The organism is Gordonia araii NBRC 100433, assembly GCF_000241265.1.
Lineage (GTDB): Bacteria > Actinomycetota > Actinomycetes > Mycobacteriales > Mycobacteriaceae > Gordonia > Gordonia araii.
The window spans coordinates 1-167164 of record NZ_BAEE01000061.1 but is presented as its reverse complement, the minus strand read 5'-3'; the positions used below and the strand labels follow the sequence as shown (position 1 = coordinate 167164).

164 protein-coding genes, 2 tRNA genes and 2 pseudogenes are annotated in these 167164 nt (G+C 68.9%); 63 read left to right on the top strand and 105 right to left on the bottom strand.

Translation table 11 applies throughout. The features are described 5' to 3' along the window. Positions 1-44 precede the first annotated feature (44 nt). Together rpmB and GOARA_RS12755 are read left to right on the top strand one after the other, a co-directional pair. The gene (gene rpmB / locus GOARA_RS12760) at positions 45-233 is read left to right on the top strand and encodes a 50S ribosomal protein L28 (protein ID WP_007322807.1); all 189 of its coding nucleotides are present in this window, start codon (positions 45-47) and stop codon (positions 231-233) included. Between the two features lie 87 nt (positions 234-320). Further along, on the top strand, positions 321-1100 hold the full coding sequence (locus GOARA_RS12755) for an enoyl-CoA hydratase/isomerase family protein (protein WP_007322806.1): 780 nt from the start codon (positions 321-323) through the stop codon (positions 1098-1100). Between the two features lie 5 nt (positions 1101-1105). On the opposite strand, the gene GOARA_RS12750 is transcribed toward GOARA_RS12755, so the two are convergent. The 3 genes from GOARA_RS12750 to thiL are packed head-to-tail and all read right to left on the bottom strand — an operon-like array spanning position 1106 to position 3299. After that, positions 1106-1783 carry a uracil-DNA glycosylase gene (locus GOARA_RS12750; RefSeq protein WP_007322805.1) on the bottom strand — a complete coding sequence of 226 codons (678 nt, stop codon included), beginning with the start codon at positions 1781-1783 and terminating at the stop codon, positions 1106-1108. 4 nt (positions 1784-1787) lie between these two features. Continuing rightward, on the bottom strand, positions 1788-2309 hold the full coding sequence (locus GOARA_RS12745; protein ID WP_007322804.1) for a gamma carbonic anhydrase family protein: 522 nt from the start codon (positions 2307-2309) through the stop codon (positions 1788-1790). Positions 2310-2336: 27 nt separating this feature from the next. Then, complete coding sequence (gene thiL, locus GOARA_RS12740; protein WP_007322803.1) at positions 2337-3299, bottom strand: thiamine-phosphate kinase; 963 nt, start codon at positions 3297-3299, stop codon at positions 2337-2339. Between the two features lie 44 nt (positions 3300-3343). On the opposite strand from thiL, the gene GOARA_RS12735 reads away from it, so the two are divergent. After that, complete coding sequence (locus GOARA_RS12735) at positions 3344-3925, top strand: DUF3515 domain-containing protein (protein ID WP_007322802.1); 582 nt, start codon at positions 3344-3346, stop codon at positions 3923-3925. A 19-nt stretch (positions 3926-3944) separates the two neighbouring features. On the opposite strand, the gene GOARA_RS12730 is transcribed toward GOARA_RS12735, so the two are convergent. Both GOARA_RS12730 and GOARA_RS12725 read right to left on the bottom strand, forming a co-directional pair. Next, complete coding sequence (locus tag GOARA_RS12730) at positions 3945-4946, bottom strand: NAD(P)H-dependent glycerol-3-phosphate dehydrogenase (RefSeq protein ID WP_007322801.1); 1002 nt, start codon at positions 4944-4946, stop codon at positions 3945-3947. A 69-nt stretch (positions 4947-5015) separates the two neighbouring features. After that, a complete protein-coding gene (locus GOARA_RS12725) occupies positions 5016-5543 on the bottom strand; it encodes a YdeI/OmpD-associated family protein (RefSeq protein WP_007322800.1) in 528 nt (175 codons plus the stop codon). Positions 5544-5618: 75 nt separating this feature from the next. Between GOARA_RS12725 and cofC the strand changes: the two are divergent. From cofC to GOARA_RS12715, 3 genes and pseudogenes are all read left to right on the top strand, one after another. Continuing rightward, positions 5619-6245, top strand: a pseudogene (gene cofC, locus GOARA_RS20620) (2-phospho-L-lactate guanylyltransferase); the annotation flags it as partial. A gap of 129 nt (positions 6246-6374) precedes the next feature. Then, a complete protein-coding gene (locus GOARA_RS12720) occupies positions 6375-8552 on the top strand; it encodes an RNA degradosome polyphosphate kinase (protein WP_245548424.1) in 2178 nt (725 codons plus the stop codon). A gap of 8 nt (positions 8553-8560) precedes the next feature. After that, positions 8561-9472, top strand: a complete 912-nt coding sequence (locus tag GOARA_RS12715; RefSeq protein WP_040523080.1) for an NUDIX hydrolase — start codon at positions 8561-8563, stop codon at positions 9470-9472. A gap of 24 nt (positions 9473-9496) precedes the next feature. Here GOARA_RS12715 and GOARA_RS12710 read toward each other — a convergent pair whose 3' ends face one another. The 3 genes from GOARA_RS12710 to leuC form a co-directional block, all read right to left on the bottom strand. After that, entirely contained in the window at positions 9497-10288 is a 792-nt protein-coding gene (locus tag GOARA_RS12710) for an HU family DNA-binding protein (RefSeq protein ID WP_007322797.1), read from the bottom strand. A 177-nt stretch (positions 10289-10465) separates the two neighbouring features. Beyond that, complete coding sequence (leuD, locus tag GOARA_RS12705) at positions 10466-11053, bottom strand: 3-isopropylmalate dehydratase small subunit (RefSeq protein ID WP_007322796.1); 588 nt, start codon at positions 11051-11053, stop codon at positions 10466-10468. Between the two features lie 44 nt (positions 11054-11097). Then, a complete protein-coding gene (gene leuC, locus GOARA_RS12700) occupies positions 11098-12531 on the bottom strand; it encodes a 3-isopropylmalate dehydratase large subunit (protein WP_007322795.1) in 1434 nt (477 codons plus the stop codon). Between the two features lie 75 nt (positions 12532-12606). Here leuC and GOARA_RS12695 point away from each other — a divergent pair, with 75 nt between their 5' ends. Continuing rightward, complete coding sequence (locus GOARA_RS12695) at positions 12607-13341, top strand: IclR family transcriptional regulator (RefSeq protein WP_007322794.1); 735 nt, start codon at positions 12607-12609, stop codon at positions 13339-13341. A gap of 27 nt (positions 13342-13368) precedes the next feature. Then, the gene (locus tag GOARA_RS12690; RefSeq protein ID WP_007322793.1) at positions 13369-13884 is read left to right on the top strand and encodes a pyridoxamine 5'-phosphate oxidase family protein; all 516 of its coding nucleotides are present in this window, start codon (positions 13369-13371) and stop codon (positions 13882-13884) included. Here the strand turns inward: GOARA_RS12690 and GOARA_RS12685 are convergent. The 8 genes from GOARA_RS12685 to GOARA_RS12650 all read right to left on the bottom strand — a co-directional run bounded on the left by GOARA_RS12685 (position 13847) and on the right by GOARA_RS12650 (position 22364). Then, positions 13847-16048 (bottom strand): heavy metal translocating P-type ATPase, encoded by a 2202-nt coding sequence (locus tag GOARA_RS12685; protein ID WP_083834868.1) that lies wholly within the window; start codon positions 16046-16048, stop codon positions 13847-13849. The two genes, GOARA_RS12690 and GOARA_RS12685, sit on opposite strands and share 38 nt — an antisense overlap. Positions 16049-16217: 169 nt before the next feature. Continuing rightward, complete coding sequence (locus GOARA_RS12675) at positions 16218-16604, bottom strand: hypothetical protein (RefSeq protein ID WP_138947685.1); 387 nt, start codon at positions 16602-16604, stop codon at positions 16218-16220. A gap of 674 nt (positions 16605-17278) precedes the next feature. Next, a complete protein-coding gene (locus GOARA_RS19890) occupies positions 17279-18199 on the bottom strand; it encodes a hypothetical protein (RefSeq protein ID WP_138947684.1) in 921 nt (306 codons plus the stop codon). 708 nt (positions 18200-18907) lie between these two features. Beyond that, positions 18908-18983: transfer RNA gene (locus GOARA_RS12670), tRNA-Glu, on the bottom strand. A gap of 67 nt (positions 18984-19050) precedes the next feature. Further along, a tRNA-Gln gene (locus tag GOARA_RS12665) sits at positions 19051-19122 on the bottom strand. 97 nt (positions 19123-19219) lie between these two features. Continuing rightward, positions 19220-20695: a glutamate--tRNA ligase gene (gene gltX, locus GOARA_RS12660; protein WP_007322787.1), complete on the bottom strand. Its 1476-nt coding sequence runs from the start codon at positions 20693-20695 to the stop codon at positions 19220-19222. A 56-nt stretch (positions 20696-20751) separates the two neighbouring features. Next, entirely contained in the window at positions 20752-21582 is an 831-nt protein-coding gene (locus GOARA_RS12655; protein WP_007322786.1) for an alpha/beta fold hydrolase, read from the bottom strand. After that, positions 21579-22364, bottom strand: coding sequence for a fumarylacetoacetate hydrolase family protein (locus GOARA_RS12650; protein WP_007322785.1), 786 nt, complete (start codon positions 22362-22364; stop codon positions 21579-21581). The genes GOARA_RS12655 and GOARA_RS12650 overlap by 4 nt, the downstream gene beginning before the upstream one ends. A 114-nt stretch (positions 22365-22478) precedes the next feature. On the opposite strand from GOARA_RS12650, the gene GOARA_RS12645 reads away from it, so the two are divergent. Both GOARA_RS12645 and GOARA_RS12640 read left to right on the top strand, forming a co-directional pair. After that, positions 22479-23675 carry an MFS transporter gene (locus GOARA_RS12645; RefSeq protein WP_007322784.1) on the top strand — a complete coding sequence of 399 codons (1197 nt, stop codon included), beginning with the start codon at positions 22479-22481 and terminating at the stop codon, positions 23673-23675. Between the two features lie 120 nt (positions 23676-23795). Then, a complete protein-coding gene (locus tag GOARA_RS12640; RefSeq protein ID WP_007322783.1) occupies positions 23796-24725 on the top strand; it encodes a hypothetical protein in 930 nt (309 codons plus the stop codon). Positions 24726-24789: 64 nt separating this feature from the next. Here GOARA_RS12640 and GOARA_RS12635 read toward each other — a convergent pair whose 3' ends face one another. The 4 genes from GOARA_RS12635 to serA form a co-directional block, all read right to left on the bottom strand. Beyond that, the gene (locus GOARA_RS12635; RefSeq protein WP_007322782.1) at positions 24790-25770 is read right to left on the bottom strand and encodes a DUF1648 domain-containing protein; all 981 of its coding nucleotides are present in this window, start codon (positions 25768-25770) and stop codon (positions 24790-24792) included. Next, positions 25767-26120 carry a GntR family transcriptional regulator gene (locus GOARA_RS12630; protein ID WP_007322781.1) on the bottom strand — a complete coding sequence of 118 codons (354 nt, stop codon included), beginning with the start codon at positions 26118-26120 and terminating at the stop codon, positions 25767-25769. Before GOARA_RS12630 ends, GOARA_RS12635 begins: the two co-directional genes overlap by 4 nt. A 114-nt stretch (positions 26121-26234) precedes the next feature. Further along, complete coding sequence (locus GOARA_RS12625) at positions 26235-27245, bottom strand: 3-isopropylmalate dehydrogenase (RefSeq protein ID WP_007322780.1); 1011 nt, start codon at positions 27243-27245, stop codon at positions 26235-26237. Continuing rightward, complete coding sequence (gene serA, locus GOARA_RS12620) at positions 27242-28837, bottom strand: phosphoglycerate dehydrogenase (protein WP_007322779.1); 1596 nt, start codon at positions 28835-28837, stop codon at positions 27242-27244. The genes GOARA_RS12625 and serA overlap by 4 nt, the downstream gene beginning before the upstream one ends. Before the next feature lie 318 nt (positions 28838-29155). Here serA and GOARA_RS12615 point away from each other — a divergent pair, with 318 nt between their 5' ends. After that, the gene (locus GOARA_RS12615) at positions 29156-29815 is read left to right on the top strand and encodes a chymotrypsin family serine protease (RefSeq protein WP_040523074.1); all 660 of its coding nucleotides are present in this window, start codon (positions 29156-29158) and stop codon (positions 29813-29815) included. A gap of 87 nt (positions 29816-29902) precedes the next feature. On the opposite strand, the gene ilvC is transcribed toward GOARA_RS12615, so the two are convergent. The 3 genes from ilvC to GOARA_RS12600 form a co-directional block, all read right to left on the bottom strand. After that, on the bottom strand, positions 29903-30904 hold the full coding sequence (ilvC, locus tag GOARA_RS12610; protein WP_170265498.1) for a ketol-acid reductoisomerase: 1002 nt from the start codon (positions 30902-30904) through the stop codon (positions 29903-29905). An 88-nt stretch (positions 30905-30992) separates the two neighbouring features. After that, complete coding sequence (gene ilvN / locus GOARA_RS12605) at positions 30993-31496, bottom strand: acetolactate synthase small subunit (RefSeq protein ID WP_007322776.1); 504 nt, start codon at positions 31494-31496, stop codon at positions 30993-30995. Beyond that, positions 31493-33451: an acetolactate synthase large subunit gene (locus tag GOARA_RS12600; protein WP_007322775.1), complete on the bottom strand. Its 1959-nt coding sequence runs from the start codon at positions 33449-33451 to the stop codon at positions 31493-31495. Before GOARA_RS12600 ends, ilvN begins: the two co-directional genes overlap by 4 nt. 268 nt (positions 33452-33719) lie before the next feature. Here GOARA_RS12600 and GOARA_RS12595 point away from each other — a divergent pair, with 268 nt between their 5' ends. Together GOARA_RS12595 and ilvD are read left to right on the top strand one after the other, a co-directional pair. Then, a complete protein-coding gene (locus GOARA_RS12595) occupies positions 33720-34172 on the top strand; it encodes a PH domain-containing protein (RefSeq protein ID WP_007322774.1) in 453 nt (150 codons plus the stop codon). 159 nt (positions 34173-34331) lie between these two features. Beyond that, on the top strand, positions 34332-36176 hold the full coding sequence (gene ilvD, locus GOARA_RS12590) for a dihydroxy-acid dehydratase (protein ID WP_007322773.1): 1845 nt from the start codon (positions 34332-34334) through the stop codon (positions 36174-36176). A 7-nt stretch (positions 36177-36183) separates the two neighbouring features. Here the strand turns inward: ilvD and GOARA_RS19030 are convergent, their stop codons facing one another. Continuing rightward, the gene (locus GOARA_RS19030) at positions 36184-37374 is read right to left on the bottom strand and encodes a DoxX family protein (RefSeq protein ID WP_007322772.1); all 1191 of its coding nucleotides are present in this window, start codon (positions 37372-37374) and stop codon (positions 36184-36186) included. Positions 37375-37559: 185 nt separating this feature from the next. On the opposite strand from GOARA_RS19030, the gene GOARA_RS12580 reads away from it, so the two are divergent. Further along, a complete protein-coding gene (locus GOARA_RS12580) occupies positions 37560-38744 on the top strand; it encodes a PQQ-dependent sugar dehydrogenase (RefSeq protein WP_007322771.1) in 1185 nt (394 codons plus the stop codon). Positions 38745-38749: 5 nt separating this feature from the next. Here the strand turns inward: GOARA_RS12580 and gatB are convergent, their stop codons facing one another. The 3 genes from gatB to GOARA_RS12565 all read right to left on the bottom strand — a co-directional run bounded on the left by gatB (position 38750) and on the right by GOARA_RS12565 (position 42343). After that, a complete protein-coding gene (gene gatB, locus GOARA_RS12575) occupies positions 38750-40252 on the bottom strand; it encodes an Asp-tRNA(Asn)/Glu-tRNA(Gln) amidotransferase subunit GatB (RefSeq protein WP_040523138.1) in 1503 nt (500 codons plus the stop codon). Between the two features lie 351 nt (positions 40253-40603). Next, entirely contained in the window at positions 40604-41638 is a 1035-nt protein-coding gene (locus GOARA_RS12570) for an ATP-dependent 6-phosphofructokinase (protein ID WP_007322769.1), read from the bottom strand. A gap of 42 nt (positions 41639-41680) precedes the next feature. Further along, entirely contained in the window at positions 41681-42343 is a 663-nt protein-coding gene (locus tag GOARA_RS12565; RefSeq protein WP_007322768.1) for a TetR/AcrR family transcriptional regulator, read from the bottom strand. Between the two features lie 131 nt (positions 42344-42474). On the opposite strand from GOARA_RS12565, the gene GOARA_RS12560 reads away from it, so the two are divergent. Beyond that, positions 42475-43479: an oxygenase MpaB family protein gene (locus GOARA_RS12560; RefSeq protein ID WP_007322767.1), complete on the top strand. Its 1005-nt coding sequence runs from the start codon at positions 42475-42477 to the stop codon at positions 43477-43479. Here the strand turns inward: GOARA_RS12560 and gatA are convergent. Both gatA and gatC read right to left on the bottom strand, forming a co-directional pair. Continuing rightward, complete coding sequence (gatA, locus tag GOARA_RS12555) at positions 43446-44942, bottom strand: Asp-tRNA(Asn)/Glu-tRNA(Gln) amidotransferase subunit GatA (protein ID WP_007322766.1); 1497 nt, start codon at positions 44940-44942, stop codon at positions 43446-43448. The genes GOARA_RS12560 and gatA overlap by 34 nt on opposite strands. Further along, complete coding sequence (gatC, locus tag GOARA_RS12550) at positions 44942-45238, bottom strand: Asp-tRNA(Asn)/Glu-tRNA(Gln) amidotransferase subunit GatC (protein WP_007322765.1); 297 nt, start codon at positions 45236-45238, stop codon at positions 44942-44944. Before gatC ends, gatA begins: the two co-directional genes overlap by 1 nt. Before the next feature lie 149 nt (positions 45239-45387). On the opposite strand from gatC, the gene GOARA_RS12545 reads away from it, so the two are divergent. Next, positions 45388-46047: an ACT domain-containing protein gene (locus GOARA_RS12545; protein WP_007322764.1), complete on the top strand. Its 660-nt coding sequence runs from the start codon at positions 45388-45390 to the stop codon at positions 46045-46047. Positions 46048-46112: 65 nt separating this feature from the next. Here GOARA_RS12545 and ligA read toward each other — a convergent pair whose 3' ends face one another. Beyond that, a complete protein-coding gene (ligA, locus tag GOARA_RS12540; RefSeq protein ID WP_007322763.1) occupies positions 46113-48158 on the bottom strand; it encodes an NAD-dependent DNA ligase LigA in 2046 nt (681 codons plus the stop codon). Between the two features lie 114 nt (positions 48159-48272). Here ligA and GOARA_RS12535 point away from each other — a divergent pair, with 114 nt between their 5' ends. Further along, a complete protein-coding gene (locus tag GOARA_RS12535) occupies positions 48273-48656 on the top strand; it encodes an MmcQ/YjbR family DNA-binding protein (RefSeq protein ID WP_040523125.1) in 384 nt (127 codons plus the stop codon). Then, positions 48616-48912 (top strand): hypothetical protein, encoded by a 297-nt coding sequence (locus tag GOARA_RS12530; protein ID WP_007322761.1) that lies wholly within the window; start codon positions 48616-48618, stop codon positions 48910-48912. The genes GOARA_RS12535 and GOARA_RS12530 overlap by 41 nt, the downstream gene beginning before the upstream one ends. A gap of 12 nt (positions 48913-48924) precedes the next feature. Here GOARA_RS12530 and GOARA_RS12525 read toward each other — a convergent pair whose 3' ends face one another. From GOARA_RS12525 to GOARA_RS12490, 8 genes are all read right to left on the bottom strand, one after another. After that, complete coding sequence (locus GOARA_RS12525; RefSeq protein ID WP_007322760.1) at positions 48925-49980, bottom strand: uroporphyrinogen decarboxylase/cobalamine-independent methonine synthase family protein; 1056 nt, start codon at positions 49978-49980, stop codon at positions 48925-48927. Then, positions 49977-51068 carry a tRNA 2-thiouridine(34) synthase MnmA gene (mnmA, locus tag GOARA_RS12520; protein ID WP_040523072.1) on the bottom strand — a complete coding sequence of 364 codons (1092 nt, stop codon included), beginning with the start codon at positions 51066-51068 and terminating at the stop codon, positions 49977-49979. The genes GOARA_RS12525 and mnmA overlap by 4 nt, the downstream gene beginning before the upstream one ends. Further along, positions 51065-52270: a cysteine desulfurase family protein gene (locus GOARA_RS12515; protein ID WP_007322758.1), complete on the bottom strand. Its 1206-nt coding sequence runs from the start codon at positions 52268-52270 to the stop codon at positions 51065-51067. The genes mnmA and GOARA_RS12515 overlap by 4 nt, the downstream gene beginning before the upstream one ends. Before the next feature lie 73 nt (positions 52271-52343). Continuing rightward, a complete protein-coding gene (locus GOARA_RS12510) occupies positions 52344-52775 on the bottom strand; it encodes a hypothetical protein (RefSeq protein WP_007322757.1) in 432 nt (143 codons plus the stop codon). Between the two features lie 81 nt (positions 52776-52856). Further along, entirely contained in the window at positions 52857-53702 is an 846-nt protein-coding gene (locus GOARA_RS12505; protein ID WP_007322756.1) for a lysophospholipid acyltransferase family protein, read from the bottom strand. Between the two features lie 28 nt (positions 53703-53730). Then, positions 53731-54609 (bottom strand): GNAT family N-acetyltransferase, encoded by an 879-nt coding sequence (locus tag GOARA_RS12500; RefSeq protein WP_138947682.1) that lies wholly within the window; start codon positions 54607-54609, stop codon positions 53731-53733. Between the two features lie 141 nt (positions 54610-54750). Beyond that, entirely contained in the window at positions 54751-55707 is a 957-nt protein-coding gene (locus GOARA_RS12495; RefSeq protein WP_007322754.1) for an electron transfer flavoprotein subunit alpha/FixB family protein, read from the bottom strand. 46 nt (positions 55708-55753) lie between these two features. Then, positions 55754-56536: an electron transfer flavoprotein subunit beta/FixA family protein gene (locus GOARA_RS12490; protein ID WP_007322753.1), complete on the bottom strand. Its 783-nt coding sequence runs from the start codon at positions 56534-56536 to the stop codon at positions 55754-55756. Positions 56537-56763: 227 nt separating this feature from the next. Between GOARA_RS12490 and GOARA_RS12485 the strand changes: the two genes are divergently transcribed. Then, the gene (locus tag GOARA_RS12485; protein ID WP_007322752.1) at positions 56764-57114 is read left to right on the top strand and encodes a VOC family protein; all 351 of its coding nucleotides are present in this window, start codon (positions 56764-56766) and stop codon (positions 57112-57114) included. Positions 57115-57148: 34 nt separating this feature from the next. On the opposite strand, the gene GOARA_RS12480 is transcribed toward GOARA_RS12485, so the two are convergent. Beyond that, entirely contained in the window at positions 57149-57580 is a 432-nt protein-coding gene (locus GOARA_RS12480; RefSeq protein ID WP_138947681.1) for a hypothetical protein, read from the bottom strand. Positions 57581-57659: 79 nt separating this feature from the next. On the opposite strand from GOARA_RS12480, the gene GOARA_RS12475 reads away from it, so the two are divergent. From GOARA_RS12475 to GOARA_RS12465, 3 genes are read left to right on the top strand one after another with little or no spacing between them, the layout of a single operon-like run. Then, complete coding sequence (locus GOARA_RS12475) at positions 57660-58460, top strand: class I SAM-dependent methyltransferase (protein ID WP_007322750.1); 801 nt, start codon at positions 57660-57662, stop codon at positions 58458-58460. Beyond that, positions 58457-60028, top strand: a complete 1572-nt coding sequence (locus tag GOARA_RS12470; protein WP_007322749.1) for a 1,4-alpha-glucan branching protein domain-containing protein — start codon at positions 58457-58459, stop codon at positions 60026-60028. The genes GOARA_RS12475 and GOARA_RS12470 overlap by 4 nt, the downstream gene beginning before the upstream one ends. Then, positions 60025-61290 (top strand): glycosyltransferase family 4 protein, encoded by a 1266-nt coding sequence (locus GOARA_RS12465; RefSeq protein WP_007322748.1) that lies wholly within the window; start codon positions 60025-60027, stop codon positions 61288-61290. Before GOARA_RS12470 ends, GOARA_RS12465 begins: the two co-directional genes overlap by 4 nt. 52 nt (positions 61291-61342) lie before the next feature. Here GOARA_RS12465 and GOARA_RS12460 read toward each other — a convergent pair whose 3' ends face one another. Together GOARA_RS12460 and GOARA_RS12455 are read right to left on the bottom strand one after the other, a co-directional pair. Next, a complete protein-coding gene (locus tag GOARA_RS12460) occupies positions 61343-61756 on the bottom strand; it encodes a VOC family protein (protein ID WP_007322747.1) in 414 nt (137 codons plus the stop codon). A gap of 272 nt (positions 61757-62028) precedes the next feature. Beyond that, complete coding sequence (locus GOARA_RS12455) at positions 62029-62769, bottom strand: acyltransferase (protein WP_007322746.1); 741 nt, start codon at positions 62767-62769, stop codon at positions 62029-62031. 92 nt (positions 62770-62861) lie between these two features. Here GOARA_RS12455 and GOARA_RS12450 point away from each other — a divergent pair, with 92 nt between their 5' ends. Next, a complete protein-coding gene (locus tag GOARA_RS12450; protein WP_007322745.1) occupies positions 62862-64217 on the top strand; it encodes an outer membrane protein assembly factor BamB family protein in 1356 nt (451 codons plus the stop codon). A 15-nt stretch (positions 64218-64232) separates the two neighbouring features. On the opposite strand, the gene GOARA_RS12445 is transcribed toward GOARA_RS12450, so the two are convergent. Further along, positions 64233-65426 (bottom strand): THUMP-like domain-containing protein, encoded by a 1194-nt coding sequence (locus GOARA_RS12445; protein ID WP_007322744.1) that lies wholly within the window; start codon positions 65424-65426, stop codon positions 64233-64235. A 507-nt stretch (positions 65427-65933) separates the two neighbouring features. Here GOARA_RS12445 and GOARA_RS12440 point away from each other — a divergent pair. Next, on the top strand, positions 65934-66161 hold the full coding sequence (locus GOARA_RS12440; RefSeq protein ID WP_040523064.1) for a hypothetical protein: 228 nt from the start codon (positions 65934-65936) through the stop codon (positions 66159-66161). Positions 66162-66425: 264 nt separating this feature from the next. Here GOARA_RS12440 and GOARA_RS12435 read toward each other — a convergent pair whose 3' ends face one another. Then, positions 66426-67400 carry a class I SAM-dependent methyltransferase gene (locus GOARA_RS12435; protein ID WP_007322741.1) on the bottom strand — a complete coding sequence of 325 codons (975 nt, stop codon included), beginning with the start codon at positions 67398-67400 and terminating at the stop codon, positions 66426-66428. A gap of 40 nt (positions 67401-67440) precedes the next feature. Next, the gene (locus tag GOARA_RS12430) at positions 67441-68229 is read right to left on the bottom strand and encodes an enoyl-CoA hydratase/isomerase family protein (RefSeq protein WP_007322740.1); all 789 of its coding nucleotides are present in this window, start codon (positions 68227-68229) and stop codon (positions 67441-67443) included. A gap of 26 nt (positions 68230-68255) precedes the next feature. Between GOARA_RS12430 and ligD the strand changes: the two genes are divergently transcribed. Continuing rightward, positions 68256-69188 (top strand): non-homologous end-joining DNA ligase, encoded by a 933-nt coding sequence (gene ligD, locus GOARA_RS12425; RefSeq protein ID WP_007322739.1) that lies wholly within the window; start codon positions 68256-68258, stop codon positions 69186-69188. A gap of 5 nt (positions 69189-69193) precedes the next feature. On the opposite strand, the gene GOARA_RS12420 is transcribed toward ligD, so the two are convergent. After that, on the bottom strand, positions 69194-70039 hold the full coding sequence (locus tag GOARA_RS12420; protein WP_007322738.1) for an NUDIX hydrolase: 846 nt from the start codon (positions 70037-70039) through the stop codon (positions 69194-69196). 72 nt (positions 70040-70111) lie between these two features. Further along, positions 70112-70945, bottom strand: coding sequence for an ABC transporter ATP-binding protein (locus GOARA_RS12415; RefSeq protein ID WP_007322737.1), 834 nt, complete (start codon positions 70943-70945; stop codon positions 70112-70114). Positions 70946-71010: 65 nt separating this feature from the next. Between GOARA_RS12415 and GOARA_RS12410 the strand changes: the two genes are divergently transcribed. Together GOARA_RS12410 and GOARA_RS12405 are read left to right on the top strand one after the other, a co-directional pair. After that, entirely contained in the window at positions 71011-72015 is a 1005-nt protein-coding gene (locus GOARA_RS12410; protein WP_007322736.1) for an LLM class flavin-dependent oxidoreductase, read from the top strand. An 81-nt stretch (positions 72016-72096) separates the two neighbouring features. Then, a complete protein-coding gene (locus GOARA_RS12405) occupies positions 72097-72843 on the top strand; it encodes a DUF1906 domain-containing protein (protein ID WP_007322735.1) in 747 nt (248 codons plus the stop codon). Here the strand turns inward: GOARA_RS12405 and GOARA_RS12400 are convergent. The 3 genes from GOARA_RS12400 to ctaD form a co-directional block, all read right to left on the bottom strand. Further along, positions 72800-73564, bottom strand: coding sequence for a peptidyl-tRNA hydrolase (locus tag GOARA_RS12400; RefSeq protein WP_007322734.1), 765 nt, complete (start codon positions 73562-73564; stop codon positions 72800-72802). The genes GOARA_RS12405 and GOARA_RS12400 overlap by 44 nt on opposite strands. Positions 73565-73758: 194 nt before the next feature. Then, complete coding sequence (gene serB / locus GOARA_RS12395; protein WP_007322733.1) at positions 73759-75000, bottom strand: phosphoserine phosphatase SerB; 1242 nt, start codon at positions 74998-75000, stop codon at positions 73759-73761. A 3-nt stretch (positions 75001-75003) separates the two neighbouring features. After that, on the bottom strand, positions 75004-76701 hold the full coding sequence (gene ctaD, locus GOARA_RS12390; RefSeq protein ID WP_007322732.1) for an aa3-type cytochrome oxidase subunit I: 1698 nt from the start codon (positions 76699-76701) through the stop codon (positions 75004-75006). A 144-nt stretch (positions 76702-76845) separates the two neighbouring features. On the opposite strand from ctaD, the gene GOARA_RS12385 reads away from it, so the two are divergent. Beyond that, positions 76846-77838, top strand: a complete 993-nt coding sequence (locus GOARA_RS12385; RefSeq protein WP_007322731.1) for an ABC transporter substrate-binding protein — start codon at positions 76846-76848, stop codon at positions 77836-77838. On the opposite strand, the gene GOARA_RS12380 is transcribed toward GOARA_RS12385, so the two are convergent. After that, a complete protein-coding gene (locus GOARA_RS12380) occupies positions 77835-78359 on the bottom strand; it encodes a DinB family protein (protein ID WP_007322730.1) in 525 nt (174 codons plus the stop codon). The two genes, GOARA_RS12385 and GOARA_RS12380, sit on opposite strands and share 4 nt — an antisense overlap. A gap of 57 nt (positions 78360-78416) precedes the next feature. On the opposite strand from GOARA_RS12380, the gene GOARA_RS12375 reads away from it, so the two are divergent. After that, on the top strand, positions 78417-81347 hold the full coding sequence (locus GOARA_RS12375) for a DEAD/DEAH box helicase (protein ID WP_040523116.1): 2931 nt from the start codon (positions 78417-78419) through the stop codon (positions 81345-81347). Further along, complete coding sequence (locus GOARA_RS12370; RefSeq protein ID WP_306302180.1) at positions 81347-82114, top strand: hypothetical protein; 768 nt, start codon at positions 81347-81349, stop codon at positions 82112-82114. Before GOARA_RS12375 ends, GOARA_RS12370 begins: the two co-directional genes overlap by 1 nt. 75 nt (positions 82115-82189) lie before the next feature. On the opposite strand, the pseudogene GOARA_RS12365 reads toward GOARA_RS12370, so the two are convergent. Both GOARA_RS12365 and nrdF read right to left on the bottom strand, forming a co-directional pair. Beyond that, positions 82190-83533: pseudogene (locus GOARA_RS12365) on the bottom strand (DUF2252 domain-containing protein). After that, positions 83533-84534: a class 1b ribonucleoside-diphosphate reductase subunit beta gene (nrdF, locus tag GOARA_RS12360; protein WP_007322725.1), complete on the bottom strand. Its 1002-nt coding sequence runs from the start codon at positions 84532-84534 to the stop codon at positions 83533-83535. Before nrdF ends, GOARA_RS12365 begins: the two are co-directional and overlap by 1 nt. A 186-nt stretch (positions 84535-84720) precedes the next feature. Here nrdF and GOARA_RS19880 point away from each other — a divergent pair, with 186 nt between their 5' ends. Together GOARA_RS19880 and GOARA_RS12350 are read left to right on the top strand one after the other, a co-directional pair. Continuing rightward, positions 84721-85323, top strand: coding sequence for a hypothetical protein (locus GOARA_RS19880; RefSeq protein ID WP_007322724.1), 603 nt, complete (start codon positions 84721-84723; stop codon positions 85321-85323). A gap of 36 nt (positions 85324-85359) precedes the next feature. Then, positions 85360-86001 (top strand): LON peptidase substrate-binding domain-containing protein, encoded by a 642-nt coding sequence (locus tag GOARA_RS12350; RefSeq protein ID WP_007322723.1) that lies wholly within the window; start codon positions 85360-85362, stop codon positions 85999-86001. Between the two features lie 31 nt (positions 86002-86032). Here the strand turns inward: GOARA_RS12350 and nrdE are convergent, their stop codons facing one another. The 4 genes from nrdE to GOARA_RS12330 all read right to left on the bottom strand — a co-directional run bounded on the left by nrdE (position 86033) and on the right by GOARA_RS12330 (position 89782). Continuing rightward, a complete protein-coding gene (nrdE, locus tag GOARA_RS12345; protein WP_007322722.1) occupies positions 86033-88225 on the bottom strand; it encodes a class 1b ribonucleoside-diphosphate reductase subunit alpha in 2193 nt (730 codons plus the stop codon). A 93-nt stretch (positions 88226-88318) separates the two neighbouring features. After that, positions 88319-88756 (bottom strand): class Ib ribonucleoside-diphosphate reductase assembly flavoprotein NrdI, encoded by a 438-nt coding sequence (nrdI, locus tag GOARA_RS12340; protein ID WP_007322721.1) that lies wholly within the window; start codon positions 88754-88756, stop codon positions 88319-88321. 13 nt (positions 88757-88769) lie between these two features. Beyond that, positions 88770-89009: a glutaredoxin-like protein NrdH gene (gene nrdH, locus GOARA_RS20430; protein WP_007322720.1), complete on the bottom strand. Its 240-nt coding sequence runs from the start codon at positions 89007-89009 to the stop codon at positions 88770-88772. Between the two features lie 194 nt (positions 89010-89203). Then, entirely contained in the window at positions 89204-89782 is a 579-nt protein-coding gene (locus GOARA_RS12330; protein WP_040523052.1) for an NAD(P)H-dependent oxidoreductase, read from the bottom strand. 66 nt (positions 89783-89848) lie between these two features. Between GOARA_RS12330 and GOARA_RS12325 the strand changes: the two genes are divergently transcribed. Further along, positions 89849-90475: a TetR/AcrR family transcriptional regulator gene (locus GOARA_RS12325; RefSeq protein WP_040523050.1), complete on the top strand. Its 627-nt coding sequence runs from the start codon at positions 89849-89851 to the stop codon at positions 90473-90475. 11 nt (positions 90476-90486) lie between these two features. Here the strand turns inward: GOARA_RS12325 and eccB are convergent, their stop codons facing one another. Further along, positions 90487-91929, bottom strand: coding sequence for a type VII secretion protein EccB (gene eccB / locus GOARA_RS12320; RefSeq protein WP_007322716.1), 1443 nt, complete (start codon positions 91927-91929; stop codon positions 90487-90489). 232 nt (positions 91930-92161) lie between these two features. On the opposite strand from eccB, the gene GOARA_RS12315 reads away from it, so the two are divergent. Further along, positions 92162-93649: a type VII secretion protein EccE gene (locus GOARA_RS12315; protein ID WP_040523047.1), complete on the top strand. Its 1488-nt coding sequence runs from the start codon at positions 92162-92164 to the stop codon at positions 93647-93649. 4 nt (positions 93650-93653) lie between these two features. Here GOARA_RS12315 and manA read toward each other — a convergent pair whose 3' ends face one another. Genes manA through GOARA_RS12300 form a run of 3 tightly spaced genes read right to left on the bottom strand, consistent with a single transcriptional unit; the run spans position 93654 to position 96474 of the window. Further along, positions 93654-94913 (bottom strand): mannose-6-phosphate isomerase, class I, encoded by a 1260-nt coding sequence (manA, locus tag GOARA_RS12310; RefSeq protein WP_007322713.1) that lies wholly within the window; start codon positions 94911-94913, stop codon positions 93654-93656. A 2-nt stretch (positions 94914-94915) separates the two neighbouring features. After that, the gene (locus GOARA_RS12305) at positions 94916-96022 is read right to left on the bottom strand and encodes a hypothetical protein (RefSeq protein ID WP_007322712.1); all 1107 of its coding nucleotides are present in this window, start codon (positions 96020-96022) and stop codon (positions 94916-94918) included. A 44-nt stretch (positions 96023-96066) separates the two neighbouring features. Beyond that, positions 96067-96474 carry a DUF3499 domain-containing protein gene (locus GOARA_RS12300; protein WP_083834864.1) on the bottom strand — a complete coding sequence of 136 codons (408 nt, stop codon included), beginning with the start codon at positions 96472-96474 and terminating at the stop codon, positions 96067-96069. Positions 96475-96569: 95 nt separating this feature from the next. Between GOARA_RS12300 and GOARA_RS12295 the strand changes: the two genes are divergently transcribed. Next, positions 96570-97040 carry a metallopeptidase family protein gene (locus tag GOARA_RS12295; RefSeq protein ID WP_040523043.1) on the top strand — a complete coding sequence of 157 codons (471 nt, stop codon included), beginning with the start codon at positions 96570-96572 and terminating at the stop codon, positions 97038-97040. Positions 97041-97070: 30 nt separating this feature from the next. Here GOARA_RS12295 and GOARA_RS12290 read toward each other — a convergent pair whose 3' ends face one another. Beyond that, positions 97071-97328: a WhiB family transcriptional regulator gene (locus GOARA_RS12290; RefSeq protein WP_040523109.1), complete on the bottom strand. Its 258-nt coding sequence runs from the start codon at positions 97326-97328 to the stop codon at positions 97071-97073. A 481-nt stretch (positions 97329-97809) separates the two neighbouring features. Between GOARA_RS12290 and cofD the strand changes: the two genes are divergently transcribed. From cofD to GOARA_RS12275, 3 genes are read left to right on the top strand one after another with little or no spacing between them, the layout of a single operon-like run. After that, positions 97810-98841, top strand: coding sequence for a 2-phospho-L-lactate transferase (cofD, locus tag GOARA_RS20615; RefSeq protein ID WP_007322708.1), 1032 nt, complete (start codon positions 97810-97812; stop codon positions 98839-98841). After that, positions 98838-100193: a coenzyme F420-0:L-glutamate ligase gene (locus tag GOARA_RS12280; RefSeq protein ID WP_007322707.1), complete on the top strand. Its 1356-nt coding sequence runs from the start codon at positions 98838-98840 to the stop codon at positions 100191-100193. The genes cofD and GOARA_RS12280 overlap by 4 nt, the downstream gene beginning before the upstream one ends. Further along, positions 100190-100738 (top strand): NUDIX domain-containing protein, encoded by a 549-nt coding sequence (locus GOARA_RS12275; protein WP_007322706.1) that lies wholly within the window; start codon positions 100190-100192, stop codon positions 100736-100738. Before GOARA_RS12280 ends, GOARA_RS12275 begins: the two co-directional genes overlap by 4 nt. A gap of 49 nt (positions 100739-100787) precedes the next feature. Here the strand turns inward: GOARA_RS12275 and glgC are convergent, their stop codons facing one another. The 12 genes from glgC to GOARA_RS12220 form a co-directional block, all read right to left on the bottom strand. Continuing rightward, a complete protein-coding gene (gene glgC / locus GOARA_RS12270) occupies positions 100788-102005 on the bottom strand; it encodes a glucose-1-phosphate adenylyltransferase (RefSeq protein WP_040523039.1) in 1218 nt (405 codons plus the stop codon). Between the two features lie 22 nt (positions 102006-102027). Further along, positions 102028-102888, bottom strand: a complete 861-nt coding sequence (locus GOARA_RS12265; RefSeq protein WP_373277750.1) for a putative RNA methyltransferase — start codon at positions 102886-102888, stop codon at positions 102028-102030. 56 nt (positions 102889-102944) lie between these two features. Continuing rightward, complete coding sequence (locus tag GOARA_RS19425; RefSeq protein WP_007322703.1) at positions 102945-103112, bottom strand: DUF3117 domain-containing protein; 168 nt, start codon at positions 103110-103112, stop codon at positions 102945-102947. 34 nt (positions 103113-103146) lie between these two features. Further along, the gene (locus GOARA_RS12260; RefSeq protein WP_050947267.1) at positions 103147-103512 is read right to left on the bottom strand and encodes a DivIVA domain-containing protein; all 366 of its coding nucleotides are present in this window, start codon (positions 103510-103512) and stop codon (positions 103147-103149) included. 4 nt (positions 103513-103516) lie between these two features. After that, positions 103517-104449 carry a glucosyl-3-phosphoglycerate synthase gene (locus tag GOARA_RS12255; RefSeq protein WP_007322701.1) on the bottom strand — a complete coding sequence of 311 codons (933 nt, stop codon included), beginning with the start codon at positions 104447-104449 and terminating at the stop codon, positions 103517-103519. Continuing rightward, a complete protein-coding gene (folP, locus tag GOARA_RS12250; RefSeq protein WP_138947689.1) occupies positions 104446-105270 on the bottom strand; it encodes a dihydropteroate synthase in 825 nt (274 codons plus the stop codon). Before folP ends, GOARA_RS12255 begins: the two co-directional genes overlap by 4 nt. A gap of 137 nt (positions 105271-105407) precedes the next feature. Continuing rightward, positions 105408-107186, bottom strand: a complete 1779-nt coding sequence (locus GOARA_RS12245) for a long-chain-acyl-CoA synthetase (protein WP_040523036.1) — start codon at positions 107184-107186, stop codon at positions 105408-105410. Positions 107187-107218: 32 nt separating this feature from the next. Beyond that, a complete protein-coding gene (locus tag GOARA_RS12240) occupies positions 107219-107758 on the bottom strand; it encodes an LOG family protein (RefSeq protein WP_007322698.1) in 540 nt (179 codons plus the stop codon). After that, positions 107759-108532 (bottom strand): LOG family protein, encoded by a 774-nt coding sequence (locus GOARA_RS12235; RefSeq protein WP_007322697.1) that lies wholly within the window; start codon positions 108530-108532, stop codon positions 107759-107761. It lies immediately after the preceding gene. Continuing rightward, positions 108529-109653, bottom strand: coding sequence for a succinyl-diaminopimelate desuccinylase (gene dapE / locus GOARA_RS12230; protein WP_007322696.1), 1125 nt, complete (start codon positions 109651-109653; stop codon positions 108529-108531). The genes GOARA_RS12235 and dapE overlap by 4 nt, the downstream gene beginning before the upstream one ends. 50 nt (positions 109654-109703) lie before the next feature. After that, entirely contained in the window at positions 109704-111332 is a 1629-nt protein-coding gene (locus GOARA_RS12225; protein ID WP_007322695.1) for a monocarboxylic acid transporter, read from the bottom strand. After that, positions 111329-111697 (bottom strand): DUF485 domain-containing protein, encoded by a 369-nt coding sequence (locus tag GOARA_RS12220; protein WP_007322694.1) that lies wholly within the window; start codon positions 111695-111697, stop codon positions 111329-111331. Before GOARA_RS12220 ends, GOARA_RS12225 begins: the two co-directional genes overlap by 4 nt. A gap of 93 nt (positions 111698-111790) precedes the next feature. Here GOARA_RS12220 and dapD point away from each other — a divergent pair, with 93 nt between their 5' ends. Then, positions 111791-112744, top strand: coding sequence for a 2,3,4,5-tetrahydropyridine-2,6-dicarboxylate N-succinyltransferase (gene dapD / locus GOARA_RS12215; RefSeq protein ID WP_007322693.1), 954 nt, complete (start codon positions 111791-111793; stop codon positions 112742-112744). A gap of 91 nt (positions 112745-112835) precedes the next feature. Beyond that, positions 112836-113483: an O-methyltransferase gene (locus GOARA_RS12210; RefSeq protein ID WP_007322692.1), complete on the top strand. Its 648-nt coding sequence runs from the start codon at positions 112836-112838 to the stop codon at positions 113481-113483. A 208-nt stretch (positions 113484-113691) separates the two neighbouring features. Here the strand turns inward: GOARA_RS12210 and dapC are convergent, their stop codons facing one another. The 7 genes from dapC to typA form a co-directional block, all read right to left on the bottom strand. Beyond that, positions 113692-114825 carry a succinyldiaminopimelate transaminase gene (gene dapC, locus GOARA_RS12205; protein WP_007322691.1) on the bottom strand — a complete coding sequence of 378 codons (1134 nt, stop codon included), beginning with the start codon at positions 114823-114825 and terminating at the stop codon, positions 113692-113694. Positions 114826-114829: 4 nt separating this feature from the next. Continuing rightward, positions 114830-115156, bottom strand: coding sequence for a ferredoxin (gene fdxA, locus GOARA_RS12200; RefSeq protein WP_007322690.1), 327 nt, complete (start codon positions 115154-115156; stop codon positions 114830-114832). A 110-nt stretch (positions 115157-115266) separates the two neighbouring features. Further along, positions 115267-117885 (bottom strand): bifunctional FO biosynthesis protein CofGH, encoded by a 2619-nt coding sequence (locus GOARA_RS12195; protein WP_007322689.1) that lies wholly within the window; start codon positions 117883-117885, stop codon positions 115267-115269. Between the two features lie 40 nt (positions 117886-117925). Continuing rightward, the gene (locus GOARA_RS19025) at positions 117926-118330 is read right to left on the bottom strand and encodes a hypothetical protein (RefSeq protein ID WP_007322688.1); all 405 of its coding nucleotides are present in this window, start codon (positions 118328-118330) and stop codon (positions 117926-117928) included. Next, positions 118323-119195, bottom strand: a complete 873-nt coding sequence (gene mshB, locus GOARA_RS12185; protein ID WP_007322687.1) for an N-acetyl-1-D-myo-inositol-2-amino-2-deoxy-alpha-D-glucopyranoside deacetylase — start codon at positions 119193-119195, stop codon at positions 118323-118325. Before mshB ends, GOARA_RS19025 begins: the two co-directional genes overlap by 8 nt. Next, positions 119192-121027, bottom strand: coding sequence for an ABC transporter family substrate-binding protein (locus tag GOARA_RS12180; RefSeq protein ID WP_040523027.1), 1836 nt, complete (start codon positions 121025-121027; stop codon positions 119192-119194). The genes mshB and GOARA_RS12180 overlap by 4 nt, the downstream gene beginning before the upstream one ends. Positions 121028-121118: 91 nt before the next feature. Then, on the bottom strand, positions 121119-123029 hold the full coding sequence (gene typA / locus GOARA_RS12175; RefSeq protein ID WP_007322685.1) for a translational GTPase TypA: 1911 nt from the start codon (positions 123027-123029) through the stop codon (positions 121119-121121). Between the two features lie 191 nt (positions 123030-123220). Here typA and GOARA_RS12170 point away from each other — a divergent pair, with 191 nt between their 5' ends. Further along, on the top strand, positions 123221-123400 hold the full coding sequence (locus GOARA_RS12170) for a hypothetical protein (RefSeq protein ID WP_007322684.1): 180 nt from the start codon (positions 123221-123223) through the stop codon (positions 123398-123400). Here GOARA_RS12170 and GOARA_RS12165 read toward each other — a convergent pair. From GOARA_RS12165 to GOARA_RS12155, 3 genes are read right to left on the bottom strand one after another with little or no spacing between them, the layout of a single operon-like run. Next, positions 123378-124865 (bottom strand): ATP-binding cassette domain-containing protein, encoded by a 1488-nt coding sequence (locus GOARA_RS12165; RefSeq protein WP_007322683.1) that lies wholly within the window; start codon positions 124863-124865, stop codon positions 123378-123380. The two genes, GOARA_RS12170 and GOARA_RS12165, sit on opposite strands and share 23 nt — an antisense overlap. A gap of 25 nt (positions 124866-124890) precedes the next feature. Then, positions 124891-126546 (bottom strand): ABC transporter permease, encoded by a 1656-nt coding sequence (locus GOARA_RS12160; protein ID WP_007322682.1) that lies wholly within the window; start codon positions 126544-126546, stop codon positions 124891-124893. Further along, the gene (locus tag GOARA_RS12155; protein ID WP_007322681.1) at positions 126543-127586 is read right to left on the bottom strand and encodes a thiamine ABC transporter substrate-binding protein; all 1044 of its coding nucleotides are present in this window, start codon (positions 127584-127586) and stop codon (positions 126543-126545) included. The genes GOARA_RS12160 and GOARA_RS12155 overlap by 4 nt, the downstream gene beginning before the upstream one ends. Positions 127587-127768: 182 nt before the next feature. On the opposite strand from GOARA_RS12155, the gene GOARA_RS12150 reads away from it, so the two are divergent. From GOARA_RS12150 to GOARA_RS12140, 3 genes are all read left to right on the top strand, one after another. Continuing rightward, positions 127769-128659 carry an Rv1157c family protein gene (locus GOARA_RS12150; RefSeq protein ID WP_007322680.1) on the top strand — a complete coding sequence of 297 codons (891 nt, stop codon included), beginning with the start codon at positions 127769-127771 and terminating at the stop codon, positions 128657-128659. 153 nt (positions 128660-128812) lie between these two features. Beyond that, entirely contained in the window at positions 128813-129682 is an 870-nt protein-coding gene (locus tag GOARA_RS12145) for a hypothetical protein (RefSeq protein WP_007322679.1), read from the top strand. Positions 129683-129729: 47 nt separating this feature from the next. Beyond that, entirely contained in the window at positions 129730-130419 is a 690-nt protein-coding gene (locus GOARA_RS12140) for a lysoplasmalogenase (RefSeq protein ID WP_007322678.1), read from the top strand. A gap of 27 nt (positions 130420-130446) precedes the next feature. Here GOARA_RS12140 and GOARA_RS12135 read toward each other — a convergent pair whose 3' ends face one another. Next, the gene (locus GOARA_RS12135; protein ID WP_007322677.1) at positions 130447-130962 is read right to left on the bottom strand and encodes a hypothetical protein; all 516 of its coding nucleotides are present in this window, start codon (positions 130960-130962) and stop codon (positions 130447-130449) included. 32 nt (positions 130963-130994) lie between these two features. Here GOARA_RS12135 and GOARA_RS12130 point away from each other — a divergent pair, with 32 nt between their 5' ends. Further along, entirely contained in the window at positions 130995-131582 is a 588-nt protein-coding gene (locus GOARA_RS12130; protein ID WP_007322676.1) for an HhH-GPD-type base excision DNA repair protein, read from the top strand. A 59-nt stretch (positions 131583-131641) separates the two neighbouring features. Next, positions 131642-132508, top strand: coding sequence for a hypothetical protein (locus tag GOARA_RS12125; protein WP_040523024.1), 867 nt, complete (start codon positions 131642-131644; stop codon positions 132506-132508). Between the two features lie 68 nt (positions 132509-132576). On the opposite strand, the gene GOARA_RS12120 is transcribed toward GOARA_RS12125, so the two are convergent. After that, the gene (locus GOARA_RS12120; RefSeq protein ID WP_007322674.1) at positions 132577-133851 is read right to left on the bottom strand and encodes a WS/DGAT/MGAT family O-acyltransferase; all 1275 of its coding nucleotides are present in this window, start codon (positions 133849-133851) and stop codon (positions 132577-132579) included. Beyond that, a complete protein-coding gene (locus GOARA_RS12115; RefSeq protein ID WP_007322673.1) occupies positions 133848-136118 on the bottom strand; it encodes a glycoside hydrolase family 3 C-terminal domain-containing protein in 2271 nt (756 codons plus the stop codon). The genes GOARA_RS12120 and GOARA_RS12115 overlap by 4 nt, the downstream gene beginning before the upstream one ends. An 82-nt stretch (positions 136119-136200) precedes the next feature. On the opposite strand from GOARA_RS12115, the gene GOARA_RS12110 reads away from it, so the two are divergent. Further along, positions 136201-136500: an Rdx family protein gene (locus tag GOARA_RS12110; RefSeq protein WP_007322672.1), complete on the top strand. Its 300-nt coding sequence runs from the start codon at positions 136201-136203 to the stop codon at positions 136498-136500. A 16-nt stretch (positions 136501-136516) separates the two neighbouring features. Here GOARA_RS12110 and GOARA_RS12105 read toward each other — a convergent pair whose 3' ends face one another. Beyond that, on the bottom strand, positions 136517-137026 hold the full coding sequence (locus tag GOARA_RS12105) for a GNAT family N-acetyltransferase (protein ID WP_007322671.1): 510 nt from the start codon (positions 137024-137026) through the stop codon (positions 136517-136519). Positions 137027-137090: 64 nt separating this feature from the next. On the opposite strand from GOARA_RS12105, the gene GOARA_RS12100 reads away from it, so the two are divergent. Beyond that, on the top strand, positions 137091-137801 hold the full coding sequence (locus GOARA_RS12100; protein ID WP_007322670.1) for a cutinase family protein: 711 nt from the start codon (positions 137091-137093) through the stop codon (positions 137799-137801). A gap of 2 nt (positions 137802-137803) precedes the next feature. Here GOARA_RS12100 and GOARA_RS12095 read toward each other — a convergent pair whose 3' ends face one another. Both GOARA_RS12095 and GOARA_RS12090 read right to left on the bottom strand, forming a co-directional pair. Next, on the bottom strand, positions 137804-138259 hold the full coding sequence (locus GOARA_RS12095; RefSeq protein ID WP_007322669.1) for a peroxiredoxin: 456 nt from the start codon (positions 138257-138259) through the stop codon (positions 137804-137806). 13 nt (positions 138260-138272) lie between these two features. Beyond that, positions 138273-140039: a GNAT family N-acetyltransferase gene (locus GOARA_RS12090; protein ID WP_007322668.1), complete on the bottom strand. Its 1767-nt coding sequence runs from the start codon at positions 140037-140039 to the stop codon at positions 138273-138275. A gap of 147 nt (positions 140040-140186) precedes the next feature. Between GOARA_RS12090 and GOARA_RS12085 the strand changes: the two genes are divergently transcribed. Beyond that, positions 140187-140966, top strand: a complete 780-nt coding sequence (locus GOARA_RS12085) for an alpha/beta fold hydrolase (protein WP_007322667.1) — start codon at positions 140187-140189, stop codon at positions 140964-140966. On the opposite strand, the gene GOARA_RS12080 is transcribed toward GOARA_RS12085, so the two are convergent. Further along, positions 140959-142089, bottom strand: coding sequence for a hypothetical protein (locus tag GOARA_RS12080; protein WP_007322666.1), 1131 nt, complete (start codon positions 142087-142089; stop codon positions 140959-140961). The genes GOARA_RS12085 and GOARA_RS12080 overlap by 8 nt on opposite strands. A 141-nt stretch (positions 142090-142230) precedes the next feature. Between GOARA_RS12080 and GOARA_RS12075 the strand changes: the two genes are divergently transcribed. From GOARA_RS12075 to GOARA_RS12065, 3 genes are read left to right on the top strand one after another with little or no spacing between them, the layout of a single operon-like run. Continuing rightward, positions 142231-143091 (top strand): ABC transporter permease, encoded by an 861-nt coding sequence (locus GOARA_RS12075; protein ID WP_007322665.1) that lies wholly within the window; start codon positions 142231-142233, stop codon positions 143089-143091. Beyond that, on the top strand, positions 143088-144161 hold the full coding sequence (locus GOARA_RS12070) for a taurine ABC transporter substrate-binding protein (protein WP_007322664.1): 1074 nt from the start codon (positions 143088-143090) through the stop codon (positions 144159-144161). The genes GOARA_RS12075 and GOARA_RS12070 overlap by 4 nt, the downstream gene beginning before the upstream one ends. Next, complete coding sequence (locus GOARA_RS12065; protein WP_007322663.1) at positions 144158-144970, top strand: ABC transporter ATP-binding protein; 813 nt, start codon at positions 144158-144160, stop codon at positions 144968-144970. Before GOARA_RS12070 ends, GOARA_RS12065 begins: the two co-directional genes overlap by 4 nt. A gap of 16 nt (positions 144971-144986) precedes the next feature. Here GOARA_RS12065 and GOARA_RS12060 read toward each other — a convergent pair whose 3' ends face one another. Both GOARA_RS12060 and GOARA_RS12055 read right to left on the bottom strand, forming a co-directional pair. After that, entirely contained in the window at positions 144987-145865 is an 879-nt protein-coding gene (locus tag GOARA_RS12060; protein ID WP_007322662.1) for an MBL fold metallo-hydrolase, read from the bottom strand. Positions 145866-145902: 37 nt separating this feature from the next. Further along, a complete protein-coding gene (locus GOARA_RS12055; protein ID WP_007322661.1) occupies positions 145903-146763 on the bottom strand; it encodes a fructosamine kinase family protein in 861 nt (286 codons plus the stop codon). Positions 146764-146808: 45 nt separating this feature from the next. On the opposite strand from GOARA_RS12055, the gene GOARA_RS12050 reads away from it, so the two are divergent. Both GOARA_RS12050 and GOARA_RS12045 read left to right on the top strand, forming a co-directional pair. Continuing rightward, positions 146809-148023, top strand: coding sequence for a CHAT domain-containing protein (locus tag GOARA_RS12050; RefSeq protein WP_007322660.1), 1215 nt, complete (start codon positions 146809-146811; stop codon positions 148021-148023). Positions 148024-148141: 118 nt separating this feature from the next. After that, positions 148142-148600 carry a lipoprotein LpqH gene (locus GOARA_RS12045; RefSeq protein WP_007322659.1) on the top strand — a complete coding sequence of 153 codons (459 nt, stop codon included), beginning with the start codon at positions 148142-148144 and terminating at the stop codon, positions 148598-148600. A gap of 45 nt (positions 148601-148645) precedes the next feature. On the opposite strand, the gene GOARA_RS12040 is transcribed toward GOARA_RS12045, so the two are convergent. Continuing rightward, positions 148646-150250, bottom strand: coding sequence for a tetratricopeptide repeat protein (locus GOARA_RS12040; RefSeq protein WP_007322658.1), 1605 nt, complete (start codon positions 150248-150250; stop codon positions 148646-148648). Between the two features lie 60 nt (positions 150251-150310). Here GOARA_RS12040 and GOARA_RS12035 point away from each other — a divergent pair, with 60 nt between their 5' ends. After that, on the top strand, positions 150311-151645 hold the full coding sequence (locus tag GOARA_RS12035; RefSeq protein WP_007322657.1) for a hypothetical protein: 1335 nt from the start codon (positions 150311-150313) through the stop codon (positions 151643-151645). Next, positions 151642-152688, top strand: coding sequence for a hypothetical protein (locus GOARA_RS12030; protein WP_040523023.1), 1047 nt, complete (start codon positions 151642-151644; stop codon positions 152686-152688). Before GOARA_RS12035 ends, GOARA_RS12030 begins: the two co-directional genes overlap by 4 nt. 163 nt (positions 152689-152851) lie before the next feature. Here the strand turns inward: GOARA_RS12030 and GOARA_RS12025 are convergent, their stop codons facing one another. From GOARA_RS12025 to GOARA_RS12010, 4 genes are read right to left on the bottom strand one after another with little or no spacing between them, the layout of a single operon-like run. Further along, positions 152852-153682, bottom strand: a complete 831-nt coding sequence (locus GOARA_RS12025) for a hypothetical protein (RefSeq protein WP_007322655.1) — start codon at positions 153680-153682, stop codon at positions 152852-152854. An 11-nt stretch (positions 153683-153693) separates the two neighbouring features. Next, entirely contained in the window at positions 153694-154242 is a 549-nt protein-coding gene (locus tag GOARA_RS12020) for a putative immunity protein (protein WP_007322654.1), read from the bottom strand. Positions 154243-154264: 22 nt separating this feature from the next. Continuing rightward, positions 154265-154831: a flavin reductase gene (locus tag GOARA_RS12015; RefSeq protein WP_007322653.1), complete on the bottom strand. Its 567-nt coding sequence runs from the start codon at positions 154829-154831 to the stop codon at positions 154265-154267. Positions 154832-154835: 4 nt separating this feature from the next. Further along, positions 154836-155453, bottom strand: coding sequence for a superoxide dismutase (locus tag GOARA_RS12010; protein WP_007322652.1), 618 nt, complete (start codon positions 155451-155453; stop codon positions 154836-154838). A 100-nt stretch (positions 155454-155553) separates the two neighbouring features. Between GOARA_RS12010 and GOARA_RS12005 the strand changes: the two genes are divergently transcribed. The 3 genes from GOARA_RS12005 to GOARA_RS11995 are packed head-to-tail and all read left to right on the top strand — an operon-like array spanning position 155554 to position 157921. Next, positions 155554-156018 carry a VOC family protein gene (locus GOARA_RS12005; protein WP_007322651.1) on the top strand — a complete coding sequence of 155 codons (465 nt, stop codon included), beginning with the start codon at positions 155554-155556 and terminating at the stop codon, positions 156016-156018. Continuing rightward, positions 156011-157279: a lipase family protein gene (locus GOARA_RS12000; RefSeq protein ID WP_007322650.1), complete on the top strand. Its 1269-nt coding sequence runs from the start codon at positions 156011-156013 to the stop codon at positions 157277-157279. The genes GOARA_RS12005 and GOARA_RS12000 overlap by 8 nt, the downstream gene beginning before the upstream one ends. A gap of 27 nt (positions 157280-157306) precedes the next feature. After that, on the top strand, positions 157307-157921 hold the full coding sequence (locus GOARA_RS11995) for a DNA alkylation repair protein (RefSeq protein WP_007322649.1): 615 nt from the start codon (positions 157307-157309) through the stop codon (positions 157919-157921). Positions 157922-157931: 10 nt separating this feature from the next. Here GOARA_RS11995 and GOARA_RS11990 read toward each other — a convergent pair whose 3' ends face one another. Both GOARA_RS11990 and GOARA_RS11985 read right to left on the bottom strand, forming a co-directional pair. Then, positions 157932-158705 (bottom strand): nuclear transport factor 2 family protein, encoded by a 774-nt coding sequence (locus GOARA_RS11990; protein WP_007322648.1) that lies wholly within the window; start codon positions 158703-158705, stop codon positions 157932-157934. A 99-nt stretch (positions 158706-158804) separates the two neighbouring features. Next, positions 158805-159221, bottom strand: a complete 417-nt coding sequence (locus GOARA_RS11985) for a MarR family winged helix-turn-helix transcriptional regulator (RefSeq protein WP_007322647.1) — start codon at positions 159219-159221, stop codon at positions 158805-158807. A gap of 62 nt (positions 159222-159283) precedes the next feature. On the opposite strand from GOARA_RS11985, the gene GOARA_RS11980 reads away from it, so the two are divergent. Further along, positions 159284-159709 carry a winged helix DNA-binding protein gene (locus GOARA_RS11980; RefSeq protein ID WP_007322646.1) on the top strand — a complete coding sequence of 142 codons (426 nt, stop codon included), beginning with the start codon at positions 159284-159286 and terminating at the stop codon, positions 159707-159709. Positions 159710-159760: 51 nt separating this feature from the next. Here GOARA_RS11980 and GOARA_RS11975 read toward each other — a convergent pair whose 3' ends face one another. The 6 genes from GOARA_RS11975 to GOARA_RS11950 all read right to left on the bottom strand — a co-directional run bounded on the left by GOARA_RS11975 (position 159761) and on the right by GOARA_RS11950 (position 163540). Then, the gene (locus GOARA_RS11975) at positions 159761-160051 is read right to left on the bottom strand and encodes a type II toxin-antitoxin system RelE/ParE family toxin (RefSeq protein ID WP_007322645.1); all 291 of its coding nucleotides are present in this window, start codon (positions 160049-160051) and stop codon (positions 159761-159763) included. Further along, a complete protein-coding gene (locus tag GOARA_RS11970; protein WP_007322644.1) occupies positions 160048-160281 on the bottom strand; it encodes a type II toxin-antitoxin system ParD family antitoxin in 234 nt (77 codons plus the stop codon). Before GOARA_RS11970 ends, GOARA_RS11975 begins: the two co-directional genes overlap by 4 nt. Before the next feature lie 60 nt (positions 160282-160341). Continuing rightward, positions 160342-160617 (bottom strand): VOC family protein, encoded by a 276-nt coding sequence (locus tag GOARA_RS11965; RefSeq protein WP_007322643.1) that lies wholly within the window; start codon positions 160615-160617, stop codon positions 160342-160344. 91 nt (positions 160618-160708) lie between these two features. Continuing rightward, positions 160709-161341: a DUF1345 domain-containing protein gene (locus tag GOARA_RS19020; protein WP_007322642.1), complete on the bottom strand. Its 633-nt coding sequence runs from the start codon at positions 161339-161341 to the stop codon at positions 160709-160711. Positions 161342-161374: 33 nt separating this feature from the next. Further along, positions 161375-162613 (bottom strand): PucR family transcriptional regulator, encoded by a 1239-nt coding sequence (locus tag GOARA_RS11955; RefSeq protein WP_007322641.1) that lies wholly within the window; start codon positions 162611-162613, stop codon positions 161375-161377. 66 nt (positions 162614-162679) lie between these two features. Then, complete coding sequence (locus GOARA_RS11950; protein WP_007322640.1) at positions 162680-163540, bottom strand: phytanoyl-CoA dioxygenase family protein; 861 nt, start codon at positions 163538-163540, stop codon at positions 162680-162682. A gap of 357 nt (positions 163541-163897) precedes the next feature. Between GOARA_RS11950 and GOARA_RS11945 the strand changes: the two genes are divergently transcribed. The 3 genes from GOARA_RS11945 to GOARA_RS11935 all read left to right on the top strand — a co-directional run. Then, positions 163898-165433, top strand: a complete 1536-nt coding sequence (locus GOARA_RS11945) for a flavin-containing monooxygenase (protein WP_007322639.1) — start codon at positions 163898-163900, stop codon at positions 165431-165433. Next, positions 165430-166488, top strand: a complete 1059-nt coding sequence (locus GOARA_RS11940; protein WP_007322638.1) for an alpha/beta hydrolase — start codon at positions 165430-165432, stop codon at positions 166486-166488. The genes GOARA_RS11945 and GOARA_RS11940 overlap by 4 nt, the downstream gene beginning before the upstream one ends. 29 nt (positions 166489-166517) lie before the next feature. Next, positions 166518-167164, top strand: a 647-nt coding sequence (locus GOARA_RS11935; RefSeq protein WP_007322637.1) for a hypothetical protein, incomplete at its 3' end; no start/stop codon positions are given.

Genomic DNA, 167164 nt, shown 5'->3' with positions numbered 1-167164 from the left:
CCAAGACCACGTAAGTTTCTCGACGATCTAAGGGAGTGTTCGATATGGCTGCCGTCTGCGACATCTGCGGCAAGGGCCCCGGCTTCGGCAAGACGGTCTCGCACTCGCACCGGCGCCACAGCCGCCGCTGGAACCCGAACATCCAGTCCGTGCGAGTCGAGGTCGCTCCGGGTAACCGCAAGCGCAAGAATGTGTGCACCTCCTGCCTGAAGGCCGGCAAGACCTCCGTCTAGCCGCCGCCCACAGCTTGGCAGCGACCCCCGACAGGGCATCCGCCCGTCGGGGGTCGCTGCTGTCTGCCCTCCCGATAGGGTGAGCGCATGACCGACTCCCCCAACGTCACCTCCGCCGACGGCGTACTGACCATCGCCGTTTCGACGTCTGCCAACGGCACCTCGCTGAACGACGACGCGGTCGACGAAGCGGTGGAGGTGCTGACCGATCTGCACGCCGGGAAGCGCGACGAGCGGGTGATCCTGCTCGTCGGCGCGGGCAAGAACTTCTGCGCGGGCGGCAACGTCGCCTCCTTCGCGGCCGCCGAGGACCGGACCGCGTTCCTGGCGCAGCTGGCCGACCAGCTGCATCGGATGATCCATCTGATCGACACCGCCCACCGTCCGGTCGTCGTGGCGGCGAAGGGATGGGCCGCCGGCGCGGGGATGAGTCTGACGCTGATCGGCGACGTCGTCGTCGGCGGACCGTCGACGAAGATGCGGCCCGCCTACAGCGGCATCGGGCTCAGCCCGGACGGCGGGATGACGTGGAGCCTGCCCCGGGCGGTCGGCTCGTCCCGCGCCCGCGCGATCATCCTCACCAACCGCGTGATCGCCGCCGACGAGGCGCTCGGCCTCGGCTTGCTGTCGGAGATCGTCGACGACGATCAGGTCGACGCACGCGCGCGGGAGATCGCGGGCGAACTCGCGGCCGGCCCGCGAGCGGCGCTGCGGGCGACGGCACAGCTGCTACGGGCCTCCCCGACGGCCTCGCTGGCCGACCAGATGGCCGCCGAGTCGGCATCGATCGCCCACCTGGGCGGGCAGCCCGAGGGGATCGAAGGCGTCGACGCCTTCGTCGAGAAGCGCGCCCCCCGCTGGGGCTGAGCGTCCTACGGCAGTCGCCAGTCCACCGGTTCGGCACCCAGCTGCGCCAGTGCCGCGTTGGCACGGCTGAACGGGCGGGATCCGAAGAATCCGCGCGACGCGGAGAGCGGGGACGGATGCGGCGAGGCGATTCTCGGCACGTCCGGCAGCCACTGGGCGAGATTCTGGGCGTCGCGACCCCACAGAATCGCCACGAGCGGCTCGTCGCGGGCGGCGAGCGCTTTGATCGCGCATTCGGTCACCGTTTCCCAGCCCTTGCCCCGGTGCGACCCGGAGTCGTGGGCGCCGACCGTGAGCACCCGGTTGAGCAACAGCACGCCGGCGTCGGCCCAGGGGGTGAGGTCGCCGGTGCTCGGCCGCGGGTAGCCGAGGTCGTCGCTGTACTCGGTGTAGATGTTGGCCAACGACCGCGGGATCGGCGTGACATCGGGTGCGACCGAGAAGCTGAGCCCGACCGCGTGCCCCGGGGTGGGATACGGATCCTGGCCGACGATCAGGACCCGCACGTCGGCCATCGGTCGGGTGAACGCGCGCAGCACGTGCGCTCCGGCCGGCAAGTATCTCCGCCCGGCGGCGATCTCGGCGCGCAGGAAGTCCCCGAGTTCGGCTATCACGGGCGCGACCGGTTCGAGAGCCTGCGCCCAGTCGGGTGCGACGAGTTCGGCTAACGGCTTGGCTGACATCGTCTCAGTCGAGCCGACGCAGGTTGTCGCGGTGGTACTTGGCGTTCTCGTAGTACAGCACCGTGTTGAGTTCGACGTGACCTTCGGGAACCTCGAATCCGTCGCGGATCTTCGCCGGGATTCCGAGGGCCATCCGCCGCTCCGGGACCTCGAAGTTGAACGGCACGACGGCACCCGCTCCGACGACGGCGCCCGACCCGACGGTCGACCCGTTCAGCACGACCGACCCGGAGGCCACCAGCACGTCGTCGCCGATGGTGGCGCCCTCGATGTGCGCGTTGTGCCCGACGACGCATCGCGCGCCGAGGACGGTGGCGTGCAGTGCGGTGCAGTGGATGACCGTTCCGTCCTGGATGTTGGTCTTCTCGCCGATCGTGATCGTGCCGTAGTCGCCGCGCAATACGGCGCCCGGCCAGACGGACACACCGTCGGCCAGGGTCACGTCGCCGATGACGACGGCGTCGGGGTGGATGTAGGTGTCGGCGCCGAGCGTTGGCTCGCGATCGCCTAATGCGTAGATGGCCACAACGAGGAATCTATCGCCTCGGCCGGGTTAGACGCTGTGCCACCCGCTGATCCCGGGCGGTCCGCCGTCGATACTCACCGCGAGACGTTCCGGCGAAGCGGCGGCGACGCGGCCGATCACCGTCCACCCGACCGGGATCGCTCCGCCGTCGGGAAAGGCTCCGAGGAGCTCGTGGTCTTCACCGCCGCCCAGGGCCCAGGTCCGCACGTCGACGCCGAGCTGCTCGGCGACGACGCGGACCGCGTCGGTGATCGGGATATCATCGGCGGCGACCTCGACGGCCACGCCCGACGAGGCGCTGAGCAGCGACAACTCCTCGATCAGCCCGTCAGAGACGTCGGTCAGCGCGTGTGCGCCCGCCCGGGCGGCTACGGCGCCCTGCGTGAGGTCGGGTGCCGGACAACGGAACGCGTCGACCACCTCGACCGATGCCGCGTCGGCGAACGGCAATCCCCTGCTCAGCACGGCGTATCCGGCCGCCGAGGCGCCGAGCGGTCCGCTCACGGCGAGAACATCGCCCGGCCGGGCCCCGGACATCCGGACCGGGTCGATGCCGTCGAGAACGCCGACGGCCGTGATCGACACGGAGATCTCGCCGGCGGTCACCAGATCCCCGCCGAGCATCGCGGCGCCGAGTCCGGCGGCTCGCCCGACCACGCCGCGGTTGATACCGACGAGGACATCGGCCGGGGTGTCCGGCGGGGCGGCGTGAGAGACCAGGATGCCGGTCGGGCGCGCGCCCATCGCGGCGATGTCGGCGACCGCCGCGACGACGGCGCGGGCCCCGATCTGTTCGGGGGTCGACCACGCGAGGCGGAAGTGCCGGTCTTGTACGGCGGTGTCGACGCTGAGTACGGTCACCCCGTCCTCGACGACGGCCGCGTCGTCGCCCGGACCGATGAGAGCGCCGGGCGCCTGCTTCGCCGCCTGCGCGAACTCGGCCAGCAGTGCGCGCTCGCCCACGTCGCCGACGGTCCGCTGCGGTGTCACGGTGGTCCAGTCTAGAGCGCCGACGGTACCGCTACGCTGGTCGCGTGCCCGCTGATGAAGACCTGCCCGACGACACCACCGGCCGCTACGCCTCCGAGAAAGCAGGCGGCTCCCTCTTCCGCGACGCCGACGGCCGGCTCTCACCGGCCTTCCTCGCGACGCTGATCACCATTCCGGTGATGATCCTCGTCGGATTCATCGTCGCCGCCGTCCTGCGCGACGATGCTCCGACACCCGTCGACACCATGGGCGCCGCGGCCGGAACGGAACAGGCCTGCGCACCGTTGATGGCTGCGCTGCCCGACAGCCTGGCCGGATACGGCGACAAGTCGGTCTCCGGGACCAAAGCGCGCTGGCGCGCCGACAACGGCGACACCGTGGTGCTGCGGTGCGGGGTCGACCGTCCGGCCGCGCTCGCGCCGTCGTCGCGGCTGCAGGTCGTCGACTCGGCGCAGTGGTTCATCACCGACGAGCGTGAGGGCGGCGTCGCGTACGTCGCCGTCGATCACCGGCCCTACGTCGCGCTGTGGCTGCCGCGGGACTCCGGCAGCGCCCCCATCAGCCAGGTGACCGCACTCGTCGACAAGCACCTCGCACGCGCGCCGTTGGAGTTGCCGAACCCCTGACGCTCACCGCGCTATCGGACTACCGGATCTCCGGCTTGCGCGGACGACCCAGCAGCATGGCGATCGCGTCGTGCACAGTCATCCCCTCGTGGCACACCTGGTGGACGGCGTCGGTGAGAGGGACGTCCACGCCGTGGATCTCGGCCAGCGCACGCACCGACGAACACGACTTCACTCCCTCGGCGACCTGACCGTTGGTCGCCGCCTGCGCCTCTTCCAGCGTCTTTCCCTCGCCGAGCGCGACGCCGAAGGTCCGGTTGCGCGACAGCGGTGAGCAGCAGGTGGCGACGAGATCGCCCACGCCGGCCAGGCCGGCGAGCGTCTGCACGTCGGCACCGGCGGCCACGCCGAGACGGATCGTCTCGGCGAGCCCGCGGGTGATGATCGTGGCCAGCGTGTTCTGCCCGAATCCGACGCCGGAGGCCATGCCGCACGCCAGCGCGATCACGTTCTTCACCGCGCCGCCGAGCTCACACCCGATGACGTCGGTGTTCGTGTACGGGCGGAAGTAGCTGGTGGAGAACGCCTCCTGCAGCATGACCGCGCGCTGCTCGTCCGGACAGCCGATCACGGTGGCGGCCGGCTGCCCGGCCGCGACCTCTTTGGCCAGGTTCGGCCCGGACAGCACGGCGATCCGCTCGGGCGCCGCACCGGTGACATCCGCGATCACCTCGGACATCCGCATCACCGTCGAGGTCTCGACGCCCTTCGCCAGCGACACGAAGACCATGTCGTCGTTGAGGCGCGGCAACCACTGCTCCAGGTTCCCGCGCAACGATTGGGACGGCACCCCGAGCACCACGACGTCGGCGCCGTCGAGCGCCTCGGCCACATCGCTGACGGCGTGCAGGGCCTCGGGCAACGGAATGCCCTTCAGGTAGTCGGGGTTCTCGTGCGAGGAGTTGATGGCCTCGGCGAGTTCTGGCCGCCGTGCCCAGATCCGCGTCGGCGTACCCGCGTCGACCAGCACTTTTGCCACCGTCGTCCCCCACGACCCGGCTCCCATCACGACCGCCTGCACGCGTAACCCCTTTCACCGCGAATCGGTTTGCCCGATATCGCGTTTCAGCGTAGCCGGTCCGGCGCGCGTTCAGGCCTCGACGAGTTTGCCGCTCTTCGCGACCTCCGGATCGGTGCAGGACGACAGGTCGAAGCAGCACGGCCGGCGCTTACCCGACCGCAGCTTGTCGACCGCGACGTCGATCCGGCGCTGGCGCGTGTCGGGGTTCTTGGTGGCGTTGATCCAGCGCACCCACTCCCAGCGGGCCATCGGGGTGATCTCTCTCCACAGGTCCCCGATGTCGGGGGCATCGTCGAGCGCCGCGGCGAAATCATCCGGCTTCACCGGCTCGGGCCATTCCTTCGTCGGCTCGATCCGCACCGGAACGTCGTCACCCGCGACCACTCCCGCCACCTCGTCGACCGGCAGCCAGTGACCGCGGCGGCCGTCGGGTTCGACGACCGTCTGCGCGGAGTGACCGCCGACGATCACGGCGGCCGCCACTTGACCGCGCGAGGAGAGCTGCGCGCTTGCCTCGTCCGGAAGCCGGACGATCAGGCGGTCGCCGATCTGCTCGACCCGACCGTCGAATTCGATTGCCGTCGCTGTCTTCGCCATTCCTGCCTCACTCCCATCGCCTCGGTGAAGGCGGGTGGCCTCAGAGTGTAGTCGGACCGGTCGCGCGCCCCTGCCATGATGGAGTACGTGACTTGGGGAGCAGTGCTGGCGGTCAAACCGCTGCCGCAGGCGAAAACGCGGCTGAACGGCGAGGCCGACGATCGTGCCGCGCTGGTCCTGGCCATGTTGTCCGATGCGCTCGCCGCGGCCGCCGACGCCGGGCTGGCGTCGCTCGTGGTCACCCCCGATCCCCGGATCGCCAAGGCCGCACGATCGGCCGGCGCTCTGACCGCGGACGAACCAGCCGATTCCCGAGGCTTGAACGCGGCCTTCGTCCACGGCCAGCGCGTGCTGGCCGACCACGATCCGGCGGTCGACTCGGTGGTGTTCCTACAGGCCGATCTGCCCGCCGCCAGTGCCGATGGCTTGCTCGCCGCGCTGAGCGCCCACGAACAACGCACGGATTCGCTGCACCGGCAGTCCTTCATCGCCGACCTCGACGGCACCGGCACCGCGGCGCTGCTGCGCCCGGTCGACGTCGACGAACCACCCCTGTTCGGCCCCGATTCGGCCGCTGCGCACCGACGCGCCGGAGTGGTCGATCTGACCCCTGGAGACGAAGCGGGCGACGGTGCCTGGTCGGGCCTGCGGGCCGACGTCGATACCCTCGCCGACCTGACGCGCGCGGCGCGGATCGGGGTCGGCGCGGCCACCGCCGAGTGGCTTCGCGCGCGCTCGTTGCCATCGGATGCGGGGGCACCCGGCGTGGTGCATGATGAGGCGGTGAGCGCCGACGCCCCCGAGACTCCAGCCCAGACTCCGTCAACCACCGTGGAGCCGCGCGTTATCGAAACCATCACCACCGACCCGGGCCCCGGTGCCCCGCCCGCGGCGACCGCACAGCCCGACGAATCCGCCGACCTGCCCGCCGATCGCTATTTGAACCGGGAATTGTCCTGGCTCGACTTCAATTCGCGCGTCCTGGCGCTGGCCGAGGATCAATCGCTTCCCCTGTTGGAACGGGCCAAGTTCCTGGCCATCTTCACCTCGAATCTCGATGAGTTCTTCATGGTCCGCGTCGCCGGCCTCAAACGCCGCGACGAAACCGGGTTGTCGGTCCGATCGGCCGACGGCTTGTCCCCGCGCGAACAACTGCATCGGATCGCGCTGCGCACCCAGTCGATCGCCACGCGGCAGGCGCGCGTCTTCAACGAGTCGGTCAAACCCGCGCTCGACGAGGAGGGCATTCACATCGTCTCGTGGTCGGATCTCGACGCCCCACAGCGGGAACGCCTCGTCGGCTACTTCAACGACCAGGTCTTTCCCGTTCTCACCCCGCTCGCCGTCGACCCGGCGCACCCCTTCCCCTACATCAGCGGGCTGAGCCTGAATCTCGCGGTCACCGTCCGCGACCGCACCGACGGCGCCGAGCATTTCGCCCGCGTCAAGGTGCCCGACAACGTTGCCCGGTTCCTTCGTGTGGATCAGCTCGTCGGAACCGAACCCGGCCAAGACGGACCCCGCGACGTCGTATTCCTCCCGCTCGAGGAAGTGATCTCGGCGAATCTGGGCGAGCTGTTCCCCGGGATGGACATCGTCGAGCACCACGCGTTCCGCATCACCCGCAACGCCGATTTCGAGGTCGACGAGGACCGGGACGAAGACCTGCTGCAGGCGCTCGAACGCGAGCTCGCCCGACGCCGGTTCGGTTCCCCGGTGCGGCTGGAGATCGAAGAAGACATGAGCGAGCACATGCTCGATCTCCTTCTCCGCGAACTCGACGTCGACCCCGCCGACGTGATCGCGGTCCCCGGCCCCCTCGATCTGTCCTCGCTGTTCCAGATCTACGACGTCGACCGACCAGCGCTGAAAGATCCGCCGTTCGTCCCCGTGACGAACCCGGCTTTCGGCGAGCGCGAGACGCCCAAGAGCGTCTTCTCCACGCTGCGCGAGGGCGATGTCTTGGTTCACCACCCCTACGAGTCCTTCTCGACGAGCGTGCAGCGCTTCATCGAACAGGCCGCCGCCGACCCCCAGGTCCTGGCCATCAAACAGACGCTCTACCGCACCTCGGGCGACTCGCCCGTCGTCGATGCGCTGATCGCCGCGGCTGAGGCAGGCAAGCAGGTCGTCGCGCTGGTGGAGATCAAGGCCCGGTTCGACGAGCAGGCGAACATCAAGTGGGCGAGGAAACTGGAGCAGGCCGGCGTTCACGTCGTCTACGGTCTCGTCGGGCTCAAGACCCACTGCAAGACCTGTCTGGTGGTGCGGCGAGAAGGGTCGACCATCCGCCGCTACTGCCATATCGGAACCGGCAACTACAACCCGAAGACGGCACGCCTGTACGAGGACGTCGGCCTGTTCACCGCGGCACCGGAGATCGGCGCCGATCTCACCGATCTTTTCAATACGCTGACCGGCTACTCGCGCAAGCACTCCTACCGCAATCTCCTCGTGGCGCCCGACGGCATCCGTTCGGGAATCATCGAGCGGATCGGCAACGAGATCGCGAGGCACCGCGAAGGCGACCGGTCGGCGCGGATCAGGTTGAAGGCCAACGCGCTGGTCGACGAACAGATCATCGACGCGCTCTACCGCGCTTCGCAGGCCGGTGTTCCCGTGGAGATCGTCGTGCGGGGCATCTGCGCGCTGCGGCCGGCGATCCCCGGCGTCAGCGACAACATCACCGTGCGATCGATTCTGGGGCGGTTCCTGGAGCACTCGCGCATCTTCCAGTTCGGCGCCCAGGACGAGTTCTGGATCGGCAGTGCCGACATGATGCACCGCAACCTGGATCGGCGCGTGGAGGTTCTCGTCAAGGTGGAGAACCCGCGGCTGACCCAGCAGCTCGCCGACATTTTCGACTCGGCGCTCGACCCCCGCACCAGGTGCTGGGTGCTCGGGCACGACGGCGGCTGGACCGCGTCGCCGGGCGCCGACGTCGAGGTCCGCGACCACCAGACCGATTTGATGGCCCGCTACCGCCGCGCCGCGGCCGGGTCGGCGTAGCGCATCGCATGAGCGTGCGCGCTGTCTGGGCCGGCGGCGGAGTGTTGTGGCGCCCGAACGAGAAGTCCGGACGGCCCGAGATCGCCGTCATCCACCGCCCTCGATACGACGACTGGACGCTGCCCAAGGGCAAGACCGAATCCGGGGAGACGGTCTACGCCTCCGCGGTCCGCGAGATCTTCGAGGAGACCGGGTACACGGTGACGCTGGGCCGCCACCTTCGCCAGGTCACCTATGCGGTGAACGGGTCGAAGAGGAAGCACGTCCGGTATTGGTCGGCCCGGATGACCGGCGGCGAGTTCGCTGCCAACAAGGAGGTCGACGAGCTGGCGTGGGTCACCCCCGACGAGGCGCGGTCGATGCTGACCTACACGCTCGACCGGATGGTGGTCGACGAATTCCTCTCACTGCCCGCCGATCTGCACACCTTGCTGCTGGTCCGCCACGCCAAAGCGGGACGCCGCGGACGATATTCGGGTCCCGACGAGCAACGGCCACTCGAGCGGGTCGGGCGTGCGCAGGCGCAAGCGTTGGCCGACCTCTTGCCGTTGTTCGGCGCCCGCCGCCTGCACGCCGCGGACCGCGCCAGGTGCGTCCAGACGCTCGAACCCCTGTCGAAACGTCTCGGCGGCAAGAAGATCCATATCGAGAAGCGCCTGACCGAAGAGGCCTACGACCATGATCCCGAAAGGGCGAGGCAGCGAATGGTGGACTTGGCGCGCAAGCAGGACGGTGTTCACGTCGTCTGCAGCCAAGGCAAGGCCATCGCACCGCTGATGAAGTGGTGGTCGGAGCGCGACGGCTTCACCGTGCCACCCAACCGCAACCGCAAGGCGAGTACCTGGGTGTTGTCAATCGACGCCGACGGCCGCGTTCTCGCCGCCGACCATATCGCCGATCCACTGCCGGACTACGAATAGCCCGGGGCCGCGCTCGGGCGACGCCTACTTCGCTCTCTTCGCCGGTGCCTTCTTGGCGGGGGCCTTCTTGGCAGCCGCGGTCTTCGCGGGAGCCTTCTTGGCTGGCGCGGCCTTCTTGGTAGCCGTAGTCTTCTTCGCCGGCGCGGCCTTCTTGACCGGCGCCGCCTTCTTGGCGACCGTGGTCTTCTTGGCCGGCGCAGCCTTCTTTGCCGGCGCCTTCTTCGCCGTCGTCTTCGTTGCCGTCGCCTTCTTGGCCGGCGCCTTCGTCGCGCTCACCTTCTTGGCGGGGGCGGCTGCCTTCTTCGCCGTCGTCGCCTTTTTCGCCGGAGCGGCCTTCTTGGCAGTGGTGACCGTCTTGGCGGGCGCCTTCTTCGCGGGCGTCGCCTTCTTGGCGGCTGCGGTCTTCTTCGCCGGTGTCGCCTTCTTAACGGCTGCAGCCTTCTTCGCCGGCGCAGCCTTCTTGGCGGGTGCCGCTTTCTTGGCCGTCGCGGCGTCGACCGCCCCGCGCTTGGCGGCGGTCACGCCCGCGGGCAGGCGCATCTTGCCCGCGATCACGGACTTGAACTGCGCGCCGGGCCGGAACGACGGCACCGAGACGGCGCGCACCTTGACCGTTTCGCCCGTACGAGGATTCCGTGCCACCCGCGGTGCACGCTTGCGCTTCTCGAATACGCCGAATCCGGTGATGGTGACCTTCTCACCGCGATTCACCGCGCGGACAACGGTGTCGATGAACTGCTCGACGGCGTCGGTGGCGGTCTGACGATCCGCCTTGAGCCGTTTCGTCAATTCGTCGATGAGTTCTGCTTTGTTCATGTCGACCTCCGCAACCTTGGATCTTCGTCCCGGTGAGCAGCCAGTTCACACAGAAAGTGTGGCGTAGCTAACACAACACGTTAAACGTCGAATTCCAAAAGGTCCATCAAGCCGGAGACCTCAGCGCGTCGCGCGCCGCGTCGAATCCCCTTGATCCGCAAGGGCTACCGCAGGGTACTACTGGGTCGTGGGTTTGAACGCCGGCCGCGAACGCTCGAAACCGTCGATCGCCTCGACTTCGCGCAACGTGAGCCCGATGTCGTCGAGGCCCTCCATGAGGCGCCACCGCGTGTAGTCGTCGATCTGAAACGGGACGACGAGGTCGCCGGCGCTGACGGTCTTATCCGCCAGGTCCACCGTGAGTTCGAGGCCGGGCTGGTTCTCCAGCCGCTTCCACAACAGCTCGATATCGGATTGATCCACTTGTGCCGCAAGCAAACCCGCCTTGCCGGAGTTGCCGCGGAAGATGTCGGCGAACCGCGAGCTCAGCACGACCCGGAAGCCGAAATCCATGAGTGCCCAGACGGCGTGCTCGCGCGACGATCCGGTGCCGAAGTCTGGTCCGGCGACCAGTACCGAACCCTTGTTGTACGGCTCGGTGTTGAGGATGAAGTCCGGATCGGACCGCCAGGAGGAGAAGAGGCCGTCTTCGAATCCCGTGCGCGTCACACGCTTGAGGTAGACGGCGGGGATGATCTGGTCGGTGTCGACGTTGCTGCGCCGTAGCGGCACCCCGATACCGGTGTGGGTGGTGAGCGGTTCCATGGTGGTGAACTCCCGAGTGGTCTGTGCGGAGATGTGTTGTGCGGCTACAGGTCCGCGGGCGATGAGAGGGTGCCGCGCACCGCGGTCGCGGCCGCGACGGCCGGTGAGACCAGGTGGGTCCGGCCGCCTTTGCCCTGACGTCCTTCGAAGTTGCGGTTCGACGTCGACGCGCAGCGCTCCCCGGGCGAGAGCTGGTCGGGGTTCATGCCCAAGCACATCGAGCATCCGGCCTGGCGCCACTCCGCTCCCGCGCGCGTGAAGATCTCGCCGAGGCCCTCCTCTTCGGCCTGTGCCCGCACCTTCATCGAGCCGGGCACGATCAGCATTCTGACGCCGTCGGCGAGTCGCCGGTCGCGCAGCACGTCGGCCACCGCCCGCAGATCCTCGATCCGCCCGTTGGTGCACGACCCGACGAACACGGCGTCGACCGGCACCTCGCGCAGCGGTGTGCCCGGCGTGAGGTCCATGTACTCCAGCGCGCGGGCCGCCGCCTGCTTGTCGTTGTCGTTGCCGAAGTCCTCCGGGTCGGGGACGACCGATCCGAGCGGCGCGCCCTGGCCGGGGTTGGTGCCCCATGTGACGAAGGGGGTCAGCGCGGAGGCGTCGATGTGCACCTCGGCGTCGAACTGTGCGCCCTCGTCGGTGCGCAGACTGTCCCAGTAGGCCACGGCAGTATCCCAGTCGTCGCCGGTCGGAGCATGCGGACGACCTTTGAGGAACTCGTAGGTGATCGCGTCGGGCGCGATCATGCCGGCGCGCGCACCCGCTTCGATCGACATGTTGCAGATGGTCATCCGTGCTTCCATCGACAGTTTCTCGATGGCCGGGCCGCGGTATTCCAGGACGTAGCCCTGGCCGCCGCCGGTACCGATCTTGGCGATCACGGCCAGGATGAGATCCTTGCTAGTCACGCCCGGCGGGAGTTCACCGTCGACGGTGATCGCCATGGTTTTGAACGGGCGCAGCGACAGCGTCTGGGTGGCCAGGACGTGCTCGACCTCCGAGGTGCCTATGCCCATGGCCAGGGCGCCGAACGCGCCGTGGGTGGACGTGTGGCTGTCGCCGCACACCACCGTCGTGCCCGGCTGGGTCAGACCGAGCTGCGGTCCGACGACGTGGACGATGCCCTGCTCGGCGTCGCCCATCGGGTGCAGGCGTACACCGAACTCCTCGCAGTTGCGGCGCAGCGTCTCCACCTGGGTGCGCGAGACGGGGTCGGCGATCGGCTTGTCGATGTCCACCGTCGGAACGTTGTGGTCCTCGGTGGCGATGGTGAGGTCGGTCCGGCGCACCGGGCGCCCGGCCATCCGCAGACCGTCGAAGGCCTGCGGCGAGGTGACCTCGTGGACGAGATGGAGGTCGATGTAGATGAGATCCGGGTTGCGCTGACCCGACTCGTCGACTTCACCGCGCACGACGACATGGTCGTCCCACACCTTCTCGGCAAGTGTGCGGGGCTTGGCTGGGCTGTTGCTCATAGCTCCTCGCTCGTTCTGCCAACAATCGGGCTGCAACTGTTGGAATCTCACTATCTGGACAGATAGTATCGGCTTATGAGAAATGATACCGCACCGGAGCCGGTCAGCGGAATCGGCGTGCTGGACAAGGCGGTGACCGTCCTGACCGCCGTCGCAGCCTCGCCGTGCAATCTCGCGGAGCTATGCGCGGCGACCGGTCTGCCCCGGGCCACTGCGCACCGCCTGGCCGTCGGCCTGGAGGTCCACCGGTTGATCGCACGCGACACGACCGGGCGCTGGGTGTCGGGACCGGCCTTGCGCGAGCTGTCCGGCTCCCACGCCGACCGCATTCCCGACGCGGCGCTGGCCATCCTGCCGCGACTGCGCGAGATCACCGGGGAGTCGGTCCAGATCTATCGGCGCGACGGGGCCGAGCGGATCTGCGTCGCCGCGCTGGAACCGCCCAGCGGGCTGCGCGACACCGTTCCGGTCGGCAGCCGTCTGCCGATGACCGCCGGTTCGGCGGCCAAGGTTCTGCTCGCGTGGGCCCCCGAGGGAGTGCGCGCCCCGCTCCTCGACGACAGCGTTTTCGCCGAACGCACCCTCGCCGACGTCCGGCGGAAGGGCTGGGCGCAGAGCGTCGCCGAGCGCGCGGCCGGCGTCGCCAGCGTCTCGGCGCCGGTGCGCGACGTCGACGGCGAGGTCGTCGCGGCCATCTCCGTCTCCGGGCCGGTCGAGCGCATCGGCCGACGTCCGGGGGCGCGTTGGGCGGCTGATCTCCTCGCCGCCGCGGAAGCATTACAGGAGCGGCTGGCCCATACCGTCGACTGACCTTTGGCCACCCGTTAGGGTCGGTCCATGGGCGTCAACCAACGCAAAGACATCGTCATGTCCGACGACGAGTTCGCGGACTTCATCGCCGAGCAGCGCACGGCCACGCTTGCCACGACGGGACGCGACGGCGCGATCCACCTCGTCGCCATGTGGTACGGGGTCATCGACGGCGAGCTGTGGTTCGAGACGAAGGCCAAGTCGCAGAAGGCCGTCAACCTGCGCCGCAACCCGCGGTGCTCGGTGCTCGTCGAGGCCGGCCACACCTACGACCAGCTGCGCGGCGTTGCCATCGAGGGCACCGCGGAGATCTTCGACGACGAGGAGAACACGCTGGCCACCGGGATCAGCGTCTGGGAGCGCTACAACGGCCCGTACACCGACGAGCTGCGGCCGATGGTGGACCAGATGATGCACAAGCGCGTCGCCGTGCGTGTGAAGGCCGATCGGATCCGCAGCTGGGATCACCGGAAGCTCGGCCTGCCCGAGATTCCGCTGGGCGGCTCTACCGCGCAGTACCTGAATCCGCCGACTGCCCACTGATCGAGGTCGGCTGGGCTCCGGCCGGCGCCACGACCTCGGGGCGCAGGTCGATCCGTCGCAATAGTTGGGCGTTGAGGGCCACGACAATCGTCGACAACGACATCAGCACCGCACCGACCGACATCGGCAACACGAACCCGAATGGGGCGAGCACCCCGGCGGCCAGCGGAACCGAGATCAGGTTGTACCCGGCCGCCCACCACAGGTTCTGCCGCATCTTCCGGTAGGCGGCATCGGAAAGCTCGATCACCGAGATCACTGCGCGCGGATCATCGCTGGCGAGAACCACACCGGCGGAGGCGATGGCGACGTCGGTGCCGGCACCGATCGCGATGCCGACGTCGGCCTGCGCGAGTGCGGGAGCGTCGTTCACCCCGTCGCCCACCATCGCGACGCGATGCCCCTCGGCCTGCAGTGAGCGGACCTTCGCGGCCTTGTCCTCCGGCCGCACTCCGGCGAATACCCGGTCGATGCCGAGTTCGGCGGCCACCGACGCGGCCACGGCCTGTGCGTCACCGGTGATCATGACGACTTCGACACCGCGACGGTGCAACGCTTCGACGGCGGCGAAAGACTCGGGGCGGATCTCGTCGGCGAGCCGAAGTGCGCCGGCCACCTGACCGTCGACCAGCACGTGCAGGATGATCGCCCCCTGCTCGCGCCACTCATCGACGACGGGCAGCTCACCGGCGCCTTCCCGCTCGAGCAGATACGGCCCGCCCACCTGAACGACTCGGTCACCCACCCGGGCCCGCACCCCGACCGCTGCCGCCGAAGAGAACTCCTCCGCCGGTTCGACCGTCAGCCCCTTCTCCCGCGCGGCCGCCACGATCGCGGAGGCGAGCGGGTGCTCGGAATCCGACTCGGCGGCGGCCGCGAGCGCGAGCACCGCGTCGGCGGTCAACGCACCGGACGCTTCGACGGCCGTCACGGCCGGGCTGCCCTTGGTGAGGGTCCCGGTCTTGTCGAAGACGACCGTGTCGACCGTCCGCATGCTCTCCAGCGCCAACCGGTCCTTGACCAGGACGCCGCCACGGGCGGCACGCTCGGTGGCGATCGAGACGACGAGCGGGATCGCCAGCCCCAAAGCGTGAGGACATGCGATGACCAGCACCGTGATCGTGCGCATCACGGCTTGGTCGGGGTGGCCGAGGACGGTCCACACAATCGCGGTCAGCGCGGCCGCCCCGAGCGCGAACCAGAACAGCCAGCCCGCGGCACGGTCGGCCAGGCGCTGGGCCCGCGACGACGATTCCTGTGCCTGTGCCACCAGCCGCTGGATGCCGGCCAGTGCGGTGTCCGCACCGATCGCGTCGACCTCGACCCGGAGTCCGGAGTCGGTGGCGACCGTGCCCGCCACCACCCGATCGCCTTCGGCCCGGCGCACCGGGGCCGATTCGCCGGTCAGCATCGACTCGTCGACACTGGCACTGCCGGCCACGACACGACCGTCGGCCGGCACCCGTCCGCCCGGCCGGACGACGACCACGTCGCCGACGCGCAACCGCGATGGGGCGACGGTGACGATCGAGTCGCCCTCGACGCGCTCGGCCTCGTCGGGCAGCAGCGCCGCCAGCGAGTCCAGCGCCGAGGTGGTCTGCGCGAGTGACCGCATCTCGAGCCAGTGCCCCAGCAGCATGATCACGATCAGCAGGGCCAGTTCCCACCAGAAGTCCAGCTCGTGGTCGAGGACACCGAGGCTCGCACCCCAGGACGCGACGAACGCGACCGTGATCGCCAGGCCGATCAGCAGCATCATTCCCGGCCGGCGGGCCCGGATCTCGTCGACGGCGCCGGTCAGGAAGGGCCCGCCGCCCCAGAAGTACATGACCGTGCCCAGTACCGGTGACACCCAGGTCGCCCAGCCGGGGACGGTGTAGCCGACCAGCATCGCGAACATCGGCGAGAAGGCGACCACCGGAACGGCGACAACGAGCATCGCCCAGAAGAGCCGCCGGAACTTCTCGACGTGACCCGCGTGACCGCCGCCGTGCCCGGCGTGGCCGTGTCCGCCGTGGTCGTCGTGCCCGGCGTGGTCGTGCCCGACATGGTCGTCGTGCCCACGGTGTTCACCGTGTTCGGTGTGATCGCCGTGCTGGTCGGGGCCGGACGCCGCGACGACCTGCCCGTCGTGATGTCCGGTGTGATCGTGATGCTCACTCATGTGTCCGCGTCCGTTCCGTGTTGCCACCTCTTCACGACCATACCCCCATGGGGTATATAGTCAAGACGCAGTCGGCGAGATCTACCTAGGACACGCACCCTGTCTTCGGCACGAATTTACCCGCCGTTTGGGACATATGGCCGAAACTTCCCTTTTGGCGCCATCACTATTAGTGGCTTTGTTGTGATTGGAAGTATTGCTCAGGGTCATCGTAGTTGGCGATCTGCTGGAGTTCTTGCCACGTATGAACAGCCTTTGAGCCACTAAACATCGGATCGCTAGGAACGCTTTCTTCGTTCGGGGCAAGCATATTGAGAATAGTCTCCTCGTGGAAAAGAAGATGGTCCGTGACCATCAGGTCATAGATCCACTGCGCCACAATATCTGTGACTTCGGCAGCATCGATCTTGATCACGGTTGCCGAGCCGTATACTTGTATCTCTGCCTCGTCCAAGGTCCACTGAAAAGTCCAGTTCGGATTCGCTTGACGAGGATCGGGCCCACCGCCCCTAAGATGCGCTCCTGCGCCGAGAAGCGAGTCAGTTACTCGTGCCATGTCGAACGGCTCCGAGTCTTCGCGATGTAGTAGGTACCCCAACGCCGCTACTCCTTAGGAACCTGACGGACTATTACTCGTGACAGGTCGATCCCTGCGCGCCGATAGGCCTCGATCGCAGCTTTCATAGCTTCTTCTTCCATAAAGGTGACTCGAAGTCGATAGCCAATGGGAAGTCCTTCTAGCTGACGTTTCAACTCTTCAACCAAGGGGTCTCAATGAAGGGAAGAAGTCGCCCATCCTTTATCAGATGAGCATACCGTCCTTTGACCTCTTCTAGTATTCGCTCCTGGTAGTCGATCCCGTCATACGGCACACTGTGTGATTCGTTCTGGATCGCGGGATTCTCAATCAGGAACTCGACGGCGACCGGGAGACCAGTGATCTGAGACTGAAACTCCGCATTTAATCGGGCACCAGGACCACCCATATTTCGCGCCTTTTGAACCACGAAACGTCCGTCCCCAGGAAGCTCGGTCGGTGGAAGACCCCTAATCGCCGCGGCGTGATCAGCGACCACTTGAAGCAACTGAGTAATCTGCGCTTTGCCAAACGCAACGGCTTGGACGTGAATCTTGGCGCTAATTGTTCCACCCGTTCGCGAGGGCGCGTAACTCGCTCCACACGAAACAGTCGCCGACCCATTGGGCGGCATGGTGGTACTGCCAGAACAACTACCTGCGAGGACCCCCTTTCGCCGTTATAGTGATCGTGTAATTCGCATAGACCGACTGCAATGTGACGTTTGACGAGGCGGAGATTGTGTTGCCGATTTGAAAGTTCACGGTGCAAGATGTCGTGCCACACGGCGAGGGCACAAAGTGCCCCGATGATTGGGCAGCGACTCGAAGTGCCGGATTGACGGCCTCAGACAGTTCTTTAACTTTGCTATTGTAGTCGACATAGAATCGCTGGGCTTGTTCGGGCGTCAACCTGCTCGTATCAACCTTGAACGTTGCACGCTTGTCACCTGACTGCCCCTTGCCCGACAGTGTGTCCATCTCCACACGATCGATTCGCGGCTGCTCTGGTAAGGGCAGTGGCGCTCCAGCACCTCCAGCGTCTACAAACTGTATCGAGGCGCCGGCTCGACCGAGTGCCGTTGGCATCGTACTAGTTGACGGCTCCGGTGCCCGGATCGCCTGATCAGGATCAGAGACATAGCTGGTGATGTGACCGCTCGTGATCGGAGTGGACAGGCGACCGTTGATAACCACGGGAGTGCCAACAGTCACTCGCTTGCCATCCAGCAGCGCAGGGTCAAGACTCTTACCCAACTGCGCTGGTGCCAGCTCAGCAAGGTTGACGCCGAAGAAGTTCTGCGGAAGCTCGACTGGCCTGCCCGCGAGCTTTTCAGGTGACTCAGGAGGGTCGAGCGAGCGCCAGGCTTCCGCGTCCCCAGTTAGGAAAGTACGCCCCTGAACTGTCGTGACATGAAACTCGTGGCTTCCGATCGATACTTGTCCCGCTAGTTCACCGGTATTACCCGCAACTACGTCCAGCCGTGCCTCGCTGCCCCCACGGGTATCGACATGCCCGTTGAACTTGACTGCGGGCGCCTGCACCATGCCTAGTTGAGCCGCTGCCAGCTTCACGCGGGCCAATTCGGCTGCCGACGGTATCCCCGACCCGTCAATCGTCCGGGGCAGCAGAACAACTGCCAATACGAGAACGAGTAGAGCCGCTAGCCCGCTTGCAGCAACCATGAGCCCTCGAAGAGCACTACGACCGCTACGAGGTGGCGGCATAGGATAGTCCTGCCGAATGGGATGAGCTGGCACTGCCCAGCCGAGCGGTGGTGGCGGTAACGGCATCGCCGATGAAGGCGGCACACTTGTCATGGCGCGAAGCGTACCAACGACCAGGTACATGCGTGCTGCAGGTTGCGCCTTGCCCACCCACCGCTCACACATGGGGTGCCGGCGAGTGGTGACGCAAGGGCAGCGAAGCGAGTCAGCACGCTCAAACACGAGCGCAATGCCCTGCTCCGCCTCGCGGCGCTGGCGCAGTGCCGCTCGTTCTGCTCAAGTCAGTGCAGGATCGGATCACAGCAACCTCACGACTGCCGAAGCCACCGTTGAACGGCGAGAGCTCGACAGGAGCGCTGCAATCCCGGGTTGGTCGCACGCTAGCGACCATGAGGGGAAAACGGGAGTCGCGAGCAATCAAGTAGACGACTGGGATCCGTCCCGGGGCCACAGTCTGGCGACAGACCGTCAGGGGCGGTGGGCGAAATCGGCCGAGGCCGGATCAAGAGAAACCCGCGTCCCGATGTTCGGGACGCGGGTTCCAACTTGCCACGTTGGTACCCCCTACGGGATTTGAACCCGCGTTACCGCCTTGAGAGGGCGGCGTCCTAGGCCGCTAGACGAAGGGGGCCTGAACTACTTCTCGGCTTGAACTGGGCCCCGCCGCGACAGCGAAGTCAGACAGACCGTGAAGTCCGCTGGGGTACCAGGACTCGAACCTAGAATGGCGGTACCAGAAACCGCTGTGTTGCCAATTACACCATACCCCAATGGGTTTCTCTCCCCGGGCCTACTACCCGGCGAAAGGACCGAGAAGTAGGTTAGCAGGAGGTCGACCCAATAGCATAAACGTGCAGTTCAAAGCACCTATTCCGCGTACTTCGCCTTGGCGTCGCGCAGCCGCGCCAACGACTTCTCCACACCCAACAGCTCCATCGACTCGTAGAGCGGGGGGCTCACCGCGGCTCCGGTGACCGCGACGCGGACCGGGCCGAAGGCCTTGCGCGGCTTGAGTTCGAGACCGTCCACCAGCGCGGTCTTCAGGGCCTCTTCGATCGAGGCGGTATCCCACGCCGCCACTCCCTCGAGGGCGCCGATCGCCGCGTCGAGCACGGGGCCGGCATCCGATCCGAGGTTCTTCGCGGCCGACTTCTCGTCGATGACGAAATCGGCGTCGTCGACGTAGTAGAACTTGATCAGGTCCCAGGCGTCGCCGAGCACCTGGATCCGGGTCTGGATCAACTCGGCGAGCGCCGCGAACGCCGGGTCTCCCCCGGGCGACGCGTCGAGATGCCCCTGGGCCACCAGGAAGTCGCCAAGTCGGCCCGCGAAGTCCGCCGGCTCCAGCATCCGAATGTGCTCGGCGTTGATCGCCTCGGCCTTCTTCTCGTCGAAGCGAGCCGGGTTGGAGTTGACGTCGCGCACGTCGAACGCCTCGACCATCTGATCGAGCGTGAACACATCGGTGTCACCGCTGTATCCCCAGCCGAGCAGCGCGAGGTAGTTCAGAAGTCCCTCCGGAAGGAAGCCGCGGTCGCGATGGTGGAACAGGCTCGACTGCGGGTCGCGCTTGGACAGCTTGCGGTTGCCCTCCCCCATCACGAACGGAAGATGACCGAACCGCGGCACCCCGTCGGCGACCCCGATGCGCTCGAGCGCACGGTAGAGGGCGATCTGTCGCGGCGTGGAGGACAGCAGGTCTTCGCCGCGCAGGACGTGGCTGATCTTCATCATCGCGTCGTCGACCGGGTTGACGAGGGTGTAGAGCGGGTCGCCGCTGGCCCGGGTAAGCGCGAAGTCGGGCACCGTCCCGGCCTTGATCGTTGTCTCGCCGCGCACCAGATCGTCCCAGGTGATGTCCTCGTCGGGCATCCGGAGCCGGATGACCGGGCTGCGGCCTTCGGCCCGATAGGCGGCTCGCTGCTCGTCGGTCAGATCGCGGTCGAAGTTGTCGTAGCCCAGCTTCGGATCCCGTCCGGCCGCCTTGTGCCGCTCCTCGACCTCCTCGGGCGTCGAGTAGGCCTCGTACGCCTCTCCGGCTTCGAGGAGTTTGGCGACGACGTCGCGGTGGATGTCGCGTCGCTCCGACTGACGGTAGGGGCCGTAGGGGCCGCCGACCTCCGGTCCCTCGTCCCAGTCGAGGCCCAGCCAGCGGAGCGCGTCGAGGATCGCGGTGTAGCTCTCCTCGCTGTCGCGGGCGGCGTCGGTGTCCTCGATGCGGAACACGAAGTCGCCCTTGGTGTGACGGGCGTAGGCATAGTTGAAGAGCGCGGTACGAACGAGCCCGACGTGCGGGGTGCCGGTGGGCGAGGGACAGAATCGAACGCGAACGGGGCTGGTCATGGCGTCAACCGTAGCGAATGCCCGCGCGGCGGCGCGCAGCGGTTGCGCGGCGACCGTCAGTGCTTGGCGAGGAACTCCAGCAGGAGCTCGTTGACGCGGGCCGGCTGCTCCAGATAGCCGAAATGGCCGGCCTTCTCGACGACGGCGTACTCGGCGCCGGGGATCGCTTCGGCTACTTCGCGGGCCAGGAACTCCGGCAACGTCCGATCGTCGGCGAATCCGACGACCAGCGCCGGCCGGGTGATGGCCCGGTAGGCGTCGAGCCGGTTGGGTTCGCCCTCGTGCACCCCCAGCTGTGCGCGTACTCCGGGGGTAACGCGCTGCGGCGAGAACTTGATGATGTCGAGCCAGTCGCGGGCGGCCCGGTCGTCGGCGAGGGTGTGCGGGGACAGGTTGAGATGGGCGGTCACCGCGGCCGCGTAATCCGGCGGCAACTCGATGCCCTGGTCGTAGAGGGCCCGCTCCCCCGCGCCGAATGCCGCGACGAGCGGCGTCGACCGGCCGTACGTGGCGAGCATGGCCGCGGACCGGACGAGGTCGGGGCGCGATAGTGCGAGTTCCTGGGTGATCCGCGCGCCCAGCGAGGTCCCGACGACATGGGCCGGCCTGTCGCCGAGGTACTCGATGAGGGCGGCCGTGTCGGCGACCATGTCGTCGAGGCTGAAGCCTTCCGCACACTCCGACGACGGGGCGATCCCCCGGTTGTCGAAGGTGACAACCCGATAGCCGGCGCCGACGAGAGCCGGTGCCTGATTCGCCTTCCACACGCGTCCCGGGCTGCCGGTGCCCATCACCATCACGACGAGGTCGCCGGCACCGCCGGAATCCTCGTAGGCGAGGGTGATCCCGTTGAACTCGACCAGCGTCGCCGCGGCGGGTCCGGTCATTTGTCGACCACGGGGTTGGTCAGCGTGCCCAGGCCTTCGACGGTGACCGAAACACGGTCGCCGGCGACCATCGGGCCAACGCCCTCCGGGGTCCCGGTGAGTATCACGTCGCCGGGCAGCAGCGTCATCACCCGCGAAACCCACTCGACGATCTCGCCGACGCTGTGCAGCATCAGCGACGTCCGCGACTCCTGTTTCACCGCGGTCTGCCCGTCGGCTCCGGTCAGCTCGGTGCGGATCTGCACGTCGGACGGGTCGAAGTCGGTGTCGATCCACGGACCCAGCGGGCAGAACGTGTCATACGACTTCGCCCGCGTCCACTGCCCGTCGATCTTCTGCTGATCGCGCGCGGTCACGTCGTTGGCCACGGTGTAGCCGAGGATCGCGCCGCGCGCGTCGGCCGCGGAGACATCCCGGCACGGCCGGCCGATGACGATGGCCAGCTCGCCCTCGTAATCCACCTGCTGCGACGACGGGGGGCGCACGATGGGCACCTCGGGACCGACGATCGCGGTGTTCGGCTTGAGGAAGATGACCGGGTCGGCGGGCGCCGGGCCGCCCATCTCGGCCGCGTGGGCGGCGTAGTTCTTGCCGACGCAGATGACCTTGGTCGCGAGAATCGGCGCGAGCACGCGCACATCGGCGAGTGGCCATTGTCGTCCGGTGAACGTCGGAGTTCCGAACGGATGCTCGGCGATCTCTCGCGCGATCTCATTGCCCTGCTGGCCTTCGACGGCCGCGAATGCCACACCGTCGCGGGTGGCTACTCGTCCTAAACGCATGATCTTCAGCCTATCCCACCGGTCGGGAGCCCGATTGACGACCCACTCCGATGTGGTTCTACACTATGAAACCGAACGTCTCATTCTATGGGACGCATTTGTGGAAGGAGTGCCGTGCAGCAGCCCGTACCGGCCTCGTCGTCCATCACCGATGCCCGACGATGGACGATCCTCGCCACCTCCCTGCTTGCCGCGATGGCCACGACCTGTCTGGCCAGTGGCGTCGCCTTCCTCATCCCGCGGCTGCATCGCGACGGCATGAGTCTGCCGGCCGCATCGATCTTGGCGGCAGCGCCGATGGTGGGCATGGTCGCCACGACCGTGCTGTGGGGCTGGGCACTCGACCGGATCGGTGAGCGACGCATCCTGCTGATCTCGCTCTCCTTGACGGTCGTGGCGACGGTGGCGACCACCGTCGCCGCGGCGGCACAGGCACCCGCGTGGGGGTTGTGGCTGGGCCTGTTCGCCGGCGGCGCGGTCGCCGCATCGACCAACGGCGCCAGCGGCCGCATCGTCGTCGGGTGGTTCCCGGCCCAGCAGCGCGGCACGGCGATGGGCATCCGCCAGATGGCGCAGCCGCTCGGCGTCGGCGTCACCGGGCTGACCGTGCCCGTTCTGGCGCACCGCTACGGCGTGACGGCGGGCTTCGCGGTGTTCGCCGTGGTGGCGGTACTGGCCCTGGCGGCCACCGCGCTGTGGATCACCGACCCCGACCGCACGGGGTCGACGGCCGACGGTAACGGCGAGAACCCTTATCGCCGCGGCGGATTCCTGGTGCGGGTGCACGCGGTTAGCGTCCTGCTGGTGGTGCCGCAGATCGCCCTGTGGACCTTCGTGCCCGCCTGGCTGATCATCGCGCGCGGATGGCCGCCGTTCCAGGCGGGCGCAGTCGTGACGGCGACGCAGGTCCTCGCGGCGCTGGGGCGTATCGCGGCCGGCCGGTGGTCGGATGCGTGGGGTTCGCGGATGCGGCCCATCCGCGTCATCGCCGCGGCGGCTGCTTTGCTCATGGCGGCCCTGGCGGCGACCGATGCGATCGGTAGTCCCCTGGCCGTGCTGATCATGGTCGGCGCCTCGATCGTCGTCGTCGCCGACAACGGGCTGGCGTTCACGGCGATCGCCGAATACGCCGGCCCGGCGTGGAGCGGGCGCGGGCTGGGTATCCAGAACACCGCCCAGTACGTCGTGAGCGCGGCCGCGGTGCCGATCATCGCCGCGGTGATCGACGGCCACGGTTACGCGTGGGCCTACGCCCTGTGCGCCGTCGCGCCGCTGATCGCGCTCGCCCTGGTCCCCCGCGATCCCCGCTAACCAGCATCGTTTCGCCAATCCCACTTCGATCGATACTGGATCGACGAAACCATGCGGGTTCGCCGCGCGGCTCCGGAGTCTATGGGGAACCACTCAGGGCGCTAAGACGTCTAATGCCACATGACCCGATTTCCCCTGGACGACTACGGACTGGTCCGGCGCGGCAATGCGCTCGCGGCCGACCATTGCGACGATGAACTCTCTGCGGCCGTGCGGTCGGGCCGTCTCCTCCGCTTGACGCCCGGCGTCTACGTGGAAGGCAGTGACGACTTCGACGGCCCGCGCGGCGCCGAACAACTGTTTCGCCTCCGTTCGATCGCGGTCGCAACGTCCTCGACGCCGCAGCGGTATCCGCTCAGCCACACGTCCGCGGCAGTCGTCCACGGTCTTCCCCTCCTCCACCCGTCGTTGCGTCATGTGCATGTCACCACCGGTGAGAAGCGTGGCGGCGGGATTCGCTCCGGTCGACACCTGCACCCGGCCGCGCTCGGCTCCGGCGACGTCGTCGAGATCGATGGCGTACGCGTGACCTCACTTGAGCGCACGGCGGCCGACGTCGCGACGATGGGAGATTTCTCGCAGGCCCTCACGGTGTTCGACGGCGCGTTGCGGGCAGGTGGTCGCCGGGAGCCGATCGCCGCTGCACTCGCCACCCCGCGCCCGGGGATCCGGCCCGCACGACGAGCGCTGGCCGTTGCCGATCCGGCGTCGGAAAGCGTTGGGGAATCCTGGAGTCGCGCACAGATCATCGACGCCGGGCTTCCCGCGCCGGTCCTGCAACGCGAAGTGCGGGGCCTCAGCGGGCGGACGTACCGGTGCGATTTCGGATGGGACGATATGCTGGTCGGCGAGTTCGACGGACTCATGAAGTACGGGCGCCTCCGCCGCCCCGACGAGGACGCTGCCGATGCCGTGATCCGAGAGAAGAAGCGCGAGGACGATCTGCGGTCGATGGGATTCATCGTGATCCGCTGGACCTGGACAACACTTCGAAGCGGTGACCTGATTCCGATGCTCACAACCTGGCTCAGTCGCCACGGCGTGATCTGACCATCATCGTTTCGCCGATCCCGCTTCGATCGAAGCAGGACTGACGAAACGATGGTGGTAGGACTCAGCGCGCGGCACAGACCGCGTTCACCAGACCGGCCGCCGTCTCGGCGTCGTCGACGACCACGACCTCGCCGCCGCCCGCCCGTTTGACGAGAAGCAGCGCTTGGCCGGACCGCAACACGAATCCCTTGGTCCCGGCGAGCCGTCCACGCACGCCGACCCGGTAGCCGAAGCCGCCGTAGTCGCGCAACGCGTTGACCTCGACGACTTCGGCGTGGTCGATCTCGTCCAGGCCGATGACGATGCGCGGCCAGCCGACGGCCGATCGGATCGACACCTCCTGTCTGCTGACCGTGACGCGGACCGACCACATCACCGCGGCGACGAGGAGCGTGATGCCGGCGGCGAGCAGCAACGCCCAGGTGCCGGTCACCCAGCCGACGACGACCAGCGGCAGGACCGCCACTGCGGCGAGCGCCGCCGTCGGCGACGACGAGGAGGCCCGACGAGTCCAGACGAACCGCTCGCCGTCGCGGAGATCGGCTACGGGACGGTCGCCGTCGTTGCCGATCGGCGGCTCGGTCCACCGCGGCACCAGACGCGCGGCCAGCGCCCCCAACGCCACTCCCGCTGCTATGGCGATCAGGATCGACCACGGCCACAGGCTCGCGCCCTCGGCCGTTGCCAGCCCGCGCTGCCCGTGGGCGACGAGAACGATCAGCGCGACGACTCCGGCGGTCAGCCCCGAACTCACCCCGATCAGCCACTGCGCGGTCGTCCGGGGAATGTCGGACAACAGCAGGCCGATGCCGACGGCGGCGCAGACCGCCCCGACGATGAGCGGTTGCCAGACCACCCAGCGCAGCGACGTGAATCCGTCGGGACCGGACGAGCCGAAGTGGGTGGCCATCGGGTCCGGCAACGTGGCGGTCCAACTCCACAACACCGCACTGCCGACGGCCCCTATCGCCAGACATACGACCAGCAATCCGGCGATCAGCCGCTTCCGGGGCATCTCCTCGGTGGTACGTGCTGCGCTCATTGCGCACTCCTCTCTCTGATGCTGGCGACCAGCGAATCCATGCTCAGACCGAGACGTCTCGCCACCTCGATGGCGCGGTCGACCGCGTCGGTCAGCTCTGCCTTCCGGTCCGCGTTGTCGGCGATCACCGCGCCACGGCCGCGTCGCAATTCGATGAGCCCCTCGTCGCGCAGAATCTGGTACGCGCGCAGAACCGTGTGCATGTTGATGTCGAGGGAAGCGGCGACCTCCCGCGCGGTCGGCAGTCGATCGCCCGGAGACACCTCTCCGCGCGCGACGGCTCCGCGCACCGATGCCGCCACCTGTTCGTACAGGGCGGCCCGGTCGGACGGATCGATTCGAATCAACACGTACTAATCATATAGTTCTATCTCAATTAGAACAATATGTCCGGTCTCCAGCACGGTTTCGCCCATCCCCCGTCCATCGAGGAGGAATGGGCGAAACCGTGTGGGTTCGGTGGTTTAGACGCGCGCGAGGATGCGCTCGCCGACCTCGACCGTGCTGATCGGTCCATCGCCGCGCTCGGCCACGTCGGCCGCAACGGCCTTCTCGATGCGCTCGGCGTCCTCGTCGCGGCCCAGGTGGCGCAGCAGCAGCGCCACCGAGAGGATCGCCGCCGTCGGATCGGCTTTGCTCTGACCGGCGATGTCGGGCGCACTGCCGTGCACCGGCTCGAACATGGACGGGTTGGCCCTGGTCGCGTCGATGTTGCCCGACGCGGCCAAGCCGATTCCGCCGGTGACCGCGGCCGCCAGGTCGGTGATGATGTCGCCGAACAGATTGTCGGTGACGATCACGTCGAACCGGCCGGGGTCGGTGACCAGGTAGATGGTCGCGGCGTCGACGTGGCAGTAGTCGGTCGTCACGTCGGGGAACTCCGCGCCGACGTCGTCGACGGTCCGCTGCCACATGGAGCCGGCGAACGTCAGGACGTTGGTCTTGTGCACCAGCGTCAAGTGCTTGCGACGTGCCTGGGCGCGGGCGAAGGCGTCGCGCACGACGCGCTCGATGCCGAAGCGGGTGTTGACGCTGACCTCGGTGGCGACCTCCTGCGGGGTGCCGACGCGGATCGCGCCGCCGTTGCCCGTGTACGGCCCTTCGGTGCCTTCGCGCACGACGACGAAGTCGATCTCGGGGTTCCCGGCCAGCGGGGACGGGACGCCAGCGAAGAGCACCGACGGCCGCAGGTTCACGTGGTGGTCCATCGCGAACCGCAGTTTCAGCAGGAAGCCGCGCTCAAGCACGCCGGACGGCACGCTCGGGTCACCGATCGCCCCGAGCAGGATCGCGTCGTGTTCGCGCAGCGACGCCAGGTCGGCGTCGGTCAGCAGCTCCCCGGTCGCGTGGTAGCGCCGCGCACCGAAGTCGTACTCGGTCGTGCTCAGCTGCGGCTCGAGCTTCTGCAGGACGCGCAGCGCCTGTGCGGTGACCTCGGGACCGATCCCGTCGCCGGGGATGACGGCGAGCTTCACGACAGGTCCACCTGCTTGGCGAGGCTGGCCTGGACCGAGTCGCCGATCTGGGCGAGCAGCTCGTCGGGAATCACCCGGTCGGTGCGGAGCATGACCGTGGCACCCTCACCGCTGGCATCCTGCGACAGCGCCGCGGCCTGGATGTCGATGCCCTCGGAGCCCAGCGCGGTGGCGATCTTGCCCAGCGAACCGGGCTTGTCGGCGTAGCTGAGGACCAGGTTGTTGCCCTCGGCGCGCAGATCGAAGTTCCGGCCGTTGATGTTGACGATCTTCTCGACCTCGCGCGGACCCGACAGGGTGCCAGCGACGTTGTGGGACGAACCGTCCGGGAAGACCGCCTTCACGTCGACGACGCTGCGGTGGTTCGGGCTCTCCGATGCGCGGGTGACCTCGCTGGCCACGCCTCGGGCCTGCGCGACGCTCGGGGCGTTCACGAAGGTGACCGGCTCGTCGGTGGTCGCCGAGAACACGCCGCGCAACGCGGACAGACCCAGCACGTCGACGTTCTTCGCGGCCAGCTCGCCGCGAACGTCGATCGTGACCGACGCCGGCACGTCGGCACTGATCGCTCCCACCATGACGCCGAGCTTGCGGGCCAGCTCCAGCCAGGGCGCGACCTCGTCGTCGACCGCGCCGCCGGTGATGTTCACCGCGTCGGGGACGAAGTGGCCGGCCAGCGCGAGTCGCACACTCTTGGCGACGTCGGTACCCGCGCGATCCTGGGCCTCGGCGGTCGACGCGCCCAGGTGCGGGGTGACCACGACCTGATCCAGTTCGAACAGCGGCGAATCCGTGCACGGCTCGGTGTCGAAGACGTCGAGGCCGGCGCCGCGCACCTGACCGGAGACGATCGCGTCGGCTAGCGCCTGCTCGTCGATCAGGCCGCCGCGGGCCGCGTTGACGATGACGACGCCCTTGCGGGTCTTGGCCAGCTGCTCGGCGCCGATCAGACCGGCGGTCTCAGGCGTCTTCGGCAGGTGGACGGTGATGAAGTCCGCGCGCTCCAGCAGCTCGTCGAGCGTGACCAGCTCGATGCCCAGCTGTGCGGCGCGAGCTGCCGACACGTACGGGTCGTAGGCGATGACGTTGGTCTCGAACGCGGCGAGACGGGCCGCGACCAGCTGACCGATCCGGCCGAGGCCGACGACGCCGACGGTCTTGTCGAACAGTTCCACGCCGGAGAACGACGAACGCTTCCACGTGTGCTCTTTGAGGGTCGCATCCGCCGCGGGAACCTGGCGCGCGGTGGCCATCAGCAGCGCGATCGCGTGCTCGGCGGCGGAGTGGATGTTTGACGTCGGAGCGTTGACCACCATGACACCCCGCTCGGTGGCGGCGTTGATGTCGACGTTGTCCAGGCCGACACCGGCGCGGCCGACGATCTTCAGATTCGGCGCGGCGGCGAGGACCTCGGCGTCGACGGTGGTGGCCGAACGCACCAACAGCGCATCGGCGTCGGCGACGGCCTCCAGCAGCTTGGGCCGGTCGGGTCCGTCGACCCACCGCACCTCGACGTCGTCGCCGAGTGCTTCGACGGTCGAGGGCGCCAACTTGTCGGCGATAAGGACAACTGGACGGCCAGCTGCGGTCACGTGTGTCTCCTGACGATTCGCGGAAATCATGGGGAATCCGGGCAGGTCGCGCCGGGTACAACTGCAGAGTTTAGTGGCCGCCCGCCGACCGCTTGCAGCCGCCCGGTGCTGCACCGATAGGATGTGAGCACGCACACGCTACGTGCGCAAATGTGAATCAAGTCGAGATATGACGCCCGCGCACTCGGAGGATCTCCGAATCTGTCCGTAACCAGCTACTTCTCAGTAATCCTGGGTAGGGTGGGCATGTTCACGCCCGGACGGGGGGTACTCGGTAGGGCCGAGACCGTCTCAGAGAACCAACGAACTGGAGTTTTAATGACACGGAAGTTGACCGCAATCGTAGCGGTCCTGGCCGCGCTCACCCTGGGCGGATGGGGTTCGGGCGCTGCCAACGCCGCGCCGGCGACCCCGCTGGGTGCCGGCTCGGGGATCTTGGTTCTCAAGGGTGGAAACTCGGCGGCGGCGTGCACGCTGACCGCCATCGGCCGTTCGCGCAACGGCAACCGCCTGATCGGCATCACCGCCGGTCACTGCGGGGTCTCCGGGCAGCGCGTGTTCGCCGAGAAGTTCCAGAACCGCGGCCAGGTCGGCACGATCACCTACTCGACCACCGACCTGGACATGGCCATCATCGAGTTCAACCGGAGCGTCGCGCCGCTGCGCAGCGTCCGGGGCATCACCATCCGGAGCATCGATCCGCGCCCGGTCGGCTTCCCGACGATCATGTGCAAGCAGGGCCGCACCACCGGTCACACCTGCGGCGTGGTCTGGGCGTCCGACGGCAAGGCGCACTTCTCGCAGATGTGCGTCATCGAAGGCGACTCCGGAGCCCCGGTCACGGTTGGATCGCGCCTCGTCGGCATGGTCAACGCGTACTACTTCACCGCGTGCATCGGACCGGAAACCGGAACAAACATCGGCCCGATCATGAAGCGCATCTCGCGTACCCAGTACGGCGGCTTCCGCCTGATCTGATCCGCAAACGCTGCAGAAAGGGACAAACCCTGCACCGAATCGGTGCAGGGTTTGTCCCTTTCTGCGGGGTTTACCCCCTTGCGAGTCCTATGCGGTCTCGGTGATCGGCCGGTCGACCCAGCTCATCAGGTCGCGCAGCTTCTGGCCGGTGACCTCGATCGGGTGCTCGGCGTTCTCCTTGCGCAGCGCTTCGAGCTCCTTGTTCCCGCCCTCGACGTTGGCGACCAGGCGCTTGACGAAGGACCCGTCCTGAATGTCGGCGAGGATGTCCTTCATGCGCTTCTTGGTGTCCGCGTCGATGACCCGCGGGCCCGAGAGGTAGCCACCGAACTCAGCGGTGTCGGACACCGAGTAGTTCATCCGCGCGATGCCGCCCTCGTACATGAGGTCGACGATCAGCTTCAGCTCGTGCAGGCACTCGAAGTACGCCATCTCCGGCGCGTAACCCGCCTCGATCAGCACCTCGAAACCGGTCTTCACCAGCTCCTCGGTGCCGCCGCACAGCACGGCCTGCTCGCCGAACAGGTCGGTCTCGGTCTCTTCCTTGAAATCGGTCTTGATGACGCCGGCGCGGGTGCCGCCGATGCCCTTCGCGTACGACAGCGCGAGCGCCTGGCCCTCGCCCTTCGGGTCCTGGTGCACGGCGATCAGCGCGGGCACGCCCTTGCCGTCGACGAACTGACGGCGCACGAGGTGGCCGGGGCCCTTCGGCGCGACCATGCCGACGGTAACGTTCGCCGGCGGCTTGATCAGGCCGAAGTGGATGTTGAGGCCGTGGCCGAAGAACAGCGCGTCGCCGTCCTTGAGGTTCGGCTCGATGTCATTGGTGAAGATCTGCGCCTGGCTGGTGTCGGGCGCGAGCAGCATGATGACGTCGGCCCATGCCGCCGCCTCGGCCGCGGTCATGACCTTGAGGCCCTGCTCCTCGGCTTTGGCGCGCGACGCCGAGCCCTCGCGCAGGCCGATGGCGACATCGACGCCCGAATCGCGCAGCGACAGCGAGTGCGCGTGCCCCTGGCTGCCGTAGCCGATCACCGCGACCTTGCGGCCCTGAATGATCGACAGGTCGGCGTCGTCGTCGTAGAACATCTCGACTGCCACAGTTGGTTCCCTTCAGATGTGGTGGCCGGCGGTGCCGGCCGGGTGGTTGTTATCGATTGTCTCAGGCGGTGTGAAACTACCGGTTGGTGGACATGCTTCGCGGTCCGCGGCCCAGGGTGACGGCACCGGACTGGGCGATCTCGCGGATCCCGTACGGGTCGAGCATCCGCAGCAGCGCGTCCAGCTTCTCGTTGGTGCCGGTGGCCTCGACCGTCAACGACTCGGGCGCGACGTCGATGATGTGCGCCCGGAACAGGTTGACGATCTCGAGCACCTCGCCGCGCTGGGTCGCGTCGGCGCGGACCTTGACCATGACCAGCTCACGGCTGACCGAATGAGCCGGGTCCTGCTCGACGATCTTGATCACGTTGATCAGCTTGTTGAGCTGCTTGGTGACCTGCTCGAGCGGAAAGTCCTCGACCTCCACCATGATCGTCATGCGCGACATGCCCTTGATCTCGGTCGGTCCCACCGCCAGCGAGGCGATGTTGAACCCGCGGCGGGAGAACAGACCGGACACGCGGGCCAGCACACCGGGGCGGTCCTCGACCAGGACCGAGAGTGTATGCGTCGTGGTCACTTCTTCTCCCCTGCCTTGTCGGCGGCTTCGCGCTCGCCGGCTTCCTCGCCGAGCACCATCGCCTCGTGGATGACGGCCGGCTCGGAGGCCGCTTCGTCGTCGTCGAACAGCGGCCGGATGTTGTGGGCTGCCATGATCTCGTCGTTGCCCGTCCCGGCCGCGACCATCGGCCACACCTGGGCGTCGGCGCCGACGATGAAGTCGATCAGCACCGGTCGATCGTTGATCTCGCGGGCCTTCTTGATCGCCTCGGCGACCTCGTCTTCCTTCTCGACGCGCATCGCGACGCAGCCGAGCGCCTCGGCCAGCTTCACGAAGTCCGGGATGCGGCGCGAATGCGTCGCCAGGTCGGTGCTGGAGTAGCGCTCCTCGTAGAAAAGCGTCTGCCACTGGCGCACCATGCCCAGGTTGCCGTTGTTGATCAGCGCCACCTTGATGGGGATCCCCTCGATCGCGCAGGTGGCCAGCTCCTGATTCGTCATCTGGAAGCAGCCGTCGCCGTCGATGGCCCACACTTCGAGGTCGGGATCGGCCATCTTGGCGCCCATCGCGGCGGGAATCGAATACCCCATCGTGCCGAGGCCGCCCGAGTTCAGCCAGGTGCGCGGGTTCTCGTACGAGATGAACTGAGCCGCCCACATCTGGTGCTGGCCGACACCGGCCACGTAGACGGCATCGGGGCCGGCCGCTTTGCCGAGTGCTTCGATGACGAACTCCGGCGACAGCGAACCGTCGGACTGCTTGTCGTAGCTGAGCGGGAACGTCTCGCGCAGCCCGTCCAGGTAGGCCCACCAGGCGGTCATGTCGGGGAGCTTGCCGCCGGTCGCCAGCTCGGCCTTCAGCGCCTCGATGAGGTCGGCGATGACGGCCTGGCAGTCGCCGACGATGGGCACGTCGGCATGGCGGTTCTTGCCGATCTCGGCGGGATCGATGTCGGCGTGGATGACCTTGGCCCCGGGGGCGAAGGAGTCCAGCTGGCCGGTGACACGGTCGTCGAAGCGGGCGCCGAGCGTGATCAGCAGGTCGCTGCGCTGCAGGCCGGCGACCGCCGACACCTTGCCGTGCATGCCGGGCATGCCGACGTGCTGACGATGACTGTCGGGGAAGGCGCCGCGCGCCATCAGCGTGGTGACGACGGGGATGCCGGTCAACTCGGCCAGCTCCATCAGCTGCGGTGCGGCATTCGCCTTGATGACGCCGCCGCCGACGTAGAGCACCGGCGACTTCGACGCCAGGATCATGCGCGCTGCCTCGCGGACCTGCTTGCCGTGCGGCTTGGTCACCGGGCGGTAGCCGGGCAGATCCATCTGCGGCGGCCACGAGAACGTGGTCTGCGCCTGCAGGATGTCCTTGGGGATGTCGACGAGCACCGCGCCGGGTCGCCCGCTCTCGGCGAGGTAGAAGGCCTCGGCCATCACCTTCGGGATGTCGGCGGCGTTGCTCACCAGGAAGTTGTGCTTGGTGATCGGCATGGTGATGCCGGAGATGTCGGCCTCCTGGAAGGCGTCGGTGCCGATGAGCGCGCGCCCGACCTGGCCGGTGATCGCCACGACGGGAACCGAGTCCATCTGCGCGTCGGCCAGCGGGGTGACGAGGTTGGTGGCACCGGGGCCCGACGTCGCCATCATGACGCCGGCACGACCGGCGACCTGTGCGTAACCGGTGGCCGCGTGCCCGGCCCCCTGCTCGTGGCGGACCAGGACGTGGCGGACCTTCTGCGAATCGAGCAGCGGGTCGTAGGCGGGGAGGATCGCGCCGCCCGGAATGCCGAAGACCACGTCGACGCTCAGTTCCTCGAGCGAGCGGACTACCGACTGGGCGCCGCTGACGCGTTCGGGTGCCACGGTGTGCGAGTGGGAGGTTCGCAAAGTGCCGCCGGCCGGTGACTTCGTCCGCAGCGTTTCAAACGTCTGCGCGGAGTCGGTGCCGATGGCGTCTGCTGTCGGAGCGCTCACGAGCGTGCTTCCTTCTTGGCTCGGTTCTTCATTGACGTGGTTGTCGAGGCATTAAAAAACCCTCGACCAGCTGGTGCTGTGCGAGGGGCGCGACGTGGTTGACGAGGGTCTACAAAGTAGCCGGTCAGGCGACGCGCCGACCGAGTACTACGAGAATCCCGTTGTCCATCACGAAGACAACATTAGGACCGTCCTACCTGCGCAGTCAAACCGGGGTGCCCCACGGGTGCCGGCGAAGCAGGGGCGAACCGGGTGCGACAATGGGCCCGTGGCTGACTCTGACTCCCCCGCGACCCCCCACTCCGACGGCGACTCGGCCGAGCCGCTGGTGATCCGGCTGTCCGGCGTGGCCTATCTCGCGACGATCGGCGTGCTGGTGATCGCCCTCATCTTCGCCGGGATCGATCTCCGCTACTTCGGGTGGGTTCTGCTGGCCCCGGTCGTCCTCATCCTGTGGATCCGGCGGCTGCGGACCGTCGTCGACGACGACGGCCTCACCGCGGTACGCACGTTCCGCACCGACCGCGTCGCCTGGGACGACCTGGCCGGCCTGCAGTTCCCCAAGTGGTCGGCGACGCGCGCGGTCACCACCCTCGGCGACCGCGTGCCGCTGCCCGCCGTCGGCTTCACCGATCTGCCCGCCATCGCGGAGCGCAGCGGCGGCCGCGTGCCCGACCCCTTCGCGGCCGAGGAACAGGCACGCAACGCCGAGGACGACTAACCGCCAAAGCGTGGTCGTTTGTGACCGCATGCTGGTCACAAACAACCGCGCAGGGGAATAATCGCTGGCCCTCGGCGCGTAGAATGTGACGAGTAGCTTGCACCCAGCGCTCACCAGCCCTGAGCCGGGCTCAGTACCAGACGTATAGCGAGGAATCCCATGCCAGCCCTTCGGTCACGCACCACCACCGTCGGCCGGGAGGCCGCCGGCGCGCGCGCCCTCTGGCGCGCCACCGGTATGACCGACGACGACTTCGGCAAGCCCATCGTCGCCATCTCGAACTCGTACACCCAGTTCGTGCCCGGCCACGTCCACCTCAAGAACGTCGGCGACATCGTCGCCGAGGCCATCACTGCAGCCGGTGGCGTCCCCCGCGAGTTCCACACCATCGCCGTCGACGACGGCATCGCCATGGGCCACGGCGGCATGCTCTACTCGCTGCCCAGCCGTGAGATCATCGCCGACTCGGTCGAGTACATGGTCAACGCGCACACCGCGGACGCGCTGGTCTGCATCTCCAACTGCGACAAGATCACCCCGGGCATGCTCAACGCCGCGATGCGGCTGAACATCCCGACGGTGTTCGTCTCCGGCGGCCCGATGGAAGCCGGCACGTCCGTTGTCGTCAACGGCGTCGTCCATCCCGGCCTGGACCTGGTCGACGCGATCACCGCGTCGGCCGACAGCAACGTCAACGACGAGGATCTGCTGACCGTCGAGCGCTCCGCCTGTCCGACGTGCGGATCGTGCTCGGGCATGTTCACCGCCAACTCGATGAACTGCCTGACCGAGGCGCTCGGGCTCTCGCTGCCAGGCAACGGTTCCACCCTGGCCACGCAGGTCGCCCGCCGCAACCTGTTCACCAGGGCGGGCGAGTTGATCGTCGACATCGCCACCCGGTACTACCGTGACGACGACGAGTCGGTCCTGCCCCGCAACGTGGCAACCCGGGAAGCCTTCGAGAACGCGATGGCCCTCGACGTCGCCATGGGCGGCTCGACCAACACGGTTCTGCACATTCTGGCCGCCGCCCAGGAGGCCGGCATCGACTTCACACTGCACGACATCGACCGGATCTCGCGCAACGTTCCGTGCCTGGCCAAGGTCGCGCCGAACTCGCCGAAGTACTACATGGAGCACGTGCATCGCGCCGGCGGCATCCCGGCGATCCTCGGCGAGCTGAACCGCGCGGGACTGCTCAACCAGAACGTCGCCCCGGTCCACTCGCCGTCGCTGAAGGAATACCTCGCCGACTGGGACATCCGCAGCGGAACGGCCACCGACGAGGCGATCGAGCTGTTCCACGCCGCACCCGGCGGGGTCCGCACCACCGAGCCGTTCTCCACGTCGAACCGGTGGGAGTCGCTGGACACCGACGCCGCCGACGGCTGCATCCGCGACAAGGAGCACGCCTACACCGTCGAGGGAGGCCTGTGCGTCCTGCACGGCAACCTCGCGCCCGACGGCGCGGTCCTGAAGACCGCGGGCGTCGACGAGTCGCTGTGGCACTTCCAAGGCCCGGCGCGCGTCGTCGAGAGCCAGGAGGACGCGGTCCACGCCATCCTGTCCAAGGAACTCCAGAAGGGCGAGGTCCTGGTCATCCGCTACGAGGGGCCGGCCGGCGGACCGGGCATGCAGGAGATGCTGCACCCGACCGCCTTCATGAAGGGCACCGGGATGGGCAAGTTCTGCGGTCTGGTCACCGATGGTCGATTCTCCGGCGGATCGTCGGGCCTAGTCATCGGCCACGTCTCCCCCGAGGCGGCGGCGGGCGGCACGATCGGCCTGGTCGAGAACGGCGACGAGATCCTCATCGACGTCGCGAGTCGAACCCTCAAGGTCCTCGTCGACGACGAGGTCCTCGCGCAGCGTCGTGCTGCCATGGAGGCTTCGGAGAATCCGTGGCAGCCTCAGAACCGCGACCGGCCGGTCACCAAGGCGCTGCGCGCCTACGCGAAGCTGGCGACCTCGGCCGACAAGGGCGCCGTCCGCCAGGTGGACTGAGCCTGCGCTACCCGGGGTTGCCGGGTGAATTCAGCGGATTCGTGCCGTTGAACAACCACCACACCAGCACCGCGGCGGCGATGCCGACGAGCACCATCGAGACGGACCCGATCCCGGGCCGTCGTGCCCAGCCACGCGTCCCGTCGAGCGAATAGCGGCCCGGCCCGCAGAGAATGATCACGACGAGCATCGCAACCAGCGCGGCCTGGAAGGCGACGGATCCGCGCTCGTCGGCGAACAGGTGAACGCCACCGGCCACGGTGACGCCGAAGGCGAGGTCCAGCGCGGCGACCGCCAGCCCGGCCGCGGCGATGAGCGGGGTGAGGAAGCCGGCGATCAAGACGATCCCGACGACGATCTCGGTGACCGACCACGCGACGGCGATGATGCCGGCCGACTGCCTGGCGAACCCGATCTCGGGATTGGCCGTGTTCAGCAGGTCGGCTTCGAACCCGTTGAGCGACGGTCCGCCCAGCCAGCCGAACACCTTGCGGAACCCGTCGACGGCGAGGTACGCGCCCACCGCCAGGCGCAGGACCAGCAGTCCGAGGTCGGTGGTGCCGCGACGCGACGTCTTGCGCAGCGTCTCGACTTCGTCTTCCAGCTCGGTGATGCGACGGCTGCGCAGCGCCTCGCCGTGCTCCTCGTAGGGCTCGCCGGTGCCGGCGTGCTCCTCGGTGTAGGCCTCCGGCAGCGCAGCAGCCGGAACGACGGCGAGGGCCTCGGTGTCGTCGTAGGCATTGCCGAGATCGGAGTGCACCGCCTCGGTGGGAACGGTTTCGGGCAGCGGCGGCTGGTTGATCATGTCGCTGATGGAGACGGTCTCGGACTCCGCCTCGGAATCGTCGAGCGAGACCTTCGTCTCGTCGGAGATCGACGGGCGCCGATTCCACCTGTGCGAGCGGCGCTCGGTCTTCGCCGGCTTGATGTTCGACGGGGTGGCCGCCTCGGTATCCGAGGCAGGGCCGGTCGCGCCGGTCTCCGAACCGGTCGCCTCGGCCGCTATCGGTTCGGTGACGGCAGACGTGTCGGCCGGCGGGTCGTCGCCCGACCGGGACGCGCGCGGGAAGGTGTCGAAGTCGTCGAGACTGTCCACCCGGGCGAATCCGCTGGGCGGCGCGGGAATCCTCGACTGCTCGACGCGGTGCCTGTCGTCGCGTTCGGCGTCATCCGATTCGTCACGATGATGGGAACCCATTGCACCACGCTAGCGCGAAATCGCACCGTTCTGAGCGCGACGCGACGAGACTGGTCGGGATCGTCGGCGCTCGGCACCGTCGCAGCAGCGGATCGCCGCCCATTCGGCGCACCCGTCACCCGATCGGGCGACATCCGAACGGTCTCGACGGCGGAGTTCTACGGGGAATCGCTAGGCTGGTCTGCATGCCCGTCTCCGCCGCCGATGCCGCGCGCCCGTCGCGCCGCCCGCGTCGCCGATTCCGCACCGTGCTGGCCTTCTGCGCCGCCGCCGCGCTCGCCGCCGCCACCGTCAGCGGATGCGCCGATTTCAGCAAGCAGGACAACGACCGCAACGCCGGGCCCTTCTCCAAGAACAACGAGTCCTTCGAGATCAAGCGGCCGCCCAGAACGCCGCCGCCTCCGCCGCCCGGCCTGCCGTCGCCCCCGCCCGGACCGTGCGTCGATCCCGACCCCAACGTCATCACCACCTGCCTGGACTCCACGGCCGCTGTGACCCCCGCCGACGCCAGCGGATCGTTCACCGTCGTCGCCGAACGCACCACAGGCAAGATCATCAGGGCCCAGCGCTTCTCCGAACACAAAGTCCTCATGACGATTCCCGGCGTCGACGCCTCCGGCGACGGTGGACTGATCGATTTCGCCCAGTCGCCGACGTACAACCAGGACAAGCTCTGGTACGCCTACGTCACCACTCCCACCGATAACCGCATCGTCCGCATCGCGCACGGCGACGTCCCCAAGCCGATCCTCACCGGCATCCCCAAGGGGCGCACCGGCAACCTCGGGTCGATGTTCTTCCGGTCCACCGGCGAGCTGATCGTCGCCACCGGTGACGCCGGCAATCCCGCGGCGGCCAACGACCCCAATTCGCTGGCCGGGAAGGTGCTGCTGGTGACCGAGTTCTCCTCGGGCCGCAATCCCCGGCCGAAGATCCTGGCATCGGGCGTCGGCTCCAATCCGGCGCTGTGCCCGTCGAACAGCACGATCTTCGTCGCGGACGGCACCGCCAACGCGGACCGGTTGTCGCAGGTGTCGGGCAGATCGCTGCGCACCGTGTGGTCGTGGCCGGATAAGCCCGGCCTGGGCGGCTGCGCTGTCGTGGAGGATATGATCGCCGTTTCCACCCAGCGCACCCAGCGGATCGAAACGCTGCGCGCACCGACCCCGGAGAAGCCGTCGATCGACAAGCCCACCGTCGTCCTGGAGAAGCAGTACGGGGCGATCGGGCGGATGCGTCCGGTCGGCAACGGACTCATCCAGTTCGCGACGGTCAACAAACAGTACGGCTCGAAGGTCGTCACTCAGGACGAGCGCGTCGTCCGGTTCCTGGTGCCCGGCGGCGCCGGTGGCGGCGAAGACCGCATGTAGGCGGGCTACTCGCAGGCTTTGAGGACCAGTTCCTTGACGCGTGCCGGATCCGCCTGACCGCGAGTCGCCTTCATGACGTCGCCGACGATCTTGCCCGCAGCGGCCACCTTGCCGCCGCGAATCTTCTCGACGATGTCGGGGTTCGCCGCGAGCGCGTCGTCGACGGCCTGCTGCAGGGCGGAGTCGTCGCGCACGACCTCTAGCCCGCGCGCCGCAACCACCTCGTCGGGCTCGCCTTCGCCGTCGAGAACGCCGACGACGACCTGCTGGGCCAGTTTGTTCGTCAGTTTACCCTCGTCGACCAGGGCGATGACCCGCGCGACCTGGGCCGGGGTGATCGGCAACGACGCCAATTCCGTGTTGCGGCTGTTGGCCTGCTGCGCGAGGAAGGACACCCACCAGCTGCGCGCGGCCTCCGGTGACGCTCCGGCGTCAGCCGTCGCAATGATGAGATCGATGGCGCCGACGTTGACCAGGTCGCGCATGACCTCGTCGGACACTCCCCACTCCTGCTGGATGCGGGCGCGGCGCACCCACGGCAGCTCGGGCATCGTGCCGCGCAACTCCTCGATCCACGCCGGGTCGGGGGTCACCGGCGGCAGGTCGGGCTCGGGGAAGTAGCGGTAGTCCTCCGCGGTCTCCTTGCGGCGGCCGGCCGACGTCGTCCCGTCGCCCTCTTGGAAGTGGCGGGTCTCCTGGACGACTTCCCCGCCGCTGCTCAGCAGGGCGCCTTGACGGCACATTTCGTAATGCACGGCGACCTCGACGCTCTTGAGCGAGTTCACATTCTTGGTCTCGGTGCGCGTGCCGAACTCGGCCGCCCCCTTGGGCATCAGCGACACGTTGGCGTCGCAGCGCAGCGAACCCTGGTCCATCCGTACGTCGGAGACGCCGAGGGCCTTGAGGAGGTCGCGCAGCGCGGTCACGTAGGCGCGGGCGACCTCGGGTGCGCGTTCGCCCGCACCGGTGATGGGCCGGGTGACGATTTCCACCAGCGGGACTCCCGCCCTGTTGTAGTCGAGCAGCGAATGGCTGGCGCCGTGGATGCGCCCGGTGCCGCCGATGTGCAGCGACTTGCCGGTGTCCTCCTCCATGTGCGCGCGCTCGATCTCCACCCGCCACTCCGTACCGTCGGCGAGCACGACGTCGAGATGACCGTCGTAGGCGATCGGCTCGTCGTACTGGCTGATCTGGTAGTTCTTCGGCTGGTCGGGGTAGAAGTAGTTCTTCCGCGCGAACACGCTCGACGGGCGGATGGAGCAGTTGAGGGCCAGGCCGATGCGGATGGCGGACTCGATGGCCGCGGCGTTCGCGACGGGCAGCGATCCGGGGAGGCCGATGCAGACCGGGCATACCTGCGTGTTCGGCTCGGCGCCGAATGCGGTCGGGCAGCCGCAGAACATCTTCGTCGCGGTTCCCAGCTCGACGTGCACCTCCATCCCCAGCACGGGGTCGTAAGCGGCGATGACGTCGTCGAACTCCATGAGTTCGGTGGCAGGCGCAGTCATGCGTCCAATCCTATCGTTGGCGAACACCCGCTCGACCATTGGTCGATCCGTCCGCGGTCGCCGCGGTTCCTGCCGGTACCGCCGCCGGGTGCGACGAGGGTTGGCATGTCATCTCACGGGGTCTCGATACACCGCCTCGCTTCGCTCGCCGGCACTCGACCACCGTTCACAGCCCGCCCACCCTCGCCGAGTGGGCACCTCGCCCTCGCCCAGTGGGCACCCCACCCACGCCGAGTGGGCACCCCACCCACGCCCAGTGGGCACCTCACCTACGCCGAGTGGGCAGCTGCCCAAATTGGGTGGTCGAGTGCCCGCGACGGAGGAGCGGGTGTATCGAGACCCGGTGCGCCGTCAGCCGAAGGCCGCGCGCGCCTCGCCGTAGAGATCCAACGGCACGTTCTTGGTGTGGCCCACCGCTTCGGAGAACGGCACGCGAATGATGTCGGTGCCTCGCAGCGCGAGCATCTGGCCCCACCCGCCGTCGGCGATGAGTTCGGGAACGGCGAAGCCGAACCGGGTGCCCAGCACACGGTCCCACGCACTCGGCACGCCGCCCCGCTGGATGTGGCCGAGGACGGTCGCCCGCGTCTCGATGCCGGTCTTCTCCTCGATGAGCGGAGCGAGGATCTCACCGATGCCGCCGAGGCGCGGGCGGTTGAACCCGTCGAGCCCCTTGTGCGAATGCGCTTCGTCCATCTCCGGCAGGGTGAAGCCCTCGGCGACGACGATCATCGGCGAACGGCCACGGTCGCGGACGCTGGTCACCCATGCGCATACTTGCTCCAGCGACTCGGCCGCCTCGGGGATGAGAATGGCGTGCGCCCCGCCTGCCATGCCCGAATACAGCGCGATCCAGCCGGCGTGCCGGCCCATCACCTCGAGCACCATGCACCGGCGATGCGAGTTGCCGGTCGTGCGCAGTCGGTCGACGGCCTCGGTGGCGATCTCGACGGCGGTGTTGAAACCAAAGGTGTAGTCGGTGGCGGCCAGGTCGTTATCGATCGTCTTGGGGACCCCGACGGTGGGGATGCCGTCACCGTACAGCCGCGCAGCTGCGGCCATCGTTCCGTCGCCGCCGATCGCGATCACCCCGTCGACATCCAGCCGGTCCATCGCCTTGCGGATGTTCTCCGGCCCGCCGTCGGGTTCGGTATAGGGACCGAAGCGGCTGGTGCCGAGGATCGTGCCGCCCTCTTTGGAGATGCCGCGGACCACGGTGCGGTCGAGTTCGATCGTCTCGCCGTAGACCAGCCCCCAGAATCCGTCGCGGTAGCCGACGTACTCGAAGGTCTCGTGGCCGGAGTCGGCGTCGAGCACGATCGCTCGGATCACCGCGTTCAGGCCGGGACAGTCGCCCCCGGACGTCAGGATGCCGTAGCGGGCCATGCGCAGATCCTCCTCGGGGGACTCGGTGGGTCTGCGCCCAATCTAACCGGTGGGCGCCGGCCCCGCTTGCTCCCAACCCGAAGTAGCGGACGCCCGCGCCACCGCGGCGGAGACCAGATCGACGACCCTATCGCCCAACACCTCGCGCGACACCGCCAACTCGCCGCGGAGCCAGGCGGCGAGCAGGTCCATGCTTCCGCTCACCAGGATGTAGGCGGTGACCTCCAGGTCGTCGTCGGAGGGCCGATTCTCGCCGAACAACAACGGCCCGACGCCGACGGCGGCGTCCACGATCGCACGAATGCTGGACAACCGCTCGGTCTGCAGCACACGATCGGCTCCCGATTCCAGGAGCAGCCGGCCACGCCGCGGATCTTCGGAGAAGAAGTCCAGCGCCGCGTCGACGGCTGCCCGGACTCGGTTCTCCACCGCCCCTCCTTCAAGGAGCATGCTGCCGATGACTGCCTGCAATCCCTCGGCGGTAAGTTCCTGCCCCAGCGCGCTCAGCAGCACGTCCCGGTCGGCGAAATGCTCGTAGAAGTAGCGGTCGTTGAGACGCGCCCGCGCGCACACCGAACGCTTCGACACTGCCGCGGCACCGGACTCGCTGATCAAGTCGAGTGTCGCCTCCAGCAGCGCCGTTCTCCTGGCCGCTCGCCGCTCGGCCGCCGGAATGCCGTCATATCCGCGTTCTGCCCCCGCCACCGGTCACCTTTCGGTCGGTTCTTGACTCGCCGTCGTTTGTGGTGCAGGCTAGCACCACTTAGCTTGTGGTGTCGCACAGCACCAGATTTGCGAGGCGCCGCCAGCGTGTGAAGACCACCGAGGAGCACTTCATGACCTGCCCGATCACCCCCACCACGACATCGCACGAGCACCCGCGTGGCGCCACACCGCCTGTCACCGGCGCCATCGACTTCTTCGAGCGCGTCGCCGGTTCGACCTTCATCGCCTTCTACGCCGCAGCACTCTTCGACCAAGCGATGGTCCCGGGAGTCTCCGCCGCTCTGGAGGCCACCGGCCGAGTCCGGTACACCCCCTGGCAACGCGCGCTGCGCACCGCCGCCTCCGACCAACTCGTGTTCGCCGGAACCGCGGCCGATCGCGAAGCGGAGTCGCGCCGACTACTCGATCTGCATCGCGACGTGCGGGGCACCGGCGCCGACGGCGAGCGCTACAGCGCGTTGTCTCCCGACCTGTGGAACTGGATCCTGATCAGCACCTTCTTCATGCACCGAAACGCCGCCGAGGCACTCGCCGGGCGAACGTTCACCGAGGCCGAGAACCAAGCGGTGTGGGATCGGTTTCGCGAGGTGGTCGCCGGGCTGCAACTACCCGGGCGAGGCCGGCTCATGGAGTCTTTCGACGAGTTGACCGTCTACTACGACCGCTTCGCCGCCGATCGGCTCACCGTCACACCTACGCTGCGCGCCGTCGTGGCGAGCCAACGACGAATCCCGCGGCCCGACTTCCTCCCCGCTGCCGTCGGCCCCCTCTGGTCGGTCGTAACTCCTGTGGCGGGCCACGTCACGGGAATCCTCGGCTACGGCACGATGCGGCCCTCCGCGCGCGAAGTGCTGCCAATGCGGTGGACGCGGCGCCACGACGTGGAGTACGCGGCATTCAACGCGGTGCTGCGCGTCGCCTTCCGGCTGTTGCCCAGCGTCGTGACCGAGACGCCGCTAGTGCGAGCACGCAAGAAGTACGACCGGCTCGCCGATTCCTACCGCTCGATCGGCCTGACGTCATTCCGGCTCGATCCACCCACCGACGCCGTGTCGGCATCCGGCTCGGACGCGGTCGCGACTCAGCCGGTGATCGGCCCGCGCGCCGCTTCGTAGGCGGCGCCGACGCGGTAGAGACGGTCGTCGGCGAGCGCAGGGGCCATGATCTGGAGTCCGACGGGCAGCCCGTCGGACAGACCCGACGGCACCGACATCGCCGCGACGCCGGCCAGGTTCACCGGCAGCGTGCACAGGTCGAACAGGTACATGGCCAGCGGATCGTCGACCTTCTCGCCCAGCTTGAAGGCGGTCGTCGGCGTGACCGGCGAGACCAGGACGTCGACGTTCTCGAATGCCGACGCGAAGTCGCGTGCGATGAGGGTGCGCACCTTCTGCGCCTGCCCGTAGTAGGCGTCGTAGTAGCCGGACGACAGCGCGTAGGTGCCGATCATGATGCGGCGCTTGACCTCGGCACCGAATCCGGCGTCGCGGGTCAGCGCCATCACCTCGTCGGCGCTGTGCGTGCCGTCGTCGCCGACGCGCAAGCCGTAGCGCATGGCGTCGAAGCGCGCGAGGTTGCTCGACACCTCCGACGGCAGAATCAGGTAGTAGGCGCCCAGCGCGTAGGTGAAGTGCGGGCAGCTCACCTCGACGACCTCAGCTCCACGGTCGGTCAGCGTCTTGACCGCGTCCTCGAAGGAGGCGAGCACACCGGACTGGTAGCCGTCGCCTGCCAGTTCCTTGACGACGCCGACGCGCACCCCCGACAGGTCACCGGCCGCGCCCGTTCTCGCCGCACCGACGAGATCGCCGACAGGAGCGTCGATCGACGTGGAGTCGCGCGCGTCGTGGCCCGCGATCACCTCGTGCAGCAGCGCGGTGTCGAGCACGGTGCGTCCGCACGGCCCGCCCTGGTCGAGCGAGGACGCGCACGCGACGAGCCCGTAGCGCGACACCGTGCCGTACGTCGGCTTCACCCCGACCGTCGCGGTGACGGCCGCGGGCTGGCGAATGGACCCGCCGGTGTCGGTGCCGATAGCCAGCGGAGCCGAATACGAGGCGAGAGCCGCGGCACTGCCGCCGCCCGAACCGCCCGGAATGCGTTCGATATCCCACGGGTTACGGGTGACCTGGTAGGCGGAGTTCTCCGTCGACGAGCCCATGGCGAACTCGTCCATGTTGGTCTTGCCGAGGATCGGCAGGCCCGCGGCGCGCAGCCTGGCCGTCACCGTCGCGTCATAGGGCGGCACCCAGCCCTCGAGGATCTTCGAGCCGCATGTCGTCGGGGCATCGACGGTGGTGAACACATCCTTGAGCGCGATCGGCACCCCGGTCAGCGGCGAGGTCGCCTCCCCCGCGGCGATCGCGGCGTCGGCCTTCTCGGCAGCCGCGATCGCCTCGTCGGCCCCGACGTGCAGGTAGGCGCCGATGGTGTCGTCGACCGCGGCGATGCGATCCAGGAAGGTGCGCGTCACCTCGACCGAGGAAACCTCGCGGGCGGCGATCCGCTCGCCCAGTTCGGCGGCCGTCGCGTCGAGGATGCCGCCGTCCACAGCGGTGTAGTCACTGGTGGCGGACACTATTCCTCCCCAAGGATCTGCGGAACGGCGAATCGATCCTGTTCGACGGCGGGCGCACCCGACAGTGCCTCGTCGCGCGTGAGACCGGGAACCACCTCGTCGGCACGCAGTACGTTGGCCAGCTCCGCCGGGTGTGCCGTCGGCGAGACGTCGTCGGCCGCGACCTCCGAGATCGAAGCGACGTGAGTCAGGATCGAATCCAGCTGGGTGGCGTAGTGGTCGAGCTCGTCCTCGGTCAGCGCAAGCCGCGAGAGCCGCGCCAAATGGGCGACCTCGTCGCGCGAGATGGCAGCCAATTCCTCGTCCTTTCGATCCGGGAGGCGTTGGGAACAGCTTATTGGGCCACCCGCGAGGTCGCCGCGCCGGGCGGGCGAAGAGGCTCTGCCAGGGTCGGCGGCCGGGCCGCACGGGTGTGCCCGCGCCGGTCGGCCGTTGCGGTGGAACAATGGCTCGCGTGTCCTACTTGCTTCGCGTGACGATCGACGACCGCCCCGGTAGCCTCGGCCAGCTCGCGGTGGCCCTCGGCGGCGTCGGGGCCGACATCATCTCACTGGAGGTCATCGACCGCGGCGACGGGTTCGCCGTCGACGACATTGTCGTGGACCTGCCGATAGGCGCGTTGCCGGATACGTTGATCACCGCCGCGTCGCAGGCCGGAGCCCACGTCGACTCGGTCCGACCGTATGCCGGCGTGCTCGACACGCACCGCGAGCTGGAGCTGGTCGACCACGTGGCGACCGCGCGCGACAACCGCCTGCAGACGCTCGTCGACGACGCGCCGCATGTACTGCGGGCCTCCTGGGCAACCATCGTCACCAGAGCGGATTCCGGGGCGACGGTCACGGTGTGCGGCAGCTCCGGCGCCCCCGAAACCCCGTTGGCGTCGGCGGGATGGCTGCCGCTCCCCCAGGCCGCGATCGTCGACCCGCACGACGCCGGGGTGCCGCAGTCGTGGCGCGACTCGGATACCCGGCTGGTGGCCGCCCCGCTGGACGGTTCGCACCGAGCCTTGCTGCTCGGTCGCGTCGGCGGTCCCGACTTCCGCCCGGCCGAGGTCGCTCGCCTCGGCTACCTCATCGGAATCATCGGGAACGTCGGCAAGTAGCCGGATCCGGTACGAACGACCCCTGTTCCGTCGCTTGTGACCAGCATGCGGTCACGAACGACGGACTAATCGGCCTGACCGGTCTCCAACAACCGCTTGAAGGCGTCTTCGTCGAGGATCGGCACGCCGAGTTGCTCGGCCTTCTCCGCCTTCGACCCGGGTGATTCGCCCACGACGACGTAGTCGGTCTTCTTCGACACCGATCCCGACGCCTTGCCGCCGCGCGACAGGATGGCCTCCTTCGCCCCGTCGCGGGAGAAGTCGACCAACGAGCCGGTGACCACGATCGTCTTGCCCTCCAACGTGCGCTCGATCGACTCGTCGCGCTCGTCGAGCATGGAAACGCCTGCGGCGCGCCATTTTTCGACGATCTCGCGGTGCCAGTCGACGGCGAACCAGTCGGTGATCGACTTCGCGAGCGTCGGTCCGACGCCGTCCGTCGCGGCCAAGCGTTCCTCGTCGGCGCCCGCGATGGCATCCAGCGAGCCGAACTCGGTCGCCAGAGCCCGTGCCGCCGTCGGCCCGACGTGCCGGATCGACAGCGCGACGAGCACCCGCCACAGCGGCACCTGCTTGGCCTTGTCCAGGTTTTCCAGTAGCCGCTTGCCGTTCGCCGAGAGCGCGCCCGACTTGGTGACGAACAGTTCACCCTTCGCCAGATCGTCGGCGGTGAGGCTGAACAGGTCGCCCTCGTTGGCGATGATCCCCGCGCTCAGCAGCGCCGTCGCCGCCTCGTATCCCAGCGCCTCGATGTCGAAGGCTCCGCGCGAGGCCAGATGGAAGAGCCGCTCCCGCAGCTGCGCCGGACACGTCTGCGCGTTCGGGCAGCGGATGTCGACGTCGGAATCCTTCTCCGGGCGCAACGGTGCGCCGCACTCGGGGCAATTCGTCGGCATCACGAAGGCGCGCTCGCTGCCGTCGCGCAAGTCGACGACCGGCCCGAGGACCTCCGGGATGACGTCGCCGGCCTTGCGGATGGTCACCGTGTCGCCGATCAGGACGCCTTTGCGCCGGACCTCCGACTCGTTGTGCAGCGTCGCCCGTGCCACCGTCGACCCGGCCACCAGCACCGGTTCCATGAACGCGAACGGCGTGACACGCCCGGTGCGCCCGACGCCGACCTGGATGTCGAGCAGCTTGGTGGTGACCTCTTCGGGCGGGTACTTGTAGGCGATCGCCCAGCGCGGGGCTCGCGACGTCGAGCCCAGGCGACGCTGGATGGAGACGTTGTCGACCTTGACCACGATCCCGTCGATCTCGTGTTCCACGTCGTGCCGGTGCTCGCCCCAGTAGGCGATGCGCTCCAAAACCTCGGCGGGGGTGTCGACCCGCGCGGTGTGGGTCGACACGGGCAGCCCCCAGTGCCCGAGGGCCAGGTAGGCGTCGTGCAGGCTGTCGGGACGCCAGCCCTGCGTGAAGCCGACGCCGTGACAGATCATGCCCAGCCGACGCTGAGCGGTGATAGCCGGATTCTTCTGCCGCAGCGACCCAGCCGCGCTGTTGCGCGGGTTCGCGAAGGGCGCCTTGCCCGCCTCGACGAGGCTCGCGTTGAGAACCTCGAAATCGGCGAGGCGGAAGAACACCTCGCCCCGGACCTCCAGCACATCGGGGATCGGATACTCCGACGTCGGACTCAGTTCGTCGGGGATGTCGGTGATCGTGCGCGCGTTGAGGGTGACGTCCTCACCGGTACGACCGTCGCCCCGGGTGGCCGCGCGCACCAGCTTGCCTCCCTCGTAGACGAGGTTGAGGGCGACACCGTCGATCTTGAGCTCGCAGAGGAACGCGGCGGCCGAACCAGCTGCGGCATCGGTGCGTTCGATCCAGGAGCGCATCTCGTCGTCGTCGAAGACGTTGTCCAGCGAGAGCATGCGTTCCAGATGGTCGACGGCGGTGAAGTCGGTGGCGAAACCGCCGCCCACGAGCTTCGTCGGCGAGTCGGCCACCGCGAGTTCCGGGTGGTCGTCCTCGAGCTTCTGCAGGCGTCGGAACAGCTCGTCGAACTCCGCATCGGAGACGATCGGCGAGTCGCGGACGTAGTAGCGGAACTGATGATCGCGCACCTGCTCGGCCAGCTCCGACCATTCCCGCTGCAGTTCGGCGTTGTCCACGCTGTGCAGCGTAGTCCGTCCCGGCGACACAACAGCTACGGGTATTCGCAACTTCTACCGCTGCAAGGGGCAGAAAACGTGAAATCGGCAGCCGATGTGCCGATCATGGTTGCTGTGCCCCATCCCGTCATGTTCTCCGACGACGACCCGCTGCTCGGTCGCGTCCGGCCCATCGCCCTCGCGCTGCCCGGCGCCACCGAAGTCATCGCACACGGGCGGCCGACCTTCCGCTGCCCCAAGATGTTCGCCATGTACGGCGGCGGGGTGAAAGGCGGCGCTCGATACGACCAGTCGCTACTCGTCGTGGCCGAACCGGCCGAGCGCCCAGCGCTGCTGGCCGATCCACGCTTCTTTCTGCCCGCCTACGTCGGCCCGTTCGGCTGGGTGGGGCTGGTACTCGACGACGAGACCGACTGGGCCGAGGTCGGCGAGCTTCTCGACGCGTCGTTTCGCCAGGTTGCGCCGAAGCGCGCGGTGGCTGAACTCGACGCGCGCTAAGGGCACTTGGTCTCGATACACCGAGTCGCCTAGCGGCTCCCCGGCACTCGACCACCACGGCGAAAAACTGGGCACGCTCGGCGAGAAACTGGGCACGCTCGGCGAGAAACTGGGCACGCTCGGCGAGAAACTGGGCACGCTCGGCGAGAAACTGGGCACGCTCGGCGAGAAACTGGGCACGGTCGGCGGGAATCTGGGCACGGTCGGCGAGAAACTGGGCACGGTCGGCGAAAAACAGCGGATCATCGGCACTTGACCACCACGGCGGTTAGTCGACGTGGCGCAGTTGGTCGGCGACGCTCGACGCCAGCTCCAGCGCGCGACCAGCCCACTCCCCCGACCCGGCCAGGCCGCACGTCGGCGAGACGACGATCTGATCTCGCAGCACCGTTCGCGGCAGCCCGATCCGATCGGTCAACGCCACTAACCGGGCTGCCAATTCGTCGGCCGAGAGCTGGGACGCCCGCCGCACGACAGATTCGTCGGCCGAGAGCTTCGACGCCGGTGACGCTGTCGGGACGATCCCGGCGACCAGGGCGCCGCCCCGGTCGAGGAAACCGCCCAGCTGGTCGTAGTCGTCGGCACCGACGACGGTGAGGTCCATCGACACCGCGTATCCGTCCAGGAGCCCCAACAGATCCCACCGCGGCGACGCGCAACTGTGGAACACCATCGGGCGGCCGATGCGCCGCGCCACCTCGCCGAGCGCGGCAGCGACTTCGGGCGCCGGAATCGGCTGGTTCACGTCCAAGCGAGTCAGCGGGGCGATCTGACCGTCGATCACCGCGCCCACCATCGGCTCGTCCAACTGCACGACGATCTCGACGCCGAGCCGGCGGGAGAGCTCGTCGGCACGCTCCGCCAGTCCCTCGGCGAGCGATCCGACGACGTCGCGCCAGGCGCCGGCGTCGTGGAGAACCTTGTGCCCGCCGGGGAGTTCCACCAGGGCGGCAAACGTGAACGGCCCGATCGCCGACAGCTTCACCGGCGCCGACGACCCGCTGCGTTCGACCACTTCCTCGACCGCGTCGAAGTCGGCGCGCAGGAAGCCGCCCGCACGGGCGGCCAACCGCGTCCGTCCCGCGGCGAGCCGATAGCCGTCGAGCGCGGTGTCCATCGGAATGTCGACGAGTAGCGCGGCGGCCCGTCCGACCATGTCGGCACCTGCTCCGCGTGCGGGTAGTTCGGGAACGAACGGAAGGGCGACCTCGTCGAAGGCTGTCCTCGCCGCAACCAACGGGTCCTGCCCGGGCATCGACCCCACACCGGTGGCCGGCGACGAGGTCGTTCCGATGATCCCCGGCAGCGATCCGGGTCGGCTCATGCCGTGTCGGCGATGCGACCGGAGCCGAGCACCAGGTCGCCGCGCTCGAAATCGGGCGAGTACAGCACCGCGGCTTGCCCGCGTGCGACGCCGGTCAGCGGCTCGTCGGTCACGATCTCGATGCCCGGCTCGCCGTCGACCTCGATAGGCGTGGCCGTCGCCCTGGCGATTCCGCCGTGCGCCCGCACCTGCACGACGCAGTCGACCGCGCCCTGCGGCGGGTGCCCGGCCGTCCACACGGCGTGCCGGGCGACGATGCGCGAAACACCCAGCGCCGAGGCCGGTCCGACCGTGACGGTGGCGGTCGCCGCGTCGATGCCGGTCACATACCGCGGCGCGCCGTCGGTGGCCGGTGCGTCGATGCCGAGCCCCTTGCGCTGGCCGATGGTGAAACCGTGCACACCGTCGTGCTCGGCGAGCTGCTGGCCGGTCTCGGCGTCGACGATCGCACCTGGCCGAACGCCGATCTTGGCGCCGAGGAAGGCACGGGTGTCGCCGGTGGGGATGAAGCAGATGTCGTGCGAGTCGGGCTTGTCCGCGACGAGCAGCCCCCGCCGCGCGGCCTCCTCGCGGATCTGCGGCTTGGGGGTGTCTCCGACCGGGAACATCGCCCGGGCGATCTGGTCGGCGGTCAGCACGGCCAGCACGTACGACTGGTCCTTGTCCTCGTCGACGGCGCGACGCAGCTCACCGTCGACCAGGCGCGCGTAGTGGCCGGTGACCAGTGCGTCGAAGCCCAGCGCGACGGCCTTCTCCGCCAGTGCGGTGAACTTGATCTTCTCGTTGCACGACAGGCACGGGTTCGGCGTCTCGCCGGCAGCGTAGGCGGCGACGAAGTCGTCGATGACGTCCTCGCGGAACCGTTCGGCGAAATCCCACACGTAGAACGGGATGCCCAGCACGTCCGCGGCGCGACGCGCATCGTCGGCATCCTCCCGCGAACAGCAGCCGCGCGATCCGCTGCGCAGCGCGTCGGGCGTCTCCGACAGCGCCAGGTGGACGCCGACCACGTCATGGCCGGCATCGACCGCCCGGGCCGCGGCCACGGCCGAGTCGACGCCGCCGCTCATCGCCGCCAACACCCTCATGGCCGCCCTCCCAGCGTCACCAGCCCGGCGGCGCGGGCACGGGCGACGACATCGCCGATCACCCCGCCGACGCGGTCGACGTCGTCGTCGGTCGTGGTCTGCGACAGGCTGAAGCGCAACGAGCCGCGGGCCGTGGCCATCGGCAACCCCATCGCGAGCAGCACGTGGCTGGCCTGAGCGACACCCGCCGTGCAGGCGGAGCCGGTCGAACACTCGATCCCCTGGGCGTCGAGCAGCATCAGCAGCGAGTCCCCTTCGCATCCGTCGAAGGAGACGTGGGCATTGCCGGGCAGACGACGGGAGTCCCGCGGTCCGTTCGCCCGTGTGCCCGCGACGGCCAGCAGATGTTCGAAGAGCCGGTCCCGGCGTGCGGCGACCGTCGCCGACTCCAGTTCGAGATTGGCGGTGGCGACGGCGAGCGCGGCGGCCATGCCGACCGCGCCTGCGACGGTCTGCGTCCCCGACCGCAGGTCGCGCTCGTGTCCGCCGCCTCGAACCAACGGCCGGCACGTCACGTCTCGGCCGAGCACGAGGGCGCCGATGCCCTGCGGCCCGCCGAACTTGTGCCCGGCGAGGGACAGTGCGGCAAGACCGCTGCCGGTGAAGTCGACCGGGATGTGCCCGACGGCCTGAACGGCGTCGGAGTGCACCGGAATCCCGTACTCGCGGCCGATCGCGGCCACGTCGTCGATCGGTTGGACGGTCCCCACTTCGTTGTTGGCCCACATCACCGAGATCACCGCGATGTCCTCGGCGTTCTGCTCGACCTCGCCGCGCAACGCGTCCAGGTCGAGGAAGCCGTCCGCGTCGACGCCGATGACGACCAGTTCGGCGTCGTCGATGTCGGCGACCAGCGCCTGCGCCGGGTCCAGCACCGCGTGGTGCTCGACCGCGGAGATGACGACCCGTCGACGTCGAGGGTCCTCGCGGCGGCGCGCGGCGAAGATCCCGGCGAGTGCGAGGTTGTCCGATTCGGTGCCCCCGGAGGTGAACACCACTTCCGACGGGCGCGCCCCCAAGTTGACGGCGACGGACTCGCGCGCTTCCTCCAGGTGCCGGCGCGCCGAACGGCCGGCCCGGTGCAGCGAAGACGGGTTGCCCGCCACCGCGAGGGCCGGAACCATCGCGGCAACCGCCTCCGGGCGCATGGCCATGGAGGCGGCGTTGTCGAGGTAGACCGACTCGACGGGTGCGGTGGACATAGTGCTCACCAGGATAGACGCGGCGCCGATGCCCTCCAATTCGGCCAGCCGTCCGGCCCCGGTGCCGTGCCGGTCAGGTGCCGACGTCGAACACCGTGGTCGTGAACGATCCGGAGACCCGTTCCTGCACCGTGATCGAGTATCGCGAGGGAACCGTATAGCGCCGGGCCGGGAACGCGGCGGCCCCCTGACATGCGTTCGACTTGTACATCGACCAGCGTTTGCCGGGGAAGGTCACCTCGATCCGGCATTTGCGGCCGCTGACGGGTGCGCCCTTCTTGGTGCGCGCCGACCAGGTGACGCGCGGGGCATAGCCGCTGGTGGCGACGTTGCTCACAGTGACCGCGACAGCGTTGACGCCGTTGCGGTTGTAGAGCTTCCCCGGTGGCGGCGCCTGACTGCCGAAGTCTCCGAGGGGCGGGGCGAACTTCGCCTGTGCGGGCGCCGCGGTTAATGTCGCGACCACGGCCGCGGACATCAGGACGACGGCCGGTGTCCGGTACATCGATGAACCCCCTTGACTATTGGGCGCGGTGGCCCTCGATGTCGTAGAGGCTAACAGCGCTCGTCGACGAGGAGGCCGTGATCAGCCGACCAGGGCCGCGGGAGTCCGAGCGGCACCTGCCGTCTCACCGAAGACGACGGCTTGCGCGGCGCGGGCGTCGGCACGACGGTCCGGCGTCGGCAGCTGGACGCGATGAGCCGTCACGGTGACGGTCAACGACCGCACCGCGAGAATACGACGCAGGGTGTCGACCGGGGAGTCGTCGCCGATGAAGGCGGGCGCGGAGCAGTGGTAGCCGTCGTCCTCGGTGAAGCTCACCGTCATCGGCATGATGGGTGCCCCCGCGGCATGGGCGGCCCCGATGAAGGCCGGCCGGAACCGTCCCCACGCCGCGCCGCACCACGTCGTCCCCTCGGGGAACACCGCGACCGCAGCACCGTCGCGCAACGCGTCGGCCACGCGCTCCACCGTGCCCGGCAACCGTCGCAGGGACCCGCGTTCGACGCCGATGACGCCTATGCGGCGAGCGAGACGACCGAATCCTGGCATGTCGAGCACATCCGACTTGGCGACGAACCGCGCCGGGGTGAGCGTCGCGATGGCCAGGATGTCGAGGAAGGACACGTGGTTGGCGACGATGAGTCCGCCGATCGGCACCCGGGGATCGGTGTCGATGAGTCGACGATCGTTGACCACCACCGCGACGCCGAGCGCCGCCAGCACGCGCCGTGCCGCCCAGCGACTGAAGCGGTGGCGCCGCTGCGGCGCGATCCGCCAGACCACCGGGGCCGCCAGCGCGAGCACCACCAGAACGGCCAGTACCCGGCCGATTCGCAGCAGCTGCCTGGTCCGGGCCGCTCGCCGGCGGGGGCCGCGCACGCAGGCGTCGTCGCACTCCCCGACCGGGTACCACGCGTGCTTGGTCATGTCGCCCTTCTTTCGTTCCGTTCGTCCGTCACGCACTCTGCTCGCTCAGCCGCCGCACCGTGTCGGTCAGGCGGCGCCGGTAGCGGGAGTCGGCGTCGTCGGCGCTGAGCACGGTGAGAAAGTCACCGCAATCGAAGACCGGGTCGATCGCCGGCTCGCCGCAGACGCGCGCCCCGAGACGCAGGTAGCCGCGCAGCAGTGGCGGGATCAACAGACGCTGGGGCGGCTCGATGTCGTCGAGCCGCACACCGTCGATGACCGAGCCGCCGTGCGGGAACACCTGCCAGTCCGCGCGGTAGCGGTTGCGCAACTCGTCGCGGATCCCCCGCAGCACGCTGCCGCGCTGCGTGCCCGGGGCCGACAGCGGCACCGAGACGCACCCCATCAGGTAGGAATGCCCGGTTTCCTCGACGTAGGCGAGGACGGCCGCCCACATCAGCGCGGTGACCGCGCCGTTGCGCTGCCCGACGGCCACGGCCGCCCTGCCCATTTCGACGGTGCGCGCCGTGATCGGGGCGAGTTCGGCGAGGTCGAACTCGCCGTCGCTGTACCAGCCCCCGGCGGCGATGGCGCGCAGGGGCGAGAGCAACCGGGCACACCCGACGAGCGCGCCGGTCTCCTCCTCGCGGACCAGCAGGTGTTCGCAGAATTCGTCGAAGCGGTCGGCGTCGAGGCGGGTGGCCGCGTCACCGATCGTGGACGAGAAGCCGGGCTCGGTGGCGAACACCTCGTAGCGCAGGCGCTGCGCGTCACGGATGTCGTCCGCGTCGGTGGAGAGCCAAACGGAAAAGCCGCCCCCTGCGAACAGGCGACGGCTCCGGTGCGGGGCGCTTGCGGTCGTAGTCTCCCCGGTCGCGGGGCTGGCCGCGGGGACCGGACTGACCGTAGGTGCATTTATCACTGTCATGCCGCTCATGAAATCGGCGACAGTCGACGCAGCGGCCTACTCGATATGACATGTCGGCGTCGCAACGGTGAATTGCGGCGCGAAAACGAACCCCCGGCCAACACCTGTGGTCGGCCGGGGGTTCGCGGAATGACTGCGCGGTTACTTGCGCTTCTTGATCTCTTCGGTCAGCTGCGGGGCAACGTTGAAGAGGTCGCCGACGACGCCGTAGTCGCTGATCTCGAAGATCGGTGCTTCCTCGTCCTTGTTGACCGCGATGATCGTCTTGGACGTCTGCATACCGGCGCGGTGCTGGATCGCGCCGGAGATGCCGAGCGCGATGTACAGCTGCGGCGAGACGGTCTTACCGGTCTGACCGACCTGGAACTGACCCGGGTAGTAGCCCGAGTCGACCGCCGCGCGCGAAGCACCGACGGCCGCACCCAGCGAGTCGGCGAGTTCCTCGACGACCGAGAACTTCTCGGCACTGCCGACGCCACGACCACCGGAGACGACGATCGACGCCTCGGTGAGTTCGGGACGGTCGCCGCCGACGTTCGGCTCGACGTTGGTGATCCGCACGGCGTTCTCGGCCTGGGCCGGAACCTCCACGTCGACGCGCTCGCCGGCGCCGGCCGACGGAGCAGCCTCGACGGCGCCGGGGCGCAGCGAGAAGATCGGGGTGTCACCCTTGGCCTGCGCCTCCACGGTGAACGAGCCACCGAAGATCGAGTGGACGGCGTTGCCGCCCTCGCGGATCTCGATGACGTCGGCGAGCACGCCGGAGCCGAGGCGCACGGCCAGTCGGCCGGCGATTTCTTTGCCGTCGGCGGTCGCGGCGACGATGATGCCCGCCGGTGATGCCGACTCGGCGATCGACGACAGCACGTCGACGGCCGGCGAGATGAGGACGCTGCCGGCGTCGTCGGACTCGGCAACGTAGATCTTCTCGGCGCCTGCGGCAGCAAGGTCGCCGGCGATCGCGTCTGCCTGCCCGGGGGCGCCGACGACGACGGCCGACGGGGAGCCCAGCGCACGCGCGGCGGTGATCAGCTCGGAGGTGACCTTCTTCAGCCCACCCTCGGTGTCCCGCTCGACGAGAACGAGTACTTCAGCCATGTTTCTTTTCTCCTGAGATTCAGATGTCGATTGGTGGCGGGTCGGGCTAGATGATCTTCTGCGCGACCAGGAACTCGGCGACCTTGGTGCCGCCGTCGCCCTCGTCGGTGACCCGCTCGCCGGCTTCCTTGGCGGGCTTCGGGGTCACCGAGGTGACCGCCGTCGCGGCGTTGGCCAGGCCGACGTCACCCGCCTCGACGTCGATCTCGCCGAGGGACACCACGGCGATCTCCTTCTTCTTCGCGGCCATGATGCCCTTGAAGGACGGGAAGCGCGGCTCGTTGATCTTCTCGTTGACGCTGACGATCGCGGGGAGCGCGCCCTCGACGGTGAAGATGCCCTCGTCGGTCTCGCGCTCGCCCTTCAGGTTCTCCCCGTCGACGGTCAGCGAGCGCAGCGACGTCAGGTGCGGCAGCTCCAGGTACTCGGCGATCATGGCCGGGACGGCACCCACGCCACCGTCGGTGGCCTGGTTGCCCGCGATGACCAGCTCGACGCCCTCGACGGTGCCCAGCGCGCGCGCCAGCACGTACGAGGTCTGAACCGCATCCGAGCCGTGCAGTGCGTCGTCCTGGATGTGGATGGCCTTGTCGGCGCCCATCGACAGCGCCTTGCGGATGGCCTCGGTCGCCTTGTCCGGACCGGCCGAAAGGACGGTCACCTCGCCACCGTTGGCCTCTTTGATCTGCAGCGCGGCCTCGACGGCCTTCTCGTTGATCTCGTCGATCACCGGGTCGATCTCGCGGTCGAGGGTGAAATCGCTGTCGTTGAGCTTGCGCTCCGAGCCAGAGTCGGGCACCTGCTTGATGAGTACGACAATGTTTGTCATGGGTCTACGTCGACCTCCTGCATCGGGTGAGGCGTCTTACCAGCGGGTAAGGCCATAAGGGTCGCCCAACACTCTAACGTGCCGCCTCTGCGATGCGAACGCGGTGTACCTCACAATCGCCGTCCTCGCCCGGTGCGGCCCGACCTGGGCTTGCGACGAGTCCGCCTCCGCAAACCGCGAGCGCGAACCGGGCCCGGTTTGTCGGGGGACGCGCATAGTCTCCAGGCATGACGATCTCAGTGGGCATGATCACCTTCGACACCATCGACCCGGTACCCCTCGCGCGGTGGTGGGCCAAGCAGACCGACGGCACCATCGTCGAGGAGAACGACGGCTGGTTCGTCACCGTGGCGACCGGCGAGGGCAAACCCATGCTGGCCTTCCAGAAGGTCGACGATCCGACCCCCGGTAAGAACCGGCTGCATCTGGATCTCGTCTCGGCGGATCGGGAGGCCGAGGTGGCTCGGCTGCTCGACGACGGCGCCACGCTGGTCGCGCGACGCGAGATGCCCGGGTTCGAGTGGGCCACCCTCGCCGATCCGGACGGAAACCAGTTCTGCGTGTCCGGCCCGCACTGAGGTCCACCGCGAGGGCGGAACGCGTCCACCGCGGTCAGGAAGGAATCGACTGGGCGGCCATCAGGTAGCCGGCGGCGAAGGTCGCGATCACGATGACCGTGCCCGCCAGCGGCCAGACGACCATGACCTTCCGGCGGACGGCTCCCACGACGACGCCGACCGTGACGACCAGGGACGCGACCGCTGCCCCGCCCCACGACACGAGGTAGGCCCATCCGATGAGATCGGTACTGCAGTCGGCGCCGGAGTGGCAGGAGCCGCCCATCATCACGAAGAAGACCGTGACGTAAGCGGCGAGCGCGGCCAACACCCCGAACACCACCGTCGCGACGATGGTGGCGATGATGTCGGCAATGCGCCAGCCGGTCATCGGCGCGCGGTTCGGAACCACCGGCGGCGGGACGGGCGGGTAGACGGCAGGCCGGTAAGAGCCATTCGGCGAAGGGATGGACGACGTAGTCGACATGCCCATCACCTTGCCGCCGCGGATCACGTCGGCACATGGGGAAAGTACTCAGTTCCGCCCCGGCGACTACCCTCTTCAGATGATGAGCGAATCACCACGATCCGACCCCGGCACTCCCGATCCGGCCGCAACGCTGGCGCTGACCGGCGAACGCACCGTGCCCGGAATCCCCGAGGAGAACTACTGGTTCCGCCGGCACGAGGTCGCCTACGAATACATCGCCGCCCTCGTCGACGACAAGGACGTGCTCGAAGCCGGCTCCGGCGAGGGCTACGGCGCCGACCTGCTGTCGCGGCTTGCGCGCAGCGTCACCTGTGTCGACTATGACGAGACCGCCGTCGAACACACCCGTGCGCGCTACCCGCGGCTCACCGTCCACCAGGGCAATCTGATCGACCTGCCGCTGCCCGACGAATCCGTCGACGTCGTCGTCAACTTCCAGGTCATCGAACACCTGTGGGACCAGCCGGCCTTCATCGCCGAATGCCACCGCGTTCTCCGCCCCGGCGGGCGTTTGCTCATCTCGACGCCGAACAGGATCACCTTCACCCCCGACAGTGATACACCGGTCAATCCGTTCCACACGCGCGAGCTGAACGCCATGGAACTGACCGAACTCCTCGTCGACGGAGACGGGAGTGGCCGGGCGTTCACCGTCGAAAAGATGCTCGGGGTCCACCACGGCCCCCGCCTGCTCGAGCTGGACGCGAAGTGGGACGGCTCGATCATCGACGCGCAGATCCAGCGGGCGCTGGCCGACGAGCCGTGGCCCGCGGCACTGGCCGCCGACGTCGCCGACGTGACCACCGCCGACTTCGACATCCGCCCGGGCGACGTCGACGCCAGCCTGGACCTGTTCGCGATCGCGGTCCGCAAGTGACCGACTCCTCCGCCGCCGTGCCGGGCCAGTTCACGCTGGTCCTGCACTCGCATCTGCCGTGGCTGGCCCACCACGGCCGCTGGCCGGTCGGCGAGGAGTGGCTCTACCAATCGTGGGCCGCCAGCTACCAGCCCGTCTTCGCCGTATTGCGCGGGCTGGCCGCCGACGGCTTCACCGACGTCATGTCGCTGGGCATCACCCCCGTGCTCGCGGCCCAGCTCGACGACCCGCACTGCACCTCGTCGATGTACGAGTGGCTGGCCAACTGGCAGTTGCGCGCGATGGAGCTGGCGACCGATCGCGATCCGGTGCGCGCCGCCGCCGGAACCCGCCACTTCCGGGCGGCGGCCGATGCGATCGCCGATTTCGAGGCGCATTGGCGGCACGGCGCATCGCCGGCGATTCGTTCACTGCTGTCGTCGGGCATCGTCGAACTACTCGGCGGACCGCTCGCCCACCCGTTCACTCCGCTACTCGACGCGCGCCTGCGACAGTTTTCGCTCGCCGAAGGTCTCGCCGACGCTCACCGCCGCTGGGGCTACACCCCGGCCGGGATCTGGGCGCCCGAATGCGCTTTCGCCCCCGGGATGGAGCAGGAGTACGCGTCGGCCGGTGTTGGTCATTTCATGGTCGACGGCCCGACCCTGCACGGCGACACCGCGCTGGGCCGCCCGGTCGGCGACACCGATGTCGTCGCGTTCGGCCGCGACCTGAACGTCAGCTATCGCGTGTGGTCGCCGAAGTCGGGGTACCCGGGCCACGCCGCCTATCGCGATTTCCACACCTACGATCACGACTCGGGCCTGAAACTGGCCCGGGTCACCGGGCGATCGGTCGCCGGACCGGACAAGGCTCCCTACGACCCGGACCGTGTCGACGCCGTCATCGACAAGCATGTCGGCGACTTCATCGACACCGTCCGGGCGCGCCTCGTCGAGGAGTCCGACCGCGTGGGCCGGCCCGCCCACGTAGTCGCCGCTTTCGACACCGAACTGTTCGGCCACTGGTGGCACGAAGGACCCGTCTGGCTCGACCGGGTGCTGCGCCGGCTGCCCGAAGCCGGGGTCACCGTCGGTTCCCTGGCGACGGCGCGCGAACGCGGTTTCGTCGGGGCGCCGGTCGACCTGCCGCCGTCGTCGTGGGGGTCGGGCAAGGACTGGCGAGTCTGGGCCGGTCCCCAGGTTCAGCATTTCGTCGATCTCAACGCCGAAGTCGTCGACACCGCGTTGAACACCGTCGACAAACGCGCCGGGGGGTTCGGGTCCGCCGCCGAACCGTCGACGGTCCGCGACCGGGTCAACGACCAGATCTTGCGCGAGACCCTGATGACCGTCGCCTCCGACTGGCCGTTTATGGTTTCCAAGGACACGGCGGGGGGCTACGCGACCGACCGCGCCCACAAGCACGCGCACGCGACTCGCGAGATTGCCGACGCCGCCGCCCGCGGCCGCGAATCGACCGCCCGCTCCCTGGCCGACGGGTGGTTCGCAGCGGACAATCTCTTCGCCGACCTCGACGCCCGCCGACTGCCGGGCACCGACGCCTATTCGAAGGGGGGCAGCCGGTGAAACTGCTGCTCGTCTCCTGGGAATACCCGCCCGTCGTCGTCGGCGGTCTCGGCCGCCACGTTCACAACCTGGCCGTCGAGCTCGCTGCGCAGGGCCACGACGTGGTCGTCCTGACGCGCCGGCCGACCGGCTCGGATGCGACCACCCACCCGACGACCGTCACGACCGCCGAGGGCGTGCGGATCGTCGCCGCCGCGGAGGACCCGCCCGAGTTCGACTTCGGCGCCGACATGATGCCGTGGACGCTGGCGATGGGGCACGCGATGGTCCGGGCCGGCCTGCGCCTGGTGCGCGACGACGGGACCGGGACGCCGTGGGTGCCCGAGGTCGTGCACGCCCACGACTGGCTCGTGGCCCATCCCGCGATCGCACTGGCCGAGTTCTTCGACGTGCCGCTGGTCGCGACGATCCACGCGACCGAGGCCGGGCGGCACAGCGGCTGGGTCGCCGCCAAGACCAACCGCCAGGTCCACTCGGTGGAATGGTGGCTCGCACGCGAAGCCGACGCGCTGATCACCTGCTCGACGTCGATGCGCGACGAAGTCAGTCGACTCTTCGGCCCGGAGCTGGCCGAGATCCAGGTGATCCACAACGGGATCGCCGTCGACGAATGGCCCCACTCGCCCCGCGCCATCGCCACGGGTCCCGCCGAACTGCTGTTCGCCGGCCGCCTGGAGTATGAGAAAGGCGTTCAGGACCTGCTCGCCGCGCTCCCCCGCATCCGGCGGACGCATCCGGGAACCACCCTGACCATCGCCGGCTCCGGCACGCAACAGGCGTGGCTGGAGGAGCTGGCGCGCAAGCACCGAGTGGTCGGTGCCGTGCGGTTCCACGGGTCGGTCGAGCGTTCCGAGCTCATCGAGCTGATGCACCGATGTGCCGCGATCGTGCTGCCCAGTCGGTACGAGCCCTTCGGCATCGTGGCGCTGGAGGCAGCGGCGACCGGCATTCCGCTGGTGGTGTCGACCGCGGGAGGACTCGGCGAAGCGGTCACCGACGCCATCACCGGCATGACCTTCCCGCCCGCCGACGTGACCGCGCTGGCCGCCGCGGTGCGCACCACGCTCGACGACCCGGTGGCAGCGGAGGAACGCGCCCAGCGCGCCTACGCACGGCTGACCGAGGAGTTCTCGTGGCGCTCGGTTGCCGAACGCACCGCCGGGGTCTACCTGGCCGCCAAACGGCGGGTACGCCACCCGATCGGGCGCCCGAACATCGTCGAGCGCCCGCTCCCCGAGCGGGATCCGAACCAGCCGGTCTGACCGACGGGCGGGCGTTCGCGAACCGCGCCGCGAAAGTCGCGGCAGGAATCGTCTAGGACGACGGCTCCGCGTCGGTGTCGACCATCCAGGGCACCCCGAAACGATCGGTGCACATGCCGAAGCAACTCGACCAGAACGTCGCCTGCATCGGCATGATCGCTTCGCCGCCGTCGACCAGTGCCTCGAAGACCCGGTTCGCCGTCGCAATGTCGGGAGCGGTGTAGGCGACGGTGAAGCCGACCTTCGGCCCGCCGTCGCCGGATGGGTCGTCGGACCCCATCAACAGTCCGTCGCCGACCTTGAGCGATGCGTGCATGACCGTGTCGTCGGATGTTCCGGGCATCCTCGCATCCGGCGGGGCATCCCCGTTGCGCATGATCGTGAGTTCACCGCCGAACACCTCGCGGTAGCGCTCGAAGGCCTCGGCACAGTCGCCGCTGTAGAAGACGTACGCGTGGAATGGCATCAGCGATCACCTCCACCCCGAGTGTGCCCCGTTTCCCGCCGACCGTGCCCAGAATCTCGCCGACCGTGCCCAGAAAGTCACCGACCGTGCCCAGAATCTCGTCGACTGTGCCCAGTCTCGTCGACTGTGCCCGGGTGGACACACTCCCGCCGGAGAACTGGGCACGGTCGGCGGGAAAGTGGGCACGGTCGGCGCAAAGTTGGGCACGGTCAGCGCAAAGTTGGGCACGGTCGGCGCAAAGTTGGGCACGATCGGCGGATCTTGGGCGTTCGCTACCCGGCCGCCTTCTTCTTGCGCTCGATGTCGGCCAGGGCCCGCTCGTGCTCGGCGCGAGCGGCGGCATTCGCCTCCCACTCGTCCTTGCGGTTCTTCACCACGCGCGCCGGGGCTCCGACGGCGATCGCGAAGTCCGGGATCACGCCCTTGACCACCGCGTGGGACCCGAGCACGCATCCGCGGCCGACGACGGTGTTGCGCAAGACCGACACCTTCGCCGCGACCCACGTGTCGGCGCCGATCCGCACCGGGCCTTTCACGATTCCCTGATCCTTGATCGGGAGTTCGAGGCTCTCCATCTTGTGGTCGAAGTCGCAGATGTAGCACCAATCGGCGACGAGCGTCGACGCGCCGATCTCCAGATCCAGGTAGGAGTTCACGACGTTGTTACAGCCGAAGACGACCTTGTCCCCGATCCGCAGGCTTCCCTCGTGCGCCCGGATCGAATTCCCGTCGCCGATGTGCACCCACCGGCCGATCTCCATCCGGGACAGTTCCGGCGTGGCATGGATCTCGACGTTGCGCCCCAGGAAGACCATGCCCCGCAGCACGACGTGCGGGTTGGCCAAGCGGAACCTCGCCAGCCGCAGGTACCGGACCAGGTACCACGGCGTGTAAGCCCGGTTGGCCATCACCCAGCGCAGCGACGCCAGGGTCAGAAACCGGGCTTGGTCGGGGTCGCGGCGACGACCTGCTCGCCACCGGTCCCGGTACGAGGCGTTCCACATCGTGGTCATGGCACAAACACTAGTAGAGCCCGAAATCGGACACGATAGGCTCACTGGGCAACCCGGTCCATCGGTGAGAAGTTCACGCAAAGGAGCACTTGATGTCGCGAGCGGCCCGACCCAGCGGGGCTTCGCGCCCGTTCCCCCGCACACGCCTGGCGGCCCGCGCAACGGTGATCGCGTCGACGGCCGCGGCGCTGGCCGTCGCCCTGGCCTCCTGCTCGGACGGCCAGGTCAGCGTGAAGTCGCTCGCGAGCCCGGGATGGTCGAGTTTCGGCGGCAACGCGGGCAACACCAACTTCGCCTACCCCGAGGTTCCCGACGACCTGGCGCTGAGCTGGTCACGGCCCACCGGCGGGCCCATCACCTCGCCGCTCACGATTTCCAACCAGTCCAACGTCAGCGTCACCGCCAGCACCGCCGACGGCTGCAACTGGATGGTCCTCGACCAGCGAGCCGGGCGGATGAACTACTGCAAGCGGATGCGACCGGGCGTCGAAGTGCAGTCCCCGCTCATCGACCAGTTCGACCAGACCTACGTCGGCGAGGAGACCATGTTCCTCGGCTGGACCGCGGGCGGTTCGATCCGGTGGCGCATGCCGGTGATCGGCGTTCCGACGTCGGCGAAGTTCGTCGCCCCGTCGGTCGTGCTGGTGGCGACGACGCAGGGACAGATCCTGCTCCTGAACACCCAGGACGCGACGTTCGCCGCCCCCGAGGTGCGTCTGCGCGCCGACGCGAACCCGGACAACGCGATGGCCGGATTCAGCGACTGTGTGACCAGCGGGCCGCGCTGCGGCATTCCCGCCCCGGTTGCGGTCGACGTCGACGCCCAGCGCATGTATCTCAACTTCTGGCCGCAAGGCGCCATCGCCTCGCAGATCCGGGCCCTCGACTACGGCGAGGCCGACGGCAAGCGCGAGGTGCGCGAAGCCTGGCACGCCGACATCCCCGGCGGCGTCGTCGGACCGGCAGCGGTCTCCGCCGACGGGAAGACGGTGTACGCGTTCAGCCGTCTCGGCAAACTCGTCGCCCTGCACGCCGAGAACGGCGAGACGAAGTGGACCTACGACTACGGCGACCCCGGCTTCGCGACGCTGACCGCGACTCCCGACGGTCTCATCATCCCGGCGGGGCCGTTGGGCGGCCCGCTGCGACTGCTGGCCGACCGCGGCGAGCGCGCCGAACAGGTGTGGTCGCGCGACGACCTGAAGACCGCGAGTCTCGCCACGCTCACCAACTCGGGCACGGCCTGGACGGTCGTACGGACCGGCGACGACACCCTGGCGCTGACCGAGGTGTCCACGGAGGACGGCAAGACGCTGCGCATGCTCCCCCTGCCCGACGCCAAGGGGTTCACGACCGGCGTCGCGGTCTCGCCGAAGGGCCAGCTCGCCGTCGCGACGAATATCGGCAAGGTCTACTTCTTCGACTCGAAGGATGAGATCGGGCGCTGATTCCGGACCGTCTCGTCAGGCCGGGCGCCGCGTCGCGGCTGCGCAGACGAAAGCGACGCCCTTCGTTCCGATCCGCGTGATCACCAGCGTCAACGGCTTAGTCCCCTTGAGGCGCAGTCGCTTTCGCAGCTGGTCGGGGTCGACGTCGACACCGCGGACCAGGATCTCCAAGCTCCCGCAGTCGCGCTCGGCGAGTGCCTTGCGCAGCGCCTTCTCCTTCATCGGCACCTGTTCGAGGACGGCAAAGCCGCGCTCACCGGGCGGTATGACGTCACCGGTCAGGTAGGCGATCTTCGGGTCGAGCTGCCACAGCCCGTGCCGCGCCGCCCAGTGCCGCACCAATCCGGCACGGACGACCGCTCCGTCGGGGTCGATCAAATACTCCCCGGGCGGGCCCACGCGGGTCTCGTCGGCGTCGAGATCGGTGATCTCCTCGGCCCGTAACTCGCCGTCGGCGACGCGCAGCACCGTCGCGCGCTGGTGCGCGCCGTCGTCCAGCTCGGTCCACAGGCAGGCCTCGCGCACACTTCCGTCGAGCGAGGTGACCTGGACCTGGCCGTCGAAGCCGTAGCGCGCCCGCAAAGTGCCGTAGTCGATGCCGGGTGCGCACTTCACCGCAAGCGGCCGGCCGGCATAGGTGGTCAAGACGCTCAACAGCGGCGGGGACAGCTCGTCGATCCGGAACGTCCGGGTACCGCCGCTGCGCCGCGCCGGGTCGGCGAGTAGAACATCGGCGGTCGACGTCGGGGCGAGCGCGTCGGCCCGCAGCAGCGTCGCGCCCGAGACGTTGTGCGCGGCCATCGCCAGCCTGGCTTCGTCGAGATCGGAGCCGATCACACCGCCGATCCCGTCGACGGCGGTCAGTTCGGCCAGTTCGGCGCCCACCGAGCAGGTGACGTCGTGCACGACCGCCCCCGGGAAACGCCGGGCGATCTCCTCGGCCCGGCGCGCGGCGACGACGCGGTTCGTCGCCTGCTGCAGGGCCTCGTCGGTGAGCAGCCAGCGCTGCGGGTCGCGCAGGCGCCCGACGGCGCGCCGCCGGCATCGCACCGTCTCGGCGAGTGCGGGCGCCCGCTGCGCGTACCGGCTGCGCAACTCGGCGATGTCGGCGACCAGCGAGTCCGAGGTCAGCGCCAGCGCTGAAGCGTTCTCCAGCGCTTTGACACCGAACCGCGAACGGAGGAACGCAACGTCGTCAGGGGTGATCACGGGCGAATAGCCAAGCGAGTGCGGCGGCGCGAAGCAGACCGACCGTCACGACGTTCCCGGAGCCTTCTCGTGCCCACACTCACCATGAGGCCAGCGTATCGTCGGCGATCAGAGAGACCGTGCGCGGCCAGGTTCGCGACTTGAAGGGCCGACTGAGTCACGATGCCGTGAGATCTCGCAGCCGGTAGACAGTACGAATCGGCGAGTCCGAATCAGGATCGACGGCGACGGAGACGCGGTCTCCGTGCACGCTCAGCACCTTCGCTTCATATTCGCCGTTTGCGTAGCGGACGCGCAGACGGGAGCCTCGTGCAGGCACCTTAACCTTACTCACGGCCACCCTCCTCCCATCTACCATGGTTCCTGTCCGGTTAGCTGACTCAATTGTGCCTTAGTCACACGATCCATGTCGACGGTAAGCCCGTTAAGCGCCTCCCGCCATATTCGGCTCGTTTTCAAAGTGACCGGCACAACTGCCTGAACCGACGCCAGCTTGTCGGCGTCCGAATGAGCAATGGCATTCCGCGCTTCCAGAAGCAGTCCGAGCTTCTCTCGACGAGAGTCCGTGCGTTTGTATTGAGCAAGCCCTGCCTTGAGATCGACCCCAACGCGTCGAAAGTCGGCAACGACATTTCCCCACTGCGCGTTCTTGGAGTCGATCCGACGGCAATCTTCGAACGCAGCGGCGAGCACCGGGCGCAGGGACGAAGCCACACCCGCGTGGTCGATCAGTGATGCCGCGGCTTCGGTGTGCAGCTCCTTACCAGAACCCCTGGAACTCGGCTGCGAGTCGCATCACTATCGCGAAGTTGACGTGCTCGGTTTCCCATTTACGACCAGGAACACCGCCGGACACCGCCGCGTGCACCTCTTCAAGCCTGTCAAGTCCCCGCGCTCGCGGTCCTCGCCATGTAGCCAAGGCACGCGACGTCACGCGACCATCACCGCCTTCGCGAATATCGTGCTGCCCACTCGCCCCCCGGAGGCTGTTCGGATCGATCAGGCGGACGGCTTGGTGCCGGTCACCATGACGTTGTAGAAGAACTTCGGCGGAACGACCTTGCGCAGGACGTTCTCGTCGAGCCAGCTGAGCCGCTTCCACCCGCCGAAGGCGAAACGGGCCCAGCCCCAGCCCAGCTTCTCCGGCGGCACCGCGGCCTCGAAGGTGCGGACCGGCCAGCCGAGCATGGCGGCGGAGAACTCCTCGGTCGCGGTCGCCACGTTGCCGGCGCCCGCGCTGCGGGCCAGTCCGGCCAGGTCGTCGGGGTCGAAGGTGTGAATGTCGACGACGGCCTCCAGGGCGGCGGCTCGCGACGATTCGTCGAGTTCCTCCTGGGGACGGCGCCAGCCGCCCAGCGCGGGCAGGCGGGTGATGTTGGTCGTCGCGTACCAGGTGGCACGGGAGAGCCAGCGCGCGTAGAAGTCGCCGATCGTCGACGGCTCGCCGGCGAACACGAACCGCCCGCCCGGCTTGAGCACGCGCAGCACCTCCCGCAGCGACAACTCGACGTCGGGGATGTGGTGCAGCACGGCATGGCCGACGACGAGGTCGAAGGTGTTGTCCTCGTACGGGATCTTCTCGGCGTCGGCGACGCGGCCGTCGACGTCGAGCCCGAGGTTCTCCGCGTTGCGCAGCGCCACCTTCACCATGCCCGGCGAGAGGTCGGTGACCGACCCCTTCTCGGCGATGCCCGACTGCATGAGGTTCAGCAGGAAGAATCCGGTACCGCAGCCCAGCTCCATCGCACGCCCGTAGGGCAGCTCGGCGTCGGGCACGATCGCGTCGAACCGGCCGCGCGCGTACTCGATGCAGCGCTCGTCGTAGGAGATCGACCACTTGTCGTCGTAGGTCTCGGCTTCCCAATCGTGGTAGAGCACCTGGGCGAGCTTGGTGTCCTCCAGCGCGGCCTTCACCTGCTCCTCGGTGGCGTGCGGGTTCGGCGCGGGATCGGCGGCCGGCGAATTCGTGGTCATGATGACTCCCGGAGGGGGTTGGAAAAACGTTCAGGTCATCCTACCGGCCGGTAAATTCGGCCTTTCCGGGGCCGTTCTCGACGAAGGAATCCATGCCGATCTTGCGGTCTTCGGTGGCGAACAGCGCGGCGAACAGGTTGGCCTCGATGGCCAGTCCCGTCGACAGGTCGGCATCGAGACCGCGGTCCACCGCGGCCTTGCCCGCGGCGAGTGCAACCGATGCGGCGTTGCGGAACTGACCGGCCCAGGCGAGCGCGGCGTTGTAGACCTCGTCGGGCGCGACGACCTCGTCGACCAGCCCGATCTTCAGCGCCTCGTCGGCGCCGACGAACCTGCCGGTGAAGATCATGTCCTTGGCCTTGGCCGGGCCGACCAGGCGCGCGAGACGCTGGGTGCCGCCACCGCCGGGGATGACGCCCAGCAGGATCTCCGGCACGCCCAGCTTGGCGTTGTCGCCGGCGATCCGGCGATCGGCTCCCAGCGCGACCTCCAGCCCGCCGCCCAGCGCATATCCGGTGATCGCCGCGACCGTCGGCTTCGGGATCGCCGCGATGGCGCCCAACCCGGCCTGCAGCTTGCCAGCCACCTTGTTCATCTCGGCGAACGTCATGTCGTTCATCTCTTTGATGTCCGCACCGGCGGCGAGCACCTTCGGTCCGCCGTACACGACGACCGCCTTGATGTCGTCGCGCACCGAGGCTTCTTCCGCGGCCGCGACGAGCTCGTCCTGAACCTGACGGTTCAGCGCGTTCATCGGGGGGCGGTTCAGCAGGATCGTGCCGACGCCGGGGTGGTCTTCCGAAGTTTCCAAAGTGACGAACTCAGCCATGGGCACCACCCTATACGCTGGGGTTTGTGGCTGATCGCGGCGACCGCATACCGATCGAGGTCGACGGGCGGGTGGTGGAGTTGTCCAGCGCCGACCGCGTCTACTTCCCCGCACGCGGCGAGATGAAACTCGACCTCGCCCGCTACTACCTGAGCGTTGCCGACGGCATCGTCCGCGCGCTCCGCGACCGCCCGACCATGCTGCACCGGTTCCCCAAAGGGGTGACCGGCCCCAAGGTGCACCAGAAGCGGCTGCCCGCCGGTGCTCCGGACTGGATCGAGACCACCGAGATCTACTTCCCGCGCTTCGGCCGCACCGCCGACGAGCTGTGCGTCACCAGCGCCGCCGACGTCGTCTGGGCCGTGCAGATGTCGACCGTCGAGTTCCACCCCTGGAACTCTCGTCGCTTCGACGTGGAGAAGCCCGACGAGTGGCGCATCGACCTGGATCCGATGCCGGACTGCCCGTTCGAGCGGGTCCGACGAGTCGCCGGCGTCGTGCACGAGGTGCTCGACGAGCTCGGCATCCGCGGCTTCCCCAAGACGTCGGGCGGGCACGGGCTGCACGTCTACGTGCGCATCGCGCCCGAATGGGGATTCGCCGACGTGCGCCGCGCCGCGCTCGCCTTCGCCCGCGAGGTCGAGCGCCGGTTGCCCGACGATGCGACGACGGTCTGGTGGCGCAAGGATCGCGACCCGGCGGCGGTCTTCATCGACTTCAACCAGAACACCCGCGATCACACGATGGCCGCGGCCTATTCGGTGCGGGGGAATCCGAACGCCACCGTGTCCGCGCCGGTGACGTGGACCGAGATCGACGAGGTCGTGCCGGACGATTTCACGATCGCCACGATGCCCGCGCGCTTCGCCGAGCTGGGCGATCTGCACGCCGAGATCGACGACGTCGAGCACCGAATCGACGTGCTGCTCGCGTGGGCCGATCGCGACGGGCTCGACTGAGCCGTCTAGCCGGGCGGGCGGCTGAAGAACAGCTCACGCGCACGCGGGTCCATCGACGCGAAGTACTCGTCGGCGTTGGTGAACCGCAGCCCCTCGAAGTCGTCGTTGGGCGTGCCCGGTTCGATCGGCTTGATGTCCCGCTTGGCCCCGAACAGTTCCGCCACCGACCGGTACGCGGCCAGCTCGCGCAGCTGCGACCACGTCGGCGGCAGCAGGAAGTGCTTGCCGTCCGACCAGTCGGCCAGCGCCTGAGAGGCCGAATACCATTGCGCCGTCTCGACTTCCGAGGTTTCGGCGTCGGCGTCCTGCCCCTCGGGCAGCTCGGCAAGGAAGAACCGGGTGTCGTAGCGCCGCTTCTCGATCTTCGGCGTGATCCAATGCGCCAGCGGTCGGAGCCGATCCGCACGCAGCACCAGCTCGTGGCGCCGCAGAAACTCGGCGAAGGAAAGGGCTCGGCTCTCCAGCTCGGCGCGGGCCGGCATCAGCGCGGACACGTCCGGGGCCGACCCGTCGGTGTGGGTGACCAGCAGCACCCCGCACTCCTCGAAGGTCTCCCGGACCGCGGCGCACACCAGTTGCTGAGCACCGACCGGCGTCGTCGAGAAGTGATGTGCCCACCAGTCGATGTCGGGCCCCTCCCACGCCAGGTCGGCCTCGGCGTCGCGCTCGTCGACCCCGCCGCCCGGGAACACGGTCATCCCGCCGGCGAAGGCCATCTGCTTGACGCGGCGCTGCAGGAAGACGTCGACGCCGTCGGCTCCGTCGCGGACGAGCACGACCGTCGAAGCATCGCGCAGCGGAGCCGCCTGGGCCGACTCGCCGTCGCTCACCGGTGCTGGACTGTCACTCATGTGACGTACGTTACCGCCGGCGAAAACCGGTCCTCGCGAGGGTGCGCAAATCCGCTCGACGGTGCCCTGACCCTAATCTCCTCGACGGTGCCCGCCGGCCCGCCGCGCACGCCGGGCGAAGTACCGACCGTCGATCACGTCCAGTGCGATCTGCTGGTGGAAAGCGGCGGACAGGTTCTGCGCCGTCAGCACGTCGGCGAGCAACCCTTGCGCGACGACGCCGCCTTCCGACAGCAGCATCGCATGGCTGAAGCCGGGCGGGATCTCCTCGGGATGGTGGGTGATCAGGACGAGCGCGGGCGCGTCGGGATCGGCTGCGAGCCGCCCGAGCCGGTCGACGAGTTCTTCACGCCCACCCAGGTCGAGCCCGGCGGCCGGCTCGTCGAGGAGCAGCAGCTCGGGATCGGTCATCAGTGCTCGCGCGATCTGGACGCGCTTGCGCTCCCCCTCCGACAACGTGCCGTAGGTGCGCCGCGCGAGATGCTCCGCGCCCAGCGACTCCAGCGTGTTCAGCGCTTGATCGCGGTCCACGGTGTCGTAGTTCTCGCGCCAGCGGCCCAGCACCGAATAGCCGGCCGAAACGACCAGGTTCTCGACGATCTCGCCCGGTGGGATGCGCTCCACCTCGTTGCCGCCGGTCATCCCCACCCGAGTGGTCAGTTCCCGCAATTCCACCCGGCCCAGCCGCTCGCCGAGCACGAACGCGGTGCCCGATGTCGGGTGCTGACGGGCCGCCGCCATCGACAACAGCGACGTCTTACCCGCACCGTTGGGCCCCAGCACCACCCAGCGCTCGTCGAGTTCGACCTGCCAATCGATCGGGCCGACGAGCGTGTTGCCGTCGCGCACCAGGGAGACGTCGCGGAAGTCGATGAGGAGGTCGAGGTCGGGCGCTTCGTCGGTCACCCCCCTATCGTGCCGGATGGGCACCGCGCGGGAATACCGAGGCATGCCGGTTCGCTGGAATCGACGTGCCTGTAGATTCCTCCGGCGTTCCGCTGTCCCTGCTCGACCTGGCCCAGGTCGGCCCCGACGAGTCGGTACGCGAAAGCCTCGCCCATTCCACCCGCCTTGCCGAATTCGCCGATACCACCGGCTACAAACGGATCTGGTACGCCGAGCACCACAACATGCCCGCCATCGCCTCGGCTGCCCCGGCCGTGCTCATCGCCCACATGGCCGCCCACACCACGCGTATCCGCCTCGGAGCCGGCGGGGTCATGCTGCCGAACCATTCGCCGCTGACCATCGCCGAGCAGTACGGGACGCTCGCCGAACTCCATCCGGGCCGTATCGACCTGGGCTTGGGGCGTGCGCCCGGCGGTGACCAGGCCACGTTCGCCGCGTTGCGGCGGACCCACCAGGCCGCCGACCAGTTCCCGCGCGACGTCCTCGAGTTGCAGGCTTATCTGCGCGGTTCCTCGCGGGTTCCCGGCGTCAGCGCGACTCCGGGCGCCGGCACGAACGTCGATCTCTACATCCTCGGTTCGTCGCTGTTCGGCGCCCAGCTGGCGGCGGCGCTCGGGTTGCCCTACGCCTTCGCCTCGCACTTCGCTCCGCAGGCGCTCACCGAGGCCGTCTCCTTGTACCGCAAGGAGTTCCAGCCCGCCGACCTGCCCGACGGCGGCACGAGTGAGCCGTACGTCATCGCCGGCATCACCGCGATCGCCATCGACGACGTCGAGTTGGCCCACCGGGAGCAGGCTGCCGCCAAACGACATCGCATCAAACACCTCGTCGCCCATCACCGGAAGCTGACCGACGACGAGGCCGACCTGCTGTCGGACTCCCCCGTCGGGCGCCAGGTCGACGAGATGATGCGCTACGCCGCGGTCGGAACACCCGACGACGTGCGCCAGAAGCTGCGGGCGTTCGCCGAGCACGCGGACGCCGACGAGTTGATCGTCGCGTCGCTGGCACCCGACCGGCAGGTGTGGTTCGACACGCTGGCCAACTTGGCGCCGGCGCCGGCCTGACGATTCGTCCGTCGGTGTACAACCGGTCCCGATAGCGTCACAACCCTGGCTCGCCGCTGTGACGGAAGTTACGGTTGTGGAATGCCGATCAGCCGTCGCCAGTTCTTCTCCGCAGCCGCGGTGGCCGGGGTGTTCGCCGTGGCCACCACGGTGCCCGCCGGCACCGCCGTAGCGCTGCCACCGTCGTTGCCCGGGGGCACCAGCCTGGGCACGATCCTGGACTATTCGAGCAGGGTCCCGTCACCGGTGGCGATCCGCACCGCCGGACACGTCGGCGTCATCCGCTACGTCTCTGACCGCCGACCCGGCGCGGAGAAGATGCTGGCCAAACCGCTGACGCTGCCGGAGTCGCTGGCGATGCGCGGGCTGGGGCTCACGGTCGTGTCCAACTACCAGTACGGCAAGGGCAAGACCGCCGACTGGCTCGGCGGCTTCGACGCCGGAGTCAAACACGCCCGGCGAGCCGTCGAGCTGCACACCCAGGCCGGCGGTCCCGGCGACGCACCCATCTACGCCTCGATCGACGACAATCCGTCCCGCGCGCAGTTCACGTCGAGGATCGCGCCGTATATCAAGGGATGGCAGTCAGTCATCGGGAAGCAGCGCACCGGCATCTACGCCAACGCCCCCACCATCCAGTGGGCCGTCGACGCGGGACTCGCGTCCTGGTTCTGGCAACACGACTGGGGCACGCGACGCGGCTACCTCCACCCCGCGGCGCATCTGCACCAGATCCCCGGACAACGACGCGTCGGTGGCGTCGAGGTGGACGTGAACACCATTCTCAAACCGCGCTACGGCCAGTGGGCGGGTTCCGGGTCGTCATAACGGTGATGGAACCGGGCGCGATCTCGGTGAACCCGGCGTCGCGCACCGCGACCGCATCGCCGCTCTCCTCGTCGGCGAGCAACCCGGCCCACCGCTGCCGCGACGGCTGACACACGGCGATCGGACACCCGGCGACCCGCCACGCCACGGTCTCGTCGACGGTGAGCAGCGCGACGCCGAGCATGGCGGCGTGACCCACCTGGGCGGCGGTCTTCCCGACCGTCATCGTCAGGCCGGGGTTGACCCACAGCGTCAGGCCGGTGCCGTCGTTCGGCTCGGCGGGCAGTTCCCCGGGCACGTCGGTGCCATCGATCTGCAGCTTGCGCACCCGTGGATCGACGTCGCCGACGGTCGTCGGGACGAAGGCGCGGGCCAGCTCGCCGCCCGATTCCGCGGTGACTCCCCACACCTGTTGCGCCGCTTCCCATTGCGCTCCGCGCGCCCGTCGTGCGATCTTGCGTATCCGCGCGTCGCACCATGCATCCATTGCCGACGCCCATGGCCCGCCGGGCGCCGAACATTCGTCGAGGCACAGCAGGACGACGGACCGCGCTGCCGCGATGAGCAACTCGGCCCGGTCGGGCGGATCGGTCTTCTCCACCCGCAGCGCCATCTGCATGGCCCAGACCTGCGCCGGATCCTCGGGGTCCGGGGTGTGCGGTGCGGTCAGGTAGCCGGCCAGCCGCGCGTGGTTCGCCGCGATCGCTTCGCGCGAGGGCACAGTCGACGAAATACTGGGCACGGTCGACGAAATACTGGGCACGGGGTCTCGATACACCGAGTCGCCTAGCGGCTCCCCGGCACTCGACCACCGCGGCGGATTCGGGGGCACAGGGTCTCGATACACCGAGTCGCCTAGCGGCTCCCCGGCACTCGACCACCGCGGCGGGATTTTGGGCACGGTCGGCGCCCTGGCTAGTCCAGCGGGACGCGGCGCAGCGTGCCGTCGACCGCGTCGGCCGCTTCGATCTCGTCGCGCGTGACGCCGAGGATGAACAGCACGGCGTCGAGGAAGGGATGGCTCAGCGCCGTGTCGGCGACGTCGCGCAGCGCCGGCTTCGCGTTGAACGCGATCCCCAGGCCCGCCGCACCGAGCATGTCGATGTCGTTGGCGCCGTCACCGACGGCGATCGTCTGCTCCATCGGCACGCCGACCTCGTTCGCGAACGCCCGCAGTGCGCGGGCTTTTCCGGGCCGGTCGATGATCTCGCCGACGACGCGGCCGGTCAGCCTGCCGTCGACTACCTCCAGCGTGTTGGCCCGCACGAACTCCAGCCCCAACTCGCTGGCCAGGGAGTCGATGACCTGCCGGAAGCCGCCCGAGACCACGCCGCAGTGATAGCCGAGCCGGCGCAGCGTCCGGATGGTGGTCCGGGCTCCCGGGGTCAATTCGAGTGAGTCGGCGACCTCGTCGATCACTCCGGCGTCGAGACCCGCCAGCGCCTGCACGCGCCGGTGCAACGACTCCTCGAAGTCGATCTCTCCGCGCATGGCGGCCTCGGTGACCGCCGCGACCTCGGCCTCGCGGCCCGCTTTGGCGGCGAGCATTTCGATGACCTCGCCCTGGATCAGCGTCGAGTCGACGTCGAAGACGATGAGGCGCTTGGCGCGCCGGGCCAGGCCCGCACGCTCGACGGCGACGTCCACCTCGTGCTCGGCGGCGACTCCCACGAGTGCCTCGCGCAGCGCCGAATCGGCGAACGGGGTGTCCGTGGGCGCGCTGACCATCAGCTCGAGACCGGTGACCGGATAGTCCGCCACTCCGCGGATGGAGTCGATGTTGGCGCCCTGGGCGGCCAGCGCCGACGCCAGGGAGCGGAACGCTCGCGCGGTGACCGGGTTGCCCAAGACGACGACGGCGTGCGTCGACGGAGGCTGGGCCACCGTATTGTTGCCCGCCTCCACGTGGACCGCGAAGCCCTCCGCGATCAACCCCGCGGCGGCCATCGCCTCGTCGACCCGGTCGGTGAGGTCCTCGACGTCGGACACCGCGGCGACCAGCACGCCGAGGGTGAGCCGGCCCCGGATCACGACCTGCTCGACGTCGAGGAGTTCCACGCCCGCCTGGGCGAGAACGCCCATCAGTACGGAGGTGACTCCAGGACGGTCAGGGCCGCTGACCGTGATGAGGACCGAGGGGGTACCCGGCTGCACCACCTGTCAGTGGCCGCCGGAGCCCGCGTGGGCTTCAGCTCGCATTCGTTCGATCATGTGCGGGTAGTGCAACTCGAACGCCGGGCGCTCCGACCGGATGCGGGGCAGCTCGGTGAAGTTGTGGCGCGGCGGCGGGCACGAGGTCGCCCACTCCAGCGAGTTGCCGAAGCCCCACGGATCGTCGACGGTCACGACCTCGCCGTAGCGGTAGCTGCGGAAGACGTTCCACAGGAAGGGCAGCGTCGAGAGGCCGAGCACGAAGGCGCCGGCCGTCGAGATCATGTTCAGCATCGTGAAACCGTCCGACGGCAGGTAGTCGGCGTAACGGCGCGGCATGCCCTGGTTGCCCAGCCAGTGCTGCACCAGGAACGTCAGGTGGAAGCCGATGAAGGTCAGCCAGAAGTGGATCTTGCCCAGCCCCTCGTCGAGCATGCGGCCGGTCATCTTCGGGAACCAGAAGTAGATGCCCGAGTAGGTGGCGAACACGATGGTGCCGAACAGCACGTAGTGGAAGTGCGCCACCACGAAGTAGCTGTCGGAGAGGTGGAAGTCCAGCGGCGGGCTCGCCAGCAGCACGCCGGTCAGGCCGCCGAAGAGGAAGGTCACGATAAAGCCGACCGCGAACAGCATCGGTGTCTCGAAGGTCATCTTCCCCTTCCACATCGTGCCTATCCAGTTGAAGAACTTCAGACCGGTCGGCACCGCGATGAGGAAGGTCATGAACGAGAAGAACGGCAGCAGCACCGCGCCGGTGACGAACATGTGGTGCGCCCACACGGCCACCGACAGCGCGGCGATCGACAGCGTCGCGTAGACGAGGCCGGTGTAGCCGAACAGCGGCTTGCGGCTGAACACCGGGAACACCTCGGACACGATGCCGAAGAACGGCAACGCGATGACGTAGACCTCGGGGTGGCCGAAGAACCAGAACAGGTGCTGCCACAGGATCACGCCGCCGTTGGCGGGGTCGAACAGGTGGGCACCGAACGCGCGGTCGACCTCGACGCCGAGCAGCGCGGCCGTCAGCAGCGGGAAGATCAGCAGGATCAACACGCTGGTGACCAGGATGTTCCAGGTGAAGATCGGCATCCGGAACATCGTCATGCCCGGAGCGCGCAGACACACGACGGTGGTCACCATGTTGACCGCGCCCAGGATGGTGCCCAGACCACCGACGCCCAGACCCATGATCCACAGGTCGGCGCCGACGCCGGGCGAGTGAATGTCGTTGGTCAGCGGCACGTACGCGGTCCAGCCGAAGTCGGCGGCACCGCCGGGGGTCAGGAAGCCGGCGAGCGCGACCGTCGAACCGAACAGGAAGAGCCAGAAACCGAAGGCGTTCAGACGCGGGAACGCGACGTCGGGCGCGCCGATCTGAAGCGGCAGCACGAAGTTGGCGAAGCCGATGACGATCGGCGTCGCGTACATCAGCAGCATGACCGTGCCGTGCATCGTGAACAGCTGGTTGAACTGCTCATTCGACAGGAACTGCAGGCCGGGATGGGTGAGCTCGCCGCGCATCAGCAGGGCCATCAGGCCGCCGATCAAGAAGAACGCGAAGCACGCGGTGATGTACATCATCCCGATCAGCTTGTGATCGGTCGTCGTCAGGATCTTGTACAGGAACGAGCCCTTGGGCTGGTAGCGCTCCGGGTACGGACGCACTGGTGCCACTTGTGTGGTGGGCTGGTCAACCGCGGTCACAGTTCCTCCTCGAAGGCGAGCATCGAGACCAATCCTAAACCCTTCGCCCCCCTGCTGTGCCCCGGGTCCTACGAAGTGTCGTAATTGCCCGCAGCGCGCAATATCGGTACTGGTGGCCCGCCTCGGGAGTGTTAGCGTTTCAGGGTGCATCGAATCCTTCGCCACGCCGGGACGGCCCTGCTGGCCGCCGCCACGGGGATGACCATCCTGTCCGGATGCGGCAGCGACGACGACGTGCTCCGCAAGCCGGATGGACAACCCATTTCGACCTCGACGACGCGCGTCGCGGAGGTCAACCTCGTCAATCCGGACCGCAACCTCGCCAAGACCTGCCTGGCCCCGACGGCACCGGACACGAGACGCGCCGACGTGAACCGCATCGTCGTCACCGATCCGGCGCTACTCGACTCGATCTGCGCGCTCGGCATCGGCAACAAGGTTGTCGCCGTCGCGGCGGCACCCGGGTCGATTCCCGCCTACCTCGGCCCGCAGCTGGCACAGGTCCCGGCGCTCGGCGCCGATCCGAGTGCCGCCGACGCGGCCAAGGCGAACGCCGACATCGTGCTGACCACGCCCTCGACGGCCAAGGCCGGCGCCGCCTTCGGACAGGTCAGGTCCGCCTCCATCGAAGCGGGCGACTGGGAGGACACCTTCCGTGCCGTCGGCGCCGCACTGGGGCGTCCGATGACCGCGGACCGCCTGCTCCGCGAGTTCCGCGCCGAGGCCGCCGCGACCGGCAAACGGATGGACGCTGCTCATTCGCAGGTGTCGCTGGTGCGCTTCGGCCCCGACACCGAGACGATCGCCGGAACCAAGAGCTTCGCCGGGCAGATCCTCGGCCTGGTGGGTGCGCAGCGCCCGCAGCATCAACGGTCCGCCGGGCCGACCCGGATCACCGAGGAGAACTTCACCGCGGCCGACGGCGACCTCATCTACGTCAGTTTCGAGCCCGACGGCCTCGACCACGGCAAGTCGGTGCTGCTCTCGGACCGATGGCTCGACATGGGCGCCCCGACGTGGAAGCGCGTCCTCGCCGTCGACGACGAGATCTGGTACCGGTCCTCCGGGCTCGCGGCTGCCTGGCTGGTTCTCAACGACATGAAGAACTCGCTCAACGGAAACTCCGCCGAGTACTAGATTTCACCCCCGACGTCGTGCCAGTGGTGCATCACGTCGTGCAGCAGGTAGCGCAGTAGGAACTCGACAGTGAACTGGCGCGTCTCGCGGGCGCCTACCCGGTCCCAGTCGCCGGCCGCCAACCCGTCGACGACGCGCCCCAACCGGTCACCGTCGGCCGCGACCTCCTCGGCGACGATGCCGGGGTCCTGCTCGTTGTACCGGGCGGCGGCCGCGGCGGCCTCCTGGTCCCAGCCGGGAAAGCCGGGTGAGTCCATCGTCAACATCTGTCCGACCCGGTCGGTGAACAGGCGGATGACGTCACGCACGTGGACGCCGTACTCGAGTGGCGACCAGACTTGCGGCGCGGGGCGCTCGCGCAGCTCTCCGGCCTCGGAGTCCCGGAGGAATCCCGCCCAATCGTTCGCGGCGACCCTTACTTTCGCCGCGATGTCGTCGCGATCGACTGCCGACGCGTCGAAGCCGCACTCGTCGCAGCGCCGAGCTGCGTAGACGCTCCAGTCCTTCGTGTCGGTGGCCACGGTCCCAGCCTAATCCGCGGCCGGGAAACGTCGGTCGCCGCCGATACAGTGGGCGTCATGCCCGCCTCCCCAGCCGTGACGACGATGTCGTTGCGCGCGTTGTGGCGCCCCGGCCTGGGGCTGACGCTGTGGCGGGCCACCGAAGACGCCGCCGACGACGGGGCGCCGATCTCGGCCGAGGAGGTGCCGGACAAGCTGCGCGAGTTCCTCGTCGACCGGGCACCGCGCCGCACCTTGCCCGTCGTCGGTCCCGACGGACAGCGCACCCTTCGCCGCTGTGTGGCGCTCGGGCGCGGCACCACCCTCGCGCTGTTGTCGGCGCTCGACGACCGGATGGCGGCGGACGCCGGCGGGGAGTTCCGCTTCTACCGCGGGCTGCTCGACGGCGTGGATGCCGCGATCACCAGCGGCGCGGTCGTCCCCTCGGTGGCCTCCGTCGACGGCGAGCACCTCCTGCGCTGGCGACTCGTCGACACGCCGGCGTGGCGCTCGTGGCTGGCGGCGATGCTCGATCACACGCCCGCCGCCCTCATCCGCAACGATCCGCGCCACGGCGATCGCGATGCCGCGGTCGCCGACTTCGTCAGGGAGATGACCGACGCGCTGTGCCGCTCGCGGTTGCGCGGCGGCTCACCGGTCGCCGCCGGCGGCCTGCTGACCGACCTCGTCGACGACCCAGCTCCCCTTCCCGCCGAGCGCGGCCCGAACGCTTCGACGGCGTGGAGCCGGTGGTCGGCGAGCGCCGCCGCCGGCGAACCGCCGGCTGTGTTCCGACTCCATCTGCCCGACGATGAATCACCCGCGGTCGGCGCTCCGCCGTGGCGTCTGCAGGTCTGCCGGCGAGACGCGACCGGCTCGATCGTCGCCGTGGCGCCCCACCGACTGGCCGGTCCCGAACTCGAAGACCTCACGACGTCCCTGGCCCACGCACTCGCGGTGAACCCCGAATTGGCGAACGCGGGCACTGACCCGCAGTCGCTGGACTTCTTGCTGACCACCGACGAGGCCGAGGCCTTCCTGAGCGCGGGGGCGAGCCTGCTGCGCGAGGCCGGGTTCACCGTCCTGCTCCCCCGCTCGATCGCCACCGTTCGCCCCGCGCTGCACGCGCAGGCCACCCCGGTGGCGACGAACACCGGTCGGGCCGCGATCGTCGGACTCGACGATCTGGCCGATTTCGAATGGCGCCTCGCGCTCGGGGACGCCCCCGACGCGGCGACGCTGACCCAGTCCGACCTCGACAGTCTGGCTCGCCAGCACGGTGACCTGGTCAAGGTGCGCGGCGTGTGGGTGCTCGCCGAGAACGCCGCACTCTCCCGGGCGGCCAGGTTCATCACCGAGCAGCGCGGACGCACCGAAACCGGTGCTCCCACCGCGGCCCGCGACCTGCTGGCGATGATCACCGGTATCACCGGTGCGCCGCCGCCGGTCCCGATCGTCGCCGCCCCCGGTCTGGGATGGCTCGACGACATGGCGGCCGGACGCGGGCTCCGTCCGCCCCCGCTGAAGCCGCCGTGGACGTTGAAGGCCACGTTGCGGCCCTACCAGCGGCGCGGTCTGGATTGGCTGGCTCACCTCGGCAACCAAGGCATCGGCGGTGTGCTCGCCGACGATATGGGACTGGGCAAGACCGTCCAGATCATCGCTCTCCTCTGCCACGAACGGGCCGATGGCGCCACGCCCAACCCGACCTTGATCGTCTGCCCGATGTCGCTGGTCGGCAACTGGGCCAGCGAACTGACGCGCTTCGCACCGCACCTGCGCGTCACCGTGCATCACGGTCCGGACCGACTGCGCGGTGCCGACTTTCACGCCGCCGTCGCCGAATCCGACGTCGTACTCACCACGTTCGCCATCGCGACCCGCGACCGCGATCTGCTCGCGGCAGTCCGTCTTCGAGGGCGCCCGTGGGGCCGCGTCGTCGTCGACGAGGCGCAGCACCTGAAGAACGTCGCCACCGCGGCCGCGAAAGCGGTCCGGGCGATCGACGCCGACCATCGTGTCGCGCTGACCGGGACACCCGTCGAGAACCGGCTCGAAGATCTGCGTGCCGTCGTCGACCTGGTCAACCCGGGGCTGCTGGGCTCGGCGTCGACGTTCAAAGCGCGATTCGCCGAGCCGATCGAGCGGGACCGCGACCAGCAGACGGCTCGGCGCCTGCGGGCACTCACCCGGCCGTTCATCCTGCGCCGCACCAAGACCGATCCGGAGATCGAGGCCGGTCTCCCGCCCAAGACCGAACTGATCGTCCGCGCCAACCTCACCGTCGAACAGGCCGCGCTGTACCGCGCCGTCGTCGACGATCTGATGGCGGCGCTCGCCGACCGCCAGCAGCGCACCTTGCGGCGCCGGACGGTTCTCGCCGCGCTCACCCGGCTCAAGCAGGTCTGCAACCACCCGGCGCACTACCTCGCGGACGGCTCACCCGTGATGCGCGGCGGCGCCAACCGTTCGGGAAAGGCCGAACTGCTCGCCGATCTCGCGACGACGGCCGCCGACGAGGGCGACCGCATGCTGGTGTTCACGCAGTTCGCCGCCTTCGCCGATCTCTTGGCGCCGTGGCTCGCCGGACTGCTCGGCGCCCCGATCCCCATCCTGCACGGCGGCCTGCCGCGTGCCGAGCGCGACCGGCTGGTCGCCGATTTCCAGTCCGACGACGGGCCGCCGCTGCTGCTCGCGACGCTGAAGGCCGGCGGCACCGGGCTGAACCTGACGGCGGCCAGCCAGGTCGTCCACATCGACCGCTGGTGGAACCCGGCGGTCGAGGACCAGGCCACCGACCGCGCCTACCGCATCGGACAGGATCAGCACGTGCAGGTCCGCAAGTTCATGTGCGTCGGCACCCTTGAGGAGCGAATCGACGAGATGATCTCGGCCAAGCGCGAACTGTCCGCGCTCACCGTCCGCGCCGGCGAGAGCTGGCTTTCCGAACTCGGCGACGACGCGGTCTACGACTTGCTGAGGCTGCGCGACGAAGCGGTGAGCGAATAGTGGCGAGGGCGAGCAGCGGACGGCGGACGGTGAAGGCGCCGGTCCGTTCGTATGGGATCACGCCGTGGGGCCAGGCGTTCCTGCGAGCGTTCGAGCCGGCGCAGCCCCGTCGGATCACCAAGGCGCGCAGCTACTTCCGCGACCGCCACGTGCACGGGCTCGCCGTCGACCGGGGCCGGGTGACGTCGTCGGTGACCGGCAGTCAGCTCGACCCGTTCGCGGTCACCATCGAATTGCGGGCGGTCGACGCCGCCACCGTCGTGCCCCTGCTGCGACAACGCGGAGGCGTCACCGACCTGACCGAGGTGGCCCGCGGGGGTCAGCCCGCCGGGCTGGGCGGGTTCGTCGCACCGACGGAACCGGCCGATGCGACCGTCGGCTGCACCTGCCCGATCGACGACCTGTGCATCCACGTCTTGGCGACGGCGTACGAGGTCGCGGCCCTGATCGACCGCGACCCGTCGGTGCTGTTGACGGTGATGGGTGCCCCGCTCGCGGAGTTGCTCGAACTGGCGAACGCAGCGGCGACCGATCCCGCTGCCGAAACGAACGGCGACGCGGCAGCCGAGGTCGTCGTCGAAGACTTCTACGGCGACCGCACCGCCTATCTGGAGCCGCCGACGTTCACCGACTTCCACGCGCTCACCGAGTTCGAAGCACCCCTGCTGCGCACCGCGCTGCGGGCCACGGGGATCGCCGCGCTCGACATCGCCGAGGCGACCGACGAGCTAGCGGCACTGTACGACCGGCTCACCGGCCGGGGATGACCGTCGAACCAGCATGGTTTCGCCAATACCGCTTCGATCGGTGCTGCACCGGCGAAATCGTGCGGGTCGGACAGCTCACGGCCAGCCCGGAACCGCCTCGACGCGACCGTCCTCGATCGCGACGGCCAACTTCGCGTGATCACGCGCGTTCTGCTGGTCATAGGCGAAGGCGAAGGCGGTGAACGCGTCCTCGACCTTCTGCGCGCTGCCCAGGTAGTCCGCGATGGCGGCGGCGTCCCCGCTGCGGGCATGGGCGCGAGCCAACACCCGGCCGCAGGCGCGGGCGTAGTCGGGCAAGCGGCGCACGAGCTGCTCGCCGGTCGCGACGACCTTGCCGTCGCGGAACTGGCGGACGTAGAAGTCCATCCCGTCGATCGTGGTCCAGCCGAGGAACATGTCGGGCGCACGTTGCAGCAACTGTTGACCGGCGACGACGCGTTCGCCGTGCGACGGGTAGCGGCTCTCGCCGAGCCATCGCTCGTAGACTGACGGACCGGCCTGTTTGACCTGCAAGAACAGCGGGTCTCCGGTGCGACGGTCCTCGCACAGCACGAGATAGTCCCGCATGCCGACACTGCCCACCCCGACGACCTGGCGGACCGCGTCGACGACGTCATAGTGGTCGAGCAGGACGCCGAGCGGGTCGGGCACCGACGATCGGTAGCTTCCGAGCACCGAGTCGAGGCGTGTCAGATCGATCGACTCGTGTGCGCGGTACGGCGGCCGGTCGACGATCCGGCGCCGTCCGTCGACGGCCCGGGTGAGCTTGGCGTACGCGGAGCGATTCGAACTCTTCGCGCCCCGCCGCTTCAGCCACTTCTCCAAGCGCGCGTCGTGGGCGGCGGTGGTGTAGCGGCCCAATTGCTCGACGCTGATGGTGTCGTACCAGACGTCGAGTTCGGATCGCCGGCCGTACGTTCCGATCCAACGGCGGTAGCCCTGGTATCCGGCCCGCACCGCCCGCTCGGTGGCGCGGTTGCGCATCCCGTGCTCCCGGGCCAACACGACCAGGCCGGTGAGGAAACGCTTCACATCCTACTCGAAGGGGCCGGGCAGCGTCTCGTCGAAGTCGTTCAAATCGAAGGACAGGTTCCGCTCGGGCGTTCGCCACAGCCCGAAGTTGAGAACGTGGGCGTCACCGCACAGATGGACCCGAATACCCGTGTTCGGCGACGACGCCAGATCGGCCGCCATCACGGCGGCCGCACCGCGGAAGTAGCTCCACGGCGAGGCACCCATCCGGCCGTGCCGGATGGCCAGCAGATCGGGATCGCGGATCGCGTCCTGCTCGAGAATCGTCGCCAGCGGATCCTGCCGCCGCGCGGCGCCGTCCCAGTCAGCCAGGGTGCGCCGAGGCACCGTGGCGCGGCGGGCCCGGCCGTCGACCGAACCCGGTCGCAACGGTCCCGCCGCCGGCATCAGAAGTCCCAGTCCTCGTCTTCGGTGTTCACGGCCTTGCCGATGACGTAACTGCTGCCCGAACCGGAGAAGAAGTCGTGGTTCTCGTCGGCGTTCGGGGACAGCGCCGAGAGAATCGCCGGGTTCACATCGGTCTCGTCGCGCGGGAACATCGCCTCGTAACCGAGGTTCATCAGCGCCTTGTTGGCGTTGTAGCGCAGGAACTTCTTGACGTCCTCGGTGAGGCCGACCTCGTCGTAGAGCGATTCGGTGTAGTCGGACTCGTTGTCATAGAGCTCGAAGAGCAACTCGAAGGTGTAGTCCTTGAGTTCCTGACGGCGCTCGGGCGTCTGGGTCTCCAGCCCGCGCTGGTACTTGTAGCCGATGTAGTAGCCGTGGACTGCCTCGTCGCGGATGATGAGGCGGATCAGGTCGGCCGTGTTCGTCAGCTTGGCACGGCTGCTCCAGTACATGGGCAGGTAGAAGCCCGAGTAGAACAGGAAGGACTCCAGCAGCGTCGAGGCGACCTTGCGCTTGAGGGGATCGTCGCCGCGGTAGTACTCCATGACGATGTTGGCCTTGCGCTGGAGGTTGTCGTTCTCCTCCGACCAGCGGAAGGCCTCGTCGATCTCCTTCGTCGAGCACAGCGTCGAGAAGATCGAGCTGTAGCTCTTCGCGTGCACCGACTCCATGAACGCGATGTTGGTGAGCACCGCTTCCTCGTGCGGAGTCGTCGCGTCCGGGATGAGCGAGACGGCCCCGACCGTGCCCTGGATCGTGTCGAGCAGCGTGAGTCCGGTGAACACCCGCATCGTGAGCTGCTTCTCGTACTCGGTGAGCGTGTTCCACGACGGGATGTCGTTGGACACCGGCACCTTCTCCGGCAGCCAGAAATTGCCGGTCAACCGGTCCCAGACCTCGGCGTCCTTCTCGTCGGGAACTCGGTTCCAGTTGATCGCGCTGACCCGGCTGACCAGCTTGATCGGTGCGCCTTCGGCAGGGCTGTGGGCGGTCGCAGACATGACACCTCGGTTGCTCGGAAGAGTAGTTCGGATTCCCCACCGGGAATGCGATCAACACTACCCCTTGGGACTCCTGTCGAGCGGGACCACAAGATGGTGTGTCACCGTCGACCGCGGCGTGTCGCCACCCGGCGTGTCGGGGGGTTCTGGCACTAGAATCCCCAGCAACGAAGGGGGATGCCGCCGATGACCAACCGATACCCTGATCCGCCCCCGACGGGCCGGCCCGCCCAGGCTCCCGTCGGCTACCCGCCGCCACCCACCGGCGGACTGCCGGTGAACAGCGGCACCGACAAGCCGAAGCGCCGCAGGACACCCCTGCTGGCCGCGCTGGGCATCGCCACTCTGATCATCGGGATCGTCGGCGCCGTCGTGGCCATCAGGCTGGCTGACGACGACGGCGGCGACAACTCCGCTGCGCCGTCGGCGACCGTCGCGCCCTCGACGCCGACGGCGACGGCGACGGCGACGGCGCCGCCCGCCCAGACCGGGGAGCAGCCGGCTCCGCCCCCGCGCACCGACGGGGCCCCCGCCGCGCCGAAACTGCCGGCCGGTGCGAAGCCGTGCCCGGGCGCGCGCGGGGTGGCCACGCACGAGGGGCGGTCCGCCAGCTGCGCTTTCGCCGCGAGCGTGCGCACCGCATATCTGCGGGCCGGGAAAATGGGCGATTCCCGCTTGGTCAACGGGTGGGCGCCCCAGGAGCGGGCCAGGGTGCCGATGAACTGCCGTCCCCGCGGCGATGTGGTGATCTGCCGCGGCGGTACCGACTCGATCGTGTACATCTACTAGGCGGGCGCGGCCCGCACGGTTGAGAAGGCGGACGTCATGCGGGCTACCGCGACCGAATTGCCGATGTTCCCGCTGGGCTCGACCCTGCTCCCCGGCGCGACGCTGCCCCTGCGGATCTTCGAACCGCGCTATATCGCGATGATGGATCATTGCATCGGCGGCGAGCCGCGTTTCGGGGTGGTCCTCATCGAGCGCGGCAGCGAGGTGGGCGGCGGCGACGTGCGCACCGACGCCGGCGTGATCGCCGAGATCGTCGACTATCGGCAGTCGCGCGGGGGCACGTACTCCGTGTTCTGCCAGGGTTCTGAGCGCATCCGCGTCGATGAGTGGCTCGTCGACGACCCCTATCCGCGGGCACGGGTGTCGGCGTGGCCGGATCAGCCCGTGGCGGCAGCGGACTGGGAGACCTGCCGGCCACAGCTGCAGTCCGCCGTGGGCGACCTGCTCAACTGCATTCAGACCCTCGCGGCCCGATCCGGACGGCACGTCGCCCTTCCACAAGTCACCGACGCGAGCCTGTCCCCCGGCGAATTCACCTGGGCCACAGCGGGATCCATGCCGATTACCGAGGCCGACCGCTACCGGGCGCTGACCGCGCCCGATCCGATCAGCCGCGCCCAGCTCCTCATCGATGCGATGCGCGACGCGGAGTCAGCCCTGCGGTTTCGCATGCAGTGACCCCGGCGAACGCATAGTTTGATAAATCAAACTACAACATGCAGCTGACACAGTTCTCCACTTCAGTCCCCTCGAGGGCCATCTGCCGCAGACGAATGTAGTAGAGCGTCTTGATTCCCTTGCGCCAGGCGTAGATCTGCGCCCTGTTCACGTCGCGCGTGGTGGCGGTGTCCTTGAAGAACAGCGTCAGGCTCAGCCCCTGGTCGACGTGCTGAGTGGCGGCCGCGTAGGTGTCGATGATCTTCTCGTAGCCGATCTCGTACGCGTCCTGGTAGTACTCCAGGTTGTCGTTGTCCATGTACGGCGCCGGGTAGTAGACGCGGCCGATCTTGCCTTCCTTGCGGATCTCGATCTTCGCCGCGACCGGGTGGATCGAACTCGTCGAGTGGTTGATGTAGCTAATCGATCCGGTCGGCGGCACGGCCTGCAGGTTCTGGTTGTAGATGCCGTCGCGTGCCACGGCCTCCTTCAGCTCACGCCAATCCTGCTGGTTGGGGATGTGGATCCCGGCCTGGCCGAACAGGTCGCGCACCTTCTGCGTCTTCGGCTCCCACACCTGGTTGGTGTACTTGTCGAAGAACTCGCCGCTGGCGTACTTGCTGCGCTCGAAGCCCTCGAAGGCCGTACCGCGCTCCTTGGCGATGCGGTTCGAGGCGCGCAACGCGTGATAGAGCACCGTGTAGAAGTAGATGTTCGTGAAGTCGACGCCCTCTTCGCTGCCGTAGAAGACCCGCTCGCGGGCGAGGTAGCCGTGCAGGTTCATCTGCCCGAGGCCGATGGCGTGGCCGCGGTCGTTGGCCAGCTTGATCGACGGCACCGAATCGATCGACGTCTGGTCGGCGACCGCCGTCAATCCGCGAATCGCCGTCTCGATGGTCTGACCGAGATCCGGCGAGTCCATCGCCTTGGCGATGTTCATCGAACCGAGGTTGCAGGAGATGTCCTTGCCGACGTGCGAGTAGGACAGGTCGTCGTTGAAGGTCGACGGCGTGGACACCTGCAGGATCTCCGAGCACAGGTTGGAGTGGGTGATCTTCCCCTCGACCGGATTCGCCCGGTTCACCGTGTCCTCGAACATGATGTACGGGTAGCCCGACTCGAACTGCAGCTCGGCCAGCGTCTGGAAGAACTCCCGCGCCTTGATCTTGGTCTTGCGGATCCGCTTGTCCTCGACCATGTCGTGGTAGTTCTCGGTGACGTTGATGTCGGCGAACGGCTTGCCGTACACCCTTTCCACGTCATACGGGCTGAACAGGTACATGTCGTCGTTGTTCTTGGCCAACTCGAAGGTGATGTCGGGGATCACCACGCCCAGCGAGAGCGTCTTGATGCGAATCTTCTCGTCGGCGTTCTCCCGCTTGGTGTCCAGGAAGCGGTAGATGTCGGGGTGGTGCGCGTGCAGGTACACCGCGCCCGCGCCCTGGCGCGCGCCGAGCTGGTTGGCGTAGGAGAACGAGTCCTCCAGCAGCTTCATGATCGGGATGACGCCGCTGCTCTGGTTCTCGATCTTCTTGATCGGGGCACCGTGCTCGCGGACGTTGCTCAGCAGCAGCGCGACTCCGCCGCCCCGCTTGGACAGCTGCAGCGCCGAGTTGATCGAGCGCCCGATGGACTCCATGTTGTCCTCGATGCGCAGCAGGAAGCAGCTCACCGGCTCGCCGCGCTGCTTCTTGCCCGAATTGAGGAAAGTCGGCGTCGCCGGCTGGAACCGGCCGGAGATGATCTCGTCGACCAGCTGGCGCGCCAGCGTCTCGTCGCCGGCCGCCAGCGTCATCGCGACCATGCAGACGCGGTCCTCGAAGCGCTCCAGGTAGCGCTTGCCGTCGAACGTCTTGAGCGTGTAGCTGGTGTAGTACTTGAACGCGCCGAGGAAGGTCGGGAACCGGAACTTCTTGGAGTAGGCGTAGCCGAACAGGTCCTTGACGAACTCCCGGCTGTAGCGCTCCAGCACCTCCGGCTCGTAGTAGTTCTCCTCGACGAGGTAGTCCAGCTTCTCGTCGAGGTCGTGGAAGAACACCGTGTTCTGGTTGACGTGCTGGAGGAAGTACTGGTTGGCCGCCTCGCGGTCCTTCTCGAACTGGATCTTCCCGTCCGCGTCGTACAGGTTCAGCATCGCGTTGAGCGCGTGGTAGTCCAGTTCCTCCGGCTGATGCCCGGCGGGACTCGGATGGACGCCGGACTGGCTGGCCGACGCGGTCTCAGAGGCGGTGGTGGGCGACGACACGATAGACACTCCTGGTAGTGCAGATCTGGACTGAATGGGGGTTCTTCATCGGCGACTGCCGACACACTTCTTCGATGGAGGCGGACCGGGCGACTAGGTCGCCAGCACCTCGTCGGCGGTTCTGGCGAACCGGGCCAACCCGTCGCGGACGCGCTCCACGTCGTCGGCGGTACCCATGAGTTCGAATCGGTAGAGGAACGGGACGCCGCACTTGTGTGCGACGATCTCGCCCGCCATGCCGAACTCCTCGCCGAAGTTGGTGTTGCCCGCGGCGATGACGCCGCGGATCAACGAGCGGTTGTGGTGGTCGTTCAGGAATCGGATGACTTGCTTGGGCACATAGCCCCCGCCCGTCGCCGTGGCGCTGCGCCCGCCGCCGTAGGTCGGCGTGATCAGCACGTAAGGCTCGTCGACGGTCAGCGGCTCCGCCCGGTCGTGGACGGGGATCCGCACCGCGGGCAGGCCCAGCTTCTCGACGAATCGGTGCGTGTTCTCCGACACCGACGAGAAGTAGACGACTGACAGCGACACGATCCCACCTCGGCTATGCGGTGGCTGCTGCGCCGGCGAGCGCCTTGATGCGATCCGGACGGAAACCCGACCAGTGCTCGTCCCCGGCGACGACGACGGGAGCCTGCAGGTAACCCAGCGCCATGACGTAGTCGCGCGCCTCGGAGTCCTCCGAGATGTCGACGACGTCATAGGTCACGCCAGCCTTGTCCAGAGCTTTGTAGGTCGCGTTGCACTGAACGCAAGCCGGCTTGGTGTAGACGGTGATAGCCATAGCTGCTCCGAATTCCATCGATGTCGTTTGGGGTACCCCGAACACTACACCTTGTGTCTGACATTGCCAGCCAACACTAGAAGTTGTGAATTACATTTATGAAACTCGCTGGTCGCAGGCCTACACGATCACAAATTCTCGGCGTGTCACGGTGTGTTCGGCGTGTCGCCCGAAGGGGTGTCCCGCGGCGACGTTCAGACGGCCGCGCGCGCCTCGATCGCGTCGGCGAGGACTTCCACGGCCTCGGTGACCTGGCTCACAATCTCCTCGTCGGCCACTCCGCGCTCGCCGAGTTCGCTCGTCCGCAGCGCGACGCGCACGTCCTCGACGATGTGCCCGCCCGCGACGCCGACGACCTTCACCGCGTCGGTGCGCATCCGCTCCCCCGCCCCGCGGGCCAGCGAGGCGCCGATGATCCCGACGGGTTTCCCGATCAGCGCGCCGGCCCCGTACGGCCGCGACAACCAGTCGAGCGCGTTCTTGAGCGCGGCGGGGAGAGAACCGTTGTACTCCGGAGTCACCAGCAACACCCCGTCGGCGGCCTCCACCTCCGCCCGCAGCGCCGCGACCCGGCCGTCGAGTCGCGCACCGACGCCGTCGGAGGTACTCGGGTCGGCGTCGGCGTTGTAGAAGGGCAACTCGCCCAGACCGTCGACGATCTTGACCACCACCCCCTCGGGGGCGTTGTCGACGGCTATCCGGGCGAGCTGTCGATTGATCGATCGGGTCCGGAGACTGCCGACCAGCACGGCGATGACGGGTTTGCGGCTCATAATCGGACCCAACGCCGATCATTCGGAAAATCTGCCCGCTTTGGGCGAACCGTTACCCTCATCACTGTGAACAGCGGTGACGATGACGGGATCCCGCTCGTCGGCAGCGACCTGCTGGCCGGGCGCGACGAGCGGGCCGATGCTGCCGCGAATCGGGTCCGGCTGCTCGACGCCGCCGCGCAGCTCGTCGCCGAACGAGGCGCCGCGGCGATCACGATGGAGGAGGTCGCCCAGGCCGCCGGGGTCGGCAAGGGGACGGTGTTCCGCCGGTTCGGCAGCCGCACCGGCCTGATGCGCGCCCTCGTCGACCACGACGAGAAGCGGCTGCAGCACGGCTTTCTCTTCGGCCCCCCGCCGCTCGGGCCCGGCGCACCGCCGCTGGACCGCCTGCTCGCCTACGGCCGGGCGCGCCTCGAGCACACCCTGGCCCACCGCGACATCCTCGCCGAAGCACTCGCCTCCGAAGGCCCCCAACGATTCACCATGCCGGTCGTCATGGCGACCACCACGCACGTGCGCATGCTGTTGATCGAACTCGGCGTAGCGCGCCCGGAGGTCGTGGCCCTGGCCATCGAGGCTCCGCTGCACGCCGACGCGGTGCTGTTCCTCACCGAGGCCGAAGGACTCAGCGCCGCCGAGATCACCCAGCAGTGGGAGGAACTCGTCATCGCACTGGCCAAGACGTGTTCCTGACGAAGCCCCCGCTACTGGTCGAACCGGCCGTGCGCCACGAGCGCCTGAGCCCGAGATAGCTCGGGTCCGGCGGGCAACAGGCCGACGATCGGCCAGGGCGCCAGGCCGGGGTCGCCGAGACCGAGCACGGCGGCGGCCCGGTCGTCGGCGACCGAGTACCTGATGCCGGTGTCACTGACCAAGAACCGACCGTGGCGGCGGGAGCTGCGCGGATCCATCCCGGTCGCGCGGACATCGCTGGTCGTCCCCGGTGCGACGCGCACCTCGTCGAGGCCGGGCCCGGGGCCGTCGGCTCCCACCGGGATCACCGGCCGCCCGCCCGGGATGCGGTGTCCGGCCAGCAGGGCTGTCGTGGCGGCAGGCGCACCCGGACGACGGTGCCAGTGCTGGCAGACGACCGGCGCCTGCACCGCGTCGAGCAGATGCGGCGCGCGGTCGGGGAAGTGCTCGACGCGCACCCGCTCGACGATCGGCGCGGTGGCCGCTCGCGCGGGCGACACCGTCGGAATCTGGGTCGGCGACGACGCTGCGGCGAACCGGAGCATCTCCGCCGCCGTCCCCGTGAGGCGCTGAACACCGTCGGCGAGAGCGACGAAATGGTCGGCGCGACCGTCGAGCCCCGGCACGGCGAACACCGTTCCGGCCGCCAGCCCGAGCGCTCCGGGTCTGCCGCTTTCCGGAATCGTCGGTACGGTCAGCGGCTCCACCTCCTCGATCGCGTTGGCCATCCCGGACGAGAGGCCGCGCACCGGCGCGTCGTCCAGGCGCAGCGCACGCCGTACTGCCGACGACGACGTATCGACCCGGGCGCGCACAGTGCGCGCCGCCATTCCGCTGCCGAGCCGGTACACGAGGTAGACCTCTCCCCCGACCGCCGCCACCATCCCGGCGTTCTCGGCGGCGCGCAGGCCGGCCGCCTCGCTGCCGTCCCCGACCACGACCGCCGTGCGGGCGGGCGGCTCGGCACGGTCGCCCGCCACGTCGGCAGACACCCCGGATTCGGCGGCGTCACACACCGTCCACGCCGTCGCCGCGCCCGTCCCCAGCGCGTTCGGCGCACCGATGATCCCCAGCGTCGGCCCGCGGGGCAGATCGCGCAGCGCGGCCGCCGACACCGTCTTGGGCGTCGCCGCTTCGCCCACGATCAGCCTCGCCGACGCCAGGTTGAGCGCCGGGTGCGCTGTGCGGTCGACGACGACGAAGAGCCCGCCGTCGGAACGGTTGAGCACGATCGGCGCGTCGGCCACCGAGCCGACCGGCCGGATCAGCCCGTACACGCCGCTCCCCGCCGCGATGAGCACGGCGAGAACCAGCCCGACGGTGATCGACTGCCGTTGTGCGCGCATCGGGTCGTGCAGCATCCGCGCATCGCGGCGCACCAGCATGTGTTCGGCGCGCTGCAACAGGAAGCGATATCCGCTCACCTGGGCGCGCGTCGTCAATTGCCTGACCATCGGACCCCCACTCCGACTCGGCGCCGACGCGGACCAGACTCCCCCGAATCGGTCCGCATGACGTTGCGGCGCCGATGACACTCTCGCATGTGGCGCCGTCGCACGCAGGCGAATGCGGCGAATGGCTCAACCGCTGATTCCGCAGCAGCGATTCCGCCGCTGCGCTAGCGTCGCACCTGCACACGCCGCCGGGGGGCCGCGTGGCCCAACGCATCGAATCGGGGGAATCGCCGTGCGTCGCACATCTCTTGCCGTCCGCACCGCCGAACTGTCGCTACCGTGCGCCTTCGACGCCGACGATAGCGTCGACCCGAACCGGCTCGGCGGCCCACCGGTCGGGATGCGCTGGGACGGCCGGTGTCTGGTCACCGTCGTTCGGCTCGATCACCCGCGACCCGCACCGCGCGTCCACGAAGCCGGCGGGTCCGAGGCGCTGACCGGCGACGATTGCACCGTGAATCTTGCTGTCCTGCAAGACTTCCGACGATCCTGTCCGGTGCCGGTCGAGGTGGACCTGGTGGTGACCGAGCACCGCTACTGCGGGGCGGGCCCACTCGCCTCGGCCTACCGCGCGACGCTGGGACCGCTGCCGATCGCCGCAGTCCGACGGGTGGTTGCCGTGCTCCGGATCCCTGTCACGGACTTGTACGCGCGGCCGCGAAACGAGGGATCCGGCTCATCGCCCTCCGGTGCGGGGTTCGCGCTGCGCGCCGCCACCGTCATGACGCGCCGCCTGGCGGCGCGACTCGCCGCGCACGGTATGCGCGCAACGGTGTGCAGCGCCGATCACCTCGCCGAGCACACCGATCACCTGGTCGGGCCGCGGCTGTTCCCCCGCGACGGGCGGGAGAGCTTCCCGCTCGACGTACAGGCCGGACCGAACGGTGTCAGTTCGTCTGGGGTCGTCTGGCGCACTTTCGCGCTGCGCCCGGACTGCTCGCCGGCCGCCCTCGCGGCGGTCGCGGCCGACGACGCCGTATCCACCACGACGATCCTCCGCCTGACCGGCCCCGTTTCGGCGCCACGACTTCACGGGTTGTTCGGCACGACCGAGATACCCGGGGTCGGACGGGTGTTGCGTTCGTCCGCTGCCGCGATGGATCCGCTGCCGAAGCGCCAACTCGCCGCGCTGCACTCCCGGCTGCCGGGCGGCGCATCGCTCGCCGGCACGCCCGAGCTGCCCGCAGGTTCGGAATGCCTGCGGCACTGGCGGTTCCGGGTAGGCGACGACGGCCCCATCATCGGTGCCGACCCGGCGGGGCGGGCCGTTACCCTTCCGCTGTTCTCCTCGGCCCGCCACCCCGTCGAATTCGCCGGAGGCCAATGGCAGGCCGGTCTGCTGCTCGGTCGCTGCATCGCCGCGGGCGCGGCGATCAGCGTGCACACCGCCGTACCAGCGCGCTGGCAGCATCTGCTGACGAGAATCGACGACCCTTGCGTATTCGCGCTCGGCGCCGTCGTACCCGGATCGCGGGCCGCGCTCATCGAGGTCGACCTGTTCGACGAATCCACGCCCGAACCCGACGCTCCGTATCGCTTCCGGCTCACGCGAGCCGGCTCGGGCGTCCCCGTCGAACAGGACGCGGCCGCGACCACGTGGGCACGGATCGACTGCACGTCCGAGGATCCTTCCAGCGTGGCCGTCGCCCTGCCCGGAGCCGGCTTCGACGTCGCCACCGTCGCCGCCGCACCAGAGCGCGACCTGGCCGCGGTGCGGTAGACGTCTACTCCGCCCGGTCGGCCTCGGCGCCGAGTGGCACGCGCGCACGAAAGAAGGTCCCCTTCGACGAGGCGACCGCGACGATGACGTCGGGATCGCCGTCGGCGAGCCACACGGCCTGGCCGGAGGACGCGGTGATGACCTCGCCACCGCCGCGGACTTCGATGCGGCCCGAGGTGACCGCCAGGATCTGCGGACCCGGCATGTCGAAGGAGATCGTCGAGGGCTGGTGCATGCCGGTTCCGTCGAGCTCGACCCGCGAGATCCGGAACTCCGGCGCGGGCGTCACGTAGATCCGTTCGGCGCCCAACGTCGTCACCTCCGGCGACAGCTGCACCGGCTGCACGGGCGCGAAGTCCAGGACGCGCAGCAGCTCGGGAACGTCGATGTGCTTGGGCGTGAGACCCCCGCGCAGCACGTTGTCGGAGTTCGCCATCACCTCGATGCCGGTGCCGCGCAGATAGGCGTGCAGATTCCCCGCCGCCAGATAGAGCGCCTGCCCGGGCTCGAGGTGGATGCGGTTGAGCAGCAACGACGCGAGCACGCCCGGATCGCGCGGGTAGGCCTCCCCCAGTTCGAGCAACGTGCGCAACTCGGCGTCGAACTCGGTCGGCCCGGCGGCCAGGACGGCGACCGCGGCATCGATCACGGCGGGCACCAGTTCGGCGAGCACGGCCTCGGGCAGGGTGATCCACGTCGTGAACAGCGCCCGCAGCCCGTGGCAATCGGGTTGGCCCGCGATCATCCCCAAGTACGGGTCCAGGGCGGGCAGCGACAGCTCGCGGAGCAGCTCGACCGTCCGTCCGGCGTCCCGGAAGCCGGCGAGCGCGTCGAAGGGCGTCATCGCCACGATCACTTCCGGCTTGTGCCAGGGATCGCGATAGTTGCGCTCGGGCGCGTCGATGCGGATTCCGGCCGCGTTCTCCCGCGCGAAGCCCTCGGCAGCCTGCTCGGCGCTCGGGTGGGCCTGCAGGGACAGCGGCTCGTCGGCGGCCAGAACCTTGAGCAGGTAGGGCAGCCGCACGCCGAACTCGTCGATCACCGGCTGGCCTAGCGCGGCGAGCGGATCGGCCTCGATCTCTGCCAGGAGCGAGTGGTCGGGCCGCCCGTGGTCGTCGAGGCACTGCGCCTGGCCGGCCGGGTGGGCACCGAACCAGAGTTCCGCCTCCGGGTGCGCGGACGGCGTCGGCAGGCCGCGGATCGTCGCGATGGAGGTGCGCGACCCCCAGGCATACGGGCGGATGAGCCCTTCGAGCAATTGCACCGCTACCGCGTCCCCAGCAGCGCGGCATACACCGCTGCCATTTCCAGCCGAGCAGCCAGGACCAGGTAGGTGAGCAGCGCCGACGCACCGTCGTCGACCGCTCCGGTCGCACCTGCCGCTGAAGCACCCTCCGGCGTCGCCTCGTCGGGTGCCGAGCCGACGAGAACCTCGGCGTCGGGGAGGGCGGCGACGCGTCGGCGCGCCTGCCACTGCTGGACCGGGGTGCTCAGGACGTGCAGCCGCGCGCGCTGCGGCAACGGCCCGTCGATCTCGGGGTCGTGGAAGAGGGCGTCGCTCGCCGACCCGCCCCGGTCGCGCAGAAGCTGGGTCATGGCGGCGGCGAGGTCGACGGCGGCGGCGGGCACTCCGCCGACGGCGAATAGCGTGCTAGCCGTGCGCGCGGCGAGCGCGTCGCCGGCCGGGCTGTCGCCGCTGAGCACCGGTGTCGCGGTGCGGAACCGCTCCGCCAGCGTCTTGGCGGGCGCACCGTAGGCGTCCTGGGACGGATGGTTGCGGGCGGCCTCGGCGTCGAGGGCGTCGGCGAGGAGCTCCAGATCCAGATCCCCGCCGATGTAGCGAACCTGCTTGAGCCCCTGGCACACCGCGACGAGCGCGGCGACCTGCCCGACGAAGCGGAACTGCTCGGGCACCTGGATCCGTGGCGACAGATCCATGCCACGCCCGCCCACCGCGCTGGCCAGCGGACCTTCCACGGGCGCGACGACGACGAACTCGGCGTGACGGCGAGACGCCCGCGACGCGGCATCGGCGAGGGCCAGATCCCCGGCGTCGTCGCCCACCAGCACAACGACGTCCAGCGGGCCGATCCAGCCGGGCAGCGCCGGTGCGGACACCAGCGGAACGTCGAGCCGTGCGGCGCTGTGGGCGACAACGAATCGCGCCGCCTGGGCCGCCGCCACCGAGGCGCCGGTCACGATCACTACGCTGCGCGGGCGCAGGGCCGACAGCGGCTCGATCACGCCTTCGCGAACCGCCTCGGCGACGGCCCGCACCTGTGCGCCGGCGCGCGCGGCGGCGTGCAGCAGACCATCGACGTCGGCATCGATGAGACTGCTCGGGTCGTCGAGGTCCACCTGTGTGGTGCGCATGCCTCTAGCGTATCCATCACCGCCGCGCCGTGGGCGCGCGCGGCTCAGTCCACGTCGGGCAGGACGCGCAAATGCCCGCGCCGACCGGGCCGCGGACGCGTCGACGTCGCGGCTTCCCGTCGCGAGGGGGCCACCGAGGGGCGCGGCGGCAGGTCGTCGAAGCCGTCGAGCGGCTCCGATCCGACCGCCACCGATTCGCGTACCGCCTCGGCGAGTGCGGTGAGTTCCTGCTCTTCCGGCGGTGCGCCGAAGCCGCTCACCGAACGCATGATCTCCCACCCGCGCGGCACCGTGATCCGGTCGGCGTGCTCGGCGCACAGATCCCACGAATGCGGCTCCGAAGCCCGTGCGAGTGGACCGATCACCGCCGTCGAACCGGCGTAGTCGTAGGTCAGCGTCGCCACGGCCGGGCGCGAACAGGCCGGGCGGCAGCACTGACGAAGATTGGTCACGCCTGCAAGATTAGCCCTCGACGGCAACAGCGAACGGGAGACACACCGGAGACCGCGCCGCCGTACGCGCCCGGTGCGGCCCTACACTCGTGGCCATGCGAGCAGAATCGTTGCGCACCAGGCGGGCCCGCGACCGCCGGGCACGGGGCCTCCGCTCGCCGCTGCTCCCGCAATCGGTCCCGGCCTGGACCTCGCGCGCCGACGAGTTCGACGCGGTGGTCATCGAGGCGATCGCCGAGATCGACGCGCGCTGGCACGATCAGCTCCGCGAACTCAACATCGCCGTCGACGACGTCCCCCGCATGCTGCCGAAGGATCCCGAATCGGTGGAATGGCCTGCGGAAGTCTCGGCCGACCGGGCCATACCGCTGGCCCGGCTCATCCCGGCCGGTGTCGATGTGGCCGGGAACGCGACGCGCGCGCAGATCGTGGTGTTCCGGCGCCCCCTGGAGGTTCGTTCCAAGGACCGCGACGACCTCGCCGATCTGGTGCGCGAGGTGCTGATCGAACAGGTGGCGACGTATCTGGGCGTCGATGAGGACACCGTGGAGAACGGCCCGTCCTAGCGATGGAACCGGGCCGGTGGTTCGGCGGCGTCAGATGATGCCGCGCTTGAGGCGGCGGCGCTCACGCTCGGACAAGCCGCCCCAGATGCCGAAGCGCTCGTCGTTGTGCAGGGCGTAGTCGAGGCATTCCGCCTTGACCTCGCAGCCCGAGCAGATGCGCTTCGCCTCGCGCGTCGATCCGCCCTTCTCCGGGAAGAAGGCCTCTGGATCGGTCTGGGCGCACAGCGCCCGTTCCTGCCAGGTCTCCTCCACCTCGTCGAAGAGCGCGTCGAAATCGTCGGTCACCACGGATAGGTGAAGTCGTGCACCCGAAGGTGCGCTCCCGGCATTCGGTGTCGGGATGCCGTACGCAGACGAGTCGTCGCCCAGCGGGTTCTTCATTCCCATCTCAGCGTCTCCTTCTCGTTGTCGCCCCAGCGCTGCCGTTTGGCAGCCGCTTCCGTCCAACAGCTACGTCGAACACCCGAATGTGCTTCTCGCTGTGTGTCGCGGCTGCCCCGACGACGCCGACCCATTCGGCGTCCACATCCGTCGGATTCGAACATACGGTCGAAGATGCTGTGCCTCAAGGCAATTCACTTCGTTGAGTGCCGCAAATTAAATCCGAAATGACACTGATGTGATTAGACACTCGGACCATCGTCCAGGTCAAGCCGAACGGCGAAACTCGCCTATACCACTGTCATCGCGAAACTCCGTGTCTCGACACGAACTCTAGGGATCCGCGTGTCTCACAGGCCGTGTTTCGCGACCACTACAGTGGACCATCGTGAAGGTCACTGTCCTCGTCGGCGGCGTCGGCGGCGCCCGCCTGCTGCTCGGCGTGCGCGAATTGCTGGGCGCCACCCCGTTCCCCGATCCCGACGACACCGGCTCCTCCGGCGGTTCGCCGCACACGGTGAGCGCCATCGTCAACGTCGGCGACGACGCGTGGATGCACGGCGTCCGAATCTGCCCTGACCTGGACACTTGCATGTATACCCTGGGCGGCGGCATCGACGAGGAACGGGCCTGGGGCCGGCGCGACGAGACGTGGCACGCCAAGGAGGAACTCGCAGCGTACGGGGCCGACCCGGACTGGTTCGGCCTCGGCGACCGCGATCTGGCCACTCACCTCATCCGCACGCAGATGCTCGAATCCGGCTTCCGCCTCACCGACGTCACCGCGGCGCTGTGCCGTCGATGGAATCCCGGCGTTCGACTTCTTCCGGTGACCGACGAGCGGCACGAGACCCACGTTGTGATCACCCCGCCCGAATCGACCGACGGCGCGCAGCGCGCCGTTCATTTCCAGGAATGGTGGGTGCGCTACCGCGCGCAAGTGCCGACCAGCGGGTTCGCCCAGGTGGGTGCCGACAACGCCTCGCTGACGCCCGAGGCGGCCGCCGCGATCGCCGATGCGGACGTCATCCTGCTCGCGCCGAGCAACCCGGTCGTCAGCATCGGGGCCATTCTGTCGGTCAATGGAATGCGTGCCGCCCTACGGACCGCGTCGGCGCCGATCGTCGGCATCAGTCCCGTGATCGACAACAAGCCGCTGCGCGGCATGGCCGACGAATGCCTGTCGGTGATCGGCGTCGCCACCACCGCCGAGGCCATCGCCGAACACTACGGCGCGCGGGGCCGCGCCGGCCTCCTCGACGGCTGGCTCGTCGCCGACGGGGATACGGCCTCGGTCGACGGCATCGCGATCGGCACCGCCCCGCTGCTGATGAGCAGTCCCCGGGCGACGGCGCAGATGGTGCGCGACGCGTGTGCGCTCGTCGGCGTCGACACCCCGGCCCTCGCGGAGGAGCGGTGACCGCCGACCACCGTGCTGGCGGCGCGGTCGAGCTCATCCCGATCCCCGGCTTGCCCGAGTTCCGCGCGGGTATGGATGTGGCCGCGGCCATCCTCGAAGCCGCCGAGCTCCGCGATGGCGACGTCGTGGTCATCACCTCGAAGGTCTTCTCCAAGACCGAAGGCCGCATGGTGGCCGCGCCGGCCGATCCGGACGAGCGCGATGCCCTGCGCCGGCGCCTCGTCGACGAGGAGTCGGTGCGCGTGGTGGCCCGCAAGAACCGCACCTTGATCACCGAGAACGCCTACGGCCTCGTCCAGGCGGCGGCGGGCGTCGACGGGTCGAACGTCGCTGCGGACGAACTCGCGTTGCTGCCCCTCGACCCCGATGCGAGTGCGGCGACGACGCGCGCCGCCTTCGCCGCCGCGGGAGTCGACGTCGCCGTCGTCATCACCGACACGATGGGCCGGGCCTGGCGCGTCGGGCAGACCGACGTGGCGATCGGATCGGCGGGGCTAGCGGTCGCGCACAGCTACGAAGGGCGCCGCGATAGCCACGGCAACGAACTGATCGTCACCGAGATCGCCGTCGCCGACGAGATCGCCGCGGCAGCCGACCTGGTCAAGGGCAAGCTCGACGGAATCGCCGCGGCGATCGTGCGGGGTTTGACTCCTCGCGACGACGGCAGCCGCGCGGCGGATCTGGTGCGCCCGGGCGCCGACGACCTCTTTCGGCTCGGCACCGATCTGGCCGTGGCGCAGGGGCGGCGGGAGGCGGTGCTGACGCGGCGGTCGGTGCGCGCTTTCGCCGACGAGCCGGTCGATCCGGCACAGCTGCGCGCGGCCATGGCCGAGGCGCTGACCGCGCCGGCCCCGCACCACACGCACCCGGTGCGTTTCCTGTGGCTGCGCGACCGCGAGCGTCGCGTGGCCCTGCTCGACGCGATGGGCAAGGCGTGGCGCGCCGATCTGCGTGGCGACGACAAGACGCCCGAGTCGATCGACAAACGTGTCCGGCGCGGGCAGATCCTCTACGACGCGCCCGAGATCGTCATCCCGTTCCTCGTCCCCGAGGGCGCCCACACCTATCCCGACGATCGCCGCAACGCCGCCGAACACACGATGTTCACCGTCGCGACCGGCGCAGCCGTCGGACTGCTCCTGGTGGCGTTGTCGGCCCGCGAGATCGGCAGCTGCTGGATCGGCTCGACGATCTTCGCCCCCGAGGTGGTCCGCGACCAGCTGGGGCTCGCCCCGCACTGGGAGCCGTTGGGGGCAATCGCCGTCGGGTACCTGCCGCAACGGCCCGACGACGGCTCGAACATCCCGCCGCGCGCTCCCGCCGACCCGACCGGGCTGGTCGTCGAGCTATGACCCTGCACGCCTCCACCCAGGCCGCGCTGACGTCCTTCCAGGCCTCCGACGCCGAGCAGGAGGGGCTGCGCCACACCTACCTGGCGTTCCTCGACGCGGCGCCCGACGGCTGCCTGCGCGCTCACGAGCCCGGCCACATCACCGCGTCGGCCCTGGTCGTGGATGCCGCCGCCACGCATGCGCTGCTCACCCTGCACCCGCGCGTCGGGAAGTGGGTGCAGCTCGGCGGGCACTGCGAGCCCGACGACAAGTCGATCGAGGCGGCCGCACTGCGGGAGGCAGCCGAGGAATCCGGCATCGCCGGGCTGACCCTGCTCCCGGACCCGGTGCATCTGCACACGCATCCGATCACCTGTTCGCTCGGGGTGCCGACGCGCCACCTCGACGTGCGGTTCGTCGCCGTCGCGCCGCCGACGCCGGATCGAACACTGCCGCGCCCCGAGCGCAGCGACGAATCGCTCGACCTGAAGTGGTTCCCGCTCGACGACCTGCCCAATCCCGAACTCGTCCCACTGGTCGACGCCGCTCGACGCCGGCTCGACTGATCCGTTTGCGGTTTGATCCGGTTTCCGGGCAAAACCGCAAAGGGATCGGCTATTGGACCGTGATGCCCTTGCCGATCGTCACTACTCCGCCGTCGCTGACCGAGTAGCGCTCGCGGTCGCGCTCGAGGTCGACGCCGAGCTGTGCCTCCGGCGCCACGACGACGTTCTTGTCGAGGATCGCGTTGCGGACCACCGCGCCGGAATTGATCCGGGCGCCCGGCATGACCACGCAGTTCTGCACGACCGCGCCCTCCTCGATGACGACGTCGGTCGAGATCACCGACCCGCTGACGGCCGTCGCCTTGACGATGGAGCCGGCACCGACGACCGAGTCCTGCACCGAGCCGCCCAAGATGAACTTCGCGGGCGGCAGGTTCGCCGTCTCGCCGCGAATCGGCCAGCGCCGGTTGTACAGCGTGAACACCGGGTTCGGGGACACCAGATCCATGTGCGCGTCGAAGAAGGCGTCGATCGTCCCGACATCGCGCCAGTAGCCGCGGTCGCGCTCGGTCGCACCGGGCACTTCGTTGTCGCGGAAGTCGTAGACGGCCGCCTCGCCTTTGGCGACGAAGGCCGGAATGATGTCGCCGCCCATGTCGTGGCCGGAGTCGTCGTTCTCCGAGTCCGCGCGCAACGCCTCGATCAGCGCTTCGGTGGTGAACACGTAGTTGCCCATCGATGCCAGCGTCGTCGCGGGGTCGTCGGGAGTGGCGGGTGGATCGGCCGGCTTCTCCAGGAAGCGGGTGATGCGACCGGCCTCGTCGGCATCGATACAGCCGAGCGCGGACGCCTCTTCGCGCGGCACACGGATGCCGGCGACCGTCGCGCTGGCGCCGGACGCGATGTGGGCCTCCACCATCTGCGACGGGTCCATCCGGTACACGTGGTCGGCGCCGAATACCACCAGGTAGTCGGGATTCTCGTCGTAGACCAGGTTCAGCGACTGCAGGATGGCGTCGGCGCTGCCGGTGAACCAGCGCTTGCCCAAGCGCTGCTGGGCGGGCACCGAGGTGATGTACTCGCCGTGGAAGCCGCTCGACCACCACGTCTGAGCGATGTGGCGGTCCAGCGAGTGCGACTTGTACTGCGTCAGTACGCAAATGCGCTCGTATCCCCCGTTGACGAGGTTGGAAAGCACGAAGTCGATCAGCCGATAGCTGCCCCCGAAGGGTACTGCCGGCTTAGCGCGGTCGTTGGTGAGCGGATACAGGCGCTTGCCCTCGCCGCCGGCGAGCACGATTCCCAGGACATGTGGCGCTGCTCTCACGCCTCCAACCTAGCCCAGTCGGTCACCCGCTGCGCGCCACGGTCACGTCGACCGACGTGGTCACCTCGACCGTATTGTCCGATCCGCACAGCTGTCGTGCTCGTGCGCGCAACTGCTCGGGGCTCGTGTGGAAGGCACTGGGCCCCATGGCGACCGCATCGACGACGGCATCCGCGGTCCACGCGTCGCGCCTTGAGATCGCCGTGGTGGAAACCGGCCCGAATCCGGCGGCCGCCAGCGACTCTCCCAGCCGTTCGACCTTGTCGGGCGCGACGTCGAGCATCCCCATGGGCTCGATCAGTTCGGCGAGATGGTCGACGCGCGGAGTCGCGACGACGAGGGTTCCGCCGGACACCAGCACACGGCGCGCCTGCGCCAATCCGCGCGGGGCGAACACCGACACGACGACGCTTGCGCAGCCGTCGGCCAGCGGCCACGGCTGCCACAGGTCGGCGACGGCGGCGGCCGCTCGATCATGCGCCTTGGCGGTGGCCCGCGCGGCGTACTTGGAGAGGTCCAGGCCGAGGCCGAGCGCGTCGGGGTGGGCATCGAGGCAGCTGGCGAGGTACTGCCCGGTCCCGCATCCGGCATCGACGATCAGCGGTGACTTCCGAGGCCGTTCATGAGTGTCCTCAGCGGTGTCGGTCAGCGCGGCGGCGACACTGCCCGCGACGGCCTCCCGCAACGCGCGGTACGGGAGTCCGGCCAGGGCCGCACGGCGAGCCGCGATCATCTCGGCGGTGTCCGAACTCAATCCGGTGCTGCGACCGGTCAATAGCGAAACGTAGCCCTGACGGGCGATGTCGAAGCGGTGTCCCCGGCCGCACCCCAGGGTTGCGGCGGACACCCGCGTCAGCGATTGGGCGCAGACCGGGCAGCGCACGGCGCCCAGCACCCGGTCCAACGCGGTCCCGGGGTCTCCCCCGGTGCTCGATGGCGTCAGCCGGCGACTCCGCGCAGCTCCTCGCCGAGCGCGGCCGCTTCCTCAGCCGTCAACTCCACGACGAGGCGTCCGCCACCTTCGATCGGGATTCGCACTACGATCCCGCGACCCTCCTTGGCTGCTTCCATCGGGCCATCTCCGGTGCGTGGCTTCATCGCCGCCATCGTGCAACTCCCTCCGAGTTTTCAATCCGCTTCATTATACCTGGTCATCGCGATGGGCCGCGCGTCGGCCCACGCCCGGCGACTGCGCATCGGTGGCCGATTCGCCCGGTCCGCCACGCTCTCTCAGCGCGTCGGCGACACCGCGCAATTCGTCGATCTCGCGGGCCAGCTTCTCCAGCGTCCAGTCGACCTCCGCCTGCTTATATCCGCGGAACACGAGCGCGAAGCGCACCTTGCGCACATCGTCGCCGGTGATCCCGGCGCGCGGCAGTTGGGTGACCGTCAGGTCGTCGTCGAGCGGGGCCAGATCCTCCCCGCGGCCGAAAACGAACCACACGAGCAGGAAGAGCAGCCCCGACGCCAGGACCAGGCCGGCGGCGTAGCTTGCGAGCATCAACATCGGATCACTCCCGGATCAGAATCGAATCCATGGGCGGACGGTCGGCGAGGACGGTTTCGGTCACCTGAGTGGCGAAGGACCCGTCCGGTGCCGCGGCGAACTGGACGAGCGGCGCCTGCGAATCGTCGATCCCGCACCGACGAAGCAAAGTCCCCACGATCTGGCGGCTCATCACCCCGAGTTCGGTGAGCGGACGGTGCCGGTGCATGCGCACCCCGAGGTTCACTTGGCCGATGGCCTGTGGTCCCCGGGCTTCGTGCGTGTCGATCAGCAGTCCGATCTCCACGCCGTACCCGGGCGCGAACGGCAACGACGACAGCAGCTCGCGGGTACCGGCGTACTCCCCGCCGAGGGGCTGCACGACATGGGACAACTCGGGGCGCAACGCCGCGAGGAGCGGCCGCGCGACGAGTTCGGTTACCCGGCCGCCGCCGTCCTCCACGTGCTGGGCCGCGGTCCGCCAGGGCCGGCGGTAGTAGCCCTTGACCAGCTGCACGCTGGGCTGGGTCAGAATCGGCCCGACGAGCTTCGGCACGAACATCGGATCCGGCGACACCAGATCGGCGTCGATGAAGACGAGGATGTCGGCGGTGGTCGCGGCGATCGACCGCCACAGCACCTCGCCCTTGCCGTCGACGGGCGGGATCTGCGGCAGCGCCTCCTCGCGGCTGACGACGCGCGCTCCCGCCTCCCGGGCCTGCGCGGCGGTGTCGTCGGTGGACCCGGAATCGAGCACGAGCAAGTCGTCGACCAGCCCGCCGAGCAGCGGGCGGATCGAGGCGACGACACCGGCGACCGTGTCGGCCTCGTTGAGTGCCGGCAGCACGACGGCGATGGTGCGCCCCGTCTTCGCCGCCGTCAGCTCGGCGATCGACCACGCCGGGCGGTCCCAGGTCGCGATCGCCGCACCGGGCACCTCGGGCACAGCGCCGCTCATGCCAGCCCCCGAACCGCTCGGACCGGACCGCGCCGGCCCGTGATCGCCGCGACCATCTCGACGACCCGACGTGTCGCGGCGACCTCGTGCGCCCGGAAGATCCGTGCGCCGTGCTCGGCGGCCAAGGCCGTCGCCGCGAGCGTCCCGTCGAGGCGCTCGTCGAGCTCGACCCCGAGGGTCTCGCCGACGAAATCCTTGTTGCTCAACGCCATGAGTACGGGACGGCCGGTGGCCACCAGCCGGTCGGTGCGGCGCAGCAGCGCCAGCCCGTGGTGGGTGTTCTTCCCGAAGTCGTGGGTGGGATCGACGATGATGCCGTCGGCGCGCACGCCGGCGGCCTCGGCTTTGCGCGCCGCCTCGGTCAGCTCGGCGACGACCGCGTCGACCACCCCGTCGGCGTCGTCGCCGTAGCGGACGCGGTGCGGGCGGGTGCGCGGCGTCGCTCCGCCGGTGTGCGAGCAGACCAATCCGGCACCGCGTCGCGCGGCGACGCCCACCAGGTCCTGGTCGGCGCCAGCCCACGTGTCGTTGATGAGGTCGGCACCGGCGTCGCAGGCGAGGTCGGCCACGGCCGCGCGCCAGGTGTCGACGCTGATGAGCACGTCGGGGAACTGGGCGCGCACCCACGCGATGAATCCGACGACCCGCTCGGCCTCGGCGTCGGCCGCAACGCTTTCGCCCGGCCCGGCCTTCACTCCACCGATGTCCACGATGTCGGCGCCCTCGGCGATCACCTGCTCGACCCGGCGACGAGCGGCATCGTCGTCGAAACTCGCCCCCCGGTCGTAGAAGGAGTCGGGCGTGCGGTTGACGATCGCCATCACCAGCGCCCGGTCGTCGGCCACGGGCCGTCCGCACAGCGTGGTCGTCGACGGCGCCGGGAACGAGGTGAGCGGGCCGCGTTCTCCCGGGGTCGTGGTCACCGCATCCACGCTACCGGGCAGCCGTGCACCGTTGATCAGCCGCGGGGTGCCCGGGCCGCGGCAACGTCGGCGGCATAGTCGTCGTAGGCGTCGACGAAGCCGTCGGCACGGCCGCGAAGGACGTAGAGCGGGTCGTCGCCGACGCCGGTGAACCCTTCGTCGCGCAGATCGACCTTGCGGGTCTTGAACGTCGACGTCGCCTCCACGGCACCGATGACGCGGATGAACAGCGGTACCGCGTAGGCCGGCAGCGTCCGGTAGAGGTGCTCGGCGAGGCCCTTGCCGTCGAACTCCGCCCCGTCGGCGAGGGTGACGGCGGCCATGCCGGCCTTGCCGTCGCAGCCGGGGACCTCGACGCCGTAGACCACGGACTGTTCGACGGTATCGTGACCGTCGAGCGCGCCCTCGACCTCGGTAGTCGCCACGTTCTCGCCCTTCCAGCGGAACGTGTCGCCGAGGCGGTCGACGAACGCGATGTGGCCCCAGCCGACCTCGCGGACGAGGTCGCCGGAGTTGAACCACTCGTCGCCGGCCTTGAACCCGTCGCGGATGATCTTTTTCTCCGTCGCCTTCGCGTCGGTGTAGCCGTCGAGCGGCACGCGGTCGCTGATCTGCGAGATCAGCAGGCCGGGCTCGCCCTTGCGCACGGTACGCAGCCGCCCGCTGCCGTCGCGTTTCGGCTCGCCGGTCTCCTGGTCGTAGGCGACGACCTTGAACGGCAGCGGGCAGAAGCCGGCGGTCTTGGCGACCGTGAAGACGTTCACGAAGGCCAGGTTCAGCTCACTCGCACCGTAGAACTCGACGATCCGCTTCACGCCGAACCGTTCGACGAACTCGTCCCAGATCTCCGGGCGCATCCCGTTGCCGACGGCCAGGCGCACGCCGTGGGTGCGGTCGGTCGGCTTCGGAGGCTGCGCGAGCAGGTAGCGGCACAGCTCGCCGATGTAGCAGAACGCGGTCGCGCGGTTGAGGATGATGTCGTCCCAGAACCTCGACGCCGAGAACTGCTTGGCGATCGCGACCGTCGCGCCCGCTGCGAGCACCGCGCCGAGCGACACCGACAGCGCGTTGTTGTGGTAGAGCGGCAGCGGAATGTACATCGTGTCGGTGCTACGCAGGCGTACCGCCATACCGCCGATGCCGGACATGTTGGCCAGCCACCGGTTGTGGGACATGACGCTGGCCTTCGGCAGGCCGGTCGTCCCCGACGTGAAGATGTAGAAGGCGTTGGTCGACGCCGGCAGGGTCTCGGTCACCTCGGGATTGGTCGCCGGACGCGTCGACGACAGCTCGTCGAACTCGGCGTAGCCGTAGACGTGCTCGGGCCGGACGGTCGGCGAGATCGACTCGAAGGATTCCGCACAGTCCGGGTCGTGGACCAGGACCTTCGCACCGAGCAGCTTCATCGAGTGGTCGGCGATCTCGCCCTGCTGGTTGTAGTTCATCATCCCGGCGATGGCGCCGAGCTTGACCGTCGCCAGGGTCAGGTAGAGCAGCGTCGGCGAATTCTTGCCGAGCAGCGCAACGACGTCGCCGACACCGACCCCGTCGGCGGCGAGCTGCGCCGCGTAACGGTTGACGATGGCATTGGCCTCGCCATAGGTCGTGGTGTTGCCCTCGAAGCGGACGAAGGGCCGCTCCGGGTGGCGGCCGGCGTGGCGCTGGAAGATGCTGCCGATGGTCCTGCGGGCATCGGCCGGCCGATGGATCAGGCCGGGCGCGTGTTTCAGCATCAGCGGTGCCGATGGAACCATGTCCACCACACCCTTCGCCAGGTCGGTCAACCGCACCTTTTTGGTCGCGGAGTTCGCCATTTTCGTCCCCTCGTCGATGGTTCCCAGCAATCTTACTGTTGGGTAACGAGCGTCACAGCACCCGCCACCGAACCGGCGATCAGCAGGCGGTCCAGCGCCTCGTCGGTGACGAAGCCCTCGCCGCGCAGATCCGTGAGCCATTGCAGGAGCGGACGGTAGAAACCGTCGGCGTCGAGGAGGACGACCGGCTTGTCGTGCTCGCCGAGGAACCCGCCGGTCCACGTCTCGAAGAGTTCCTCGAGAGTCCCGATCCCGCCGGGCAGCGTGATGAACCCGTCGGCGCGCTCCTCCATCAGCCGCTTGCGTTCGCGCATCGTCTCGGTGACGACGAGTTCGTCGCTGTCCCGATCGGCGGCCTCCCGGTCGACGAGATGCCCCGGGATGATCCCGACGGTCTTGCCCCCGGCGGCCCGCGTCGCACCGGCGACGGCGCCCATCATGGAGACGTTGCCGCCGCCGCTGACGAGCGTGTGCCCCGCCTCGCCGAGTGCGGTGCCCAGGTCGACGGCGAGGTCGAGGTAGCGCTGCGGTACGTGCCGTCCGGACGCGCAGTAGACACAGATCGCGGCCAACTATGCCTCCTCGCGCGCGGCCCGGGACGCTTCGAGGACGGCGACGACCTCGGCCGGGGTGTCGACGACGGTGAGCAGGTCGCCGTCGGAGCCGTTGATCATCGCTTCGTCGACGAGCCGGGTGCGGATCCAGTCGACGAGCCCGCCCCAGAACTCGCTGCCCACCAGGATGATCGGGAACTGGGTGACCTTGTGCGTCTGCACGAGGGTCAGCGCCTCGAACAGCTCGTCGAGGGTGCCGAACCCGCCCGGAAGGCAGACGAAAGCCTGGGCGTACTTGATGAACATCGTCTTGCGCGCGAAGAAGTAGCGGAAGTTGACGCCGATGTCGATGAAGGGGTTGAGGCCCTGCTCGAAGGGCAACTCGATGCCGAGACCGATCGAGCGCGCCCCCGCCTGGCGGGCACCCCGGTTGACCGACTCCATGCTGCCCGGACCGCCCCCGGTGATGACGGCGTAGCCGGCCTCGCCGATCGCACGACCGAGGTCGACGCCGAGTTCGTAGGCCTCGGTGCCCAGTCGGGTGCGAGCCGATCCGAAGACGGTGACCGCGTCCTCGACGTGCAGCAGCGCGTCGAAGCCGGCGACGAACTCCGACTGGATCCGCAACACGCGCCACGAGTCGTCGATCTTGACCTGGTTGACGTCGGCGGTCGTTCGCGGCGGCCGCCGGTTGAGCAACCGCCGATCGGAGGTGATCTCGAGGTCGGCGGTGTCGGCGCACAGCCAGGTGGGGCCGACGTAGCGGCCGGGGTCCGAGGTGGTCTCGCTCATGACCGGTCCCCCGTCAGGTAGTCGCGCAGCACCCGGTGCACCGCGTGGATCTCCGCGACGGCGACGTGTTCGTCGCGCCGGTGGGCGATGCTCGGGTCGCCCGGGCCGAAGTTGACGGCCGGGATGCCGCGTGCGGCGAACCGGGAGACGTCGGTCCAGCCGTATTTCGCGCGGAAGCGGTTGTCCGCGGCGGCCACCAGCTCGGCCGCCGCGGGGTTCGACAGACCGGGCAGCGCCCCGGCGGCCGAATCGGTCAACTCCACGGCGAGGTCGGCTCCGCCGGGCGCCGACGCGATGACCTCGCGCACGTGGGCCAGCGCCTGGTCCGGGGTGCGGTCGGGCGCGAAGCGGAAGTTGATGTCGACGCTCGCCTCGTCGGGCACGACGTTGCCCGCGACACCGCCGTTCACCGCGACGGCCTGCAGCCCCTCGCGGTACTCGCAGCCGTCGATGTCGACGCGACGCGGCTCATAGTCCGCGAGGACGCCGAGCAAGCCGGACAACCGGTGAATGGCGTTGTCCCCCATCCAGGCTCGCGCGGTGTGGGCCCGCACACCGGAGGTGCTCACCCGCACCCGCAGCGTGCCCTGGCACCCCGCCTCGATGAGTCCTCCGGTCGGTTCGCCGAGAATCGCGACGTCGGCGTCGAGCCACTCCGGCCGCTCCCGTTCGATCACCCCGAGACCGTTGTACTTCGCCGCGATCTCCTCGCAGTCGTAGAAGACCAGCGTGAGGTCGTGGCGCGGATTCTCCAGGGTCGCGGCCAGGTGCAGGAACACCGCGTCGCCCGACTTCATGTCGACGCTGCCGCACCCGTGGATGATGTCACCGGCTCCGGGATCGCCGGCGGCCGAGTCGGTTCGCTTCTCCCACCGGTGCGGCACGTTGTCGGCGATCGGCACGGTGTCGAGGTGTCCGGCCAGCAGCACGCGCCGCTCGCGCCCGAGACTCGTCCTGGCCAGCACCCGGTTACCGTCGCGGACGATTTCGAAGCCGTCGGTCTGTGCGTGCAGTGCCGCGGCCACCGCGTCGGCGATCGCCTCCTCCTCGCGCGACGGGCTGGCGATGTCGATGAGCGCAGCGGTGAGCAACGCCGGGTCGGCGCGCAGGTCAAGAGCCATGGTGATCACCGTACCGGGGCGACGCCGCCGCTAGCCGGTCGCCAGTGGCTCTAGTGCGCGACGGCACCGTGTGCGCCAACTCCGGTGAGCGAACGGACCTCCATTTCGGCGTTGCGCGCCGGATCGCCGCGGTCGGGCGAGGTGAGTGTCCCGACGATGCCGAGCAGAAACGCCAGTGGGATCGAGACCAGTCCGGGGTTCTGCAGCGGAAACCAGTGGAAGTCGACGCTGGGAAGCATGGCGCTAGGACTCCCAGAGACGGCCGGCGAGAACACGATCAGCACGATCGCCGACACCAATCCGCCGTACATGCTCCACAACGCGCCGCGTGTGTTGAACCGGCGCCAATACAGCGAGTAGAGGATCGTCGGCAGGTTCGCCGACGCGGCGACCGCGAAGGCCAGCGCGACCAGGAAGGCGATGTTCTGGCCGTTGGCCAGGATGCCGAGGATGATGCCGAGGATGCCCAGCACCACGACGGTGATGCGCGAGACTCGCACCTGCTCCTCGCCGCTGCAGTGGCCGCGTTTGATGACGCTGGCGTAGATGTCGTGAGCGAAGGATGCCGATGCCGTGATCGCCAGTCCGGCAACGACCGCCAGGATGGTCGCGAAGGCTACCGCGGAGATCACGCCCAGCAGGATCGTCCCGCCGAGTTCGAGCGCCAACAGCGGAGCGGCGGCGTTCTCCTTCCCGGCGGCGGCCAAGATCTTGTCGGGACCGACGAAGGCGGCGGCACCGTAACCGAGGATCAGGGTGAACAGGTAGAAGGCGCCGATGAGCCCGATCGCCCAGACCACCGAGCGACGCGCCTCCTTGGCGGTCGGGACGGTGTAGAAGCGCATCAGCACGTGTGGCAGTCCGGCGGTGCCGAGCACGAGTGCGATGGCCAGCGAGAGGAAATCCACCTTCGTCATCATCGACTCGCCGTATTTGGCGCCGGGCGCGAGAACGTCGCGCGCCGCCACCGCCTCGTCGGCGGACTTCGCGATCTCGGCCTGGGCGAGACCGAGCAGTTCCGAGACGTTGACGCCCACCTTGAGGAGCACGATGACGGTCATGACGCCGGCACCCGTGATGAGCAGCACCGCTTTGATGATCTGCACCCACGTCGTGCCCTTCATGCCGCCGATCAGCACGTACGCGATCATCAGCAGACCCACCACCGCGATGACGATCGACTGGCCGGCGCGGGAGTCGACATCAAGCAGCAGTGCCACCAATCCGCCGGCGCCGGCCATCTGCGCGAGCAGGTAGAACAACGAGACGGTCAGCGTCGAAATCGCCGCGGCCGTGCGCACCGGCCGTTCATTGAGCCGGAAGCTGAGCACGTCGGCCATGGTGAAGCGGCCGGTGTTGCGCAACAGTTCGGCCACCAGCAGCAGGGCGACCAGCCAGGCGACGAGAAATCCGATCGAGTACAGGAATCCGTCGTACCCGTAGATGGCGATGGCCCCGGCGATCCCGAGAAAGCTGGCCGCCGAGAGATAGTCGCCGGCGATCGCGACGCCGTTCTGCTGGCCGGAGAAGGAGCTGCCGCCGATGAAGAACTGCGACGCCGTGGAGTTGTTGCGGCTGACCCGGATCACCACGAAGAGCGTGACCGCGACGAAGGCGACGAAGATCGCCATGTTGACGGCGGGGTTGCCGACCGCCGATTCGGCGGCGATCACCGTCATCGCGCTGCCCCGGCCTGAAAGTCGCCGTCGGCGAAGCGTTTACGGACGGCCTCGGCGGCCGGGTCGAGCTTGCGATCGGCGAAACGGATGTAGGCGGCGGTGATGGCGAAGGTGGTGACGAACTGCAGCAGGCCGAGGATGAGGCCCACGTTGATCCTCCCCCACACCGGGGTCGCCATGAAGTCGTGCGCGAAGGCGCCGAGTAGGACGTACGTCGTGTACCAGACGAGGAAGAAGACGGTCATCGGGAAGACGAACCGCCGCAAGGTCCGCCGCAACGTCTCGAACTCGGGACTGGCGGCGGCCGCGAGGAACTCATCGTCGCTCGGGGTGAGCCGCTCGGGCTGATCGTCTGGGTCGGACACAGCATCCTCCTCTGATGTGGCGCCGATCACACGGCGGTGCTGCGACGCTAGCAGCCAAGGGCCGTCTCGCGGACACGGGTAGGATTTCCGACCGTGAGCAACCAAGGAGCATTCGCGGTCGGGATCGCAACGATCGCCGACGATGACACCGTCCTGGACACCTGGTTTCCCGAGCCCGAGCTCGGGGTCGTCTCCTCGTCGGGCACGAAGGTGCTCGACGGCGCAGACGTGCCCGAGACGCTGGCACCGCTGGTAGGGACCGATGCCGACCGCGGCGTTCGGACCGTCGCGGTGCGCACGACCATCGTCGACCTCTCGTCGGCCCCCGCCGACGCCCACGATGTGTACCTGCGCCTGCATCTGCTCAGCCACCGGCTCGTCGCACCGCACGCGGTCAACCTCGACGGCCAGTTCGGGATCCTCAGCAACGTCGTGTGGACCAGCTTCGGCCCCTGCAAGACCGAGGGTTTCGAGGAGGTCCGGGCCAAGCTGCGCGCCCGCGGCCAGGTCACCGTGTATGCGATCGACAAGTTCCCGCGCATGGTCGACTACGTGATCCCCTCCGGCGTGCGCATCGGCGACGCCGATCGCGTCCGCCTCGGCGCCCACCTGGCCGAGGGCACGACCGTCATGCACGAAGGTTTCGTGAACTTCAACGCCGGCACGCTCGGGAACTCGATGGTCGAGGGCCGCATCTCGGCGGGCGTCGTCATCGGCGAAGGATCCGACATCGGCGGCGGTGCGTCGACGATGGGCACGCTGTCGGGCGGCGGCAAGGAGATCATCTCCCTCGGCAAGCGCTGCCTGCTCGGCGCGAACTCCGGCTGCGGGATCCCGCTCGGCGACGACTGCGTGATCGAAGCGGGCCTCTACATCACCGCGGGGACGAAGGTCGTCGGACCCGATGGCACCGAGGTCAAGGCGCGAGACCTGGCCGGGCAGTCGAACATCCTGTTCCGCCGCAACAGCACGACCGGCGTCGTCGAGGTGGTGCCGTGGAAGGGTGACGGCATCGCCCTGAACGACGCGCTGCACAAGCACAACTGATCCCGCACGCTTTCGCTCTTCCCGCAGCGATCGGTGCGGGAAGGGCGAAACGGCGCGGGAGGAGCGGTCGGCTCGGCGTAGCGTTGGCGGGGTGGACGCCGAACAGTTGTGGACAAGGACTGACGAATACCTGACGCGAACCGTCGCCGACGACGCCGCGGATTTCGATTTCATCCGCCAAGCTCAGGCCGACGGCGGGCTACCCGACATCGCCGTCTCCCCCAACGAGGGCAAATTCCTCTACCTGCTCGCCCGCATCGGCAATGTCCGCCGGGCACTGGAGGTCGGGACGCTGGGCGGGTACAGCACCGCGTGGCTGGCCAAGGCCGTCGGCGCGGACGGGCTGGTGGTCAGTCTCGAAAGCGAACGCGAACACGCCGATGTCGCGGCCGCGAGTCTGCGCACCGCCGGCCTGGCCGACCGTGTCGAGGTCCTCGTCGGCGCGGCCCTGGAGACGCTGCCCACCGTCACCGGACCGTTCGACCTCGTCTTCCTCGACGCGGACAAGGCGAACAACCCGAACTACCTGGAGTGGTCGCTGCGGCTCACGAAGCCCGGCGCGATCATCGTCGTCGACAATGTCGTGCGGCGGATCGAGGAGGAGAGTCCCGACGGAGACGGCACGCGCCGCACGCTGGAGATCCTGGGCAGCGACCCGCGCCTGGACGCGACCGCGCTGCAGACCGTCGGGGTGAAGGGCTGGGACGGCTTCGCCGTCGCCGTCGTGCGCGGCACCTGACCTCGGTTCACATCGAAGGTCGCCGGGTCTCGATACACCGCCCTCGCACGCTCGGGCGGCACTCGACCACCCAACAACGTCGCCCCCCCCGCAAGCACGATTTCGACCACCCATAGGCCCGCCTCGCCGTCGTGCGGGGTCTCGATACACCGCCCTCGCACGCTCGGGCGGCACTCGACCACCCAAATGCCACGGTGATAGAGGGTGGTCACACCGCGGGCGCGGTCAACCTCCGAGCCGCCTCGGCGATCTGTTCGTCGGAGGCGGTGAGAGCGATCCGCACGTGCGTCGCGCCCGCCGGACCGTAGAAGTCGCCGGGAGCAGCCAGGATTCCGCGCTCGGCAAGCCAGTGGTGGGTGATCCGCGCGTCCTCGTCACGGGTGGCCCACAGGTAGAGCCCCGCCTCCGAGTGGTCGACGCGAAGCCCCGCCTCGACCACGGCGGGTTTGAGCACGTCGCGCCGAGCCCGGTAACGGTCGGCCTGCTCCTGGACGTGGCGGTCGTCGTTCAGGGCCGCGGTCATCGCGGCCTGGATCGGGAACGGCACCATCAACCCGGAATGCTTGCGCACGGCGAGCAGTTCGGCGACGAGATCGGCGTCGCCGGCGAAGAACCCCGCCCGGTACGACGCCAGGTTCGAGATCTTCGACAGCGAGTGGACCGCGAGCAATCCGGTCGCGTCCCCGTCGCACACGCGGGGATCCAGGATCGAAACGGGCTCGGCATCCCACGCGAGGCCCAGGTAGCACTCGTCGGACACGACGACGGCGCCGTGCCGGCGCGCTCGGGCGACGACCTCGCGCAGTTCGTCGATGCCCGTCACCGCTCCGGTCGGGTTCGACGGCGAGTTCACGAAGACCAGGTCGGCATCGGCATCGACAGCGGCGTCGGCGCGTAACGCTCGGGCACCGGCGAGGAGGGCGCTCACCTCGTACGTGGGGTAGGCCACCGTCGGGATGACCACGGTGGAGTCCGACCCCAAGCCGAGGACCGAGCAGATCCCCGCGATGGCCTCTTTGGTGCCGATGACCGGCAGGATCTGGTCGCCGGAGAGTTCGACCGTCCCGTAACGCCTGGTCAACGCGGCGGCGGCAGCGTCGCGCAACTCGGCGGTCCCGACCGTCGTCGGGTAGCCGGGGAACGCCGAGGCGGCCGCCAGCGCGTCGCGGATGATCGGGGCGACCGGGTCGACCGGCGTGCCGACGGACAGGTCGACGAGCCCGCCCGGACGAGCCGCGGCCGTCGCGCGGGCACCGGCGATGGTGTCCCAGGGGAAATCCGGGAGCGCAGCACTCACCCGACGGCGGGCCGAACTCCCCCTCGCTGCGCTCGCACCGGTCACGCGGTCAGTCCTCGCCCATCGGCGGCAGGCCCTTGATGAACGGCGGGTCGTAGTCGACCTTGCCGGTCTTGCTGGCGCCGCCGGGTGAGCCCAGGTCGTCGAAGAAGTCGACATTGGCCGCCACGTAAGGCTCCCACTCGTCGGGCACGTCGTCCTCGTAGAAAATCGCCTCGACCGGGCAGACGGGCTCGCAGGCGCCGCAGTCGACGCACTCGTCCGGCTGGATGTACAGGCTGCGGCCACCCTCGTAGATGCAATCCACGGGACACTCTTCGACGCAAGCCTTGTCCATGACGTCCACACAGGGCTCGGCGATGATGTAGGTCACCACGGTCTCCTTAACAATGCAGGCTCACGACGCCGGAACGAGCGTGGGCGCCGGGCGATGCGGCGATGGGCTGGGCCGCGACGCCCCGAATAGCTGAAGTCTTCAACCCAAGATTATCGGTCATGGGCGATGGCCAGCGAAATCGGGGCTCCGTGAGCATGGCCAGGATCACTCACCCCTCCGTCGACGAGCCCGTATTCGGTGGTCCGCTGGCGGGCCGGCCGGCCGATTCCCTCGGCGATCGAATGCAGTTCGGCGACGGTTTTCTCCGACCCGTGCATCGACCCGGCCATCCGCGAGATGGTCTCCTCCATCAGCGTCCCGCCGAGGTCGTTCGCCCCGCCGTTCAACATGGCACGGGTACCGGCGACGCCGAGCTTGACCCAGCTCGTCTGGATGTTGTGGATCCGGCCGTGCAACATGACGCGAGCCAGGGCGTGCACCGCCCGGTTGTCGCGCTGGGTCGGTCCGGGGCGGGCCGCGCCGGCCAGATACAGCGGCGAACTCTGGTGCACGAACGGCAGCGGTACGAACTCGGTGAATCCCCCGGTATCGTCCTGGATCCCGCGCAGGATGTTGAGGTGGGCCACCCAGTGCCGCGGGGCGTCGACGTGGCCGTACATCATCGTCGAGCTGGACCGCAGCCCGACGCGGTGCGCCGTGGAGACGACGTCGATCCAGGTCGCGGTCGGCAGCTTGCCCTTGGTGAGGACCCAGCGAACCTCGTCGTCGAGGATCTCCGCCGCGGTGCCGGGGATGGTGTCGAGTCCGGCTTCGCGGAGCGCGGTCAGCCAGTCCCGCACCGACTGTCCGCCGCGCGAGGCGCCGTTGACGATCTCCATCGGGCTGAACGCGTGCACATGCATGGACGGCACCTTCGCCTTGACGGCGCGCACCAGATCGGCGTAGCCGGTCACGGGGAGTTCGGGATCGATCCCGCCCTGCATGCAGACCTCGGTCGCACCGGCGACGTGGGCCTCCCATGCCCGGTCGGCCACCTCGTCGGCCGAGAGGGTGAACGCATCCGCGTCGCCCTTGCGCTGCGCGAACGCACAGAACCGGCACCCGGTGTAGCAGATGTTGGTGAAGTTGATGTTCCGGTTGACGACGTAGGTGACGTCGGGGCCGACCACGTCCGCGCGGATCGAATCCGCCAGCGCCACCAGGGCTTCCAGGTCGTCCCCCTCGGCCGTGGCGAGCGCGAGGTAGTCCGCGTCGCTGCAGCCGGCCGGATCGGACTCGGCGTGGCGCAGCGCAGCGGCAACGTCCGACGACAGTCGGCCAGCGGCTCGGGTCGACGACAATCTGCCCGGCGCGCCGGATTCGGCGTCGGCGAGGGCCTGCACCTGGCCCCGCACGGTCTCCCAGTCGCCGAAGGCCGAGCCGAGGTCGCTGCGCGTCTCGGTGCGGCGTCCTTCGCCGTCGATCTCGGTGTTCAGGTCGACGCGCCCCGACGACGCCCACTCTTCGTCGGGCTCCTGCCACGGCAACCCGGCGGGCGCCGCCTCCGGCGAAGCCAGCCCGGTCGCCGCGTGCGCGAGCGCGCGCACGTGCGTCGCCACCCGCGGGTCGATCCAGGGGGACCCGGCCAACACGTACTCCGGGTGCGTGTTCAGTCGTTCAGCCAGCGTGAACCCGTTCTCGGCGGTGATGTCGGCCAGGGTGTCGAGGTTCGGCCAGGGCCGCTCGGGGTTGACATGATCGGGCGTCAGGGGCGACACCCCGCCCCAATCGTCGATGCCGGCCGCGATGAGGTCGGCGCACTCGGCGGGGTCGACCAGATTGGGCGGCGCCTGCACCCGCATCGCCGGTCCGAGCAGCAGTCGCGTGACGGCGATCGCGGCCCGGTACTCGGCGAGATCGGCGTCGGGCACCGCGCGCATCGCCGTGTCGGGCTTGGCCCGGAAGTTCTGCACGATCACTTCCTGGATGTGACCGTAGGCCTTGTGGCTGGCGCGGATCGCCATGATCGACTCGGCGCGCTCGACGCGAGTCTCGCCGATCCCGACGAGGATGCCGGTGGTGAAAGGCACGGAGAGCCGACCGGCGTCGGTCAGCACCTGCAGCCGCACCTGCGGGTCCTTGTCGGGACTGCCGTAGTGGGGCTTCCCCTTCTCCTCGAACAGCCGGCGGGAGGTGGTTTCCAGCATCATGCCCATGGACGGCGCCACCGGCTTGAGCCGGGAGATCTCCTCCCAGGACATCACTCCCGGGTTCAGATGCGGCAGCAGACCGGTCTCCTCCAGGACCCGGATCGCGGCCGCGCGCACGTATTGCAGGGTCGAGTCGTAGCCGCGCTCGTCGAGCCATTCCGCCGCCTGCGGCCAGCGGTCCTCGGGGCGGTCGCCGAGGGTGAACAGCGCCTCTTTGCAGCCCAGCGCCGCACCGGCCCGGGCGATCTCCAGGACCTCGTCGATCTCCAGGAACATCCCCTTGCCCTGCGCCGCGAGTTTGCCCGGCACGGTGACGAAGGTGCAGTAGTGGCAACGGTCCCGGCACAGGTGAGTCAGCGGGATGAAGACGCTGCGCGAGTAGGCGATCTGGCCTTCGCGACCGGCGGCGACCAGTCCGGCGTCGCGCACGCGGGCCGCGCTGGTGGTCAGGTCGGCGAGGTCGTCTCCGGTGGCGGCGAGCAACACCGACGCCTCGTCCACGTTGAGGGTCGCACCGTCTCGGGCACGCCGTAGCGCGCGTCGCATCGCCGCCGGCGAGGGGCGTTCATCGGTCACCATCCCGATAGTAGACGCGGATCGCCCGGCACCTCGATCGGCGTTAGCGCCGATCGGCCGCGCGCCGCGAGTCCCGGCCGCCCGCGTCGAGCACGCGGCGCCGCGTCGACGCCAGCCACATGACCGTGGCGGGCGCACCGACCCCGGCGAACAACAGCACGGCGAAGCGCCAATCGTCGACCAGCAGCGAGTCGCCTCCCGGGCCGCTGCCCAGCGCCAACGCCATGACCAGGCCCCAGCCGAAGACCGGCGCCCAGTGCCACGGCGAGGCCACCGTCCCCGAGGCCAACCAGACGAGCAGCGCGTTGCCCACGGCCGCGGCGAGGATCCCCAGCGGGGCCATCGTCGATCCGATGTACAGGTTGAGGAAACCGAGGGACAGGATCCCGACCACGACGCCGTCGATGAAGAACAGGAACCGGAACGGGATATCGGTGTCGTCAGACATCGGCCAGCCCTTCGAAGAGATCGGTTTCGCGCGCGGAGCCCGGAACCGCCGCCGTGTCGACGCGGCGATAGTGTTCCACCGCGCCGACGGGCGTGAGGATGTTGTTGGACAGTGCGTATTCGGTGCGCGACGGCGCGACGGTCACCTGCGTCGCGTGCGCTTCGAGCGCCGAGACCTTGCGATCCAGCACCGCGCCGACGTCGACCGCGGCGGTGATCGCGTCGTCGGGATAGCTGGGCAGTTCGCCCGGCTCGGGCATGCGCCAGCCGACCGGCACCCGACCGGCCGCCGCGGCCAGCCCGCGCTGCAACGACGAACGCTCGGTGACCGACTCGTAGACCTTGATCTGCCTGCCGCTCGCCGTGGTGTACGCCGCGAGCGCCGCGGCACACGCCTCGTGCACCCGCCGGTGATCGGGATGGCCGTAGGTGCCCGCCTCGTCGTAGGTGACGACGACCTGCGGGTCGAAGTCGACGAGTTCGGCCACCAGCGCGGCCACGACCTCGTCGAGGTCGGCCCGCGCGAGCGCCCGCGGATGCCGGGCCGACGGCGATCCGGCCATGCCCGAGTCGCGCCACCGCCCCGCGCCGCCGAGGAACCGCGGACCCAGCGCGGGCCCGTCGCCGCTCAACTCGGCGAGCGCCGCGGTCAACTCCCCGATCCGGTATCCGCCGAGCTGATCGGCTCCGCCGTCGGCGACGAGACCGGCCCACCGCTCGCCGATGACTTCGCCTTCCTCACCGAGGGTGAAGGTCACGACCCGAACGTCGACTCCCTCGGCCAGATACCGGGCTATCGTGCCTCCGGTCATCAGCGACTCGTCGTCGGGATGGGCGTGCACGAGCAGCAGGCGGCGAGACGTCACGGCAGGGCCCACTCCGGAGCGTTGGCGAATATCGAGGTCTGCACGGGCCCGCTCAACGGAACGCCGACGACCTCGTCGGTGACGGCGATCAGGGCAGAGTCCTGGTAGACGGGCAGATAGATCGCCGCGGCCGCCAGCATCGCCTCGGCCTGGTCGAGCAGTCCGGTCGGATCGGGCGACGACACCGCTTGCCTGGCGAGATCGATCAGCGCGGCGTCGCACAGCCCCGAGATGTTGCTGGTGAAACTCGTCGGCTTGGTGGCGGGCTGGCCCGCATTGGGATCGCCCTCCTCGGTCTCCTTCTTCGGCTGGTCGCAGTCCACCAGCGATGCCAGCCCGGTCGCGGGGGCGACACTGCCGTCCGTCCAGCCGACGACGAGGTCGACGCGGGACCCGGTCAGCGCCGAGCCGTACAACTCGCTGTTGGAGAGCTTGACGACCGAGGCGCGCACACCTGCCTCGCGCAACTGGTCGACGGCGGCGGCCGCCGCCGCGATGGTGCGCGGATCGGTGACCACGGCGCCGACCCGCACCTGCAACGGCTTGCCGTCCTTCACGATGGGGGCGACTTCCGGGGGCACCCGCTCGTCGCGCTTCTCCTGGGGCGGCGCCGGGGACGGCGACGACTCGGGCGCCGAGGGCTCCGGCGATTCCTCGCCGGACGTGCCCGGCGTGGGTGCGGGCGTCGGCGGGGCGGGTGCGGGCGGAGGAGGCGGAGCCGCGCGACGGTAACCGGCGGAGGCGAGCAGGTCGGCGACGACCGCCTCGCTGGGACGCGCACGCCCCGGGTCGAAGAAGCCCGGATCCGACGGGGCGAAGACGGTGTTGGCGAAGGGCGCGACGTCGTCGTCGCCGGCCGCGGCATAGCGGACCAGGCGGGCGTCGATCATGCCGAGCACCGCGGCTCGCACCGCTTGCCTGCGCATCGCGGCCGAGCGGGTGTTGACGTGGATGCCGAGCACCCGCGACTCCAGGTTGCGTCGCGTCACGGTGCTCGGCACCGCGGTGATCAGCCGTTCCTGGGCCGGACCGGCGCTCAGCACGCCCAGCGCCGAATCGCCGGTGCGGATGGATTCGACGGTCTGCGACTGGGTCCCGGGACGCCGGAACACGATTTGATCCAGGGTCGCCGGTTCTTTCCAGAACCGGTCGTTGCGGGCCAGACGCACCTCGTCGCGGGCCAGGTCGATCCCGACGATCGCGAACGGTCCGCCCGACACCGGCTTGCCGGTGTCCATCCCCGTCTGGAAGCCGGTGGGCAGCGCGCGCAGCACGTGGCTGGGCAGCAGCGACCGGAACAGCTGACGCCACTGCGGGTACTCGCGGGCGAAGGTGACCACCACCGACTTGCCGCCGGATCCGGTCTGCACCGAGTCGATCAGGCGATAACCGGCCGGCGACACCGCGTTGGGCTGCCGTGACATCTGCTGCCAGAGGTAGGTGAAGTCGTCCCCGGTGATCGGCAGGCCGTCGGACCACTGTGCGTTGGTCTGGATGCGGTAGGTCACCGTGAAGGGCGCCGTCGACGTCACCTCCGCTGAGGTCAGCAACGAGTCCGACAGCCGCCAGTCAACGCCGCCACCGCGAATGGGCACCGGATTGAAGGCGCTCGGCAGGGTCAGCGTGCCGATGGCCGTGGTGACCGGCGACTGGTCGGCGGCGAGGTGTGGGTTGAATCCGGCCCCGATGGCGTCGGTGGCGACGTAGATCGTCTTCTCGGTCGGATACTCGGCCTGGACCGGTGCGGGCGCGCTGGGCTGCACCGGAGGCGGCGGGGAGGCCATGCATCCCCCGGCCAGCAGCGTCGAGGCCGACACCAGCACGGCGCCCATACGGCCCGCTCGCTGACGCTGCCGGCGCCGGTCGCCCACCAGTACCGCCTTGCGCACCACGGTCTCCCTCCGGGTCCCTGCCCCCAACGATTTACACGTTCGCGTCGCGCGCCTTGGCCCGCGAGCGCTCGCGGGCACGCGTCGTCGCGTCGAGATGAACCTTACGCACCCGGACCACCTCGGGGGTGACCTCGACGCACTCGTCGGCGGCACAGAACTCCATCGCGCCCTCCAGGTCGAGTTGCATCGGCTTGGCCAGCGTCTCCATCACATCGGCCGACGACTGACGCATGTTGGTCAGCTTCTTCTCGCGGGTGACGTTGATGTCGAGGTCTTCTTGGCGCGGGTTGATCCCGACGACGTGCCCCTCGTAGGTGGCGTCACCCGGGTTGACGAAGAAGGTGCCGCGGTCGGCCAACTGGATCATCGCGTACGGGGTCACCGAGCCCTGGCGGTCGCTGACCAGGGACCCGCTGTGGCGGGCGCGGATCTCGCCGGCCCACGGCGCGTAGCCGTCGAAGACCGCGTTGGCGATACCCGTACCGCGGGTCTCGGTGAGGAAATCGGTGCGGAAACCGATCAGCCCGCGGCTGGGGACGATGAACTCCATCCGGACCCAGCCGTGCGCATTGGTCGCCATGTGGTCCATCCGGCCCTTGCGCGCGGCGAGCAGCTGCGTGACCGCGCCCAGGTACTCCTCGGGGACGTCGATGGTCAGGTGCTCGTGCGGCTCGTGCAGTTTCCCGTCGATCTGGCGGGTCACCACCTGGGGCTTGCCGACGGTCAGTTCGAAGCCCTCGCGGCGCATCTGTTCGACGAGGATCGCCAGGGCGAGTTCGCCACGGCCCTGCACCTCCCAGGCGTCGGGGCGGCCGATGTCGACCACGCGCAGGGACACGTTGCCGACGAGTTCGGAGTCCAGGCGCGACTTCACCATTCGCGCGGTCAGCTTGTGGCCCGACACCTTGCCGGCCAGCGGCGACGAGTTGGTGCCGATGGTCACCGAGATCGCCGGCTCGTCGACGGTGATCCGCCGCAGCGGCTCGGGGTTCTCGGGGTCGGCCAGCGTGTCGCCGATCATGATCTCCGGCATGCCGGCGACGGCGACGATGTCGCCCGCGACGGCCTCGTCGGCCGGTTCCCGGTCGACGCCGACGGTCGCCAGCAGTTCGGTGATCTTGGCCTTCTCGATGACGGGCTCGCCGTCGACCTCACGGCACCAGGACACCTGCTGGCCCTTGCGCAGCGTGCCGTTGTGGATGCGCACCAGCGCGAGGCGGCCGAGGAAGGCCGAGGCGTCGAGGTTGGTGACGTGGGCTTGCAGCTTCGCGTCCGGGTCGCCCTTGGGTGCGGGCACGTGCTCCATCAGCACGTCGAAGAACGGGTCCAGGTTGTCGCCGTCGGGCACCGAGCCATCGGCCGGCTTGGTCGTCGACGCCACTCCCGCGCGGCCCGACGCGTAGAGCACCGGGAGGTCCAGTGCGAGTTCGGCCGCCTGGGACGCCTCTTCGTCCTCCAGGTCCGAAGCCAGGTCGAGCAGCAGGTCCTGCGCCTCGTGCACGACCTCGTCGATGCGAGCGTCCGGGCGGTCGGTCTTGTTGACGACGAGGATGACCGGCAGCGCGGCCGCCAGGGCCTTGCGCATCACGAAACGGGTCTGCGGCAGCGGCCCCTCCGACGCGTCGACCAGCAGCACCACCCCGTCGACCATCGACAGGCCGCGCTCGACCTCGCCGCCGAAGTCGGCGTGTCCCGGGGTGTCGATGACGTTGATGATGACCTCGGTGCCGTCGGGCTGACGCCGGTGCACCGCGGTGTTCTTCGCGAGAATGGTGATGCCCTTCTCGCGCTCCAGGTCGCCGGAGTCCATGACCCGGTCGACGAGTTCCGCGCGCTCGGCGAACGCACCGGATTGGCGCAGCATGGCGTCGACGAGGGTGGTCTTCCCGTGGTCGACGTGCGCGACGATCGCGACATTGCGGAAGTTTCGAGCAGCGCTCACAAGCGTGACTTTCTGATGATGGGCCGGTGGAAATCCTGGGCGGCGAGAGGTGACGGGCGTCGGCGCCGTCGCTAACCGTGCAATTCTAGCGGCGGAGGGGCTCTCGACCAGAATCGAAGGGCCCAGGTGAGACGGCGCTCACGCAGCCGCGGCTTCTTTCGTTTAGGTATCCCTATGCTAATTTGGAGGACATGGGCAGCAAGAAAACCGCGGCTAAGGTGCACAACCTTAAGCCGAAGAAAAAGTGCTGCCGCAAAGATGTTCGCTGCATGCGGTGCCCCGTGGTGGTCCACAAGCTCCGCAAACTGGATGTCGACAACATGAACCGCAAGCAGCTCGAGAAGGCCATCAAGAAGGTGCGGGTCGCGTAAGCAGCTCGATCAGATCGGGCACCCAGCCGGCATCGGCGGGCACGACCTTCCCGTTCGCCACCAGCTCGGCCAGTCCGCCGGCGTCGACCCAGCGCACCGCCCGGTGCTCCACCGCCACCGGCTCCCCCGACCGCCACTCCGCGCGGTAGGCACGCAACTCCAGATCCCCCGGCAGCACCACCGGTGACCCGACCGGTTCGCCGGCCGTCACCTCGACCCGCAACTCCTCGCGCAGCTCCCGCACCAGGGCCTGCCCGTCGGATTCCCCGGGCTCGGCCTTGCCGCCGGGCAGCTCCCACAGCCCGGCGATCTCGTCGGGATAGTCGCGCTGCGCGAGCAACAGCTCGCGCCCCGTCTCACCGGTGCGGATGATCGCGCCGGCCACGACGCCGCGGGACGCCCGAATCACCCCGGTGCGCGCGCCGACGAGCGTCACCGCCACCGAATCCCCCGGCTGCGGCACGGCGCCGTCCTCGTCGTCGACGAGAGCCCCCAACTCGGCGACCGGATCGTCGAGTGCCGAGCCGTCAAGGATCACGTGGGTGCGCTCGGGCAGTTCGCGCACGCGCAGGACCGGCAGCACAACCGCGGCCTCGTCACCGGCCGGACGGGCCCGCAGCGACTCGGACCGGATCGCGACCGCGCCGACCCGCTCGTCCGGCCCGATGCCGAGATCGACCGCCCGGCAGGTACCGAGCTCGGTCCGGACGGTGTCGCCGACCTGTTCGGCGGGCAGCAGGTGCTCCCATCCGAGGAACCTCGCCGTCCACTCGTCGCGCGGGTAGCGCCAGATGCGAGTCGGGGTATCGATCGCGACCACCGCACCGTCGCGCATGACGACGACCGTGTCGCCCAGCGTGGCCGCTTCGTCGTGGTCGTGGGTGACGAAGACGGTCGGTGTGGCGGTGGCGGCCACGATGTCGGTGATGTCGTCGGCCAGCCGGCCGCGCAGGTTGGCATCCAGCGCGGCGAGGGGCTCGTCGAGCAACAGCAGGCGCGGCCGCGGGGCCAGTGCCCGCGCCAGCGCGACGCGTTGCGCTTGTCCGCCGGAAAGGTCGTCGACGAGTTGGTCGGCCGATCCGGGCAGGTGCACGAGGTCGAGCAGCTCGGCGACCCGAGCGGCGATCTGGTCGCGCGGCCACCGGCGGGCGCGAAGCCCGTAGGCGATGTTCGCCGCGACGGTGCGGCCGGGGAACAACTGCGCGTTCTGGAAGACCAGTCCGAAATCCCGGCGGTGCGGCGGGACCGTCGCGAGATCCCGGCCGTCGAAGGCGATGGTCCCCTCGGCCAACGGCTCGAGTCCGGCGACGGCCCGAAGCAGCGTCGACTTGCCGCACCCGGACGGCCCGAGGATCACCGTGACCGGCCCCGCGCCCGACTCCCCCGCGGACACGGTCAGGTCCAGTCCGCGGACCACTCTGCGGCCGTCGTAGTCGATCGCGACTCCGCGCAGTTCCAATGTCATAGCGCCTCCACCCGTGCCGCCCCGGTCATAGCAGCGACCCCGCGTTCGGGCGGACCGCTTCGACGACCGCGACGGCCAGCGCGGTCGCGATCACGAGAACGACCGAACACGCCATCGCCGTCGCGAGATTCGCCTCCCCCGGCCGATTGAGCGCGGTGCCGATCATCACCGGGAGGGTCGTGGTGTCCACGCGGGCCAGGAAGCTGGTCGCGCCGAACTCGCCGAGGCTCAGGATGAAGGCGAATCCGCCCGCCGCGGCCAACGACCGGGCGGCGACGGGCAGTTCCACCGTGGCGAACACCCGCACGGGGTTCGCGCCGAGGGTCGCCGCGGCACCGGTGAGTCCGAGCGGGACCCGCTCCAGGGCGGGCACCGCGATGCGAATGACCAGCGGCATGACGACGAGTGCCTGTACCGCCGCGATCACCAGTGACGAGTTGGCCAGCCACGACGGCCAGTGGGCCAGGACGAGCGTGTAGCCGAAGCCCAGCGTCACCGCGCTCACTCCGAGCGGGATCGTCGCGATCACTTCACCGGCTTCGCGCGCGGGGCCGCGCAATCGCGTCACGGCGACAGCGACGTTCAGCCCGAGCAGGAAGGCCAGGAGCGCGGCCAGGACCGCGGTGCTCAGCGAAACGACCGCCGACGACAGCGGCGTGATGCCGTTGACCTCGTGCCCCAGCGCCCGATAGCCGTCCAGCGTCCAGCTGCCCGCTCCGGCCGGCCGCACCGACCACAGCATCAGGACCGCCAGCGGCAGGACCAGCCAGAGCACCGCCCAGGCGATCGTCAACCCCATCGCGATCCGCGACCCTCCGCGCGGCCGGGGCGGCGGCTCGTCGCTGGGACGGTCGGCGGCGGCGAACTTCCCCCGCACCCCGGCGCGGCGCGCCAGCAGCCGGGCGACGACAAGCGTCACGATGACGATCACGATCTGCAGGACCGACAGCGCGGCGGCTTCGGGCAGGTGGAAGTAGCTGACCCCTTCGGTGTAGATCGCGGTCTCCACCGTGCGCAGTCGCCCGTTGCCGAGGACCATGATCACGCCGTAGCTCGTCGTGCAGAACAGGAAGACGAGGGCGCCCGCTGCCGCGATCGCCGGGAGCAGCCGGGGCAGCGTCACCGTCGTGAACGCGCGCACCGGGCCGGCGCCGGTGACCTGGGCGGCCTGCGCGAGGCGAGGGTCCAGACCCGACCAGGCCGCACCGACGACGCGGACGACCACGGCCACGTTCAGGAAGATGTGCGCGCACAGCACCGGGACGAGGCTCGGCCCGGCATCGTCGAGCGCGCCGCCCAGGCTCGCGGGCAAGAACGACAGCGGTCCGGTGAAGACGGCGCGGAACGCCATCCCCACCACGACGCTGGGGAGCACGAACGGCAGCGTCACGACGACGAGGAACAATCTCGATCCCGCGAAGCGGACGCGCGCCACCAGCCAGGTGATCGGCGCCGCGACGATCAGCGTCAGCAGCGTCGACGCCGCGGCCTGCGCCAGCGTGAAGGCCAGCAGCGGTCCCGCGCCGGAACGCGCCCACAGGCCCACCAGTCCGGTACCGTCGCTGGACTCGACGGCGCGGACGAACAACGCGGCGAGCGGCCAGCCGAAGAAGACGAGAAGGAACAGCGTCGGGATCGCGGCGATCAGAGCCAGGCCGGCGCCGCGCCGATGCGGAGTCACCGTCCTACTGCATCGCGCCACTGCTGCAGCCACGTCTCCCGGTTCTTCGCGATGTATTCGGGCGGCATGTTGACCGTCCACTCCGGAATCGGCGCACGCGTCGCCCAGCCGTCGGGCAGCGGCGTGCCCTTGACGATCGGGTAGACGTACATCGACGAGGGCAGCGCCTTTTGCACGGCGGGGCTGAGCAGAAAGTCGATGGCCTTGCGCGCACCTTCGACGTTGGGCGTTCCCTTGAGGATGCCCGCGTACTCGACCTGCCGGAAGCAGGTCTCAAGGAGAGCCGCCGTTCCCGGGGTCGCTGCCGGCGACGACGCATAGGAGATGACGATGGGCTTGGACCCGTGTCCCGCGCCCGCGCTGAAGAGCTGGTTGTAGGCGGTCTCCCATCCGGAGACGATCGTGGCGTCGTTGGCCACCAGCTTGCGCCAATAGTCCTGCCATCCGCCCCGCTTCTGGCCGACCGTGGTCAGCAGGAAGGAGATGCCCGGCGAGGAGGTGCCCGGGTCGAGTAACGCCGCCTGGCCCCGGTATTCGGGCTTCACCAGGTCGTCCAGCGAGGCCGGCGGTTGCTGGTCCCGCCGGTCGTACCAGGCGGAGTCGACGTTGAGGCACACGTCGCCCCGGTTGATCGCGGTCAGCAGGTCGGGGGCGTCCGGCAAGGCGAACTCGTCGGACCCCTTGGCGGCCTCGGGAGAGACGTAGGGCTCCAGCGCCCCCGCGTCGACCGGACGCGACGCGAAGGTGTTGTCGATCCCGTAGACGACGTCGCCTTTCGGCGAGCCCGGGGTCAGCGAGATCTGCGACGCCAGTTTTCCCGCATCGCCCGATCGCGCGATGCGCAGCGTCATGCCGGTCGTTTTGTGGAACTCGTCGATGACCGACGACGGCAGCTCGAAGGAATCGTGCGTCAGCATCGTGACCGTGTCGCTCTTGGAGTCGCCACATCCGCTGGCAAGGCCGACGGCGAGTGCGGCGACGAGCGCGGCGCCGGCGACCCGGCGCATCGGAAGCAGAACGGTGGCGTGTCGGCTGCGCATGGATGCATCTAACCATCAGCAACGCTTCGGCATTAAACACATACGTAACAATTGCATCACCTAAACCACTGGTCACAGCCTTCTGGGGTTATGGTGCTCGCTGCGGACCCATTCGGAAATCCGCACCGATGCCACATAGACTGACGCGCGATCGCATTTCGCCGACCGTAAGGATCCACTCCGTGCGACTGAACTTCCCGCTCACCGCGGCCACCGTCGCCCTGACCGCCGGACTCGTCGTCGCCCCCACCGCGACGGCGACCGCAGCACCCGCTTCGCCCGCGACCTTCAACGACCTCGCCGCCGCCCTGTCGGCCACACCCAAGAAGGTCGACCGGCGCGTGCTGGATTCCCTCGGTGCTTTCGCGCCCGCAATCATCGGCTCCATGGCAACTCCCGGGCCGGACGGCCGGGTCAATCCGGCGCTGTTCGCCGACGCCCACCGACTGGGCAGCGATCCGTCGCTGTCTCCCGAGGTGCGCGCGGTCTGGCAACAGGTCATCGACTTCCTCGGCGAGCCGGGCAAGCGCAAGCAGGCCGCCTACGCGGCGCAGCGCTACCAGGCCGACCGGAAGAAGAAGGTCAAGCCCGGTGATCCGGAGATCCCGCGCGGTCCGGGCGCGCCGCGCATCCAGGAATTTCTCTACCCGACGATCGGTATCGGCTGCATGCCCGAATCCGCGACCGGGTCGCTCGGCTCGCTCGGCGGCGGCAATTCGCTGGGCCGGGCACTGGTGACCGCCGGCCCGCAGAAGGCGCCCGCCCCCGGGCCCAAGCGAGGCCAGATCGGCTACGTCTACACCAGCATGGGGACCGGCCCGGCGGTGAACAACCGGGCACGACCGCTCGTCGCCCAGTGGCTCAACCTCGACAACGGCCGCACCGGCATCATCAGCCTGCGCCGCAATCCCAAGATCAACGCCACCGACGGTCCGGGGACCTTCACCGCGATCGCGACCACCGGGCGCGGCCGAGTGCTGAGCGTCATCTCCGGGGACGTGACCACGAAGACGAAGAAGAAGCGCATCGTCTCGTGCGGCATCGTGCCGGTCATCGGCATCGCCTACGTATAACCGCCTGCAAGCTAGCCGTCGTCATCGCCGCTTTCCGCGGGTCTACGCCCGGTTGCGGCCACATCACAGGTCGGCCTCGGCCGTTGCCCCATTAGTCACATCCGTGTTCTTCTGTCACTGAAACATCAGAAGTAACACCATTTTGGAGTGACGATGCTCGGCAAGTTTTCGCGACCGGTGATCACCGCGGCCATCGGCCTGGCCTCAGCGGCCGCCGTGGCGGTCGGCGGCTCGACCGTTCACGCCGCCCCGCAACTGCCCGCGCCGCCGGCCATGCCGGAGTTGCCGCGCGCGAATCCGGGCGGAACGAACACGCTGCCGCTGCAGGTCCCCTTCGACAACGAGCTCGCCACCGCCCTGCGCTTCCTCAAACAGGCTGGCGGGGACAAGATCGTCGTCGAACTCCTCCAGGCCATCATCGGCGCGGCCGGCCAGATCTCGCCGGTCAGCGCGACGACCGCGGACCAGCCGGTTCCCGGTATCAAAGCGGTCGACCCCGCCGGCGATCCGCTGATCCTGTTGCGCCAAGCGGGCGTGCAGCCGCTCACGCCGTCGGTGGCGCCGATGTGCACGACCCCGACCCCGCAGAATCCCCTCGGCCTCGTCCACGCGGCGAGCGGCGCGATCCCCGGCCCGTGGCCGCTGAAGACCGGCGACCCGCTCGAACCGCTGCGGCAGCTCCCCTTCCCGCTGCCCGGAATCACCATTCCGGACCCCAACATCGTCAAGGACAAGCAGACCGCCTTCGCGTTCGTCCCCGCCGACGCCCGCGTAGGCCAGAAGAGCGGCACCATGCGCGTCGCCTGGTTCAACCTCGGCACGATGCGCGGCGGGGTCAACGAACTCACCCCGATCACCGAGACGAATCCCCTGCTCAAGGTGCTCCCCGCGCTGTCGGGCGTGCGATTGGTGCCGGTGGACACGGGCAAGGGCACCATCTTGGCTGCCGTGTACGGAACATCGGGTGCCAACGGCAACCGGGAGTGCTTCTTCCTGCCGTCGGTCGGTGTGGTGAACTCGTAGTCTGACTCGGCCGACCGCCGAGCCCGAACTTCGAGACGAAGCGACTCATGACACGACTGCCCTCTCGCCGCTTCTGGTCCGCGGCCACCATCGCGGCCGGGGCCGCGGCCACCGTGGCCGGGGCGTGGGGCAATCGCGGTGCCGCCTTGGCGACCAAGCCGCTGCCGATGGCACTGCTGGGCGCGCGGGCGCTGACCGACCCCGCCGCGACACCGGCCAACTGCGCACTGGTACTCGGCGCGGTCGGATTCTCTATGGCCGGCGACTACTGGATGCTTCGCGAGGAGTTCGAGCCGCGCGACTCCACCGCCAAGGACGCCTACCTGCGACGCGGAGCGGCGTTCTTCGCCGGCGCCCAACTGTGTTACCAAGCGGCGTTCTTGCGTCGCGGAGCGCGCTACCGGATGCGCGCCTTCGCGCCGCGCATGACCGTGATGGGCGAACCCGCCGCCGTGCTCGCGGTGAACGCACCGAAGGTGCTGCCCGTGCTGGGACCCTATGGTGCACTGCTGGCGGGGATGTCGACCCTCGCGGGCGACCAGGGACGAGGCGCCGCCATCGGCGGCCTGCTGTTCCAGGCCTCCGACATCGCGATCATCAACCGCCGCCACCTGGTGGACTCCCCCGCGGCCCGCTCCTGGATCGAGACCTGGGTACTGGGCAGTTACTTCGCCGCGCAACACCTTCTGGTCGACGCCCTGCTCAGCGGCGAGAAGAGTTCCAGCGCCGGGGATTGACCCGGCCGAGTACGAGGCGAGCGGCGATCACACCGCCTGGGCCGAACCCCGGCACACCGACGTCTGCGGGTTGAGACCGGGCACGAGGAACATCGCCTCCACCGACTGGTGGATCTCGAACTTCACGCGGCCCGCGCCCGGGTGCAGAACCGCCTGCCAGGTGTTCGTGGTCGCACGAGTGCGCACCTTGACGACGCCGCGCCGCTTGTTGTCGACGTTGCGCCAGTAGACCCTCGTCCACATCGTGTACTCGGTGAGGGGGGTCATCGTGAGCTGCCAGCGGTTCGTGCTCGCGATCAACGCGATCGCGGGCGGCGGCAATCCGTCGGACGGGTGGGTGATCTTGTTCCACACGTCCACGCGGGTCTGCATCTCGGCCCCCGGCCACGGGTCGCGGACCGGGCACTTCAGCGTCTTCACATAGTTGCGCCCCCCGGCGTAGGGATCATCCCCCGGTGCGGCCTGCGCGGGAGCGGCTACGGCTCCGCCCGCCATCAAGCCAGCCCCCACCAGGCCGAGTGCGATCTTCACTCCGCTTTGCATGCAGTCACCCTAACGGTGGATACACTCGGCTCATGGCCAACTCGCCGAAATCCGTCCAGTTGACGATCGCCCAGGATCCGGCCGCCGACGACCTGCTCTCGCGCGATCCGTTCGCGCTCCTGACCGGGATGCTCTTGGATCAGCAGTTCCCCATGGAACGCGCCTTCGCCGGTCCGCTGAAGGTCTACGAGCGGTTCGGTTCGCTCGATCCGGCCGCGATCGCCGCCGCCGACCCCGAACGCTTCGCGGATATGTGTGCGACCCCGCCCGCGGTTCACCGCTACGGCCGCTCGATGGCCGGCCGCATCCAGGCACTGGCCCAGGTCGTCGTCGATGAGTACGACGGCGATGCGGCGAACATCTGGTCCGGCGCCCCCACCGGAGCCGAACTACTGGCCCGGCTGCGCGCACTGCCCGGCTTCGGCGAGCAGAAGGCGAAGATCTTCCTCGCGCTGCTCGCGAAACAACTCGGCGTCGCCCCCGCGGGCTGGACCAAGGCGGCGGGCGACTATGCGAAGAAGGGCTACCGCTCGGTCGCCGATGTCGTCGACGCCGACTCGCTGCAGCAGGTCCGGGACTTCAAGAAGGCCGCGAAGGCCGCCGCCAAGGCCAACGGCTGACCGCCGCCGCGGGCGCCCAATCGGCAGATGCCCAGGCATCGGTGCCCTAGGCTGTGCGCATGGCAAATTCGCCCAACCTAAGCCCGCAGATGGTCGTCGGCCTGCCGGTCCGCCTCGGTTTCGCGATCACCGGCGTCGCATTGTCGGCCGTCGAATCGGCGGTATCGGTCGCCCGCGTCACCGCCGAAGGCGTCCAGAGCGAGGTGAACCACGCGCTGGGCATCAGCTCCGACACCCTCGCCGACACGCGCTCGCCGCTGGAGCTGCTCAGCCACGTCGCCGAACTCCTCGGTCCCGACCGCCCCATCGGGCGCGCGCTCGCACAGGGCGGCCCGGTCGATCGGCTGCTGCAGCGCGGCGGAGTCGTCGACCGGCTCGCCGACAGCGACGGGATTCTGGAGAAGCTCACCGCCAAGGGCGGCCTGCTCGATCAGATGACCGAGGACGGCGGCATCCTCGTGCGACTGACCGCCAAGGGCGGGCCGCTGGACCGGCTGACGCGCACCGGCGGCGTCATCGATCAGATCACCGAGAGCGAAGGCATTCTGGAGCGCCTGACCTCCGAGGGCGGGATCGTCGACAAACTCACCGCACCGAACAGCGTGCTGGACAAGGTGGCCGAGCCGGGCGGCATCATCGACCGCTTGGCCGACGACAACGGTCTGCTGGACCAGTTGCTCGGCGAGGAGGGTGCACTCGACCGAGCCATCGCGCCGGGCGGTCCGCTGGACCGGATGACCGAGCTGACCGAGACCATCGGCCAGCTCGCGCCCGCGCTGATCGCCATGCAGGACACGGTCGCCGACCTGCGGGAGACGGTCGAACTCCTCAACGCGTCGGTCGCGCCGCTCGGCGGCCTTGCCGACCGGCTGCCCAAGCGGCTGACCCGGGGCCGCTCGGCGCCGGTCAACGGGCTTGAGCAATAGCCCCGCCGACTGGGCACCTCAACCCCGCCGACTGGGCACCAGTCGGCGGGGGTGAGGTGCCCACTCGGCTAGATCACGGCTTCTAGCGCCGTGAGGTAGGCGTCGATGTCGACAATGTCGGGATCGGCGAGCACGGAGAAGGTGATTGCGTCGCCGATTCCGTGCACCCCGTGGGTCAGACTGTGCGCCGATGACAGGGCCGGGAAGCCGGCGGTGAATCGGACTAGCCCACCTCCCAAACGCAGGTCGGCAGCACCGCGGTTCACTGAGGACACCACCGTGTGACCGGTGACCGCGGTGACCGTCTCGGGGGTGAATGCCGTTGCCGCCCAGTGCATCAGCGCCGCGGGCGTGGACGCCTCGGCGCGGCGGGCGGCGACCCTGGCCGGCCGGGAGTCGCGGCTGCGCGCACCCTCGATCTCGGTTTCGATGGCACGCCGACGCGTAGCCCCGCCCGAATCCGTGTGACTGGCGATGCCCGCCATGAAGAAGTTGTTCGCCTGACCGCGCTCGGGTGCCCGCGCCACCGTCAGCTCGACGACCGGGTCCCCGTCGACCAGCCCGCACGTCGCCATCGCGTCGCCGACCGCCGCGATCGCGCCCGGTGTCACCCGCCCGTCGAGCCGGGCTCTGTCGACGGTGAGGGTGCGTATCGCACGTCGCGCTCCCGGAGCACGGTTGACCGACGACGCCGGCTCCGGTTGCGGACCGGACATGCGCTCCTGGCGCGACAACAGGTAGGCGCGCGCTCCGCGGGCGAGCATCCCGCCGACTTCTGCGGGCAGGCGCACGATGCCGCCGACTGCCCGCACCGGGGCCGGCCACCGCGAGGCGGCCGGCCCCCTCCCCACCGCACCGTCTGGACTGCCCAGTCCGCCCGCGCCGCCGAAGAGTCGGCGCGCCAGGTCGGTGGCGCCGCGCCCGTCGGCGAGGGCATGGGAGACCTGCAGTATCGCGACCCTGAGCCGGCCCGGCTCGCCGTGCGGGTGGGCGACACCGCGGACCAGATGCACTCGCCACGCCCGTGAATAGGGGTCGACCTGGTCGGCGAGCAGCCCGCTGACCAGGTCGAGCAGCCCCGCCCACGACGAGTCGTCGAGGCGGTGGATACGGATCTGCTCGGACCCGGCGGCGCGATGCGTCCAGTACGGGTAGTCGAGGTGGCCGGGCACCGCTCGTACCGCCAGGTTCAGCCGCTCGATCGCCAATGCTGCATCGAGCACCTCGGCCGCCACCGCGGTGTCGGTCGCGTCGGTGTCGTCGAAGGCGAAGAGCAGGAACTGGTCGCTGCGCGCGGTCGGCGAGGCCCACAACATCCGGGCGTCGACCGGCGTCAGCCTCATTCCACCGCGGAGAGCATCGCGTCGAGTGCGGCGGTGTCGAGGCCGAGCATCGGCGCCACGCGCCGCAGCGGAATCGACCCGATCAGCTTCTCCATCGTCGGATCGAGTTCCGCCCCCAGGGTCTGCTGGAAGTGTTGCGCCATCCGCTGCCGACCCGCGGGCACGGCGAGGAACTCGGACAACGTCGAGTCGGGGCCCAGCACCGCCGTCGACGGGTCGCCGGCCACCGTGACGGTCACGCTCGCATCGATGTCGCGGCTGCTGTGACCGACGTCGATCCGGTAGTCGCCGCCTTCGACGACCCAGGCGCCGGGAGCCCCGTCACCGCCCGTCGCCGCGCGGTCCCAGTACGCCAGCTCGGCACGCGGAATGCGCACGGTGATCCGTTGGTTCTCGCCGGCGGCCAACGCGAGAGCAGCCATTCCCTTCAGTTCCCGAGGCGGCCGGGCGACGACCGACTGCTCCAATCCGGTGTAGACCTGGACGACGGCCCGCCCGTCGCGCTTGCCGGTGTTCGTGACGGTCAGCGAAACGTCGATGCCCTCCGCGGACGCCACAGCCTCGACGTCGGTGAACGTCGTCGTCGTGTAGGACAAGCCGTGCCCGAACGGGAAGCGGACCGGTAGCTCGCGCGCGTCGAACCAGCGATAGCCGATGAAGACGCCCTCGCCGTAGCGCACGTGCAGCTTCTCGCCGGGGAAGTCGAGCCACGCCGGGGTGTCCTGAAGGCGGATCGGGATGGTCTCGGCCAGGCGACCCGACGGGTCGTCGATCCCGTAGAGAATGTCGGCAAGCGCCGAGCCACCGCCCTCCCCCAAGAGATATCCGTCGACGACGGCTGGTGCCGCGACCACGTCGGCGAGGTCGACGACCGAGCCGTGCGACAGCACGACGACGGTGCGCGGGTTGACCGCCAGCACCGCGGCGAGCAGGTCGAGCTGGGCCTGCGGCAGTCGCCAGTCGGTCCGGTCGAAGCCCTCGGACTCGTCGCCATCGGCCACGCCGAGGAACACCAGCGCGATGTCGGCTTCCCGCGCAGCGGATACCGCTCTCGCCGCCATGCCCTCGTCGCCCGTCCCGTCGGCGTCTCCCGGGGCGAAACCTGGTTCGAAGATGACTTCCGGGGCCGCATGGCCGGCGGCGGCGTCAAGCGCGTTGTCGACCCGCGTCGGGTTGACCTTGGAACTGCCGCCGCCCTGAAAACGCGGCGTGCGCGCGAACTCGCCGATGACGGCGATCCGGCGCTCCGCGGTTAGCGGCAGCAGCGGCTCGTCGTCGACCGGGTCGTTCTTCAGCAGGACCACGCACCGACGGGCGACGGCCGCGGCGAGATCGTGCTGTTCATCGCGATCGTAGGTCGTGTCGACGGCGTTATCGCCGGCCGCCAGCGCCAGGGCGACGACGCGTTCGGCGCAGGCGTCGAGAGCGGCCTCCGGCAACGAACCGTCGCCGACCGCGGCCACGACCGCGGCGGGGCCGAGCCCGTTGCTGGTGGGCATCTCCAAATCCAGCCCGGCGGCGACGGCGGCCGCCCGGTCATCGACCGCGCCCCAGTCCGACACCACCAGACCGTCGAATCCCCAACGGCCGCGCAGGGTTTCAGTCAGCAGCCACGCGTTCTGCGTGGCATAGACCCCGTTGATCTTGTTGTAGGCCGCCATCACCGTCCACGGCTGTTCGCTGGTGACGACGTGCTCGAAGGCCCGCAGGTAGATCTCGTGCAGCGGCCGCGGGTCGATATCGGCACTGACTCGGAACCGTTCGGTCTCCTGGTTGTTGGCGGCGAAGTGTTTGAGCGAGGTCCCCACCCCGTGTCGCTGCACGCCCTTCACATAGGCGGCGGCCATGCGCCCCGCGAGAAACGGGTCTTCCGAGTAGTACTCGAAGTTGCGTCCGCCCAGCGGCGAGCGCTTCATGTTGATCCCCGGACCGAGCAGCACGCCGATCTTCTCGGCGAGACAGGCTTGTCCGAGCGCGTCGCCGACCTGTTCGGACAACTCGGGGTCGAAGGTGCACGCCATCGCGACCGCGGGCGGGAAGCACACGGCGGGCACCGACGCGTTGAGCCCGAGCGCATCGGCTCCGTCGACCTGTTTGCGGATGCCGTGCGGCCCATCGGTGAGCACGAACGAGGCGACGCCCGCGCTCTCGACGGCGACGGTGTCCCAGAAGCTGGCGCCGGTGGTGATGTCGGCCTTCTGCCGCAACGTCAACGATGCGACGATCTCGGTCGCGCGCGCACGGTGGTCGGCGGGAGATGATGTCATGGTTCAAATCTAGGAGGGTGCGCGTCGACGGCGCGCCGTGAGTGCGAATCCCGCTGCGCGAACTCCCCGTAAGATTCGGGTCATGGCAGGTCAGGCCGCCGAGTCGGCACCGCGCGTCACGATCACCTACTGCACCCAGTGCAGTTGGCTCCTGCGCGCGTCGTGGATGGCGAGCGAACTGCTGTCGACCTTCGGCTCCGACCTCGCCTCCGTGACCCTGGTGCCGGGTACCGGCGGGGAATTCACCATCGACGTCGACGGCGCGCGCATCTGGGATCGCCGAAGCGACGGCGGCTTCCCGGATGCCGCACAGCTCAAGCGGCTGGTTCGCGACGCCGCGTTGCCCGACTGGCGGCTCGGCCACGGCGAGCAGGCGGACTAGTCAGATCCCACCCGGCTCACAACCGCTTCTCGAAGAAGAGGCCGGCATACGGATTGTCGTTGTAGCGGTCGACGCGTCGATAGCCGGCGCGCTCATACATGGCGACAGCCTCCACAAGCGACACGTGCGTGTCGAGGCGCACGACGCTGAGTTCCATCTCACCGGCCCGCCGCTCCAACTCGCGCAAGACCCGCGAACCCAGTCCCGCACCGCGCCAGCCGTCGCGAACCCACATCCGCTTGATCTCGCCCACGCCGTCCGCGATCGTCTGCAGACATCCGCAGCAGATCGGTTCGCCGTCGTTCCGGGCCAGGACGAACCGACCAGACGGTGGACGGAACGCGTCACCGTCCGCGGGGTCGCCGGCGTCGAACCCGTCGGGAAACCGGTCGTTGAGTTCGGCGAAGTACAGCTCGATCGCGCGCCGGGCCGCCGCGTCCGCGGGATCGACATCCTCGAACTCGACCCCGGCCGCCCGGTTCCGGATGTCTGCCGCGGTCTGCGCGGCATCGCCAGCGTTCGACATGGCGCGATCATAACCAGATGGCCGAGCACGCGCGCGCCAGCTCACCGCTGGGTACCATGGCCCAATGATTCGTCGTTGGTCAGCTGCCCTTGTCTGTGCTTTAGCCGTCATCTCCGGCACCGCGCTCACCGCCGCCCCCGCCGCCTCGGCGGCGCCGTGCCCCGACATCCACGTGCTCTGGGCACGCGGGACCGCCGAACCGGGTGCTCCGGTCGGGTACACCGGGCTGGCCTTCGTCGAGGCTCTCCGCGCGCAGACGCGGGGCAAGTCCATGCGAGTGTCGGGCGTCCGCTACGCGGCAAGTGATAACTTCCGGAACCGGGGCGAGTTCGCGCACTCGGTGAACAACGGGGTCAAGAGCGCACAGCGGGACATCAAGCGGATCGCCGCCACCTGCCCGCGGACCCGGATCGTCTTCGGCGGATTCTCCCAGGGCGCTGTCGTGGCCGGCTACGCCCTGGTCGACAAACTCCAGATCCCGCGGGCCTACCGGGCCTACGCGCACTATGCCCCCTCGCCACTGCCGAAGAACATCACCCGCAACATCGCGGCAGTCGTCCTCTTCGGTGCGCCGAGCGCCCGGTTCATCCGCGACGTCGGCGCACCGCCGATCACCATCGCACCCCGGTTCCGCCCCAAGCTCGCCAAATACTGCGAGCCCGGCGACACGATCTGCAACGGTGCGCCGGTCGGCTCACCGAGCATCCAGCACGCCTACTACCTGTTCAACGGCATGACCGTGTCCGCGGCGAGCTTCACGGTCCGCCGCCTCTAGTCCTACTGGCGCAGCGCGCCCAGCGCGCGGTCGGCGTGCACCGACATGTTCACCTCGGAGGCGATCACGTCTGCGACGGTCCCGTCGGCGCGGATCGCGAAGGTGGTCCGCTTGGTCGGCATCCCGACCTTGGCGAGAAGACCGCGGCGGACCCCGTAGGACTCCGCGACCTCACCGTCGACATCGGCCAGCAGCGGATAGTCCAGGTTGTGCTCGCCGGTCCAGCGCTGCTGCTTCTCGACGGCGTCCCGGCTGATCCCGACGCGCTGCACGCCCGCGTCGGCGAATTCGGTGGCGAGGTCGCGGAAGTGGCAGGCCTCCTTGGTGCAGCCCGGCGTGAACGCCGCCGGATAGAAGAAGAGCGCGACCGGACCGTCGGCGAGGAACTCGCTGAGTCGTCGAACGGTGCCGTTCTGGTCGGGCAGTGCGAAGTCGGGTGCGGTGTCGCCGGGTTTCATGACTGTCAGTCTGCTACAACTCTCGCTTGAGTCCCACATGGTTGGCCGTGTACCCGAGCCGGGCATAGAACTCGCGCGCCCGCTCACGCGCCTCATCCGTCGTCACCTGCACCAATGCCGCACCGTGCGAACGGCCGTGTTCATGGGCCCAGCCGAGCATGGCGGTGCCCAGCCCGCGTGAGCGCACCGAACGCGCGACGCGCAACCCTTCGAGCTGCAACCTGGTCGTTCCGCCGCGCGACAGTCCGGGCAGGACGGTGAGCTGCATGGTGCCGACGACGGTGTCGTCGGCGGCGCGCACCACCGCCAGGTAATGGGAGCGGTCCCGGGCGACGACGTCGTAGGCGACCTCGTACGGCGCGTACTCCCCGACCTCGCGAGTCCGTCCGATCTCGTCGTCGAGCAGCAGCGCGACGATCGCGGGCACATCGGCACGCGTCGCGCGCTGCACCCGGAACTCAGCGCCTCCGGCCCGCAGCACACCGCCCACCGACGAGCGGGCGCCGGCCTGCATCCGCTCGACCAACCGGTCGAGCCAGCCACCGACGTTCGTGCGCGCCTCCGGCGTGTCGGGGTAGCGGCACCGCAGGTGCAGGCCGGAGCCGTCCAGGATGAACCACAGCATCACGCCGTCGGTGCGAATCGACGCGCCGACATACTGGGCGTCGAGCCCGGCGGCGTCGACGCGAACGGGAAGACGGCGCAGATCCAACCACGAAATCGCGAACATCCCGGGCGCCTCGGGCATGCCGCCCCAGGGGGCGAGCACATCGTCGAGCGGCCACGAGCCGAGCCGGACCGCCTCCCGAACCGACGAGGCGGCGGCCTGAGGCGCCGGGTCGGCGGACTCCAGCACCGAATTCGTGATGAACCAGCCGACCGAGTCGTGCCAGGTGTCGTCGTAGCGGCTGTGCACGGGGAAGACCGCCCGAAGCGGCGCGTCGGCGAGTTCGCGGGTCGCCTCGGTCATCGCCGACACCGCGAGCGCAAGTGTGGAGACGCCGTCGTCGCGCGCCTGCGCCGAGAACGCGGCGCTGTCGTCGACGTCGAACACGTCGCGCACCTCGACCCGCTCGACGTGGGGCACCGGCGCGCCCAGCGGCAACGGGAAGCACGGCATGACCCCACCGCTCTCGGCCAGGATCTGCTCCCACCGCCGCCGGACGTCGTCGGGGGCGGGTGATCGTTCACGGAGCGCGCGGGTGTGTTCGACGAAAGCCGGCACGGATCCCGGCATAGGCGTCCGCCCGGCCTCGATCTCGCCGAGCGCCGCCAGGAAGTCGCGCAGGATCACCAGCATCGACCACATGTCGACGTGGGAGTGATCGGCCGCGACGACGATCGTCGGACCGGCGGCGGTCTCCAGGACGCACAACCGGTGGGCGGGCCGCGAATACGACGAACACGTGCGGTCGAGCACGTCGCGCAACGCGTCGTTGACCGCCTCGCCGGGCGCGACGGGATGCTCGACCCACTCGCCGGGCCCGATGTCGACGGTGCACAGCCTCGGCGATCCCTCGGGCTCCGGGACGAACACGGTGCGCAGCGTGCCGTGGCGGGCGATCACCGCCAGCCACGCCTGCGCGAGGGCGTCCCGCGAAACCGGATCGGTCAATCGGAACGACAACGCCATCCACGAGCCCGGACGCTCCCCCGCGGCGACGTGACGACGCTGATCGAAAGAGACCGGCAGCGGGTCGCCCGGTTCCGAAGTCGTGACGTCGTACCCCATCAGGCGGCCGAACGGGAGCCGCAGGTGGGCGACGTTGGTGAGCCGCATACGGCGGTACCTTACTGCGGCCGCCTCCCCCGCGCTCTCCTCCGCTCGCCCCGGCACACTTCCCCTCGCTCCGCTCGCCCCGGCACACTTCCCCTCGCTCCGCTCGCCCCGGCTTCGTACGATGGCTGCCTGACCGAGAGGAACCCCATGGCCACCTTCGAAGTGCCCGGCGCCGAGCTCGACGTCGAACTGAGCGACGAGGGCGGACACCCGGTCGTCCAGCTGCACGGCCTGACCTCCAGCCGCGCGCGCGACCGCGTACTCGACCTGGACCTGGGGCGCGGGCTGTCGGGAACCCGCCTGCTGCGCTATGACGCCCGCGGTCACGGCCGCTCGTCGGGCCGCGCCGCGCCCGACGACTACCTGTGGCCCAACCTTGCCGACGACCTGCTGCGACTGCTCGACCAGTGGTTCCCCGACGAGCAGGTGTACGGCGTCGGCACCTCGATGGGCTCGGGGACGCTGATGCACGCCGCCGTGCGCGACCCCGATCGCTTCGCCGGTCTGACGCTGCTGCTGCCGCCGACCGCCTGGGAGACGCGCGTGGCCCAAGCGCGCCGATACCGGCTCAACGCCTCGACCATCGAGGAGCACGGCGAAGCCGCCTTCCTCGCCGAGGGCCCCGACTTCCCGCCACCCCCGGCCGCCGTCGGACATCCCGAAACCGTGCCGGAGGTCGCCGAAGAACTCTTGCCGTCGGTGTTCCGCGGTGCAGCCGCCAGCGACCTCCCCGCGCCGTCGGACCTGTCACGCATCCGCGTGCCGACGCGCATCCTCGCCTGGGTCGACGACCCGTCGCACCCCCTGTCGACGGCACACGCGCTCGACGAGTTGTTCCCCCGGTCGGTCCTCACCGTCGCCCGCGGCCCGTCCGACGTCGCGCGCTGGCCGGCGATGCTGCACGACGACGTCGCGACGATTACCTGAGACGACCCAACCGTCGTGCCTCGCGCTTGGCCCGGCCGGCGGCGCGCCGGGCCAAGCTCGGCGGTTTCGGATTCTGCTCCGGCAGCGGCATCTTCTGAATCCAGTACGCGAGGGCGTCCAGTCCCGCCTCGAGCACGTCCTCGGCGGGCGGAACCGCGGGAGCACCGCCGTCGTCGTGCGGGCTGACCCGCAGGTCGTCGAGACTGCCGGTGAGCGCGTACCCGCGGTCGGCGACGGCCGCGATCATCGCGTCGGCCTGTCCGGCCGCCCACCGCCGGTGAGCGCCGGACAGTCCGCCCGACCGCCCGGAACTCGTCTGCCGCAACGCATCACCGCCGAACTGTCGCTTGACCAGCAGCTCGTAGCGCCACCATTCGGCGACGTCGGGCCCCAGCCGGACGTTGAGCCGTCGCAAGAACTCGTTCTGCGCCGCGCCGATCGAATTGTTCGCCCGGTGGTCCAGTTCGGGCAGCAGGGCCGGGTCGACGCCCAGCACCGCGAGGAACCGGTCCCATAGCGCGTCACCGCCGACGGCGCCCGCGGCGGGCACGGTGACGATGTGGACTTGTCCGGCACCGAGAGCCTCGGCCCACCGTTGGGCGATCGCCGCGTAGTCTTGGAGCTCCCAGAAGGAGACTTCGGGTATTTCCGGCGACCTCGGCCCGCCCGGTGCGTGGTTGGCGACCGAGGCGAAAAAGTCGTCGAAGGTCGTGGTCTGCCGGTTCTGCAGGGTCTCCTGCCAGACCGACGGGATCTGCCTGGCCAGGTCGCGCACGGTGAGGATCACGCGGACCTCGTCGGCGAAGTCCAGGTCGCCCAGCAGCGAGGCGATCTGCTCGGGTCCCATCGTCGCGAACAGTTCGTGGGAGACCACGCTGTCGCCGTGCCACGCTCGCATCTGCCCGAGCATCGCCGGCCAGGCACCCGCGCTCTCCGGGCTCGCCCAGGCGGGGAACCGTTCGGGCTGCAGGTGCGCCGCGGCGTGGAAGTGGTCGGCGGTGCTCGATCCGGGGAACAAGAGACCCGCTCGATCCTGGGCCGGACGCCGGTTGGCCCACAGACGCTCCTGCAGATGCGTCGTGCCGGTCTTGGGAAGCCCGATGTGAAGGTAAACGATTGGCATGTTGTTCCGTGACGTGATCTCTACCTGCGACGATGGCGGCCGTATACACGATGGCGCACGTTGTTGCGCGCAGTCGCGCTGGTTTCGCTCACCATGATTCCGACTCCCCGAGCAGCCTACCGAATCGGACATCATCGTCGGATGGCAGGCGAGCCCCCGCTCCTGCGGGTCAAGAACGCGGTCATCGAACCGCTCCCGCACGCGGCCCGTGCGTGGCTGGTGCGGCTGACCGCGCTTGTCGCCTTCCTTCTCGTGTGGTGGCTGATCACCGCGCTGCACCTCGTCGACGAGAAGTTCCTTCCGACACCGGCAGCGGTGTGGCGCGCGGCCGTGCGGGCCAGCACGTGGCACCAGATCGCACCCGGCGTGCCCCGCGAGGTCCTCGGCGAACAGAACTACTTCCTGTGGGAACACCTCGTCGCCAGCCTGCAGCGGATCGGCGCCGGAGTCGGAGCCGCGATCATCCTGGGACCCATCGTCGGGTTCCTGATGGGGACGTCGAAGACGATCAGCACCATCATCGAGCCCTACATGAACTTTCTGCGAGCGCTGCCGCCGCTCGGCTATATCGGCCTGCTCATCGTCTGGTTCGGCATCGGCGACACCTCGAAGATCTGGCTGCTGTTTCTGGCCGCGTTCCCGGCCATCGCGATCTCGACCGCCAACGGCGTCCAAGCGGTCAAACAGGATCAGATCAACGCGGCGCGCGCCCTCGGTGCCAGCCGAACACAGACGGTGACGCGCGTCGTGTTCCCCGCGACCCTGCCGGAGATGATCAACGGCATCCGGATCGCGATCGGGTTCGCGTGGACAACCGTGGTCGCCGCCGAACTGAACAACGGCATCCCGGGCATCGGCGGGCTGGCCTACCTGTCCGGCCAGCAGCTCAACTCGGCCCTGACCATCGCGTGCATCATCGTCATCGGAATCACCGCGCTGGCGCTCGACGCGCTGATCAAGTGGATCGGCGTGCTCGTCGTCCCGTGGAAGGGGAAGGCATGAGCGGGATCGGGGTGCGCACCATCGCGACCGTCATCGCCGCGGGCATCGCCGTCGGCAGTATGGCCGGGTGTGTCGAATCGGGACGTCCCGAGCAGTCGCGGACCATCGGCGGCGCGGTCAAATGCCCCGTCGACCCCGACCCGTCGGTGACGGGCACGGTGCGCATCGCCTGGCAGGAGATCCCCAACGGCGATCTCGTCGTCAAGGACGCCGGCCTCCTCGAGACGTGCCTGCCCAAGGCCAAACTCGTGTGGAGCAAGTTCGCCTCCGGCGGAGACGTGATCCAGGCGTTCGGGGCCAACTCGCTCGACATCGGTCTGCTCGGCAGCGCGCCGGCGGCGAAGGCCTTGTCCGCGCCGCTCGACATCGCGATGCGGATCCTCTGGATCCAGGACCAGATCGGGCAGGCGGAATCGCTGATCGCTCGCGACCCCGCGATCAAGACCGTCGCCGACCTGCGGGGCAAACGCATCGGCGTTCCGTTCGCGTCGACAGCGCACTACAGCCTGCTGACGGCGCTGGACAAGGCCGGCGTCGGCGGCAGCGCGCAGGTGCTGAACCTCTCCCCCGACGCCATCCGAGGCGCGTGGCAGGGCGGGCAGATCGACGCCGCCTACATCTGGGAACCGACACTCGACCAGCTGAAATCCGGCGGCGCGCACGTGGTGACCGACAACGCGCGGGTCGCCGAGCAAGGCGCCCCCACCTATGACCTCACCGGTGCCCGCTCGGATTTCGTCGCGAAGAACTCACGGTTCCTACGGATCTGGGCGGCGGCGCAGAACTGGGCGGCGGTGCTGCTCAACACCAAGCCCGACGAGGCCGCGGTCCACATCGCCGGTCAACTGGGCGTGCCGGTCGAGCAGGTGCTGACGCAGATCAAGGGTTACCGGCACTTCGACGCCGCAGCGCAAGCCGCTCCCGATCGCCTCGGCGGACAGCTCGGCGCGGATTTGCGCAACACCGCGCAGTTCCTGCTCCAACAGGGCCAGGTCGACGCCGTCGGCCCGGTCGAGGCGTACATCGCCGCGCTCTATCCGGACGCGGCCCGCGAGGTGGCCGGCCGATGACCGAAGCACAGGAGGCGATCACGACGGGCGGCGCCGAACGCGTCGTGCTCACCGGAGCGGCCAAGACCTACGACACGGCGTCGGGTCAGACCATCGCGCTGCAGGCGACCGACCTGACCATCGAGCCGGGCGAGTTCGTGTGCATCGTCGGACCGTCCGGTTGCGGCAAGACCACGCTGTTGCAGATGCTCGCCGGATTCCTCGAACCGACGGCGGGCACGGTGGAGGTCGGCGGCCGAGCGGTGCACGGTCCCGCGGCCGACCGCGGCGTCGTGTTCCAGGCGCCGACCCTCTACCCGTGGCTCACCGTGCGAGGCAACGTCGAGTTCGGCCCGTCGGTGCGCGGCGTGCCCAAGCCGCAGCGTCGCGCACAGGCACAGGAGATGCTCGATCTCGTCGGTCTCGGAGACTTCGGCGACAAGCGGCCCTATGAACTGTCGGGCGGAATGCAGCAGCGGGCCCAGATCGCCCGGGTGCTGGTGAACGACCCGGCGATCATTCTCATGGACGAGCCGTACGGGGCGCTGGACCAGTTGACCCGCGAGCGCCTACAGGTCGACCTGCTCAAGATCTGGCGACAGGCGCGCAAGACGATCGTGTTCATCACGCACTCCGTCGAAGAAGCCACCTTCCTCGCGACGCGCGTGCTCGTCATGAGCGCGCGGCCCGGCCGGATCATCGTCGACCGTCAGGTCGAGTTGCCCGGCGACACTCCCGACGGGGTTCGCGACCCGGCGGTGCTGGCGACGCCGGAGTTCACCGAGATCAAAGCGGAACTGTCGAAGGCGATCTACGACGCCCACACGTGACCGTCCCGGGTCGTCGTCACGCGAGCCGGTAGCGCCCTTCGGCGTCCGGCCCGACGACCACCCCGCGCTCCGCCAGTTCCGTCAGGTGCCGACCGCACATGCTGCGCTCGACCTCGGCGGCGAACCACGGTGCGGTGCCGACGCGATAGACGATTCCCTTGCCGGTCAATTCATCCACCGACGCCGGCGCCTCCGCCAGCAGCGCCAGCAGGCGGCCCTCGCGCGCGTCGAGTGCATCGGCGTGGCGGGCCAGCGCCGACAAGAACTCGGCACGCTCGAAGTACGGACCTTTCGCGTGGTACGGCACCACCACTGCGGCATCGACGTCGGCGACGACCCGCAGCGTCTCGCGAACGGCGGTCAGACTCGAGTCGCGGTCGCCGTAGACGGGACCGAAGGACGAGAGTTCCACATCGGCGATGTAGAACACGCCGTCCGGCTCGACGAGGAACCCGCAGTGCCCGGCAGTGTGGCCGGGCAGCGGAACGACGCGGATTCTCACTCCGCCGCCGAGATCGAAAACGGCGTCGTCGCCGAACGTCCGCGCATCCGGGAGCGGTGCCCAGCGAAACTCCTCGACCATTTCCGCTTCCCACTCGCCCTCGGGCAACCCGTACTGCGCGCGGAAGCCGTCCCAGGATGTCAGCGCTGGGGCGTCGAGTTCGTGGATCGCCACGTCGGAGGCCCTGGCAGCGGCGTCCACGGTGTGGTCCTCGTGGTAGTGGCTGAGCAGCAGCAGATCGGCCGGCGGCGCCGTCAGGCCCAGCGCGCTGTCGAGCAGGAAGGTGGTGTCGCCTCCGGCGACCGTCAGCGGATTGCCGTACGGGTAGCCGCCGCCGTTTTGCCCCATCCACCGCGTGACATGCGGACTAAGCCGGATCTGCTCGACGCTCATCGTCCCATCATGCCGTGCGCCCCGGTCTGGGGAAGTCTCACCGGTCGTAGTGCCGAAGGACGTCGACGACGGCCGCCCCGTAGCCTCCGCCGAACAGGATGGCGTGCACCAGCAGCGGCGGCAGCTGGTACCAGCGGACGCGGTCGCGCCAGCCGTCGGCGAGCGGAAAAGCCTCGTCGTACGCCTCGAAGCAGTCCCTGCCGAAGCCGCCGAAGAGCAGCATCATGGCCAGGTCGATCTCGCGGCGCGCCCAGTACGCCGCCGGGTCGATGAGCCAGTTCCGACCTCCCGCTCCGACCATCCGGTTGCCGGCCCACAGATCGCCGTGGACCAGCGACGGTGGTTCGGACGGTCCGCACAGTTCCTCGGCCCGCGGCGCCAGCCGGTCGATCAGCTCCCGCGCTTGCGGCGGCACCGCGCCGAGCCCGATCCCGCGGTCGATCAGCGGGATCACCCGGCGCCGCACGAAGAAGTCCGGCCAGTCGGTAGTCGGCGTGAGATCGACTTCGGCCGAGCCGAGGTAACCGGAGAGCGAATCGTCGAGGGAACCGAAGTGCGTGCCGGTCGTGCGATGCAGCCGCGCCAACCCGCGTCCGAGGTCGATCTCCGTCGACGCGGTGGCCGGCGCGGTGTCGATCCACTCCAGTACCAATCCTGATGGGCTCTCCCGCAACACTTCCGGAACGCCGAGCTCGCCGCGATGGGCGCGCAACGCCCGCAGGCCGGCGGCCTCACGCTCGAAAAGGTCGGGGGTCGCGTCGGGCCGCCACTTCAGGAACAGCGGACCGTCCGCGGTTTCGAGTCGATAGGCGCGAGCGATGTCCCCACCGGACACCGGCCGCGCGGCACGGACTCCGAGGCCGTCGATCAGATCGGCCGGCAGGTCGTCGACTGTCATGCCACACACGATGCCAGCCATGCGAGGTACTGGCAGACTTCCGGTATGCCCGAGACGCCCACGCTGCTGGTGAAGTACGCCGAGGCCGGCGACGGCTACCTGACCTGGCGCTGGGTCGGCGACGACGGACCCGCCGATTTCGACGGTGTCGCACACATCGGGGCCGACGTCCTGACCGCGGTGCGGGCCGCGCTCGCCGAGGCGGTGCCCGATCCCCTGCCCGGCGAGTCCATCGGCGACGGCGTGGACCGCGCGCTGCTCCGCGGGCCGCTCGCACGTCCGGAGTCCACGGCCGCGTTCGCCCGCGAACTCGGCGTCGCGCTGGTGCCGATCGAATTGGCGGAGACCGTCCAGCGCTCGCCGACTCGCCCGCTGCTGCGCGTTCAGCCGAGCGAGTCACTGACCCGCGTGCCGTGGGAGATGCTCCGCGTCGGCCGGTCCTCAACCTCCCACCAGGACGGCATCGAACTCGGCGAGATCGCCGACGTCGTGTGCTCGGCTCCGGCGAGCGTAGCCGCACAGCGCTCCATCGTGCCCACCGACATCGTTCCCGCCGACCGCGAAGGATCCGTGGTGGCGGTGGTCGACCCCCGGATCCCCGGGCAGTCGGCATCGTCGGCACTCGGTTCCGTGCTGGGCCGTCCCGACGAAGCATCGCCGCTGGCCGCCCTGCTCACCGAGAACCCCGTACTCGTGCCAACGGTGTCGTCCTACGGCGAGTTGGCCCGGCGCACCGATGTCGACCGCGATTGGCTGCGGCACACCATGGCCGTCGCGGCAAGGCTCCTCTACGTCGGGCACGTCAGTGCGGCGTCGGCAAGCGGCGAAAGCGTCGACGCCGCGTTGCATCTGTGTTGTGCCGACGAACGCGGGGCTCACCGCCCCCTCAGTGTCTACGACCTGCTCACCGGCGGGTACCGCTTTCCGCCGCGCACGGCGCTCATCGGATGCAACTCCGGCGGCGACCTCGCACACCCGGACGGGATGGGTCTGTCCATGGCGGCGCTGGCGACGGGCGCTCGACTCGTGACCGCGACACGGTGGGCCGTGCCCACCAACCGGGCCCTCGCTCGCGCCGGCAACCTGGGCGACCGGCGCCCGCTGGAGGAGCTGGTCCTGGCCGTCGATGCCGCGCACCGCGGCGACGATCCGCTCGGCGCACTCGCGTTGTGGCAGCGCGATCGCCGGGCGCGGTGGTACGCCGACGGCCAGGTCGCCGACAGTCCATTGATGTGGGCGGCGCTCACCAGCACCGTCTGACCCACCGGCACCGCACGTATCCGAATCTGTGATCGGTAGGCGCGACCCGGTTCTACCTTGACTTCAGCAGCCCACCAGGGCGGCTCGTTGAGAACCACAACACCATCAGGAGCAAGTCATGCGTAAGTTCAACATTCTCGTCGCAAGCGCTGGCGCGATCGGCCTCATCGGCGCCCTGGGCGCATGTTCCAGCGACTCGTCGGACGACGTCGCCAAGACCGGTGGCGAAGCCAGCGTGACGGTCGACGGCAAGCCGGTCGAGATGTCGTCGAAGACGGTTGTCTGCACGGAGAACGCGGGCAAGGTCGTCATCGCCATCGGCGACGCCACCGCCGGGGGCACCGCTGGCGTCGGAGCCACACTCACAACGGGCGACAACCCCGAAGTGGAGACGGTCGGCCTCGGTGCCACCAACGGTCAGGCGCTCGGCTGGGCCAAGGGCACTCCGGGCGGCGACGCCAAGGCGACCAAGGACGGAAAGAAGTACACCATCTCCGGCAACGTGACCGGGGTCGACATGGCCAACCCGATGGCCCCGTCGAAGAAGCCCTTCGAGATCAAGGTCACCTGCCCGTAATCGAGGCCTCGCGCCCCGCTCCGGGCACCGGGACCGGTCAGGGCTTCACCAGGTATTGACCGGTACCCGGTCCTCGGCCAGACCGTATCGCTGCTTGGCGACGTCGAAAGCGTCGCCAAGCACGATCGTGTCGGCGGTCAACGACAACGGCGGCGGTGCCTTCACTACCAGCGCCGGGCCGACGCCGACGGAAGGTGCCGGCGCATCACCGGCCATCAGCTCGGCCATGCCGGCCGCCGCGGTGGCCGCACGATCCTCCGAGACTTCAGACCCGGATGCGCCCACGGCATCGCGGGACGCCGAGAAGAACGCGGTCGCGCAGCGCAGTTCCACCAGTTGCGCGACGATGTCGGATGCGCCGAGACGAAAGGCCAGCGCGAAGGCGAGGCCGAACGCGTCCAGGCTGCGCTCCGCCGCGAAATGCCGACGTTCCGCGTGACGGGAGGAGGCGAATGCCGCGTGATGCAAATACACGGAGGCCGCCAACACCTTCGCGAGCGCCCGCCGCAGGACGCCTTCGTTGCCGGTCGTGACCGTGCGATGGAATTGGTCGACGTAGCGCACATGCGTCAGGTCGCAGACGGCCGCCATGGTGAACCGTTGCTGGGCCAGCGCGAGTTCGGCCGCTTCGGCGATCAAGCCGAGGGCCTCGTCGTGCATCCGCGCGGCCTCGGCCGGCTCGGTCGTGGCCAGCGCACAGTCCTGGGTGGCGCCGGACGCCTGCACCAGCGCGGCCACCAGGGTCATCGGCGAGGCGTCGTCTCTCGCCTGCTCGACCACCGACAGGTAATGCTCGCGCGCACCCTCGACGTCGTCATGCGCGTGCAGCCCGAATCCGACGGCCTTCGCCGATTCCGCGCGGTGATGCGGCTCGAGGAGATCTGCATGCGCCTGGGCGGCCGCGGCATACTCGCCGAACAGTTCCGCGGCGCGGGCCGTGTCCTTCCGGCCCATCGCGATGTAGCCGCGCAGATGCGCGAGCGCGGCCTGCGTCTGGATGTCGTCGATGACGCCCTCGGCTCGGTCGGCGACACGCGTCGCCTCGTCGTAGTCGCCGATGCGTGCATGCGACTGGGCAAGATTCAGCAGCGCGACCCCCAGCGCCTCCGGGCTGTGCCGCGCGCATTCGTCGACCGCCTCGCGGGCGAACGCCAACGCGCGCGCCCACTGTTCCCGTTCGACCGCGATCGCGGCGACCGAGCACAAGGTCATCGCCCGATTCCGGTCGGCGTTGTCGGTGGTCGACGCCAATTCCAGTGCGAAGATCACGTCGGCGTCGGCGCCGTCGATGTCGTCCATCGTCTGCAGCACCTGGCTGCGATTGAGACGAACTCCCCATTCCTGCTCGTTGAGTCGGCGACGATCGGCCTCATCGTCGTCGAACTCGCGCGCCCGCGCGATGAGTTCCAGGCAGCGGTCCAGGTGGGCCAACGCGCCCCCGGCGTCACCGGTGTTGAGGCTGAGCACATGGTCGATGTTGGCGACGCGGAGCTGGGCATCGATTCGCGAGCGCGGGTCGGTGACGGCATCGGCGATGGTCCGCGCCCGGTCAAGCGTCGTCGACCACTGCGCGTCGCCGGACTGGAGTTGTCCGGCCAGCACTTCGACGAGCCGGCGCACCTCGATGGCGTCGTCGTCGAGTTGGACCATCCCTACACGGTAAATTCCTCTGGGCAGCCGCGCATCCGCCCGGGAAGGACACCGATTGCCGTGACCGCTCCTCGCCCACGCACCGCGGTGATCGACGAGGCGTGGCGGAAAGCTGCGGGCGACGCGGCGGTCAGCACCGGGAGCGACGTGCTGGCGGTGATGAGTGGGCGCGACGGGCGTCCTCTGGCGCGCACCGTGAAATGCCTCATCGACCCGCTCGTGCTCCGCTTGCGCGCCAAGCCCGAGCTCGGCAAACCGCTGCTCGACGCGACGGCCTCGGCCGAGGTCGCCGCCCTGATCGCCGGAGCGGCGCCGACGATCGCCGATTCGGCGCGCTGGTTCGCCGAACTGAAAGCGGCCCGGCGGGCGGCCGGCATCACCGGCGGCAGTATTCAGGAGCAGTACTTCCCCCGCGCGTTCGAACTCGCCGTCGCCTACGGTTCGCCCGGCGACGGTGCCGCCGCGATAGCCGCGGAGACGATCGACGACATCCATCGGCCGCGGGCGGGTATGACCGTCGACGATCTCGCCGAGTACCTCGACCGCCACCACGCGGAACTGGACGCCGCACTCGACAACGTCTGGACCAACGCGAAACGGACCGTTGCCGACGAGACCGGCCGCGATGTCGCCCACGTCGTCGATATCGTGCTGGCCGCGGACGCCGACCCCGCCGAACGTCAGGCGAGATGGACCGACCTGACGACGTCGGGCGTGCCGGATCGTGTCGGGGTGGGGCTCTTCGAGGCCGGCGCCCCCATCGACGACCTGCTCGCGGCGTGCGGGGTGACGATCGCCGAACCCGATCGGGCACCGGCGCTCTCAGCATCCACACCGGTCACGGTGCCGCCGCTGCGCGGCAACGCGGGAGGACTGCCCCTCGACCGTCCCATCGCCACCCGGGTGACGACGACGCTGCGTCGTTCCCGGGACCGCGAAAGCCTCCCCCCGATCGCCGGCCTCGTCGACGACGAGATCAACCGCTCACGCCAGCCGTGGGCGCTCGACGGCGCCACGTGGCGGGCGGCGATGCTGCTCGGCGTGGTCGTCGCGGCACAGCTGCACCCCCTCGCACCGCGGCCCGGCCCACACGGTTTCGCGGAGACGATGTCGCGGCGGCTCGCCGCGCAGGCGCACATCTTGTACAACAGGCGATTCCTGCTCAGCGGCGCTCCCGTCGACGGTGAGTTGTCAACCGAACTGCGAGAGTTCTGGCGACCGTACCTCGGGCGCCTCTGGGTCCGGCTGCACGGGCGATCGGTACTCGAACCTTGGACGGCCACAACGGAATTCGATGCTGTTGCGCTGCTGGATCTGCTCGAGGGAATCGCTCGTTCGGTCAGCTATGACCAGCGTTCACGCATCCGGGCCGCGATCGAGAAGGCGGCCAGGTGAGAATCTCGAGTGCGCCGGGCGCACCGGCCTCGCCGACGTGGACGACCATGACTCTCGAAGTGGCCGGCGGCATCTTCACCTGGAACGTAATGGATCCGGAAGCTGCTCCGCGGCTGCATCTGTGGTCGCCGGCCGACGCGACTTGGCTGTGGCGCATCGTCGGCGAGCAGGGCCATGTCGATGTCGTCGCCGCACTGGCCGAGCACCGTGATGCCGATGTCGCCGTGGACTCCCCTGGCGAACTGGCCATCCTGCGGCGTCTGGCGTGGGGTCATTGGCTGCGGCGGTGGTGGCCGGCCAGTGTGATCGACGGTATCGAGGAGCTGCCCCGTGTCGTACTCGATATCGAGGTCGCGCTGCTGACCGACGACTGCGAGGCCTACTTCGACGAGGTCAGCTTCGACGGCGATCCGCATGCTCTGCTCGCCGCGCACGGCGAGGACGCGATCGGCTCATTGGCGACCCACGCGAGTGCCGAAGTGCGCGCCCTACACGGCCGGTGGATCGGCCGCGAAGGTGGCGCCGCCCGCCCGCGCGAGACAGCGGTGCCGGGACGAGCCGACGACTACGCGCTGGCGGCCGGATCGGAGACCTTCGCCGCGCCCGGCACCGGTATCGCCCAGGGCCGGGCATCCGTCGCCTGGGAGTCGGTGCCCGCCAACACGTTCGACGCGGCTGAGAACACGATCGCCTGGTCCGTCGACGCGGCACCGGAAGTGGTCGCCGATGTCGCAGTCGCGCTCCTGCCGGGACGCGCGGCGATTCCGCTGCCGGTGACGTTGTCGCTTCCCGATCTGCCGATGCGGGTGCGGGCAACGCTGGAACCGACCGGGCTGGTACGTGTCGCACTGCCCCTCACGGCCGCGCAGGCGTGGCGAATCGACTGGTCGGCGCTCGTCTGCGCTGTGGGCGAGACAAACGGCGCCGACTCCCGTGGCCAGCGTAATCGGGTGCGCTCACTGGTCCGTCGCCGAATCGGCGGGATCGACGACGGCACGCCGCTCTTCGTCGCCGAGCGGCTCGTCGCCGACGCCGACTACTGATAATCGCCGCCGCTAAACCCTCACGGTTTCGCCCATCCCTCATCGATCGATGGGGAATCGCCGAAACCATGAGGGGCGAGCGTCAAGCAGCCGCACTTGTTGGGACGGGAGTTACCGGTGTGGCGAAAACGTTCCGCGGAACGCATCGTCGTCGCCACGCCTCCTACCGATTTCCGCCCACGCCCCTGCGTGCGCGGGGTCGAGCCAACAATTCCGGAAGACGGGCGGTCGCCGCCGGGTCGGCGAGACCTCCCGCAAGACTCACCAGCGCCAAGAGCTGAACCGTCGAGCCGGATCTGGCCGCAGCCAGCATCTTGTGGTGACCGTCGAGCAAGTAGTGCGTCAACCCCCAGTGGAAGTAGAAGTCCGCGTCGTCGCCGGTCGTGGCGGGTGCACAGACATCGAGCCCGGACAGTGCGACAGCGGTCGGCGCAACCCCTTCGCCCATGAGGTCGACGTAGTGCCGCACGCGATCCCTATCGGTCCAACTGGGCGGGACCATGGGCACGACGAACTCGTAGAGGTGCGCGTCGGAGTCCACGGCGGTCTCGAAAGTCCGGTAGTAGAAACTGCGCGGGTTCTCCGGGAGCGACCAGAAGTTTCGGATTCCCCACGTGGCGACTTGCTCATGGGTGAAGTAGTCGCGTTCGTCATTGGGGGCTACCAGCTCGGGCTGGACCTCCAACAGCAGCGGCAGGTAGTCGCCCTCTGCCAGCAATGGGGAGAAGGTGTCGAAGATCGCGTCATCGACGGCGTCCAAGGGTTGTTCGAGCTGTCGCATCGGCTCGCGGCCATCAGACAGTCTGACGTTGGCGCCGTATTGGCGCTCGAACAGGAACGGGCAACTGCCGCACCAGAACGACAATTCGAACGCCGGCTCGCCCGACATGTAGAGGTAGCGGTTACCGACGTCGGGACCGACGGTACCGAAGTGGAGCGCGGCCTGGTCCTCGGGCACACCGAGCCGACGGGTCGGCAATGCAGATATCAACACGTCGCGAGAGCCTACGTGCGCGGCCTGCCGCCGGCGACTTCATTTTGGATCTGCTCGATCACCTCACCGACGACCCCCTGGGTCAACAATCCGGTGCCGAGCGGCCCCGAGGAGTCGGACCCCAGCGTTGGCAATTGACGAAGAATCGCCTTGTCGTCGTCGGTGAGCTGCTCGATCTGCCACCGAACCTCTTCGGCGACCGCGTCGGACGGCGCCGGGTTCGCGAGCGAGACGGCTTTCGCCACATATCCCGCGGCTCCCAGTGCGTGCGCACCCATGTGGGCGACCGACGACGCCTGACCGGCGGCCCGGGCAGCGGCGGCACCGGCTGGCGTCTTCGCAGCTTGAGCTGCCTTACCGGCGGCGAACCGGAGACGGATCTGCTCGGCAGCCGTGGTCTCCCCATTGCTGTACGCACGCGTACGGGCGATGGCGTCGCGCACCTGATCGGTCGCCGACGCGTCGCCGTCGAAGAGTGGGAGGACGCGCTCAGCGCAGTCCGCGGCCCATCGGGCGATGGTGCGACGGTCCGAATCACTGAGCGTCTGGATGGAAGCCATCGATCCATCCTGCCACGCCGAATCAGCGATCCACGTCGGCCGACGGGTCGCCGATCGTCCCGACGGCGGGCGTCAGATCGGCGGTCGTGTGGAAGTCGTGATTCCAGCGGAGCAAGGGGGTCCCGTCGCGCGGCGCGCTCCCGCCGACGACGTCCCCGACCACCAGCACCTGATCGTTCACAGGCGTGGCGGAGGCGGTCTCGCACCAGAACGTCGCGAGCGCGTCGGGCAACCAGAGCGCCCCCTGCGGGGATCGCTCGGCCCCGGCGTCGGCGAGCGCCGCCAGCCTCGCCGCACGGCCAGTCGCGCCGGTGAGGCGGCGCACCAACGACAGGTGGTGCGCCGCCAAGACCGACAGGGACCACGGCCGGCCGTCCAGGATCGCCGGCAGGGCATCCCGCCCGGTCCCGACGGAGACGGCGAGTGCGAACGGCTCGACCGACGCCGTCAGTACCGAGGCGGCGACGAAGAAGCGATCCTCCTCGCCGTCGTGCACGGCGACCAGACTCACGCCGCTGCCGTAGCGGGCGAAGCCGTCGTACCGCTGCTCGGGTCCGGCGCGATGCTCTGTATGCGTCGTCGTGGTCATCTGATCAGAAAAGGACTCGCCCGCCGGAAGTCGCCGCGGCGAAGCGCTCTTGGGCATCGGCCCAGTTGGCGATGTTCCAAAACGCCTTGACGTAGTCACCCTTGACGTTGAGGTAGTCGAGGTAGAACGCGTGCTCCCACATGTCCAGTTGCAGGACCGGCACGAGGGTGGCGGGAATGTTGCTCTGCTGGTCGTAGAGCTGGACGATCAGCAACCGCTGCCCCAGCGCGTCCCAGGCCAGGATGGCCCATCCGGAACCCTGGATAGTCAGGGCGGTTTGCTCGAAGTGAGCCTGGAACCTGTCGAAGGAACCGAAGTGCTCATCGATCGCCGCGGCGAGTTCACCCGCCGGACGATCGCCGCCGTCGGGCGAGAGGTTCTTCCAGAAGACCGAGTGGTTGATATGGCCGCCGAGGTTGAAGGCGAGGTTCTTCTCCAGTCCGGCGACGGCTCCGTAGTTCCCGGTTTCGCGCGCTTCGTCGAGCTTCTCCAGCGTCGCGTTGAGACCCGCCACGTAGTTGGCGTGATGCTTGGAGTGGTGCAGCTCCATGATCTTCGCGGAGATGTGCGGCTCCAGTGCGCTGTAGTCGTAGGGCAGGTCGGGCAGCGTGTACGCGGTCATGCGGATCCTTCCGAAGTGGTTGTCTCCGCAACGCTAAGACCTGAAGTTAAGTTGAGGTCAAGCGTGACGTCGGTCACGCCGTCTTGGTAGCGTGCGATGCGTGGCCATCAAGCTTGAGAACGTCGGCATCACCGTCCGGGACATCGACGCGGCGATCGCGTTCTTCACCGACCTCGGTCTGACTGTCCTGGGCCGTGACACGATCAGCGGCGAGTGGGCCGACACGGCGGTCGGCCTCGACGGCAACCACGCGAAGATCGCCGTGCTCACCACGCCGGACGGCCACGGTCGCCTCGAATTCTTCGAGTACATCCACCCCGAGGCCGTCGAGACCGATCCCGCCTCGCCCAATGACGTTGGCATGCACCGTGTCTCGTTCTCCGTGGACGACATCGACGAGGCACTGGCCATCGCGGCACGGCACGGTTGCTATCCGCTCCGCGGCGTGGCCACCTACGGCGACGTATACAAACTCACCTACCTCCGTGGCCCGAGCGACATTCTGGTGATGTTCGCCGAGGAGGTGGCCTCCCCCGAGCCGGACGGGCGGAGCAGCGATGTCTAAGTTGTCAGGCCCGGCCGAGGCCGCGCTGGCGAGCGCGGGAGCCGCAGTAGCCGGTATCGCCGGTTCGGCGGCAGCCTTGAGAACCCCCGCCGTCGTCCGCCGCCTGAACGAGTGGGCGGCGCACAGGCTGACCGATGAGCAGCGCGCCGACCGGCATGCCGCCATTCTTCCGACGCCGCTGCGATTGGCCTTCTACTCCGACCCGGGCGACCTATCCGCGCTGACCAACGGCGAGATCATCCGCAGCGAGCGGGTGAAGCCGCGGCTCCCGACTCCCGCGGCGACTCTCGAGCGATTCATGGTCCGCTCCACCGACACCGCGGGCAAGGCCGTGGCGGTCACTGCCACGCTGATCGAACCCGACCGCCCATGGCGAGGGGACGGTCCGCGGCCGGTCGTGGTTCGGAATCAGCCGATCAACTCGCTCGGGCTCAAGGCCGCGCCCTCGTATCGACTCGCGCGCGGCACCTATATCGACGCACCGCCGCTGCTCCCGCTGCTTCTGGCCCGCAACTGCGCGGTCCTCATCCCCGATCACGAGGGACCGCGAATGGCCTACTCGGCGGGCGTCATGGCCGCACATGCCGTCCTGGATTCCGTGCGCGGGATGCACCGCATCCGCCCGGATCTCGCCGAGTCCCCGACGGTGATGGACGGCTACAGCGGTGGGGCCATCGCGACCGTGTGGGCGGCACAGGAACAACCGGTCTACGCGCCCGAACTGAGGTTCAACGGCGCCGTTGCCGGTGGCACGCCCACCGACTACGCCCTGCTGTATCGCAGTATGAACGGCGGCCTCGGATCCGGCCTGTTCGCCGCGGCGACCATCGGCCAGGCGCGCGAGTATCCGAGCATGACGCAGCTTTTCGGGGACTTCGCCTTCTACGTGGCCACGCTCATCAAAGACTTTCCGCAGATACCGCTGGCCGCGTCGGGAGTGGCCCGTATCGACCTGGGGGTCTTGGCCACCGTCCCCGAACCATTCGAATCCGAGGTCGCCCAGGCGGTGATCGACGCCAACAAGCCGGGTGCCACCCCGCCGACGATGCCCGTCCTGCTGTACCACGGTTCGCGCGACCGTTTGATCGGCGACCAGTTCATCCCCGAGGAAGGCGTGACCGAACTCGCCGATCGCTGGCGCGCCAAGGGGGCGACCGTCGACTACCTGCCCGTCCCCGGTGAGCACATGATCGCGGCCGGGTGGGCGATGCCGAGTGTGCTGCGCTGGATGCGAGACGCCCTGCGACAGCCGGCCGCCTGAGCGCCCGGCCGCGGATACGATCGCGTCATGGCCACCTCCTACTCGACCGCCGCCCAGGTCGTCGAGGCCCTCCACAGCGCAGCCAACCCGATCGAAGAAGCGAAGATCCGCAACCGCGTCGACGAAGACGAAGCGGTGATCGGCGTCCGGATGGGCACGCTGTTCGACATCGCCAAGCACGCCGCCGGTCTCCCCGACGCCGAACTCGACGCCTTGTTCGAGCACGAGGCGTACGAGCCGCGACTGGCCGCGTTCTGCATCCTCGACTTCCGTGCGCGCCGCAAGCTCGCCGACGACCAGCGCGCCGCGCTCGCCCACATCTACCTGGACCGGCACGACTCCATCAGCACGTGGGACATGGTGGATCGCGCGGCCCCGCGAGTGCTCGGCTGGCCGATCCTGATCGGCGCGGTCGGCGATAGCGTGCTCGATGATCTCGCGCGCGCCGACGATCCCCTCCGACGCAGATCGGCGATCACGGCCCCTCTCTGGTTCATCAAGGAAGGGTCGACGGCCGACGTCGAACGCGGCCTCGCGATTGCATCGTCCCTCGACGACGACCGGCATCCGCGTGTGCGGTCGGCAGTTCAGATCTATCGCAAGCACGCGCGGCGGCGACTTCAGCGCCACGGCAACCCCTGATCATCGAGCCTCAGCAGTCGACGAACACTGACAAGGACGACACCTTGCGCGCCCGGTACTCCAGCATCGCCAGCGCGTGCGACCGCCCGTCGGTCAACGTCGCCGAGACGACGTTGCCTGCCGCGATGGTCTTGCCCATTCGCCAACCGGCGAGACGCGCGCCCAGCTCGGCCGGCGAGCGCACCGTCTCCGTCCCGAAACGGAGCACGGGCGACGGCACGAACGCCTCCTCGGGATTCGCTCCTGCGCCGAGCCCGTCGAGCAGCTCAACCGCCCTTCTCTTGGTGCGGGGTCCGACGCCGGCGAATCCGCGGGCGAACCCCAGGGAACCGGCGACCCGTTGATTGCGCAGCAGGCCGACGGCGAGTCGGCTCGACACGGCGGCGGCCGGCAACCCGTTGCCGAGCAGCTGAGCGACCATGGCCGGCAGTTCCCAGTGCGCGTATAGCCCGTCGATCCGCGCGTTCTCGGTCATCGCATAGCGGAGATGCGCGGGCACGAACAGTGTCACTCGATCACTCATCGCAATCTCGATCGTGAGGTCGCGGAGGACGTCGAGACCGCAGACGATGTCGTGGTTGACGTGGAAGCGGATGTCGTTGGGCGCGATGAACGTGTCGTAGAAGCGGGAGAGCTGCTCGACACCTCGGTGTGGTGCCGAACCGACGGGGTCGTTGACGATCGCGGTCGGCGCGAACAGCGACAGCCAGCGATCCTTGTCGTGAGCGGCGACGGCAGCGGGCGATTCGTCGACCGCGGTCAGCAGTTCGTTCCTTGTCGGCATCCTCAGGCACCCCTCATCAAAGTAGAACGCGTTCTAATTCTACGGTCACGCCGGTGCGCGTCGAATGGGCGTCCGCAGCAAGAACCGTTACGCGCCGAGTCAGCCCACCCGAACCAAGAGCGCGACCAGGATGTCTCGCTCATCGGCGGTGAGCCGCGCGAACACGTCCTCCTGGACGCCAGCCATCACCGACGCGAGTTCGGCGGCGGCTCGCCGACCCGCCGCCGTCAGGGAAACGAGCATGCGGCGGCCGTGTTCGGGGTCTTTGTCGCGAGCGACGAGCCCCCGATTCTCCAGGGCACGGACGGTGTGGGTGACGTCGCGAGGGTCGAGGGCGGCCGCGCTGCCGAGTTCGGCCTGGCTGAGCGGATCACCGGCCGCCGCCAGTCCGGCGAGGCAGCGGTACTCGTAGCCGGTGCAGCCGGCTGCCCCCAACCGCCGTTGGAGTACGTGGTGCGAGCGGCTCGCCGCCGTGCTGAGGATCCAGGTCGGCAACGAGTCGAGCGGAGTAGCCATCTCCTTGCTCCTTCTTGGTATTACCAATATTATCTTGGTGTCACCAATATAATGGAGGATCGATGAACGACCAACGCCCACTGCCCGCGCTCGTCGGCGCGACCGAGAACACCTTGCGCGCTCTACTCACGGCGACGTTGTCGACGACCCCGATCAAGACCTATCCCGCATGGGTCGTTCTCAGCGCCGCTCCGTCTCACGACACCCGCGATGCCACGGCCGGCCACTGGCTCGCCCGGGTGAGCGAGGTCCTCAAGGTCGAGCCCGGCCTGGTCGACGAGGTACTCACACAACTCAACCGCGACGGCCTGGTCACGGCCGACAACTCGCTAACACCTCGGGGCGAGGCCGAACTCTCGTCGGCGCGCATCGCGGTGGCCACCGCGACGGCCAAGCTGATCGAAGGGGTGAACTCAGACGACGAGGCCACCGTCCGCCGAGTACTCGATCAGATGCGTCTCAAGGCAGAAGAGCTGCTGACCGCGTGAGACGGGGCTGGCCATCAACACGGCGTCCATGCCGTCGCGACTCGTGGCCGTTCAGAGGTGCCGTGTCGGGTCCATGCGCTGGTGCAGAATTCGGATCACATCGACTCCGCCGCTGCTTTCGACGTAGAAGAGGAGATGACTGCCGATGCCGTACCGTCGGTACCCTTCGCGGATCTCGCCGCAGGCGCGGCCACGCTCAGGGTTGTCGGCAACACGTTCGATCGCGGCCCTGATCTCGTTGACATAGGTCTCTGCCTGACGGACGCCCCAACGCTCCTGGGTGAAGTCCCAGATCGAGGAGAGATCAGTCTGGGCAGCCGGCGTGAGCCTGTAGTGACTCACGACTTCTTCGCCGCGATGAACGCGTCGAAGTCGAAGGGCTCCGGCGCACCGCTCTCCTCCCCGGTAACGAGGGCAGTGCGCAATGCCGCCAGATGCGTCTCACGGTCCTCCAAGAGCCGCAGCCCGGCGCGGACCACCTCGCTAGCAGACCGGTAACGGCCCGATGCAACCTCCCGAGAGAGGAACTCCGAGAAGTGGTCGTCCAGGCTGATCGAGGTGTTCTGCGCCATATCCTGATAGTACCAATCATTGGTAACGCCAGCAGGCGAGTGCGCTTCTCCCCCCTGCGATCAGTCCAGGCAGAACTCATTGCCCTCGGGATCAGCCATGACGAGGTGTCCGGCGGCCATCGGCGGCGCGGGCTCATGTCGCTCCAGCCGTCGCGCGCCGAGGTCGACCAAGCGGTCCGACTCCCGTTCCAGTGCGGCCATCCGCTCGTCGCCGGTCAGACCGGGCACGTCCACACCGGGCGGTCCGGGGATGACGTAGCCGAGGGCCTCGCGCCAGAAGACGGACAGCGCCCGCGGATCGTGGCAGTCGAAGGTGATCTGAACGTTTCGGCTCATGCCAAGAGGTTTACCAGGAACCACCGACAGGATTCACAGACCCGCGAAACAGGCTGAACACTCGATACATCCCGGCCAGTAGGTCTGGAACTCAGGTTGTGACGGCGTGTTGCAGGACCTGGAATGCGACGGCGACGACGAGGGCGTTGTAGAAGAAGGACAGGACGCTGTGGATGAGCACGAGGCGTCTGGCGGGCAGCGTTTTGACGGTGACGTCGGACGTGGCAAATGACGTGCCGACGGTGAAGGAGAAGTAGAGGTAGTTCAGGAAGACCGGGCGGTCGTTGCCGGGGAACTCGATGGCGTCGTGTTCGGAGGCGATATCGGCGGCCTCGTACATTTGCGCGAAGCCGGTGTTAAGCAACCCCCAGGAGAGGACGACGCCGATAGATGCGGCGACGCTCAGGGCAATGTCGTTCTGGGCCGCGTCATGACGGGCGACCAGGGCGAGAACGGCGGAGTTGACTCCCGCGAAGCTGGAGATCAGCGGCAGCGCCCAGGACCACCGAGCAGCCATGCGCAGCTCGCTGCGGGAGACCCGGGACGGCTGTTCGCCGTTCCAGGCGAGGGCGAATCCGGTGGCGAGATAGATCGCGGCGAGCGCCTCCCAGGTGATGAGTGCCCAAACTTCACTGGAAAGCACATAGACCAGGCTGGCGACGATGATGGCGAGTTCCGCTGCGGCTCCGACCCAGAATCCGCCGCGGGCGGGTACACGTGACATCGCTATAGCCTTTCGTACCGGCGGTCGATCTGGCTAGGCGGTGCTGCGACGTATGCGCAGCAGTGTGAGAGCGGCCGCCACCTCGGTGGGGTTCTGCGCGAAGGGCTTCGGCAGAAGTTCGTCGACACGGGCCAGGCGCCGGTCGATCGTGTTGCGGTGCGTGTACAGACGCTCCGCGGTGCTGGTTCGGTTGAGCGCTTCCTCGACGTAGGTGAGCACCGTCTGATGCAGGACGGGACTGGCGTCGAGGAACTTGCCGAGCACATCGGCGACGAACCGATCGGCAGCGGCGACGTCGGCCGAGAGGAGATCCACCAGGTGGACGTCTTCGTAGCGCACGATGGACAACTCCGAGTCCAGGCGAACCAGAAGCCGTTGTGCCGCAGCGGCATCCATATGCGTTTGCCGGAAGCCGGCGACGCCGACCGCCGGACGGCCGAGCGCGACGCGGACGCGCCGCCGACCCCGGAGACGGTCTGTCAACGCTTCGAGCTGCGGCGTGGTGGCCGTCGGAATCCACAGCCACAACGCAGCCGTACCCGCGACCACGGTGAGACGCCGATCGGCCCCGCACGCGCGCATCACCTGTTCGGCGGTTCGCTCCAACAGACCGACGTCCTCCTCCGCGTCGACCCAGACCACCGCGCCGAGGTGCGATCCGGTGAGGGCGTATCCCAGCTGAGCCTCGGCGTGAGACGTGGCGATGTCCGCGCCTTGCATCAGCAGCTCGATGGTGGCGTAGCGCTGGAGCTGGGACCCTCCGGCGAGTTCTTCTCGAATCCGCTGCACGTACCCCCCGAGCTCCGCCATCGCATCGTCGGTAGTGGTGGCGAGCGTGTTCCCGGAAATCTCACACAGCTCGCGGAGTTCGTCCAGGTCGTCGGTGGCCGCGAAACACGCGGTCAGCCACCATTTCCAGCAGACTCGTTCCACTGCCCGCCAGGCCCCGATGTCGTCGACGACGAGACCGCGCAGCACCACGTCGCGGGCAAACGTACGCATCTCGCTGCTGCCGAGAGGTGGAACACGCCGCCCGGGGTTGGCGATGTTGGACGTTAGCCAGTGCTTGAGAAGCGCGACCACCAGCTGCGCGTCGGCTTCGGCGAGCACCGGGTCGTCCGCGATCGCCCGATACTGCGGGTCCTCCACCGACGCCGCGGTCACCTCGGCGATCACTTCGTCCGACCGCGCGAGCAGATCCTCCGCGAGATCCCGGATCAACCGGGCCACCGGCTCGGAGGGCTCGGGCCACAGTTGATCCGGCGTCGTCATATCTGTCAGTCTCCCCGTGTCGGCGCCCTACATCAGCGGATCAGGACACTCCGCCCGGGCATCGGCCTAGAGACCGAGATAGTCGGCCAGTTCGGCGTAGTCGACCTGCCACAGGCCGGGCGAGCCCAGCGGGTACTGCGACCGGAAGCCGAGGATCCGCTGGACGCGCTCGGGAAGGGCGGCGGCGGCCTCGCGCGAGACCAGGAACGGGTAGGCCTCCTCGCCGACCAGGTAGCCGGGGTTGAACGCGAACGACACCGCGCGACGGTACTGGCCGTCGGTGACGTTGGCGCCTCCGCCGTGGACGGTCTTGCCGCTGATGAACAGAGCGTCGCCGGCGTTCATCGTCGCCGGAATTGTCTGCTCGGGGGTGCCGCGGTCTTCGAAGTCGGGCCACACGTGGCTGCCGGGGATAACGCGCGTGGCGCCGTTCTCCTCGGTGAAGTCGGTGAGCGCGATGAGGAAGTTCAGAGTGATCTCCGGTCCGGCCGGGCCCATGCCGACGAACGGGTACCAGTTCTCCAGGTCGCGATGCAGCATCTGCGCGCGGTTGCCGGGTCCGATCTCGATCACCTGGGCGGTCGTCATCCAGTAGGTGCCGGACTCTTGGAGGAACCGGGCGTCGCACAGTTCGTGCACGAGGTCGTGGTCGATGATCTCGTCGCGGAACACGTCGCTGCGGTTGACCAGATTGGTGAGCCGCTTGGTGTTGACGCCGTGGAACTCCTGCACGAGCTCGTTCTCGTGGGTGCTGCCCGGCGCGAGCGCGGCTAGGGGCGGATCGATCTCGGCGTTGAAGCGTACGACCTGTTCCGGCGAGAGCAGGCCTTCGATGATGACGCCGCCGTCTCGCGCGACGACGGCGAGGATGTCGGCGGCGGCCGTGGTGTTCGGGACTCGCTGGAGTGCGGTTTCGATGCTGGTCATGGGACTTTCCAATCTGTGACTATGCGGTTCGCTGACTTCCGTCCGAGGAACCGCGGTGGGATGCGCTGTGGCGCAGGTCTCACCATTGCCGGTGTCACCGGCGCTGCCTATCCGCATGTTGCAGCGTCTCGGCGCCGATACCGGTGCACATCGCACCGCCGGCGCTGGTCGAGCGAGTACGTGCCTGTGGCCGCAGATCCGCGAAAGCCCAAGTGTGTGAGATTCCCACACCCGCCGCCGAGAAGACGCTGACATTCGGTGTGGCCTGGGTTACATCCGCTTCGGCACTCTGAGGCGCATCACACATCAGTTCCACCCACGGCGTCAGTCTTGGCGCGCAACGGAGAGGCAAGAAACATGAGTACCTCAGCAACCCACCCGGAGTACTTCGACGTCGTCATCATCGGCGGCGGCATCTCGGGTATCGGCGCCGCCGTCTACCTCACGAAGGAGTTCCCGAAGAAGAAGATCGCCCTCCTTGAGGGGCGCGACGCCATAGGCGGTACCTGGGATCTGTTCCGATACCCCGGGATTCGCTCCGACTCCGACCTGCACACCTTCGCCTACGAGTTCAAGAGCTGGAAGCACGAAACGGCAATCGCCGATGCCCCGCTGATCCGCGGATACCTTCAGGAGACCGTCGACGAGTACGGCCTCGACGAGATCATCCGCTATCGCAGCCAGGTCACCTCCGCCGCCTGGTCGAGTGACGACGCCGAGTGGGTGCTCTCGGTTGACGTCGCCGATGCCGACGGCACGGTCCGTCACGAGGTCATCAAGGCCGGCTGGGTCTTCGGCGCCACCGGCTACTACCGGTACGACGAGGGGTTCACACCCGAATTCGAGGGGAGCGAGAACTTCAAGGGCGACATCATCCACCCCCAGCACTGGCCCGAGGACTACGACTACTCCGGCAAGAAGGTGGTCGTGATCGGCAGCGGTGCCACCGCCATCACGCTGATCCCCTCGATGCTCCAGGGCGACGGCGCAGCCTCCCACGTCACGATGCTGCAGCGCACGCCGACCTACATCATGACGATGCCGAGGGTCGACGGCCTCAGCCTGAAACTCACCAAACTGCTCGGCGAGCGCGGCGGGTACCTGGCGACCCGATGGAAGAACGTGTGGACCGACTGGGGCGTCGTCAAGATGCTCAGCACGTTCCCGAAGCTGTCCCGGCGCTTGATCCGGTATCTCAACACGAAGGAGCTGCCGGCCGGGTTCGACGTCGACACCCACTTCAACCCGCCGTACGACCCGTGGGATCAACGGCTCTGCTTGGCGCCCGACGGCGACTTCTTCGCTTCCATCCGGGCCGGCGACGCATCCGTCGTCACCGATCGAATCGTGCGGTTCACCGCCGACGGCATCGAACTCGAGTCCGGCGCGACGATCGAGGCGGACCTGATCGTCACCGCGACCGGGCTCAATATGCGCCTGTTCGGCGGCATCGACCTCACCGTCGACGGGCGGCCCGTCGATCTGTCGGAGACCGTCGTCTACCGCGGCATGATGCTATCCGGCGTGCCGAACTGGGTGATGGCGGTCGGCTACACCAAATCGTCGTGGACGCTGAAGATCGGGCTGCTCGGCAAGAGCTTCGTCGAGTTGCTGCGCCACATGGACACCGGCGGTTACGACACCGCCGTCGCCGACGCCCCCGACGGCACCGGCACCCGCCCGATCATCGACTTGGACGCCGGCTACATGCTGCGCGCCAAGCACACGCTGCCCCGCCAGGGCGACGAGACGCCGTGGCAGATGAAAAGCGTGTTCCTCGAGGACCGGAAGATGTTCCGCGGTCCCGTGGTCACCGACGCGCTCACCTTCAGTTCGCGACTGGAGCGCGAGCTCTCCGTGCCTGCTGCCACACCGGAGAGCGGCCGACGATGACCACCATCGATCATTCGCCGGATCTTGCCGCATCCGCCCCGTTCACCACCGCGGAACGGATCCAGCGCACAGCGTTCACAGCTATCGGGCGCGTGCCCGAGCGCATCCTCCGCCGCCTGGTCCCCGACGTCGTCAACGCGGACGGCGACGTCATGGCACCGGAGATCGCATTCCTCATGAAGGTCGCCGCCTCCGCACCCGACTTCAGCGACGGCACCGTCGCGCAGGCTCGGGCCGCGATGGACAACGATTGCCGGGTCTTCGCCGACGACGCCCCGGCGATGGCCGTCGACGACATCGCGCTGCCCAGCGGGATCCGGGCGAGCCTCTACCGCCCGGCCACCCGGTCGACGGGGCTGGTCGTATTCCTGCACGGGGGCGGATTCGCGCTCGGCAGCCGGGCCGGATACGACGTTCCGGTCCGCCTGATGGCAGACCGTGCAGGCGTCACGGTGCTGTCGGTCGAGTACCGCCTGGCACCGGAGGCACCGTTTCCCGGACCCGTCGATGACGCACTCGAAGCGTGGCGCTTCGCCGTCGACCGCGCAGCTGAATGGAGTGCTGATCCGCGGCGGATCGTGCTGCTCGGCGACAGCGCGGGAGCCAACCTCTGCGCCGTGCTGGCAAACAGCCTGAGCGGCGAATCTCTCCGCCCGCTGATGCAAGTACTGATGTATCCGGCGGTCGACGCTCTCAGCACGCACCCGTCGCGATCGGAATTCGCCGCCAACCCCGCACTGTCGGCCAAGCAGATCGATTGGCTGACCAGGTTGTACCTGCCTGACGGCAATCCCGGAACCGACCCGCGCATCTCCCCCTTGCGCGCCGACGATCTGTCGGGGGCACCGGCGACGCTGATCACCGTCGCCGGGTTCGATCCTCTCCGCGACGAAGCGATCGCCTACGCCGATCGTCTCGCCGAGGCCGGCGTCCCGACGCGCCTGATGCGCGAAGGCGCCCTGGTTCACGGCTACCTCTCGTTGACGCGGATCAGCACAACAGCCCGCGACGCCGTCAACCGCGTCGCCGATGCCATCGCCGACGCTCTCCGCTAGCACGGCAATCCTCAGAAAGAAGGCTCCTCATGAACGCGCTCCATATGACCCTGGTCCTCATCGCCAACCTGGCGATGCTCGTCGCCGGCTATGTCTACGGCATCAGGTTCTTCCGCAGACACCACAACTTCCTGCTCGGGTTCGAGTGGGTGGTGATCGCGTTGTCCGGCACCAACGTGCTGGTCTTGGCAGCGATCGGTGTCGCGCATGACAGCTTCAGCTACCACCTCATGGTGTTCTTCGACGCATTCTCGCGGTCGTTCGGCATGACACTGATCTTCATCCTCGGCATGCTCGCCGTCACGCACCGATACCGTCCGAGCTGGATCGTCGAAGCAGGAGCAATCGCGCTCGCCACCGTCGTCGGGCTGAACCGCGCCCTCGACGTACGGCCCGTCAGCCTCGGCTGGACGGTCTTCTACACCATCGCCAATCTTGCGGTCGCGGCCTTCATGTTCTACGTCGCCGTCCGGCTCTGGCGAGTCGGTGAGCACAAGAACGCGGCCTGGGTTTCGTTCGCCACGTTGCTCGGCGCAGTCATCGCGGTTTCGTACGACTTCGTCCATATTCCGGCCGACGACGCCGACCGCACGCTCTTCTACAGCATCGCGATGGCCGTCTGGGCTCTCATGCTCGTGACCTACTACTACGGCTATCGCGCGTTGGAGCAGCACAA

Coding starts and splice junctions, on each gene's coding strand:
- GOARA_RS12570 (WP_007322769.1), bottom strand. CDS start 41,638: ATGGCCCGCTACGGCATCCTGACGTCCGGGGGCGACTGTCCCGGCCTG.
- GOARA_RS12065 (WP_007322663.1), top strand. CDS start 144,158: ATGACCGAAGCACAGGAGGCGATCACGACGGGCGGCGCCGAACGCGTC.
- GOARA_RS12330 (WP_040523052.1), bottom strand. CDS start 89,782: ATGAGCCGCAAACCCGTCATCGCCGTGCTGGTCGGCAGTCTCCGGACC.
- GOARA_RS12055 (WP_007322661.1), bottom strand. CDS start 146,763: ATGACAGTCGACGACCTGCCGGCCGATCTGATCGACGGCCTCGGAGTC.
- GOARA_RS12495 (WP_007322754.1), bottom strand. CDS start 55,707: ATGGCTGAAGTACTCGTTCTCGTCGAGCGGGACACCGAGGGTGGGCTG.
- GOARA_RS12080 (WP_007322666.1), bottom strand. CDS start 142,089: ATGCCAATCGTTTACCTTCACATCGGGCTTCCCAAGACCGGCACGACG.
- GOARA_RS12500 (WP_138947682.1), bottom strand. CDS start 54,609: ATGACAGTGATAAATGCACCTACGGTCAGTCCGGTCCCCGCGGCCAGC.
- GOARA_RS12435 (WP_007322741.1), bottom strand. CDS start 67,400: ATGACCACGAATTCGCCGGCCGCCGATCCCGCGCCGAACCCGCACGCC.
- GOARA_RS12725 (WP_007322800.1), bottom strand. CDS start 5,543: ATGGCGAAGACAGCGACGGCAATCGAATTCGACGGTCGGGTCGAGCAG.
- GOARA_RS12655 (WP_007322786.1), bottom strand. CDS start 21,582: ATGACCGGACCCGCCGCGGCGACGCTGGTCGAGTTCAACGGGATCACC.
- ilvC (WP_170265498.1), bottom strand. CDS start 30,904: ATGTTCTACGACGACGACGCCGACCTGTCGATCATTCAGGGCCGCAAG.
- GOARA_RS12245 (WP_040523036.1), bottom strand. CDS start 107,186: ATGGCGAACTCCGCGACCAAAAAGGTGCGGTTGACCGACCTGGCGAAG.
- GOARA_RS12490 (WP_007322753.1), bottom strand. CDS start 56,536: ATGACAAACATTGTCGTACTCATCAAGCAGGTGCCCGACTCTGGCTCG.
- nrdF (WP_007322725.1), bottom strand. CDS start 84,534: ATGTCTGCGACCGCCCACAGCCCTGCCGAAGGCGCACCGATCAAGCTG.
- GOARA_RS12560 (WP_007322767.1), top strand. CDS start 42,475: ATGACCTGCCCGATCACCCCCACCACGACATCGCACGAGCACCCGCGT.
- GOARA_RS11980 (WP_007322646.1), top strand. CDS start 159,284: ATGAACGACCAACGCCCACTGCCCGCGCTCGTCGGCGCGACCGAGAAC.
- GOARA_RS19025 (WP_007322688.1), bottom strand. CDS start 118,330: ATGTCTGACGACACCGATATCCCGTTCCGGTTCCTGTTCTTCATCGAC.
- GOARA_RS12710 (WP_007322797.1), bottom strand. CDS start 10,288: ATGAACAAAGCAGAACTCATCGACGAATTGACGAAACGGCTCAAGGCG.
- nrdH (WP_007322720.1), bottom strand. CDS start 89,009: ATGGCTATCACCGTCTACACCAAGCCGGCTTGCGTTCAGTGCAACGCG.
- GOARA_RS12475 (WP_007322750.1), top strand. CDS start 57,660: ATGATGAGCGAATCACCACGATCCGACCCCGGCACTCCCGATCCGGCC.
- ilvD (WP_007322773.1), top strand. CDS start 34,332: ATGCCAGCCCTTCGGTCACGCACCACCACCGTCGGCCGGGAGGCCGCC.
- GOARA_RS12075 (WP_007322665.1), top strand. CDS start 142,231: ATGGCAGGCGAGCCCCCGCTCCTGCGGGTCAAGAACGCGGTCATCGAA.
- GOARA_RS12485 (WP_007322752.1), top strand. CDS start 56,764: ATGACGATCTCAGTGGGCATGATCACCTTCGACACCATCGACCCGGTA.
- GOARA_RS12155 (WP_007322681.1), bottom strand. CDS start 127,586: ATGCGCAGCCGACACGCCACCGTTCTGCTTCCGATGCGCCGGGTCGCC.
- GOARA_RS12715 (WP_040523080.1), top strand. CDS start 8,561: ATGAGCGTGCGCGCTGTCTGGGCCGGCGGCGGAGTGTTGTGGCGCCCG.
- GOARA_RS12350 (WP_007322723.1), top strand. CDS start 85,360: ATGCGGGCTACCGCGACCGAATTGCCGATGTTCCCGCTGGGCTCGACC.
- GOARA_RS12440 (WP_040523064.1), top strand. CDS start 65,934: ATGAGCAATGGCATTCCGCGCTTCCAGAAGCAGTCCGAGCTTCTCTCG.
- GOARA_RS12085 (WP_007322667.1), top strand. CDS start 140,187: ATGGCCACCTTCGAAGTGCCCGGCGCCGAGCTCGACGTCGAACTGAGC.
- GOARA_RS12675 (WP_138947685.1), bottom strand. CDS start 16,604: ATGGCACGAGTAACTGACTCGCTTCTCGGCGCAGGAGCGCATCTTAGG.
- GOARA_RS12635 (WP_007322782.1), bottom strand. CDS start 25,770: ATGAGCGCAGCACGTACCACCGAGGAGATGCCCCGGAAGCGGCTGATC.
- GOARA_RS12115 (WP_007322673.1), bottom strand. CDS start 136,118: ATGACATCATCTCCCGCCGACCACCGTGCGCGCGCGACCGAGATCGTC.
- GOARA_RS12640 (WP_007322783.1), top strand. CDS start 23,796: ATGACCCGATTTCCCCTGGACGACTACGGACTGGTCCGGCGCGGCAAT.
- GOARA_RS19880 (WP_007322724.1), top strand. CDS start 84,721: ATGACCAACCGATACCCTGATCCGCCCCCGACGGGCCGGCCCGCCCAG.
- GOARA_RS11970 (WP_007322644.1), bottom strand. CDS start 160,281: ATGGCGCAGAACACCTCGATCAGCCTGGACGACCACTTCTCGGAGTTC.
- GOARA_RS12260 (WP_050947267.1), bottom strand. CDS start 103,512: ATGTTGATGCTCGCAAGCTACGCCGCCGGCCTGGTCCTGGCGTCGGGG.
- GOARA_RS12510 (WP_007322757.1), bottom strand. CDS start 52,775: ATGTACCGGACACCGGCCGTCGTCCTGATGTCCGCGGCCGTGGTCGCG.
- GOARA_RS12105 (WP_007322671.1), bottom strand. CDS start 137,026: ATGTCGAACGCTGGCGATGCCGCGCAGACCGCGGCAGACATCCGGAAC.
- GOARA_RS12295 (WP_040523043.1), top strand. CDS start 96,570: ATGCGAGCAGAATCGTTGCGCACCAGGCGGGCCCGCGACCGCCGGGCA.
- GOARA_RS12010 (WP_007322652.1), bottom strand. CDS start 155,453: ATGACCGCGTACACGCTGCCCGACCTGCCCTACGACTACAGCGCACTG.
- GOARA_RS12305 (WP_007322712.1), bottom strand. CDS start 96,022: ATGCGCACCACACAGGTGGACCTCGACGACCCGAGCAGTCTCATCGAT.
- gatB (WP_040523138.1), bottom strand. CDS start 40,252: ATGACTGCGCCTGCCACCGAACTCATGGAGTTCGACGACGTCATCGCC.
- mnmA (WP_040523072.1), bottom strand. CDS start 51,068: ATGAGGGTGTTGGCGGCGATGAGCGGCGGCGTCGACTCGGCCGTGGCC.
- GOARA_RS12120 (WP_007322674.1), bottom strand. CDS start 133,851: ATGAGGCTGACGCCGGTCGACGCCCGGATGTTGTGGGCCTCGCCGACC.
- GOARA_RS11990 (WP_007322648.1), bottom strand. CDS start 158,705: ATGCCGACAAGGAACGAACTGCTGACCGCGGTCGACGAATCGCCCGCT.
- leuC (WP_007322795.1), bottom strand. CDS start 12,531: ATGAGCAACAGCCCAGCCAAGCCCCGCACACTTGCCGAGAAGGTGTGG.
- GOARA_RS12020 (WP_007322654.1), bottom strand. CDS start 154,242: ATGGCTTCCATCCAGACGCTCAGTGATTCGGACCGTCGCACCATCGCC.
- eccB (WP_007322716.1), bottom strand. CDS start 91,929: ATGGTCAGGCAATTGACGACGCGCGCCCAGGTGAGCGGATATCGCTTC.
- leuD (WP_007322796.1), bottom strand. CDS start 11,053: ATGGAACCGCTCACCACCCACACCGGTATCGGGGTGCCGCTACGGCGC.
- GOARA_RS12480 (WP_138947681.1), bottom strand. CDS start 57,580: ATGTCGACTACGTCGTCCATCCCTTCGCCGAATGGCTCTTACCGGCCT.
- rpmB (WP_007322807.1), top strand. CDS start 45: ATGGCTGCCGTCTGCGACATCTGCGGCAAGGGCCCCGGCTTCGGCAAG.
- GOARA_RS12545 (WP_007322764.1), top strand. CDS start 45,388: ATGGCTCGCGTGTCCTACTTGCTTCGCGTGACGATCGACGACCGCCCC.
- GOARA_RS12040 (WP_007322658.1), bottom strand. CDS start 150,250: ATGGTCCAACTCGACGACGACGCCATCGAGGTGCGCCGGCTCGTCGAA.
- GOARA_RS12505 (WP_007322756.1), bottom strand. CDS start 53,702: ATGACCAAGCACGCGTGGTACCCGGTCGGGGAGTGCGACGACGCCTGC.
- GOARA_RS12060 (WP_007322662.1), bottom strand. CDS start 145,865: ATGAGCGTCGAGCAGATCCGGCTTAGTCCGCATGTCACGCGGTGGATG.
- GOARA_RS12110 (WP_007322672.1), top strand. CDS start 136,201: ATGGCAGGTCAGGCCGCCGAGTCGGCACCGCGCGTCACGATCACCTAC.
- GOARA_RS12235 (WP_007322697.1), bottom strand. CDS start 108,532: ATGAGCGAGACCACCTCGGACCCCGGCCGCTACGTCGGCCCCACCTGG.
- GOARA_RS12130 (WP_007322676.1), top strand. CDS start 130,995: ATGGCCAACTCGCCGAAATCCGTCCAGTTGACGATCGCCCAGGATCCG.
- GOARA_RS12525 (WP_007322760.1), bottom strand. CDS start 49,980: ATGAGCCGACCCGGATCGCTGCCGGGGATCATCGGAACGACCTCGTCG.
- GOARA_RS12015 (WP_007322653.1), bottom strand. CDS start 154,831: ATGACCACGACGACGCATACAGAGCATCGCGCCGGACCCGAGCAGCGG.
- GOARA_RS12685 (WP_083834868.1), bottom strand. CDS start 16,048: ATGAGTGAGCATCACGATCACACCGGACATCACGACGGGCAGGTCGTC.
- GOARA_RS12515 (WP_007322758.1), bottom strand. CDS start 52,270: ATGTCCACCGCACCCGTCGAGTCGGTCTACCTCGACAACGCCGCCTCC.
- GOARA_RS12580 (WP_007322771.1), top strand. CDS start 37,560: ATGCCCGTCTCCGCCGCCGATGCCGCGCGCCCGTCGCGCCGCCCGCGT.
- GOARA_RS11985 (WP_007322647.1), bottom strand. CDS start 159,221: ATGGCTACTCCGCTCGACTCGTTGCCGACCTGGATCCTCAGCACGGCG.
- GOARA_RS12615 (WP_040523074.1), top strand. CDS start 29,156: ATGACACGGAAGTTGACCGCAATCGTAGCGGTCCTGGCCGCGCTCACC.
- dapE (WP_007322696.1), bottom strand. CDS start 109,653: ATGGCTCTTGACCTGCGCGCCGACCCGGCGTTGCTCACCGCTGCGCTC.
- GOARA_RS12650 (WP_007322785.1), bottom strand. CDS start 22,364: ATGCGTTTAGGACGAGTAGCCACCCGCGACGGTGTGGCATTCGCGGCC.
- GOARA_RS12135 (WP_007322677.1), bottom strand. CDS start 130,962: ATGCAAAGCGGAGTGAAGATCGCACTCGGCCTGGTGGGGGCTGGCTTG.
- GOARA_RS12755 (WP_007322806.1), top strand. CDS start 321: ATGACCGACTCCCCCAACGTCACCTCCGCCGACGGCGTACTGACCATC.
- GOARA_RS11945 (WP_007322639.1), top strand. CDS start 163,898: ATGAGTACCTCAGCAACCCACCCGGAGTACTTCGACGTCGTCATCATC.
- GOARA_RS12455 (WP_007322746.1), bottom strand. CDS start 62,769: ATGACCACGATGTGGAACGCCTCGTACCGGGACCGGTGGCGAGCAGGT.
- GOARA_RS12255 (WP_007322701.1), bottom strand. CDS start 104,449: ATGAGCGGCGCTGTGCCCGAGGTGCCCGGTGCGGCGATCGCGACCTGG.
- GOARA_RS12750 (WP_007322805.1), bottom strand. CDS start 1,783: ATGTCAGCCAAGCCGTTAGCCGAACTCGTCGCACCCGACTGGGCGCAG.
- GOARA_RS12165 (WP_007322683.1), bottom strand. CDS start 124,865: ATGACATTGGAACTGCGCGGAGTCGCGATCGACTACGACGGCCGCAGA.
- GOARA_RS12275 (WP_007322706.1), top strand. CDS start 100,190: ATGACCCTGCACGCCTCCACCCAGGCCGCGCTGACGTCCTTCCAGGCC.
- GOARA_RS12050 (WP_007322660.1), top strand. CDS start 146,809: ATGCCCGAGACGCCCACGCTGCTGGTGAAGTACGCCGAGGCCGGCGAC.
- GOARA_RS12460 (WP_007322747.1), bottom strand. CDS start 61,756: ATGCCATTCCACGCGTACGTCTTCTACAGCGGCGACTGTGCCGAGGCC.
- gltX (WP_007322787.1), bottom strand. CDS start 20,695: ATGACCAGCCCCGTTCGCGTTCGATTCTGTCCCTCGCCCACCGGCACC.
- GOARA_RS11995 (WP_007322649.1), top strand. CDS start 157,307: ATGGCCACCTCCTACTCGACCGCCGCCCAGGTCGTCGAGGCCCTCCAC.
- GOARA_RS12100 (WP_007322670.1), top strand. CDS start 137,091: ATGATTCGTCGTTGGTCAGCTGCCCTTGTCTGTGCTTTAGCCGTCATC.
- GOARA_RS12405 (WP_007322735.1), top strand. CDS start 72,097: ATGCCGATCAGCCGTCGCCAGTTCTTCTCCGCAGCCGCGGTGGCCGGG.
- folP (WP_138947689.1), bottom strand. CDS start 105,270: ATGGCGATCGTCAACCGCACGCCCGACTCCTTCTACGACCGGGGGGCG.
- GOARA_RS11950 (WP_007322640.1), bottom strand. CDS start 163,540: ATGACCAGCATCGAAACCGCACTCCAGCGAGTCCCGAACACCACGGCC.
- GOARA_RS12420 (WP_007322738.1), bottom strand. CDS start 70,039: ATGAGTGACAGTCCAGCACCGGTGAGCGACGGCGAGTCGGCCCAGGCG.
- GOARA_RS19425 (WP_007322703.1), bottom strand. CDS start 103,112: ATGGCGGCGATGAAGCCACGCACCGGAGATGGCCCGATGGAAGCAGCC.
- GOARA_RS11940 (WP_007322638.1), top strand. CDS start 165,430: ATGACCACCATCGATCATTCGCCGGATCTTGCCGCATCCGCCCCGTTC.
- GOARA_RS12430 (WP_007322740.1), bottom strand. CDS start 68,229: ATGGCTGAGTTCGTCACTTTGGAAACTTCGGAAGACCACCCCGGCGTC.
- GOARA_RS12690 (WP_007322793.1), top strand. CDS start 13,369: ATGGGCGTCAACCAACGCAAAGACATCGTCATGTCCGACGACGAGTTC.
- GOARA_RS12450 (WP_007322745.1), top strand. CDS start 62,862: ATGTCGCGAGCGGCCCGACCCAGCGGGGCTTCGCGCCCGTTCCCCCGC.
- GOARA_RS12375 (WP_040523116.1), top strand. CDS start 78,417: ATGCCCGCCTCCCCAGCCGTGACGACGATGTCGTTGCGCGCGTTGTGG.
- GOARA_RS12170 (WP_007322684.1), top strand. CDS start 123,221: ATGGGCAGCAAGAAAACCGCGGCTAAGGTGCACAACCTTAAGCCGAAG.
- GOARA_RS11955 (WP_007322641.1), bottom strand. CDS start 162,613: ATGACGACGCCGGATCAACTGTGGCCCGAGCCCTCCGAGCCGGTGGCC.
- GOARA_RS12125 (WP_040523024.1), top strand. CDS start 131,642: ATGGCAAATTCGCCCAACCTAAGCCCGCAGATGGTCGTCGGCCTGCCG.
- GOARA_RS12145 (WP_007322679.1), top strand. CDS start 128,813: ATGCTCGGCAAGTTTTCGCGACCGGTGATCACCGCGGCCATCGGCCTG.
- GOARA_RS12090 (WP_007322668.1), bottom strand. CDS start 140,039: ATGCGGCTCACCAACGTCGCCCACCTGCGGCTCCCGTTCGGCCGCCTG.
- GOARA_RS19030 (WP_007322772.1), bottom strand. CDS start 37,374: ATGGGTTCCCATCATCGTGACGAATCGGATGACGCCGAACGCGACGAC.
- GOARA_RS12095 (WP_007322669.1), bottom strand. CDS start 138,259: ATGAAACCCGGCGACACCGCACCCGACTTCGCACTGCCCGACCAGAAC.
- GOARA_RS12045 (WP_007322659.1), top strand. CDS start 148,142: ATGCGTAAGTTCAACATTCTCGTCGCAAGCGCTGGCGCGATCGGCCTC.
- GOARA_RS12180 (WP_040523027.1), bottom strand. CDS start 121,027: ATGGGCGCCGTGCTGGTGTCGGCCTCGACGCTGCTGGCCGGGGGATGC.
- GOARA_RS19020 (WP_007322642.1), bottom strand. CDS start 161,341: ATGTCACGTGTACCCGCCCGCGGCGGATTCTGGGTCGGAGCCGCAGCG.
- GOARA_RS12225 (WP_007322695.1), bottom strand. CDS start 111,332: ATGACGGTGATCGCCGCCGAATCGGCGGTCGGCAACCCCGCCGTCAAC.
- GOARA_RS11965 (WP_007322643.1), bottom strand. CDS start 160,617: ATGAGCCGAAACGTTCAGATCACCTTCGACTGCCACGATCCGCGGGCG.
- GOARA_RS12140 (WP_007322678.1), top strand. CDS start 129,730: ATGACACGACTGCCCTCTCGCCGCTTCTGGTCCGCGGCCACCATCGCG.
- GOARA_RS12000 (WP_007322650.1), top strand. CDS start 156,011: ATGTCTAAGTTGTCAGGCCCGGCCGAGGCCGCGCTGGCGAGCGCGGGA.
- GOARA_RS12195 (WP_007322689.1), bottom strand. CDS start 117,885: ATGGTGACCGATGAACGCCCCTCGCCGGCGGCGATGCGACGCGCGCTA.
- GOARA_RS12695 (WP_007322794.1), top strand. CDS start 12,607: ATGAGAAATGATACCGCACCGGAGCCGGTCAGCGGAATCGGCGTGCTG.
- GOARA_RS12070 (WP_007322664.1), top strand. CDS start 143,088: ATGAGCGGGATCGGGGTGCGCACCATCGCGACCGTCATCGCCGCGGGC.